Consider the following 230686-nt stretch of genomic DNA (forward strand, 5'->3'; position numbering starts at 1 on the left):
GCTTTGGCTGTTCTTGTTATTGGGTGTGTTGTTCGGCCTGTTTGGTGTGATTTTCAATAAACTGATTACGCTCTCACAAGACCTGTTTGTCGCAATACACAAAAATGATCGCAAACGCTACTTAATCACTGGCGCCCTGCTGGGTGGTTGCTTTGGCTTGTTGCTGCTTTATATACCGGAATTGACCGGCGGTGGTATTGGTATCATCCCTAACATCACTAACGGAGGTTACAGCGCAAACGTATTATTGCTGATCTTTCTAGGACGAGTCCTCACCACACTACTCTGTTTCGGTTCTGGCGCTCCCGGCGGTATCTTTGCGCCAATGCTCGCACTAGGTACGCTCTTTGGTTACGCCTTTGGGCTTATTGCCGCTGCATTCTTTCCTGAGCTGAATATTGAACCAGGTATGTTTGCAATTGCTGGTATGGGAGCTTTGTTTGCTGCGACTGTTCGAGCACCCATTACAGGCATATTATTGGTTATTGAAATGACCAATAACTACTATCTCATTCTACCGTTGATCATCACTTGCTTAGGGGCAGTTATCATTGCTCAAATGCTAGGCGGTCAGCCGATTTACAGTCAGTTGTTGAATCGTACGCTTAAGAACGAAAAGCTACGACAACAAGATCTTCCTCAGCAAGAGGAAGTACGTTAACTACTTTGAATGTATGGAATTCCTGTAGTACGTCTGTACGAAAAGTGAGTTAATTACAAATAACTCAAAAAAATAAAGCACACTTTCCTCGTGCTTAATGTCCCGATTCCGCATCAAAATCAAAAAAGCAAACGTTAAACTTGCTATCATCCACTCAAAATTATTTGAGTGCTCTTAACATCTATTGATGGCATAACTGAACGCTCTAGCTAGAGCAAACATTCAATAATTAACTCATACACCTTTAGTAACCCGCATTCTATAAATAATTAAGTTGGAGCAAGTCGTTGAATTGGAGAAGATTAACCCAAGTAAAAAATGTGCCGCCATCTCAGGCGTCTTTAGCACTTGGAGTAATTGGATTAGGACAGGCGTGGGCTTTATATGTACCAGGTATTGGTGAAATCACTCGCCCCTACCTCGCTTCGTTGGGCGCTCTATTATTACTTCCTGTTTTACTTCGCTACCTAACGAGTTTTAATACCTTCTTAAATGATATACGTCATCCGTTAAGTGGTAGCTTAATGGCGCCGATGAGCATGGCTTTATTGATTCTGTGTGACTATCTAGCCGAAATCTCTCCAGTCATTGCTTATCCAGTCTGGTTCTGCGCGTTATTGTTGCATTTTACCATGATGGTGTTGTTCTTTAGCTTCCAGATCATCAACTTCAAAATGTCGAACATTGTACCGAGTTGGTTTCTGTATCCGGTGGGGTTAATCAGCAGCTCCTTAGCAGGTACACAATTTGGGCACACCGTTTTTTCAGAAACACTTGCGGCCACTTGTATCGGTATCTATTTTCTCATGCTGCCAGTGGTGTTGTACCGCTTGGTATTCGAAGGAAACCTTCCTCGTCGAGCAAGGCCAACACTGGCCATTATGGCGGCTCCTGTAAACCTGTCTTTAGCCGCTTACTTAGTTAACTTCGACAATCCAGACCCGATTCTGACAGGCGCGTTGGCAGGTATTGCCATCACCATGACACTGTTGATCTATCTGTGTTATATCCGGTTGATGCGTCTGAAATTCCAACCTTCGATTGCAGCCGTCACCTTCCCTTCAGTGATCAGTGCCATAGCTATGCACCGTTTGACTACGTTTTTCGGCGCAGAATACCCACAATGGTATTGGCTGCACAAATTCGGTTTCTTTGAACTAACTATTGCCACCATTTTAGTTATTTGGGTCGCTGGCGGTTACGTGAAAATGTACTGGCCGGAGTTTTTTGATGCTGAATATATGTCTAAAAAGATCAAGCGACTTTAATTTGAAATCAATTGGATCCAGCTTGATTCCATAATGACTTCCTACTTTCCGTATATTTAGACAGTTAACTCAAAAAAAAGCCTCACACTGTGAGGCTTTTGAATAGGCAAGGTTTTAATAGTTCAAGCGAGTGTTAGTAGATCATGCGAGTGCTATATTAGAAATTAGCGTGAGGGCCAAATACTTCGTAGTGCACGCGTGAACGATCAACTTTAAGTACGTCTAGTTGTTCCACGATGTTCTTCATGAAGCCAACAGGACCACAGATGTAGAAGTCGCTCTCTTCAAAGCCGTTAGTATCAGAGATAGACGCTAGATCCATTTGACCTTCATGCGTGTTCTCACATGCAGACTCATCTTTCTTCATGTACCACGTTTTCGCTGCCCAACCTTTGTCGGCAACAATATCTTTAACGCGAGTCGTGAAAGAATGTTGGCCTACGTTTTCACACGCGTGAAGGTAAAGTACAGGTTCGTTTTTCTGTTCATTGTTTAAGAACTCAAGCATAGACTGCATTGGTGTTACGCCAACACCCGCAGAAATCAGCGTTACTGGTTTGCGGCGTTCTTGATACATAAAATCGCCCGCTGGCGCATATAGACTTACTTCATCACCAATAGCGACAGTATCGTGCATGTGGTTAGATACCACACCTTGTGTCTCTTGGCCCTGGCCTTCACGTTTCACAGAGATACGGTATTGCTTGCCGTTTGGCTTGTCAGACAGTGAATATTGACGAATTTCACTGTATTGAGAACCTTCAGGTTTTACTTCAATACCGATGTATTGACCTGGTGTGTAATCAAGAACTTCGCCACCGTCTTTTGGCTCTAAAATAAAGCTTGTAACCAATGCAGACTCTTCGATCTTGTTTGCAATAACAAACGTACGTGCAGCTTCCCAGCCACCCACAGCTTGCTTGCGTTGAAGGTAAAGCTCAGCTTCACGGTCGATGAATACTTGCGCTAAAAATAGGTAAGCGGCAGTCCATGCTTCTTCTACTTCTGGAGTAAAGGCTTCAGTTGCCAATTCGCGCAGTGTTTCAATCAGGTGCAAACCAACAATTTGGTAATGTTCTGGTTGGATGTTAAAGCTTGTGTGTTTCTGTGCAATACGTTCAACCGCAGTGGTTAACGCTGCTAGGTTTTCAATATTCTTAGCATAAGCCGCAATAGCTTCAAACAGTGCCACACCTTGGCGACCTGTTCTTTGGTGAGTCATGTTGAAGATATCTTTCAATTCAGGGTTATGCGCGAACATACGTTGATAGAAGTGTTGAGTTAAAGCAGGGCCTGCGCTTTCTAAAAGAGGAATCGTCGATTTGATGATGTTGATATGTAGATTGTTTAGCATTGATTTACTCCGAACACTTAGTCTTATGACCGTTGATGTCAAATTGACTAGTTTTATTTAAAGGTGACTTTATACCAATTCTTTCTCAATGAGCTCTATGGCTACATTTTGTTATGAGAATTACGTGGACTGATAAATACTCATTAATTGATTCAAATCAACAATGAGTCAGTTATTCAGTCATATAGACAACACGTGATGGACACATTGCACAAACGGTGCCAACATGCGAAAGCTAGCTCTGCCTAGCATCCTTTCAAAAAATCATTTCTAAATTAAGTCAAAAAGACCTTTTTTTTGTGTCACAAAGACTCTACCATGTATAAAAATACAAACAGTATGAGCCCTTTATGCAAGATATCTCAGCATCCACTCTCATGGAAATGACCATTGGTTTAGCCAGCGGTGTGAACGATCAAGACCGTTTCAATCGCCTAATCGATGCCATTCGTAAAACAATCACGTGTGATTGTGTCGCGCTTTTAAGCCTTCAAGGTGACACGCTAGTACCTATCGCGATGCAAGGGCTCAGTCGAGATACATTCGGCCGTCGCTTTATCATTTCGGAACACCCACGTTTTGATGAAATCTGCGCATCACGTTCTCCTGTTCGTTTTGACTCTGACAGCTCACTGCCTGATCCTTTCGATGGCTTGCTGATCGACCATGATGGTGATTTGCCAATGCATGCTTGTATGGGGTTACCTTTGCTTTTTGGTGACAAGCTGTTAGGTGTTCTGACACTAGACAGCCTGAAACCCGATGTATTCGCAAATATCCCCGCCCGTAATCTAGAAGTACTCGCGGCCATTGCAGCTTCTACGATGCAAATGGCGATGACTTTCTCGCAACTTGAGCATCAAGCAAAGCAATCTAAACAGTTATTAGAAGAGTTAAATGTAGAAGCGTGGGAACGCGACGGCGGCGAACTAATTGGTAAAAGCGATACTATGATGGCGCTTAAAAACGACATTGCAGTGGTTGCCCCTTCTGAATTTAATATCTTGATTCACGGTGATACTGGTGTGGGTAAAGAATTAGTGGCTCGTACACTGCACCATCAATCACAGCGTAAACGTAAGCCCTTAGTTTATGTAAACTGTGCTGCAATTCCTGAGAACTTAGTAGAGAGTGAACTGTTTGGTCACGTACGTGGCGCCTTTACCGGTGCAGACAAAAACCGTCTAGGTAAATTTGCATTAGCCGATGGTGGCACACTGTTTCTTGATGAAATCGGTGAACTCCCGTTAGCTGCACAAAGCAAGCTACTGCGTGCGCTACAAAACAATGAAATACAGCCAGTTGGTCAAGACAATATTCAAACCATTGATGTGCGCGTATTGGCGGCAACCAACCGTGATTTGAAAAAAGAAGTCGAGGATGGCAGATTCCGTGCCGATTTGTACCACAGACTCAGTGTTTACCCTATCGCAGTACCAGCACTTAAAGAACGCGGTGACGACATCAGTTTGTTAGCGGGTTTCTTCCTAGAGCAGGCACGTCGTAAGCTTGGTATTAACCAAGTTAAATTTCGATCTGATGTGCTTGTTTTCCTGAACCGTTACGGTTGGCCAGGTAACGTACGTGAACTTGAACACGTGATCAGTCGCTCAGCACTTAAAGCACTCGCGCGTAGCACCAACAAGAACTTGGTAACAATTACTAAAGAAGATTGCGGCCCACTCGACCAAGATCAGCCAATAGCGACCACACAAGTAAAAAACACGCCGTTATCGACGCCAACGATTGACCTTTCTTCAGGTTTACGTGGGGCGACGGATGATTTCCAACGCAGCATTATTACTGAAGTATTGGAAGATGCTAATTTTAACTGGGCACAAGCAGGGCGAATTTTAAAAACAGATAGAGCAAACCTAACCCGACTATCCAAACGTTTAGGGTTAAATGTGGCTAAGTCTCACACGATCGAACGGACAAAATAGATATTAGCGGTTTGTTGCGAGCATCTGACAAAACTTGTGTATATAATGCTGCAAATTGTAACGCTAATTTTAAATATGTAGAGAGAGTTATGAAGTTTATTCGTTGGTTTTTAGGTCGTGTCATCTTGCTATTGAATTTTGTTTTCAGCCCACGTGGTGTGAAACGTTCTCAAGATGAGCAAAGCAAAGTGAATGAGCAAGCAAAAACGCACACGTTATACCAATTCGAAGCGTGCCCATTTTGTGTAAAAGTACGCCGCGCGATGAAACGTCAATCGGTTCAGTTTGAACTTCGTGATGCAAAAAACAACGAGCAGCACCGTTCAGAGCTTGAAGCTGGTGGCGGTCGTGTGAAAGTGCCTTGTCTACGTATTGAAAAAGACGGTAAAACTGAGTGGATGTACGAGTCTTCAGATATCGTTACTTACTTAGAGAAGCAGTTCGCTTAAGCAATCACGCTTAATGAAGTCAGATACAAAAAATCCCTCTACAGAGAGGGATTTTTTATGTCTGTGCTTTCAGCTAATCTCGTGAACCATTCGCTAAAAGGCTTTTTGCTTTTGCTTTTGCTTTTGCTTTTGCTTTTGCTTTTGCTTTTGCTTTTTAAGCTAAATCTTCTAACGACTATTTAGCAACAATCAACATGAGTTCTACGCGACGATTACACGCTTTACCTTGTGCAGAAGCATTGTTACAAGCCGGAACGTATTCACCAAAACCGCGAGTATAAATAGAGCGACTTGAAACGTAATGACTTTCCAATCGAGCTTTCACTTCTTTTGCGCGCTGCTCTGATAAAGGGTCATTAACACGTTCACTACCAGTGTTGTCTGTGTGTCCTTCAATCACAACATCGATATCTTGGCGCTGAGAAAGGTAACTGCCTAGAGTATCCAACCACTGATTGTAAACTGGCTCAGGGAATGCGGAACCTGTTTTGAAGTTCACATGTTGCTCAAGTTTTACCATCACATGATTGCCAGGTAATACCTCAAAATCGATACGGTTTTGTCTTAGAAAAACTTCTAGTGGGTCATTGGTCGAAACCCCGCGCCCGTAATTAGTTGTAATAGTGGTTTGTTGATGAGAGTTGTTTTGAATTGCGTAACCTCGATTACTCGCTACATGTGTTGTTTGAACCACACCCCATTCAGGGTGCATTAGATCGTAGTCCGTTTGTGGCGCAGTTTCTAGCATATCGTCACCTAACATACCCATTGGTAACGTCGTTTCACACCCAGCCAAAGCTATGCTTAACATTATCGCTAAATATCTCATTACTTCACCAACCACTCATGCAGATAAACCATTCACTAATGTCTATATCGGCACCTAGAGAAAAACTTTAGACAAAATGAAAGTACGTAATAAAAAAGTGCTTTTGATCACAGTTAACCGTCAACTAGCCTGCCATCACCCGGTTGTTCGAACTGTTTGCATTTATTTACCTTATAATTGTTTTCCAATTCCTACTAAATAGTTAGAATCTCACGACTTCTCAACGCTCGAGCAAACATTATGTTTAAACCATTTACTAAATTCATCACAGCAATCGCTGCAGTACTTATCATTGCGGGTTGCAGTGAAACAGACGAACCACAAAAAGGCGTTCAGTACGAAGCTCTTCCAACTGCTCTAACTGAATTTAATCTGTCTCCGATCACTGAAATCTTCTCTCTTAACTGTGGTCACTGCCGTCAAATGGAAAGTGCAATTCCAGAAATTGAGTCTCTAACCGATCAAACTATTGGCAAGATGCACGTAACGTTTAATGAAAGTGCTCAAATCAGCGCGATGATCTACTACACCGCGGTAATGCAGCTTGACGCAACACCTGATCACGCCTTCATGGACGACCTATTTGGTGCCGTTCAAATGGGTGCAGACGCAACGCCAGAACAACGCCAACAAGCTCTAGAAACAGCGTTTACTTCTCGCGGTTTGGTAAGCCCATACCAATTGAATAAAGAACAACAAGTTGCTCTTTTTGATTATGTTAAAAAGGCAGAAGAAATCTCAGTAAAAGGTCAAATCAATTCAGTACCAACGTTTATCATCAATGGTAAATACCAGGTACTGACAGCTGGTCATCAAGACGTTGCTGGCATTGCAAAAACGATTAACTACCTTTTGACTCAACCATAATCACGACCTTAGTCGATTGATTAGCGAACTCAGCATTAACTATAAATAGGTTTTACTATGTCTAAATTTATCATCCCGGTCATTGTCTTTCTTTTGGCGGGTTTCATGATTTATCGTACTTGGATGAATCATAAGTCTGGTGACGAAAACTTCGAGCAAGGCCAACAGTTCCTTGTTGATAACGGCACTAAAGAAGGTGTAATTACAACTAAAAGTGGTCTTCAATACCTTGTTCTTGAAGAAGGCACTGGCACTGAGCACCCAACAAAGAACAGCAAAGTAACCGTTCATTACCACGGTACACTTATCGACGGCACTGTTTTCGATAGCTCTGTTGAGCGTGGCGAGCCAATCTCATTTGCTCTTAAACAAGTGATTAAAGGCTGGCAAGAAGGGTTAACTTACATGGTTGAAGGTCAAAAAGTTCGCTTGTTTATCCCAAGCACATTGGCTTACGGAAAAGGCGGTTCAGGCCCTATTCCACCATCATCAGCTCTGATTTTTGATGTTGAGTTAATCGCTATTCAATAACCGAATTGCTCTCAAGCAACCAAGTTCATCAATTTAAGCCCCAACATGCGAACCATGTTAGGGCTTTTTTATATGTGAACGCTTGAGTGGTTGAATCCTATTTAACCACGACAAGATTATACCTTCAAAAGCTAACCTCTTCAGAAATGACACCCCAGAGAATAGAAAGAGCAAATAACACAATCGAAATCCAACGACTAGACGACTGGTCTAATTTAACTTATAGTAACGCCCATGAACGATAAAACGAATGACACACGCCTGCATGTTTTAGATGTTGGCTACCAATTAATAGTGAATAACGGCTTTACAGGCGTTGGCCTATCGCAATTGCTTAAAGAAGCGGACGTGCCGAAAGGGTCGTTTTACCACTACTTTAAATCGAAAGAGCAATTTGGCGAGGCTCTTATCCAACACTATTTTGAGACTTACATCAGCAGAGTTGAAACTATTTTGGTTCATGGTGAAGGCAACCATTACCAGAGAATTATCAGTTATTTCACTCGATGGTCACAGATTGAAAACGGTACCTGTAACGCTCATAAATGCTTAGTCGTTAAACTCAGCGCTGAGGTTTCTGATCTTTCTGATCCTATGCGCCAAGCCTTACTAAAAGGGGCTGAAAAAGTGACCTCTACGATACAACACTGTGTTGCTGGTGGTATTGAAGATGGCTCCATTAAGGTTAAAGACAGCCAAGAAACCGCTCAAAATCTATATTCTATGTGGTTGGGTGCAAGCTTATTGAGCAAACTAAGCCAGAATTCACACAGCTTAGAATCAGCTTTAAACCTAACCCAACAGATTTTAAAAGGTAAAAACTAACCACGTACTGTGTTTAGTCCTTACTAACGACAGATTACCCGCCCTTTTATCAATTTGATGACGGCGGGCTTTTTAGACAATAAGACTAGACGACTGGTCTAATTCTAGATGAATACATTAAAATTAAGGACATCCAATGACTCAACAAGACAACCGCCGCATCGTATTGGCTTCTCGCCCAGTTGGCGCACCCACTCAAGATAACTTTCGATTAGAAACCGTAGCCGCACCAGCGATTCAAGATGGTGAAATGTTACTTCGCTCAGTTTATCTTTCTCTTGACCCTTACATGCGCGGTCGAATGAGCGATGCTAAATCTTACGCTGATCCAGTTGCGATTGACGAAGTGATGGTTGGTGCAACCGTGTGTCAGGTTGAAGAATCAAACAACAGTGATTTTGAAATCGGCGAATGGGTACTGGCTTACACAGGTTGGCAAGATCTTGGTGTGTCTAACGGTGAAGGCCTCATCAAACTAGGCAAAGAACCAACGCACCCTTCTTATGCACTTGGCATTATGGGTATGCCTGGCTTTACGGCTTATATGGGTTTGCTTGATATCGGCCAACCTAAACAAGGCGACACTCTAGTCGTTGCGGCGGCAACAGGTGCAGTAGGCGCAACCGTTGGACAAATCGGCAAACTAAAAGGCTGTCGTGTTATCGGCGTTGCTGGTGGTCAAGATAAGTGTCAGTACGCGAAAGACGTGCTTGGCTTTGATGACTGTATCGACCACAAAGCTGACGACTTCGCGGAGCAACTGGCTAAAGCATGTGACAACGGCATCGACGTTTATTTTGAAAACGTTGGCGGCAAGGTTTTCGATGCCGTAATGCCATTGCTTAACACCGGCGCTCGCATTCCTGTTTGTGGCCTTATTTCACAATACAACGCAACATCACTGCCTGAAGGCCCAGATCGCATGTCTAGCCTTATGGGTACGCTGCTGGTTAAGCGTATTAAGATGCAAGGCTTCATTATCTTTGATGACTACGCGCACCGTTATAACGAGTTTGCTGTTCAAATGACAGAATGGTTGTCTCAAGGCAATATGCACTATCGTGAGCACCTAATTGAAGGTCTAGACGAGGCACCACAAGCATTCATGGGTCTATTAGAAGGCCAAAACTTCGGTAAGCTTGTTATCAAAACTAACGAAGCTAAATAACTCAATCAGCTGAAACAGTAAAATAGGCAGAATAATGATTACTTTACATCACCTAAACAAATCACGCTCAAAGCGTATCATCTGGTTATTGGAAGAGCTTGGTGTTGATTACCAAATCAAACCATACCAACGAGACAGTGTCACGTTTTTAGCACCGCCAGAATTGAAGTCTGTTCACCCGTTGGGTAAATCTCCTGTCATTGAAGACGATGGCATCGTGATCACTGAATCTGGCGCTATCACTGAATACCTAATCGATAAATATGGTCAAGGCAAGTTTGCACCTGTGCGCGGAACAGCAGACTACGTAGAATATTCACAGTGGCTACATTTTGCTGAGAGTTCAGGTATTTTGCCGATGCTGCTTAAAATCTTTGTGATGAAAGACGGTTGCGAGACTAATTTCCTTGGCGGCTACGCTGACGATGAAAACCAAAAGATCTTAACTTACGTGAATAATGCACTTGAAGGTAAAACCTACTTAGTTGCAGACACACTTACAGGTGCTGATTTCATGATGTCGTTCATCGTAGAAATCGTTGGTAACTTTGGTGCAACTGCGCTTTACCCTAACATTGCTAAATACGGTAAGCTTTTGGCTGACCACCCAGCTTACCAAAAAGCAGAGCAAGTAGAGCTAGAACACTCGAACTGATCGAGTTTCACTCAAGCTCGGACGCGCTTAGGATAAGCACAAGCAACTAAATGAAGCCAAAGCCGATTTATCTTTCGCTTTGGCTTCTCATTTGCCTTCATTTCGACAACAATATCGAACTCTAACTGAACAGCCATAGAGTTTGATTTTCATGTCAGCAAACCTTGATCAATACACACCACTGCTTCCCTTAAACCAAACTGCGACTCAAGACTTGTCGATACCGACTCGGTTTACGTTTCCGTATTACTATACCTCGCACCCTACGTGTGAATTAGCTATACTGCAGCTTCAACAGTCGTTCATCGACTGTGGTGTAAACGAAACCTCGCAAGGTAATCTCTACGCTGTTCTTCTTGTTCAGAATCCAACCACACAAGAATTAGGTTACTTGTCTGCGTTTTCAGGCCTGCGGTTAGATCCATCATTAGCCTCTCAGTTAGAAAATATCAGTTTTGTCCCATCAGCATTCGACTCAGAAAAGTTTCCATCTCAAAACCATGTAAACCTTGCTCACCAATCGCAACTAGCGGATGACATTGAAAAGTTACAACAGTCGCATAATCTAGACGTATTAGTGGCTGAACTTGAACAGTTAAAAGTCGAATCAGCGCAAGCTATAGAAGCCTTTCAGTTAACAATGGTCGCGAACAAAGCTCAGCGTAACGAACTCAGAGAGCAAGCCAATCAAGAAAAGGCATTGGGAAATCTAGAATCGGCAGCAAACCTACTCAAGCAATTAGGTAACCAAAGCAGTCAAGAAAAGCGAGACTTAAAAGCACTTCGCATCGAATGGAAGCAAAAGGTTGCAGAACGCCAATCACAAGTTGATTCGATAGAAAGCGAACTGAAAAACCGTAAACAAGAGTACCAAGCAATCTCAGCTGAATTGGAAGCGCAGCGTTTGTCTCACTATCGCTTTATCAACCAAGCTCTCGAATCAAAAAGCCTACTTGAATTGTTAAATGGCAAAGACGCACTTGAAGGCTCTGGCGACTGTTGCCTACCTAAACTGCTTAATTTTGCTTTTGAACACGGGTTTAAGCCATTAGCATTGTCTGAGTTTTGGTGGGGGTTACCTCCGATGGCTGTTATCCGCCAACACGGAAACCTATACCCTGTTTGCCAAAGTAAAAGCTTCGAGATCCTCGATCACCAACTGAATGGCATCGAATTAGAAGATAACCCGCTTATCGTGAACCCTGCGGTAGGTAAGTCGTTTGATATTGTTTATGAAGATGAAGAAATCGTAGTAGTAAATAAGCCTGAAGAGTTCTTGTCGGTTCCCGGTAAGTTTATCGAAGACTCGGTTTATACACGCATTAAAGCGCGTTACCCGAATGCGACAGGGCCTTTGATCATCCATAGATTAGACATGTCGACGTCAGGCTTGTTGATCTTAGCGCTCACGGCGGAGTCAAACAAGCACATTCAGAAGCAATTCATTGATAGAACCGTCGAGAAACGATATACAGCTCTGTTAGATGGTGAAATCGACGGCAAATCTGGCGATATTAGCCTGCCCTTGCGCGGCGACATAACAGACAGACCAAGACAATTGGTTTGCCATGAACATGGACGTAACGCTGAAACTCATTGGGAAGCGGTCAGCACCAACAATGGTAAAACCAAGGTTCATCTGTATCCGAAAACAGGCCGAACCCATCAGCTACGCGTGCATTGCGCTCACCCGTCGGGCCTTGGTGTACCAATCCGAGGTGATGATCTCTATGGTTACAAACGTGAGCGCTTACACCTTCATGCGGGCTACCTAAAACTGATTCACCCTACAACTGGCGAGTGGATCGAGTTTGAAGTGCCGTCAGAGTTTTAATCCAATCTTTAGCGTGGGGCTTTCGAGCCCTACGCTTCTCAAATGTCCTGTAAATAAGCTTTCAACCCTAGGTCGAAAGACCAAGACATTAGTACCAGAAATCTAAGACTAAAAAGCTTGAACACAATAAAGTGACCATCGCGGGAATACCGTCCTTCCAAGTATCAAAGCGTAAGTGGAAATAAAGCGCCCCTATCGAAGTAGCCCCCAATATTGCACCACCCATCAATTGAGTATGTTCTGGTGAGATGTCACATAGGGCTAAAATCAAAAGAGCTGCTCCTGTCAATTCGACTAACCCCACGAGAAACATGATCATTCTATTCAAGCCATAGCTTCTAAAGAAACCAAGCTGAATTTCAAAGACCTTCCTTTGCCAACCAAGCGTCTTGATTGAGCTCGCCAACACAAAGAACATCACCATCAAAATACTTATTACTGTACTCATTCCGTCTACCTCTATAAGAATCATTAATTTCAACGATGTTATTTAATCATTCATAATTAAGGTGATAAATGCTAGTTTCATGATAGTAAAGATTCCAAATTGGAATAGATAAACACAAGGTGAGTAAGATGGATAAAATTGAGTGTATTCGTATCTTCGTGGAAACTGCGCAGCTGAACAGCTTTACTGCTACTGCCAATAAACTCGACATGACACAAAGTGCCGTCAGTAAAAAGATTGCGTGGTTAGAAAATGATTTGGCAATGACGTTGTTTCAGCGAAACAGTCGCAAAATATCCCTAACCCATGCAGGCAAAGACTACCTCACTTATTGTGTCCGCTTCCTAGAAGAAATGTCTGCAATAGAAAGTCAGCTCAAGCGAGAAACCGAGTCTGTAGAAGGTGAATTGAAAATATCCGCGCCCAGCGCCTTTTCATCAATGTTACTTAGCGAGCTGCTCCAAGCGTTCATTGAGCAACATCCGGGTATCCGCATTAACCTTAGCGTCGACGACCGTATAATTAACCTCAATGAACATAATATTGATGTTGCGATTCGAGCGTCACAGCTCAAAGATTCCGGTTTAAAGGCTCGATTCCTATTCAATAACAACGTTCAATATTTCGCATCACCAAACTACCTCCACAAGCACGGAATACCGAAACACCCACAAGAACTTAATAAACACCATTGTCTAACTTATTCACTAATGAGCCCCGCTAACGAGTGGCGCTTTACGGATAAAAACCGCCAATTCAGCAGTGTGAAAGTGAATCAAATCTTCACATCAGATAGCCCAGAAATGTTACTTAAAATGGCTAGACAAGGTTTAGGTGTGGTTGCTTTACCGGATTGGATGGGCAAAGAATTTGTAGAGAATGGGGAATTAACGCAGTTATTAGAACAATGGAGCAACAACTACTTACCCATGTACGCGGTGTATCATGCGAGTGAATATTTGCCCCAACGAATTCGAGTTTTTATCGATTTTCTTGCGGAGCATCTAAGCTCTACGAACGATTAGCCCATCACATCGGTGCGTTGTTCTACACATTCGTATGAGCCCATTTCGAACTCACGACAGATCCAAGGTCGATTCTCGTAAATAGTACACATCAGTGTTTCTCTATCTACTGCAGAACACCAGCCATCGTCTAATCTCAGCATGGTTTCTCCACCCCACTCGTCATAAGCAATATGCTCTTCAGGAACGCCTGTATCTGTGATGATCATAACCTCTAGACGACAACAGCATGCCTGGCAGTTGGCACATGTTACTTCAGGTTCGGTTACGTTCTTTATCTCTATGGTCATAAGTGATTACACTGCTAAATTTTGCGTATAGTAATCGAAACCGCCCGCTACGGCTAATAAAGAAAGCAGGTGACGGCGTTTTCATGGATCTAGAAATAACAATGGGCGCTGTGATTCACTCACAACACCCATTAGATTATTTTTTCGATCGGTAAATACTCTATTTAGAATAGGCTCGCGAAAAACAACTTAACGTAGTCCATTAGACGTTTGAATATCCCACCTTGTTCAACAGCCTCTAGCGCAATCAATGGCTGAGTTTGAACATCTTCACCATCTACCGTGTAATGAACCACACCTAGTGTTTGACCTTCTGTAATCGGCGCCTTCAACTCAGAATCAAGTTCAATCGATGCTGTTAGCTTTTTACTGTCTGACTTTGGAAGCGTAATAAACGTGTCTTCTGCAACACCCAGCTTCAATGTATCTTTGGCACCAAACCATACCTTCTCTTCAGCGACTTCATCTCCACCTTGATGTGGGTTTAGCGTGTCAAAGAAACGAAAGCCATAGCTTAATAACTGTTTACTGTCTGACTCACGGCTCTTAACGCTTGATGCACCCATAACAACCGCGATAAGTCTCATCTCTCCTTGTGTCGCTGAACTCGCTAAACTGTAGCCAGCGCCAGAGGTATAGCCCGTTTTCATGCCATCAACCGTCAAGCTTCTATCACGCAGTAAGCCATTACGGTTGTGTTGTGTGATGCCGTTGTAACTAAACGAACGTTCGCTGTATAAGCCATACACATCCGGTAAGTCACGAATAATGGCACGGCCTAGTAGTGCAATATCGTAAGGCGTCGAATACAAATCGTCAGCGTCTAAACCGTGTGCGTTCGCAAAATGGGTGTTTTCTAGTTTCAGAGACGTAGCCCAAGAGTTCATCAAATCAACAAAAGCATCTTGTGAGCCCGCGACGTGTTCTGCAATCGCAACACTCGCGTCGTTACCTGATTGAATAATCAAGCCACGGTAAAGGTCCATCATTGCTACATCGGTATTCACTTCGATGAACATTTTTGAAGAATCAGGGAAGTTCTTCGCCCACGCGTTCTCGCTGATTCGTACCTGATCGTCAGCCGAGATATTGCCTCGCTTCATCTCTTGCCCAGCCACATAGCTGGTCATCAGTTTGGTCAAGCTTGCTGGGTTTAGCTTAGTGTGGGCGTTTTTTTCTACCAGCACATCACCAGAATTAAAATCAATTAACACATACCCTTTTGCGCCTAGGCTCGGTGGGCTTGGTACTATAGAGGGTGCTGCGATAGCTGCATTACTTACCATCGCTGCGTTACTTACAATGAATATACTTAATAGAGGGAGAGAGTATTTGGAAAACAGTTTCATTGAATCAAACCTAAGTTAACGTTTTGTGCAGTATAGACAAATGCTAGCAAAAGAAGCGCGAACTTTACGTTGCTTTACGTATTTGTACCGTTCGTTACAAATAAAAAAGTATAATCTGCGATCTGACCATTTTTTCAACAAGTAATATTGACCAGTTCAATGATTTCACCGCTCAGGCATACGTCTAAATAGCATCTCAACAAAACCCGCAATGCGCTGTTTGCTTTCATTTGGCTCTAAGTCAGCTTGAATACCAGACTGTGCTAACGCCTGCCATTGTACGATTTCAGAGTTAGGAACAAAAAAGGCAATATATAACGACCCTTTCTCTGCTAATTTCCCATCTCCATCATAAAACGGCACCCCCGTTGAAAGCTTAATAGCATCAAAAATCGAGTCATCATTAAGTACTGATTCTTCAGCTAATCCAAAGCCGACGACGACGTCACCAACACCATCTTGCTTCAACTGATAACCTTTCGTTGAAAGTTGTTGTTGAATCACATCGCGTACTAGATCAGTAACAACCGTCTTATCGTATTTTTGAGAAAGGTAAACCTTCTCAGATTCAGGATGCCACGAATATGTAACGACTCCATGCTTCATGAAATCAAAGTCACCACTAGTGACCACACCATAGTTGTGCGTTGTTGCTAATTCTTGTGTAGTACATGCAGCTAACCCCATCGCTAACAAAGCCAACAATGCTATTTTCAATATGTTTTTTGTTGCATAAATGGATCGTTTTATCATTCGTGGCTTCCTTACCTATATAAGAATAACTATCAATTCAACTTCCAACATAATTAGTAATTATGTTAATAGAAAGGTCATTAAACGTTTGCGTAATCGCTAACCTTCACTTCTGCCAATTTTGGGGGTTTAATCACAAAAACAGACTTGGTATAGTCTACCCCGTAAAACATAACCAGACCATTCGAGGCACGGAGCTTCCTCAATCATCTCATGAAGAGAAGAATTGGTACCGACAAAGTATCGGCAAATTTAAGAGGGTCAAACAATGGAATTCAATATGGTTGAAATTTTAGGTTACGCTGCGTCTATTATGGTCGCAATTTCATTAACAATGAAAGACATCGTTCGTCTGCGTGTCCTTAACTTTATTGGCTGTACTCTCTTTACAGCATACGGCGTTATGATTGACGCATGGCCAGTGGTCGCGACCAACGGTTTCATCGCTTGTGTAAACATCTACTTCCTTGCAAAAATGCAAAAGGAAAAAAAAACGGAAGCGATGAAAGCAGCGAAAGCTTAAATTAGCGATTAGCATTTCAAATATTTCTGAAAAAGCCCAAATAGAGCGTTCTATTTGGGCTTTTTTGTGTCTGTCGTTCTCAAGAGCATGATTTCCAATTTTCCAGCGTTTGAAGACATCGATTATTTCAACTGATCACATGTAAGCAACGCGATATTCGTTCTTTCGATACGTCTGGGTGTTGTTACGTCCCCTCTCTTTTGCTTGATAAAGCGCTTTGTCAGCTTTATCGATAGCCGTTTCAATATCAGTTAGCGCTCGAGCGTGACAACAGCCAGCACTGATTGTCACAGGTGATACCAAACCCTGCAGTTGCTCAACACTTCGTCTTAGTGCCTCAGACAATTCGAATAACTCACGCTCATCACAATCAAACGTCACCAAAATAAACTCTTCACCGCCATAGCGTGCAATCAAGCGACGACGATTAACAAATCTCTTGAGTGATTTTGCGACCTCACAGATAACCCTATCGCCTTGAGTATGACCGTATTGATCGTTCACCCGCTTGAAATGGTCAATATCAAGCAAAATGACACCGACATTTATTAGCGGATAAGGCGAACTTTGAGCAACGTTCAGTTTTAAGTGCTCGATAAAACTCCGCCGACTAGGAAGACCAGTAAGGTAATCGAGGCTCGCAACATCTAAGATTTTAAGATGACGATGCCGCAGGTAAAGCACCAACACGACAATAATACTCAGCAAACTCACAACCAAAGCCATCAAACTAATGAATAGTAGGCTGTGATTTCGATTGAGCTCTTGCTCTAAGATACCTGCGGAAATAACCCAATTCAGATAGGGGTAAAACTTATAGAAGACGTTTTTGTTGGTCGTGCCATTATCACTGGAAACCGTGTAGCTAAAGTGACCTTCTGGCTGAGTTGCGATTCGATCAATAAGCAGTTCGGACGAGTAGCCTATTAAGGCTTTCAATGACTTGTGTTCATAATCAGGATGAAGTACTAAGTTACCCTGAAGATCAATAATGTACACATATCCGCTATCACCGAATGCGTACTTTCTCAGCTTATCTTTTAAGCCTTCAAGATCAACCAAATACATCAATTCTTCTTTATAGGTCGTCGCGACCAAAGTATTGCCACTCGATAGCCTCATCGAATAGGCCACTTTTGCACGCCGGCTTATCTCATGAGGATTCGCGTGAAAGTATTCGATCATACCGGAGTCGATACTGAGCTGCTTTTGGATATGAGTAAGATGCCCGCGCTTCTTGCCTTGCAAGAAAGGATGGTAGAGGTGAACGCCTTGCGGTGACATCAAATAGATATAACCTGATTGTCCAATGTGGAGTTCACTGGCGATCTGGCTTACCTGTTCGATTTCTTGTTCCGATGTGGCATGCCATACATGGGACGCAACGGTATCGGTAATTCCTTTGAGATATGTCTTTATCGCCTCATTAACAGTTGTGTCGACAATATCGTAACTCGCATTCACAATTGTTCGAAAAAATAGCTGGTTGGATTCCAACAATGACCTTTCAGTTCGGTTAAATTGAAAGGCTGAAAGAATCATCGACACAATGGCGATCGCAATGGAAAAACTAAGAATGTATTTACGTCTGACTTTCAAGATTACCCCATAGATTTATAATTTTAGGTAACGCTGTGACTTCTCTTATATACAGACTGTTTTATATCATGGTTTTATTTTTTACTGAACGAGTGTCGATATTTTTAAGGGTTTCTATACGCAATCTGTGACTTAAAGCAAAAACGCCGAACTGGATTCAGTTCGGCGTTTTAATTTTACGTTGAAGTTGATTACTTAAATTACACTAAAACCCTGATAAATAGACTTAAAAGCATTCGTATTTACTGCGATCTATTGTCTATAAATGGATTAGTTAGCATTAAATTAAGAACAAACCTGAGTCCAGCTACCATCACTACCCGGTTCAGAACTTGTCCACCAGTTCGCTTGGTAAATACTACCGTTATGAACCACTTGGTCGCCAGTGTTTGCATGGCTTGGGTTACCCGCCCAATCTTTCTGAGGTAAGTCTGGGTAAACCGCTAAACCGGCTGTATCACATGTACCTGGGTTGGTGCCACCATCGCCAGGGTTACCGCCACCTGAACTGATATCACCTAATGGTAGGTCTGGTTGCTCAAAGCTAAAGGCATAATCGACTCCGTTCACGCTCACTGCATAGTTAGCAGGGCCTGAGATTGGCAAGTAATACACCATATCTAGCTCATACACGCCACCTGCTGGAAGCTCTTCCCATGTAGGCAAAGTAAACGCCACTCGGTGCATGGTGCCATCTAATCCACCAATGTTATCCGCACGAGTATGACCCGAAGCAATCACAGTTAAACCACCACCCGATTGATCTTTCGCGTTATCAGGTGCTGACACTGGGATATCGAATTGGAATTCGGTACCGCCCGGAAGTGCTTGGCCTGTGTTGTTTGTAAACGTGATCTTAGGGTTAATTGGGTAGTTTTGGTCACCGACTTTGAAGCCACCAACTGATACCGTAATATCTAGTGCTTCTGTCGGGATAGCGCCCGTCGCTACCTTGTTTCCGTATGGGGTCGCAGACTTAAACTTATCGTAGATAGCTTTCGTCATGGTGTTACCCATGTGGAACTCACCGTTACCGCTGTTACACGCTTGTTCTGTCGTATCGATAGACGTTCGGTTGCCACTTTCATCGAGTACATAACAGTTGTAATCCCCTGCTAGTTCCCAGAACATGATACCGCCGATCTCTTTGTCGATAACGTAGTCTGCTTTCACGTTGATAGAATCTTTATCTTCCGTTGAAAGGAATACGCCCTTCTCTGCGTTCCACAACCAAGGAGCAACCGCCACGCTGTCGTAGTTACGCGTGTAAGTGCCTGTTAGAACATCAGATGGATCATTCACAGGATCAAGCTTGTAAGCCTCTGCATAAGAACCCCAAATGCCTTTCTCTAGGTTCTTCGCGTGCCACATTGGGTTAGAACCCGCGCCCATTTCGTTGCCTTTCGGATCGGTATCGTGCCACATATTGTCGATACCAATTGCGCCATGACCACAGTTATTCTTCTCACCTTCCCCCGTACCTGCTGAACATTCAGCTTGGTTTGGAAGTGCAGCTCGGCCCCAAAGACCATTTTCGCCTCCGGTTACACCTTGCCAACCACGTGTGTAGTAAGGCACACCGATATTAATACGACCTGCCGGCATAGAACCACGGAAGTAATGGTAAGCCCAATCAGTGTTCAGATAACCGATACCACCGTAAGCCGCAGTGCCGTAAACGTTCCACTGTGCTAACTCTGAATCTTTACCCGTATCAAACAAGGCTGCGTTATGACCTACGTGATCGTTCCACGCACCGTGAAGGTCGTAAGACATGATGTTTACGTAATCGAGGTACTTAGTCACATCGAACGTTTCCATACCGCGCAACAGGTAACCAGAAGAAGGCGCCGCGATCGTTAACATGTAATGATTGCCATCTTGCGCAGAGGCAGCATCAAGCTTCTCACGTAGCACTTTCATCAAGACTTGGTACGAAGCCCATAAGTATTGACGACGTGGCTCCATGAAGTCTTTGTCGTACGGATTACCGGCACCCGCCATAGAGGTTGGGTATTCGTAATCGATATCTAGACCATCGAATTGGTATTTACGCAGCATTTCCACCGCGGAAGTGGCGAATGTTTCGATACCTTGATGGTTAATAGAACCGTCGGCGTTGGTCGTCATTGTGTAGAAACCACCATCAGCCACTCGGCTACCGTCAGTGGCGAAGTGACCACCGGTTTCAGCCCAACCACCGATTGATATTAACGTCTTAACATCGTGTTTTTTCTTAGCGGTCGCTAATGCACCGAAGTGACCTTTGAAGCCTAAGGTAGGATCAACTTCAACGCCCGGCCACTCTTTACCAACCGCTGCGTTGTTCGGATCATTCACATCACCCACGTTTACTTTGCCATCTGAGCCAATGCTCACGAAAGCGTAGTTAATGTGTGTAAGTTGTTCCCAAGGGATGTCATTTACTAGGTAAGCAGCTTGTGGGTCGTCCCCTGCACGCCAACTTGTGAAGTAACCAATGACACGACGTGGGTGATCCGCGCCCATTTTCTCACGACCTTCATCATCGTAAATCGTACAGTAAGGAACATCGACACCTTGAGTTTGATACAAGCCATCAGGGCGACATGTGCTCACTGTTGGAGCGCCATTCACCGTCAAAGAAGCCAGCGCTGAATCTGTCGTTGCGCCTTGATTGTCAGTCGCTTTCGCATAAACCGCTAAAGAACCCGCTTGAGTGGTTGTGTAATCAAGCGTGTAAGGGCTAGTTGCAGCTGTGCCAATAAGAGCGCCTGCCACATAGAAATCTACCTTATCAACCGTGCCATCGCTGTCTGCTGCTGTTGCGGTAAGCGTTACTACACCACCAACATCGACCGAAGCTGCTGAAAGCGCAACCGAAACTGTCGGTGCTTTATTTCCTGGCAGAGCTGAATCAACAACCACTGAAACTTCACTAGCAAGGCTTGCCGCACCTTCGTTGTCTGTCGCGACAACAGAAACCTGATGATTACCCGACATTGCAGCCCACGTTGCTTCAAATGGTGCCGCTGTCACAACCGCGACCGAAGAACCATCAACAAAGAATTCTACGGAAGCAACACTACCATCAGCGTCCAGTGCTGTTGCGCTTAATACGACATTGTCGCCTTCAACAATCACATCTGATGCTGTTGGCGTTGTTAATGAAGCCGTTGGTGCTTCGTTTGGTGTACCACCACCGCCATTACCACTACACACATCGACTTTCTTCCATTGTGCGTAATCGCCTTCAAATTGGCTTGGGTTGTTATTTTGATTCCAGTAGTTTGCTGAGTACGCGCTGCCGTCATGTGAAACCTGATCACCACCGGTATATACAGTGGCAGAGTCCCACGTTTCTAACGTTGAGCAATCCACAGCCGCATAGCTATTGAACGCCATTAAGCATGACGCGGTGAGAGTACTGAGTGTAAAAACCTTCTTGGCCACTCTTCCTTGGTTTAGGTGCATGTTAGCTATCCCTTAAGTTGTTGTTTCAAGATGTTTAATTTAAATGGAACTTTACTCACCACTTAAATCTCTTCGCAAAACAACTGTAGGTAACAACGCAAATTTAACACCTAAAATATTCTCTATTTATAAAATGACTCGCATTAATTTGTTTATAACATGCAATGAGTCGACACTTATTTTGCACCAACAACTAATATTAATTTATTTCGGAAAGCTAAAAAATAATGTCTCAAAAATCAGAAATGTGACTCAGCGTTGAGAAAAAATTCGTATCAAAACTAACCAAAAAGTAGAGATTTACAGTCGATTTGGCTTTCTTTTTGGAATTCGCCCACCTTTTGATAACAAATGTGTTAGTATCTGCGGCTTTTTTGACGAACCTCACACTTCTATGCAAGTGTGGGAGAAATACATAGGCTTGAAAGAGCCAAATATAGCGAAGAAATAATGTCCAACTTGACGCAAGTCGCCAACGAAAACATCAACGCAGAAGCTACTTCTATCGATTTCAATAAAGCTCAATCTTTGGGTGAAAAACTGGAACTCGGAAACCCAGTATTTTGGCTTAGTGGGAGTTTTTTAACCCTCTTTGTTGTCCTTGCTTTCACCAACACCTCCGTGTTGTCCGAACTTGTAAACATCGGCTTTAGTTACTCAACTAAGTGGTTCGGTGCTTTCTGGCAAGTCCTACTACTACTCAATTTCATTATCGGCTTAGTGCTTGCACTAGGACGCACAGGCCACGTTCGTTTAGGAACGCTTGCTCTCCCTGAAATGACCACCTTTAAATGGATGTCTATCGTCCTCTGTACGCTGCTAGCCGGCGGTGGTGTGTTCTGGGCAGCCGCAGAGCCTATTGCTCACTTTGTTTCAGCTCCGCCACTTTATGGCAACGCTGATCCTCAAGCGATGGCGTTCAACGCCCTATCACAATCTTTCATGCACTGGGGCTTCCTTGCATGGGCAATCTTAGGTGGTTTGTCTTCCATCGTGTTAATGCACCTGCATTACGACAAAGGTCTTCCTCTTAAGCCACGCACGCTGCTTTACCCAGTACTTGGCGACAAAGCAATCAACAGCTGGATTGGTAACGTAGTCGACGCGTGCAGCATCGTCGCTGTAGCTGCAGGTACTATCGGCCCTATCGGTTTCCTTGGACTGCAAATCAGCTACGCGTTGAGCGAACTGTTTGGTATTTCCGACAGCTTTGCAACTCAAAGTGTGGTTATCGTTTTCGCTATCGCAATGTACACACTGTCTGCATTGAGTGGCGTGAACAAAGGTATCCAACTGGTTAGCCGTTACAACATCATCTTATCAGTGTGCCTAATCGGCTACATTCTGCTAGTAGGCCCAACGAGCTTCATCATTGATGGCTACCTACAAGGTATGGGCGAAATGGTGGATAACTTCATCCCAATGGCACTGTACCGCCAAGATACAGCGTGGCTAGGTGGCTGGACGGTATTCTTCTGGGGTTGGTTCTTAGGCTATGGTCCGATGATGGCGATCTTTATTGCTCGTATCTCACGTGGCCGTACGATTCGCCAAATGATCGTTTCTATCAGCATCGTTGCACCGCTAGTAACATGTTTTTGGTTCAGCATCGTTGGTGGTAGTGGTCTAGCGTTTGAATTAGAGAACCCAGGCGTAATTTCTAGCGCGTTCGAAGGCTTTAACCTTCCTGCTGTGCTACTGGCAATTACCGCTCAACTGCCGTTCCCTACTTTGATTGCGATTCTGTTCCTTATCCTGACGACCACGTTCATCGTGACAACAGGTGACTCGATGACTTACACCATCAGTGTGGTAATGACAGGCACTACAGAGCCAAACGCAGCCGTACGTACCTTCTGGGGTATCATCATGGGTGCAGTAGCTATCGCGCTTATCTCAATGGGTTCTGGCGGGATCTCCGCTCTACAGTCATTCATTGTAATCACTGCGGTTCCTGTATCGTTCATCTTGTTGCCGTGTCTATGGCACGCACCGAAAATCGCGAAGCAGATGGCCAGAGATCAAGGTCTCGTTTAATGCCTGACCCGATTTAGTTTCGGATAACGTAGAATACTAAAAAGCCACTCAAGTGATTCACCTGAGTGGCTTTGTTTTATCTGCTCGTTACTTGTATCGACGAAGCTTATTTCTACCGATAGTTCGGCTTATTGAAACTTTTCACCCGCAGCAACCATAAACGACATCTCAACCAATAGCTCAGGGTTAGCCAGCTCTGCTTTCACACATGCACGGCTTGGCGCACAGCCTTCAGGGAACCACGATTCCCACACTTCATTTAACGCGTCAAAATTGGCAAAATCTGTTAGGTAAATCGTTACCGACAATACGCGAGATTTGTCACTGTCTACCAAACTCATCATTTCTTCAGCTTGATCAAAAATTTGCTGAACCTGACTCTTAATTCCTGCAGATGTATCCGTCTCTGGTACCTCAACAAAACTTGCGATGCCATTAAATACAGTTACATCTGACCAACGTTTGGTCGGGTTAATTCTATGGATTTTCACGGTCAATTCTCTTCTTATAATTAGGGATTTACGTCAACGTAATCTAATCCAAATCGTGAATATTGAAAACAAAAATTGGAAGGCTCTATCTCTCCAGTGAGATCATCATTCTGTTATGGACGGCGCTCAACTCGTGCCGACACCACAATTGAAGAGTCTGCCTTCCTCTCAACTTCAAAACAACCACCAGAGCTTGAAAGCTGGCGAACTGAAAGCTTGTCTTTCCCTAGCTTATCAAACCAATATGGAGCCAGTGAACATTGTGCCGAACCTGTTGCTAAATCCTCCGAAATACCGATTTTCGGCGCAAAATAGCGCAGAACATAACTGTCATCTGAGCTTTTGGCTGTCACCATCACTGCATGCAGATCTTTAATTATTTTATACAATTCAAAGTCAGGCGAAAAATTCTTTACGGCTTCCTCTGATTCCAAAATCAGCACTAAATCTCTTGTAGAAAAAGCTTCGACAACAGATTGATTTAAAGCCGCCAAATCAATAGCAACATCGTGTAACTGCGAGTAAGGTTTACCCTTCCAGCTTGGCAGTTCTATTTGAGACAAGCCTTCCTTTCTAGAAATCACAACCTGTTCATAATCACTATTTAGGGTAACCTCATTGAACTTATACTTTTCGATCAAGCTAGTGCCTGCAGCCAAACTGCCGTGACCACAAAGGTTTATTTCACCATCTAAGGAGAACCAACGAATATCGAAAGCATTCCCTGATTTCACGACGAAAGCTGTGATTGGCAGTGCGAGTTGATGCGTTACTTCTAGTAATTCCGAGTCGGCTAACCATTGGCCAAGTTCTACGACCCCACAAGGGTTACCTTTCGCTGACTCCCCACCAAATACATCATATATAAGCGCTTTGATAACCTATCTCCTTATTCTGTCATCTAAAGCTCTCATTCAAAGCTCTAGTTTCTTTTTCTTTACACAAATCATTAGCATAGAGAACACTAAAAGTTGCCAAGCATTATGATTCATACAGAAAACTAATACTCTCATAGCGAAATTAATTTTGCACTAGTGCGGTCATATTCAGGGATTTTATTAAATAGAGTACTTTTATGCATGTTCAAACCTATGATTTAAAACAGAGTAATATCGGATACAACCTAGGCGTGATTGGCGTAGCATTAGTGTTAGCTTGGATTGGTATTTACAAATTTACACCAACTGAAGCGATGCTCATTGAACCGCTAATCGCAAATCATCCTGCAATGAACTGGCTTTATAATCTGTTCTCAGTACAAGCTGTGTCTAACATGGTGGGTGGCGCGGAGATCATTGTCGCGATTGGATTGATCGTTGGATTTAAGAAACCGACAGTAGCCTTCTATTCAGGCATTGCAGCAGCGGCTATCTTTGTCGTGACACTCAGCTTTCTAATTACAACGCCAAACGCTTGGAAAGTATCGGATGGCATCTTAGTCACTAACTTCTTCCTAGTGAAAGATATCCTGTTTTTAGCGATCGCAATTAGCGTAATCGAACGTAACAAACCTCAGAAGTAACCGTAAATCTAGAAGTGGCCAAACCTAGAGAGTAACCTTAAACCTTGAAATAAAAAGACTCGAAGCTGGCTAGAAGGACGCTGCCAGCTTCTAATGTATAAGGCGATAATCTAGATGATAAAGTTTAATTAAAATAACAAGTTAAGATACTAATTAACTTCGTAGAGTAAATGTAACCTATAACAAAAACTTGAACTCTTGAGACGCCTTGGTTGGCAACATCTCGATGACTTCATACTTAGCGATATTCTCTCGATGAAAGGGGTCCTCGGTCAAAATCATGTCTAACTGTTCCCTGTTATTAAGCGTGGATAAAATAACACCACCAGTTCGAGGGTTCTTACGACCCGACAACTGAAAGTGCCCGAGTTCATACTGCTTGTTTAAAAACTCAACATGTTCTGGAATGAAGCGATCTACTTCTTCCAAAGGCACTTGGTATTCAAGAGAAACAATAAACATAATCTTTCCTTACTATAAGACGAGTTAACATCGAAAGTATTCAGTTACACCGATAACGCTTTGCGATAATAATTGGCATCTTGATGTTCTCCTTTGAACACTGCGTAGTTCTCTACATTCTCAACTAAATCAAATCCTGTATTGGATAATATTTTATTTGAGCCGACATTACCCACTAACGCATAGGCATCAACATATTTAAGGGATGAGTGCTCGGCCAAGTAGATAAGTAACTTCCTCACCGCGTTAGACGCAATGCCTTTTGAAGCAAAGGGTCGACCTACTCGATAACCTAGCTCCCCACTTCCAGCGTTCTGGTCGATATCACGAACATTGATTCGCCCACAAATAGTGCCATTAGCGTCTTTGATCAACATAGGAATCATCTCGCCATTGTCATACTCTGTTAGAAAGCTAGTGATTTGTTCGGCAACACCCGTATTAGAATAGAAACGGTCTTCCCGAGCTGGGACAAATTGCTCAAACCACTCTCTATTTTCGACTTCAAACTCCAATAAAGCACTGGCATCGCTTGGATGAAGTACGTGTAAAAATACATCCATAATCAATACCCTGTCGCTTATCTAAAAAAGCCGCACCTTATGATTCATACAGCTCAGCTTGTCTTATGAATCTAAGGTAAGTATCTTAACTTCTTAGCAGGGTTGCCTGCATAGATACCTTTCTCGGTGATGTCTTTTGTCACCACACTGCCCGCGCCGATTACCACCCCTTCGCAAATGCTGACAGACAATACTGTCGCATTCGAACCAATAGTAACGTTATCAGCGATAACAGTTCGCCCCCAACTGTCTGGGTTTGGATCTGGTTTGCCCTCTTTGAACAAGTCATTGGCAAACATTACTCCATGCCCAACAAAGCAGTCACTTCCGATAGTCACATACTCGCAAATAAAGGTGTGAGATTGAATCTTACTCCTCTCGCCTATCACGGAGTTCTTTTGAATCTCGACAAAAGGGCCAACAAACACATCATCTTGAAGCTCACAACCATACACATTAGATGGCTCGATGATAGTGACATTCTTGCCACAGGTAATGTCAGTAACCTGTACCTTTAACACTCTTGGACTGGCCATACTTCCTCTCGACATTAGCGTAACAATTCAACATAAACGATTGTGCCGTAGCCATTTAAGCACAAGCAAGTTGGAGTAGAGAGAGTTGGCGGTGGATCAAACATTCCACGAGTCTGTTTGCTAAAACAACCCAACCAGCAAAACTGACAATAACACTCCACTGATAAAACTTGGGGCATGAAATGGGCGAGCTTTAGATTTTACGTACTCTTTCTGAAGATCTTCTTGATAAGTTTTAACAGCGAGTTCTTTTACGTAGTTATTTTGCATAATAAGCTCCTTCTTAATCAGTAAGAGAAGCTTAAGACTTGAAGTTAGGTTGAGGTAAAGCAAAAATTCAGATTAATTGAACACTTTAGTTTTGTTACTCGAGGATTACCCTGAACACATCGTTATTCACGCCGCCAACATCCACTAACTCTCCCGGCTTCATAACAAGCGAGGCGTTTAGTTGTCGTGTTGAACGTGGCTCTTTCATTTCTCGAATCACTAACATATCGACAAAGTAGCCTGAGTTTTGCTTTGATATTGAGCCCGAGAAAGTAACACTCTCTTTTCTATTGGCTAGCACCGAATTAAATGTTTTATCCTCTAAAACACCTGCAGAGATGGATGTATCACCATAAAAAAGCGTGATAGTTGTAGGATCAGGCATTAGCTTTTGATTAGACGAACAACCCATAAGGGATAGGCACAGCAGTAAAATAATTCGAAATTGCATAAACTGGTTTTCTTACGTTAAGCGTCTGTTTTTCATATTAAAACACTTCGACTTAATAATCACCATATGTCGGGTCGAAGCTTAGTTATATTGCTTCGAATAAGTTGTTTAGCGAGGCTTGGGATTGGCAGTATCTGTGGTGAGTTAGCAGATCAGACCGCCGGCTTATGTTTCGACTCAATGTTTAAGAGCTAAAGCTGGGATCTGATCGCTATTATCGAGAAGGGTGCAATTGATTTAAGCAACAACATCTTGTGGAGGCGTGCCTTCACAATTAGAAACGACTGCATCAATTTGAATTAGAGCATTCATAGGAATCTCTAAAACCCCAACTACCGTTCTTGCAGGCAGCTCAGCATTAAAGAATGCGGTGTAGATTTCGTTTACCGCATCAATATCTGAAATATCCTTAAGTTGAATATTAATTTTCACCGTATCGTCCATGCTATGGTCAACACTTTCAATTATCGCCTTAATATTTTTTAAACATTGTTCAGCTTGCTCTTTTACACCACCAGCAACAATTTCATTTGTTTTCGGGTCTAAAGGCAATTGTCCTGAAATATGATTGTAGTGAGAGAAAGCAACAGTATGCGAATAAGGCATGAATGGTACTGCAACAGTATTATAGGTTTCAATAACCAGTAAGCGAGTGTCTTCTGGTAATTGCGGCGGTGTACCGTCGCCATGTGAAACGGATGTATCAATTTGAATTAAAGCACCCATTGGTAATTCAGCTGCGTTAACAACGGTACGAGCAGGAACGTAGCTTGGGAAGAATTTAGCACATACTTCATTTACCACTTCCGCATCTGCGATATTTTTTACGTAGATAGTCGTTTTAACCACATCATTCATGACATGTCCGATGCTTTCTAAAATAGCTTTAATGTTTGATAGACATTGGGCCGTTTGCGCTTCGATACCACCATCAACCAACTCACCTGTAGTAACATCTATCGGTAACTGAGCTGAAAGATTGTTGTAGTGAGAAAAAGCCGCAGTCTGCGTGGACACAGCACTTTGAGGCGCATTATCCGTATTTCTTGATACCTTAACTAGTGCGCAAGGTGCTTGTGGTTTAGTGCCTTCGCCGTTTGAAATAAGAGCATCCATTTGAACTAAAGCGTCACTGTTCGGCAACGCAGCGACACCCACTACGGTACGTGTAGGCAGGCTGTTGTTAAAGAAGCTTTTGTAAACTTCATCAATAGCATCGATATCAGAAATATTCTTAACGAAAACATTAATCTTCACGACATCATCCATAACATGGTCGATGCTTTCAACAATGGCCTTAATATTATTTAAGCATTGTGCTGCTTGGTCTTTAATATCACCAGTTACTATTTCACCTGTTTTGGGATCAACAGGTAATTGAGCAGAAAAGTTATTATAATGAGAAAAAGCGACCGTTTGTGTAGATACAGAATTAATTGGTGCATTTTCAGTATTTCTTGAAATTTTAATGATATCGCTACTCATCGGAATTATCCTTTTAATAATATAGGCATACGTATTTATATTTAATAATCGTATTGGAAAGAATGATTAAAGTAGCGCCATGTTAAGTGAATTATTTTAGGGTAAACGTGATACCCGTCAGGCTATCACTTAACCATAAATCAGGGAGTTACAGAATAATTAGTCACAACACGACTAATTATCCGCAATAATAGGGCGAAACGAGTAATAAATTCTCTTTATCTTTTGATATATTCAACAATCATGAATACTCACTCAGATAAAGAGATGGATAACTTTCTAAGTTTAGAAAAAATTTGATAGGTTGTTCACATTAAAAGTCCTCAAATCCTCTTACTAGACTAATTATTGAGCTAACTATCTTATATACGTGCATAAACTCTTAGGCTGGTTAACTAATTATTTTAGAGGGCTGATATTATATAAACACATTAATAATATATTCGAAAATCGAATACCAGCAGACTAATATTACCTACCATTAGATACATTTGCTTATCTTGCTTAACAAGGGAATGTGCTCGTTCGTGGTATCCGGAGAGTCAATCCACTAAACGCCACCCCAAATTTCAAAATTTCAGCGTTGAATACCTAAGAAGTTAGACCACTTATCTTTTACTTCAGGTGTTAAATCTAACGTAAATTCGTAGCCTAAATGATTTTCACGAGTGACCTCAAACCCCAGGTGCTTGTGAAACTGCACCGATAACTCATTGAGGCGTAGGACATTGCTCACTAAAACAGTTGAGTGGTTGTTTTTAAGTTGATCGGCAATGGAACGAAACAAAAAAAGGAATGCCGCCTTACTTCGATAGTTTGGATGCACCACAAACATAGGCACAAACCACTGACCATCTCCTAAATCACGTAGCGTTACATAACCAATTAATTTGTCTTGTCGACGATACTCAAACAACAACCCCTGCTCAATTGATTCAGCACGTGACGCCAAATAAACATCTCTTTCGATCGGAAACCCGGCTTCTTTAGAAATTGACTCCAACGTGAGCATATCTAGTTCCAAATACTCTTCCATCATTACCTTCTCAGCTAATATCTTACTGGCGAAACTTTAAACGTCATTGATGCACGAAACACACTTTAAGCGAAAATTTCCAAATATTAAGTATCATTGCAACTCATTTGTTCTACTGGAACTCAAAGAAGTTGAAGAACAAAGCAAGCAATAAAAGCGGGTAAACCAGCGATGAACAACACTAGCCCTGTGTGGTAGTTCATTCGGTAGTGTTCTTGTTGGTCTTTATCAAAATCATGGCCTTCGACCATTTTGTAGACTTTATCTGTTATAGGGTCATCAAGACGTGTCGTCTTACTATGAACACCACCTTCCCACATTAACTTCGCTAGAACCCAAATGACAATGACCACAAAAAATAGAAAGTCGACAAGTCTTGTCGTGGCAAAGAAAGGAAAAAACTGAGATAGCGCTATAACTGCCAATGCTGCTGTTAGATTAATTAATGCTACTTTCTTCAATAAGTCGAACAAAAGACCTCCTAGAGTATCAACATGATTTAAGCAGCTGTGACTGGAAATCTTCTAATGTCATCACAGACTCCAACTTTGGTGTATTCTTGAAAAACAACACGCATAGTCAACCCAGCCTCACTTCTCATCCAATTCATAAACTCACGGTCAAGCTCAGAACGCCATATGTGTTGAATCATTTTTGTGAAGCTTTCGATTTCAAGGTTTAAAAGTCATTACCGACTCATTTCCTAAAGTTTGCAAGCACTCAAAACCTGATTTGTTGTACGTGCTTATCGCGTGAGTATTATTAGTAAAAACGGTGAGTCTTAATTCTGCTTCATTGCGCGACTCCAATAAAAGCTTAGCGAGATTTAGCATTTTAATGCTGATAGCACGTCCTCTAGAGCTTGAAGTCACAAACATTTGAATGACTTCTAAAGAAGAATCATCAATAGGTGTCAGCCCACATAAGCCGACAAGTTCTTCCCCGATAAATGCACCGATCATGACACTTTCCTGAGAAGCACTTTCAATTAGTCCTTCAAAATATAACTTTGGCATTTTTGACTGGGCTTCATAACCAGAGCCAAAGCATTCTGGATGTAATCTCAAACTTTCAAGTCGTAGTGATCGATACTTAAGGCTATCTTTGCTTTCTAGTATTTTACAATGAACGTCCATATTTCCTCACTTGAGAATAATCGCCGTTAGTCCGAAAGTTTAACGCTTGAACGCAAATTCCTTCCTAACAACTTACTCATGACGACTATGCTTTGTTGTTTAATAACAGATATTTATAAAACATCCGCTTTTCGGGCAACTAAAATATACAAACAATATTGCATAATATGAAATACCGCACGTTTCGGAACATAAATATTGAGTAAGGACTAAACAGCTCTTGGAGTAGTATTGAAGTGGCGCTTAAATTCGCGGCTGAATTGGGATGGGCTCGAGTAGCCGACTCGGCGAGCAGCATCGCTGATGCGAAGGCCTTCTAGCTGAATCAGTTCTTTGGCTTTGTTGAGTCTTACCTTCTTCAAATATTGAAGAGGTGATTCAAAGGTGACATTACGAAACGCATTGTGGAAGGCAGACACACTCATGTTTGCTTCGTCGGCAAGCGATTGAACAGTGATGGTTTGGTCGTACTCTTCATGCACTTTAGACAGCGCTTTAGCGACACGTGCGTAATGGCCGTCATGATGGGCCAAATCAAACAGCACTCGTCCTTCTGAACCGGTTAGGGCGCGGTAGACAATCTCGCTGACCATGGCATCACCCAATATATTGGCTTCAATGTCACAATGTAGAGTTTTGACCAATCGAGTAAAGCTCTCCAGCATTTGCTCTTCCATTGGCGTCGATTCTAAGCCGCTCGAATTCTGCTTGTGCTTGTTGCAGTAGCTCTCTAGAAAGCCTTGGTCTTCCAGCTTTTTGACTAAGCTGTGCAAGCGCTGAGAATCGATGCTTATCGACAAACCAAGCAATGGTTCGCCATTTACAGGTAAGGCTTCACACTCCAATGGCATTGGCACGCCTACCACAAGATAATCACCAGCAGCGTAAGTAACGGGTCTGTCGCCAATATAGATGTTCTTTTTGCCCTGCCCGAGCATGATAATACCCGACTGGTAAGTGAATGGCTGGCGCTGATTCCCGCCACTGCTTCTATACAACCACACACCGCCAATTTCAGTTTCTCTGATCCCTTCGAGATCATCCCAACCTTTGTGTTCTACATAAGACTGTAACAACTGCGCGAGTGTTTTCATAAGTGGCGACTTTCCATTCCAAGTGCTAAGAGTAAGTAAGCTAAAGCAGAGAAAGAATATCAACTTTGTAGAAATAGGCAATTTATTTGGAGGATCAGCTCTTCATCACCCTAGATTACTGTACTAATATGCAAATATAGAAATTGAGCAATCAAATAAAATAACAAATTGAGCTTTACACAAGGAATCTCTAATGCAATTCACTTATGTTAACCCTACAGTTATCCACTTCGGCCAAGGCCAAATCAACGCTATCAGCCAAGCGGTTGATACTTCGAAGAAAGTACTAGTCATCTACGGTGGCGGTTCAATCAAAAGCAACGGTGTTTACGACCAAGTTGTCGCTTCTCTCAAGGATCACGCTTGGATTGAGTTCGCTGGTGTTGAAGCTAACCCAACGAAAGAGACGCTAGATAAAGCCGTCGCTCTTGTTAAAGAAGAAAACGTAGAGTTCATTATCGCTGTTGGCGGTGGTTCAGTAATCGACGGTTCTAAATACGTTGCGGCGGCAGCTAAATACGACGGCGACGGTTGGGATATCCTAGCGGGCAAACACCAAGTTACTGAAGCAACTCCTATTGGTGCGGTACTGACACTTCCTGCGACAGGTTCTGAATCTAACATGGGTGCGGTAATCACTCGTAAAGAGACTCAAGAGAAACTGGCATTCATGAACCCTGCGGTACAGCCTAAATTTGCGGTTATGGACCCAGACGTAATGAAGTCTCTGCCAGAGCGCCAACTGATCAACGGTCTAGTTGATGCATGGGTTCACGTATGTGAGCAATACATCACAATGCCAACAGACGCGATGGTTCAAGACGGTTACGCAGAAACACTGCTTAAGAACCTACTTGTACTGGGTAAGCAATACGACGAGCGTGACAACGACGCTTGGCGTGCAAACCTAATGTGGACAGCAAACCAAGCGCTTAACGGCCTGATTGGTACGGGTGTTCCTCAAGATTGGGCAACACACATGATTGGCCACGAATTCACTGCGCTATGGCACGTAGACCACGCGCGTTCTCTTGCGATTGTTCAACCTTCACTACTTCGTAATCAAATCGAAGCGAAGCGTGGCAAGCTAGAGCAAATGGGTCGTAACGTATTTGGCCTAGAAGCGGGTGCTGATTTAGCCGAGCGTACAATCGCGGCAATCGAAGCCTTCTACCACAGCCTAGACGTTCCAACCATGTTCGACGGTTACGAAGCAACTAAAGCGGCAGCAATCGACAACGTTGTTGCTCAACTTGAATCACACGGTTACCTGCAACTTGGCGAAAACCAAGCAATCACGCCAGAGAAAACGCGTGAGATTTTAGAGTCTGCGATTCACTAAGAATTGCTAAAGTAGAGAGAAAGCAAAGGCAATGGTCACACAAAGATGATTTTTTACACCTGACTGAACCCATTACTTATTTCTTTCGTACAAACAAAGCAGCGTTCATTTTGGGCGCTGCTTTTTAATTTGCCCTACAAGATGCTATTAAATTCTCATAAGTCCTTAATTTTATGTGCATTCAGATTTCTATATTGGTAAGGTAAACCTGTCTCTTTACTAGGTATGAACAACGATTTGAACAATCTCAAGGAAATGGTTAAGTTTAAGTCACTTAACAAGTGGTATGGTGATTTTCATGCCCTAAAGGATATCGATTTAAATATTGAACAAGGAGAGATAGTGGTGATTTGCGGGCCATCAGGTTCGGGCAAATCAACCTTAATCCGTTGTATCAATCAGCTAGAACCTTTCGAAAGTGGCGAGCTTTGCGTGTTAGAACAAGTGCTTCCGAGTAAATTCAACACACCTGGCCAAGTCGGAATGGTGTTTCAGCATTTTCATTTATTCCCTCATCTTACCGTGCTTGAAAACCTGACACTGTCTCCAATACGTACGCTTAAAAAAAGCAAACGAGAAGCCGAGAAGCTTGCAATGCACTATCTCGAGCGCGTACACATCGCTGAACAAGCCAACAAATACCCAGTGCAACTTTCTGGCGGTCAGCAACAACGTGTAGCTATCGCCCGTTCGCTGTGCATGAAGCCTGAATTACTGCTTTTTGATGAACCGACTTCAGCGCTTGATCCTGAGATGATCAACGAAGTGCTCGACGTGATGGTTGAACTGGCGAGCGAAGGTATCACCATGGTGTGTGTGACCCACGAAATGGGCTTTGCGAAACAAGTGGCCGACCGCGTTATCTTCATGGATGAAGGACAAATTGTGGAATCGAATACGCCACAAGCGCTCTTTGAAAACCCTCAACATGAACGTACTCAAGCGTTCCTAAATCAGATCCTGACTTATTGATGTTGATTCGAATTATTAAACCCGCCCTATCTGCTTTGGTACAGATTGTTGTACTGGTGGCTGCTGTTGTTTGGATTCTCGACTCTGGTGCACAAACCATGGGATACAGCTGGCAATGGGAGCGTGTGCCGGACTATATTGCTTTCTATAAAGATGGTGAATGGTGGCCTGCAGAATTAGTTGAAGGGCTGCTGGTTACCATCAATATCTCTTTGATTTCTTTGGTTGCTACGCTGGTCATTGGTTTAACGACAGCGCTGTTGAGAAACTCAAATTCTGTGGTTGGACGCACCTTAGCCACCAGCTATGTTGAGTTGATTCGTAACACGCCGTTATTAGTACAAATTTATTTGCTCTATTTTGTATTTGGCCCCGTATTAGGGCTCGATCGCTTTAGCACTGCCGTTTTAGCCTTGGCACTTTTCCAAGGCGCTTATACCGCCGAGATATTTCGTGCCGGTTTAAATGGTATTGCGAGAGGACAATTTGAAGCAGCTCAATCCTTGGGCTTATCAAAGACCTATACTTACTGGGATGTGATTCTTCCTCAGGTGGTGCAACGCACCTTGCCACCTTTGACCAATGAAGTGATCTCTCTTATTAAAAACTCTTCAATTGTGAGTGTCATGGCTATTTTTGACCTGACGACTGAAGCCAGAAACATCGTTTCTGAAACCGCGATGCCATTCGAGATTTGGTTCTCTGTGGCGATCATTTATCTTGCTCTTACACTTTCACTTTCTGCCGTTGCTGCTTGGCTTGAGCATAAGCTCGGGGCTAACTGGCGAACACAATAAGGATTTATCAGCATGAAGCTATTTAAACCCGCGATTACAGCCCTACTTGCGCTTGCCGTAAGTTTGCCTGCACTTGCTTCTGAAACGCCTAACCTCGATAAAATCAACGAACGTGGCTCACTGCGCGTTGGTATGTCGACATTTGTTCCTTGGGCGATGCGTAACAAACAAGGCGATCTCGTTGGCTTTGAAATCGACGTGGCGAAACGCCTTGCCGAAGACTCTGGTTGGAAAGTCGAATTTGTACCTACGGCATGGGACGGTATTATCCCTTCTCTATTATCGAAAAAATTTGATGTAATCATCGGCGGTATGTCTATCACTGAAGCTCGTGCTAAAAGCGTATTGTTCACTGAACCTTACTCGCACTCTGGCGTTCAACTGGCGGCTAATAAAGAGCTAGCGGAAGGTTTTACTCAGATCTCTGATTTTGATTCTCGCCGTGTAAAAATTGCAGCACGTCGTGGAGCATTCACGGTTCAAGTCGCTCGTGAAACCTTCCCTAAGGCGAAAGTTCTACAGTTCGATGACGATGCTCAAGCATTCCAAGAAGTGTTGAACGGCAACGCACACGCGGTTATTGCGTCTAGCCCGAAACCAGAACACGAAACGATCAAAAACGCAGACACGCTATTTATTCCATTTGAAGAGCGTCTATCAAAAGGTAACGAAGCATTTGCAGTTCGCCTAGGTGAAACTGACAAGGCAGAATTCTTCAACGAATGGATCAAAGCACGTACTGAAGACGGTTGGTTGAAAGAGCGTTACGAGTACTGGTTCTCTACTCTAGATTGGCAAGACCAGATTGCTCAAGGTCAGTAATCAGAACTTTTGCTGGTGAATCGAGGCAGTGCGTTGTCTGCACTGCCTCGATTCGGCAACTTGATTCGCTTTATTGATGATCTAAAACTCAACAAAACAGCCTACTAATTATTATTGTTTAAACAGGAATGACGTGAGTAGTACTAGCGCATTAACAACACCTAAGCCCAACGTTTATATGAAGCCTTGGTATCAACGCCTTAACCTTTTGGATGGCGTGTTACTCGCTGTCATGTGTGTGTTTGCAGGCTGGCTTTATTATCGTTCCGCTGTTGGTATTAACTACCAGTGGCGCTGGGAAGATGCGTTTACCCTGATTTTCATTCCACCTTCTCAAGGCAATATTCCTTACTTTTTCCAAGGCTTGGTCGCGACACTGCGCTTGAGTGCTTGGAGCATGGTGTTAGCACTCTCTTTTGGCACATTACTTGGCGTTGCAAGGCACTCTAAAATTGCTTTCTTTCGTACGCCTGCGCTGATTTTTATCCAGTTGGTTCGAAATATTCCGCCACTGGTGTTTGTCTTTATATTCTATTTCTTCGTTTCTAACCAACTGATTCCATTACTTAGTTTAGAAAGTATCTTGCGTGAACACAATGGCGAGATTAACACTGTTCAAGATTTCCTATTCGGCCCAGCTAACCTTTGGGAAAACTTGGCGTCTGGTGTTATCTGTATTGGCTTGCTCTCTTCTGCTTATATTGCTGAAGTGATTAGAGCTGGTTTAGAAGGTATTCCAAAAGGCCAATGGGAAGCGGCCGATTCACTCGGCTTGTCTGCGTTGTCTAAGTATCGATTTGTTGTCGGTCCACAGGTATTAACGGCCATTACACCGCCATTGGCTGGCCAAGCAATATCTTTGGTTAAAGACACGTCGATTGTGTCTCTGATTTCTATCCAAGAGATGACGTTTGTTGGTACTGAGATGGCAAACTCTTCAGGTTTGATCTTTGAGATCTGGCTCATTGTTGGCTTCGTATATTTTGCTTTGTGCTTTGCGCTTTCACGTCTTTTCAAAGTGATTGAGCAGCGCTCTAGTGCCTATCTCAACCATCAATAACACCACCAATCAAAAATACGAATTCACCAGACTATTCATCGCCCTTATCAATTTCACCTGATTGGTTTAAGCTATTGACCAATCAGGATTTATCCCTTCATATTTCTTCTTAGAAACACAGCAAAATACTCGCCTAATCACTATACTTAAAGTATCGAACTACGTTGATTCTTCTCAAGGACATCACTCAACATGGACAATCATAAAGAAAGAGCTTTTTACGCCGTTGTTGGCGCATTGGTTGGAGACGCCGCTTCAATGGGGCTGCACTGGCTGTATGACCAAGAGAGGATCTTACACGTGGCTGGTTTTGAGCCTGAATTTCGCTCACCGAATCGGTTCGATTATCAAGACAAAGGCTACTTTGCGCACCAAGGTAAAACCGCAGGCGAGCAATCGCAATATGGTGCTCAGTTATTGGCGATGGTCGACAGCTTAGTCGACAACCAAAAATACGATGAAGCGAACTATATTCAACATTTCCGCTTCTGGTTTGATTTTGGCGGCAGTTGGCAAGGGTACATTGATAAAGCGACGCGCATGAGCTTGCTGAACATCCATCAATTAGAGCTAGAGGACGCCCCGATTACTGCCTGTGGCGCAGACGATACGCAACTTCCCGCAGTCTCAAAAATCATCCCACTGGTGGCGTGTACTTACACCTCTCACACTTTGCCAGCCATGGTAGAGAGTGCGGTACGAGTCACTAACAACAACGACAAAGCCGTAGAATGGGCCCAAGCCATCACCCTATTGGTTCAAGCGGCAATTCAAGGCAACTCGCCACTGCAATCGGTAGAAATGGTGCGACAAACTTGCAGCAGATTTATACACGATCAAATCGATGAAGCATTGGCTGAACCTGAGCTTTCGATTACAGATGCCGCGAAGAAGTTCGGATTGCATTGTGAACTGAGTGCCGCATTTCCCTTGCTGATTCGCATCATTGCGGGTGCTCAGAGCTTTAAACAAGGTATTCGCGACAATATTTTGTGTGGTGGTGACAGTTGCGGACGTGCCATCGTTATCGGAGCAGTATTAGCGGCCTGTTTCTACGAAGAAGATGGTGGAATTCCAACCGAATGGCTAAAACAAGTCGAACTCAATGGCGGTGTGCTGTCTTTGCCTATTGAATGACTCCCACAATAACGAACAAGGCAAAAGCGCCTTTCTTGCTCAAGAGCTCGAAAGGCACTTTTCTTTTCACTAATCACTTAAAGTAATCACTTAAAAGAATGACTTAAATGAATGCTTTAAACGACCGACTTAAAGGAATAGCTTCAGTTTTGGTCAATAAACTTTGCGGATCCCTACGACCGCCAGTTTATTGCGCTAACCAAACCTGGAACTAGAGCCTTCTCTAGAACTGATAAGCAGCGGAAAGCTTGTAGTTACGACCTGGTTCATAGTCATCCAAAGTAAAGCCTCTGCTCTACCCGAACGAGACGCGTGTGAGGTGTATTGCTCATCAAACACGTTATCGATACCAAAGGTGACAGACAATCCATCCACATTTGATGGCACCCACTGAGCATACAGGTTATGAACGTCATAGCTTTCTTTGATCGGCTGACCATCGAATACATTGTCTTCGTCTTTAACAAACATTGAATTCCAACCAAAAATCGTTTCCAACGCTTCAGATTGATAGTCCAGTGTGAGCGTGATGCTGTCGCCCATATCAATACTGCGTCCATTGCCACCCGCGACAGCGCCGCCTGTGTCTTTGTTTTTAGTATCTGATCGAGCATAAGAAAGCTTGCTGTTAAACATCTCGTAACCATAAGACAAGCTCGCCTCAAAACCCTTTATCTCTACATCACCTAAGTTGTAAATCAAGTAACTCTGGTTTGCGGGCTGATACTCTTCGGCAATGTAATCATCGATATTGGTTTGGAATACAGTTAAGTTTGCGCCAATAAAGTGATTATCTAAACGTTTATCGAAGCGTACACCACCTTGGGTGTTCTGCCCTGTTTCAGCCTTAATGTCGTCAGCTAAGAACGCTGCGTCTTGGTAAGCAATAAAGGTCTCCATCAACTCGGGGCCTTTGAACAGCGAACGGGTGCTCGCGAACAGCGTCCAATCTTGGGTCACGTCCCATTGCGTTGCCAACGACCATGTTACGTCGTCAAAGTCATCGTTTCCTGTTTCGGCTTTACGCTGGTAATCATCAAAACGAACACCTGCAGTGATCGAAAAGGCTTGAGTAAAGTAGAACTGGTCTTCAACAAAAAGTGCGGTAGAAATTGCGGACTCATCCATAAACTTACTGCTGCCGTAATAGCTGCTCGATGACTTGTCCATGTAGTCAAAGCCATAAGTCGCGATATTATCAAACGACATCAGGCGATAGTCCGATTGGAACTTAGCATTCAGGCCAAAGTTTTGGTTTTTCGCCGTATTGTGAGATAAGCGGTTCGATGGCCAACGCGGTGCCATAACACTTTCATCACGCTGAATCTCGGTCTCTGTGTTGTACAGAGTGACGTTACCTTGATGACTTTCGCCACGTAGCTCATAACTTGCCGTAATAGTGTCACGGTCATAATCAGTTGGAATCAGGATGTCGCTAGACAAGCCTTCGTTAGCACCACCTGACATATCTGGACGCGGGCTGTAATCACCACTATCACAATACAGATCATAAGAAAGTTCAAAGCGGTGTAGGTCATTCGGTTCAAAACCAATCTTACCGAGAATGTTGTACACATCCCCTTCTGAACCAAAGGTTTCATTGCCGTCACCGTCTTCGAAGTCATCTCGACTCATGTAATGACTATAGAGCATGACATCGACCTTATCCGACAATAAGCCATATACAGTTAATGAACCTTGTTGGCTTGCATTCGTGGCATAGCCACCATAAACACGAGCGCCAAAGCTCTCGTCGTAACGAAGCAGGTCTTTGGCATCTTTGGTTTCAAACAGTACTGAGCCACCTAACCCACTTTGCGTCACAGAGTTATTACCCACTTGGATATCGGCCGACTTCAAGATGTCTGGGTTAAGAGTCAGGTTGCCGATATGGTGGAACATATTAGCGTGCTGAGAAGCACCATCTAGTCGAATATCTAAATCCGTCTCACTTAATCCGCGAATAGTAATTCGTTGGTTCACCGAGTGCGTCCCCCCAACATCAACACCAGGGATCTCACGTAATAAATCAGACATGTGATCGGCTTGCTTTAGAGACATGTCATCGGCAATGATCGATTCAGTGTTGCTCGATACCTTCGTTCCCCACACCACGACCTCATCAAAGTGTGATGTGTTTTCTTGTGCAATAACGGTGCTGCTAAACGCACTGACAATTGCGATACAGAGAGCTGAAAGCTTAATTGTTGAGTTGACTGGGCTTTCCATAAATTCGATCCTAGATGTAAATGATAATAATTCTCAAATATGATAAGGTCGTAATCTATAAATGCACAGGTGATTTGCTTATGCAGAAACGCATAGGTGTTATGAGGAACGGTCAAATGAGTGAAGTAACACCAAAGCGAACTAAACTCGCTGAAACAGTTGACGTGAAAACAAAAGTATTGACCAAAAAACCTGTATTACCAAACAAGACTGAACTAAGAAAGAAAACAGCGTTGACTCAAAGAATCGCATTAACCAAAAAGTTAGAGCAGACTGAAAATCAAATCATCGTGACACAAGGTCAAGCCAAGCAAACTTCTCTAGCTGAAGGAACGTTCCTTTCTTATCAATATAATGGCCACATTTTTGTGCATGGCGGTCGCTGTATTGAATTAGTCGACAGTAATATTGTATCGACAGCCCACTCTGCAATCCTGATTACTATTCTTCTGGAGGGAAAACTGACCTTTAGTTATGACGATCTAGAGTTCGATCTTGATGCCAGCGATGGGCCACAAGGTGTGGTAGTTAACCTTGCGAAGCCAGCTAACTTTAGGCGTTCGTTGATACAAAGGAATAAAATTAACAAGATCAATATCTTGATAAAGCCACAATGGGTCGAACCGCGTACCAGTGATCACTGTTCTAGCAAATCATTCCTTGATTCACACAAGGCGTTTTACGACTTACAAATCAATGCTGACATCGTTCAACTAACGAGTTCACTAACTAGCCAAGCAACACCAATCAACTTTCAAGACAAGCTAGTCGTCGAAACTCTGACCCAGCAATTGCTTTCTCAAACACTATCGCAGATGCCAATTCAATGTTGCCAACAATGTATTTCTGAAGATGTTAATGTCAGCTCATTAAACACCAGTTCAAATAGCACTTTGAGGAGTTTAGATTTAAGCGAAAACACTGATGAGATCACCACCTCAAAAGGGTTTGATACTAAGATAGAAGACATCATCAGCTACATTGAAATCAATTTGGATCAGCCGCTCAGTCTTGAAAGCATCGCGAGTAAGTTCTCGATGAGTATTTCCAACCTTCAGCGTCGCTTTAAGCAATCATACAACCTAACAATCAACGGCTATATCCGCTACCGACGCCTAGATATTGCGCGCCAACATTTAGAACGAGGATTGGTTTCAATAACCGAAGCCGCCTATGAAGCGGGTTATCAGCACCCTTCCAATTTCACCAGTGCTTTTAAGAAAGCCTTTGGTGTGCCGCCGCAAGATATATATAAACTTAACAGCTAATTTATAAGACCATCGAGTTCTAAACTTTGGAAGTCCTAAGTTACAATCAACCACCTTAGTGAGGTTATCGCCAAGGTGCTTTCTCAATTAACTGTCAGGAAAAATTAACTATGGCAGCAATAAAAACTGCCATAGTGGTCACTCAACTAGCCTTCAAAATCACTGACTTCCCATTTGCTGCTCACTTCGTTCGTCAACAGTTCCTGAAAAGGTTCGACATCTTTCTGTTCCCATAAGTCAACTTGTACATTGAAAAAGCGGTCTTTTCGTTGAGTCGCATAAACATAAAGTGGAGAGACCGTTACCGCGTTCTCCTTAATGGTGTGCTCAATACCTAAATCAACGCTAAGAAACGATTTACCACCATTAGCAACAAGGCCGCGACGCATATTGCATCGGAACTGCGTTAAAATGTAATTTCCCGGTTTGATACCATCAAATAGTGCGTATTTAGAGTCTTCATATACAAACATGCGTAGGGTTTGTGGTTCAGAACCAACCAAGTTACCATCAATTTTTTCTTTTAAATCAAATACGAAGGTTTCACATGGGTATGTCGAATCGTGCTTAGAGATAATAGTTGCAATAGCGAGTGCACCATTTCCCTGCGGTTCTGACAATGTGTCTATCGCTGTATTTGGAAGTGTTTTACAACCAGCAATCCCGATAGCCAATGCAGCAACTAAAAAATGTTTCATATAAAGCCTTTATTATTATCAATGAAATCATGCACAGACACTATCATTAAAAACTAAGACTCCAACCACAAATTTATAAAAGAGTGATATTGTTAACATTGTTTTATTTATCAATAACTAACATCAGCATCCTACACCTTGATTTGCCCAATATAGTCACTATTAGGGAAGATCTCTTCCAGCTGTTCATTGTTAATTGAGAGGTGTTGGTTGAGTACACCTTTAATGACACCTCTCATGTCTATGGTTGGTTTTAGATCTCGCCCTTGATACAGATTCTGTTGGCTCAACCCTGGCCAGTTTGCGATAACTCGGCCTCCCGAACTCGACATTTTTGAAACCTTGTTAGCCATCGCGCCACCAGCAACAAGCATGACATTTCCCGTGCCATGGTCTGTGCCTTTTGTTCCGTTTTCTCTAGCCGTTCGGCCAAACTCACTGGCCGCGATGACCACCGTGTTACTCCAGCGTGAGCCTAACGAGTCCTTTAGTGCTGCCAACCCAGTATCCAGAGTCTTAAGTTGGTTGCTCAACTTGACATTTACGCTTCCTTGATTAGCATGAGTATCCCAACCTCCAAGCTCTAGCGCTGCGATGTTTGGTCCGTTATCTGCTGATAAAATATCGCCGGTTTTGCCCATCAACGACTTAAACTGTTTGCCAACACCTTGATCACCGACCAGCTCATCTATCTTCATGACGCTTTCGAAATTAGCAGACAGCATTTGATCACTCTGAAAAAGTTCTTCAAGTAACTCAGTTTGTTTGTCGCGTGTTTTTAAGCGGTTTGGATACCAACTTGCCACGGTAGATTCACCCTGCATAATAAGCGGCAAGCCTGAGTCAATCGCGATGCCATCGTATTTTTCTGAGCTCAAGCTGAGCAATCGGTTAAGCCAACCTTCCGTATTAAAAGGATCGGAAGTACCGTTTTCTAATATCTTTTGCCCATCAAAATGAGAACGCTCTCGATAAGCGGATGAACAAGCGTGAACAAAGCTAAGTTCTTTATTTTCATACCATTGATGACATTGCTTAAGAGACGGATGCAACCCAAAGAAGCTATCTAACTTCAATAGCTGATTAGGCTTTAAGCCAATATTCGGCCTTAGACCTGCATAATCAGGATCAGCATAAGGCACCACAACATTTAAACCGTCCATGGCGCCACGCAGTGATATCCAAACAAAGATATTGTCTGAACGCGTTTTGGCGAAACTTGGAAACGGCAACATCGCGCTGACACCAACGGCTGCGGCAATGCCCATGAACTGGCGGCGATTAATACTTTGTAGGCCGTGATTGTGTAGCTCATGACTCTGCGACTTAATATTCTGCGAACCGTTTGTCTTTTTCATACCCACTCCTAACGATATTGAAACTGTGGGCTTAACCACAACAGGGAAAGTTGCATTGCAGCACTGTCGGCTTTGCTCAAAACAATTTGAGTATGTTCATCAATCGCATCGCCATATAAAGCTGCGATCACGTTATCCACTACGGCCTTTGGTTTTGTACCCGATGCCTTAGCCGACTTTATCGCAATTGAGGCGAGCCTATTAGCGACTTGCATACGTTGAGTCAATGCCGAAGGGCTGTTGTAATCTCTGTCTTGATCCGACCATCCCGCAGGCGAACCCGGTTTAAAAGGAGGTTGCCCTAGCGTATTAAGAGCGTTCAGCGCTTGTTTATCGTTTAAGGAAATACCAGAACTGCGAAGTACAGCAAATAGCCACTCTTTCGGCGGTCTGAACCGATTGGGCTTGGGTTCGTTTGCCTCTATGCTCCCCAGTAACAAGCGATAAACAGGCAGTAAATCGCCCTCACCTTTTAGATATGTCGCGACCATTTGTTCTAAGAGATCGTTAGGCGTATCGCCAAGAAAATGCTGGCAAAGCTTATGGACCAAATGCTGAGCTGTGTCTTTGTGAGTCGCTAAGATTTGTAAACACGACTCCCCTTGCGAGACTCCATGTTGGGAGTAGGATTTTCCAAGTAAGGTGATACTGCCTGGCTCGTGGAGGTTATTAGCAAATCGAAAACCGACGTTTGGAGATTGGAATTTAATACCCCATCCCGAAATCGCTTTTGCTAATGCAATCACGTCTTGTTGGGTATAGGAACCATCAACGCCTAGGGTATGGAGTTCTAGAATTTCACGAGCGAGGTTTTCATTAAGCCCTTTGTCACGGCGCTTACCGACTTTTGAATTGGGTCCAATCGAGAGTTGATTATCTAGATACAAAAGCATGGCTGGATGCTTTGAAGAAGCCATCAGCATATCGCCAAAGTTGCCATTCCAATGCTTGCGAACCACATCGTTTTCAATGCCGGCGGCCAAGGGCATCAATTTTCGATTATCGACCGAGATGGCGAAGTGATTGCTCCAAAACTGGATAATGCGCTCTTGAAAACCATAAGGTGTTTCAACGCTTTGCAGATGGCGAGCTTGGGCTTGTTGTCGGTAATGAGTTCGAAGAAAAGACTGTGCCTCTTTCTTCATAACTTGCATCTTTTGCTCATCACCCTTGGCTTTCTTTCGCTGTTCACGATTCTCACCGACGGTTATCAGGATAGATTCCGTGGTCGGTAAAGCTTGAATAGCTTGGTGAACGAATGGCTTTTTATCCAACTGTTCTAAAGGCGAATAATAGGCTGTTTGAGCTAATCTCGGTCCAAAACCAAACCTTTGTTCACCCACGATTTTTGAAGTCGGGTAATAATTCACTGCACACTCCCTTATGCTTAATCTGTTCTAAGTGTAATCGCTTAGTCATCAAGCATAGGGAGCTTTACGTGGTTTTACGTTAGATGGGTGTCAGGTGCCTATCAAGTTACAGACACGGTGTGATCATTTTGAATGAATGTCTATTTACGCCACATATATACAAACTGGTCGTTTTGCGAGGTGATTTCAAAGCCAAATCTTAAGTACAGCTCTCCAACTCGATTACCTTGCAGATAACTCAACTCAACTGGCTTACTGAGCTTATCTGCGTGAGCTAAACAATCGGTGAGAACCTTACTACCAACACCCTTGCCATGATATTCAGGCAGCAAAAAGAATCGGCAAAAGTAGAAGTGACTGCCTTTATTTTGAAGCAGTACACTACCAATTGCTTTGCCTTGATATTCTATGATTTTAGGCCTTTCTTCTGCCCACTCTTCGGCGTGTATATCTCGTTGAACTTGTTCATCCCAGCCAAAAACAGCTTTGATTGGCTCAAATTCAGCCGCCTTTTTTAGCTCGAACAGAAATTCATAATCTGATGACTGAGCGGTTCTTGTCGAATACTTCAAAATATCTCCAACAATAATCAATGAATAAGAAACAACAGCGGGTTCATTTCCAAAAAGCTCGCTCACGACAAGCAAGTGAGAATTGGAAGGTGCCATGCTTCAGTGTTCATTTAGGGTTTAGTTGATAGCGTAGAACTTCGTGTTTATCTTGCTCTGAGTAAAAGGTATTTAAGAACTGCCCACCGCACTTCTCAATCACTTTTTGCGAAGCAATATTGTTGCAGTCACAGGTAATAATAGCACTTTCTACAAGTACATAACGCTGAACCCAAGACAGCATATGACTTGCGATACCTCGCCCTCTTGCTTGTGGCAGCGTCTCATAACCGATGTGCCCGATAACGTCATGAATGTATTCACTGGTACCGTGACGAACTCTAGTCACACCAAGAATCTGACCAGACTCGATACAAAAGTAAGTAGAAGCAGGTGTCCACCCTTCAGGCAAACACTCACCTTTTGAATAAGCGATTCGCCTTTCTAAATAAGTATCGCTGCCATCAGAAATACCGGTATAAATTTCGAGTCCATCATCGATACAAGCGTTTACATAATGGTGGAACGCATTTGAGTACGCCATGTCGGCTTTGAGTATGTCCATATCCGATAAACTCCTTGTGCACACAGAGCTGCTACTCTGAAGAAATCCGAATTACTGTTTCTTAACGTATTTAGCCGTTACAAGCATTTCACCGCCACCATCAAGCTTGCAATCTAGCTGGTGATCTTTGCCTTCATTGATGCGTCTGATTACCGCTTTCGTGCCGATTTTTAGTACAGAAGAGCTGCCTTTAATTTTTAGATCTTTAATGAAGGTAACTTTATCGCCACTTTCCAATACAACGCCATTCACGTCCTTAACACGCGCGGCTTCTCTTTCTAAACGCTCTTCTTCTGGGTTCCACTCGTAGGCACACTCAGGGCAGATTAGGTTGTTTTGGTCTGGGTAGACATATTCAGATTGGCATTGCGGACAAGGAGGTAGAGACATACGTTAATACTTCATTTAAATAGAATTTGTTCCATTTTAATGACTCTTGTCAGGCTTAGCGAGCATAAATCTAACAAGTTTTACGGAGAGCTAATTGTCTTAAAAAAAGCAGTACCTAAAACGAACAAACACAGCCGCTAAGCTGTGTTTGTTTAAAAATTTGAGAAGCAGAACCGCTTAACGCTCTACTTTTGGCGAGTAAATCGAATATGCTGTGATTTGTCCTGCCACAATCGCGGAGAACATAAACAACGCAGATAAACCGATGCTAGGGATCGGCAAGATAGACTGCTCGAACACAGACTGACTGGCACTCACCAGCACGCGGCTACCCGGAACCAAAATGATGATCCCTTGCACGATATAAATAGAGCCTGTGAGCTCCATCTTCTTGGCAATCCAAGTGCCGTACAAAGTAATAAGAACCGTCGTTACCCAAGTACCCACAACCCAACCACTATCAAAACCTAGATAAAACGGCCCCCACATACCCAGAACCGCAACTGGCAAGCCAAGTAAGATGTCTTTAGGACGCGCATTGAACATCACACCGATAGACACAGAGATCAGCACCAAGCCAGATATGTGCATCCACATCGGAACCGCATTGGTATAGTCGATGGAGACCGCTTGTCCCCATATCGCTTCACCAATATTGAGCCCCATGATAATCCCAACAAATAGCTTAATCAGGGTTAAGGCGCTCTGCCCTAGCAAGCTGGTACCAGAGACGAGATCATTAAACGCCAAACATTCTAATGCGTTGGCTATGGATAACCCGGGGACAAACAAGACAATCGAGGCGATACACAATGCCCACACAGGGATCGGCAAACCTGTACTTGCCAAAAACGCCACGAAGATACCCGTTAACAATGCCGAGATGAATTCAACCGCGATAGCGCGACGTGAATGAAGAACTTGCTGGCATACCCAAACCATCAAACCCAGTAACGCAGAAAAGCCAACCGCTTCCAACGTACTGCCTACTAGCATCAAATACGCAGGCGGAATACCCATGTTGGCAAGTGCAGTCACAAATTTAGAATAACCGACAGGCTCTGGTACGGGCTCACTGCTCGGTTGGTTAATACGAATGATCGTATTGGCCAACAAACTCAGGTTAATTGAAGCAGGCTTTAGACGCTTAAGAATCACAGCGTTGTTATCGTCTGGAAACTGATAATTGATCGCGGTTGGCGTTGCTTGGATCATCACATCCACACCATGCTTTTTAGCATAATATTGTGTATATTTTTCAAGCTTATACGGAGCGCAACCACTGCGGTGAAGAGTATCACCAATTTCAACAATTTTGTTAATTCGGAACTGAGAAGGCATGGGTATTTTAGCGGAGACAAAATGTGCGGCAAATGTACCAAACGATAGACGGAATGACGAGACTTTTGCGCGAATTATCAACTGAACTCGTTACTTTTTTCTGCAAAGGCTTAGAAGTCTCTATAACTCTACTCATTTGGGATTAGTTTACTGAATAATACGAATCCTTCGTAAGTTAAATCTATGCATCCCTATTGTTATCGATTTACTTGGATAGTCGGCTTAGATCACGATTGTATTAACACGTACAGTCGTAGATTTTGCTTACGTTTGTGGGGTAATAGCACTCTGTATTCGTATATAAATTCACCCGACGTACGTCTCCAAAAATAATAAATCAAATGTTACTTTGAATCGTGAGCTTAACGAGAGTTTAATCACATTTTATTCACTCTTAAAACGCCAGATACGATTGAAAAACTAGCGGAGTGGTGATTATGCGAGCACTTAGAATAAAAATGAAAGAAAAAGGTTTCGTTTTCAGTTAGATGTGGCATTATCAAACTCGTTAAGACGATGTGCGTACATCGTATAATGGCTATTACCTCAGCCTTCCAAGCTGATGATGCGGGTTCGATTCCCGCTGTACGCTCCAGTCTTCTTGATGCCTCAGTCTTACTCTTAAGACAGTGTGCGTGCATCGTATAATGGCTATTACCTCAGCCTTCCAAGCTGATGATGCGGGTTCGATTCCCGCTGCACGCTCCAACTTCTGTTTAGTTTCAAATTCTCTTTAGTTACAATACCCCTTTAGATTCACCATCTCATCTCAGCTTAAAAACCTAAAACTGCGCACTTCATTGTGTGATTTTTTGTATTAAAAAAGAGCAATACCAAATGATATTACTCTTTGAATATTCTTAATTTAATTGATTACCTCAATCAAGCTTTCCTTCATCTAAAGCAGACGCGACCCAGACAAGCGGCGCATTCCAATTGATGGTTATTTCATTCAACGTCCAAGCTCCAATATTATCGCTGTAACACGTTTGTCCAACACACTTGCCTTTCATCACAGCGGCAATAGGATCACTAAAACTTACCGAATTTGGTCCTCCAATTAACGCGCCCGGCGCTGGTTTTGGTGAGTTTTCATCCGCAGCGTAAGCCCAGAATCGATGATGAGGATTCTCTGCAGATTTCGTTCCATAACCAGTAACATAAGAGATATTCATCGGGTTACCTCCGAGGATATAATCCATCGCACTAGCCGCCGCTTTGATGTATCGAACATCATTAGAAAAATCGTGAGCGTAAATCAAAAAGATACTTCGGTTTACAAGGTTGGAGTTTGAGCCCCACGAATACTCTTCGACGGTATAAGGAATGTTATAGCCTTCATTGGCAACTTGCTTGGTATAAGATTCTGCCGTTTTAATGATGTTCTTACGTGCTTGTTCAATAACTTGGCTGTCCAATAAATTGGGTACCACGGCTAAACTCACGGTGCCCGCAGGCGCTATATACTGCCAATACATGTCTCCATCCGCATTGATGTTCCCTTTCGGCACTTCAAGATAGTGCGGGGAATCAATCAATACTTTTTTGTAAGCCTCATCATTGGTTGTGATAAAGAGCTCGGCTGCAGCCCAGTATCGCTCATCACTCAATTCGATATCATCGTACGGCCCAGAACCTGTAAAGTTGTCGTAAGCATAGATATCTTGATGTTGATTTGCGGCGTTCCACGCTTTGGTCGCTGAATCCAAGCATAACTGTGAGAAGTCGCTGTCGATATCTTTCCAAATACGTGCGCACTGAGCACCGATTGCCGCCAGATTCAATGAAGCCGCAGTAGTGGGATAACCAACATAACGTTTCTGAGTATCTTTATGTGGTGGTAATGGCATGCCAGTCCAAGACTCATCCGCGATCTTGTGGAATGCCAGCCCTCTCGCGTTAATTTCGGTAAGTTTGAGGTTTTTACTCGCAGACTGATTACCAACAGGAACGGCGATAGGCGTGTCAGAGTCAACTTGCATCGCTAACATGAACTCTATGTTCCAGCGAGCTTCAGACAACAGCGGGTTCACGCCATTGGTTGCTTCAGGGATTTTTACTTTGCTCTCTGAAAAAGGAAGTGATTTGTTCTCTAAGAACTTACCTCGCTCGTATAAGTTCAGAAGTGTCCAAGTTGAAATACCACTATTCACCGTGTATTTACCATGGTCGCCCGCATCGTACCAACCACCGGTCGCATCAATAGTCAGGTCGCAGCCAGGCCATTTATTTCCCCAACTATCAACTTTATCAAAACATGTTGCAGTATCAGACATGTGGCCACCGGGCCTCGCAAGATCATCACGTTGAACGAACTCTGGCTTTATTTCAATGCCACTACGATTTTGATAAAAGTAAGACAAGGCATCGAGCTTTAACTGGCTATAAACATCGTTTCGAATATCGAATGGATAACTGACATCATCGCCGACTTTGATCGTTAATCCGTTCATTGTCTCTGTATAGTTTGAAAGGTTAACTCGGTGAATGTGCTCACCCGACGCTTTATTCAAACCGAAGACTTCTGTTTTACCGAGATCAAGGCTGATCCCTGATTGAGATACTAATGTCCATTTAAGAGGTTCAGTTGACGAGTTTTCAACAAAGATATACTTGTCGGATTGAGGTAAGAAGCCAACTTGGTTAGCTCGAATAGGCGTCTTAGTCGCTACTTTTACAAATGGCTTACCTACAACAGAAACATTATCAACACAGATGACACCCGTTTTCTGTGCGCCTAATTGAAACTGGAATTCTGTATCGGCGTCACTATCAAGTTCTTGTACAAAATCAAACGTATAGCTTTGCTTGTCTGTTGATACACCCACGTCACTTAGAAAATAATGCGTATAAGGAGGCCCTTCATGTTGGATCAAGGCTTTCATCTCAGTATCAATATTTGCATATGCATCGAACGATACCTGATATTTCTGACCTTGCTCTAAGCCAATACCGCTATGGCCTAAAATAACATCCCAAGAATTTTTCCCTGGGTTTTTAATATCAATACACGCTTCATTACTTTCTGTTGCTATGTTGGCGCCAGCATTCCACCAACCATCCATATTGCCTTTAAAGTGACTATTTCTAATCTGCTCTTCTGCATAAGTTACTCCAGAAGATAAAATCATGACAACCGCGAGAGATAACGTTCCTTTTTGCATCATTATTCCTTAAAGATGTTTCATATCTCCAAGGAAACTAGCGAAATAGATTCAATAATAGAGAGTTAACATTCGCAAAAAATAGACTCGTAAAAATAAATATTATGATTTCTTGTCATGTTTAACACTAAGGAACAAGCTCATGAATCAATTGCATGGATAGACAAAACGATATTGTGCTAGTGCTTCTCAGTTAAACTCAGATTTCATAAAAGTGCGGGTTTAATAATCTTGGTCAATATCCAAAAAAACAGTTGTGTTAATGTGCGCGCATTAGCAACAACCAAAAATAATTAAAAATGTTTAAAAGCAATGAGTTAACAATAAACATCGAAGCAATCAATGTCGCACTGTCAAAAGTCGAAAATGCGAACAAAATTCAGCTTAATACGTTGAAAGGTTATGTGAGCAGCGAACCAGAACAGGCCGTGCTGGCTTTTCGATCGCTGAATGAAGCAGAATCAATCGACGACAAACTTAAGAAGATCATGTCAGAGTTACCACATCTTAGTGGCGAAGCTCACCACCTACTGGAAACATCGATCCTATTACAGTAGTGGCCAAGAAAGATAAGTCTCAACTAGCGCGATGAGCTAAGACTTATCTTTTAGCTTTCTGTTTTTAGTACTTTTCTAGCAGCTATTTCTAGCTCTATTAGATAATGCCTAAAGCGTTATCGACTTCGCCATGCCCGCTTCCGCGTGTCCTGGAATATTGCAGGCAAATTCGACTTGATTATCACCGTGGAAATGCCAAAGCATCTGCTTCGCTTTGCCCGGCTTAACCGTGACTGTGCTACCCGAGTCATGAGCGTGATTACCCATGTTTTTCATCATTTCACGATGCTCTAGCTGCTCTGAGGCAGAACCAATCGAGAATTCGTGATCAATCTTGCCTGTATTCATCACAACAAACTGCACTACGTCATTTGGCTCTATATCGACCTTGTTTTTAAATGTGATTTTCATATCATCACTTAGCAGCACATGAACCACTTTATCGGGCTTCGCGCCTTGAGCTGGCATCCCAACTTCTGACATACCTTCCATGCCCATCATTCCACCCATATTCATCATCTTTGAATGGTCCATCTTTCCACTCGTCATCATACTGTGATCCATTTTTGAATGATCCATTTCTCCATTTTTCATCATCGAGTGGTCCATATCTGAATGATCCATACTTGAATGGTCAACAGTTGAATGGTCCATTGCAGCAAACGCGGTTGCAGTAGTTAACGTCAATGCAATCGCAATAAGTGTCTTTTTCATGATCGTTCCTTAGATTAATTCAGTTATTTATTTGTTAGTTTCACATGTTCATATGGTGCGCCCTTACCCACTCTGTTTTGGTAAGTAAGGTCCAATAATCAAGACGTTATTGGTTTGTCTCGTTTTGGCTTTGGGTAATCTCACGCTGTTTCCAAAGCTTAAAGATTGCAGGCAACACCAGTAGGGTAAGCAACAGGGCAGAAGCCATTCCGCCTATCATTGGTGCTGCGATTCGTTGCATCACTTCTGAGCCCGTACCCTCGCCATACATGATTGGAATGAGACCAATGATCACCGTAAGAACCGTCATCATCACAGGGCGCACACGCAGTCCTGCGCCTTCACGAATGGCATCAGTTAGATCAGCTTGTTGAAGCGTTTGTTGGTTTTGTTCTGCATCGAGCTTTTTGTAGTGCCACGCTTGGTTGAGATAAACCAACATGATCACGCCTATCTCGACCGCAACGCCTGCAAGTGCAATAAAACCAACACCCACGGCTATCGAGAAGTTGTAATTGAGGTAATGCATCAACCACAGTCCACCCACCATAGCCAAAGGAAGTGTTGCCATGATCATCATCACTTCACCGACGCGGCGGAAGCTTAGGTAGAGCAACAACATGATGATGGCGATGGTGATTGGCACAACGACACTCAAACGCTCCTTCGCGCGCTCCATGTATTCGTATTGACCAGACCAAGCGAGCGAGTAACCCGCAGGTAATACAACTTGTTCGGCAACGACTTGTTGCGCTTCAGCCACATAAGAACCTAAGTCACGCCCTTCGATGTCAACGAACACCCAACCATTAGGACGCGCGTTCTCCGTCTTTATCATTGGAGGCCCATCTTCATAACGAATATCCGCAACATCAGAGAGAGCAATTCGCGCTCCATTTGGTGTCACTAACGGCAGGTTCTGCAACTTAACGACAGAGTCACGATAGCTTTGTGGGTAACGTACATTGATTGGGTAACGTTCTAGCCCTTCAACGGTTTCACCCACATTCATCCCGCCAACTGCAGTCGAGATAACCTGTTGCACTTCTTTAATGCTCAAGCCATATCGCGCAGCAGAGCGGCGTTTAATGTCTATCGTCACATAACGACCACCAGCAACACGTTCGGCATACACAGAAGCCGTACCGCTAACACCATTTAAGATAGGTTCCAGCTGAGAACCAATATCTTCAATTACGCTCAGATCCGGGCCTGCGATTTTGATACCGATTGGGGTTTTAATGCCGGTCGCTAACATGTCGATACGGGTTTTGATTGGCATAACCCAAGCATTGGTTAAACCGGGGAACTGAATCAGATCATCAAACTCTTTACGCAGCGACTCTGTAGTGACACCGTCACGCCACTCATCTCGTGGTTTAAGCTGAATCACCGTTTCAATCATGGTCAGTGGCGCAGGATCGGTTGCCGTTTCTGCGCGTCCGATTTTGCCCCATGTGGTTTCGACTTCTGGAATGGTTTTGATGAGCTTGTTGGTTTGTTGCAACAACTCACGAGCCTTACCTATTGAGATACCCGGATACGTGGTTGGCATGTACATCAAATCCCCTTCGTCCAAAGGAGGAATGAACTCACTACCAAGCTTGCTGGTTGGGTAATAGGCAGACGCCATTAAGCCAAGTGCGATAACAATCATCACCTTTGGATATTTTAGGCTGAGGTTTAGAAGCGGCTTGTACATCGCCACTAAACTGCGGTTAACTGGATTCTTGTTTTCAGGTAACACGTTGCCACGAATAAAGTAGCCCATTAACACAGGCACAAGCGTGATAGCCAAACCGGCTGCTGCGGCCATCGCATACGTCTTGGTAAACGCAAGTGGCGAGAACATCTTGCCTTCTTGTCCTTCTAACGCGAACACAGGTACAAAGCTCAAGGTAATGATAATCAGAGAGAAGAACAGCGGTGCGCCAACTTCTTCTGCTGCTTTACCAATCACTTGCCAACGGTTTTTGTCAGTGAGCGGAGTCCGTTCAATATGTTTATGAACGTTCTCGATCATTACTATGGCACCATCCACCATGGCGCCAATCGCAATCGCTATTCCACCAAGAGACATGATGTTGGCGTTAATACCCTGCCAATGCATCACAATGAATGCACCCAAGATACCGACAGGCAGACTTAGAGCGATAACCAACGACGAACGGATATGGAACAAGAACAGCGCACACACGACGGCGACCACGATGAACTCTTCAGCAAGCTTCTTCCAAAGGTTTTCAACGGCTGAATCAATCAAAGTAGAACGATCATAAGTCGCGACAATCTCGACACCATCAGGTAAGCCCGCTTGCAGTTTAGCGAGTTTGGATTTAACTGAGTCGATCACTTCACTGGCATTTTCACCAAAGCGCATCACGATAACGCCGCCAACCGCTTCGCCCTCACCATTGAGTTCAGAGATACCACGACGCATTTGCGGGCCAAGGTTAATGTCGGCAATGTCGCCCAATAACAGAGGAGTACCCTTGTCGGTCACTTTTAGCGGCAGAGATTGAATGTCTTCGATGCTTGTGAGGTAGCCGGTTGTACGAACCATGTGCTCGGCTTCGGCAATTTCAACGACAGACGCACCGGTTTCTTGATTACCATCTTGGATTGCCTTGTTGACTTGCTGAAGTGTTAGGTCGTAAGCACGTAACTTGGCAGGATCAATCTGTACTTGGTACTGCTTCACCATGCCGCCAACGGTCGCCACTTCAGACACGCCTTCTACGGTTTGCAGCTCGTATTTCAAGAACCAATCTTGCAGACTACGAAGCTCTGCTAAGTCGTGCTTACCGGTTTTGTCTTGCAGTACATAGCTGTAAACCCAGCCTACACCAGTTGCATCTGGTCCTAGTGTTGGCTTGGCACTCGATGGCAAGTTAGGTGCAACTTGGCTTAAGTACTCCAACACTCGTGAACGCGCCCAGTACATATCGGTATCGTCATTGAAGATGATATAGACATAGGAATCACCAAAGAACGAGTAGCCACGAACCGTTTCTGCACCCGGAACGGCTAACATCGCCGTTGTGAGCGGATAGGTCACCTGATCTTCGACTACTTGAGGCGCTTGCCCCGGATAGCTGGTTTTGATGATCACCTGGACATCAGAAAGATCTGGGATAGCATCGACGGGCGTATTTTTAACGCTGTATAAGCCGCCAAATACGATGGCTACAGTGGCAACCAGAACCAAGAATCGGTTACTGATGGACCAACGAATGATTGCATTGATCATAATGTGCCCTCACCCGTGCTATTCGTCGGTTCGAGAGATTTGAGCACATAATCAGAACCTTGCTTCGCCACTAGAAACCGAATGCTTTGACCCTCGGTAAACTCGGATAAATCAAGGTCATCACTTACTTGGAAGTTCATTTCACCCGCCTTCCAATTCCACTCAAGGACTGGCTGATGTTTTACGGTGATCATGCCAAAATCTGCCATCAACATAGTGATGTCACCTGTTACCCAAACTTCGCCAGCGATCTTGTGTTTGTTGACCTTGTAATCAACAACCTCGTACTGCCCTGACTCTGTCTTTCTCATCTCAAAATCAATTGCCTTACCACGCTGCACGTCACTCATGTCCAAGCCTTCCGCAAAGGTGAAGTTCATCACCATGCCCGGCCAATCCCATTCTGGAACAGGCTGATGGTTAATCGTCACCATGCGACTGCCTTGCATAACATCGGAAATTTCACCGTTTGCCCATACAGTTTCAGCATCTTCCTCAACACCATTGATGCGTGACAGATCAGCTGATTGGCTCGATTCAGAATCCAACATGAAGTGTGCAGAAGTGACAATGTTTTCGCCTTGCTCCAGCCCTTGAAGCACCTCTATTTTTTCGCCAGCTTCACGACCAACCTCAATACGAGCAGAACGATACTTTCCAGAACCTTCTGACATTACCACTCGAGTCATACCACCGGAGTGAATCACCGAAGATCTTGGGATAGTAAGAACGGCTTCATCACTAATGGGTTTCAGCGCAATATTGGCAAACATATTTGGCTTTAGCTCGCCGTGGGGATTGGAGAACTTTAAACGAACGCGTAAAGTTCGAGTTTTCGGGTCAAGAATTGGATACACATAATCAACGTTGCCCTGCCACTCTTTGCCCGGAATCGCATCCAGTGTCATCTCTGCATTACTGCCCGATGAGATCCAGTGAGCTTGGCGCTCAAACACTTCGGCATCAACCCACACCTCGTCTAGAGGGCCTGCGCTGATTACCGCTTGCGCAGGCGAAAGATAACCACCCTCACGAATATTGAGGCTAGCGATAACGCCATCTGCGGGTGCTTTAATTTTTATGGTTTGCGAGGCTTTACCTCGGCGAGTGATCGAACGAATCTGATCCTTATCGACACCCAAGGTGATCAAGCGTTCAGTGGATCCCTTGACCAGCCCTTTGCGACCCGTTTTATAAGCGCTAAGTAACTCTTCTTGTGCCTTAACCAGCTCTGGAGAATAAAGTGTGAACAACACATCGCCCTTATTCACCTTCTCACCGACAGCATTGATATAAAGCTTCTCAACCCAGCCTGCTGCTCTTACGTTGGTTTGCCACAATGTACTTTCATCGAACGCCACGTAACCCACGGTTTCAATACGAGGAGACAACGCTTCAAAGTTAACTTTTGCTGTTTTGACACCAAGATTATTTTCTACCGACGGGTCGATATACACAGTTCCCGCCTTGTCTGCTCCCGCACTTGAGTCATCCGCATAAACAGGAATTAAATCCATCCCCATAGGTGACTGACCCGGCTTGTCTCGCTGATAATTTGGGTCCATAGGCGCAACCCAATACAGAGGTTCATTACTTTCGTCAGCTTTAGATTCCGCTCCCTCCACTCCTGCCATCGCTGACATGTTATGTGCTGAACCAATGACAAAGTGATTCACACCAAAACCCAATGCACCACCGACCAACAAAGCGATAGTCGCTACTTTTACTGTATTCATTGTCTATTCCCTTATTGATTGGCTGTGTGTTTAGTTGCGCTTGAGTTGAGTTGTGGTTGGTTTACTTGGTATTCAAAACCACTGACTAACGCCGCCAGTTTACTGTTAACTATGTTGAGATCGGTGATCAAACGTTGTTGCTCTAACTTAAGCGCCAGCTCATCGGTCGTTGCTAAAATGACATCGTTAAACTGAGCGGTATTGTTTTGATAGCCCCTTTCAACCGCACTAATTCGAGCGGCAGTTTGAGGAAGCAAAGTGCTTTGGTAGCGTTCTAAACGCTGGGTGAGGTTCGCCTTATCCACCAATAATGCATTCACTTGCGCGTTCATTTGGGAAAGTAAGGTGTCTTTTTGGGATTTAGCTGCACCAACTTGGTACTGAGCCGCCGACAAGTTCTTATCCTGTCGGTTACCCGTAAACAAAGGGATATCGACAGTAAGATAAGCACTGACAAGATCAGAGGCAGGTTCGCCAGCCATGTTGTTCGCTTGTCGATGGGCATACATCACTTCCACGCCAAATTGAGGCGTATACGCTTGCTCGGCTAGCTCTACCTGAGTTTGATTAGATGAGATAGTCGCATCTGTGATCTTAACGAGCGGATGATCCGTCAACAGTTGATAGTGCTTGGTTGAATCACGGTTAGTCGCCAACTTGCTCTCCAATAACGACCAATCAATGTAGTTGGTCGCATGAAGCCTCCCCTGAGGATAAAGAGCCTGAGAGTCAATCGCTTGGTTCCCTAACCAATCAGAACCGAGCCACTCAGACAGTTGAGAGATCAAGCGGCGTTGAACTTGCTGATTGGCTTGTAACTTTTCATCAAGCTTGCTGACTTGAAGCTGAGCATTAAGCAGATCTTGCGCTTCGCTTTTACCAATCGAGTAGTTGGTTTGCACATAGTTTTCTAGCTCAACCAAAAGGCGTCGGTTTTCACGCATAACACCTTCTGCGACTTTCTGGTAACCCAATTCAAGCCAAAGCTGCGTCATGCTGTTAGCAACGGTAAGCTCACGAGCCTGCACTTGAAGCGCTAACCCATCCGCTTGCTGACCGGCTTTTTTCTGCTGAAGATCCAGCGTATCGCCACGTTCAAATTGCTGCATTAGACCGACCGAAATATTGGTCATCGGGTCTTCATCAAACTGGAAGCTATCGACTGGCAGACCGCCAAATCCGACTTTTAGTTTCGGGTCCATTAAGGTCGCGTTGGCAATGCCCGTTTCTCGCATCGCTTGAGACTGAGCAAAGTACTGTTTGCGATTTCCATCTTCGCTTAAAGCAATCTCAATCAGTGTATTGAGTTGCTGTGTTGAGCTCTGTGGATCGGCTTGTGTTGAAGTAGGCGCAGCAGCTAAAGCACTGGCTGAAATAAAGGCAGCACTCGAAACAAAGGCAACAGCGACCACGACACTCGCGTTTATTTCAAACACGGAAGTTGTTGGTTTTATATTCACAATGAATGTCCATATCTAGCGTTAAATAACGCATATAAAAGATTGGCGTATCAGATTTATTCCCCTGATATCGCTATGTTTTTAGATATAGATTTATGCGGTGGGTGGGCGTAGTAAAGATTGAGCGCGTGCGACTTTCTGGCCAATAGTGACAGATTGAAAACGAGCGAATGAAGAGATAAATGGATTAACAGTTTGAACAGCCTGAATAGGGTAAGAAACTGTAGAACAAACAGAGGCACAACAGTCGGAACCAGAGCAATGGTTTCCCATCATGTCGCCACAATCTCCGCTCTCTGGAGACATATGACACTGAGAATCAAATACCTGAGCATCCACCATATTGGTGTGTTCAGCGTGTGATTCGGAGCTTACGACGTGGCATTCCGCCACCATATCATCTGCCAAAGCATCACTATGGTAACAAGCGGACTGGTTCGAACCCATTTGAGACATCATCACATTGGTCATCATGATCGATGAACTTGAGGCGTAGCTAGACACCAACATCGCAACGATGCTGAAAACAGTAATCCAAGTTGTACGGAGTGTGTTTGTCATAGCTTACCTTTAGGTTTTCAAGCTAACTATAAAGGTTACCCTTAGGGTAAGGTCAAGTTCATTACTCAATATCTTTAACCAATAGCCGAATGAATATTCAACACGCTTTACACTAAAGTGAGAGAGTCGTTTGATTTAAGGAAATTTTCTTTAAAAATTATCTCATTAGCTCGCTAAACCTCGATCTGTGTATTTTACTTAGATAAGAATAATAGAGATTCACGGATGAAAAAATGACTAAAAAAAACAACGTCAAAAAAAGCCCAAAGCTCGATAAAAAAGAGCATCAAGACACCAAACCCATAGAGGCGTCGAAACGGAAGACTCAAAAGAAACTCCGATTGCATTCGAAATTAAAGGTTAATGTGCCTCTCTCTCAATCTTTAATGCTCATTCTACCTTCTTTAGCGAAGCACGCCTCAGCGGAAACCAACACATCAATCGACGATGCCAAGTTAGTTCAACAAGAGCTATCCGACAACCAAAAAAGTGACGTTCATCAAAGTGAACATATTTCTAAAGACGAAAATCAAAAACCAATAACAAGAAATATTCACGACTCTAACGTTGCTGCTGATCATGAGCTTGCTTCTCAGAAAGGTGAAACGACATTAAGACCTTCACATCACCTTTCTAGCTTGTCACATCCTCAAGTCCATTACGTTCCAGCCAGTTCTCTTCCTTCAATTGAGGCAGGCGGTATAACACCTCCCACGAAAAATCAACCGACAACACCGAACGTTCCAGTTACCTTCACACCGGAAGTTATCCAAGGAAAATATGGAGAACTGCATGTCGATGTGAGTGGTAAATACACCTTTGTACTAAACCCACTCTCCCCTCAATATGTTTTGCTGCACCAGAATCAACCCGGTACAGATAAGTTCATGCTTCATTTATCAAATGGATCGAGTGTTGTTGTTCAAATTCCAATTTCCGGAAAACAAGATACTCCGTCCATTTCAGGAGATTTACGCGGTGTAGTGACTGAAGATCAAAACGTAGATTCTCATGGTTTATTGAATGCAGCGGGCAAAATTGATGTGGTAGACCCAGACCATGATCAAAGTTCGGTTATTGCTGAAACGATTGCCGGGAAATACGGCACGCTGACAATCGATGCCAATGGTGCATGGCATTACCAAGTTGACAACTCACTTCCTAATATCCAAGCACTCACTTCATTAACTAGCCTTCATGAATCATTCACGATTCATACTAAAGATGGTACTCCTCAAACCATCGAAATGACGGTCGGTGGAATCGATGACAACGCCGTAGTTAGTGGATTAGATACTGGAACTCTGGTCGAAGATTCAACATTACACGCTCATGGGCAGTTAACCGTCTCAGACCCAGATTTAAACCAAGATCACTTTCAAGCCGAACAACTTCAAGGCCATTTGGGCACCCTCTCCATCCAACCAGACGGTTCTTGGGCTTATGATTTAGATAACCAGAACCCTACCGTTCAAGCCTTAGGACAAGGTTCAACAGCGACGGATACCATCACGGTTCACTCTGCTGACGGTACGCCTCATCAAATAACCATTGCAGTGAATGGTACGAATGATAATCCAGTTGTAAGCAGTTACTCCCCAAACCTCCTCTCGAAAACAAGCACTAGCGCATCTCCCACTGGGTTAGGTAAGGCCGTATATGAAGATATCAATGTACAAAATGGCCACCTACATACAGGTGGCCAATTATATGTTGATGATAGAGACAGTAATGAGTCAGAGTTTTTGCCCGAAAGTCTGCATGGAACCTATGGTGAATTGAAACTTACAAGCCAAGGCACTTGGTCTTACATAGCTGACAATAATAACCCGGTGATAGACCGACTTAATAATGGCGACACTCTAACCGAGCACTTTCAAATACACACAAAAGATGGCTCGCCATTTGAACTTAATGTTTATATCAATGGCAACAATGATTCAGCCACAGTAAGTAGTATGTCTGTTGCTGTTGATGAGACTGACAAAGCAATAACAACTGCGGGTTCACTAACCAGTACTGACGTGGATAATCCAGATAATGCATTCACACCGGATTCGATTACTGGCACCAACGGTGACCTGACTATTGATGCCAATGGTCACTGGTTCTTCACAGCTAACAGCGCGTTTAATCAATTAAATGTCGGCGATAAAGTCGAAGAAACGTTCACTGTCTCTTCCATCGATGGCACCCCATCGACGATCAAAATTACGATTAATGGTACTAACGACGCCGCTACTCTCAGCAGCGCGACCGTTGCTATCGATGAGACTGACACAACTGTGACGACTTCAGGTACGCTAACCAGTACCGATGTTGATAACCCAGACAATACGTTCACACCAGACTCCATTGTTGGAGCTAATGGTGATCTCACCATTGATGCCAATGGTCATTGGAACTTCACCGCTAACAGCGCGTTTAATCAATTGAACGTTGGCGATAAGGTCGAAGAAACCTTTACGGTCTCTTCCATCGATGGCACCCCATCAACGATCAAAGTCACGATCAAAGGCACCAACGATAAAGCGACGGTCAGTACAGCAACGGTCAGTGTGGATGAAACTGACAGCGCTATAACAACTTCTGGAACCCTCACCAGTACCGATGTAGATAATCCAGATAATACGTTCACGCCAAACTCCATTACAGGCACCAACGGCGACCTAACTATTGACGCTAATGGTCATTGGACATTCACCGCCAACAACGCATTTAATCAGTTAAACGTCGGCGACAAAGTCGAAGAAACGTTCACTGTCTCTTCCGTTGATGGCACACCATCAACAATCAAAGTTGCGATCAATGGCACCAACGATAAAGCCACCGTCAGTAGCGCAACTGTTGCCATCAATGAGACTGACAAAGCGGTAACCACCTCAGGTACGCTAACCAGTACCGACATGGATAACCTAGATAATGCGTTTACGTCAGGTTCCATTACAGGCACCAACGGTGATCTGACCATTGATGCCAATGGTCATTGGAACTTCACCGCTAACAGCGCGTTTAATCAATTGAACGTCGGCGATAAGGTCGAAGAAACCTTCACGGTGTCATCTGTTGATGGCACTCCGTCAACGATCAAAGTGACAATTAATGGTACCAACGACGCTGCTACGGTCAGCAGTGCCGCCGTCTCCATCGATGAGACTGACAAAGCAGTGACAACTTCAGGCACGCTAACCAGTACCGATATCGATAATCCAGACAACGCATTCACGCCAGATTCCATCACTGGCACGAACGGCGACCTGACCATTGATGCTAATGGACATTGGAATTTCACCGCCAACAGCGCATTTAATCAGTTGAACGTCGGTGACAAAGTTGAAGAAACCTTCACTGTAAATTCTGTTGATGGCACCCCTTCGACGATCAAAATTACGATTAATGGTACTAACGACGCTGCGACTGTTAGCAGCGCAACCGTAACTATTGATGAGACGGACAAAGCGGTTACCACGTCAGGCACGCTAACCAGCACCGATATCGATAATCCAGATAACACGTTCACGCCCGATTCTATTTCCGGTACTAACGGCAACCTAAACATTGATGCTAATGGACATTGGACATTCACCGCCAACAGCGCATTTAATCAATTAAACGTCGGTGACAAAGTCGAAGAAACCTTCACTGTGTCGTCCGTTGATGGCATACCCTCGACCATAAAAGTCACGATTAATGGTACCAATGACAAAGCCACTGTTAACAGTTCGACCGTCGCCATCGATGAGACTGACAAAGCGGTAACCACCTCAGGCACCCTAACCAGTACCGATGTAGACAACCCAGACAATACGTTCACACCAGATTCCATTTCAGGCGCCAACGGTAACCTGACTATTGATGCCAATGGTCATTGGGTCTTCACCGCCAACAGCGCGTTTAATCAGTTGAATGTCGGCGATAAAGTCGAAGAAACCTTTACGGTGTCGTCTGTAGATGGCACACCCTCGACCATAAAAGTCACGATTAATGGTACCAATGACAAAGCCACTGTTAGCAGTGCGACCGTTGCTATCGATGAAACTGACAAAGCGGTAACCACCTCAGGTACGCTAACCAGCACCGATATCGATAATCCAGACAACGCATTCACGCCAGATTCCATCACTGGCACTAACGGCAACCTCTCTATTGATGTCAATGGTCATTGGAACTTCACCGCTAACAGCGCGTTTAACCAATTAAACGTCGGCGACAGAGTTGAAGAAACCTTCACGGTGTCATCTGTTGATGGCACGCCGTCCACCGTCAAGGTGACGATCAATGGAACCAATGATAAAGCCACCGTCAGCAGCGCGACCGTTGCTATCGATGAAACTGACAAAGCGATAACCACGTCAGGCACGCTAACCAGCACCGATTTAGACAACCCAGACAATACGTTTACGCCAGATTCACTAATTGGCTCGAACGGCAACCTAAACATCGATGCCAATGGCCATTGGACATTCACCGCCAACAACGTATTTAATCAGTTAAATGTTGGCGATAAAGTTGAGGAAACCTTTACGGTCTCGTCTATTGATGGCACACCGTCCACCATCAAGGTGACGATTAATGGCACCAACGATAAAGCGACGGTCAGTACCGCAACAGTCAGTGTGGATGAGACTGACAAAGCGGTAACTACTTCAGGAACGTTGACCAGTACCGATGTTGATAATCCAGATAATACGTTCACACCGGATTCCATTTCAGGCACCAACGGCGACCTGACCATTGATGCCAATGGTCATTGGAACTTCACCGCTAACAGCGCGTTTAATCAATTGAACGTCGGCGATAAGGTCGAAGAAACCTTCACGGTGTCATCTGTTGATGGCACTCCGTCAACGATCAAAGTGACAATTAATGGTACTAACGACGCTGCGACTGTTAGCAGCGCAACCGTAGCTATTGATGAGACGGACAAAGCGGTTACCACGTCAGGCACGCTAACCAGCACCGATATCGATAATCCAGATAACACGTTCACGCCCGATTCTATTTCCGGTACTAACGGCAACCTAAACATTGATGCTAATGGACATTGGGTGTTCACCGCCAACAGCGCATTTAATCAATTCAACGTCGGTGACAAAGTCGAAGAAACTTTCACTATCTCTTCCATCGATGGAACACCATCAACGATCAAAGTTACGATCAACGGAACCAACGATAAAGCTACTGTTAGCAGCGCAACCGTAGCTATCGATGAAACCGACAAAGCAGTGACAACTTCAGGAACGCTAACCAGTACCGATGTCGATAACCCAGAGAATACGTTCACACCGGATTCAATTATTGGTACTAACGGCAACCTAAACATTGATGCTAATGGTCGTTGGACGTTCACCGCCAACAGCGCATTTAATCAGTTGAACGTCGGTGACAAAGTTGAAGAAACCTTTACTGTGTCGTCCGTTGATGGCACACCCTCGACCATCAAAGTGACGATTAATGGCACCAATGACAAAGCAACGGTCAGTACCGCAACTGCAAGTGTGGATGAGACTGACAAAGCGGTAACGACATCAGGAACATTGACCAGTACTGACGTGGATAATCCAGATAATGCATTCACACCGGATTCGATTACTGGCACCAACGGTGACCTGACTATTGATGCCAATGGTCACTGGAGCTTCACCGCCAACAGCGCGTTTAATCAGTTGAACGTCGGTGACAAAGTAGAAGAAACCTTTACTGTGTCGTCCGTTGATGGCACACCCTCGACTATAAAAGTCACGATTAATGGCACCAATGATGCTGCCACGGTTAGCACTGCCACTGTTGCTGTGGATGAAACCGATACTGCGGTGACTACCTCAGGCACGCTAACCAGCACCGATATCGATAACACTGATAATGCGTTCACACCAAGTACAGTGTCTGGTGCTAACGGCGACTTTAACATTGATTCAAGTGGTCAATGGACCTTCACCGCCAACAGCGCATTCAATCAATTGAACGTCGGTGACAAAGTCGAAGAAACCTTTACTGTGTCGTCTGTTGATGGCACACCGTCAACGATCAGAGTGACGATTAACGGTACTAACGATGCAGCGACGGTCAGTACAGCAACAGTCAGTGTGGATGAGACTGACAAAGCGGTAACGGCTTCAGGTACGCTAACCAGTACCGACGTGGATAATCCAAATAATGCGTTTACGTCAGGTTCCATTACGGGGACCAACGGTGATCTGACCATTGATGCCAATGGTCATTGGAACTTCACCGCTAACAGCGCGTTTAATCAGTTGAACGTCGGTGACAAAGTTGAAGAAACCTTTACTGTGTCATCCGTTGATGGCACAACGTCGACCATCAAAGTAACGATCAACGGAACCAATGACAAAGCCACTGTTAGCAGTGCGACCGTCGTTATCGATGAGACTGACAAAGCGGTAACCACATCAGGTACGTTGATCAGCACCGACATAGATAACCCAGATAATGCGTTCACACCGAATTCAATTATTGGTGCCAACGGCAACCTAAACATTGATGCTAATGGTCACTGGACCTTCACCGCCAACAGCGCGTTTAATCAATTGAACGTCGGCGATAAGGTCGAAGAAACTTTCATTATCTCTTCCATCGATGGTACTCCATCAACAATCAAAGTTACGATTAATGGAACCAACGATAAACCAACTATTGCTGCGCAATCGCACTCGGTTACCGAAGATGGGCAATTACTCCAAGGTCAAATGGCCGGCACAGATATCGATGATGGTGCCCAGTTAACTTATTCAGTAGCAAATCCTGTAGATGGATTGACCTTAAATAAAGACGGTAGCTACAGCTTTGATCCTTCGAATAGTACCTACCAACATCTGGCAGATAAACAAACTCAAACCCTTACGATTCCAGTCACAATCACTGATGAGCACAACAGCAGCTCAACAGAAAACCTAACCATTACTATTACTGGTACTGGTGATGCCGCCATTATTGGTGGTGTGGATACGGGTTCTGTCATTGAAAAAACAGCGGGTGATAATATGTCACCCGATTTTGCTCACTCCGGAATGGCAACACTGGGAAATAGTGTTTTATATGCCGATGGACAATTAACCATTGTTGACGCAGATAAAGGCGAACAAGGTTTTGCTTCCCACACCAATGCCTATAACTACCATGGTACTTATGGTGATTTAATTTTAAACCCTGATGGTAGTTGGCATTACGTTGCCGATGCAGGCAGTGTCAGTCATATTGGTGGGCGACCAACCACCAGAGGGACCGCCATCGACCAACTTGGTAAAGGTGATACGTTAACTGACACCATCACTGTCCATTCTATAGATGGCACTACGCACGATATTGTAATTACCATAAACGGTAGCAATGACCGTCCATACTGCTCTTCAAAAGTGCAGCTCAACAGCGGTAAAGAAGACCTCGCGCAAACCATCACAGCCACCGAACTCTTAGCAAACACTATAGACGTGGATAGCAACGACCTAGGCAAACTCACCGTTGCGAATCTTCACGCTGATCATGGTTCTATTCTAGATAATCAAGACGGCACATACACTTTTACCCCAACCAAAGACTATAACGGTCAGGTTCATTTTAGCTATGACGTGACAGATGCGCATGGCGGAACGACTCATACAGGGGCGTCTACCACACTCACGGCTACCCCAGACAGCGCCATCATTTCAGAAGTGACAACTGACCACGTCACTGAAGATGGGGCACACAGCAGCCACAATGCAGGGGTTACAACTGAGCTCGCGAATGGAAGACTACAAGTTGTGGATCCAGATAGCGGGGAGAATAAATTCCAGTACAGCCAGTTTGGTGAATCAGCAGTTCACGATCCGTTTGGTGGCATGTTACGTATTGATAGCATGGGCAATTGGGGGTACAGCGTTAATAATGCCAATTTGCAACACCTTGCTCAAGGGCAAACTGAAACCGTTGTCTACCGTGTTCATAGTTATGATGGAACGGCATACGAGTTGCACATAGACGTTGTTGGCACCAATGACGCGCCAACCGTTACCCAAGTTGCGCTAAGTAACGGCACTGAAGACACGCATTATCAAATGCAAGCGAGTCAGTTTGGGTTTACGGATGTTGATACCGGCGACACGCTACATTCCATCGCAATCACAGATATACCACCAGCAACACAAGGTAAGTTTGTACTCGATGGCCACGATATTACTGCGGGGCAGCACATCCCTACAGCTGACATCAGTAAGCTTCAGTTCGTCCCTGCGCAAAATTTTAATGGTGATGTTCAGTTTAAATATACTGTTAACGATGGGCATACCGACTCTACAGAGGCTACAAATACTCTTCATTTTGATGCCGTTGGGGACGTAGCAGTAATCACTGGAACGACAACGGGCGATGTCGATGAAGGGCATGGTAGCTTTGGTAATATGTCACCAGATTACGCACAACCTGGCATGGCGAAACTCGGACAATCTGCATTAACGGCTGATGGTAAGTTGGATATTGTTGACCCTGATACTGGTGAATCTCAATTTGACTCTAAAGGCGGAGCTTGGAATAACTCCTACCATGGACAATACGGACACTTATTGTTAAACACTGATGGTACTTGGCATTACGACGTGACCGTTGGCAACGTTGATTGGGTTGGTAATCGCAAAACAACAGTCGGCACAACCATTGATGAACTGGGTGAGAATCAAACACTGACCGACACCATCACCATATATTCTAAAGATGGTACAGCTCACGACATAGTAATTACCATTCATGGCGATAACGATAGACCTTATATCAGTTCTGAAGTCACACTTGCCACAGGAACAGAAGATACCGCGCAAACGTTAACCACTGCCGATTTACTTACTAATACTGTTGATGTAGATGCCAATGATGTCGGCAAACTTAGCATTGAAAATTTAGTTTCAGATCATGGGTCGCTCTTAGATAACAAAGACGGTACATTCACGTTCACACCAGAGAAAGACTACAACGGTACTGTTCATTTTAGTTATGATGTCAAAGATGCCCATGGTGGTGTTACGCATACAGGGGCAACAACGACACTCGTTGCGGTACAAGACAATGCAATTATTAGTGGTGTTGATACCGGCAGTGTGACTGAAAATACGGCTGGCAAAGATATGTCGCCTGATCATGCCCAGCCTGGAATGAGCCATTTAACGGGGGCGATGTTATATGCTGATGGCAAACTTTCCATTTCAGATCCGGATGCGGGAGAAAACGAATTCGATACCAACCAAGTAGGGTCTCAGGGCTACACCTATCATGGCAGTTATGGCCAGCTTATATTAAACGCGGATGGCAGTTGGCATTATAATGTAAATGCTGGCAGTCAAAACAATGGTGCAATGCCAGGTACTGTAGGTACTGCAATTGATAAATTAGGCGATGGAGAATCGCTTACCGATACCATAACTATACGCGCGAAAGATGGAACAACCCATGATATTGTCATTACAATTCATGGTAGTAACGACCGCCCATATTGCTCATCAGAAGTACAGCTTCACTCAGGTAAAGAAGATACAGCGCAAACGCTAACCACTGCAGATCTACTTGCTAATACCGTCGATGTTGACGCCAATGATGCCAGTCAATTAAGCATTGCTAATTTAGTTTCAGATCATGGTGTTGTTATTGATAATAAAGACGGGACTTTTACATTCAATCCTGACAAAGACTATAACGGACAAGTACATTTCACTTATGACGTGAAAGATGCTCATGGTGGTATTACTCATACTGGGGCCACTACCACATTAGCAGCAGTCAATGATGCCGCTTTATTTTCAGTAGACGATACAGGCTCAGTAAAAGAAGATGTCCACGTTCAAGGTGACTCTCAACATACCGTGGCAGTATCAGGAGTGTTAATTGTTTCCGACCCTGACGCAGGGGAAAGTGAATTCGTTGCCAACCGAAATGTACATGCGGTGAGTGACCCATTTGGAGGTGATTTAAGTATTGGCCGAGCCGGCGACTGGACTTACTCGGTTTCGAACAACAATTTAAATAGGCTTGCTGAAGGCGAAAAACATCAAGTCACATATGAAGTGGTTTCTCGCGGAGGAGATAAACACCAAATAGTCATCACCGTCGTTGGTACCAATGATGACCCTATACTATCCGTTACCCAAACCACCCCGACAACGGGAACCCTCACTGAAACCGATGTTGACGTTAAAGATACACATACTTTCTCTGTCGTCAGTTCAACAGGGCAATTTGGTTCAATCTCTGTCGATCCGGATTCAGGTGCCTATGTGTACACTGCAAACTCTTCGGTTGCAGGGATGGCTTATAACAAAGCAACGCACACCTATCACGGAACCGATGTTTTTGAAGTAAAGGTGGCTGACAATCATGGTGGCGAATCATCGACATTCATAACTTTTGATACCAATGGTCATATTTCAGTTGTACCTGGACAACAACCAACAATTTCAACAAGTGTACTTACTAATCCATTAATCACGGCAATTCAACCAAGCTTACCTACTGGAACAAATACGCCACCAAACAATGGAGTTACAGTAGATTTAATAACACCGAGTGATACAGGTAAATCAAATACGGATAACGTCACCAAAGAGACAACGCCAACAATAACGGGACACACTGATATTCCCTATTCGCAGGTCACTATTTACGATGGCTCCACACCAATTGGACACGCAGTATCTGACGCATCTGGTCAATACAGTGCAGTGGTAAGCAACTTAACAGATGGCGATCATAACCTATCGGCTAAAGCGCTTGCTCCGTCTTCATCTATACCTGCAACATCTTCACTACTTTCAGTTCACGTCGACACTGTGATTGCACCACTGACCATAGCACTGACTCACGACACTGGTAGTAGTAATTCTGACTTAGTCACTCACGATGGCGCCCTAACGATTGGAGGGCAAGAAGTAGGTGCAACCGTTGAATACTCAACAGACAGCGGACACACATGGACGTCGAGTTTTACACCACAACAAGGTTCAAACAGCGTTAACCTAAGACAAACTGACACCGCAGGTAATGTGTCGGCCAACACGTCATTAAACTTCACCCTTGATAATTCAATTACACCACCAACAGTGTCATTGGCCCACGACACAGGTCGATACTCTACGAATACTCCGGACTTAATCACTAAAGACTCTCAGCTTTCAATTCAAACGGAAGCAGGCGCAAAAGTAGAATATTCAAATGATGGCGGACACAGTTGGAGTTCAGTATTTAATCCAGTAGAAGGTGTAAACAACCTGCAGGTAAGACAAACTGATATCGCAGGCAACTTATCTCCAGTGACTCACTTTAGCTTCACCTTAGATACAACCCCCGGCACAGTGACAGTGAACCCGATATCGCAAGATAATGCACTAAATGCTACTGAGAATAACCAGCCGTTGGTAATAACAGGAACCACCTCTAATATCGACCCTGGTGATGTCGTGTATGTTGTCGTTGGTAATAATCATTTTTATGACGCGACCGTAAAATCGGATGGTTCATGGTCATTGACCCTTAGTGCATCTGTTCACCAAAACATTCTGGCGTCCGATCACGACTACCCAATACAAGTGGGTACCGTAGATACTGCTGGCAATTCAACACCTCGTATTTCAACTCAATTATTAATCGATACACAGAACCCTATTCCACATATAACCGTCGATTCAGTTACACAAGATAACGTACTTAATGCCCTTGAATCGGGTCAAAGCATTCCGATAACAGGGACGGTGACTGGTGATTATCACGCAGGTGATACAGTAAGCCTGAAAATAAACGGGGCGAATATTCTGTCTCTCACGGGCACTGTTGACGCTAGCGGACACTTCTCAATTCCAGTTGATGGCAGAGTGTTGGAGCGTGCTAATATTCATACTAGTTATGCAAGTGGTCAAGCTGCGCCAATACATTCTATTGAAGCAACGATCCAAACAACCGATGCAGTGGGAAATACGGGAAGTGCAACCACAGGTTCACAAGTTTTCACCGTTGATACGCAAATACATGTCGCTATTCAGACCGATCCAATTACCGCTGATAATGTAATTAACGCTCAAGAATCCAATTCATCTGTTGATATCACAGGGGGTGTTTCTGGTGATTTTAATGTCGGTGACATTGTTACTTTGAACGTCAATGGGGCACAACATACTGGCGCTGTAGACTCACAAGGACACTATTCCATTGCCGTTCCTGGTAGCGAGTTAACTGCAGATGCTGACCAAAAAATTGAAGCGTCAATCGCGGTAACAGATAGCGCAGGTAACAGCACTCACACCACCACAGATGTTGTTTATCAAGTCGACACTCAGGTTAGCGTTCCTACTATCACTTTTGAAAACACAGGGGCAGACAACTTATACAGCAAAGCTGAAATCGCCCGAGGCCATGCAAATACGATTACAGCAACCGTTACGCCTCCTGGTGATGCTAAAATCGGTGAGCATCTTGTTGTTAACGGTCAGGATCATGTATTAGATGCTCACACTCTTCAGCATGGAATACAAATTGAAGTTCATCCAGGTTCTAATGTGCAAGCAACAATGACTGACGAACACGGTAATACCGCAGGTAGCCAAGGTTTTGCTGCAAGTGCTATACCTGAACCGATCGTTGTCAGACCACCATCGGGAAGTCATCAAGTGTCTGGCACGCTTGGCATACCACCACAATTGCCGTCTTTAACACCAGTACCCACCACACAACACGGTTGGAGAATTCATCTACCAAATGGACAATATGTGACCAGTCATCATGGGCAATATGGAACACTAACCATTGATCCTCAAACCGGTAATTTACATTATCAAGAACAAGCAAATGTTCACACAGGGCCACATGGCAGTGCTTCTGGCATTGGTCAACATGAAGACAAGTTCGAAGTTGCCTTACAAGGTACGAATCAAGATGAAGTGGTCGCGCATGTCAACATTCAAATACTAAGCCATGGGCCGGGACATAGCGGTAAATTGAATATAGGTACCGAGGTGGTCGATATGACAATAACCCCGATCGCCCATTCCTCACACCCAGCTCCACCACCACCGCCTCCTGTTCAACATGACGAGCCAGACATGGCTTCGCAAGCAGACTTTACGGTCACACTAAGCGATGATAGTAATCTAGATTTAACCCAGCAGACCCATCAAGAACCAGATGAGAAAACCAGCCACCACGGTGCAGCAGCTTATCTGGATGCATTGGGCATTAAACCCGATGCGACATCAACAACTGTCCACGATCAACCTGCGGACATGGACATCGTACTAGCGCAAGTTGACCATCAAGATGCAACGACACATGACCAAGCGCACTTGGATATGTCAGACGCGCTTGAACACCATGATGCAAACATCAACCATAACCAGGATGATGAGCATCACCACCACGATATCGATGGATTACCGGACATAGACCCTAACTCATAACTCCACATATAAAGTGCTTATTGCCTAACGCTTAGTGCTTGCAACTTACCGCTTAAACTCAAAGCCAACACAACAGGGAGCATTATTTGCTCCCTGTTGTTTCTCTCTAAACAACATACAAAACAGAGAATATGAAAACCAAAAAGGGAGCACATGACGTGCTCCCTTTTATACTTTTCTACTTTCTTATTCGTTGACTATCCAGCTACTCTTTATAGGGATTACCTCTCACCAAACGCGACACTCACATTGGTGTAAATCGGTTTCCATAAATACTGGAATACAGATTTCTCACCGGTAGTGATATCTACCTCGCCCGTCATACCTGGCAAGATAGAAAAGCTCTCCGGATTATCACGGAAGTAAGGAACATCCACCGAGACGACTACTTCATAATAAATTTCACCGCGTTCACTTTGACTTGTGGTTGGCGAAATACTCTCTACCGCCCCTTTTAGCGCCCCAAATCGGCTGTAATCAAACGCATCAATCTTGATTCGAGTCGGCTGTCCTACACTCACAAAACCAATATCTCTTGGTGATAAACGGGCTTTAAAGTCAGCTTTCCCACCAACAGGGACGATCTCTACCACGGTCCCACCCGGCTGAATAACACCACCGTTTCGTGTGCTTGGCAGGCTTTGCACCAAACCTTGTAGCGGTGACACCAACATGGTGTTGGTCAATTTTGCTTGGCTTGAGCGTACTCTCGCGTTCAGGGCTGATAAGTCAGATACGGCTTTAGAACGATCATCGCTCACTTTAGCTTTAGCCTCCGCAAGAAGCTGTATAATTTTTTGATCATTACTGTCAGCTTGCCTAATCAATACCGACTTCTTACCACGAGCTTCTTCAATTTTTTGCTCGATACTTGCCAACTTCTGGCGCATTTCAAGCACCCGTAACCGTGAAATATTACCCGCTTTGAAGCCCTTTTCTAATATATTCAACTCTTGCTTCGTCGCATTCAACTCTTTCTCATAACTCGGCAAGGCCTTTTCTACGCTACGAAGCTGCTCTGCAATTTGCTCACTCTCTTTCTCAAGCACCACTCGCTTTTGAAAATAGAGTGCTTTTTGCGCATTCAACTGCGCCTTTTGTTGGCTAACAATTTCAGGGTAATCTACTTCAAACTCGGCAAGGTTGGGCTCTCGTTGCTCAAGCAAAGCATTCATGCGTTCAACACTGGCTAGTAAAGTCACTTGTTGGGATTTGAGTTCTTCAAGAGCGGTACGTTGAAAGGTCGCATCAAACTCAACAAGAGGCTGACCTTTCTCAACCAATTGACCTTCTTTCACTAAGATTTGTTTTAACTTGCCGCCAATCGCACTTTGTAATACTTGCTTCTCGCCTTCTGGAATCACGGCTCCTTTGGCTTTAGCAATTTCGTCCACTTGAGTGACTACAGACCAAGTAGCGAAAGCAATAACACATAAGGCAACCGACCACGTCGCCAAAGTCAAAGTACGAGCCGTATTTTTCGATTCAACAAGTTCACCGTAGCGCTTGCCCTGTTCAATAGGTTGTTTAGCCATTAGCGACTCCTTGCTTAGACTGTGATTGTTCTTGAGAAGCAGCATGCTGTTGAGCTGACGGGGCTTGAATAGATGGCTGCTGAACTTGAGGTTTGTTTTCGGGCTCCAGTGATTCTTGAGGCTTTAGGGGTTCTTGCGGCGGCTCGGGTTCTAAAGGCCCGGCATAAACGACGGCACCTTCATTTAGAACCACCACTTTATCGGCAAGTTTGATTAACTCCGGATCGTGTGAGGTGTAGACCACCGTTGCCTTTCCTTTTTTCGATAGCACAAACTCACCAAAGATACGCTTGGCGTTTGGATGTGAGTCTGGCACTGGATTATCCATCAAGAACATTGGGTAATCATAAACCAGAGCTTTTGCATCAATGAGGATCTGCGCAACGCTACCTGACAACATATCAAAAAGGCTATCCGGTTGGATGCTACTAATGGAAGTATCTAAGCCATTTGGTAGTGTGTTGAACCAGCGCTTCCCTCCAACCCTATCAATTGCAGAAATCATTCTCTGATCTTCGACTTTATGCCCGTCGTTTAGCCACTCTCGTATACTCAACGTCAATAAATCCGGATAAGCAGCTCGAATCAAACACCAATGGCGGTAAAGTTGTGGGTCATATTGAACAAGGTTAACGCCATCAAGCTCAACCATACCATTTTGAATAGGCTGTAAACCTGACAACACTTCAATCAACGTCGACTTACCACTACCAGAAGGCCCAGTAATAGCAACAACCTCTCCTGCTTCGATCTCAAAGCTCACTCCGTTCAATGCCGGGCGACTCTGCTTGGGATAGCGCAAAGTTACTTGCTCTAACTTCAAACTAGGCGCTACCGATGACAACGGGTGATGTTGATAGCTGAATTCTCGCTCAGAAGGTTGAGAAAGGATACGGTTCACCTGTAGTTTGGATTGATTAAAGCTATGAAAGCGCATCGCACTGTTCGCCAACATTTGAGCCGGACCTGTCACTTTGGATATCAACATCATGGACGCGATAAGACCACCGGGAGTCATCACTTGTTCGAAAATCAGCCCTATCCCTAATCCCATCACCGCTAAGGTTGAACCCACACCAATAAAATAATAAATGGAGGTATATCGGCTCTGTAAAACCGATTGGTTAAAGGTCACGGTAGACGCAAGAAGATTGGCCTTTTTGAAACGTTGAATCCAATGTTGAGAAAAACCAGCACTACGAATAAAGGCAAGCTTGGATGACAGCTCATTGGTCATATTTTGACGATTCGTACCTGCTACCGTCGATTGCATCGAACGCTTGCTACTAGAGCGTATCGATCGTTTTGCTAGCAAGTAATAAAGGATTAGAGAGATAACCGGAACCAGCACCAACCATCCGCCTAAAACACCTATCGCAAGTACAAAAATAAGAATGAATGGCAGATCAAACAGCGCATTTCCTAATGGCCCTGATAGCACACCTGAAATACGCTCTGACAGCATCACTTGGTTTTGCTGACTAGAAGAGGCTGTTTGCTGATTTTGAGCATAGCTATTTCGAAGCAGACGCTGCACAAGAGATTGAGAGATCTCTCGGCTTACTCGATTCGAAACTGAAGCAAACACTCGGCTACGCAATGTTCTTAACCAACCCATCATCACAAACAACAGCGCCGCACCAATGGCGATACCTTGCAACTCATGCCCTGCATCACCACCAATCACATGGTCATAAATCGACATCGTGATGAAGGGAACGGCAAGCGCAAATAAGTTGGTGATAAAACTGACCAACAGCAATTTAGGAATGATAGGGCGAAACGCATGTAACCGTTCACCAACCCAATCAGGAGACCCCTTTTCTAATGGTGGGCCTTCGATAACGATACAAAACTGGGGGGAATTCGTAATATCGTCATTGGAGTCCGAAGCAATAAACTGTTTTGACTCGAGATGACCTAAGACCAACTCATTCTCACTCAGTACCAATAACAATAATTTGTGGTCACCGACTTCGTCTAAGTCGGCAACTAGGCGATATGGCAGTGCTAACCTATCGAACAAGGCAAACATATCGTCAATCGATTCTATGCCATTTTCATCGACCCACTGATGTGCGAACAATTGGATATTTGCGTTCACTTCCAATTGCTTCAGAACAGAAAGGCTCTCGGTTTCTAAATGGTTCATCACCTCTTGTCGACCGCTCGTATCTGGACGGTTGCTCGTATTTGAACGGTTGTTAGCATCTAAACTATTCATACTACGGCCTCCTGATTATTCTCACTGTCTACCGTAATGGCTCGACTTTCCACTGTAATGATTCGGTTAGCTAACTCGCGAAGTTGCGAATAGTAACTGACCATCAGTATGGTTCGCCCTGCCGATAATTCTTGCTCCAAGACCTTGACTAGGTTCCCGAGAGCATCTAAATCTAACGAAGAGTCAGGCCTCTCTAGCATAATGACGGGCTTGTCACTTGCTAGCTGAGTCGCGATATTGAGCATTTTCACATTTCCCATACTCAATAAAGAAGCACTCGTATGGCCAATTTGAGTTTCTAACCCATCAGGTAAACGAGTAATTTCTTTGGTTAAACCAAGCCGTTTTGCATAGTCATTGGCACGTTGTGTCCTCTCAGGGTCAAAGCCACACAAGTTGTCGAGTATAGTGCCCGACACCAATTGTCCTTTAACGCCACAATAGGCTGCAATGTTGGTTACGGATGCAATTGAAACGGATTCCCCGTTAATGAAGCACTCACCTGCGGTCAAATCATCAATCCCTGCAATCGATGACAGTAGATGGCTGTTGATATGACGGTCTTCACTTTCCAAAAGAACCAGCTCGCCTTTATTCAACATCAAGTCCACTTGTCCTAGTGCACCGTACCTTTCAACCGTTGCTTGTTTAATCTCCAAAGTTTCAAAATCGGTAAGCGTTGCTTGAAGTTGATCAGGAGTGGTATGGATAGAAATCGATGGCTTGGAAACAAGATGTTCAGTAACCGACTGATCACTCAACTTTTCTATTGCTTGATTAGCACTGTGTATTGAATTGAGCTTAATTCGAACTCCAACCAGAGCGCTTAACGGCGCAACAGCTCTGCCCGATAAGATAGAACATGCTGCCAACCCACCTGTGGTCAACTGACCATCCAACACCCACAAGCTACCCGTAATCACCAGTAAAACTGAAGTCGCTAAGGCAGCAAGCTGAATACATTCTTGTGCGAATGCATTCTGTTCTTCTTCTCTTGCTTTGGATTGAGAACGAACATTGTTGAGGAACTTAAACTGATTAAAAATTCGAGATTCGATCGCCTGTCGTTTGATTCCTTGAACTGTTTGGCTCAATAGAATCAAGAATGCTTTTCGCTCCTGCTCATCTTGAGACGCTTCTTCACTCAAGCTTTTAACGCGAATAGAAGATAACCAAACAATACCGAGTGTAATTAGCCAAACTACCAAAGGTATCGCCACCAGCTCACCGCCGATGTAAGCCACCAAACCTAAAAAGATCAATGCAAAAGGTAGATCAATAAAACCAGCGATAATCCCACCTGAATACCAGTCTTTGACTTTTGATACGGAGCCGAGCCCCTCTTCTACACCACCAATACCCAGATGGCGAATATGGTTTGATGAAGCGGTCGTTACCCTTTCAACCAAGGTTTGATACGTCGCTTTTTCTGTATTACTGGCAGCAGCAGAAAGAAGCCAAGTTCGTACAAACCTAATGAGTGCTTCCATTGCAACAGCCAGAGTCGCACCCGCTAAAAGTAGAGTCGCGGTTCCGTAACTTTGGTTAGGTAAAATACGGTCATAGATTTGAAGTACCGTTAGAGGAACGGCGAGAGAGAGTAAATTGATGAGCAAAGAAGGCAGTAGAACTTTTCCTACTACCCCTTTGTTTTTTACTGAACTGATGGGCATACACAATCCTTATCCATGCTTATGAAATAAGATTGGTACACCATGTTGGGTATTGCAAGGTAAAGGACTGATTTACCGTGTTTTTCAATATAACTATGACGCAGATCTTCCTACACAAATCTTCCGTTCTATTCGTGCTCTACAATCTGTTGTCATAATCCTCAATCGCCTGCTTTAACTTTGAAAAATCCGAATCACACAAGTGCTTTCTTAATGACTCAAACTTCTCTTCGGGCCAGTCGTATATTTTCATCGAAATCAGTTCTTCGATAACGGACTTGTCGAAACGGTACTTAACGACTTTCGCAGGAGAACCACCAACAATACTGTAAGGTTCGACGTCTTTAGTGACAACGCTGTTCGCCGCTATAACGGCTCCCTCCCCGATCGTTACTCCGGGCATTATCATGGCTCGCATACCAAGCCAAACACCATCTTCAATATGGGTATCGCCTTTGCCGATATAGGCGTCTTCAATCACATCCATAAATGGATACAGTGAAAACCAGTCGACTCTGTGGGTATGGTTACCGCCCATGAGAATGACCACTTCTGCCCCGATACAAACATAGTCACCGATATAGAGTTCATCAATCTCCCAACGAGGCTCCCACTGGCGACTGACTTCATCACCATGAAGATAGCGGACGACAGATTGCTCGAACCCATTATCCCAGCAATCACTGTAATAGCTGTGTTGACCCTTGATGTGTATATTCGAGTTGGTTACTACTTCGTGCAGCAATTCGAATTTAGACCAATGCTTCTTTTGCATTTTTACCTCTGAATAATCTTTATTAGTTAAATATCAATATATTCGACAATACAGATCTAACGCGTACAACTTAGCTGATGCAGCAGCACTTGGTGCTCGGATACATCAATAGTGTAGTCACAGTTAAAATAATCGTAATGTCGCTGAAACTAAAAAGGCGTCAGTGGATTCGAGGTTGCTTTAAGAGAGGGAGTAATTTCACGATATGCTCGGTTTGTTTACGATAACTTGTTTAAAATGGCTTGTTTACACTAGCTTAGTTAGAAAGCTCATTGATGTATTGTATCCGTTTATACGGGTCAATTTGACAGAGGAATGTGATTAATAAGGTTTCATATATCGCTTTGTGGAATATAACGACAAGCCCGAGCCTGTGATTTACACAAGACTCAGACTGTGATTCGAGATTGAAATTTGGACTCTGCTACTACATGCGAGCAAGTTGTACTTTTCTGTCTTTATTCACCACGCAGAAGTTACCGCGCTTGGTACGACACTTAGAGCATCGTTCACATTCTACAGGGCTTCTATCCCCCTCCTTCCAACGCTTAACTAAGTGGGGTTCAGAAAGCAGAGGCCTTGAAAGCGCGAAGTATTCGATGCCCGTGTTGTTTGCAATCGCTTCGATAGCATCAAAATCCGTTAAGCCGCCAACGGTGATCACTGGAATGTCGACGTCTTGGCTGATCGCGTGACCATATTCGTGGAAGTAACCTTCCGCTTGAATGGTAAAACCATCGTGCGACTCGCCAATCATAGTATCTGCTTTACCATGAATATTACCTGACACGACAATGCCATCCACACCAATTTCTTCAAGCTTCTTGCACACCAAGCGAGTTTCATCAAACGTCACTCCGCCCTCGAAAAACTCAGAAGCTGTAAGCTTAACTAAGATTGGGAAATCATCGCCAACTAGCTTACGAGTCGCGGTATAGATCTCTAGCAAGAATCTCATTCGGTTTTCTAGGCTACCGCCGTATTCATCTTCACGTTGGTTGTAATAAAGGCTTAAGAACTGGTTAATCAGGTAAGTGTGAGCGGCATGAATTTCAACGCCATCAAAGCCTGATTTTTGTGCTCTTAATGACGCTTTAGCAAACGCATCAACGATGTAATCAATTTCCTCTTTGGTCATTGCTTTACCTAGTGTCTGCGTCCCTTTTTCAGGAACGTCACTTGGTGCATAGATCACTCGCTCGCCAAGGTCATGCGTGGTTTTGGTGCCACCGTAAGCCAATTGCATCACGATTTTAGAGTCGTTGTCGTGAACCAGTTGAGTCAGCTTTTTGTATTCCTCGATAAACGAGTCGTTATACATGCCCATCATGCCCGCATTCGGCTTTTCTTCTTCAACGATGTTCGCGTAACCCGTGACGATCAAGCCAACCTCACCTTGAGCCAACTCTTCATAGATAGCGTAAAGTTTATCTGTCATATGGCCATCTTCTGTCGCCATATTTTCCCACGTCGCACTTCTCATGAAGCGGTTCTTTAGTGTCATCTTGCCAATGTGGGTTTCTGTAAACAAAGTACTCAAATCTAATCCTCATAAAAATCGTGCAAGCGACCCATCTAGCATGGGCACTGATTGACGCGGATAGTACAGAGAATATGGCAGGTAAAACTTAATCTAGATTAAGAGAGCGGCACTCTCACATAAGAAATAAACAACGATTACCCAAAAAGAGAGGAAATAGAGAGACAATTCAGGACAGAAAACAAAAAGCCGTTCAGTCTCACTAAACGGCTTTACTCGTTTATAACTAGGTGGGGATGTTTCAGGACAACGCTATAAAGGCATTACCCATATTTAGCCGTCGGATCGACACACTGATACACCTGTCCGATACTCGCTTCGTTCGCCAATAAAGTTTCGATAAGACGTGCGACCTCTTGTCTGTAAATCACACCATGTACTTCCACTTGTTGGGAAAGTTCACCGTTACCCGTCACCTCACCATCTAGCAAGCCGCCAGGGCGTAAAATAGTGTAATCCAGAGAGCTCGATGTTAACCAAGCTTCAGCCAAAGATTTTTCACGAACCGCTGAACCAAACCCTTTTCTAGAGCGCTCTGATAGGTACTGCCATGAATCACCACAACCTAATGAAGTAACAAGCACGAACCGCGCAATATCATTATTTTCCAAAGCATCAATTACATGTCGGTGCCCAATGTAATCAACCGGAACGTCAGCTCTGAAGCTACCCATACTCGAAACCACCAGCGCCGATTTAGGCAACTCTGCAACCGTTTTTTCTACCTGCTGTTTATCGGTAGCATCACAACGAAGTGTTGTTACACCGAGGATCGCCAAGCGTGGGTTCTTTTCTGGGTTTCTAGCAATCGCAATCACTTCAAAACCTTGCTGATGAAAGTGCTCGACCATTGCAGCACCCAAACCACTGCCCGCTCCCCATACAACGACTGTCTTCATAACTACCTCATAAAATCATGTTCTTAGTGATATTAACTGGGCAAGCTAAACGATTCTTTTATTAAGATCAATAAATGATAATAAGTCTCAATATTATTTTAAGTTGAGAGAACCGAACACAAACCACAAAACAAAGAAGAAGAAAGCCTGAATTCAAAACAAGAGGTAACACACTTTAACCACTCTTCATCAAAGCAAAGCACACATACAAACCCATCGATCTCTCCTAATAAATTGAAAACCAAACTGAAACGCTCGACTTATCCTGTTCGGGTAACAGCAACTATAGGTGTAATTTGTTGTTGACTCGTGTATCTAGACATAAGCCTTACAAAGCGTTTGTTAGCAAAATACCGACGCCAATTCGTTCGCTGTTATAGTCATAATCGATCAAGCTCTCCCCATAACCTTTGTAGTACTGAACATAGCCGTTAAGTCGGCCATAGAGCGGAAAACTCAATGAGGTTTGGACACCTCCATAACCCGTTTGGAAGTTATAACGTCCGACTGCCGACACTTCAAAATCATCCCACTTATAAGCACCCGACAACTCGTAATGCCCTAGATAATCTTGGATGTCGGGGTTGTCGTCACTGCTGCTCGACTCAGGTATGCGATACCAAGGCTGAAAGTACACCGCGAAGTCATCTTCCATATAGCCCAATCCAGCATAAACGCGGTTCCAACTGCGACTTAGTTCGGCAGTTCGACCATTCGATTCATGTTCAAGCCCTAAACGAGAAAACCACACGCCGTCAGCCGATTCTATGTTCAAAGGTGTCTCATAGAACACTTCAGGGCGATAGTTTGTCTCTCTAAACGGTGCCGAGATATCTGAAGAATACGCCTGCCAAAAAGACTTCAGCGTGAAACCAAAATAGATTTTATCCTCTTGATTGAACACACCATCGTCGACCACGGGGATCTTCAAACTTATTTGCAGCTTTATCTCTTCGTCACTAAGATCATCCGCTTTACCGCCGAATCGCTCATCGCCATAAGGTTGTGTATTTACGTTTGTCATATGAGTGACTGGCAAAATATAGTTCAAGCGGTAAGGCGTAATCACAAATGGGTTGTCTTCCGTCGTGTATTCCAATTTCAAGCGCGAAATTTTTTGTTCAGGTGACAGTTCAGTAGTTCGAACTTTTGTGCTGTTCTCACTTTCCTTAGTCTTTGCCTTAGTTTCACCTTCTGAATCAGCGACTGCGTAACTACACTGTTGCTTGAGCCACTCAACACTTTGCTGGTTTTTCGCGCTCGCTAGTGAATTCAGAATACATTGTTCGTAGCTGCTCTCACTCGTAAATGCAGACGCGCTTAAACCGCTGCCAAGCATTAACAGAGCAAGCTGACGGTAGATTTTATGACTACCGCTTTTATTGATGATCGCTTCATTGTCGCCGTACACGAGCTTAACCTTGCTTCTTATTTAAGTAGGTTGCTTCAAAAGCAAAATCAACAGCTTGCTGAGTAATTTGCTCAACGTTTTTATCTAGCATATCAATAGTGATTTCTGATTTATCGTTCTCAAGTACGCCATTATCGTTCACCACGAAGATACGGCGGCCGATGAGTCGAGATGAATCATGATCTTTCAGGTCCACGCTTGCCAATATACGAATCGAACGGTCACGAGTACCTGCCGCATATTTTATGGCACCGATCACTGAACCTACTGGGATAAACTCAGTTACACGCATATCTTTGGGAATATCGTTGATGTCATATAACGTCACGCTAATATCAAGCTCCTTATTCTCCAAGATAACGTTCGAATAGCCCTGTAATTTTTCAGCTAACTTCTCTTCCATTTTCTTGTGGAGCTGTGTTTTAAATTGAGACTGAACCTTCTTTGATACTCGCTGGTCAATGCCGGAACTTTTTATGCCAACGGTTGTAAATTCAAACTCATTAAAGTGAAGTACGCTGCTGTCTTTTACTATCCACGACACCCCTGCCATGTCGTCATCAAACTGACTATCGATGAAATAATGATTTGAGTCGACACTTTGGATTTCTTGCTTATTTGGCATGTTGCTTGAACAACCTGCAGTGAATAAAACGGCTAATGGCAATAGATAATGTAATTTCATGTGAATCTCTAATTTCCTGAATTTTGAGTGCACGAATCCCCAAGCGGTCAGGCTCATAATTTGGGATTCGTGTAGATTAAGTTTTCGTGTTAGTTAATTGTTTGTACTGATTCGCTTTTCGTGATGTCGAAATTTTCGCGCTGATTAAGCTTCTTTCTCCTGACCCGTATGGTCCGCCGCTAAGTAGGTGTAAACGGTTGGTACGACAAACAACGTAAACAACGTGCCGATCGACATACCAACAGTAATCACCAAGCCAATCGAGAAGCGACTTTGTGCCCCTGCTCCGCTTGCAATCAATAGCGGTACAACACCAACTACCATGGCAGCGGTTGTCATCAATACAGGGCGCATTCGTACGGTAGCTGAACGGATTGCCGCTTCACGACGGCTGCATTTCAGCTCTTGTTGCATCTGGTTGGCGAACTCAACAATCAAGATGCCGTGTTTACAGATCAGTCCGATTAAGGTTACCAATCCAACTTCGGTGTATATGTTGAGCGTATCAATGCCCAAATACAGTGGCATTAAGGCACCAAAGATCGACAATGGAACACTGGTTAGTACCACTAACGGATCTCGCAGGCTTTCGAACTGCGCTGCCAGTACCAAGTAGATAATCACCAAGGCTAGGAAGAACGTCGTTACTAATGACGAACCTTCTTGCAAGAACTGACGTAACTGGCCTGATGTATCCGTGCTGTAAGACTTAGGCAATATCTGCGCTGCACCCTCTTCCATCACTTGGTAAGCTTCACCAATACTAATTCCCGGCATCATTTTCGCTTCAATCATGGCACTGTTTAGCTGTTGGAACTGATCCACTTTCGAAGGTTGTACCGATTGGCTAATCTCGATTAAAGACGCCAGTGGAACCATTTCACCCGTATTCGAACGCACATGGTAATTCTTCAAATCATCCCAAGAGTTACGGTTCTCGTTCGGCACTTGCGTGATAACCTGATAGCTGCGTTGATCCATCGAAAAGTAGTTCACGAAGCCTTCACTAATAAAGCGAGATAACACGGTACCGATGTCTTGCGCACTCACGTTCATTTGCGCCGCTTTATCACGGTCAATTTGGATCTCAACCTGCGGTTTATTGAAGTTAAGATCGTTCTGCACATAGATAAACTTACCGCTCTTCTGTGCGTATTCTTTCAACTTTTCAGCGTACTGATACAGATCCTGATACGAGCCTGTTGGCGTCTTCAATACCATTTGGAATGGCAAGCCTTGCGGTGTACCTGGTAAATCGGGTGGCGAGAAGGTGTACACCTGCAAACCTGGTAATACGGAACTCTCTTTTTCGAAACGTTGCATCACTTCTTTCGCTGTCGCTTCGCGAGAATCCCAATCTTTCAATACGCCCAGGCCAAAGAAAGCGTTGTTGTGCATATAACCGTTATCCAACATGGTCATTTCTACTTCATCATTTTTAGCAATGGCATCGACCAACGCTGGAGTAAAGTGACGAATATAATCGGTATTGGCTTGTGCTGGCGCTTGTCCCATAACAATCATTACACCTTGATCTTCTTCTGGTGCTAGCTCTGATGCGGTATTCATAAACATGAACACTAAGCTGACTAACAAGGTGCCGATCAAAGGCCAAATGTAAACACGGTTGTTAAGTACATGTTCAAGTACCTTTCGGTAACGTTCCGTTACTCCTGCAATAACCGCATCAATCTTCTTAACCAGTTTCCCATCCAGTACCGACTTGTTGAGTAGCTTTGAACACATCATTGGTGTCAGTGTGAGTGCAATAAAACCAGAAATCAGAACAGAACCTGCCAAGGTGAAAGCAAACTCAGTAAACAACTTACCGGTCAAACCGCCCATAAAACCAATTGGCGCATACACCGCAGCCAACGTAATCGTCATCGCAATGACAGAACCTGCAATTTCACGCGCACTGTCAATCGCAGCCTTGATTGGACTCGTGCCGTCTTCTAAGTGGCGGAAAGTGTTTTCTACGACCACAATCGCATCATCAACCACCAAAGAGATCGCAAGAACCATCGCCAATAACGTCAATAAGTTAATGCTGAAACCCATGCTCAACATGAAAAACATCGAACCAATTAGAGACAACGGAATCGTCACCAATGGGATTAACATTGCACGCATAGAACCGAGGAACGCGAAAATAACGATCACAACAATCAGTGCGGCTTCCATCAGCGTTTTTGCTACTTCGTCAATCGATGTCTCAATGAACTTGGTTGAGTCGTACACCACGTCAGCTTTAATACCATCAGGCAAGCCCGCTTTTATCTGAGGCAGTAATTCATAAATGTCCTCAACCACTGTTAACGGGTTAGATGTCGCGGTATTGCTGATCGCGGTTGCAACCGTTGTTACACCGTTGAACTGAACGTCCGAGTCATAGTTTGCCGCGCCTAATTCTACTGTCGCGACATCTTTCAAATGCACCAGTTGACCATCATGAGCCTTAAGTGACATGTTCTTAAAGTCATCTACAGAGCTAGAATCCGTGTGGGCATTAATGTCGACTTCGATGTAAGGGTTTTGTAACTTACCCGCGGCGCTCACAATGTTGTTTGCACGCAGCGCGTTTTGCACATCCAGTGCAGTCAAGCCATAAGACGCTAGCCTTTGAGGCTTCAACCAAATGCGCATGGCAAAGTCTTCTTGGCCTAACATATCAACCTTGGATACGCCCTCTACGGTTGAAAAGGTCGGCTTCACGACTCGACTTACATAGTCGGATACCTGTTCAGTTTTCAGCGTGTCACTTGAAAAAGAGACATATAAAATCGGCGATTGAGATGTCGATTTAAGAATACTTGGGTCTAAAACACCCGATGGCAGCTTGTACTTCACTTGCTGCACCAGAGATAAAATCTCCGTCAACGCGCCATCGGATGGGTAACCCAACTTCAAATAAACCGTAATGATCGATTTACCCAAGGCACTGTCTGATGTCATGTAATCAATGCCCGCTGTTTGCGCGATCTCCGCCTGCAGTGGTTGTGTTACATAGCCTTGTACACTCGATGCACTAGCCCCAGGGTAACTGGTAGTAATGGTGATAACACCGGTTTCAATCTCCGGGTATTGGCGTATTTGCAATGAGGTAAAGGCTTTAAGACCTAATACCAATAACACCAAGCTCAATACCGTCGCTAAAACTGGGCGTTTGATAAATACATCAGTAAATGTCATGGGAATATCCTAGTTGGTTTGCTTGGTGTCAGTAACAAGCGGTCGTTGGTTATTAACCAGTACCGAGCCACCGTTTTTGAGTTGATGTTGATTCGACGTCACTACAACATCCCCTTCATTCAACCCCGAAACAATACCGACATACCCACCCTGTTTAGGGCCGATTTCAACTGTGCGTTGCACCACTTTGTATTCGTAAAATGGTGTCTCTGCTTTCTCTGAACCTTGGCTGCTTGAATCTTTGTCGGCAGAGCTTGCGCTGCCTGAATTCGTACTCACTTGTTTCGTTGATGTATCAAGAACAAATACAGTATCGCCAGACAAGGTGTAGCTAATCGCTACTGACGGCACACTAATAACCGAATTTGAATCTGAAGTGGTTAACGTAGCATCGACATACATTCCAGATTCCAGCGGTACTGGCTGAGTCGTTACAGCGCGCAATTCGATGTTGTGTGTATTCGCGTCTGAGCTAGGTTCAATCGCAGTAATCGTTGCGTGATACTCAGCATCGTTAATCGCGTCAGATTCAAATTTCAAATCCTGGCCTACTTTTACACTGTGGAGATAAAGCTCAGAGATAGAAAAATCGACATACTGTTGAGAGCTATCTTCAAGGTCTACAATCGCAGTGCTTGAGTTGATAAAGTCACCCACATCAATATTTCTAATTCCAACATTGCCAGAGAAAGGCGCTTTGACTTTCATGTATTCAACCTGAGTAGAGATATATTCGAGCTTCGCTGATTCAGCGTTAAATTGAGCAGAAATTTTATCTACCGAATTCTGAGAAACACTATTACTTCTAAGCAATTTTTTATTTCTTCTTAATTCAATTTTTGCCAATTCGACTTTTGCCAGTTGGCTTTTGTAATTAGACTTTAATAGCGCATCATCAAGCTGAACTAAGATGTCGCCTTTATTTACATATTGACTAGAACTAAAAAGCACTTCTTTTACTTGTCCTGACATTTGACTTGTTACATTTACCGACTGATTTGCACGAATATTACCAATGACTTGCAACCTTTCATTCCAAATTTCTTTATTTACTTGTTCTGTTGTTACTGATGTTGCGGGTAATTTAAACTCCGACAATTTCTCTTTTATTATTTCGCCCTTCACATAGTGAAAGCCAAATACAAAAGACAATAATATAAATAATGCTGACCCGACGATAACGCCTTTATACTTACTCATGTGTTCACCTTGATTTTAAAGTCCGGTTATTTTACCTGCCAGGAATATCAATAAATCAAACTCACATAACATCGCAATCAATCTATATAAAATAAAAATAAAACCTATAAATACAATGACTTGAGAGGTATTTATCAAGTAAAAATCATTTTAAATATTTATGTGTATTTTATTTAGACATGATTTATATTCCTCCACGATAGATATAATTCTCATCATTCCTTAAACAACTAACTGAGATTAATATGTCTAATCAAGCACACCACACTAAGGTCGCTATCAAAGAAAAATGAAACATGTATATGGAGAAGAAGTCGAACATAAGCATAATAAAGACCACCTAGAATATAGAGAGCATCAACCTTCTCATTCTGGTCAGCCACATGGCGGTGAGCCAGAAGGACATAAGCATTTAGTTAATCACCATCCAGATGGTCATCATGATAAGCACCACAAAGATAAAGTTCATGCTCATAAAAAATCATCACGACTACACCATAAGAAGTCAATCTCTTAGGTTCGAATAACGACAGAGAACAAAAGCACTCTGTAATTTAAAGTAATCACATTATTAACAATGAAATATTAAAAATATTTCATCAAAGGTTTATCATGTCATTTATTATTGAACAATTAAGAGACTATCCATTTATAGCTCTATTCCTATCATTAGGACTCGGTTACTTAATCGGTAAAATTAAAATCGGTAAGTTTGAATTGGGCGGAATCGCAGGTTCACTTTTGGTTGCGGTTGGGCTTGGTCAAATTGGCGGAATCGCGATTTCCAACGAAGTAAAAAGCATCTTCTTTGCACTATTTATATTCATGGTGGGTTACAACGGTGGTCCACAGTTTTTCTCATCATTCCGTCTTTCATCGCTAACACGCTTATTCGCTTCATTCGTGATGACGTTTGTAGGATTAGTCACGGTTGTATTGCTCTCTAAGTGGGCAGGACTAGACAAGGGTTTAGCGGCAGGTCTTGCAGCTGACGGCTTAACGCAATCAGCAATTATCGGTACGGCAGGTAACGCGATAGATCAACTCAACCTTGCTCCCGATGTGACTTCAACACTTAAGACAAACGTGGCTGTAGGTTACTCGCTCACCTACATCTTTGGTTCTCTTGGTCCAATACTAATGATGTCTCTTATTCCTATCGTGATGGGTTGGAACATTACTAAAGAAGCGAAAAAACTCGCAGAAAAAATGGGGGCTGGCAACAAGCAGTTAAACGAGGGTGAATTCTCAGCGTTAAGCCGCGTATCTTCACGAGCTTACCAAGTAACAGCAAACTCTATCTTTATTGGTAAAAGCGTTGCTGAACTTGAAGAAGCATTCGACGCAGACTTAACGATTGAAACGATTTACCGCACCAAAGGCGAGACAGAATCGACTTTAGATATCTCTAAGAACCCTATCTTAGCGGCTGGAGACAAGGTTTATCTTACAGGCCTTACTCGTGCCTTCCCGAGAGTCACTGCGCTTGGCATAGAACTCGGTGAATTCAACTCAGAAAACAACGTTATTCATACTCAGCAAAAGATTGTACTCACCAACAAAAAACTCGCAGGTATCACACTGCGTAAGCTTCACGATGAAACAAACGCACGCATTCGCCGTGGTGTTTATATCGCTCAGCTATCTCGTATGGGTCACGATATCTCAACACTACCAGAAACCGAATTACACCTTGGCGACGAAATTACGTTAGTGGGACAAAAAGAAGACCTTGCCAAAGTCGTCAAGAAAATCGGCTACAACAGCCCACTCCCAAGCGTGACTGACTTTGTAACGATGTCTTTCGGTATGGTTCTTGGTTATCTGATTGGTGAGATTGGGTTCACCATTGGCGGTTCTCATATTGCTCTTGGTTCAGGTTTAGGTTGTCTAGTATCAGGTCTACTTGTTGGGTACTTAAGAATGCGTACCCCGCGTTTAGGAAGCGTTAACCATGGCGCTGCCAACTTTATGCAGACATTTGGCCTTGCAGTATTTGTTGCGGTTGTTGGTATCAACGCAGGCGCTCCAGCACTGACTGCAATCAAAGAGAATGGCATAACGCTATTACTACTCGGTGTATTGGTGACTCTGATTCCTCAAATACTGACGTTCCTATTTAACTACTACGTACTCAAAATCAAAAACCCAGTGGAAGCACTAGCTGTTATCGCGGGTAGCCGCAGCGCTAACCCAGCCTTCGCTTCGCTGCTAGAAAAAACACAGAACAGTACACCAGTACCAAGTTTCACGATGACTTACGCGGTTGCCAATATCTTCCTCACTTTATGGGGGCCAGTAATCATCAACTTAATTACAAAAATTTCTTAGAAAAACAGCTTAATCAAGAGCCTACCTCTAAACCTAAAAATCATTAATCAAAGGTTAGCTATTCAATCCAAACAATAGATAACCAATAAACAATAGATAACCAACAAATAATTTGAAGAGAAAATACTATGAAACGCACAGACGAAAAACGCCTAGAAACACTGAGCCCATTTGAAGTAAAAAACACACTGATCGACCTAGCTCAGCATTCACATGAAAAAACAATGATCAACGCTGGCCGCGGCAACCCTAACTGGGTAGCGACAGCACCACGTGAAGCTTTCTTTCAACTAGGCATGTTCGCTCTTGAAGAGTCAAAAGCCACGTTCTCCGGCTACCAAGGTTTTGGCGGTATGGGCCTTAAACAAGACGCAAGCCTGCGTTTTCTTCAATTTTGTGAAAAACACGAAGAACAAGAAGGGGTTCAATTCCTAATTGAGGCTTTCCAGTTTATTACTGATAAATATCAAGTAGATGGTGATGAACTCATTGATGAATGGGTCGCTGGTATCCTAGGTAACAATTACCCTGTTCCCGATCGTATGCTCAAGTACTCTGAACTTATCGCTCGTAAGTACATTGAACAAGAGATGGCAGGCTCACAACCAGTGCCTGCAGGAAAATTTGACTTGTTTGCTGTGGAGGGTGGGACAGCAGCAATGGTATATATTTTCAATACTTTGAAGAGCAACCGTTTATTAAACAAAGGCGACACAATAGCGATTGGCGCGCCAATTTTCACGCCTTACATCGAGATGCCAGAGCTTGAAGATTACTCGTTAAATAAAGTAGAAATAATGGCAACGGAAGCTTCTGCTTGGCAGATCCCTGATTCTGAATTAGATAAGCTCAATGATCCAAGCGTGAAAGCTTTCTTCTTGGTGAATCCAAGCAATCCAGCATCGGTAAGACTGAGTGATGAAACACTCTACAAAATCGCAGAAATCGCCAACCGTCGCCCTGAGCTTATTCTACTGGCTGATGACGTTTACGGCACTTTTGCGGATAACTTCACTTCATTGGCGATGCTTGCTCCGAAGAATACGATTCTAGTGTATTCATACTCTAAGTACTTTGGTGCAACAGGCTGGCGTTTAGGGGTGATTGGCGTACATGAAGACAACAACTTCGACCGTATGATTGCTGATCTTCCTGAGGAAACCAGAGGTACACTAACGGCAAGATACCAAGGCATTTCACTTGAACCGAGTAAGATTAAATTTATTGATCGCTTAGTTGCTGACAGCCGCGCAGTGGCACTGAATCATACTGCGGGCCTTTCAACGCCTCAGCAAATCCAAATGACGATGTTTTCGTTGTTGTCTCTGATGCAAGGTGGTGAAGAATATAAACGCTTAGCTAAGCAGATTGTGCGTCGTCGTTACCACACGTTGATGCAGAAGAACTTGGCGGCTCCAATCATTACAGAGGGCGATCAAACAGGTGCGTTTTACTATGCAGAGATTGATCTTAAGGAAATTGCTCAAACAATTCATAGTAATGGTTTCTTCTCTTGGTTAGAAGAAACGTATGAGCCGCTCGACTTCTTGGTTCGCCTTGCAGAAGAGCATGGCGTAATTGTAATGCCGGGCGCGGGATTTGACGCTCCAACGTGGTCGTTACGTGTTTCTCTCGCTAACTTAGAAGAAGAGCAATACGCAAATATCACTCATGCGATGAATGCTGTAATGCAAAGCTATGTAGACCGTTACGAAGCTATTTGTTAACTCTACTCAACAGCTGAAAAGCTGATAGAGAAGTAATAAGTGCTGAGTGTAATTTCACCTAAACCGGTGGTCATACACTCAGCTCTTTATTTATGAAGGAGCTGGATAAAAACTAGTTAAACTCGTAGGTATAAGAAGCGCCGACACTGTTATTTTCGCCATAATCATCTTCGGCAAAAATACTAAAGAAGTTAAACGACTGAGCATCACTCAACTTGTAACTAGCACCTACCCCAGCCCAATAGCCAGAATAGTCATCAGAACCCATTGAACCGCCACCAAAACTCATAATCGACCACTCGTCCGTTATCGTTTTTAAGGCAAAGGCACCGATATAACCGCCATGTGTCGAGCTTGGCATTAGTACATAATCAGAACCCACATTCTCATCATCGAATACTGCCACTTCACCATCGTTATAGCTGTATCCAGCCATAGGGAAGATTTGCCACCCAAAAGGTTCAATATCGAAATAACTCAATGGTACAAAGGTACCGATACTGTAGTTATTCTTGTAGGCATCATTATCGTATTCAGATCGACTAAAGTTAAAGTTAACAATGCCTAATGGCAACAGCCAAGAACCACCAAGTCGCCACTCTTCACCGTCTGCATTGACACGAGCATTTATCATGCGTGCTTCATCAAGCCCAATAGAGCCCGAAAACTTCAATTCTTCGTTATAAGCAATGCCTGCTTTGGTTACGATCTTAGTGGGATCATCAGGGTGCTTCTCTTCAGCCAAAACACCCGTTGAACACCATGTTACTGCTGCAACAATTAATAAGTTAAGTTTTGTCATTAGAAGGTAGCACTAACGCCAACGAAGTGAATACGACCATCGAACGAACCGTCTACCATAAATCGATCCATATCAACTGAACCTAAATCTGCATACTCGTAGAACACATCAATTAAGATATCATCCCAGTAGGTAGATGCGCCTACTGAGTAGCGGTATTGCTCACCTACTGGCAGGTCAACATACTGCATTGTTGGATCGTCTTGTGGTGAGGTTTCGTAAGAGAAGCCCGCTTTCAAGCGCCAGTCTGAGTTCAATTGATAGTCAGCACCAACAGCAAATTTCCAAACGTCATCCCAGTCACGTTCGATCTGGAGCCCGCCAATTTGCGTTCCAAAATCGAGAACAGTAGTATCCCACTCACTCCAACGGTGGAACTGAACACTCGCCAACAGATCAAGCTGTTTATTCAAAGCATAGCTAGCACTTACATCAATAATTTCTGGAACTGCAATATCTGTAGATAAAGAGTTCAGCAGTCCAATATTTGTTGGACCTTTTACTTCATTATTAAACTCATGCTCTAGCTTCGAACGGTAGCTCGCGCCTAACTTAAGCTTATCCGTCGGGGTATACATCACGCCCAAGTTATAGCCGTATGCCCAATCGGTATCTTGTTTAACAGTCAACGCAGATGTTGACTGTTGTAATTCAGCCCAACTCAATTGAACGCCCGCACCAACTGACCACTGTTCATTAAGCTGATAACTCAGTGACGGGTTCACTTGCATCGCAGTAAGAGTAATATCTTCAAGTAAAGGGCTGCCTGCCCATTCACTGCCGTAATCTAGGCTTGAGCCACCGACAGCGCCAAGCGCAATACCAAGGTGTAATTTATCGGTGACTTGATGCGCATGAAATGCGCCAAATGAAGGCAACACTGAATGGCCTTTACCATCTCCACTTGAATCTTGGTTATCTTGATATTTCATCTCAAGATCAAACGCCATAGTATTAATGGTCGTCTTGCTTTCGCCCATATGAGACATAGTGGCAGGGTTCGTCCACATTGCAGCAGCAGAACGAGTATAAACACCATCACCAGCACCAGTAGTACCAGCGTTAGCAACAACAGCCTCTTGTAAAAAAAGGCCACTTGCAAATGCATTTAAGCTAGTAAAGATTGCGGTGGCAGCTATAGAGTAAGTAAAAGTTTTGTTCATCAGATTGCTCATTTAGCCTCAGACATAAAATTGCTCTAAGGTTACCGCAAAGCCCCATAAACAAAGGTAATAACGATTATTCCTTTACAAGTCCTACTTAAAGGTTCGGGGGAGGTATTCCCGTGGTTTATCGTTATGAATTTCACGCTGCACGGCTATCGCTCTGTTCTTCCTTGCTCCGACTTTAATTTGGTACCAAGTCTCGTAAAATAAGGCAAAACCAGGGCTAGACCACCACGTTTTATTGTAGAGCTTCTTATTAGCAGCAACGACATCTGGCGAACGATTCGCGCACTCAAGTGCCAAGGAATAAGCTTCAGTGTAAGGGTCTTCAGCAATTTTTGTCACCAAGCCGTACTCTTTGGCGGTTTGGCAATCAATCACCTTAGCTGTCATCGCCATTTCCAAAGTATGATCCTTCCGCATCAGTTCACGAAATGCGATAGCGCCCCCCATGTCAGGAATCAAACCCCATTTCGCTTCTAATATCGAGAAGTTGGCGTCTGGACTAGCAATTCTAAAATCACCACCGCTGACTAGTTGTAGACCTCCTCCCCAGCAGCGTCCATGTATCGCGAAAATCACCGGACATGGAATATCTCGCCAACCAATAGAGAAGTATTGCGCAGCATTCGGCAACGTTGGCCACCATTTAAATAAAAGCTTCAACGCCCCGGCTTTACTATTCAATAAAGACTTAACATCCAGCCCTGAACAAAAATCCGCACCACTGCCCTTGACGATCACAGCTCGAATCTCGGTATTCTTTTTGAGTTCCTTGATCATCTTAATTACATCCTGAAACATCGCCATATCAATAGCATTCAGCTTATCTGGGCGATTCAATGCTACGGTCGCGATTTGGTTTTCATCGATGGAACAAGTGATACGAGAGAGGTCGGTCATGTGGGCTACTCAACTAAGTGGTCAGACCTTTAGATTATACATCTTGTTAACATATGCAAAGTTTGAGTATGAGAAGCGAGAGCTGTGTTGTTCATTTTCTCGCCGAGTTAACCAAGAGACGCAAATAAAAAAGCAGTGATGAATCACTCCAATCACTGCTTTTCATTAGTCGCTTTTATTGCCAATAGCTTTTATTGACGATAGCTTTGATGTCCAAGAACTTTCAGTTAGTCGCTAAACCTAGGTTCTTCGAGACTTCAATAACAGGAAGATAAAGTAGCTACCACCGATAATCGAGACCAAAGTACCTGCAGCTAATTGTGCAGGAAACACCACCACTTGCCCTAGCCAATCGGCAAATAGCATCAGTGCTGCACCAATCCAAAAAGACAAGATGATCTGCTCTCGAACCAACCGAGCGCCAACCATAGCAGCTATATGTGGTGCCAATAAGCCGACAAAAGCGACAGGCCCCATAGTGGTTGTCACGACCGAGCATAAGATCGCCACGATGCACAACAATGCGACATAGGCGATGTTGATATTCAGCCCTCTTGCACTCGCAAATTGGCGGCCAGTCGCAATTAACGTCACCCAGCGGCTCAGCAATAAAGCAACACCAATACAAGCCGTTATTACGATAGCCATTATCGAGGCTGACTCAGGTTCAACACGGTAAGTAGACCCTGCTAACCAAGCTAATAAGGTGTATTTCCCCTCACCCACTCTCGTTAAAGAGAATTGCACCAAGGCTTCCAGTACTGCGGTCAGCGAGATGCCCGTAAGGATTAGAATAGACGGAGCAAACTGATGCTTCTTGCCAAGAAATAGCAATAAACAAAGTGCAATCGCACTGCCTAAGAAAGCAATCCAAGGGCTCAATGAGTGAATCGAATAGCCCATAAACAGGCTACTGAAAATCAAAGCTAGAACCGCACCCGCCGACACACCAAGAATATCTGGACTCGCGAGGGGGTTGTAGACCAATCTTTGTAAAATCACACCAGCAACCGCTAAGCCGCCACCAGCGAATATCGCCGTTAACATTCTCGGCCAACGAATAGACCACTCAAATGCATCTGGGATAACAAAGTAGCCCATATCTGAAGAAGGCTGTGACAATGTACTCAACGCCAACAACCCAAAGATCATCGAGCCCAATAAGAAGTAAGCTAAAGGTGAAATAGACTTCGGCCCTTTAGGCATCGAGAAAAACAGCTGATCTTGAGCAGACATTTGCTTGCGAGCAATAATGATCAAAGCTGGTGCGCCAATCACCGCGGTTGCCGTCCCAGTAGGAATCATATCCAAAGACCACTGCGCCAAGAAAATAGCCAAGCTGTCGGTGACACAGAGTAGTAGCGCACCTAATACACAACTTGCGATGAGTTCAGATTTCGCCTTTAAGAAGCCTAAATGTCTCGCGATATTTGGAGCAATCAGACCAATAAAGCTAATCACGCCCACCGAGGTAATCGACACTGAAACTAACCACACACCCACTGCCATCAATACAAAGAAAGTCGTGCCTATATTTAGGCCGCGCGCTGCTGCGCCTTCGGTACCGATCGAAAGCAAAGTCAGGACTCTTGGCGCCAATAAGAAGATGGCGAAGATCGGCAGTAGCTTAGGCATCAACCAAAGTACTTGTTCCCAACCATTCTGTCCTAGATCGCCCGCTCCCCATACGAACAAGTTCTGCGCATACTGGTCGTTGAGCAGAATAATCGCGGTCGCAAATGCTCCAAGCAATAAGTTGACCGCCATGCCCGCCAAGACAATCGGTAAACCACTCATGTTTTTGATACCAACAATGGAAACAATAAGCCCCATTGCAAGCAGCGCTCCGATTAGCGCGAACCAAACGGAATATTGCGCGACCAACATCGGTGCGACCACATTCAGAATAACTAAACCAAGCCAAGCACCTGACGATGTACCTAAAGTAAGAGGAGACATCATGCGATTCTGAGTCAGTTGTTGAAACAGGCTACCGATAGTCCCGAGTGTTCCTCCGACCAAAATCGCCATCACTAAACGAGGTAAGTTGACATAAATTAACGCCATCAGCTCAAATGAATCATCAACCATTTTATTGAACTCAGAGATGTCGTTGATCTGTGAGACTTGCTGGAACAACTTACCAATAGGGCCAAATTCAGACTGCCCTAACCATAAATGAACAAGAGCAGCACAAAACAGCGCCGCCCCCATCATTAAACCACTGGATTTCATTACGGCTCCGCTAACGTCAACAACGATTGCGCCATCGCTTCTGCGTTATACAAGATCGACATTGCACCACCGTAGCTCCAACTTGCCGCTACTGGACTAAATTGACCATTTCGTACGAAAGGCATGCTCTTCCAGACAGGTGAACGATCTAGTTTTTCTTGATATGGGAAAGGTTCAAAGTAAAGCGCAATGCCATTCTTTACGTTCTTAAGCTCAGTCATTCGTTTTTGGCTGATGCCCCATTGGCTCGCAGGAAGCTCCATCGCATTTTCAAAACCAAGCTTTTCGAGTGCATATTGTGGAATCGAGTTATCGCCGTAGATAAACACAGATGTAGTACTCGCAAAACGGAATGAGGTGACTTTCGGCTTGTCGCCAGGATACGCTTTATCCAGTTCGGCTTTTAAAACCGCGAGACGCTCATCCATTGCAGCCAGTTTGTTGTTCGCTTGCTCTTCTTTACCAAGTAACTGACCTATCTTCTTAAAGTTCTCGATAGCAGCCGTAGCATTGCTGTGTTGTTCACTGTACGTTTGGTAATAAAGCACGGGCGCAATTTCAGAAAGACGACCCTGAAGATCTTTCTGAGGAGAAGCGATAAGAATTACATCAGGATTTAGCTTCTTCAAAGCAGAAAAATTAGGCTCAGTTCGAGTACCAATATCCGCCACGCCTTCTGGAATCGCAGGTTGAACAACCCAATCGCTATAACCTGCAATATCAGGCACTGCGACTGGCGTAACGCCGAGTTCGATAACTTGCTCTGCAATGTCCCAGTTCAACGCTGCAACTCGAACAGGTTGAGCCTCAAGGATTTTAATACCCTCACTGTCTTCGACTTTATAATCGGCCATCGCATTAAACGATAAAACACTCGCTAAGATCGATAATGCTAGTTTGGTATTCAAACTTGTTGCTATAGAAAAATGGGAAGCTATTCGTTTCAAACTCATACTTTACCTACTCAATCTAAATTCTATATTTCTTCAAACGACAAAAGCAGCCTAGTGAAGGCTGCTTTAAAATGGATAACCCTAACTTAGTTAGAATTCATAGTTGACGCTTAGCTCTACAGACTGCTCAGCACCAAACCAGCAGTTCGATTGGTCGTAACAGGTGTAGTACTCTTCATTAAATAAGTTGTTAACCAACAAGTTAGCTGTTGCACCAGATAGTGTGTCGCTTGCCTCACCTAAGTCATAACCCACTGATAGATCGACGACTGTGTATGACGGTACTTTGCCTTGAGTGTTTGTCGCATCCATTTCCATTTCACCCATGTAACGAGCGCCAGCACTGAAGCGAGTGCCTGATAACACACCACCATAGACATAGTAATTACTCCATAGATTAGCAGCATGTGTGGGTACGTAGATTGGCGTCGTTCCTTCTAGATCCGGATTTGCATCTTCAGTCACTTCCATATCAACATACGTGTAGCTTGCATTAACATCCCAGTTGTCCGTTACAAACCATCGGCCTTCAACTTCCATACCTTGAGAGCGCACTTCACCTAACTGAATCTTAGAGCGATACGTTGGGTCTGACGGATCAGCAGCAATTGAGTCTTTCTTAGTAATATAAAAGTATGACGCTGTAAGTTGCTGTGCCATGTCAGCAGAAAGATACTTCACACCGAATTCGACTTGCTCACCCAACTGAGGTTTCAACGAGTTACCGTTAATATCAGTACCAGCAGCTGGCTCAAAACTCGTCGCATAACTTACAAATGGAGAGATGCCATTATCTAACTCATACAAGGCACCTACGCGGTAAGAGAACTGATTGTGATCCGCTTTTTCTGTGCCATCGCTTGTTGGGTAAGTACTCGTTTTATCGTCACTCGCTTTGAACATGTCGTAACGTCCGCCAGCTAACAAAACCAGCGCGTCGTAGCGAACTTGATCTTGGAAATACAAGCCCAGTTGCTCGGTCGTTATGTCATGTGATTCACGATAATTCTCTTGTAGCTGGCTCTTATCAAGCAGATCATTATTAGGGTTGTATGCGTTAAACCCGTAGAAACCAGCGTTCGCTGTGAACTCTTGATACAAAGAGTCGCCCGTTAGCTTTAGGTAATCGAGACCAAACAATAAGTTATGCTCTAGCCCAGCAACCTCGACGCGACCTGATACTTGGTTGTCGATAACAAAGCTTTGAGAGTCTTCATCCGTGCTATACACATTTCGAATTAGGCTACCAGTTGAGGCGTTAAAATTCGTACCGCGATGGTAGGTGTTTTCTTGATATAATGACGCATCGGAATAACGAGCATTCTGAAGGAAAGTCCAGTTGTCATTGATTTGGTGGTTAATCTTATAACCTAACATCAACACTTCGCGCTCAAAAGTGCTCCAGTTCTTGTCGCCCATAGACACAGATGGATCACTTGCCTTCAATACGTCGAGCGGCATTGCAGAGTTAGTACCCATTGACGGATCATTCTGATAGTAAAGATTGAAGTTAATAAGTGTTCTATCAGATACTTGCCAATCTAACGATGGAGCAATCACATAACGCTCTTCTTCAGCGTTATCAACTTGGCTGTCTTGTTTACGAGCCAGTGCAACTAAACGATATGAAAAGTCACTGTCACCTAACTGACCTGAAGTATCAATTGACGCTTCCATCAAGTTTCTTGAGCCTGTAGATACACCCACTTTTGTAGACCCGTCTTCTTGCGGTGCCTTCGCGATCATGTTGACCATACCACCCGGCGGCATCGAACCATACAACACAGATGTAGGGCCTTTAAACACTTCAACTTGCTGAATCGCAATAGGGTCGATCTGAGGTTGCAGGTTCCATCCAGTCAGGAACGGCAGAATCAAGCCATCGTAGTAACTCTGATTGTTACTAAACCCACGAATCGAGAACGTATCGTACATCGTTACTGATGCGCCCTTTTGCTCAGTCACAACACCCGGCGCATATCTAAGTGCCTGATTGAGGGACTTCACACCTCGTTGCTCTAACTGTTCTTCATCAATAACCGTAATACCTTGAGGCGTCTCTTCTGGCTCAAGTGCCGACTTGGTTGCTGTATTGCGATAGGCTTTACCCATGATAGTGACAGTCTCGATGTTCGAGTCTGCCGCTGTAACGGTTTCTTCCGCCAACGCTTGCGCTGAAAACGCAGTGAGCAACGCTACTGCAAGTGATGAATACTTAAAACGAGTGTGAGTGGTCATGATTCCCTCGGTACCAATGCTTAATATAAATAATAATAAATCTCATTTGCATTGTATGTATCTATGAGCGGGATAATTAACAATTTGGTGCAAATTCCAAAAGAACTTGGCCTATTTTTAGTTTAAATCGGTCAATTGCTGATTAAAAACACAATTGACCTTATTTTAAGAGGGGTTTACAGAAAGAGATTTCGTGGGGATATGATTACGATTTAATAATAGGAACCCAGTACTCCATTTCAGCATCAGAGGCATGCGCTTGGTAGCCAAATGGGTAAACTTCAAGTTCGTAGCCATCGACACCACGGTAACCAGAACTTGGGAGCCAATTAAGCACAAACCAGCTTAAAGTATGTCGAAGATTCTCAATAGGTCCACAATGTTTGACCACCGCGTAGGTTTGTTTCGGTATAGCCAACACCTCTAACTTATCAGAGATAATGCTAGGCAATTGCGGGATTGAAATACCGTCGTGCAGTTCAACGCTAGCCCAATAATGAATATTCGTTCCATCAAAACAAGACTGAGTCAGGTCAACTACCCCAATAAACTGAAGAACGTTGTCATCTGGAATGGTGACTTCATGCTCTAAACGAGACCAAAGCTGAGGAACTTTTTGCGCGAAGTCTTGCGTGAGTGAAAATAGGCCGCTGATTTCTGATGTCATGCCCTTAACAAGGAATGACTCTCTCTCATCAATACGTACTTTCACAAAACTGAAAGCTCCATTATCAGAAGCACTTGTGGTTTCAGACACTTGAATCGGTTTTCTTAGCCCTACTCTTTTGCCCGCTTTTCGATATTGGCTGGGGCTAGCACCAAACATCTGCTTAAACGAACGACTAAAGCTAATCTCTGAATTAAATCCGAGACCAAGCGCGACATCTATCACGCGCTCTTTTCCATCAAGTAACTCTTCTGCAGCTTGGCTTAATTTTAGCTCTCTCACGTAGTTTGCTACGGTCAGCCCAGTTTCTGCTTGAAACACTCTTTGCAACTGCCAACGAGACCAACAGCTTTGTTTCGCAATATCTTCTAGCGATAGCGCAGAACCAAGATTCGCATGGATATACGCCAGAACGCGGCTGATACGATCAAATGCTGGTGTATTCATATTCAAGCTTTCATATTCTCTATAGTTGGCGGTGATATATTAGATTCACCAATACTTTTATCATTTAACAAGGTTTTAATCACTTAAAAAAGAACAGCCCACTCACAACCTATAAACCCCTCAAAAGACAGAAGCTCCGAGTAGATGCTCCATTTTGTATGGTTATCCTCGATTATGTTCGCTATGATAACGCAACTGATTCTCATTTAATGGTTTATAATGCTTCCCCAGTTGCACAATATTATCACTCGTAGAAGAGCCCCGTCTCTACACCAAAAAATCTTCGCTTACTCAAAAGAAGTCACTCCTTATTTAAGCGGCAGCTTTGGTGCTCTGAATAACAAGAGCATTGCAATTACGAATGATAATAGCCATAAAGAAATCAAACGAGTTTACGATGGCCTTGCAAAAAGCCACCCTGAAGCAGGAAAAGCCTATTGGTTAACCCGAACCTGGGATCTCGTGTGCTGGCAACCTATCTATGTGACCTTCATTTCTATCTACGGTCTGCATTCACTGCCAGATATCAAGAATATGGGTCAGTTTAGGTACAAAGAGTTCGTCACTGGCTATCGCTTCTCCAATGGTGATCATCAGCATGGCGCACCAGAAGAATTGATTCCACACGCTGGTGAAGCCATTCTTGCATTGACCGAATTTTATCGCAGTCAAATCAGTGAATGGACACGCATTCGCCCAGGGTTTACCAATCACTTACTGGCTGATCTACTGTTAGGCAGCTTGATAAAACTGCAACAGCACGAGCCGAGCCTAACCAACGACTACATCACTGGACAAGCTAAGCTTTGGTTAGAGGCCTGCCAATTACCAAACAGTCATCTAAATAGCCTTAAGGTCGATGTAAATTCTGGAATGTTAAAACTAATCAGAATCAGCTGTTGCTTGGTCTATAAGTGCGATTCTAGAAAGTATTGCGACGATTGTCCAAGGCATCCCGACAACAAAAACACTGCGTCATAACACTCAATATTTTAGAGATTAATACGACGAATTCACACTCATTGAGTATCGTTATTGGTCTCAAACAGGACTGACATGTTCCAACTTTCAAATATCAAAATCGTTCGAGACAACCGCACCATCCTCTCAATTGAAGATCTCACCATTCCGACGAATGAACTCACTGTAGTTCTTGGGCACAATGGTTCAGGTAAATCGACATTAGTTAATTTGTTATCGGGGCAGATGTCGCCTGATAGTGGCATTGTTGAACTAGATGGAACGTCTTTGTCGTCATTCAAAAGCAAAGACTTAGCCAAGAAAATCGCTTACCTTCCTCAAAAACTGCCGACTTCTGCAGGTTTAACCGTGGAGGAATTGGTTCGTTTAGGGCGTTTCCCTTGGAGAGGTGCGTTGGGACGTTGGAATGCTCAAGACAAGTCGATTATTCAACAAGCGATGGAAAGAACCGGCGTTGCTGATTTTTCACAGGCTTTAGCGGATGATTTATCGGGAGGCGAGCGCCAAAGAGCATGGGTATCGATGTTACTCGCTCAGCAATCTCCGATCTTGATTCTTGATGAACCGACCTCTGCGTTAGATGTTCATCACCAATTCCAACTTATGGGTTTGTTGTCTGAACTCAACAGAAAGGAAAACGTCGGGGTTATCGTCATTTTGCACGATTTGAACCTTGCACTGCGCTACGCCACACACATTGTCGCCCTGAAAAAAGGACAGATCGCGTTTGAAGGCCACGCTGATAAATTACTCGATGAACACGCTTTATCCGCTTTGTATGAATCCCCTATCCGATTGATCGATCACCCAGTTCCAGCCAAGACAGCAGCCAGTGAGAAAGTTGCCGTGGTCTGCGAATAGCTTCAGCGATTAAACGTTCGCCTCAACCTCTTACCACTAGACATAAAAGAGGCTATTGAAATCATAGGGTTTCAATAGCCTTTTGACTGTTCACTTAACTACTACTCAACCGCTAACTTAATTGAGATTCCCTCGCTTCTTGGCTATTAAAACCACGCAAAATATTAATCAGAGTAACCAGTGTGAACACGATGATCACGAGCGATAGGTGCCACGCTTCTCCTAGCCCTAATTGGACTAATCCCATACTCACCATTGAAGATACGACCATTTGGCCGCCACCAGACATCGCGGCCGCTGCGCCAGCATTTTTGTTGTACGGCAACATCACCAAAGCCTGAGCACAAGGTAATGCGATACCATTGCCAAGTATCATCAAGAACTGGCCAATCATTAAATACAAAGGATCAAGTGGACAGAAAAAAAGCCATAAGGCAGCGGAGATGTGAAGCACAGGCGTGCATAGCAGTGTTTTCTTGTTGCCTAATATCGGACGAATACGATTGCAAAGGCTTGTACCACCAAGCATTCCCAAAGCAGGAATCACCGCCCACATTGCGTATTCATCTGACGTCATGCCAACCTGGTTTTGCATGATAAACGGCATCACCGACACCGTGGTGATCATCAGGCTAAAGTTAAGCCAACCAATACTCGCAAAGCTCATAAAATAGCGAGAAGTTAATAACTCTCTGTATTGCGATATCATTTTCTTCGGCGAAGGAATTGCGGAGGTCTGAGTGACGGTTTCCTTAAACTTGAACGCTAATACCCCCCAAGCCAGTGACACATATCCAAGTAGCGAGATGAACACCATACTCCAGCCAAAGTGGAAGTTTATAAACCCACCGATAACCGGTGCAATCAAAGGTGTAATAGACGCAACCATCGCAATATAAGACATTGCTAGCGGCAAATCTGCCCCACTAAAACGATCTCGTGTTGAAGCGCGAGCCAGTACAGCACAACACCCCGTCCCTAAACCTTGTAAGAATCGCCCCATGACCATGTTAGTAAACGAATGGCTAAAGAAGATGATCATCAATAGGCCAAGCATCGCGATTAATAAGCCGCTCAGCAATACTTTCTTACGCCCTAAAGCGTCAGAAATAGGACCATAAATAAACTGAGAAGGACCAAAGCCTAATAAATACACGCTCACCAGAAGCTGCGCTTGCTCTAAAGAGACATCGAAGTCTTTCGCAATCCAAGGTAACGAAGGAAACACCAAGCCCATACTGAGCTGACCGATACTGATGACCAAACACGCAAGTAAGATCGATTTAAAATCAAATCGACGACTCATGATGTAAAGTATCCAGTAGAACAGGTACTTTGAGATCGGATGGTTTGAGAATAGATAGTTCGAGAGCAGATGGCTTGAAAAAAGGTCGTTTGAGAACAGATAGTTTGGGAACAGATTGATCGGGTATCCACCTGACAACATAAAGACAGAGAAAATAGCGAAGATGTTGCAGGGGTAATATTCATTGTGCTCCGAAAGGATCGAATAGAGAATGGCACAGTAAACATACGTGAGCTTGTATAATCATACAATACTCGTTGAACTAAATATGTGAATAGTGACTTTTCACCCACTCTAACTATCGACCTGCTTGCCACAAGCTAAACTAACACAACGTAATGACATCAAGGAACTTCAATGAACATTCATCATCGTATTCTTTCCTGTGCTTTATCTCTCATCGCTTCAGGCCCAATCGCTTCAACCCAAGTTTTTGCATGGCAGGCAGAAAAAATTACAGATGGCCTCGAGATCCCATGGGGTCTCGCTTATGTCGATGACGGTTCTATGCTTCTCACAGAAAAAGCAGGCGTTATCAAACACATTGATTTAAAAACGGGTGACCAGAATACATTGTTCAGGCTCCCCAATGTATGGGCGAAAGGCCAAGGCGGTTTGTTGGATATCGCGCTCTCCCCTTTTGAACTTGGGAAATTCTATGTCACTTACAGTAAAGACGTCGATGGTGAAGGCGTAACCACACTCGCTTCGGCTACTTACAAAGCCGATAAAGTATCTAATTGGCAAGATGTATTTGTATCTAAATCGAGAACAGATACAGGTCGTCACTTTGGTAGCCGCATAACCTTTGATGATAGCCATCTGTATTTTTCAATCGGCGATCGTGGCGACCGAGACAACGGCCAAGACACGCTGACTCATGCGGGCTCGATATTGAGATTAAATTCAGATGGAAGCACACCTAACGACAATCCATTCACGGACAACGACAAAGTTCTCAATGAGATTTGGAGTTTTGGTCATCGCAATCCTCAAGGCCTATTTTATGATATCCCGGCACAAAAGCTTTGGTCTATTGAGCACGGGCCACGCGGCGGTGATGAAATAAACCTAATTAAAGCAGGCGCAAACTATGGTTGGCCAGTCACATCACACGGCAAAGAATATTGGGGGCCGATAAGTGTTGGAGAATCTGAGACCAAAGACGGTATTGAACCTCCGGTCAAAGTTTACGTCCCCTCAATAGCGCCCGGTAGTTTAATTGTCTATCAAGGCGATAAATTTCCAGAACTCAAAGGTAAGTTGTTAGCGGGTGCTCTTAAGCTCACCCACATCAATATTGTGACAGTGAATGAACAAGGTGAGGCAGTCAAAGAAGAACGTATTTTAGAAGACTTGGGCGAGAGAATAAGAGATATAGAGACCTCTCCTGACGGAGATATTTACTTCAGTACCGACAATGGCAATCTCTATCGCTTGAAAAAATAATCTGGTACCCATTCCTGTGAAGATGAACTACCCGATAAATTTATAAATACAAGCCTTTCAACTGGACTCAAACACCAATTAGCGGCTTCCTAACGGAAAAGTAAAGTGTGCCAAATCAGTGCAACCACTCTAAATTTGTCATCAATTTCACCCACCTTTTTCACAAAAACTACAACAAATCACCATATAACTGTAACTCCATGATATTTAAGGAATGGAAAGTTTGACTACCCCCAAATTTCTGGAACCTTTCCTTATGGATTCGATTGACTATCCCCTGATTTGATTTAGACTCAATTTCGGCTAGAAAGAAAGTTCTTTGTATATAAACATTTCGTTGGATTACTAGTAACCCCGTTGTGTTGTACGCAATAGCAATAAATTTTTCCACGCTATCAGTGCCACAATTGGCTCAATATAAAAATTTAATATTAGGATATCATCATGTCTAACACAGTTACTGGTAAAGTAAAATGGTTCAACGAAACTAAAGGCTTCGGTTTCATTGAGCAAGAAAATGGTCCAGACGTATTTGCACATTTCTCTGCAATTACAGGCGACGGTTTCAAAACTCTTGCTGAAGGCCAACAAGTTGAGTTCACTGTATCTCAAGGTCAAAAAGGCCCACAAGCTGACAGCATCAAAGTACTTTAATTTAGTATTTTAAAGCTTTCTAAAAATAGCCAGCCTCTGCTGGCTATTTTTTTACCCGCTATTCAGAGATTTAAGGTAATATTCCCCTTCACTATTTCTACCTAAGACACCCTATCAATGGCTCTTAAACCGACAATCTACAAGTTTCGACTCTCTCTAACTGACATGAATCGCGACTATTACGACTCTTTCAATCTAACAATTGCACAGCATCCTTCTGAAACTGAACAACGTATGATGGCTCGTATCATTGCTTTCTGTATCAATGCTTCGCCGGATCTTCAGTTCACTAAAGGATTGTCGAGCATAGAAGAACCTGATTTGTGGCAGAAGTCGTTAGATGACCAAATTCTAGATTGGATTGATGTGGGCGAACCGGATCCAGAGCGTGTTAAGAAAGCGACTCGCTTATCTAAATCAGTGCGTGTATTCAGCTTCAATACTAAATCGAATGTTTGGTGGGAACAGAATAAAGGTAAGTTCGGCTACCTGAAGGCTCAAATTGTTCGTCTAGACAACAATGGTATAGAGCAAATGGCAGCGATGACACAACGTACAATGGATCTTTCAGTGATGCTGTCGGGTAACTCTGCTTTCGTTAACAGCGACACGCAATCTGCAGAAGTCACTTGGGAAGAGCTACAGAGTAATGACTGAGATCCAAACTCAGACTGAATCTCAGCGTCAAACTAAGCTCGAAGCGTGTTTGCAACTCGCTGGTCTTGATTCAGTTAAAGCGCTGACGACTGGCTATGAAAAAGAGTTAAAATCATTTACTGACGAAAACCACGCACTTTTCAAACACGCTTGTGAGAATAAGCCCAGCAACTCTGCGCGCCAGACATTGCTCGGCCTGCTAACAAAAGTACATATCGATGTTAGCTACCGCTTTGAAAGCAATAAAGAAGCCAGCGAAGCGATGCAAAACGTGTTCGATAATACTGTTGGTAGCGCGCACAGTGATAAGTTTCAAAACTCTAATGCTCAGCAGTTAACGTTAGTCACTCATTTATGGTTGTTCATTCAAGGACGACTCGGAATGGACTACAGCCTAGCCAATGATCATGCAGAAGTCACCGCTATACTATTGTCTCGCTTATCCAGAAATACAGACGATGAGATCCGAGTGGAGTTCATGGGTAGCTTTTATGATGGTTTAAACATCTACCAAGCTGAGAACAAGCCATCAGGCTTTGTTCATTACTTTAAGCGTTTGTTTAATCTTACTTAAGCATTCCACCAGCTGTACCCAAATTTGCGCTTTATAGATTCTGTAGAGCGCATCTAATTTCCGTTCCAATCCCCCTCGAAAAAGTAGATTCCCTATTACGCTGGTTCCCATAGGGAATGACAAATGTGTGTGCTCCAAACTTCTTGAGTGCGCTTCACCTAAACACTTATACAGATAAACAGACATACAAAAAATCCCTTTATTCTCGATATGCTCCTGAACAAACTCACGTCATCCTCGAGAAGGAGGAACGACTGAGTCGGGGAAGCTACGACGCACGCGAAAGCTCATATTACAGATACAAAAAAGCCCCGCATAAAGCGAGGCTTAAAATATCTTTCAACAAACATCAATTTACAGAGGCTAAATCGCGTTCATCAAATAGCTCTGTAGTTAACGCAGACCGTGCAAAAATTCATGTCGCGTTGCTGGGTTTGATCTAAAAATACCACCCAATGCTGTTGTTGTCGTTTCGCTGGTTGCATCCATAACACCACGTGATTTCACACAGTAGTGAACGGCATCCAAAGTTACAGCAACATCATCCGTTTCTAACAACGTTTGCAGAGCAACAAGGATTTGCTGCGTCATGCGCTCTTGAACTTGAGGACGTTGAGCAAAGAATCGAACAATACGGTTGATCTTCGAAAGACCAATGATTTTACCTTGCGGAATGTAAGCCACTGCGGCCTTACCATCAATGGTTACTAAGTGATGTTCACATGTACTGGTTACGGTAATGTCTTTAACACGTACCATTTCACGAACACCCATCTTGTTTTCAATTACGGTAATTTTTGGGAAATTGGCGTAATCCAAACCAGAGAAAATTTCATCCACATACATTTTTGCAATACGTTGTGGTGTTTCTTCCAGACTGTCGTCCGCAAGATCAAGTTCAAGGAGAGTTAGAATCTCACGCATGTGATGTTCGATTCGTTCCTTTTTCTCTTCTCGGCTAACCTGGTTAGGACGCATTGGTGTCTCTAATCCACGGCTTGCTAGCGCATCTTTAACCAACTTCGCTGATTCGCTAAGACCTGGCATTGAACTTCCTCTTCTATTACCCCTTTTGGATGGCAAACAAGGATACTCGGAATTTTGAATAAATACACCCATATTTTAAGGGAGGTCATTATTTACGGGGCTTAAACTATGCTAAAGTGGCCTCAATTTCGTTGGCTAGTTTTCATAAACTCCGTAAAGCCAACCACCAAATCAAAATAATAACGATCAAAGGATTTCAATTATGGGCTGTTGCGATGCTCCGGGTTTAATGCCAATTGAAGAAGCACTAGATAAGCTGCTATCACCAATCAAACCAATCCAAACGACATTGTCTCTACCTCTTGCTGATGCATTAGGTTATGTACTTGCTGAAGACATTCTATCCCCAATTTTTGTTCCTCCTTTTGACAATTCAGCAATGGATGGGTACGCGCTACGTTTAGCAGACCTAGAAAACAGTAAAGTACTGCCATTGGCAGGCAAATCCTTTGCGGGTCAACCATTTGAAGGTGAATGGCCAGCAAACACTTCTATTCGCATTATGACAGGCGCAAAGATCCCAGAGGGTTGTGATGCGGTCATCATGCAAGAAAACACCCGAGAAACGGCTGCTGGCATTGAGATTCAGCAAGAAGACATCAAACTGAACAACAATATTCGCCCTACTGGTGACGACATCAAACAAGGTGATATCGTTCTTAGCCGTGGTGAACGTTTAACACCCCGTGATATTCCGATGATCGCTTCATTGGGTGTTAGTCACGTAACTGTATTACACAAACCTAAAGTCGCTTTCTTCTCGACTGGCGATGAGCTAAAGCCATTAGGTCAGCCTCTTGAAGATGGTCAGATCTACGACAGCAACCGCTATGGTATTAAACCGCTGATCGAAGCATTTGGTTGCGAAGCTATCGACCTAGGCATTATTCCAGATTGCCCTGCAACACTTAAAGAAACGTTCGAGAAAGCTCAAGAAATAGCAGACGTTGTGGTGACTTCTGGTGGCGTGAGTGTTGGTGAAGCGGATTACACTAAAGACATCCTTGAGGAACTAGGTCAAATCGGCTTCTGGAAGCTAGCAATCAAACCGGGCAAACCGTTCGCATTTGGTGAATTGGATAAAGCCTGGTTCTGTGGCCTACCGGGCAACCCAGTATCAGCAATAATGACAATGTATGTATTGGTTCAACCGATGCTGGCAAAACTTGCAGGTCACACAGCATGGACAGCACCAGAATCAATTCCTGCTACCACTAAATCAGCATTCAAAAAAGGCCCTGGACGCACAGACTACCAACGAGGTATCTACACCATTGAAAACGGTCAGTTTGTAGTAGAAACCACAGGTAACCAAAGTTCAGGAGCATTCCGCTCAATGAGCCTAGCAAACTGCTTTGTGGTACTTGAGCGTGAACGTGGTCGTGTAGAAGTGGGCGAAACGGTTCAAATTCAACTGTTTAACTCAACACTGTACTAACGAGGCTAGCCGATGGAAATATTGTCTGATGCAGAGATGCTTCGTTATAACCGCCAAATCATCCTTAAGCAGTTTGATTTTGAAGGCCAAGAAGCGCTGAAACAAGGCTCGATATTGGTGTTGGGTGCAGGAGGTTTAGGCTGCGCATCCGCTCAATACCTCGCTACTGCTGGCATTGGTAAATTGACACTCATCGATGATGATATTGTCGAGCTGTCTAACTTACAGCGCCAAGTCCTTCACACTGATGCCGATATTGGCAAGAAGAAAGTAGATTCAGCGGCGGAATCTTTGCAGACGCTAAATCCGCATCTTGTTATTAAAACCGTAGATCACAGGCTAGATGACCAAGCGCTTGAAAAGCTTATTGAAGCGCACTCTCTTGTTCTTGATGCGAGTGACAACGTTGAGACGCGCAATCAATTGAACCGCTTGTGCTACACATCAAAAACACCACTTGTATCGGGCGCTGCTATTCGCATGGAAGGTCAGATTAGCGTATTCACCTATGAAGATCCTGATGCACCCTGTTACCAGTGTTTAAGCGCACTATTTGGTAACGCAGCACTGAGTTGTGTTGAAGCAGGCGTTATGGCTCCCGTTGTCGGTATGGTAGGCGCAGCTCAAGCATTAGAAGCTATTAAAGTTATCGCCAAGCTTGGTCAACCCAAACAAGGTAAGTTGCTTATCCTAGACGCGATGTCACACAGTTGGCGTGAGATGAATCTAATGAAAATGCCGAGCTGTTCGGTGTGTGGATAGCCAATCTGGCTCTCGACCTATTTTCTAAATATCTAAGTTTAAGGGCCAAGCTTTAAGCTGATAGCTCATAGCTTTAGAACTAAGTTTGAAACCTAAACTTTGAAAACTAGAATTTAACAACTGAGCTTTAAAAACTATGCCTTGACGCCAAGTCAGGGCTTTTTTGTGCCTAAAATTAGGGACACGAATCTACTTTATCAATTTGAAATAATACATGGCAGATTGATTTCATTTGAATTCTCATTTTGAGAAAATAACAAAAGCTTGGTTCCAATAAAATAAAATTAATAATAATCAGTAACTTATAATTGGCACGTAACTTGATTAAGTATTTATATCTTCCATGACAAGGATGTAGATATGAGAATTACAACGTTAAGTTTGCTATTAAGCGCGCCTTTAGTCGCCAATGCCGCACCATTTGATACCTGCCCGAGCAAGGCTTACCTGTTTCAGTCCACTCCCGTGCAAGTATGGAGTGTGAATTTAGTTACCGGATCAACCACCCTATTAGAAGACGATACGGGTATGAACGCCAATATCAATGGCGTCGGTTTCGATTTCGAAGACAGATATATTTACGGTTATGACACCACTAACAAGCGCCTCGTTCGCCTTGGGCAAGATTTCCAAGCAGAAGTAATTAACACCAGTGGTTTACCAACCGATCACACCTTCTTTGTAGGTGACGTTTATGAACACGTGTACTACCTATACCGCAAGAATAAAGGCTTGTTCACAGTTGATCTATCACCTTTGGATGACAATCCAAACGCAACAGTAACCGTAAACAAGATCGTGGGTAGCCCTGCATCCGTCAACTTAACTGACTTTGCTTTCCACCCAAGTGATGGTTCTCTGTATGGTATCGATAATTCGTCAGGTGGTTTATATCAATTCAACCCTACTACAGGTGCGGAAACCTATATAGGCGACACTGGTGAACTCGGAACTTTTGGTGCAGGTTATTTTGATGTAAATGGCTACTACTACGTATCGAGAAACCAAGACGGTAAGATCTACCGTATTAATTTATCCTCTGATAACGCTGCAAACATCACCGCAGGTATCGTTCCGGCAATAGAGTTTGTTTCCAATGGTCCAGCTTCCGGCCAAAACGATGGTGCTCGCTGTGCCAATGCACCAGTTGTTGATGAAGACTCAAATATCGACTTTGGTGATGCACCTGATAGCTACCTTACGCTACTGGCAAGTAACGGGCCTCGACACGAGTTAGATGGCATCACATGGCTTGGCACAACGCCACCAGATGCTGACTTAGATGGTTATGTTACGCCACAATCAGATGAAACCGTCGGCATAGATGATGAGTGGGCGAATGGCGGTATTGGTTTCGTTACCGCGCTAGAAGCAGGTTTAGATTCAAAAGTGATCATCGAAGCATCTACATCAGGCTACCTATCGGCTTGGATTGATTGGAACCAAGATGGCAGCTTTGATGGACCTAATGAGCAAGTATTCACAGACTATGCGTTGACTGGCGGAGAGAACGAATTGTTCTTAAACGTGGATATCAATGCATTAACCGGAACAACGTGGGCTCGATTCAGATTCAGTCAACAAACCAACCTAAGTTACTTCGGAGGCTCAACTTCTGGTGAGGTTGTAGATATTCAAGTTGATGTTCTAAATGACGGCGCAACAGCTCGTTACTTCCCAAGCGCTTCTGGTTACGCAACTCTCGCTTATGAAGATAACTGGCCTTATAAGGCTGACTACGACATGAATGACGCCGTGATCAAGTATCGTATCACCGAGATCCTCAAAGACGGAAAAGTCGTAAAATCAACCATCGACGGGCGTTTGGCCGCAGTCGGAGCTTCATACAAAAATGGCTTTGCCGTTCGCTTACCGAACTTAGCTCCAGAGTTAGTCAACAGTTCAGGCTCATACATGAAACACAATGGGACTTTCACCAGTCTGGATCTAGAAGCTGAACGAAGCGAGGCTATCTTTGTAGTCACCGACAACCTCAGTGACAAAATTGACACCGATTGTACTTTCTATCGAACCAGTAATGGTTGTAAGGAAAGTGAGCAATTCTCTTTCCAAATAGGTATTACGTTAACTGGAACTGGCGTTGGCACTGGAAGCTGGACAGACATGCCATACGACCCGTTTATTTTTGCTACACCCGGTCACTACCACGGTGAAAACCTACCTCTACATCCAGGTCGTAGCTGGGAAGTTCACTTACCAGACCAAGCACCAACAGAAGCTTTCGATGCCGTTAACCTATTCAATACTGGTTTAGGTGTTGATGACAGTGACCCTGCAACAGGTAAGTACTTTAAAACTGCAAACAATCACCCTTGGGCGTTACTCATTACATCTGACACAGAATGGGAATGGCCACTTGAATACGTAGATATTGTTACGGCTTACCCAAACTTTGCTAACTTTGCCGAGTCTGGTGGTACTCAATCAACAGATTGGTTCCAAACACCTGCCGCTGACCAATGTTACTTGCCTTAGGAGAATGATTATGAACATATCTATTAAAAATACAGTAACGCTTGGTCATGATATTTCGAGCAAAGAGCAGGTAACTTGTACTCAAAGTAAGGCTCCATCACTGCATAGTGGGTTAGCAAAATCAGTCCAATTAGCATTGTTGCTTACTCCATTAGTACTCGTTGGTTGTGGCGGTGGAGGAGGCGGTGGCGGCTCATCAGCATCAAGTCCTTCACCTTCAACACCGGTCGTTTCGACACCTGGAGTAACAACGCCGTCGACGCCAACCGTCGTATCAGCACCGGTATCAACGCCCACACAGGTGACAACAGCAAGTTCAAATGGACCACAAGCATATAAAATGGATGAGTTGGTTGTCCCTGATGGATTCGATTACAACTCTGTCGACCAGTTCGACTTAAATATCGATATCAGCAATATCTCAACAGAGAGATCTTTCGTTTCAGTTTACAGCCGCTTTACTACAAGAGCTGACTCGACTTTTAAACCTGATTATTCAAGTAAGGTGCTCGCTGGGCCTTTAGATAACGGAGTGTTCGCATCGAATTTCTCAGCGCCATTAAGCGAAGAAACCTTGTTAATTGAGATATGGTTTTACGATGGCCAATCGCCGCTGCAACAAGTGGTAGCAAGCAGTGGTTCACAAATTACGTGGTAATAGACTAACTTTGGACATTAGAATTAAGTTCCAAAGTTAGTGACAAATCAAAATTGATTAACTCAAAAGTGAGCAGCAATGCTCACTTTTTATTGGGTGCGATTTCAACTTTCATCGTTAGTCGAGTTCCTTTAATGGCAAGTCTGCCTTATCTTTTAAAGATAACCTTCAAAAACTTAATCTCATGAAACAGCTAAAAATAGGTCTAATTATTTTGATGTGTAGTGCGGGCTTATTGTTAGCTCTCGCTTATTTCCCTATGACATCTGAAACTGGACAACGAATTCAAGCCAAAGTGATATCTAACACGTTGACTCAATCCTTGGATGGGCACAGGCGTTATCTCACCGTTCAAACACAAGACCATCAAGTATTTCGCGTTTCCATCGCACCAACTATAGACTGCCCTATTGATTCTACAGTCGCGCTTGATACATTAAGCAATCAAATAACCGGGCTAAACAGCTACCAGTTTGTCCGCTGTCATGCTGCACAGTAGTACTGGATATAACAGCAGTCATAGCCAACACACTGTATTCGCTAAAACAACAATAATGGATATAACAATAATGAATCAGCCACTCATCTCACCAGAACAACTTCAACAACGTTTGCTAGAAAACCATTCGCTAGAGAGTCATCCGCTAAAAAGCGACCTAATCATCTTAGACGCCAGTATCGAGTTTCAAATTCCAAGTGAATCAGAAAAGATCAAAGGACAAATGATTCCTGGTGCGATTCGTTTTGATTACGACAAAGACTTCTGTAACAAACACACCCTGCTTCCTCATATGTTTCCGACAGAAAACCACTTCAACGCGCGCGCACAAGAAATTGGTATCAACCAAGACAGTACGATAGTGGTTTACGATAATTCAGGAACCTTTGCGTCCCCTCGTGCATGGTGGATGTTTATGGCGATGGGACACAACAATGTTTACATCTTAGATGGCGGCTTACCTGCTTGGATAGAAGCCGGTTACGCAACGGGTACTAACTATAAAGCAGACGCACCAATTGGGAATTTTGAAGGCAACATTCAAGACAACTACTTTGTCAATGCTCAGCAAACCCAAAGCTACTCCGATGACAAAAGCGCAAATATTTTGGATGCACGCTCGCAAGCACGTTTCGATTCTGAAGTGCCCGAGCCACGTGAAGGCTTACGCAGCGGCCACATTCCTAACTCGGTTTGCCTGCCATTTGCACAAGTATTAAATGCAGGTAAGTTGAAGTCTAAGAGCGAGCTTATCGACATATTTTCAACGTTAGACTTAAACCCTTCTCAACCCATGTTCTTCAGCTGTGGTTCTGGTGTGACCGCTTGTATCATTTTATTAGCGGCTAAACTTGCTGGATACTCAGGTGAAATGGGTGTTTACGATGGCTCATGGACTGAATGGGGCGCCAATGAACAACTGCCGATAGCGGTCACTCATAAGTAATTCAACTTCGTTTACTGCCACTGTTGGAATATACTACGCGCAAATTAAGAGTTTACTCATAATGAGATTTACCCCCTCATAAAGTAAGCTCTTTGTTATTTTTAGGTTCTGATTAATGTTAGAGGTTGATTAATGATCATCGTGGCTAAAAATAAACTGTGGTTAATCATGTACTAACCATTAATGTTTTACTGATTATTAACATTGCGCTCAAGAATATCAGCGTTCAGTCGTTACACTACTTAATGAAAGGTACTGTGATTATTGCTGTGTTACATCAGTGAGCATTACAAACGCCAATGTCGTTTAGTCGTTTGTCACTTCAATTTGATTGAAATTAGTATTACCCAACAAAAGGTATCTCATGGCTCTATTTAAGAAAAATATCTGGTCGCTGTACGCTCTGATCGTACTGCTTACCCTGATGCTTTTCGCTGGGCTAGGTATAACCAAGTGGCAATCCAACAGAGATGACTTCACAAAGCAACAACACATTCAAGTCGAGTTGTTTTCAAGTTCTGTCAGTTCGCTATTAACCAGTCAGGAAGCCTTACTTGAAGTTGTTGGGTATCAACTCGCACAGCAATCGGATTTTACTCGAACGGCTTCGATACAAATTAGACCGATTCTAGACAAATTACTTGATACCCACCCTGCTATTGCTGCCTTTGGCTTACTCAACACTCAAGGTGACTACCTTTCTGTCAGCTCTAATCTTCAGCTCTCAGAGCAAAAAAATCTGCTCAAAAATCCATACACGAGAAGTTCTTTCTTGGAAGCGATAGAAAGTAAAAAAATGGTTTTGGGGCGTACATACTTTCAAGACTCCCTGAATAGCTTAGTCATACCCTTAAGAAAATCGATTTCAATTGATGGCAAGAACGTAGACGCTGTGATGACCGCCGGACTGCGGTTAGACAGCACAATTGTATTCGAAAATAATGCACACGCGGGCAGTTACAACACATTAACGTTGCTTCGACTCGACAATTACCGACAGTTCTTTTCTAGCGACATCGAATCTCTCGATGCTTACTTAGATCCTGTTGGTAAAGATGTAATGAAACGCGTTTCCACAAGTTTTTCAGAACAAATGGGGATAAGCATCAAAGATGCTGAAACCACAGCAGACACATACTCTTTCGTGATCAGCGATGACAAGTACCACGCACTGATCAGTGCGAGATACATTCCAGATTACAAGCTTTGGGTGGTTGGCCGAACAGATCTCTCTCATGTTGATAAGCTCTTTATACAAGAGTTTGGTATTTTTCTCTGTGTCTTTATTTTTCTACAGTTTGGTTTCTACTTTTTGGTTAAGTCAATCGCCAAAAATGAGCAACGAACTCGTAGCCAGCTTATTTACCAAGCGAATCACGACTCATTAACCACTCTTCCAAACCGCTTATACATGCGCAGAAATGTTGATAAATGGGTTCAAGATGAGTCAGAACCATTCTCACTGTTATTTATCGATATCGATAATTTTAAATGTGTAAACGATACTCACGGGCACGATTTCGGTGACAAAGTGCTCAAACAAATCGCTTTGCGTTTGATGAGGTTCCGCTCTCGCTTGAGCTTGTTGGTACGAGAATCCAGCGATGAGTTTTTATTCTTAACACCGTTAACAAACGAACCCGAGATTAAACGACTCGCTGAGAGAATTATTGAAGTGTTGTCTCAACCCTATGAGGTTGAAAATTCACAGTTCTTACTAGGTTGTAGCATCGGTATAGCGCGTTTTCCTGAACACGGAAAGGATTTAGATAGCTTGCTTCGATCAGCCGACATTTCCATGTACAAAGCAAAACAGCAGCAAAACTCATACAGTATTTTCACGACGGCAATGCAAGACGCCCATCTCTACAAAATGAGAGTGGAGCAAAAACTACGTATTGCTATCGAGAAACAAACGTTATTCATGGTTTTTCAACCACTGGTTCGTGCTGATAAAAGCATTCATGGTGTTGAAGCACTCGTTCGCTGGATTGATGACGAGCTAGGCTTTGTTCCACCTGATGTCTTTGTACCTATAGCTGAAAGTACAGGTTTAATGCAAAAACTGGGCGCTTTCATCATTGAATCCAGTGTCATGCAAATCGCGCATTTACATAGAACCACAGAACAAAAAATCGGATTGTCGATTAACATATCCGTTCGCCAGTTTTCTCATAAATCGTTCTCTGAACACTTGCTCGCTACACTAGAAAAGTATCAGTTTTCGGCAAACTGTCTGACATTGGAGATCACCGAAAGCCTGTTCATTGAAGATGTAACCTTGGTAAAACCCATTTTCGAAGATCTCAAAGAGAAAGAGATAAAGATCTCTTTGGATGACTTCGGTACTGGTTACTCATCATTGAGTATGTTGAAAGCACTCCCTATCGATGAACTTAAAATTGATAAGAGCTTTATTGATAGCATTGCGGTTGACCAACAGTCACTTACGATGGTTCAAAACATAATTGCGATCGGCAAAAACTTCGGCATGGTGGTATTGGCCGAGGGCGTAGAGTCCAACGAACACTTCTCTATTCTAAAGGCATGTGGGTGCGATTTAATGCAAGGCTATTACTTCTCGCGACCTATTCCTTACGATGAGCTGTGTGAGTATCTAGCGCCTACTGAAGTTGAGACAGAAGAACTACCTGAATCAACGGTATAGGCGGTTGGCTAGTTTATCTGGATATCAAATAATGTGATGGATCAAAAAAGGGAGCCCAAACGGGCTCCCTTTTCTTTATACACCGCTTAACATCGCGGCCCAAAAAATAAAAATACAGACAACGACAACCAAGCCCATTACGACTTAACAGTGATCACAACTCGTCGGTTACAACCTGTTTCCTTGTTGTCTTCAACCTTACAAATTGGCGCGCTTTCACCATATGCATATTCAACAATGCGACTTCCTTGATGAAGATCTTTTTTCAAGTAGCTCGCCACTTGCCCAGCGCGTCGAGATGACAGGGCTTTGTTGTAATTTTTGCTGCCTAAGCTATCTGCATGGCCTTCAATGTAAATTTTGGCCTTATCACCAACTAAGCTAAGATACTGCCCTAGTACTTGTTTATGGCTTTCATCCAATTGGTACACATTAATTGGATAATTAAGTACCAAAGATTGCGTCGCTTTATCATAGAAACACACATCATCTTGAGCTGCGATTTGAATGACTTCACTTTCTCTATTGATCACCTCATTTTGAGGTTTCTCATCAAGCTCTATCAGCTTTCCAGTCACTTGTGTCGTCACAGTATGAGAAGACACCAACGTTTTCGACGTGACGTACTCGCCGACATTGCCCAAGCAGTTCGCATAGCCCAATGGAGACATTAGCATCGTAGATAAAATCACTAGGTATCTCATGTTAATCCTTTAGTTTTCCGGTTTCTTCATTAATCAAATTCAAAATGTACTTGTACACATCTTCACCATCTTTGGCGTGATAGATATTTTTCTTACCAAAGCAATCACCAAAGCCATCACTTTCTGCCACTTTATAGTTAATACCAATGACGCCCATCGTGACTTTCGTTTTCTCAGCTTCAGTTGGGGCATTACTTTGGAAGCGATTTTGTTTCGCTGAAATGGTTGATCGCAGCTTTTTACATAACCCCTGATCCACCAATTTCTGTAAATAAGTCTCGTCGTTGTCGCTACCATCTGATAACACAATAAACACTTGTTCAGGGTTAAGGTTGGTCGCCTTATTTGCTTCTTGTGCCGCTGCAATGATCCCGTTCCAAGAAGAGGTGCCTCCACCAGCTTCCAACTGAGCGCTCATCAACTGAGCTCGAAAGTTGTCATAGTCTTCAGTCAGTGGAATATCATAAAACTTGTAGTCATCATCAAAATCATTGTTTCGCTTATAAAGTCTCTCTACTTCATATCGACTCATTCCATACGATGGTTCGATGATCTCATTATACAAGGTTGGTTTATCAAACATTCGCCTAACCGTTGTCGCAGGAGAGTTCCGAGCGTAGTCATAAACGTATTTCTTTCGCCATGAAGCACGATAGCCATAAGCATTAAGTCTTACTATCTCATCAGATTGTTTAACATGGAGCGGGTTGTACCCGAGCAAGGCAATTCGGCTTTTTTCTTCCGTGTTAAACTCTTCAATATCATCGACGACTCGTTTAATGGTCTCTTTAACGACATCGAGCTTCATTTTACCGTTCTTCCACGAGTAACCCATAGAACCACTAAAGTCCCCGATAAAGTAGACATCAACAGGCTGAGGAAGATACTTACGCGTGACTGCTCGCCCACTCACCGAAAATTCCGGTTTTAAGTTCATCTCTTCGTACGCGATCCAAGACGTATATTTGGCAGTCGCACTGACCACAAAGTCACTAAACGGAGCAAGTTCACCACTGGCTTGAACACAACCATCTTTGTACTCACAACGGCTTGTAAACACCGCGACATCAACATCATCCGTATTATCAACAACATATCTATCGACTAAATAGCGTGCATACTTTACGTTCTTTTCTTCGTCCTCTTTAGGGCTTGCAATAAGTGCCAGGCTTGCAACCTCTGCCGCTTCTAATAACCGCGAGTGTGCTAACATTTGTTGCGACATCTGCATCGAGAACGCCATAAAAATAACCATCATTGGTAATAGACCAACGAACAAAATGCCAGCAACACCTCGGTTTTTCTTTATCGATTTCACCTTAAACCCTCGCAAATGAATAAGATGTACTCACAAGGCGAAAAACCTCTCCGTTAGCGATACCAATCAAATTAGTCGGGATTTCATAACAGAGAGAAACCTGATACATAGGTAACCTGCGGCCTCGTGATGTCAGAGGGAGTATTTCTATCGCTTTTTCTTTGGTGACATCAGTCATGTCTGGAAAATCACATCCGTGTATGCTCCCTTTGGTCAGAGTCTTTTGAACCCTTCGGTAATTCACTTTCCCTCCAGATAAAGCCGTTTCTTCAAGTCTTATCTCGTCGATACGCATCCCAAATTTAGTTTTATCAAAGTTTGGAATCATTCGTTTCATCGAAGCAGAAGCAATCACAAACGCGTTGTGTTCTGTTTTTCGACAGTCACCCGCACAAATATCCATATTGGCATTAAACAATTGTTTTCGTTCGGCAAAGATCGTGGTCAATGAATAGGAAGCTCTGTCGAGTTGTCCTTTTTTATTGATGGCCAACATATGATTTACTACGACGACAAAAATGCCTGATGCAAAGACCAATACCATCGCCAACTCAACTGCAAATGCACCTTTTTGTTTAGTTTGCACAACCCGCTCCCTGACCAATTTTGAAAGAGCATCTTTCATATTCTTGAATAGTGATAATTTCCCGCTTGATAGGCATGTCTGGGAACCATATGGAGACAATCGGATCATAGGTGTATTCCAAAGCGTAAACAGCCAATGCCATATCTTCCGGTTCATCTTTCTTATCTGGACACTTATCTGCAGAAGCATAAGTATCCGTGCATTTCAGAAAGCCTTCGTAATCTCGAAAATAGTTAACATGGATGATCACACTCCCCTCTTTGACTACGTTGCTCCACAAAGAGCCGCCCGCTTTGTCCAACTCGTCTTTGATCATTTGGCCGTAGTTAATGGAGTTACTACTGCTCGAGTCGCCCGCTTTTTTTGTTCGCATCACCGCTGTCGTTAATGCGTGATCAGTCATGCTCATTGAGAAGGTCAAAATACATATTTCAACCCAGCCAAAGACAATAGCCAGAAAGATCGGAATACCCATGGCAACTTCAACCGTCAACGACCCCTTTTGCTTTCGTTTAAACGATCTCATAGTCGGACATACCTTTTCTTGGTGTAATCAACAACGAATGCCCCCTTAATATCGATACTATTTAAGAACGCTTTCGCTTCATCTAAGTCATTAAAATCACCAATGCAATAGCGCTTCCACAATCCATGTGTATACGAATAAACAGAGCCATAATTTGTTTTTAAGTAATTCAAAAAATCCGAAGGAATCGCCGTATACGTCGCCAACACTTGTACTCGATAAATAGGTTTCGCACCGGGTTTAAGTTTTCTTGGGTCAAGCACCGAACCATCAACACTGTGCCTAGAAGCTTGAAACTCTGCGGTCGTATCCAATTTACTGACTCGCGATGTCGGTGCTACAAAGCCACCTGAATTAACTTGAGAACCAATAAACTGTTGTTCCATTTCTATCGTTGACTGTGTCACGGCCTTCTTCCCTTTGCTTTTAGATATTGACCTCATTAATGCAGATAGCTGCTTGTGAGCCTGTTCATCACTATTCGAATGTTTCAGAACTTCCAATGCGATATCCGGTCGCTGAGATTTAACCGAAGATAGAATCAAGTTAGAACTCACTCTCTGGTCGTTTGGATTCGACAGGTAAAGGTCATATAAAATGTCCGTTGCACCCAAGTAGTCAGACTGCATTATTTTCACAACGGCAATATTATTTCCAGCCTCTCTGTCTGAGGCTCCTTGTTTACGACTTTCCTCAAAATGTTCGATCGCTTGGGTAAATCGCTTTTGCTGAGCAAATATTTTCCCGGTTAAAAGTTGATACTCATACTCTTCGCCACCTTCATCCCGATACTTATTCAGTTCTTCCAGTGCTTTTTCAAAATTATTTTTTTGATAATAAAGCCTTGCATTAGTTAAAATATATTCAGGTTCATCAAGATCATTATCATTGTAAGTGCTGCGATACAGCTCAGCAGACTTGATATCTTTTAGGTCTAAATACAAATTAACCAATTTAACTTTATATTCAGGTTCCGATTGTATATTTGCCTTATAAAATTCAATGAGTTTCTGTGAATCACCCGATCCTAAAAGCAGTTGTTCTTTGGTATTAAGCTGGTTATTAACCGTTGCACAACCCGAAAAAAAAACCAAAAAAATAATGACTAATATATACTTCCTTATCACATCAACATCCTTAAAATACCAGGGGCAGCAATTAGAACAACGATTGGAACCATGATGAAAGCGATAAGCGGTATTGACATTTTTGCCCCCATCTTTCCAATCCGTTCTTCCAAATCCATCATATTTAGCTCTCGAATATCGGTAGCTAAGGTCGATAATACGGGACCAACAGATGAACCAAATTGAAGGCTCTGTACCATGGTCATGACGAAACTTTGAGATTCACTGGTAGGTACCAGTTCGTAAAATTCTTCTAATGCCTTTTCAAGGCCAACTAAGCGAGAGCGTTCGACTGTCACTCTCACAACATGGGCAAGGTTACTGTCTACGGAATGAAGTTCTTTTGCTAAGTACTCCAAGCTAGACTCAAGAGTCATTCCGGTATGAACACAGACATTCATTAGATCGAGTAAAAAGGGTAACCGTGAACTTATGTGCTTGATGTTAGATTTACCTCGAGCAGACACATAAGAATCAGGAGCGATGATAAATGCTAAGAGAGCCGCCATTAGATACAACAGAGCAAATATTACTTCCATTTCTCCGCTATAAAAATCAAAGCCAATCAATGCTAAGCAAACACAAAAAGGAACGATTTTTAGTAAATAATAAGCATCAGCAAGAAAGTCACTGTAAAAGCCCGCTGCGACCAATTTTCGTTTTGTTTCATGCTTATTAAAACTAATCCTAGACAAGATAGCCTTGAATAAATCTGCTCTTTTCTTCTCTTCACGTGTCGAACCGATTATTTTTCGAGTCTCTATATCCGCTCTCGTATTATCCCAAAACCGTAAACAATACGTTGCTAGGACTATCGATATAATGAATATTACGCTCCAAATAATAGCGGTTTTAAAGTCCATTAATTCACACCTCGCAAAATCAACCAAATGCAAAAGAACCCTACTAACTCACTGACTAATACATAATAAAAAATAGGTTGGCCAGCTTCTTCAAACATAACGAAACTGTAGTTTTCAGGGCTCGTAAACTTCAAAATAATAAGAAAAATCACAGGTAAACAGGCAATTATCTTTGCCGAAGCACGAGCTTCTGAGGTCAATGCATTTTTCTTTTTCTCCACCGATCTTGAATCAAACATCAGTCGGTTGATTTTATTTATTACATCTTTAAGCTGACCGCCTCGCGCGAGGTTGATTCTTATCGTTGAAGCAAAGAAAAAGTATTCTAAATATGGGAATGTATTGCTACTGCGCTCAAGAACATCATCGGGGTCTTCACCAATAAGTAAACGTTCAGCCATGAATTTAAATTCTTTACCAACCTCATTATCGAGTTGCTTACCTACATATTCAAACGCATGGATGATGCTCTGACCCGAAGAGATTGCACCACTCAGAATGTTCAAAGCATCGGGAAAGTTAGTTTTAAAACGATCCATCTGTCTTTTCTTTAACTTTGTGTAGAAAACAAAGAACAGCATGGGTTCTGCAAGAACTAGACAGACAAGATAATCCTGACGTAAAAAGAACTCATTAATCGCATAAATTGCAGATGTCGTCACGGAGATAAATAGAATCATCTTCAAAGACATATTAGGTTGAAACACCTTGATGGTCTTCTTGTAACTTTTCCTCAACCGGGCTTTGTAGCTCTCTTCAAACTGCTGTGAATCAATAACAGAACGAACCCCTTTAACCCCTTCGAAGTCAGCTTCCATCTCAATTAAGTTGCTCAATTTTTTATTTTGACGAGAGCGATGGATAACGAAATAAAGTAGCAAAGCGCTCCATGACGCAATCAGTACTAAGGTCATGTAAATATCTCCCTTACTGCTTGTTCTAAACCAAAGAATTTTGCGCGTTCATAAATCACAGAGCGGGTAGATAAGCCGGGCGTTCTAAACTCGCCTTCCATTTTTCCATCTTTGAAGTTTGAAGTGGCTTCGTAGCGAAATATGTCTTCCATCACCACGCTATCCCCTTCCATGCCAATGATCTCAGAGATGTACATCACCTTACGACTACCATCATGGAGACGCTTTACTTGAACGATAAGGTCGACTGCACTGACGATAGTTCGGCGTATTGCAGATATAGGCAGACTGGCTGTCGCCATCATCACCATGCTCTCAGTACGAGCAATGGCATCACGCGGTGTATTGGCGTGAAGTGTCGACATAGAGCCATCATGCCCTGTATTCATTGCTTGAAGCATTTCAAAGGCTTCACCGCCACGACATTCACCAACGATGATTCTATCTGGCCTCATACGAAGCGCATTAATTACGAGATCACGAGCGGTAATCTCCCCAGTTCCTTCAACGCTGGCTTGACGAGTTTCAAGCCTAACTATATGAGGTTTTTGAAGCTGTAGCTCCGCAGCATCTTCAATGGTAACAATACGTTCAGTTTCACCAATGAACCCAGACAAGGCATTCAACAATGTTGTTTTACCCGAACCGGTACCACCAGAGATCAATATGTTGCATTTGCAGTGACTCGCTATAGACAATAGCTTTGCCATTTCCACAGACATGGCACCAAATTCAGCTAGATTCTCAAGCTTAATTTTTTGTTCTTTAAACTTACGAATAGAGATAGATGTGCCATCTATAGCAAGCGGTGGTATCACGATATTGACACGACTGCCATCCATCAAACGAGCATCACAAAGTGGCTTTGACTCATCGATACGACGACCTACATTTGAGGCGATTCGTTTAGCAATGGTATTCAGTTGTTTCTCGTTAACAAATTGAATGGGCGACTGCTCAATCTTGCCATTGATTTCAATGAATATATCGGAAGGCCCATTGATCATGATATCCGATATGTCATCGTTATCGACCAAGGCTTGCAGCGGCCCTAGGCCTTTCAACTCATCGAGCAATGCTTTGACCAAGTCAACGCGCTTAAGAGAACTGACTTGCAGTTGCTTCTTGTCGATCAATATATTGACTGAATCTTTAAGCTGTTCTTCTAGCTCTTGATTACTGATTTCAACAAGTGTTGCGGCGTCCAAAGCATCGAAGATTTCATCTCGAAGCTGAATGTAAATTTCTTTTAATTGATTCATTTTCTAAACAAACTGAAGCGTGATTTAGTTTTAATTTTCTTGCCAGTTAGCGCGGCAACCATGCTCAGAACTGCTGTTGAAGATTTAGACTTAAGCAGCTCATTGATACCTTGTTGTACCACTAATTTTTCTAAGGAAGGCTCATACATGAAATCAATGCTATCTTTGGCTTTAATCCTTTCTTTAGCACTCGCTAACGTCACCATAAAGTCCTTAGCAGGCCTGTTAAGATTGAAGATTATTTGATGTTCAGATTTACCCATCTTCTTCTTCAACGAGTTATATGAACGTAGTGAAGACACTGAGGGCTCACAAACAATAAAGATACGGTGATATTTGTCTGATAACTCCTGGTCATGCATTTCTTCGTAACAAGATAAGGGAGCCGAATCGATAATAAAGTTATATTGATCAATAAGTTGATTAGAAAGGTTGTACAGTGTAGATGCATGATCTGATAGACAAGCGACATTCCTTTCCAAAACCAAGTAATCAAGCTTCTCTTTCACACCATGTACATACGTTTTGGCAATTGCACTGTCAATATCAATCTGGTTTAAATCGATACTGTTATGCTTGGCTTTCAAGCCTTTTACGCCAATGTAGATGTCACTATTCAAAGCTCCTGAATCGTGATCCACTAAGAGTGTCTTTAAATTTGCTTGCTCTGCTAAGGAGTGAGCTAAAACGGAACTTACGCAAGATACTCCAACCCCGCCTTTGGTTCCTAAAACTAATATACGCTTTGCTACACGCGTTTTTTTAACGGCAGCATCGCCTTCTTGCGTTGCCTTCAGCGCCGCAAGTAACGCATCAAGCTCCGAATCCCATAAAACATAGGTGGCACCTAAAGCATGAACTTGGTTACGAAGTTTTATAGAGTCAACATCGCATAGCACAAGCAAAGATATATTCACATCCAAACGAATCGAAATTTCGGATACTTGTTCAATAACATTCGATGCGCTACGAAGGTCAAGTACAACATGGTTAAGCTGAATGTTTGATTGATTCCAAACACCATCTAAATCAATGTCAGTCACTTCAAGTGGCTTGGGAAACCCTTCAATAGCGTACAAATCATTGATCGATTCAGTTAAAGCGCTATCGTCTGAAACAACGAGATCGGTAGCTTGAACTGTCGATTTCATTTTGGAAGACGAGTTCCGAAATAGGATATCTAGATCCATAACTATTTAGCCTTCTTAATCGGGTTAACCAAGCTAATATTGCGGTTATGTTCGACGCTACAACCAAATTGATAATCTTCTCTTTGCGAGAACATCATCACTCCACAATCACTGCTTTTAATACGGACATATCGCCCTATTATCAGGATATTCTTTTCTTGATTTTGATCAGCGAGCTCAACTTTATATCTGTCTTTAGCAATAGATTCTGACTTAAATCTATCTCTTAGCTTCGCGACAAATTCACTCGCATCAGGCTTATATTTGACCACAAACGTTGCCTTTGTCTCTCTCGAATTAACATCTCGGATAAAAGCAACGGAGCGAGACATTGAATCCTCTCCGGTAGTCATATCAAATTCAAAGCGTTCCTCTAGCTGCTCTATAACACTAGAGTTCGTAGTATCAACGTGAGAACAAGCAGAAGTAATTAAAGCTATTAAGGTAATAATGATCCATCTCATCAATTGAACCCTCCTTGATTGATCGTGTTTTCTAGATCCGGTTCATCCAGTCCCGAGAGGTCAATTCGAAGTAGTCGCTCTAGATCACTGGTACGTCTAAAACTTGGTAACTTAACTTGCTCTTGCTCGACGGGATCAACCAGATTCACAGTCGCTACGATGATCAATTCCGTTTTAGAGCGGTTTGTGGAAGTGTGACTAAATAGCGCACCTAATATTGGGATGTCCCCCAAAATTGGAATCTTGGTTAACGATTCACGCTCTTCTGAGGTAAGTAGCCCTGCTAGGACAAAGCTTTGGCCGTCTTTTAAATGAACCGTCGTTTGAGCTCGTCGAGTTCGCAAAGAAGGCACTGAGATTAAGCCCGTTGTGGTTTTGTTTGATTCATCAATTGAGCTAACTTCAGGGATCAAGGTTAAGCGGATGTTTTCCGTGTCAGTAACCTTAGCAACCATGGCTAATTTAACGCCGTACTCTTTATAAGAAATGGTAATACCGTCTTCATCTCGCACCGCGATTGGGATTTCACCACCCGCTAGGAAACTAGCCTGTTCTCCCGAGATAACAGAAAGATTTGGCTCGGCTAGCACGCGACCAATTTTGTCATCACCACTTGCAGAGATAACAGAAACAATATCTTGAGCCGTAAAATCAAGGAGCTTATTAACAAAAGTACCCGGCTCGCCACTGTCGCTATAGGTAACACCTAACTCAGTAAGAAAAGAACTCGATACTTCAGCAACCGTCAGCTTGACATTAATCTGTTCAGTGGTGAGAACTTTTAAGTTATTAATGACTTGGTCGTAGTTGTACTTTGCCGTGTACTCTAGCTCGTCTACAGCTTCACCGTCTGCATCCTTTAATTCATAAGCTGCACGGCGACGATCTTTCTTCAGCATTTCTCCGACAAGTCGATTAATCTTTTGTTTGATCTCTTCACTACCGACAATGCCATCCAACACAACTTGGTCGCCAACATTGGAAACCACAACGTTTTCATCAGGAAATCGAGCAATGAGCGTTTGCTTGAGTAGTCTTAAGCTTTGATTGACTACCAATTCCGCATTGTAGATTTCGTTTCCACCGCGATCGTAAACAATTACCGAGGTCGTACCTTGGCCAACGCCGTAAACCACAACCTTGTTCTCATCGATAATTTTGTAGTCAGCTATTTCTTGATTCGCCACAAATACCGTTGATATCTGTCGCTTCAAATTAATGGTTTTCGCGGCGCCCTGATCCAAGTTCATTAATTCTGATGCGAGTAATGGACATGAAAGAATCCCGCACAATAGCAAAGCTATATTTTTGTTCCTTAAAATCATGTTATTCCTTACCACGTAATTCTCTGACACCAAACTGAGTTTCTAAAAGGTCACTACTGCGGATAGATAAATAGCGATTCTCGATTTCTGATGGAATAATATTCACATCACCGATTTTTTGAGCCATTTCGAGCTTCAAAACGCTGCGCATATTTAATGCAATAACTAGACTGTATTTTTTATCTTCGGCATCTTCAGAGTCAGTATCTTCACTGCCTTTTATTACCTGCAGCACGCGAGCTCCACTAATAATCACTCGACTAACTAGATCGCCAATGTCACCATATCCATTCTCAACTAGATTTGATTTTGATGAGGTTGTGGAAACGAAGCTCACTTTATCACCAGGAGTAAGGGTTGCGGTTTGTACGACTCCAATACCTGTTACTTCATAAAAATAAGGTAATTCACCATCATTTAATGACAGGTACATATAATCTCGGTCTCCAGGGTTAGAGATCATATCTTGTGTTAAGTAAGTACCTTCAGAGATGTCTTCCTTAAAGAGAGCACCAGGTTCAACAATAAGGTCATCTTCTAAGGTATAGTAGTAACCATCTAAGTCAGATATATGAATGAATTTCTTATCATAAGACTTAGGAATTATAGGTTGAGAACGTTTAATTTCTGTTTGAGCAACTAAAATACTGACTTTAGGTTCTTCTTTCTGCTGTACTTCCTGTGGTTCCTCGTCAGTTGAAATATAGTTAATATTAATATAGATCAGCGTTGAAAAAATAGAGAAAGCGACAAGAAGAAGAATGATCATTCTGTTCATATTAAGCCTAAAATAGGGGCAACAGCCCCTTTATATATTATTCTTAGTGGCTGATTATTTGCCTGTAGTAGCTGTAGTCAAGTTGGTAGTCACTTTAGTTAATGCACCAGTGATAGCATTTTTAAGCGCATCAGTTTGAAATGCAGCTAATACTAAAGCCGACATTACAACGGCAATAATTGCATATTCAACCGCAGTTACACCACGAACATCATCTTCGAACTTCATTTTAAGTTCGGCTAGTTTTGCTAAAGTTTTGTAATACATAATAATCCTATAAAAAGTATATTGACCATTGGTCTAATTGAAATTGCGAGTAAAATCTACCCGACAAACAAACATACATCCAATTAATAGTTATTATGACCGCATAACATAAACTTATTTTTATCGATATAAGCTATTTTTATAATGGTATAAGAATCCGAAATCAGATTTTCGTTGATATAGCTAACACTAACCGGCATTCTATATTTATGAATATAGATTTATTAACTTACACCACTTTAATATTTGTAAATTTTTTAATATCAATACACGTATGTTTTTTCGATGGTAAACATAGAAAGATACCAAATGACCTCAATAAAATAGCTTTAATATTTAGTATTCTCGTCGCGTTACATAACGGCCACTTGATGTCATCGTTACCCATAGCGGTTCTCTGCTTCGTGGTATTTTTTATACTTTGGTACCTAAGAGTGATCGGCGCTGGAGATGTGAAGTTACTTTGTGCTTTAATCATTGGCATACAGCCGGACCTAGTTGTAATAACATTGATTTATATAGGTTTTCTTGGAGGCTTTTTGGTTTTCACGATGTACATAGTTGGAAAAACAAGAGGAATACCTAGCTTTGCAAAAGGCATTCCTTACGGAATACCTATTGCTTTGAGCTGTTTCTTTTTTAGCACTATATCCATTCTGGCAAACTGATTACATAATATTGTGCTCTAACACAGGACGAGAGATATCACTAATTTGAAACAATTGTTGAATCTTATCTTTGATACCTAACGCCTCTAACTCTTGTGAAATCTCATCACTACACCAAACGTACATATTTACTTTTTGTCGTAATGGTATTGTCTTGCATTTATTGTGACGTATAGACCATTCAGGAAAAATAAGAATAGTACCATTTGTTTCCAATTCACTTTTTAGTAACTGGCATGAACTCGTTTTTATCCAACTCGTCACATGAGATGATTCAATATTGTAGTCATTAAGTAGCTCTTGAACATAAGACTTAGAGAGCGTATTGCAGAAAACAACACGCTGAGGATAGCATTCATATGGATCAAGTGCATTTGAGTGTGCGATAACATAATTAACAGTTTTTAATTGGTAAGACTTACCATTCTCTTCTGAAATCCTATCCATAGAAAAAATAAGATCATAGGGAGATGGATCTAATAGAGAAGATTTTGAAAAGCTGTTAATTGATAGATCTATATTATTTAGCAATCGAAATTCATTAATTACACGTTCAACCATCTCAAAACAAAATGATTCAGAAATTGCTATATTAAATTGATCTCGCAGTTCAACTTTTTCTAAATCTTCAAACAGCCTTTCGTACATCGACATTGTTTGGTCAGCATAATCAAGTAATACTTTCCCATGTTTAGTCAGTAAAAATCCTTCTTTTCTATCAAAAATACTTGCCCCGATCGTACTTTCAATTTTTTTAATATGCTGAGAAACCGCAGGCTGTGTCATAAATAGAGACTCAGCCGCTGCGGTGAAACTTTTGTGCTTAGCAACGTGTGAAAATGTTCTTAAATATTTGACGTCGATAGACCTGTTGACGTTTTTCATGGTGTAAACTACCCCGATGTTGCGTTCTTTTATTAATTATTCTTATTAAAAATCAGCGTAAAAGTAACAATAGTGTCATTCAGATACAAAAAAACATTATTTATATAGTCATAAATAATGTTTATATGCATCTAAATAAATAAATACATTTTTCGCACCAACAACTGATTCACAAATCCTTATGTGCTTTTACAAACAACATGTTTTGTGTGTAATTCAAGTACTAGAGTCCTTACACAACACCCCTTCCAGGTAAATTATAAACAACACAATTATAACCAAAACCTATGCATTCAGCACCTTAGAAATCCGTAAAAGCTTTGAAATTTATGTAAATAATCATCACTTATTGGGCTAAAGCTTAAAAATCATCCAAATGAACCATTGTCTGTTTTTGTGATCAAGGTAGCACGCAAATGAAACTAAACACCTATTAATGTAACTCTAGAATCAAAAATGCGACAGATCATTCTATTTGCCCAGTCAAATAATTTATGACCGGGCACATAAAAAGAGCTAATGAATATAGCTCTTCTATTCCACTTTATTTTGTCGCAGCTGTCGTAACCTGAAGAGTAAACACAGTATAAATAACACGGGTAATGAAGTACTTCCGCCAGAAGAATCACTTTGATTTAACGTCACCAAAGGTTCATTTGTAATATTCGGTAAAACTTCGATATCAAACGAACCAATCCACTCATCACCATCCTCCAATAAAACCTTATATTTAATACAGTCATATAAAGCTTGCTTGCGTTGAGCTGGCGCACGATAAACGATCTTACCTCCTTCAATATTTGCAATACCATTACGCGGAGGTTCTAAAATATTTAATTTTTGAAGTGTGCCTTTTATATTTGGGACTAAATCAACTTCGTCACCATACTCCACCTGTAATGATTCAGTACCCAGTAGCGAGGCTTGCTTTCTTCGCACATCAACCACTACAGACTGCCTTGTATACCCTCCTGACGAGTCCTTCACCAGAATAGAAAATTTGTATTGCTCACCTTCCAAAGCATCTTTAGGTATCGTCACTTTAAGAGCTTTAGATTGTGCTCCACCTAACAACAATCTTGGTCCTTGTACTTGAGACCACGTGATTTGGTGCTCCGAAGAATCGACATCGATAATATTGGTTACTGTGAATATTACGGTTTCACCAGGCTCAGACTTTGCGTCTAGCCGATCTAGAGTGAACTTCGGGGCATCATTCACTGGATTTATTTCAACGTCCACATGAGCAAAGTCCGTCTTATCCCCAACTCGACCTACCAAACGGTATGTAAAACTGTCACGACCAAACTGATCAGAAAATGGAAAGTAAGTGCCGTTTTTTATCGCCCCTTTGGTCGGCTTCTGCCCTAGTTCTACAACATAATTATTGGGCTTCGGTAAATTGATATCATTCGCCAACAGATCGAGCATAAAAGGGATGTCTTCATCGGTCGATATCCTATCGTCGACAACAATAGGTTTGTTTTGTGTCGGCAGTTCAAAAAGTACTGCAAAAGGGAAATTCTGGCCAAACCCTCGGCTCAAACCTCGAGTTTTGTAATCAGAAATGGTTCCCGAAAACTGTCTTTTTCTTTGTCCGTCTCCTAAATACGCATCTAAAAACTGTGTTGAGTATTCAGGAGTACCATTTTCAATCTCTAGGACAATTAACTTTGAGCCCAAGCCAAGTTTAATTTTCTCATCAAAAATGATTTGTCCACCACCTTGCTGAGCGATACCTCGCTGTAACAATCGAGCTGCCTTTTCATCAATAACAGCATTGCCGAATCTTGATTGATATGGATATTCCACCAAACGATAGAACATAGGCATCGCGACGCTCGTTGCTTTCGCATAAAAATGAATCCCCGCAATGTCTTGTTTGCCTTTAACTACATCAATGGAGAAGCCTAGAACGTTGGTATTTGAATTGTAGCGCGGATAAGTCCTTCCAAAAGAGGTTACCCAAGACGATTTATTGTTTGAGTTGGGCACGAATAAAGAGAAACTCGCTTTGGTATCATCACTGACAATATTGGTTATTGAGATATCCGTCTTTCTTCCTGCCGTAATCGTCGTTAAGGAGGGTTCGGACTCATCAGAAAGATTAGTAACCGATTCTCTACCTGGGAAAACATCACCATTGTCTCCAGATGAAAAGCCGCTCTCAAGTAAGCCCTCTCCATCGGCTTGGAAAACTTGCACTTGCATGGGACCCGTACTGTTGAATTGATTATCTATATTCACAGCTGTTATTAACAAGCCTTCTCCACGAAGTGCTTGGTCATAATTGTTTTTACGCCTATTTTCGACGTAAGCGCGAGGGCCAAACTGCTTTAGGTAGGGGTCAAGATGAATGACGCTTTCGCCTTTGATTGTGTCTATTTCGACACTGCCGTTATTAAAAAGTACTTTCGGCTTTAGAAACCCTGATGCCTCTTTGCTCCATGTCAACATGTTAACGGGAGTTTCGCCAGCATACTTATCACTTGGTTTACTTCCCCAGCTACCACCGCCCATGAGCCCCCAATGCCCAATGGAGCCATCATGTTTATAGGAATATAAATCCGGTAGCCCTAACATTAGATGTCCAAGCTCGTGAGCAATGACGCCCATTGTTGATTGATGGTCATCTTGATAGTCAGCGAATAGACAATAGGCACTGATTCGCTTCCCATCTATTTCGACAGTTTGATGAGAATACTTATGCGGCCAAATGGTTGGTGTTTTACGTGTACCGCTAGATTTATCGTTACCAGCAAACACAAACATAACTGATAGCTCTTGCGGGTCAATACTACCGTCATTGTTGTAGTCATATTTAGAAAGATTGAAATCAACATCTAATGCTTCATACGCTTTAGCGAAGGCGTTATTAAGTTTACTTTGGCAATTACTTTCAGACTTGGAATGACAATTAGGGTGCTCAATATCTAACGTAACATTGATAACTCCATCATTTTGCGTGCCTTCGTTTTCTTTGGCTGGAACAACTTTATAATTCCCGTAACTATTTTTTAGAAAATAATCTTGAACACTTTGTTGATTTTCACCAAATATTGTAGCCTGAAAATTATTCACTATCTTTTCGTTTGAAAAGCTGACTTGCACAACCAACAAAGGCTGCTCAGTGATTCGTTTTTTTGAAGCACTACTTAATAATGAACGTTGCTTTTGTATGGATGGAAATTTTTTATTGTTTGCAGCAGGTGAATCGTATGGTTCATTGATGTGTATTTGCTCTATTTTGAGATATTTAATGTTTGATTCACTTGGAATATCAACATCACTCGAAGCCAGAACACCAGTAGAGACAACACTTCCGGTCCCACCATCATTTTTTTCATATTTAGCAAAATACCACTGATTATCATGATGTTGGATATACAGATATCCATCACTATCTTGGTACCAAAACATATGTTGAGACCCCATCAGGCGCAGTTCCTTTGTACTGCCGTCAATAAAGGTCATCGTGTGCCAGATTGGAGCTGGTAAAATAGTAGCTTGTACAGAACAAACAACAAGTAACGTTGTAAGACATGTACAAATTAATTTTGTCCTCATTAGGATAATCCCGTTAGTCGAATTTTCTCAGAAAAAGAATAATTCATTCGTTAAATGAAACGAGACTCTATCAACGGGCATTTATATTCACCAATTAACTTTCTAACTAAACCTATAAATAATATTTATGTGCTAAATAATATCCTATTTAGTCCGTGTGCTTATTTAAATAGGATATTTACAAAAACTTAACTATTTAGATGCTTGCTTCATCTGCTCATCAAGGTTAAGTACCGTTAATGCATTGCTTACACTAGTCGCGATTACATCCACCACACCAGTTCTTAGTGCGCCTAATAGAGCGAGAGGTTTACTGTTCTCAGCGGCGATGGCAATAACATCAGCAATTGGACGAAACTCTTCCAAGGCCAAACCAATGACTCGGTCACTCATGACAGTATTTGCTGCTTTACCATGTACATCGAAAAAGTCATAACCCGCAAAATCACCTACGACACCTTGAAGTAACCTTGATTGCACAACCTCTCCTGCTGTAAACCAACCTAGGTCGACCATATAACTATTTTCACTCATGTCACCAATACCCACTAGAGCGACATCGGCTTTACGAGCGAGATCGAGCGTTTGCTTTACAGTGCTGTTTTCCATAAATGCAGTTTTTTGCGCTTTATTCTCTGCATAAGCAGGCGCGTACAAGGTTTCTGAAGAACCACCGTACTTTTTCGCTAACTGTCTGCATATATGGTCGGCGTTAAACATGCCGCCTCTTGGGTGAATGCCACCGATACCACACACAAACTTGCAATCACGCGGAGTGATCACGCCAGTATGGTGCGCCACTGACGATACATTGCGGCCTTGACCTACTGTTACCACCATGCCATTTTTCAATGTACTAGTCAGATAGTTAGAAACTAAACCTGCTACTTGAAGCCGCTGTTTTTCTTCATTTGGTTGGTCGAGTGCAACAAGTGCACGCTTAACACCAAAACGCTCGATTAGCCTTTGTTCGATTTTAGCACTGAATACAGGATGGTATTTCACTGTAATCTCAACAATGCCTTCATCTCGGGCTTGCTTGAGCATTCGACCAACCTTTGCACGAGAAATTGAGAACTTTTTCGAGATCTCTTCTTGAGTCGCACCATCTTGATAATAGGCAACCGCTACTTCAGTCAGGAGATCAGTGTTTTCTTCGGAAACATCTTGGATATTCTTACTCATATACCACTCAACCAATATTTAACAATTATTTTACCTGCTGTACTTCCTAATATAGGAGAGCTCAGTAAGTGATACACAAGCTTACACCCTGAACATATGTAACACCAAGGAACATTTGCGCACTGCAATGACCTTTATTTTATTGTAGGTTAATTGACCCCACTTTGTTCGTTAAACGTTTGCTTGCATACCCCATGATTACTAGAGCGAAATATATTTGACTGAAGTCACCATACCGCACTATTTACCGTTGACTTTAGTGCTAGATAGGATAAATATGGCTACATCATTTACTCATCGAGCGATCATATGTTCCGTGCAAATGTTCGTTCGGAGAAAAATTTAAATTAATGTAAGTTTGGCTCACTGGTACAACCATTGAGAACTTCATTAGTTAGCTTGCAAATGCCCACACCTCCCGTTAAAGAGGTGTTATGCGATACATAGGATGATCAAAATGAGCAATAAATTAGAGCAACTTCGTAAACTAACAACTGTTGTAGCTGACACTGGCGATATCGAAGCTATCAGCAAGTACACTCCTGAAGACGCAACAACTAACCCATCTCTAATTCTTAAAGCCGCTCAAATTGCTGAGTACGCGCCTCTAATCGATGCTTCTATCGAATACGCTAAAGCGCAAAGCGCTGATAAAGCACAACAAGTTCAAGACACTTGTGACATGCTTAACGTGAACATCGGTAAAGAAATCCTTAACGTTGTACCTGGCCGCATCTCTACTGAAGTAGATGCTCGTCTTTCTTACGACATGGAAGGCAGCGTTACTAAAGCTCGTCAACTTATCAAAATGTATAACGATGCGGGCATCACAAACGATCGTATCCTTATCAAACTGGCTTCTACTTGGGAAGGCATCCGTGCTGCTGAAATCCTAGAGAAAGAAGGCATCAACTGTAACCTAACGCTTCTATTCTCATTCGCTCAAGCTCGCGCTTGTGCTGAAGCTGGCGTGTTCCTAATCTCTCCTTTCGTTGGTCGCATCATGGACTGGTACAAAGCGAAAGAAGGCCGTGATTTTGAAGCTTCAGAAGATCCAGGCGTAATCTCTGTTTCAGAGATCTACAACTACTACAAAGAGCACGGCTACAAGACTGTTGTGATGGGTGCAAGCTTCCGTAATATCGGCGAGATCCTTGAACTTGCTGGTTGTGACCGTCTAACTATCGCTCCTCAACTTCTAGCAGACCTAGAAGCAGCTGAAGGCGAAGTAGTAGAAAAGCTAATCGACTCTAACGGTACTAAAGAGCGTCCTGCTGCAATGACTCACGCTGAGTTCCTATGGGATCACAACCAAGACCCAATGGCTGTAGAGAAGCTAGCTGAAGGCATCCGCAACTTCGCCGTTGACCAAGGCAAACTAGAAGACATGATCGCAGCTAAGCTGTAATCACTACCGAATAAATAAGAGGAACGAATTTCGTTCCTCTTTTACATCTATCCACGAATTTTTAATTTCGAATCAATTTTGGAAGCAATTATGAACCGCAAACATCTAGCTAACGCGATCCGTGCTCTAAGCATGGACGGCGTACAACAAGCAAACTCTGGTCACCCTGGCGCACCTATGGGCATGGCTGACATCGCTGAAGTACTTTGGCGCTCTCACCTAAACCACAACCCGTCAAACCCAGAGTGGGCTGACCGCGACCGTTTTATCCTGTCTAACGGCCACGGCTCTATGCTGATTTACTCTCTGCTTCACCTAGCAGGTTACGAGCTTTCAATTGAAGACCTTAAGAACTTCCGTCAACTGCACTCTAAGACTCCAGGTCACCCAGAGTACGGATACGCACCAGGCATCGAAACAACGACTGGTCCTCTAGGTCAAGGCATCACTAACGCTGTTGGTATGGCGATGGCTGAGAAAGCACTAGCGGCACAGTTCAATAAAGAAGGCCACGACATCGTAGACCACTACACTTATGCATTCATGGGTGATGGCTGTCTGATGGAAGGTATCTCTCACGAATCATGTTCTCTAGCGGGTACGCTAGGTCTTGATAAGCTAGTTGCTTTCTGGGATGACAACGGTATCTCTATCGATGGCGAAGTTGAAGGTTGGTTCTCTGACGATACACCTAAGCGTTTCGAAGCTTACGGCTGGCACGTAATCCCAGCAGTTGATGGTCACGATGCTGACGCTATCAACGCGGCTATTGAAGCGGCTAAAGCGGATCCTCGCCCTACTCTAATCTGTACTAAAACAGTGATTGGCTTTGGTTCTCCTAACAAAGCAGGTACGCACGACTGTCACGGTGCACCATTAGGCGCTGATGAAATCGCAGCAACTCGTAAGCAACTAGGTTGGGAGCACGGTCCTTTTGAAATTCCGTCGGAAGTTTACTCAGAGTGGGATGCGAAAGAAGCAGGCGCAGCTAAGGAAGCAGCGTGGAATGAGAAACTTGCAGCTTATGAAGCAGCATACCCTGAGTTGGCAGCTGAATTCAAACGCCGCGTAAATGGTGATCTACCCGCTGAGTGGGAAGAGAAAGCGTCGGCAATCATTGCTGATCTTCAAGCTAACCCAGCAAACATCGCATCACGTAAGGCATCTCAAAATGCTCTAGAAGCGTTCGGTGCTATGCTACCTGAATTTATGGGCGGCTCTGCTGATCTGGCACCTTCTAACCTGACTATGTGGTCTGGTTCTAAGTCGTTAACAGCTGAAGACTTCTCTGGTAACTACATCCACTACGGTGTACGTGAATTCGGTATGACGGCTATCATGAACGGTATCGCTTTGCACGGTGGTTTCGTACCATACGGCGCAACGTTCCTAATGTTCATGGAATACGCTCGTAACGCAATGCGTATGGCTGCTCTGATGAAAACTCAGAACATCCAAGTTTACACACATGACTCTATCGGTCTTGGCGAAGATGGTCCAACTCACCAACCGGTTGAGCAGGTCGCTTCTCTACGTCTGACTCCAAACATGAGCACATGGCGTCCATGTGACCAAGTTGAGTCTGCAGTTGCTTGGAAACTGGCAATTGAACGTAAAGATGGCCCTTCAGCGCTTATCTTCTCTCGTCAAAACCTAGCACAACAACCTCGTGATGCTGAGCAAGTAGCAAACATCGCGAAGGGTGGTTACATCCTGAAAGATTGTGAAGGCAAGCCAGAGCTTATCCTTATCGCGACAGGTTCTGAAGTTGAGTTAGCGGTTAGCGCTGCTGCTGAACTGACAGCTGAAGGCAAAAAAGTACGTGTAGTATCTATGCCTGCAACTGACGCTTTCGATAAGCAAGACGCTGAATACCGTGAGTCTGTGCTTCCAGCTGACGTAACAGCACGTATTGCTGTAGAAGCTGGCATCGCTGACTTCTGGTACAAGTACGTTGGTTTCGGTGGCAAGATCATCGGCATGACAACGTTCGGCGAATCTGCACCAGCAGGCGAGCTATTCAAGATGTTCGGTTTCACTACAGAAAACGTAGTAAACACAGCAAAAGAGCTTCTAGCTTAGTCTTGATTAAATTGTCTCCCCCTTAAATGGGTTGATGCATACTGAAAGCCCCGCCTGAAAATGCGGGGCTTTTTTGTATCTGTTGTCTGCTATTTGCTATTTGCTATTTGCTATTTGGGCTCATAAAAAAGCCCTGCTAATTTCGCAAGGCTTTCTCTTATTTCTCACTCGGCTTAAATTTAACGGCTATTTCTCTTCGAAACGCTTCGCCAATTGATAGAACTCATTCACTTGTTCTTTTAGCTCAGTAGAGTGGTTTTTCACGGAATGCGTTGCCACTAAGTTTTGCTCTGCAGTAGACGCGATAGACTGCATGTGCAGGTTTACATCACTCGATAGCTTACGCTGTTTATGTGCAGAGCTTTCGACAGACTGCATCAGCTCGTTCATCGATTGCATTAAAGTTTCTACTTCAGACAAGCGCTCTGCACTCACCTTCGCCACATCACCACACGCGTCGGTTTGCTCTCGATTGGCCAGGATATCCTTTTGCCAACCTTCAATCGTCGCTAACATGGTGTCGATACTCTCTTTGATCTGAACCGTAGCCTTTGACGTGCGACCCGACAACGCGCGTACTTCGTCGGCAACCACAGCAAAACCACGACCTTGTTCACCCGCTCTCGCCGCTTCTATCGCTGCATTCAACGCTAGCAAGTTGGTTTGTTCGGCGATTCCACCAATCTCTTCCATGATCTTGCTGACGCTTTGCGCTTGGTCGCTCAATTGGTAAGTCGTTTGAGTCGCCTTTTCGGCCTGAGAAGCTAAGCTTTCTAAATTTCGATGGGTTTGATTAATACTCTCTTTAGCGCCAGCACAAGTTTGCAAAGTCACATCAACAATCTGGTGTGCTTCTTCTGTACGAGAAGAGACCTCACTCGCGGTTGCTTCAACCTCTTCAGTTGCCTCACGCACTTGAAGAATGTCTTTTGTTTGTTGATCTAAGGCTTCTGAGACTTCAAATGAGGTGGTGTTGAGGTTATCGGCTAAGTCTTGGAGTGGCTTTGCAGAGTCGGTCATACGACCTAATACCGTACGAATTCGAGCAGACAGCAACTTCAAATGGAAATCAGCGATTGAGAACTTACTATTGCCTGAATAAACAAGTCGGCTGACACTATCAAACTTCGATTGAAGCATCTTCAACTGTAACGGTGTCTCAATCAGTTCTTGTCGGAAAAGCAATGCTAACGCAGATACCGGAAGCAGGCTTAACAACCATTGTGATGCCTGCCCTACTTCCACTAGATTTGAGACTAGAGGAGCTGCGAGAGACCCCAATAACACGGCATAACGAACGCTATCACTGACCTGTAACGACCATTGGCGACCTGACTTCTCGGCTTTCAATAAGCCTTGATATGCTTTGTCGGCGATTTTAACCCATTCGTTCTTAGGCTTAACACGAACCGACTGATAACCACTCACCTTGCCGCTCTCATAGATTGGAGTGACGTACGCATCGACCCAGTAATATCCACCAGATTTAGTTTTGTTTTTTACGATACCGCGCCACGCTTTACCTTGCTTCAGGCTGACCCACATATCGGCAAAAGCGGCTTTAGGCATATCACTATGCCTGACAACATTGTGGTGTTGTCCAAGCAACTCTTGTTGGCTGTATTCTGCGATGCGACAAAAAGCATCATTACTGTAAGTAATCACACCTTTAAGATCGGTAGTTGAGACAAGCTGTTCGTTTTCGCTTATAAGCGTTTCACGTGATTGAGAAGATGAACTGACAGTCATTTATACTAACTTTTGTTAATTATTATTTTAACCGAGGAATATATACAATTATTAAAGTTATGACAAAATGTGAACATCACATTTTGTGTAAATGCCTGCTATTTATACAAATTTAAGCTAGATACTTCACAGAGTTCGAACTCACCCTCAAAATTTAACAAGCAAGATCACTCATCTAAATTGACGGCTGTACTGAATTTCACCGTTCTCATAGAGACAGAAGTGTGAAACTTACGAATATTTAAGTCTTTGCGCAGTACGCGCTCAACAAAATCTTCATAGGCTTTAATGTCTTTTACAGTGACGATCAACATAAAGTCATAACTGCCTGAAATTTGATAGCATTGCGTGACTTCCGCCGCCTTCAAAATAGATCGACGGAAAATCTGGTAGATGTCTCCACGGTCACGCTCCATTTCTACGGATACGACTAACGTCATCGTGTTGCCCATCAGTTCAGGGTTGATGATAGAAACATCACCTACAATTACACCTTCGGCTCTCAACCTTTTGACTCGCTTTAAGCAAGCGGGAGGCGATAACCCAACCCGTTCCGCGAGCTCCAGGTTTGGGATTCGGTTGTTCTCTTGCAGTTCAACCAAGATGCTTCTATCTATACGGTCAATTTCCATAATTTCTCAAAACCTTAATTAAGCGACTTATAATTTTCAATATTAAGCTAAATAAAAAATTGTAGATAACTTTTACGCACTATTTTGAAATTAAAATCACAACAATCTGAGTAAGATATCTCTAAACAACACAATAAAAATATGGTCGTCACAATGAAATTAGCCTATCAATTTTTTAAAGAACTCCTTAAAGAGATTATCGATGTAACCTCAACTCTTTTCCGAATCATGATTCCTATTATCTTAGTAATCAAGGTCATCGAAGAACTTGGAGGCATCGTCATTCTCAGTGAATGGTTAAGCCCTGTCATGGAAACCGTGGGTTTACCGAAAGAAATGGGATTGGTCTGGGCAACAACCATACTCACCAACATCTATGCGGGGCTAATCATCCTGATCAATTCAGATGTCCCTCTCACTGTTGCTCAAGCTTCTGTGTTGGGTAGCATGATGTTGCTCGCCCACTCATTGCCAATTGAAGGCGCGATAGCAAAGAAAGCTGGAGTAAGTTGGTTAGCCACACTTTCAGTAAGAGTGGGTGGAAGTTTAATCTTGGCCTGGTTACTGAACCTCAGCTATCAATACGGGGATTTACTCAACTATCCTGCCACGGTACTTTGGCAACCAGAAGTATCAGCGGACTCTAGCTACCTTGGTTGGGCTATGGAACAACTCAAAAGCTTCGCAGTTATCTTCATGGTGATTTCAGTGCTGTTATTTTTACTCAAGATCTTAAAGCTTCTAGGCGTCGAAAAGCTCATGGCGATATTGTTGAAACCCTTCCTGAGATTATTGGGCATAAGCAGAGACGCGACTAACCTAACGATTATTGGCATCACGTTGGGTATTTCTTTTGGTGGCGGGCTTTTGATCAGCGAAGCAAAGCGAGGACATATCTCCGCAAGAGACGTGTTCACTGCCGTCATGCTGCTCAACCTACTCCACAGTTTGATTGAAGATACCCTATTGGTTATGTTGATTGGTGCTGACTTTTACACCATTTTTTGGGGGCGACTGATATTCTCAGTGCTTGTGGTTGCTTTGATATCAAACGTAATCAAGCGTATCGATCCTAAAGTATGTGAACGGTACTTCTATCGTGATGTCTCTCAATCATAAGCATCGTCACCAAATGACTAACTAAAATACAAACGAAAAGAGTCAAGCTCGGCTCTTTTTTACTACTTATTCGTTTATTTCAAAAAAACTCTGTTGTTGCGCACTTCTTACCTGAAAATAATTTAACCAGTGAATTTGCATTAATGTGTCATTATAAAATTCACTGTTAATTTTTTTGACCAGTCTACAGTTAGCATAAAATATAATGATAGATCCTCATACTTATTACTCTCTAGAGCAATAAACCATCAGCTCAACAACCGTATTAATTAACCAAACTATCACCTATTTATTCATTAAGCATCATTAAATAACTGATAGATAAATAATTAACCCTTCTTATTTGATATTAACTCTTAATGTTGAAACCGGAACGAATAATTGTTTGTGAAAATTAACCATTTGATTGGTTAATTTTATAAATATATTTTGTTACATAACCAAAACGGATGATTCTTATAACGATGTCTTACAAAACAATGACTTTAATGGTTCTATTTTTTTCCTCACTGTCACAGGCTTCCACTATCGAGAATGATGAACTGTTGCTGAAGTCATTGATTGAACGAGGCGTTATTTGTCCCAGCTTAACCTACGAGGACAATCAAGAAGCTTTACGTATCTATCTCAACGCGAAAAAAGTGAAGAGTACTCCGTTTGATTCAAAAAACGGAAAAGAGATAAAAGATACAGGCGAGTTATCAAATACAGACAAGATAACAAACAAGCATCAGGTAAATAAAACACCAAAAGAGTGTATTAAACCAAAATCGGACAACCGTTCCGAATAAGGCAAGTTGATATTGATATCGACATGGAAATATAAAAAGGAAATATAATGAAAATGATGAGAAAAACATTGTTGGCCTCAGCAATGCTTACTCTATTTAGCGTCAGTAGTTATGCCAAAACACCGATTGATTTAGGTGTGGTAAATGAAGACAAGCTAATTGAAATGCTAGTAAGACAAGGCTTAGTTGATCAAGATGCAACCGATGTTGCAAAACACGATGCTCTTGACCGTTACTTGAAAAATAAGATCAATGCCGGTTTTAAAGGCGATGCTCAATTCGGTAAAAAAGCGCTAGAACAACGAGCGAAAATACTGAAAGCCATCGAAAAAGGGTCTGGAGTTAAAAAAGCGAGCGTCTTTGCTTTGGAAGTAGGCACCAAGCGTACCGATAAAGTACTCGCTCTATTGGTCGATTTCCCTGATTTGAACTGGGATGACAACAAACTAACCGAAGAGCACACACAAATGCTCTACGAGAGCTACAACCCAGAACATTATCAAGAGTTGCTGTTTTCAAACTCTGGCTACACTGGGCCAAACGGCGAAAACTTAATCTCGATGCGTCAGTATTACCAAAGTGAATCGGGTGACAGTTACAGTGTTGCTGGCCAAGCTGCGGGTTGGTATCGCGCCTCTAAACCTGCGTCATTTTACGGTGGCAACTCCCCGACTACCGACAATGACCTCAACGCACAAGAATTGGTTCGTGAAGCGTTGAATCAACTGGCTCAAGATCCTAATATCAACCTAGCCGATTACGATATCGAAGATCGTTACGATTACGACGGTGACGGAAACTTCCGCGAACCCGATGGTGTGATTGATCACCTAATGGTGTTCCACGCATCTGTTGGCGAAGAAGCCGGTGGTGGCGTATTAGGCCCTGATGCTATCTGGTCTCACCGATTCAACCTTGGTCGCACTCATGTGCTTGAAGGTACCTCTAGCTCTCTTCCTGACCGCTTTGGTGGCCAATACGCAGCATTTGATTACACCATTCAGCCGATTGATGCTGCAGCCGGGGTTTGTGCTCACGAATACGGCCACGATTTAGGCTTACCTGATGAGTACGATACTCAATACACAGGCAAGGGCGAACCGGTTTCTTACTGGTCAATCATGTCTTCGGGCAGTTGGGCTGGCCAAATTGGTGGTACACAACCAACGGCATTCAGCTCTTGGGCAAAACACTTCCTACAAAAATCGATTGGCGGTCGCTGGGTTAACGATGACCAAATCTCGATTGACGACCTAGAAGACAACCCGCAAGTTTATACGCTGTTCCAAACGACAGACAACAATCGTCCGAACATGATTAAAGTGGATCTTCCGGAGAAGCAGATCGAAGGTTTAAAACCCTTTGCTGGCGAGTACTCGTTCCACTCTCAAAAAGGCGATGATCTGAAAAACAGCATGACTCGCAAGTTGGTGATTCCAATTGGTGATTCTGCTCTGCTTTCGTTCAAAACTTGGTATGAGATTGAAAAAGACTACGACTTCGCTCGCGTGCTTGTGAATGGACAAGCAATAGCTGGCAACATCACCTCAATGGATGACCCATACAATACCGGTCTCGTTCCTGCTATTGGCGGCGAATCTGGCGGGTGGATTGACGCTGAGTTTAACGTTTCACAATGGGTAGGCCAAGAAGTAGAACTGTCATTTGAGTACATCACCGATGGTGGCTTGGCGATGGAAGGCTTCTATTTGGATAACCTCGTTGTGGTTGTTGATGGTGAAGTGACCGAAATAGACGATGGTGAAAGCAACTCTACCTTTGCCCTAAATGGCTACAAGCTGAGTAATGGTTTCCACCAAGCACAACACTACTATTTGCTGCAATGGCGCAGCCATACGGATGTTGATGAAGGTCTTGCGAACATCAAACGTATGGGCCAGATCATTTCATTCGAACCGGGTCTCATTATTTGGTACGTAGATGAATCCCTCACCGACAACTGGGTAGGTAAGCACCCTGGCGAAGGTTGGTTAGGTGTTGTGGATGCTGACCAAAATGCCATGGTGTGGGCGAATTCCGGAGAAGTCGCTCAAACTCGATTCCAAGTACGTGACGCTGCATTCTCACTCAGTGATCAAGCGCCAATGCGTCTCGTCAACGGGGATAACGACGTACTAGAAGACATCAACTTAGTTGGAACGGCCAACTTCTCAGACGCCGAAGACTACACATCACCTCAAGCACCAGATTCAGGGCGCAAGTTAACAGAGTTTGGTCTTGAAGTTGAAATCCTCAACCAAAGTGAAAACAACGAATATGGTGTGGTGCGTTTATCTAAAGTAAGCCAACACAATGTTGCCCCGACTGCGAACTTTGAGCTCAATGTTGCAGGCCTGAACGTTTCCGCAAGTAACTTCAGTTCTGATCAAAACGGTGAGATCACCAGTTACCTATGGGATTTTGACAACGGTACAACAAGTAATGAAGTGGCACCAACTTGGTCTTACGAGCAAGCTGGTGAATACACAGTAAGCTTGACCGTTGTGGACGACAAAGGCGCAACCGATTCATTCAGCGCTGTTGTGAACGTTGAATCTCCAAACGCCCTTCCAGAAGCGAGTGCGAAGTACATTCACTTAGGTCGTTGGGTAACCATGTGGTCAACGAGTTCAGACAGCGATGGTCGTATTGTTGATACCGAGTGGACACTTCCAAACGGCAAGGTGAAACGAGGTCGCACATACACTTCTATCTTCCCTTCATATGGTAAGCACGAGGTGACACTGAAGATAATCGATGACCAAGGTGGGATTGCGACTAAGACAATTTTAGTCGACCTGTAAATCACCGAAGGTTTTTAAACCCAATAATAGCGATGTGGATTCTGCCATATCGACTTGAAAGCAAACTTAAGTACTGTTGTCACAGGAGATAAGCCACGACAGCAGTTTTAAGAAAACGTTATTATTTAAGCCGTAAGCAAAGCCCTACCAAATGGTAGGGCTTTTTATTGGTCTGTATTTCAAGCTTATAGATTCGTACTATCTATAAGCTTGAATTAATTGGATACTTGGCGGTTCAGAAAATCATCATACTGGCTGTTTTTGAAGACGTGATTTACGGGCGCTGAACGCGAACAAGATAATAACAGCTAACACGAAGGGTAATACGTAGATATTGAGGTTCTGCCACCCTGCGGTCGATTCTTGCCAACCAGAAAGCAATGCCGTAAAGGTGACACAACCGAAGACAATGAACTCATTGAATGCTTGAGCTTTGGCTTTATTCTGTGATTGGTAAGACTGACTAAACAAACCCATGGCCGCAATAAACATAAAGTTCCACCCTACACCAAGCACAACCAAAGCCGCCCTAAAGTGCCAAATCGATACGCCATGGATATTGATGGCAATGCTCACCACAAATAACACACCACCCGCCAATATCATCATTCTTGAGCCGAACTTCTCGATGAGGGAACCCGTAAAGAACGCTGGTAAAAACATACCTAACACATGCCACTCAATTACGCCGGCAGCCTTGGTGAAATCAAAACCACAGCCGATCATCGCTAAAGGTGTTGCTGTCATCAGGATATTCATTACTGCGTAAGCAACCATGGCAGCAAACACAGCGACAATAAAGTTGGGTGCTTTCACTATCACACTTAAGGGATCAGCTTTTGGAGCCTGACTATTAAAAGAGACTTTAGGAAACTGGATGGTTTGTAAGATAATCAGAGCGAGAATATTTAAGCCAATTAACGAGGCGAACGCCCCAATGTACAAACCATCTTCTGACCACTGCTGGGACATAATCGCCAAATTTGGGCCCAATACTGCAGCTAAAACGCCACCAGCCATTGAGATAGAAATTGCTCGATGACGAGCATTTTCGTCACACACTTCAATCGCAGCAAAGCGATAAAGCGTACCAAATCCGATACCTATCCCAAGTAAAAACGTGGCAAAACAAAACAGATAGAAATGCTGCTGAGACAATGCGTAAGTTGCAAGGCTAGCACCGGAAATACCCACCACATTACCAATGCTAAATCCTCTCTTTCGACCTAGCTTGCCTGAAATTAAAGACGCAGGAATGGTGGCTGCCATCAAACCTAAAAACTGCAGCGCAACTGGCAAAGTAATCATACTGGCACTTGGCGCGATCTGTTTGCCTATCAAACCAATCACCGAGATCAACAATATGTTACCCGTCATCAGTAAGGCCTGACACAGTGAGAGCAGCCAAACATTTCTATTCATCTTCGTTCCTAAATATGAGCATAGTGGGTCAATAGACCAAATATTCAACAAAGTCGCAACACTTTGTTACTCGATAAATCAACTAACGCTCGTATCGGGGTATTAATCGCGTCGCGTTCGATTTGCATTAGGTAACCGCGATTTCAATGGAATCGTCTTTTAGAGTTGAAATTATCATTACTTCAGAGAATAATAATTTTTCGTTATTTATACTTTTTGTTATTTATAATCTTGGGAATTTGGAAATGAGTATGATTAATCCGCTTTGGCTCAATACGTTTAAGACTTTGGTTGAAGTGGGTCATTTCACCCAAACAGCAGAAAAGTTGTACATGACGCAACCTGGAGTAAGTCAACATATCAAAAAGCTTGAGCAAGCTTGCGATTGTGACCTTTTGTCTAGAGAAAATAAGAGCTTCGAACTAACCGAGCAAGGTCGCATTATGTATCGCTATGCTCTTAAACTGGAAAAAGACCAAGAAGATCTTTTTGAATCTCTGAGTTTTGATAACCCTTATTCAGGGCAATGTAACCTTTCGTGCTCTGGGTCTTTATCTCTGCGTCTTTATCCAAAGCTTCTTGAATTGCAGCACCAACACCGTGAATTAAGCATTAACCTAGAAGCGGCCCCAAACAAAAAAATATTGAATGACTTACTTGAAGGCACAACCGATATCGGCATAGTGAGGCATTCTCCAAACGACAGTTATTACCAGAGCCAAGTCATCGGTAATGAAGCGTTGTGTTTAATCGTCCATCAAAATCATGCTGATTTGGAGATAACGCCAGAAGTGCTGCATGACATTGGATTGATTGCGCATCCAGATTCTGCCCACTATCTGTCTTTGTATTTCGACTTATGCGGAGACAAAGATTTGGCGAACATCAACATCAACGAAATACCAAAGTCTGGTTATATCAATCAGCTTCACCAGATATTGCTACCAGTATCAAAAGGATTAGGCTTTACGGTCTTGCCCGCCGGAGCCGTTGAGCACTTCCCAGGCAGAGATCAGCTGCACGTTGTACCACCTAAGGTAAAAGTAGAAGAGACGCTGTATTTGGTTCAGAAGAGGAACCGAAAACTGCCGCACCGATACGATACTGTCATTGACCTAATCAAACAAAACGTCAGCAATTAGGTTTTCTTATTGGCTTGTTTAGACCCTTTAGCTACATTCGCCCTTTTAATTACATTGGACCTTTAAACACATTGGCCTCTTTAATTACATTGGGCCCTTTAAACACATTGCACCTTCAAAAGCATTAAACCCTTTAACTACGATAGTTAAAGGGTTTAAGTTTTTGAGTGCTGATGTGAATTAATACCGATGATGTGATTATTGATAACTTCGAATTACGTCAGTTGCACGCTCGAAGTCATAGCCCTCCAACGCACGTTGCACCTCTTTGAGTTCGATAGAGTTTGGATGCAAAACAATCAACTCAGATACATATTGCGCCGCTTCGTTATCATAGGCTTTGAGTAGCGCGAGTAGCTGCACTCTTTGTTCCTCTGTCACCGTTGACGTCAAAGCACTTGAATCGACAATTTCTGTTGTATGTGATTTATCAAATTGGTCTTCAATCGCCTTAATGAGCTCAATTAAACCAAGCTTACCTTCTTGGAGATCGAACTCATGACACTCGTGCTCATGGGCTTTTCTTTCTAAACCACCAAGTAAATCAGTTAATCGTAATCCGCCAATCGATGCGGCCATGCTTTTCAAGGTATGTAGATTGCGCTCTAGAACGATCCATTCATCTTGGTCCAAACTCTCAAAGGCCTCAGCCATGATCTTTGGTGCACTACTGTCGAACTTTCTAAGCAGTTTATCTTGTAGTTCAATGTCAGATTGAGTGAGTTGGTCAAAACGCTGTTGCGAAAACACAGGAGAAGCGACAATATTGTTGAGGGTAAGATTGTCGAGGGTGAGATTGTCGAGGGTGAGATTGCCATCGCTCTCAGCTAGACTCACCACTTGCTCCGTTAAAGGTGCCGTTTTTCCTTCTACCATAACCTCTGGCACGATGTACTTGATAAGCAAAGAGGTCGCTTTATCAATGATTATCGGCTTATCTAAGAAATCCGTTACCCCTGCGTCTCTTGCTCTCTGTTTTGCATCAGCGAATACATTGGCCGACATCGCAATGATAGGCACTTGCGTATCAAACTCTCTAATTTTTCGTGTCGCTTCGAAGCCATCCATAATCGGCATTTGAAGGTCCATAAAAATCATTTCGTAATCGTTAGTTTGAGCTAACGCCACGGCTTCTTCGCCATTTTCGGCTAGATCAGCCTTCAATTTAGCACGACTAAAATATGCCAGAGCTAAATCTTGGTTCAGCTCGTTGTCTTCAACCAACAATACCCTTTGTCCTTTAAACTCAATATGATAATCCAGTTTAAGTTCCTGCGACTTAAAGTCCGCGAGTTCCTCTGTGTTCGATCGAGGTAACGTCAAAGGGAAAGAGAACTCACTGCCCTGTCCCAATATGCTCACTACTGAAATTTCACTGCCCATGGCTTGTACAAGCTTTTGACTGATATTAAGCCCTAAACCTGTGCCACCAAACCTACGTGTGGTGGTACTGTCTGCCTGGCTAAACGCTTGAAATAGTTTATGTCGGTTCTCTTCTGATATGCCTATCCCAGTATCCGAAACAATGATCTTCATGCTCACACTGTTCTCGTCAGATTTGACCAGTTCAACGGCTAAGGTTACTTGCCCGTGCTCTGTAAATTTAATGGCATTACCAATAAGGTTCAGGATTACCTGAAATAGCCTCAATGGGTCACCAAGCATTGGCGTCTCTAGTTCCGGTGCAATCGACATTGATAAATTCAGCTGCTTTTCGATTGCTTTCGACTCCATCAACTCAATCACATCTTTGAATGTCGTTACAGGATCAAATGGAATACTATCAATAACAAGTTGCCCTGCTTCTATCTTTGAAAAATCAAGAATATCGTTGATGATAGTTAATAATGAATGACCCGAACGATGCACTTTCTCAATATAATTTCGAGCAACCGGGTTAGATATTTCCCCAATCGCTAGATAAGATAAGCCAATAATCGCGTTCATCGGCGTTCTTATTTCATGGCTCATGTTAGCTAAGAATTCAGATTTGGCCTGGCTCGCCAAATCTACTCTCTTTTTCTCTTCTTCTAGTTGTTCATTTAGGCGTTTCATTTCTGAAATATCAAAAGCCCAAAATAGAGTCGCGACTTCCCCATCAAGCTCGAGTAGGTAGTAACTAACAAGGGCGACAAAACGACTGCCATCAAATTTCCGAAGCACTAACTCCCTATTCACAACCTTACCGTTAAGACTCAGTTCTTTATACAAATCATCACGATCGGATAAAGTGTTATAAACGACTTCAACATCAATAGAAGAGAGATCTCTTCGTTCTACTCCAAAAAGGCGTTTCGCCGTATCATTCGCATAACGAACTTGTTCGTCGACAATAACACTCGCTGCTATCGGGGACGTGTTCAAAATGTTGTAAAGCTGATTTTGTGCTTTACGAAGTGCTGCGGTAGCGTTATTAGCAATAGTGATTTGCTTAGATAATTTTCTATTCCAAAATACAATCAACAGCACTATCACCACGGAAAATACCGAGATGGTATAAACGAGTTGGTAATCAACTTTTTCAATTGCTTTAGGTGCCGCCCATTTAGCGGATATTTTTTGGTGGTCTTCTGCAGATATACTTCCTATTGCTTTGTTAACAATAGACAGTAATAACGGCTCTGATTTAATGACGTGTAAGGTCGGCGACAAAAAGAAATCCAATCGACCAATAATTCCGATACCTCGATAACCAAATGAATTGATCAAATAATTCAACACATCGACAGTATCAATAAATCCATCGAGCTCACCAGATTCAACTCGATCCAACCCTTCTTTGGTGGATTCGACAAGATCCCATTCAATATTTGGGTAACTTTCAACAATGGCTTCGGTATTAGCACCACTGGCTAATATTCCAAGCTTCCAGCCTTGAGCCTCTTTAAGCACAATACTATTTACATCACGTCTTGAAGCTATCGCGAGGCGGCTAGAAAATAGCGCTTTTGCTGGTTTTACACTTTCGCCTAGTGAGCGATTCTCAACCGCAGCTGACACTAAATGTACTCGTCGATGATCAACGAGGCGACGAGTTTCTTGCCAACTTTCAACGTCGACATGACTAAGGCGCAGTCCGGTTTTTTGTTCAATTAACTTGAGGTAATCATCAATCATCCCTATATATTCATCCTTGTTTGACAAGGCTTCATAAGGTAATGAGTTTGGGTCGATACCTATCTTTAGTTCGGGATGGTCTTTGATCCATTGACGCTCTTTCTGACTTAAATTAAGAAGTTCACCAGTCAGGCTGTTCGATTGGTAAACATCAGAAATATAACGCTGAGCTCCTTCACCAAACGATTCAAATTGGTCAATCGAAGGGAAATACACATAATTACTCTCAACCGAATTGACATCAAAATAAAATGTCATGAAGCCCGCATTTATACTTCCTGTTTGCGTTTTATAACCAGCGCCTTTGGTAACAGATGATAATTCAGACGTATTCTTTTTACTCAATGAAGAATCTAATACTTCGCCTAAATACCAAGATTCAATAGGTCTTTTATTATTATCCGCTTGAGCAGAAATAACCTTAAAGGTGTGCTCAGCATCGAATATATCAAAGATCTCAGGGAGTTCTTCGAAGCGGTCATTCACAATAAAGTAAGCGGAGATTTGAGCGATAATATCGGCTTTTCTAAGTACAGAAGTAAGATCATTCTTAACTTGGGTTTCAAGTATCTGTTCAAACTCATCATCAGTTTGCTTTAAATATTTAATCGCTTCGTTAAAACTGTCTCTTAACTTGGGCGTTCTAAAATCAACATAAATTGGATAGTCGACTTTAAAATCTTCGTGTAGTTCGATTTCACGCATTTCAATGAAACGAGTATTTGTCACAAACCATCTTAATACCCGTTTTTCGACCATTAACAAGTCAACATTTTGTGCTCGTAGTTGAGAAAATGCAGACTCTAAGCTATCAATATCTTCAATTCGATCGATGCTCACCTTATCTTTAAGTAGTTCGACAGAATTTTTTATTGGTGATGTTTCATCGAATAACAAAGCACCTAAAGATAGTTTCTTGGCAGATTTGAGGTTCAAGTTACGTCTTTTTAACGAAACTGGCACGAACTCAACATCCATGACTTTGTCACTCAAAAAGTGCACTGAAGAACCGTCAGCCTGTATCCCTGAGACAAAAGATATCGAACTATTGTTATCGATGGCTTGTTTCGCAGCACTGCGAGGTAACGTGACAACGTCACCCAGCCGATAGCCCATATTGTTTAGAGCCCTTTGCATAATGTCGTGTTCGATACCGACAGAAGTGCTATCCGGGTACATATATGGTGGATTACCAAAACCAAACACCCCTTTAACTGGAGTCCGGTAGGGTGAATCTTTTAACCAATGCGATAGAATCCGGTTTTTCTTCCCAATATCAAACGTTGCGATTTGTTGGTTTAACAAAGCAAGCAATTCGGTGTCTTTAGTTCGAACAACCATTGAAGCTTCTATGTATTTCCAGCGGTCGAGAACGTAATTGACCGCTAAACTGTATACACCACTCTTGTGAGCAAGATTTAATGTCGTAACGGGCTCGGCGAGCATCCCATCGACTGAACCATCTTCCAATGCGCGAATAGCATCAATCGCAGTATCAAATTGGACTCTTTCGATTGAGCTCAGTTGTACCCCCGACTTTTCTAGATCGATACTATCTTGAACCATGGCGATACGCCGCCTATCGGACTGCTCAATGTTGTCGGTAGTAGGGTCGTCGGTAGGAAGAATCACCGCAATTTGGTAAGGGATGTAAGGATTAGTAGCGAGAAATCGCCCACCTTCGCTCGGATCAAACTGTTGGAAAAGGAAAACGTCTCCTTTCCCATCAAGTAGTGCCTGTTTCGCGTCAGAATTAGAATTTACGCTTATAAAGTCCGTTTCAATTCCATAATTAAGTTCAAACTCGTTCGCCCAATCCCGAATGATACCGGACACCTCCCCTCTATCATCAATAAACGAATAAGGGTAATGACTAGAAAGCGCAATAAATGTCACCGTAGGTTTGCCTGCCAACCATAGGGTTAAGTCATCTTCACTGACACTCTCAGCGTTTGCATGCGACAAACCAATGAAAAGAAATAACAAACTAGAAATGAGTCTAAAACACGGCTTAATCCATATGGCAAAGCGCTTATTCATCTTTGAATTTCTCTTTAATCGCGAGTATTTCGGGCAAGTTCACGAGAAACAAATCGACTATTGTCGGGTCAAAGTGTTTGCCTTTTTGCTCAGTAATTAAAGAAAGTGCCTCTTCGATGCTCCACGCTTTTTTGTAAGGCCTTTCTGCCGTAAGCGCATCAAAAACATCAGCGACAGCCGCAATTCTACCGACCAAAGGTATAGCTTCACCCGCTATCTGATTTGGATAGCCACTGCCATCCCATTTCTCATGGTGATACTGTGCTACTTGGGTTGCCATTCGCATCAACTTTGAGTCGCTCTGCCTACCGAGTATTTCAACGCCATATTCGACGTGCTTTTGCATAATCGTCCACTCATCAGCATCTAATTTACCCGGCTTCAGTAACACACTATCAGGAATACCAATTTTCCCAATATCATGCATGGGTGCCGCATCACGCAAGGTCTCTGCATCTTCGTGAGTCATACCCAATGCTTTGGCTAATATTTCACAATAATGACTCATGCGCATGACGTGCATACCTGTTTCATTGTCTTTAAATTCAGCCGCTCTACCCAATATATTCAGCGTTTCGAGCTTACCTATGTTGATCTCTTTCGTTTTCTCTTTGACTTGACCAAACAACGCACGTTGTTGGTCATAAAGTGCGATATGGGTTTTCACACGCTGTAGTGCAATCTCTGGCGTAATAGGCTTAGTGAGATAGTCAACAGCCCCTAAGGCAAGTCCTTTCACTTCGGCTTCTGGCCCTATCTTAGCGGTCACAAATATGATCGGAATATGCTCAGTGTTAGGTTGAGCTTTTAATTGACGGCACACTTCATAGCCATCGATATCAGGCATCATAATATCAAGGAGAATAAGGTCGGGTTGCGGTACCATTTTCGCAATCTTGATCCCTATCGTACCGTTAATTGCCACCTTCACTTGATAGGTATCTTTGAGTATTGCAGTTAACACATCCAAGTTACTTGGGGTGTCATCTACGACTAACACTATAGGTTTACGACTCATTGACACCTCGTATAAAAATCAAACAGTTATAAACATAGTGTAGATGGCTTTTCGCACCACTCAACATGAAAATGACAAATGGTTGTTAAAAATCAAGGGTAGATCTTCGACTGACATCAAACTAACGATGAGTACAGCTTGATGTCAAAAACTCGACGTAAAATCTTTATGCGACTTATCTCGTAATACACGTATTCTCAGGGATTAGGTTTAAACATACCTTGGTACTTGGGGTAACCATTCTCGGCGTGTTATTAGATATCTCACGACGCTCCCGACGATATCGGATAAATTAGGGCAATGAATCAAAACGAGTAAGAAGCTAAGGTAGTAAGAGGCAAAGACAACAAGAAACAAAAAGAGCTCCACATTGGGAGCTCATTCGTTTGAGTATTCGGTAGGGGTAAGATTAATCTTAGGAGCTAGAACTGATCCGAGCCAATAGAATTGACGACCAGACCAGTAGAACTAATGACCTGGGCAATTGAAATTAACGACCTGAGTAATACATACAGATTCGAACACCATCGAACTCACGAATCTCAAACGGGATCTCGTAGATCGATTCCATTACAGTCTTTTCAACCACCTCTGATACCTTGCCCGACTTCACCACTTGGCCTTTTTTCATCGCGACAATGTTATCTGAGTAACACGAAGCAAAGTTGATGTCGTGAATAACGATAACGACCGCTTTATTAAACTCATGTGCTAAGCGACGAAGCGTCTGCATGATTTCAACAGAGTGTTTGATATCAAGGTTATTCAAAGGCTCATCTAAGAACACATAGTCGGTATCTTGCGCCACAACCATTGCGATGAACGCCATTTGACGCTGACCGCCACTGAGCTCATCAAGGTATTTGTTTTGAATATCGGTGATACCCAAGTGTTCTAACGCCGTATCGACGACTTTATGATCTTCGTCTTTCAAACGACCTTGAGAATGTGGGAAACGGCCAAAGCACACCAACTCACGAATCGTAAAGCGCATATTGATGTTGTTTGACTGTCTTAACACCGCAAGATGCTTGGCCAGTTCTTTGGTATCCCACTCAGCCAGTAACTTATCACCAATGATCACTTCACCGGCATCACTCTCTGTTAAGCGGCTTGCCATTGAAAGCAGCGTACTTTTACCCGCACCATTTGGGCCAATGATAGAAGTTACTTCGCCTTTCGGGAACATGGCACTGGCATCATCCACCACGAGTGATTTGCCATACTTCTTAGTTAAACCTGTTAATTTAATCACTACTTACTACCTTTACTGAATTCTGGTGCGTAACAACAAGAACATAAAATACAAACCGCCGACCAAGTTAATGATCACACTCACTGTGGTTTCAAACGCCATTACTTTTTCGATGAACCATTGGCCAGAAACGAGCAGAACCACCGCTAATAAACTACTTGCGATGATAAGAGTGCGGTGCTGATAAGAGCTGAATATCTGACGAGCCAAGCTCACGGTGATTAAACCGAAGAAAAGTACCGGGCCAACCAAGGCAGTTGATACCGCGACCATCACCGACACAATCACCAAGGTAATTTGAGTCAGTCGCTTGGTGTTCACACCCAGACTTGTCGCGTTATCCACGCCGAGCCAAAGTACATCAAGCTTAGGAGCCAACGTCCATAACCCCAACAAGCTCAAACCCAGTGGAATAATGCTGAGATATACCAGCTCACCTTTCACATTGTTGAAGCTTGCGAACATCACATTCTGCAGCACCGCAAACTCGTTCGGGTCTATCAACATCGCTAGGAAATTAGACAAACTCGAGAACACGCTACCACACACAATACCAATCAGCAGCAGTGTAAATACGTTGTTTCGCTTGCTCTTAAAGTAGAAATGGAACAGAGCAAAGGAGAACAAGATCATCACAGACACAGACAATGAGAAGTTTGCAATTGAATCAATTACCCAGAAGCTCGTACTGCCAAACACAAACAGAAGCACTGTTTGAACCAACATGTACAAACTGTCAAAGCCCAAAATGGAAGGCGTTAGAATTCTATTATTGGTGATGGTTTGGAAAACCAATGATGACGCCGAAATAGCCACCGCAGCTAATACAATCGACAACAGTTTTGGCATTCGTAAAGACAAGAAGAACTCATAGTTATCCCACGTAAGTCCCTGCCCCACAAATACTGCCGCCATACACAAAGACGCGATGGTCAGAATCGCAATTTTTACTGAATCACGCATTCGACTTGTCTCTCATGATTAGGTAGATAAAAATCAAGCCACCAAAGATGCTGATTACCATCGAGATTGGGATCTCATAAGGGAAAATGATGACGCGAGCTAACAAGTCACAAGCCAATACTAAAATAACGCCCCAGTAAGCCGTCCAAGGTAAGATCTTCTTCATGTTGTCGCCCATCATCAGCGAAACAATATTCGGCACAATTAAACCAAGGAATGGGATAACGCCGACGATCATCACTACAGAAGAAGCACAGATAGCGACTAGTGCAACACCAATGAAAACGATCTTCTGGTAATTCAAGCCGATGTTTTTCGCGAAGCTTTCGCCAATGCTAGCCGCACTGAACTGACTCGCGAAGTAGTAAGCCAACACGCAAGCAGGAACCGCAAGATAAAGAATTTCATAGCTGCCCTGCAACACGCTCGCAAAGTTCGCCATCGTCCATGCCGACATGGTTTGTACCAAGTCATACTTGTAAGCGATAAACGTCGTCAGCGCCGAAACCACGTTGCCATACATGATGCCAATCAAAGGCACTAGAACCGCGTTCTTAAACTTGAGGTGCTGTAGGAAGCGAACCAATAGCATGGTGCCGAACACCGCGAACGCGAAGATAAAGCCTAAGTAGCTCCATTGCGCGGCGTTACCCAGAACCAGAATACCGACGATATAACCCAACATCGCACAGTCAATGGTGCCCATTGTTGAAGGCGCGGCAAACTTGTTCTGCACTATCTGTTGCATGATGAGGCCAGAGACACTCAAGCCTGCGCCAGCAAGAATAATAGCGAACAGTCGAGGGATCCGACTAACAATATAAATAGAGTTGGCGTGTTGGTTGCCATTGAAGAAGTCGCTAAAACTGATGTCAGCAACTCCAATCATCAATGACGCAACGCATAACACAACAAGAAATACAGCAGCTGTAATGGGTTTCAACATAGAAAGAATACTAAAGATAAGTCTCGGATAGCCCGTATGAAAAGTGAAAAAGGGCTTATAAGAACACGCTTATAAGCCCGAAAATCTGATTATTGGTTACTATTGAATCGTACGTTCAATATCACCAAGCATTCTGTGAATCGCTGTCACGCCGCCACCAGCCAAATACCAAGCACTTGAATCAAGGTAAACGATATTACCTTGTTGTGCTGCGGGCGTTGCCGCTACTAATGGGTTATCAAACAGTTGTGGCGCACGACCTTCTGACTTACCAATCGCTTTCTCACGGTCTAGGATGTAAAGCACTTCAGGTTTTGCATCAGCAATGTATTCGAAAGAGATCAGGTTGCCGTGCGTGCCTTTAATTGGGGCCACTGTTGCACTCTTTGATTCAACGTAACCGAAGTCGTCAAAGATGATAGAGAAGCGACTGCCTTTGTTGAACATCGCAATGTTGTTGCCGTTGTTCATTAGCATCATTGCTGAAGTTTCGTCAGACGCTACTTTGTCATTTACCGCGGTAATCGAAGTTTGAGTCTCTTTGATGATAGCTTCAACTTCTGCTTGCTTACCAAAGATATCGCCTAGCGCTCGCCAGTTTTGTTGAGCATCAGCCCAGTACTTATCGCCTTCGATAGAGAACATGATCGTCGGAGCAATTTGTGCCAGCTTGTCATAAACCTTAAGCATGCGGTTTTCCGCGATGATGACATCAGGCTTCAACATGTAGATAGCTTCAAAGTCAGGTTCGCTCAACGAACCAGTATTTGTGGTCGTTTCTTTGTATGACGAGAGGTAGTCAGGCATTAAGCTGTGAGGTGCGCCTACTGGTTTCACGCCTATTTGATCAAGTACATCCAGGCTACCAAAGCCAAGAACGACCACACGTTGTGGTACTTCAGTAAATTGCGCTGTGCCTTTTACGTGTTCAATTGTCACGGTTTTCGCTTGAGCGGTTATCATAAATGATGATGCAAGAACGATGGCAAGCCCGCTCAATAACTGGCGGACTGAATTGATTATTTTCTTCATGTTTCTTCCTTTGCCATTGAGACAAACCACCACTCATGACAATGAAAGTCAGATTACTTATAGATAAGCATGGGGCGTACACAACGGCTAAATAACGAAAATTTAAAGTCTGTCATTGAATTGACAACAAACTTGTAACGCAAGTGATAATTATTATCAATTATATTTGCACTAAATTCGTCGGACAACAACTTTCTTATTCAGAAACGCTAAAGTGAGTATTCATTTTTTGTTAGAACAGGCGGATGACTTTCAGAATTTCACAATATAGACCCTTGTTTTGAAAACTCTCAGGGGAAAGGCGAGCTCGACTCAAGTCAGATGAAATTCAAAAATTGCACGGAGTTTGGTTCGCTCTGAACTGAAACGCCCAAGCTAAAATCAAAATAGAGGAATGTGGAACATAGATAAATTTAGAAGCGTAGATGCGTAGATACCGTTGTATTCGTGCTTTTTAGAAATGAAGACCGGATTGAAAAATAGCAAATCATTATCTTAATCAAAGAGTAAGCTCGACTGACGATCCATAATCAATCAACAAGAAGAAGAAGAACCATAGCCTAGGTTCCACAACACAACTTCTAACGCTTCCCCAAAAAATACAATTCCTAATTTACAATGTAAATATACTATATAACAGACAGTTAAATTCAATATTTCATATAAAAATAGGCCATATATTAAGCAAGAATGACTTTAATAAGCACTGTGGAAAACCCATAAAATGAAGCTATTAACTCCTCTCCCTGCGCTCGTTTAAACCTCAATAAGTGACGGCTATTTATTCGAAATTATTTTGAATTGAATTGAATATGGGGTTGCAATTTAAAAAACTAGGCGTATAGTTCGCCACCTGGCTCTAATCTATAGAGCTGTTAATGCTAAAGTAAGTCCAAGTTCCACAAAGACAGTTCTCGATTCCTCGTTACACCATCTCTGCGTCAGCTTTCACTCAGATAGTCATTCAATAGCTTTTAAAACAGATCCCATTACCGTTTCTATTCGTCATTTGCTTTCTTTTTAGCGAATCCACAATAGTTCGACGACTTAAATATAAATGTAATAAACACAAGGCACAGTTATGTCACGCAGAACAACACGACAAACCCATTGGTACCAATTATCACGCGACAAATCAGTCAATAAACTAAAAGGTAATAAATGCTCACGATTAAAATAGACTTACACAAAGAAGAAATTTCTTGGGTCACCGAGATACGACAGCTCAATAGCGATATACTCCACCGCCACATATTGCCCAAGCTACAGCACAACAGTTATCTCATCGACTTTGAATTTAATGAACGAGACAGCATCGGAACTATCGTTTCAGGCAACGGAAACACCCTAGGACATTTCACACTCCTATAGCATTTCCCAAAGGCTACAAAAAGAAACACCGCCTAGTTCCAAAGATATAAAAGATGTCGCTCTAGCAGAACGAAATAGAGTCGAAATAGAACAATTCAGAAACCTAGCCCTTTTTGCATTTCACACGCGGCTAACGCTAGCTAGGTTATCGTGCTTCTATTGAAACCAACTTATATCGAACTCTGAATCACCAATGAGTCATTATCAGTGCATTCATGGACTAATAAGTTAACGGCATCGACCTTAACTTCTGATCCAAAGTATATAAGTGTTCTGCAGCTTGCATGTGTTGAGGGTAATCACTGAACTTCTCGCGATTTTCCTCATTCATCTTACATGTCTCATCCACCAGCATCAATTTCCAATACAGCTTTGTTGTATGCAGCATAGCAAGCAGCGGCTTAAACACCTCTTTCTCATAAGCTTGAATCAACTCTTCAATCAACTCATTACGTTGGTCTTCACTTGTGATTGGGCTATTAGTTGCCGACACTACTTTTTGATATTTCAGGTTGAGTTGAAGCTTATCCATCACTGTTTGATTATCTTCAGCCATCTCGACAAGCTTTGACTTGATGATATTCAACCAATTCGCTTGGCTAAGAACCGTATCATCAACACTCGTAAAGTCTTCTCGAATTTGGCGTTCAACGTCTTTTTGAGCTTTCTTTAAAACACCACGCACCTTTTGAAAAGGCAGCTGAAATTCCTTACTTAGCTCGATAATCAGTTTATGAAAACCACCATTTGGCAGGTGTAAGTTTTCCTTAAACGTGACTATTGCAGCTTCTTGTTGATGTGTAAGGTTGCTCATTCTTTTTCCTATTCTTTATCACTCACGGTGCTGACCGGTGATCATACCATTATTGACGATGATTTCTCGGTAACTTGATGAGTTACACCTAGGTACACGCTTAAATTTTCTCAAGGCATTCTCTTTTGGCTAATTTCTAAGCCATATGGCACTAAATGGTAAGTCTCTCTCGATGAATATTCGTACATTAGTCGCACAGGGGATAGAGCCAGACAGGAGTCATGACTTACATATGAAAGATAACAGTGAGAATTGAGAGAACTACATGACCTATTCAGAATACAAAGAATCCGATCTACATAAGTGCGTGAGCATTGCAACAGATGCAATGGTTTCAATCACCAAGTTTGCCTTTAAAGCCACAACCCTTTTATTCCGATTTTTCCGCTGGCTTGCAGTGAAGACTTATACCTATGTGATGAAATAGTTACGTCGTTACATAGCGAGTTCAAGTTCATTAAACAACTAGCCAATGAACCAACTCTGTATTGGAGTTATTGTTTTCATTACGATTTATGTAGATACCAAAAGCGCGCCCTGTTAGGGCGCGCTTTTTTTGTACCTAGTGTTTTCAATTAAAGCTAAAGCTAAAGACCAATTTTATAGGGTCAGTGGCGTTAAATGGTAAAACTCGACATCGAATAAAAACCATACTACACCTGTTCAAACAAAACAGACTTCTAACTAATACAGGTACTCAAATGAAAAAGATTGCACTTAAAATTGTAGGACTAACGGTTTTGGCTTCTGCGCTAACTGGTTGTATCGGCAGCAACGCCGTAACAGGGAAAGTGATGAAATTTAACGTTGAAGTTGTCGATAACCGTTATGCCCGCGCAGGTGTGAACTTCTTATTAGCGCCTGTATACGGTATTACTACCGCCGCCGACTATGTTGTATTTAACTCTCTAGAGTTTTGGACAGGTAAAAACCCGATCAGCGGATCGCCACACATCTTTGATACCAAAACAGATACCCACTTCAAAGTGAATGACGAACTGGATTCGAGCCTTAAAGAGGCGCCTGTAGGACCGATTTCAAACAATCGAACCATTGAGACTGGTGAAATGTTGAAGATCGACGAAAACACCGTTCAAATGGACATCGTCTATACCTCTGGTGAAACCGCGACGTTGACTGGTATCAAAGATGGTCAGAATGTTAGCTACTATATGGATGGTCAGCTTGTATCGCAAACGACTATCGCTGAGCTAGAAAAGATACAAGGCACTGACGTATAAGGCATTAATTCTTCATTACTTTAATGCTCCAAAGCTTAGATAATGGCCTAATAATGGCCTAATAATGGCACGATAATAAAAAAGCCCGGCAATTGCCGGGCTTTTTGTATGCACTCTATTGGGATTGAGATTGAGCAAGCCGAATACTCACCAAGCTCGCCACCATGATGGCTAAATAGAAACTACCGATGATAGATTCCATAAACACAAAGAACTGAGCAATAGGCAAAGTCGGTGAAATATCCCCATAACCAACCGTAGTCAAAGTGATGAAACTGAAGTACATCGCATTGAACAAATTCGTTAGCCAGAATTGCTCTTCTAACCCATTAAACGCATTTGGGAAGATTTCCAAAATCAACAAATAGATGGTCGACCAAGCAAATCCCAACAATAAGTAAATACAGATAGAGCCGATAATATGATTAGGTGTCACCGTTGTCGCTTTCATCACCTGTTTTAACGCCGAGTAAATGTGTGAAAACAAAAACATAGCTAAGGCAGACAGTGTCACTATCGACAGGTTATAGCCTTCCAAAAACGAAAACACACCGGACACCGTCGCCGTTATCAGCAATAATCCATACCAAGAACGGTACAAGGCTCGCTCTTTATGTATACCAACAATTGAACTCGCTAGAGTAATGATGATAAGGAATAGTATCGTTTTCTGGCCTTGCGGATAAAACTGCTGCATCACCGCACAACCAAAAAACAACACCAATAGTGCATAAAACAAGAAGTAGAAGTTGTCGTCTTTCGAGACTGCCTTCATCTATTTCTCCTCTGTCTCTTCTTGGTATTTCTCAGTTTCTTCTTGGTTTGTCTCTTCAAGTCCAAGCCACGCCATCATCAACTCATAAGTCAAACTCAAAACCACAGCACCAACAAACAAACCGACTATTCCTGACATCGCCATTCCGCCGAGCGCACCCAGTAAAATGACCAACATTGGAATATGAGAACCACGGCTTAGCAGTACAGGCTTCAAGATAGCGTCACTGCCACTGACCAAAATACACCACACTAAGAACAAACTGGCAGCCAACGTCGATTCAACGCTGAACATGTAAATAATTGCAGGTAGCAAAGCAAGAATCGGTGGCAGTTGGATGATTGCAATGAGCAGCACAGCTAGCGCCCAAAACGCTGCAGCAGGAACGCCCGCGATAACCAAGCCAATTGCCGACATGATGGATTGAATGACAGCAACCCCTATCACACCTTGTACTACGCTACGTACTGTTGCTTTAGAAAGTTGAACTAGCTCTTCACCTTTACCGTCCGTTAAACGCGCCACTAAGTGAGTCACACCTGTTTGGCATTTATCGGCATTGCTCATGAATGCACCAGCAATAATAGTCGAGATAATAAATTGGATAAAACCACCGCCTAAAGAACCTAAAACCGACGCCGCTTTAGACGCAAGTATCTTCAGTTCTTCGGCATACTTTATGAATACACTCTCGATATTCGAAGAAGCATGAACCAAGGTCGCATAAACTCTTTCGCCAACGAATGGGATATCTTGTAAGGATTCTTTGGGTTTAGGCAGAGATAAGGTTCCATCTTGTAACCCTGTCATTAGATCCGATGCACTGGTGTAAATACCCGAAGAGAGTGCGACCAATGGAATCAGCAACAACAACACACCAATAAAGCTCAACAATGCGCTGGCTTTACCTTTCGACATCCCCGTTTTATTTGAAATAGCGACAGCCACTGGATACAGCGCAGTCGCAATAATCGCCCCCCATACCACCAATAAAATGAATGGGCGTAAAATCGAAAAACACCAATAGACGAGCATGGCAATGGCTGCAATTTTTATTGCGGCATCAATCGCCTGTTTTGAAAAATCATCGGTTAACTTCATGAGACGTCCTTGTAAGGGAAAAATTAAGGCTGATTTTGTAAGAACTTCCAATTCCTGGTTTCAAGGAAGAGTGAAGCCAAAATCATATAAACTCCAATTAACACTAACTGGAATATACGTATGAATGTGTTGCTATCAATATCACCAGAACTCATCAACGTGCTCCCTACCAGTACCAATAAAGTGCTGAATGCGGTGGCAAAAATAGGCGCTTTTTCTGGAACGGTATAAATTTTTGTAGCGATAAGAATGGCGATAAGGCCTATAAATAAAGAATAGAAGACAATATTGGGAACAATAGAAAGGATTGAAAAAGCAGCAATCGCTAGCAAGCCTCCAATACCATTACTGATCACCAGAAAAGCGCTCAGTTTTACGGATTTTTCTGAGGTAATCATTAACGACAGCAAAGCGATAAACATCATGGTAAGCAGTGCTTCAGATATCTGAAAGATAAAGAAAAAGCACACCACAGGGTAAGAGATGATCATCGCTCTAAAAGCAGCATACCAACGTTGTTTCTTTTCTAGCGGCGCTGCGGCGAAGCCTGAAAACTCCGATTTGGGCTCTGGAAAAAAGATATGCACCAGAGCAAAAATCATCACAGAAACAACACCAGAAGTCGCCAAACCTGATGCCAACAGCACGGACATCCCAGGATTCGAGATAGCCATGAAAGGCAGCATCAACACGGCAATCAATAAAATGGTCGCAAACAGATTCCATTTAGGGTCAACGAATAAGTAATAACCCCACAACATCATCAAGCCAACTAAGATCAACAGAGGGATCGGATAGTGTGTAATTCCGCGAGACAACAACAAACCTAACGCCATGGTGGCGACCACCGCCAACAACAGTTCGTAGACCGTTTCCTTATGTAGATTAGGCTTATCGATTAAGAACTTAGCCGTGAACACTGGCGCCACGAATGCAAGAGGCCAATTTATCCAAGCAGCCAAAAATACCGCCAACGTGACGCCTACGGTATACCGCAGGATCCGTTGTTGTATTTGTTGGTCAATAATCGGCTTATCGGACATAAGACAATACGCTTATAAATCGAATCCACAGCTTACCTATTGCGTTAAAAACAAAGTTATCACCGCTATATACAATCACATCAGCCTGACCACCAACACGCAACATACCTTGCATATCACCACGTTCAAATTCAATCATGATCGGAAGCATCTGAGTTTGACGTAACCAGCCCGTTTGTTGACTCGCTTGAGCAAGCTTACCCGCTTGATCATTTTGCCCCCAGTCGACCCCCCAATCGATGCTACTCACTCGGCCTTTAACGATTTGTCCCGGAGCAAAATCGAGAGCGATTTCCACCTCATCACCAACCGTGACATTGCCTAAGCTATTTTCACGATAATAAGCTTCAATCCAAATATCTTCAGTTGAGACAAACGTCATTATGGCTTGCCCTGCAGAGGCATAGAAACCTTCTGACAAGCTGAAGTTAGACACTCCACCTTGAGTTGGCGCTTTGATAACCGTGCGTTCTAGGTTTAATTGAGCCTGCTCCAACGCCAATAATGCCGCTTTCACTTGGCTGTTCTCTTCGCCTTCTTTACCCATTTGTTGCTTCGCACCTTCAAGATCCGCCTCAGCATTGACAACGGCCGCTCGAGAAGTTGCTAGGGCTGCCCTAGCTTTATCAGCATCAGATTTAGAGACCACTCCTTTGTCGGCCATCTCCAATACACGCTTAGCTTGCAATTTGGTGTTCTGTCTTTCAACAATCGCTGACGTGAGCTTTGCTTGTGCAGAAGCAATACTCGCGGTTTGAGCACCGACATTCTGGCCTGCGATTTCTAAGTTCTGCTCTGCTTGTTGAACTGCAATTTGATAATCCGATTTATCGAGAAGCGCGAGTGTATCGCCTTGATTAACCAATTGATTCGGTTGGACCAAGATATCAAGCACCTTACCTGACACTTCTGGTTTAATTGGAACGATATAGCCTTTCACACGTGCGTTATCGGTTATTGGAATAATTCGATCGGCGATGACACTGAACAACAGTGTGACTGCGACAAACCCGAGAAGGTAATTGGTTACCTTCCTCACCTTGTCTTTACCTTTTTCTGGTTGGCTACTTTCTTCATTGTCGTCTTGCTTGTTCCCTTTGACTTCTGACATGGAACTCCCTTCTCAATAACTAACATCAACAAAATTAATATCTTAAAAATAAACCCGACGATGGAAAACTCAAGTAAATAGGGTTAGATTTACTAAACAAAACACTGTAAATGATATGCACGTCTAATAACGTATAGATACACAAGGATTGTTTGATCATGGCTACTCGCTCCTACCAAGTCCCAGTAATACAAACAAGTTATGCCAAAATCTTAGTTCAAGTTTTCACGGACTATGGCTTAGACCTGCATAAATTACTCGAAGACTCAGGCTTACCGTCCGATCTCATCGAATCAGAAAGCGACTTTGTGCCGTCAGAATCAATCAAACGACTGATTTATCTAACGTCGTCACAATTGGGCGTATCTCGATTTACGGACGTACTCGGTCTCGCCTTTAAACGAAGAATCATCCCATACGTCTTGCATCAGTTTACCGAGTTTGAAACGATTGAAGATTCGTTAAAACACATCAACACCATTTTCTCCTATGACTCTCCCGGTAGTAGAGTCGACTTTATTCAAGAACATGGGCAAAGTTGGTTTTGTCGAACCGCTCCTGAAGATAGTTCACCTATGTTCCAATGGGGTGAAGTTTTCGCGATCACCTACATCATTGAATTAATAACCATTTTATCTAAGTCCCCTTGGCAACCAACCAAAGTACGCTTGCAAGGACATGACACAGACATCGTTAAAACACTGCTTTCCAATCATTGCCAGTTGTTTGTCGATCATAACTCTACCGCGGTTCTGATCCCTGATGAGATCTTACAACTACCGATTCGTCTCACAGCTAAAGACTTGAGTAACAAGCCGGCAATCATTGAGTGGCACACGAGCTTTACTGACAGCGTTTACGAGCTACTCAAGCCCTACATGAAAGAGCAAGACCTCTCACTGGAAGAGGCCGCTGAGCTTCTAAACTTTTCGGTAAGAACGTTTCAACGCAAACTCAAAGGCGAAAATACAACCTATCGAAAAATAAAAGAGAACCTAATGTTCTCCGTAGCATGTGAGCTGATGGAAGAAGGCCATACGTTAACTTACATTTCGAGCCAATTGGGTTACACCAACATTTCCCATTTTTCTAGAGCCTTTAAGCGAGTCTCTGGTATTACTCCAAAGATTTACCAACGCTCAATTTCAGCTCAAGCACGACTATAATTAACCAAGGACAATTGGCTCTGGGCAACCTTGACTAGAGCTACATACCCTATTTCGGCCACTGCCTTTAGCACGATAAAGTGCTCTATCCGCACTTCGATAGCTTGCTTCAGCTTGGGTGTGTATTTCAGACACACCACTACTTACCGTCAGATTCAACGTTGTGCCTTTGGTAATCACTTCTTTTAATCGATGCATGGCTTCAAATGCTTCTGCCAAATTGGTCTCTGGCATCAAAATAGCAAACTCTTCGCCGCCAACTCGCGACACGATGTCGGTATCTCGACTGTTATTTCTCAATAATTCAGCTACCTCTTTAAGTGCCCTGTCACCTTGGTCGTGACCGTGGTTGTCATTGATAGCCTTGAAATGATCCAGATCGATCAAGGCTAAACAAGAATGTGTGTAGCCGTAACGGGCGGCTAGGTTTGAGTAGTTGTTTAAATCTTTATCAAAACGACGACGGTTCCAGCACCCTGTGAGAGAGTCTGTTTCCACCAGCATTCTCAGTCGACGTTCTAAGACTTTGCGTCGGCTAATATCAGTAAAGGTGACGACGTACTTTTCATTATTCGGCAGTAATTCAGTTAGTTTCTCCACGACAGCATTAACCGTAAAATGTTCACCAAGTCGGCTGATACCACTCAACTCCCCTTTCCATCGATAGTTCTGCTTAAGCGAAGTTGCAATAGTCGCTATCAAGCTATTATTGTTCATAAAGCAAAGGTCAGAAATTGGGCGAGCTTCGACTTGATCAAAGGCATAGCCTGAAACCCTAGAAAACTGTTGATTAACTTGTATTATCTTCAATTGACTGTCGAGGATGATAAAACCAGCGACACCATCAATGATCGCTTCAGACAGGCTGTTCTTGCTTTGAGTCATTTCATGTCGATAAAGACGTGCGGTAATAAGAGTACTGAGCAAGAACAAGGTGCAGACAGACATCACCATGGCCGCAGTAGAGGCAACACTCAGCAACCACAAACTGAACAACATATTTAAGACAAGTGCGGACACCACATATAACGGTATTTTTCGGTCAAAACTTAGCTTGTTCATAGTTTGCTCTGGTGATGGGCGGATCGCTATGATGACTAAGTTTCAATCACAATATTTACCATTTTACGACACATATAAATTCAAATTGCCCATCGCATAAAAAGCACAAAAGCCTATGCAACTCATTAGCAGATGATACCCACGTTATTCGCCCACATACGTTGCTACCCATGACAAACTTTAGTTATTGAGTAAGAAGAGCAAACTGCCACCGCTCAATGAACTGCCGTAATTGAAGTTAATGCCTACCCCAAAGTTGTCGAAAAAGTACGAATCATAAGGGACATCAAACACTAACCCTGTACCAAATTCATAGTAATAGTGAGTATCGAGTGGTTCTTTGAGATCGCCAGCGACATCAATCCGCCTGACGTTGTAGTGAATCTGTGGGTTCTTCAGTGACCAAGCATCGAGCACAACATTTTGTCTAAATTCAAGCTCATTAATAAATCGTAATCCTTCAGGGTTACCGATATCGCCATCATTCGCTTCTCCCCAACCCGTTCCATAAAAGTAACGAGCTCTTGAAGAGACATTCCAACTTCCCCACTCTTGTTTTTGCAAATATTTTAGTTTGACTGAGGGTTCACCAACCAATGCCCACGCTGACGTATTCAGTGCATAACCATCGAGTTGAGCTCGAAACGCTTGAGAGTAACTGTTGTTGTATTCGTATTTGTTGCGGTAATAGAGCAAGTGTGTGCCCAAGCCATAAGCAATAGACCAATGTTCATTTAAATGGCTTTGAAGCCCTAGAAAGCCATACAAGCCCAATACCGAGTCTTTATTTGGGTTAACACTGCGGTCGGGTGTTATGTCTGATGACACCTCAACATCCTGTTCAGAGAGCGCATAGGACCCTCGCACAGACCAAATGAGATCAAGATCAGGGTCATCGGTTTGAATCACGGAAGAATAAGGAATGGAACCGACACTGACTTGGCTTCGAGTATCGATGGTTTTATCGGAGCCAAAACCACTGTCGTTTAAGTTGATAAACGAGTTCGGGTCAAAATCGACAAAGCCAATTGAAACGGCATCACTGTCAGTGAGCGCAATGGATGCAGCAAATATTTTCTCCAAACGATTCTGGATCGCTTCATTGGATCCATAGGCCGAGGAAGAAATCAGGCTTGATAAAAGTAAAGCAATAGAAGGGGGATATGGCGATAGGGGTGAAAGCATTAAGTTGACTCCATTCAAACTTATGCTTCAAGTGTAATTGGTAACTTCACTATTTCAATCAGAGAGTTAACGGTGTTGTTGATACTGCTCTCAGTTCCAACTGTAAGAGCGTTGCTAAATCGATGGCTCCCCAAAGTTCTTCTACGTCTTGGATTCTAAAATGAATAATCATATGCGCCTCTGTTTAAATTGGAGTCTTATCTTGGATCATTCTTAAAAAGCTTACTTACCATAATACGCCAAACAGACTTTAAGACCTGTTTCGCATATAAAACAATAAGCGGTTGAAAATTATAGGATTAACTCCTAAGTTTTTTATAACCCTTTACTCAGGAAGAAGTAGATGAGCAATATAGAAAAAGTATATGGATTTAATACGCCCCAGCGGCTCTTTGTTGGTTACACACTTGCGGTACTTGTCGATCTAACGGTTCTCAATTTTTTTGACGAATACTGGGACTTCGTCAATATTGAATCATTTACCATCTCATTTGCGGCCGCCATTTTATTACAGTTGTTACTCAAGCTATCCATTGGTTTAGAACACAAATTGGCCGACTATTTCAAAGCTAAACCAGGCACTGCACCCAAAGTTTATCGAGGTTTATCGAGTTACGTCATTTTGGTTGGGTCTAAGTTTGTGATGTTGGAAGCCATCAATATCTTGTTTGGCGATAAAGTCGACTTCACGGGCCCATGGAATGGCGCGGTGGCATTTTTTGCCGTGGTGTTCTCGATATTAGTCGCAGAGATTATTGTTTCAAAAATCTACTTTGCACTTGATGATACGCCCAAAGCAGAGAAAGCATAACCGCTTTTGATACAGACCTAAGACAAAAAAAGTGAGCCTAATTAGGCTCACTTTTTCATATCCAAACCTGGTTATAAACAAGGAGAATTAGATAAAGATTCTCGCACGAACACCAAACACCCAAGCGCTGCTTTCATTGGAGAACGCTGGATCTTTAATGTATTGAATATCAGGTGTCACTTGGATGAAATCGTTAAGTTGCATGTTGTAGTAAATTTCAGCCGTCCATTGCTCTGTATTACCGCTTATTGCTTTCGCATCAGCTGCAAAAGAATCACCATTCACTTCCGCCCAGTTTAGCGCCACACCTAAATTATTCGTCGGTTTTCCTAACCCGAAATATCCCATACCAACAGAGATTGATTTATCGTAAAGGGCAACATCCCCTTCTGAGAAACCACCTCGCACAAACGGCATAACTTGCGGCGTCATAAACTGGCTCCATGAGAAGTTGACACCTGAGCCACCTTCAGTTGCAAGGCTATTACTGTGGCGAGTATCGTCACCAAAATCCCAGAACGTCACATGGACGTTATCGGTATAAATCAGATCTTGTGAAGCAGTCCAACCTAATTCAAGTGTTGTAAAGTAAGACGCATCACTACCAAAAGCGCTATCAAAGCCATCAAAAATATCATCTGACTGACCATTTGCATCAGCGATACCACCGACCACATAAAAGTTTTCGCCTAGCATATGACCGGCAGAAAGGGCCAATACACCGTCATCCGGTAAGCCCATCGCACCTGAGCCTGTCGAGAATACCAAGTTAGTAAAGCCAGACCACGGGCTTGCTAGAGCGTAAACATCCGCATAGTTCGTTACATCCTGCCAACCGACAACAATAGTCCCTTTGCCATCATTGATTTTTTGCTTCCAATTTAAGTCCGTAACACGGAACCCTTGGTCACTGTATGCAGGGCCAATTGCACCAACATAGCCAAGCGGGCCGAATGAATAGTCTTTTGGCGCAGTATCACCATAGGCATGCCTATGTTCCACCTTCCAAACCAGGCTACCTGAGTTCAGTGTGTCCTTACCTAATAGATGCCATGAACCGTATAATCGTGCCACACCCGACGATGCATCAACGCTATCGCCGCCAACCCCATCCCCAGAGGTCAGCCCCAAAGCAAAGTAATCCGCACCAAATGTAAAACCATCTTCAGCTAATGACTCCCTCCAAGATTTCTTTTGTGCTTTCTGCTCTGCAATTGTATTTTCAACAGAATCTGGGCCTTCAAAGTTAGCGCCGTAAACAACGCCGCTCATTGTGCTCGCTGCCATCACAATTGCCATACTTACTATAGAGAATCTTGAGTTCATCATGTCACCAGTGCTTTTTAAGTTAGTTTTATTTTATTCATTACTCACATTGAAAATTGTCATTTGATGACACTGAGTGATTTAGATACTTCCAACAATAGATTGTATTCAACTAGACGCACTAGCTAAGGTTGATACTGTTCTATACCGTCCGCTTTCATAGCATAGACCGACTGCACGTTGGCTGCGCCGTCAGAGTAATTCACATTTTCTTTCGATTGGTGCCCTGTTAACTGCCCTTCAACCCAAACCGGCGTCATTAAACTCACCAATTCAATGCCTTGCGGGTAGTCTATCAGCACCAGTTGATTCGCTGGAGGTGGTGGAGTGTGGATACAGGCTCCAGCAGAAGGTACTAAGAAAAACTTGGTCACCTTAGTTCCATCCATTTCAATCGGCGTGATGTAACCAGGGATACGATGTTTACTACCTACCACTTCAGTATTGGGTTTCGAACCCAACGCTTCGCGTTGCTTCATAATCTGTTCACGAGCTACAAATAACGCTTCAACATCGACGTTTTGTTTTCTCAACCTCTCTGTCACTTCAACGATTTCTTGCGTTGCTTCGTCACTTGCCACAAAACCGTCTTTAGACTGAGCCTCTTTAAAGCGAGCAATAGTCGCCATGTCAAACATCTGATTTCTATCTAACTTTTGAAATGGATCCTCCATTAACTCCATATTCGGAACTAACTCATCCCAGTACGTCACTTTTATTTCACTAGCCAATGATGAAAATGACAAACAACAGAACATCAAAAATGAGCATATTGATTTTAAATCAACCATCAAAATCTACTCCAACCAAACACAACAAAAAGGAAGTAGGTAGAGGAAAAGCTCCCCTACCAAATGATTAAAAATCGAATCGGAAATTACATTTCGTTGCGGTATACAACGCCATCTTTCATTACCAATTTGATAGTGTCGATGGTCTTGTATTCAGGATCAGCGTCAAACCATTCCGGAGTCGCGCCTATCACTGCCATGTCTTCCAATGGGTTACCATCAATCAATAAGATATCTGCAACCGCTCCATTTTCAATAACGCCTAATTTCCCTTGTGTGGTGCCTCTAGGGCCTGACATCGCCAACATCTCACCAGCCGTTGAAGTCATTTGTTTCAATACTTCAAAGTTGCTGCCGAAAGCTTGTGTGCGCCAGTAAATTTCGTAACGACGAGCTCGCTCTGCATCGGAATCTGCTCCTACATAGTCAGAGGCGAAAACGACCTTCACATTGTTTTCTAACAATCGTTTACCGTAATCACCGTATTCTTCTTGAAGTTGGGCGACCATTGGCAATTTCTCAGCTGGCATTAACGGGTTTTTCGCTAAATCTGGCGATAATCCCCACATTTGAGGAACAACATATCCGCCTTCTTTGGCAATTCTCTTCATCATTAATAAAGAACCCATGTTCAAAGCTTTTAACGCCACAATCCAATAATCGATTTACCGATCGATCGTTAAAAGTGTGTGCCGCGACATAGGTATTCCAATCTTTAGCGGCTTCAACAATCGCACATGTCTCATCAACCGAGTATTGAGTCGTATCTATTGGGTCAAATCGAGATGAACCACCGCCACCAGCCATGATCTTGATTTGAGTCGCGCCATTTCGTAGGTTCAATCGTGTCGCTTTCAACACTTCTGGTACGCCATCGGCAACCGCACCAATCCCCATACGTTCAAAGTTAGAAATGTCACCCACAGAATTCGGAGTAAAACCTAGGTCACTTCGATCTCGGAAATCACCATGCCCCGATGTTTGAGAGATAAATGCACCAGAAGGATAAATTCGAGGGCCGACAACGTTACCCGCCTCAATTTCACGAGTTAGACCAAAGGCTGGACCACCCATATCACGAACAGTGGTAAAACCATCATCTAAGTAGCGCTTAGCCACTTGAGTCGCATGAATTGAAATGTCAGTGAGGTCTTTATTAGTTTCGATGTCACCAAAATTATAGTTAATCATGACGTGAGCATGGCCATCGATCAGACCCGGCATTAACGTTTTGCCTTCGCCGTCAATCACTACAGCTTCGCCAGCCTCTATCGGGCTCGCAGAGATTTGTTTGATAAGATTATCTTCGACTAATACATGATGGTCTTCGTACAATTTGTTTTCAGTACCATTGAATACATCGACGTTAGTAAATAGCGTTGATGCGGCATTTGCAGAAAGAGCAAATGAACACGAAAGAGCAACAACAGAGAGTTTTAAGCCTGCATTTTTCATTTATACACCTTGATTCCGTTTATGAGTGGAGTCCACTTCCCATAACGATTCCGTAACTACTAATGAGTGTCATGAGGTTTCAAAGGTGTTTTTGTCAGCCGCGATAATCACAAAAATCTAATCAAAATTCCGGGAAAAAATCGAGGCAAAAACAACTCATCAACATTCAATAACTTAGTAGTGATACTGCCAGTGTTCAAGGTTGATAAATGGCCATTTGGTGACAATAAATAATTATGCGTTCAGGCTCCGGTTTCTGCTTAATAGCTGGAGTTTTTACTTATTGGCTAGAGTTTCGCTGCGGAGCTATTATTGCCGAAGCTCTTACTGGTAGCTTGGTACTGTTGCTTACCGAGGTTAGCTGTGCTCTTTTCGGTACTGTCTTGGCGTCATGTTCATCTGTCGTTTAAAGGCTCGGGTAAAGTGGGAAGAATCGGAATAGCCCATCTTCGCGCCTACTTGTGTGATCGATAAATCGGACTGCTTAAGCAATTCTAAAACCTGCTCAAGAACCATCTCTTCAATCAAGGTTTTGTAGACCACCCCTTCACTTTCCAACCGACGCTGGATCGTTCTGACATGAATATTCAGAATCTCAGAAGCTAAGCTAATTGGGAGTTTCCCCATCGTGAGATAAGGTTTAATAACAAGCTTAAAAGCGCTCAAGAATGAGCTAGGTAAAGGCTTAGTGAGATCTGATACTTGAGCAATTTTGGGTAAAACAATCGGTGCAAGCATGATGTCTTCAGGGATCTCAAAGGCAGTGACCGGTCTATGCGTATAAAACTGAGCACTGCCCATTTGTGGTAGAGATTGAAAGCATTCGAGATCGCCATTCTGAATGCCAACCTCAGACGGCTTCCAACGACCTTGCGTTAATACTGAAAGTAGCTCGTTGATGAAAATGACAGAGAACAATTCAGCAAACTTAAACCAAGGCGCGTTAGTAAACGGCTTCTCACGAACCAACCACCACTTGCCTCCGGATTGCTTGGTATAGACATTCGCACCATTGGATACAAGCTTCAGCTGCTCACCAAATTGGTCTAACGCGCTTTTCAATGAATCCTGCTAGCTTAGCTTAGCCACAAACCTTGGCACATAGGTTTGCTTACAAAAGCTCCACATAAAAAGCGAAAACTCTTCTCTCGACGCCGACTCTCCCATAATCTTGACCACGTTTTTAACTGTTGTCTCAGGGAGATAATCGTAATGGTCATTACTGGTGAGAATATCATTAGGGATTTGGGCACTGCGTAGTAAGGTGTAGATTTCACCATCAATATGTTTGAACAGTTCCGCGAACAATTCGACTTCTTTCTTATCGACAACTGTCATTATCTGAGGGGTATTTGGCATCCTTTCCCTTATCTATTCGTTCACGAACTCAAATTATCACCTTTTTTAAGATAGCAGAACAAACGCCGCGTTACCTAGACCTACTAACCGGATGTCTCCGTCAAAATAACGAATAAACAAGCGGTTAGTAGCCAAACTCGTGTTTACTGACTTGGTAGATTACTGAACGGCTAAGTCCGCTCTGCGTACCCAGAATGCTCGCACATGATCATAAATCAGATTAAACTCAAACGCGTAAATGGTAATAAAAATGGTCACGCCGATATCCATTAAAAATGCCTGCCAAATCCCCACATCAAGTAAGTAAGCCATCACTGGGATCGTCGCCACCAGCAAGCCTGCCTCAAATAGCACGACATGAAAAACACGTAACTTGAGCGAACGCTTTGATTTTTCACCCGTGAAGTAGCGATCAAAAATGCGGTTGAAACAGTAGTTCCAAATCATGGCGATGGTCGCAACAACTATCATGGTTCCTGATAAGGCATTCACATCATGATCAGTAAATATCGCTAAGCCTATAATTGATAGTGTTACGGCCAATACTTCAAATAACACAGAGTGAAACACTCTTTCTAACGTACTCATACATTCCTCTAAATAATCTATTACGTGTTGGATTGGTCGAGATTATGTCACCTGAAATAATAAGAGAAAGTTAACAGCCATCACGAATAGTGATAGCCTAGGAGTTATTACCCCCTTTGGTATTGAGCGAGAGATAACATGTACAGTTTTGAGCAATTAAAAGTCTTCGTCACTGTGTGTGAAAGTGGCTCTTTCTCTGCCGCCGCTCGCAAACTGAAACGCGCTCAGTCTGGAGTCAGCCAGTCGATCGCCAACCTAGAAATTGCCATCGACCAAGAGCTGTTTAACCGAGAGAAAAACATCCCCGTTTTGACCAACACAGGTAAAGCGTTATTACCTGTCGCTAAGTCGATTCTCGACCAACAAAAGTACTTCGACCAAAAAGTAGAATCGCTCACACAAGAAGATGAGCACGAACTGATCATTGCGGTTGATGAAAGCATCATAGATAAGAATTTCATTAAGATAATCAGCTCACTGGCCGATCAGTTCCCAATCACGCACTTCGATATCATCACCACTTCTACCTTCGATGTTGAAGATCTGGTGAGACGCGGCAAAGCGCAGATTGGCATCATCTATGCGGATGGTGAACTTAAAGTGGATATGGACTTCTTCTTACTGGGCCAAGCCCGCTTTCTTACAGTTAGCTCCGCCACTCACGAACTCAGCCAAATGTCGGTAGTACAAGACTCAGATCTAAAGCGTTACCGCCAATGTGTGCATCGCAGTTCAAAGCAGCGCGAACTGTGGTTCACCTACGGTATTAGCTCGATGCTTTGGTATGCCAACAACCACAAAACGATCATCGATCTCGTTGAACAGAACGTTGGCTGGGCAAATGTGCCTGAAATGATGGTGATGGAAGGCATTCAAAAAGGCGAACTTGTGGCGTTACCTGTCTCACACGAGCATGGTGGTTGGATTACTCCTGTAGGTTGTTTGGTGTCTCGCAGCCACATCAATGGCCCAGTTCTCATCAGCCTTATCGAGCAGCTTAAGAGGCACTCACTGCAATACAATCAATGGCAAGCCAACTAGCCTCCTGTATTTTTGAAAGCACCTCTGTTTTTCAAAACATCGTCAATTCAGAGATTCTATGTCGGCGTGAGACTCACCACCGCTACCTCATTTCTGCTTATCTTGCCGATAAATATCTTTGTCGTGTGGATAAAACACCCTAGTTGATGTCCCAAAGTGACATAACTACACTGCGATCCCAAAGGGTTTGTCTTATCAAACTGATATCGACAAACCCAAATCGCTCTTTAACACCACTGACCCAACTTCAAATCTCCCACATAAGTGCCCCTGCCCTGCAACCACTTGTGAAAGCTTCAAATAGATCACTTTTGAATATTGATTCGCACCCAGTTTATGAGCCCTCTTCGAGTGCTTTTTTATATCTAAATGAACCTTTTGGAAAATTTGTCGTGAACGTTTTAAGAAATATTTGCCCTGAGAAAATGGGCAAAGAGCGTAACAAACGAGAGTATGATTTACGCGTACTTAATTGTGTCAGTGAAAGCGAGTATGAATCGCGTATGGCAGTTTGGAATAGCTTAACTTTGGTTGCTACTCCGTCTGTTTCAGAAACAAAAGGCTTCATCGATGAGGCTTTCAACAAACTTCAGCAAGACTTGAAAGAAGCCAGCCGCGAGTTATCGATAAACTACACAGACTTCATTGCAATGGCGCATGAAGAACTCAACTACATTAAGGTGTTTGTTGCTGATAAGACCGCACAATACGGCTGGTATGCCGCGATCGTTCTTATGATCATCGGTACTGTTGCTTTATGCGCTCAGTAAACCAAACTGTGTATTAAATAAATTGCCTTAAAAGCTCAAGCGATAAACATAAGCACATATCTGTGCTTATGTTTTAGCTAGAAAACAAACAGTTAAACTCATTTATTTTCTAGTCTAAAAGCCTTCACTCTCCCATCAGAGACAACAGATCCCGCGTCGCTTGTTTTGGATCTTCAGCGTGACATATCGCAGATACCAGTGCTAACCCATGAATACCGCTCTCAACTAACTGCGGGATGTTCGATTCGTTAATTCCACCAATACCGACAATCGGTAGCTTCGTTGTCTCCAACGCCATTTTAATTCCATCATAGCCCCAATGTTTCTTTAGATTCGTCTTGGTCGGTGTGGCAAAAAGCGCACTGAGGCCAATGTAATCGATCGGTAAGCTATCGGCTTCTTGTAACTGCTGTTCAGTTTCAATTGATAACCCAAGAATCTTATCTGGACCTATCAACTGGCGTGCTAACTCTGCAGGCATATCCGATTGCCCTAAGTGCAAACCATCGGCGTCGACAGCCAATGCAACGTCTACCCGATCGTTAATGATCAGCGGTACACCAGAACCTGCCAAAATCGACTTTACGGCTTGTGCTCGTTCAATGAAGGCTCTTACATCTCCGTGCTTTTCTCTCACTTGAACCATAGTGACGCCACCCGCAACCGCTTGTTCAACCACAAACTTAAGCGTTTCTAAATCTTGTTGGTCATCCGTTACTAAATAGAGCTTATAAGGGTTCATTTCGTACCTTTGGAGTCGATGTCTAAAATTGGCGTTGTACTATTTTACCGACAAATCGCATCATGTGCATGGAAGTTAATACTAAATTAGCTCAATTACACACGAACCATCAAATACGCAACTCGTTGAAAGCATGCCGAAAAACCTGAACTTTTTAACTAAAGCGTTACTTATTACACAAAGTATTCACTTCAAGCATGCCCAGAACGCTGTTTTATGAAATACTCCGCTGTGAAGGAATCAGGTAAATATAGGGATAGTTATGCGCCACCTTTCTATAGCGCTCAAGATCAAGCTGGGTTATGCCATCTGCTTGCTCTTTTTCGTCATTTCAGGCTTTGTGAGTTACAAAGGTATCCAAACCTTGTCGAACGGCTTTAGCCAATACAGTGAGCTCAGCCAAAAAGCGACATTATCTAGCAACATTCAAGTGCACTTTCTTCAGATGCGTTTAGCTTCTGAACGTTACTTAGAGTCATTGGATGAACAGTACGAAACGAATTATCAATCAAGCAAACTTGCGATTGATGAACTGCTCAACAACTTAATCCAATCCACCACCAAAACCGATAGCCTAGCTAGCCTGCAATTAGTGCAAGACAGTGTGGCGGCGTTTGATGTGGCTTATGGTTCAATGAAACAGAGTGAGCTTCTCATAGACCAACTGGTCAACGTTGAGATGGTCCAACGAGAAACCAACGCACTGAAAGCTGCTCAAAGTTTGTTGTATGAGTCTTACAATAACAATGATCCAAACGCGAGCTTATACGCGGGCATGTTGATGGAGAATTTCCTCGCAGCCAAGATCACTGTACTCAGTTATTCAAACAACAATGACCTTAAAACCTATGAAGCGGGTAAAGATATCTTTGAATACGCGCTACCAGGTATTGAAGGCGACATTGAATCTCTCAAATCATCGCCTTATCAAAGTGAGCTGATTGAAGACTTCTCAAACCAACGTGAAGCGTATGCAAAAGGCTTTGAGCAAGTTCATCAACAGATGCTTGAGAACACTCAAAGAACCGCTAGCCTTGCCTCTATTGGTGACAGCTTAGCGATTGCGGTAGCGGATGCTCAAAGTATTCTAGAGCAACAGAAGCAAGCACTCACGCCAGTACTGCAAGCCAGTGAAAAACGTTCAGTTCAAATCATCATCTTGCTAACGGGTGTCGCTTTAGTTATTGGCATGACGAGCGCCGTTTTGGTGACTCGCTCTATCACCAAAGGCATCGCACAAGTTAAACAGATCACCAATGAGCTTTCTCAGGGCAACCTGAATGTGGAAGTGAACATTGAGAGCAAAAATGAGATTGGTGAACTGCTGACTAATATGGAGATCACCATTGAATCTCTGCGCGATATTGTTGGCCAAGTGAACCGCTCTAGCGTGCGTATTGGTGAGATGTCGGAGTCACTCAATCAAGTGACAAACAACAGCTCGACCAATGCAACACAATTGAACAGTGAAATGATCAACATCTCTTCTGCCGTTGATCAATTGGCTTCAAGCACATCAGAAATTGCTGCAAGTGCTAACCACGCGTCTCAAGTTGCCAACCAAGCAACCGAGAATGTCGCGATGGGACTCAAAGAAGTAGACAAAACACTGCATGAAATTGGCAGCGCCGATGAAAGCATGCAGGTGAGCAGCCAAAAAGTGACTGACCTACACAAAGAGTCGATGAATATTGGCGCCATTCTTGAAGTAATCAAAGGCGTTTCTGAGCAAACCAACCTACTGGCATTGAACGCGGCTATCGAAGCTGCGCGCGCAGGTGAACAAGGTCGTGGGTTTGCTGTCGTAGCCGATGAAGTAAGAACGCTCGCTAAGCGTACCCAAGATTCAGCTAGCCAAATTGATGAACTCATCACATCGCTACAACGCGGCGCTAAAGATGCGTTAGAGTCGATCAAAGAGAGCCACAGCACTGTTTCAGATGCTTCGACTCAGGCACAACAAGCTTCTCAAAACTTGCATGTGATTAACCAACACATCCAAGATCTGAATCAGGCTAACAGCCAGATCGCAGTATCTGTAGACGAGCAAGATTGTCTGACCAAGTCGTTAGGTGAAAACGCGCAAGGTGCAAATACCATCGCACAAAGCAACCAAGAGTCGGTCAGCAGCATTTCTGGTGCCGCGAGTGACTTAACCGAGGTTGCTCATCACCTAGAGAGCCAAGTAAATCGATTTAGAACCTAGCTGACTTTCTGTCTCTGTTATTTAGAGCCTCGTTTATTGAAAACATGGCGAACACGGTTTATATAATAAGAAAGCCCTCAACACATATGTGTTGAGGGCTTTTTAATAAGCTACGAATGCAGATCTAGATTGAATCTACTGAACCTTCAAACGTTGAATCAGTGTCTCTTCGTCTAACTGGTACAGCTCATCAAGTAAGTTCATTTGCAAGCTACCTGGGCCGCGTGAGTTCTCAGCTGCGATTTCACCAACCACACCTAATACCGCCGCTGCCGCTAAACCACTTTCATCTCCAACAGCAGCGAAAGCGCCCGTTAATGCAGTAAGAGTACAACCCATGCCCGTCACATACGGCATCATTGGATGACCATTATTTAACGTAACAACGCTGTCTTTGGTGGCAACGTAATCTGTCTCACCAGAAATCACCACATTCGCACCGTATTCAGCCACTAAGCATTGCGCTGCGCCTAATGCAGCATCACTGCTATCCAGTGCATCAACGCCTTTGCTCTGTGCTTGCTCACCCGCTAACGCGATAATCTCAGACGCGTTACCACGAATGATCAACTTATCGGCTAAGCGTGCAATTTCACGAGAAGTCTCGGTACGCAGCGTACTTGCGCCACAACCCACAGGGTCAAGAACCACCACCTTGTTGTTCGCGTTCGCTTGCTCAACAGCAAAACACATTCTTGGCGTCCAAACACTGTCGAGCGTGCCAATGTTGATCACAAGCGCGCCAGAGAAAGACATCATCTCAGCCAGTTCTTGCTGCGAGTGCGCCATGATAGGCGAAGCGCCAATCGCCAATAACGCATTGGCCGTATTGTTCATCACGACGTAGTTGGTGATGTTCACAACCAGTGGTTTTTGCTCTCGTACTGCGCGCAACGATTGGATGATTTGTTCAGTTAGCATGGATAAATCCTTATTCGTAAAAGTCGCTTTTAAGCCGAGGTTGAGTCATTAAGTGCATTCAGCCCTTGCTGCCAAAAAGCCACTTCCATACGCGTTGCCGTTTTGAAGATATGAACGATGTTCTGACCGCGCTCGCTGTTGATATCAATTTCAGCAAGCAGCTGATTGAAGTATTCTGCGCCCGTTGCCACGCCAGATTGGAATTCTTCGCCGCCATACAGTTGCAGCCAGCTTGCATATGGGTTGCCTTCTAATACGGTATCGCTACTTTCTAGAAGTGCTTTACCAATCACAGCGTAACCAATTGAACACGGAGCCAGTGCCGCATAAAGATCGACAAGATCACCCGTCATACCCGCATCTAGAACGTAGCGCGTGTAAGCAACTGTACCGAAATCTTCCGGTTCGTTTTCTAGGTCAGATTCGGTTAAACCCCACTGACCACAGTAAGTCACGTGGTGAGAGATTTCAGAATCTAGCAGAGCATGAACACTTGGCAGTGCACGACGCATATCAGCCAGTGTTTTTGCCTTGTAAATCGCCAACGCATAAGCGCGGGCATACTGCTTCAAGAACAGAAAATCTTGTTTCAGATAATGCAGAAAACAGGGTTGAGCTAGCGTGCCGTTTGCCAGCGTTTTAACAAAATCATGCTCGGTGTAGTCTTGCCAATCTTGCTGACAGGCTTGGATTAAGTCTTGGTATTTCATGAGATTCCTTAGTCAAAAGTCGGTACGTAATCAGCGGCTTTTGGTAATGATTTGATAATGCCTTTGTCGAACATGAACTGTGCGTAATCGTCGTAACGTTTTAGATCAACCGCTGAAGGGCGAAGTGCAAAACGAGTCAGTGTGTCGTTCCATGCGCGTTGATTAAGCTCGTTGTTCAACGTATCTGGTGAATACGCAACAAACTCGCTCCATGACTCTTGTGGGTGGTTCACGATGTAAGTTGTTGCTTGCTCCAATGCTTTGTTGAACGCTTTGATCGCTTCATCATCGTGCTGCTTTGCGTTCGCAACAAAGATAAGCTCATCGTAAGCTGGCACACCGTGCTCTTCTGGGAAGAATGCTTTTGCTTTAAAACCTTCAAGGGCTAGCTGGTTAGTTTCGAAGTTACGTAGGCCACCCCAGATTGCATCTACCTTGCCCGATGCCAATGAAGATGAAAGTGCCCAACCGACATTGATGGTTTGCACGTCTGTAAATGCAACATTTTCTTGAGCTAGCATGGTACCGATAGTCGCTTCTTCGTTACCCGCAATCGCGATGCCGATCTTTTTGCCTTTCAGATCCGCTAATGAATCGTTCTTGCCGTTATCCAGTACCATTAGTGTGTTCAGTGGCGTCGCGATAAGGGTTGATGCACGAACTAAAGGAAGACCCGCTGCCACATCCATGGTTAAACTTGGTTGGTAAGTTACCGCTAAATCAACCTTACCTGCTGCGACAAGTTTCGCTGGCGTGCTTGGGTCTGCTGGTTCTTGGATTTCAACCTCTAAGCCTTGGTCAGCAAAGTAACCACGCTCTTGAGCAATCACAATCGGGCCGTGGTTCGGGTTTACAAACCAATCCAACATCAATGTCAGTTTCTTTTGTTCAGAGTCCGCTAGAGCATGACCTGAAACTAACGAAGCAAGCAGTGCCACTGCACCTACCAATTTGGTATTTTTCATAGTTAACCTTTCCTTTTGAATATTATTATTGTGTTTATAGAGCTCATTTTTAACGAGCTATTGTTGAGATAAATAGCGTTGAGCGAAGCCTTATTAAACAAAGTGTTATTGAGCAAGCCATTACTGGTTCTCCCAAGGGATAGCTTTTTTGAGTAACTTGTCTGTGATGAAGTAGAGCGATATAGACAGCACCGCCAAGATAAACAAGGCTGCAAACATCTCATCAATGATCATTCGCGCGTTGGCCTGTAGCATTAGATAACCCAGCCCTTCACTCGAACCCACCCACTCCCCGACGACCGCGCCAATTGGGGCAATAACCACCGCCACACGAATGCCAGACGCCAGTGTTGGCAGCGCAGCAGGTAGTTGGATATAACGCAGCAATTGCCATTTCGATGCGCCCATCGTTTTGGCAAGATCGAGATAGCCTGTCGGTGTATTTCGCAGACCGTCGTAGCAACAAGTGGTTACAGGGAAGAAGATAATGATCGCTGCCATCACCACCTTTGACGCGATGCCATAGCCAAGCCACAACATCAATACTGGAGCAATCGCAAACACAGGAATCGCTTGGCTAGCGATTAAGATAGGTAACAGCCAGCGTTTTAGTGGTTCGAACATCAACATCTGCAGGGCGAAAAATAGCCCCATCGACAAACCGAGTAGCAAGCCAAGTAAGATCTCTTGCGCAGTCACCCATGTATGTTTGAGTAACACATCGTAACGTTCGATTAGCTTAATAAAGACTTCTGCAGGCTCTGGCAGAATGAAGCTCGGCATCTCGAAGACAACCACAACTAGCTGCCATAAACCGAGAATCACGGCGCTGCTGATAAGCAAACGCATAACGGGATTCATCTGACGAGGGCGCTTAGTCGTGATCTGAGTGTTAGTTGAACGAGCCACAGCTTCGCTCCGCGTTAGATCATTCATAGTCACGCTCCAACTGATCTAAGATGGCTTGTTGTAACTCAGCACATTCACCATCTAACACTCGTGGTGTCGCTGTGTTAGGCACAGACAATGACTGAGCATTCGCAGGTGTGCCTTGCAACACATACAAATTGTCCGCCAAACGCACCGCTTCTTGTGGATCATGAGTGATCAACACAACGGTTTTATCTCTTAACAGTCCACACGCTAAGCTTTGTAACTTATGCCTTGTTACTGCGTCCAGCGCAGAGAAAGGCTCATCCATCAGCACAACAGGTTTGTCTTGCATCAAGGTGCGAGCCAAAGCAACACGCTGGCGCATGCCTCCAGACAACTGATCCGGCATCGCATTCGCATAATCAGCCAAACCAACCGCAGCTAACAACTCTAGTGCTTGATTGGTTTGCAGTGCTTTATCAGAAGCTGGATTTTGAAAACGATGACTCAGGCAAACATTGTCGATGACCGATAGCCATGGCAGTAACAAATCTTGCTGCGCCATGTAAGCGATGCGATCGGTTAAAGGCAATTCATCGGACGTTGCCAATGTGCCCTGCCACTCCACCTTGTCGTCCAGCAAGCCCGCCAGATAACGCAATACCGTGGTTTTTCCGCAGCCACTTCGACCCAACAATACCGTCCACTTACCTGCGTTTAAGCTAAGCGACAACCCAGATAAGGTCGCGTGCTCACTGTCGTTATAACGTAAGGAGGCATTGCTGAGCTGAACACCAACCGTATTAACGGACATTGCCGTGTCCAGCGAAGAAGTGATTTACAGGCCCATGGCCTTGGCCGACTTGCAGCTCATCAGCATGAGCAATCGCGCGCGAAATGTATTGTTTGCCTAGGTCAACAGCTTCTGCCAGCGTGTTGCCTTGAGCCAAAAAAGAAGCGATAGCCGAAGAGAGCGTACAACCCGTACCGTGGGTATTTTTAGTAGGAAAACGCTTCGCACTAATCAAAGCAGAGGTGGTTGGCAGAATCAGTAAGTCGTTACTGTTCTCATCTTTCTCTAAATGGCCGCCTTTGAGAAGTACCGCTTTCGCGCCCAGTGCGCGCAAGTCTTCAATCATGCCCTGCATGTCAGCTTCGCTTTCAGGTACCGGCTTGCCTGTTAACGCTGCGCCTTCAGGCAAATTAGGAGTAATGATGTCTGCCAGCGGAATCAGTTCTTGCTTCAGCGTCGTGATAGCTGAGTTTTCTAGAAGAAGATCGCCACTTGTCGCAACCATTACAGGGTCAATCACAAGATGCTTAGGTTGATACTGCTTAATTTTGTCTGCAACGACTTTGATGATTTGCGAATCGGCCAACATGCCGACTTTTACGGCCACGATATTCAGGTCAGTGAAAACCGCATCTAACTGGCTAGCGACATGATCAAGTGGGATTGGAAAAATGGCGGAAACGCCTTGAGTGTTCTGGGAAGTGATAGCGGTAATTACCGAACAAGCGAAACTACCTGTAGCAGACATGGCTTTAATATCAGCTTGGATACCTGCACCGCCGCCGCTGTCTGAACCTGCGATCGTCAATACAATCGGAGTGTTCGTTCGAATCGAACCATCAGCAGAGTGCTGTGAAACTGAGGCTTTTGGCGTTAAATCTTTTGAAATAGAACTGTGTGTCATTGTCGCTCCTACTATCTTACAAGACGCAGGAGAACGAACACTGATCGAAGGAGAAGTCGCATTAGGCTCATGAAAGTTTTCATGGGTGCAGACGTAGATCGAGTGCTTATAGTTCCCTACGCCAGTGTTAACTGAATCAGGTTCAACGGGTCTCGATTAACGATCTCAGCACACACCAAATAAGGTATATGCCCCCCGACTATTGATAGCGATAGTAACAGCACTCTCACAACTGAGATACTGATTTTATTCAATTATAAGAATTACGCATGAATAAACTTCAATTAGGCGCTACAAAACAAATACTTATAGCGTTCCTTTAGATGGCTTCGACTGTATCAACAAGCACAGCACAATCAGAAACATACCTAGCCAACCTATAAAAGGAATCAGCTCACCGACAACACAGACGGCAAGCACCGCTGCAACTACTGGTTCAAACAGGGTCAGCAGATTGGCACTACTAGCGGTGACATGGCGTAAACCAAAACTGAACGCGATATAGCCCAAGCATTGTGGAATTAACGTCAGATAACTGATGACTAATACGTTAATCTGCGAGGAAAACAGGTTCTCACCAGTAAACCAGAGCGTTGGCAGCAACAGCATCGCACCCAGGCCAAAAATACTACCCATCGCTGCTTGAGACTCAATGTTCTTGTCTATCAGTGCTTTTGTCGCCCAAAAATAAATGGCATAACACAACCCAGCGAGTAGACCTAAAGCAATACCCAACAGCTTGAGATCATCAGCGGATTCATTCGCCGCTGAAGATTCTGAAAACACCAACAGCCCAATGCCTACCACACCAATCGCAAAGCTAATGAGCCAACGCTTGTTGATATTATTCTTTTTGCTAATAAGACACTCTAACAGAGCAGAAAAGAAAGGTGCGGTAGCAATCGAAACCACTGTACCAATCGCCACGCCAGATAATTTCATTGAAGAATAGAAAGCTAAAGGATAGATCGCCAAAGCCAAAGCGCTCACGGTCAACAGCTTCTTGTTCTGCAAAAGCTTGTCGAAAGCGAATAGGATTTTTCGATACGCCAAGCCCGCTTGCATTAGACCACCGACGCCCATAGAAAAAGCACCAATTGCCAAGGGGCTTAGATCAGGTGCAAAGCTTGCGGCGGTGCCTGTCGTGCCCCATAAAATAGAAGCAAACAAGATGGCTAAAGTGCCCGTTTGGAATTCGTTAACGCGATTGATGGCAAGATTCATTTCTATTACCCAATTTTCAGTTCTGAAATAGATAATAGTTAATGTTGATAAACATTAGTTTGCCGAAAGGACGCTATTGTTGTTTCTAAAGACTGTCTTTCATTGAGCCTAAAAACGCCCTTGGAGACATCCCAAAGTGCTGAGAGAAGCGGCGACTGAAAGCAGAAACATCACTATATCCCACATTTTCGGCTATCAACTGAACCGGTAAATCGGTGTGGGTTAGCAAGGCTTGGGCTTTCTCCATGCGATATCGAGTGATGTATTTAAGCGCACTGATACCCAAGCACTCTTTGAAGCGTTTTTTGAATTGAGTAGGGCTCAAACAGGCCGTTTCTGCAAGCTGTGAAATGGATAACGGTTGCGTGTAGTTATCCGCGATCAGCCTTTGTACCGCACGGATTCTTGGGTCGATGCTCTTGCTCACTTGTTGTTGCTCTAACAGCAGTGAAAACACATCCAAGATTGATGACTCAATACCGCTATCGACCTGATATTCCAATTGCTTCTCTACAAACAACAGGAAGCTCATTAAAGGGGGTGTTATCGTGAAAACCGAGAGCTCATGCTCTAACAAATGCTGCGGTAACCCCACCATATCCGCGACAATAAACCGCGCGGCTTCATCCGCCTTAAACGCATGCGCTGTGGTTACTGGAATCACCACACATTCACCGACAGCGACCTTACCAACATACCCCACCATTTCAATGCTAATACTCCCTTGGATGGGCAGCACCAGTTGATGATAACCATCATGGGCATGAGTATTAAATTGCTTGGTGTAAGATCGAATGCTTAAGCTAGATTTCATGAGCAACGCCGGAGTACATTTCGCTAGGTTAAAGTAAGAGAGACAACGTTACATTATCACTACCCTATAGTCACACTCAATGCTCATCAAATTCATCTAGCTAGGTGACATGATCAAAAACGGCCTCCAAATAAGAGGCCGTATTTATTCGAATGCTAAATCACGTCAAAAATTTAGAACGATACTTGGCTATCCTGACCAACCACTACCTGAACACTATTTTGAATATCATAGATCTCAAAACCATCAGCAACCGGATCAGCATTGTCTTCATCACTGTCATGCTGCGCAGTACAGGTATAACCTAATGAATAAGTACCTGGATCAATAAAGCCCAGTGAGAATTCAAAATTAGTTTGGTCTTCACCAAGCACAACGGAAGCTGAAGTGACTGGTTTTACTTCCTCACTACCGCCAATCGGAGTCATGTCATCTTTGTCGATGTTGCCTTCATACAAGTAGACCGCCTGAACAAAGGTATTATCGGTTGTGAGCCTACAAGCATCAAAGGTTTGCTTCGCAACAGTACCTTCAATATTTCCTGTCTCAACCGTATTGATAAGGCTTACAGACGTTCTTTGAATAGTGTAATCAGGATATGTTGAACTGTTCTTTAGGCCTCGTCGAAGATCGAACTCGACAACAAAATCGTTACTCTGTTGGTTCACATTAAATGAATCATTAAAGTAAAGCACGCCAGCGTTATCTTCTTTACCCACACCTTGCGGGCACGCGCCATTACCTTTCACCGTTAACTCACGAGTCGTATCATCGTTTTCTATCACGTAAGATTGATGTGTTGGGTGATCGCCATCATTCGCAAATACACACAGCTTGTAGTTACCTACCGGAACGACCTCATTTTCAATCAAAGGAAGTGCATCGCTGCCTTGGTAATCCAATAAATTAACACTTAATGGAATAGGTTCTTCACCGTCTGGCAACGGATCGCCATTTTCATCAACGTAGTCGCCGTTTTCATCCGTTTTATACACGTCGTAAACTAATGGTGTGCCTCCCTGATCTGGAAGTAAAGCGACCTTACTGAATGTCACAGTGACGTCTTTAACATCATCAATGGGCGCATCACTCACGCTCAAGGTAATGGGTGTCGTGCTGCTTGATGAACCTGAATCACCGCCACAACCAACAAGCCCTGCCAACACAAGGCTCGCTAAAGCGGTTTCCTTTAAATATTTCATAACTCATTTCCTATAAAATCACTGCTCAATAAAGGGCTTATTTGAGTGCCCTCTTATTCTTTTTCTTGTTGTGACCCATAAATAAACAGCGCTATTGTTTGATGTTTATGTCCCTACTATTCAGGGCATTCCTCATCCAAAAAACACTGTTCATCAAGGTGCACATATCAAGTCGCACATAGGTTAATTAAGTCTAGTAAGTAAATTGTCAGTAGCGACGCATATTTGGCAAAAGTGCTGTCAATTGTGTTGAAATAGTCGTTGAGTAGAAAATGGGAGGCAGGGATTGAAAGCAACTTGATCAAAGTGAATAATCGCCACCAAGATCAAAAAAGGCCGTTAAGACAGCCTGTTGCTGAACTTAAACGACCTTTTCATTGAATGTGAATAAGCTAAGACGATATCAGCTCATTCAACTCACTTATTTTTGAAGTTGCTCCTTAGCCGCTTCAACCTTAGAAAAATCTAGGCCAAGCTCTTCAACTGCTTCTTTGATTAGCGCAGGGTTTTGCATTACCTGACTCATCAGCATTTGAAGCTTATCTTGAGGTAATCCAAGCTGGCTGATTGTCGCCATTGCTGCAAGAGGTTTCTCTGTCAGCGTCTTGAATATCTCGCTGATCTGCTCGTCGCTAATATTGTTCTCTTTCAACAGCGCTAGAATCGGGTTCATCACTTTACCTATAAAACACAAAATAAAAATAGAAGCGCAGTTTACCACCTCACGCTTCCTGATTGTACCAACAAGTGAAGCTTGGGCTTAACGAGATTCCAATGGGTAAGAGCGGTAGCTCCACATACCATAGGTACGAAGAGCGTCACGGTAGATACCTAACAGTTCGCCACTGCTTGCATTTTTAAGACTTTCTAACGGCTTATCTGGGTAAGCAACCGTATCAAATGTGATTCCTTGAGGGCCAGTTTGCCAGCTCGCAATTTCAAACAGAGTTTGACCACGACGAACATGGCTCGCCGAGCTAATAATGGTCGCATGTTTAATATTATGACGAGCAAGCGCGTAACTACTGAACAATGCATTACCTACCGTACTAGTTGCATAGTTTTCTTCAATGATGCGGTCTTTACTCACCCCTTTTGAAATAAGCCAATTCGCCATCAACTTGCCTTCTGTCTTGTGGTTCTTAGGCACGCCACCCGTTAGCACAATCATCGCATCCGGGTTGGCTTTGGACATTGCCAATGTGGTTTCAAGACGTTCAATCAAGATCTCATGCATGGAGCCATCAGGGTTAAGCGCGTAACCCAAAGTAACGATGGCGCCGTGATCGCTCAGTAGCCCTTTATCTGCCGATTCTTTCAACGGTGTTTCTAATACGCGATCGACCGTAGCAAAGATACGTTTGATGTCTTCGGCTTTGCCTTTGTTCAAGCTCTCAAGCTTCTCTATATGCTTGTTGGATTCACTGTCATTACCATCAAATCGTTGCCAAACCGCTAGATACGCATGAAGGTCGACATCGTCTGGCGCAACCGTCAGTGCTTGCTCAAACAACTCAATAGCTCGCTCTGCATTTTTATTATAGATCTGAGCGTTCGCTGCCGATATAAGCAAGTCAGTGCGGTAAGGCTCAAGCTTGTAGGCTTCTAACAATCGATTCGTCACAATTTCCATGTTGCTTGGCATTTTTGCCGTGAAGCCCGCGTGAGAAATTCTTGCTGGAGACTTAAATGCCTGCAGCGCATCATGCAGTAACTGATCGACGACTTGTCGCTTAGTCACCAACTGAGCGTAATCTGCTGAAGCTTCTACAGCACCATCGTTAGCAGCAAAAGAATAAGGAGTTGCGCTAAAAGCCAGCATGCCACCAAGAGCGAGGGCGATAATGTTCTTTTTCATGGAAAGATCCTGTGTCGTTAAGTGTTCGCATCAGATTTGCTCCCCAATGTAAGCTCCTAGTATTAAAAAACCGTGAAGCGCACCAGAATCTACAGCGTTAATATTCATTTGTTGCATAAGATGTGGCTGCAGATCACGATTTTGTACGCCTAAACACGCTCACCAACCTAGCGAGTTATTGTATAACAATGATGTCACTGACTATTTTCGAATATCTAGCTTCTAACTCACACGCCTCCCCCATCATAATCGACACTTACACACTCGATTTTAGACTTACCATCGACATGAAAGCTCACATATAAACACATACTTTCAGTTACTTAAGGTTCTCAACCCCAAATAGATTCACGCCAACTTCTTCCCACATACGGAAGTTCAATCACCACTCGTTTCAAAAAAACAGGTTAATTTTCATATAATTCACAATCAATTATTGAACGATCGTTCAAGTGGTGTTTTAATGAATGTCCAATACAAGGAGTTACCCCATGCTTAAGTTTTATTTTCACCAGACACCAAACCCAATGAAAATTGCACTGTTTCTAGAAGAGACAGGCTTAGATTTTGAACTTGTCCCTGTTGATACTTTAAAGGGTGAGCAGCACACTCCGGAATTTCGTTTGATTAACCCGAATGGAAAAACGCCGGCGATTGAAGATGACGGACAACGTGTATTCGACTCTAACGCTATCCTTCTTTACCTATCAGAGAAGACAGGCAAGCTAGCGGGCCAGCCAGAAGACAGAGCTGAACTGCTATCTTGGATGATGTTCATCGCGAGTGGTCTTGGTCCATATTCTGGCCAATCGGTACACTTCCGTCATGCTGCGCCAGCAGGCCTAGACTACGCCGTGAACCGTTACCTGCGTGAAGCACAACGTCACTATGAAGTGTTAGAAAAGCATATGGAAGGTCGTGATTTTTTCGTCGGAAATGAGTACACCATTGTCGATGTCGCGGCATGGGGTTGGATTGATAAAGCACCTTTTGTTCTTGGTGAAGAAGGCCTAGAACCTTACCCGAACTTAAAGCGTTGGTTTGATACAATCAACAGCCGCCCTGCCGCACTGCGCGCGCGTGAAATCGGCAAAGGCATTGAGTTTAAGAGCGAACGTGATGAAGAGGCGCTTAGAGCGTTATTCCCGTCTAACTTCGCTGAATAACAGTAACAGTAATAGTAATAGTAATAGTAACAATAACTCTATTACTGACACTCACCAGTCAAGCGTGCAAAACATGAATACGAAGCTCAGTTCCGTACTGAGCCGCATTGTCAAAACAGAGCTTGATTGGTGAGTTAAGCTCGTTCTTCTATTAAGTTCGTCCGTTATAAAGTTCGCCTGTTATAAAGCAATCCTTATCTATTTCCTTTAAAGCCTTTAGAGGCAGTACCGATTCTCGATTTAAACGTGTAGAAACAGACGTTGCGCGAATACGACCAACCACTGTCCAGAAAATAATAAATTGAGTAATGAGTAAGGTCAGCATCTTAAAAGAACCTCATATCTAACGGCTTTGACTGCTTGGTTTTTCGCCTTTTATGGATATAAATAAACACTAATTTTATAACTATGATTGTCATGACTAACTCGATGAAGAACAAAGGAGCGCTTATTCTACAAATTGAATGACATCAGACATCACAGAAGGCTTACATATCAGTTATAAAAATATAAACAAAAAATAAAGTAATACCTATCAATAACTTGTTACTAAAAACCATATCAACAATGTTTATTGAAATCAAAAAAGACTTCTATTCATTTCTCGTATTATAAAACGATAATCGTTTGATGATACACACACTCAAGCAACTATGCACAATAACGGCTCATCACAATTGAGGTCGTTATGCCGAACTTTCTAGTCCACATCTTTAATACACTAAAGCAATATGACTTGCTGCTTGCCCTTGTATTTATTTTTGCCTATTGGCTTCTCAAGCGCTTTATTTCGACGACTGTTATCAACCTTGCACAGGTAAAGTCTGTCGCGTCGACACGCACAATGTTCATCATTCGCTGCTTCAACATTTTCTCGTTCATACTGTTGTTTGCAACCTATATCATCGTGAGTGGGATTGGCTATGGGAACTTCACCATTTTCATCTCGTCCTTGGTGACCGTTTTTGGCGTCGCTTTCATCGCCCAATGGTCAATTCTGAGCAATATCACCACGAGCTTTCTGATCTTCTTCGTATTCCCTTACCGAATTGGCGATTCAATAATTGTTGCAGATGGTGATGATATCGAAGGAAAGATCCTCGAGATTAAGATGTTTCATACTCTAATCAAGCACCCAAGCGGCAACTTAATTGCTTACCCTAATTCTCTGCTGTTGCAGAAAAGCGTAACCAAGGTATTAAAGAAGAACACTCCACGAATAGAAAGGCCTCGGTAACCGAGGCCTTATCATGTAATAGAGAAACGAAACGCGCTAGTTAGCTTTTGATTGCAGTACCTAGTGCGATTGCTATTTCCAGTGCGGCTGCTAATTCTAGTGCTACCGCTTTTATCTACTTTTTAACTTTCACTATTTACCGTCAACGTCGAGTTTGACGCCCTGAAGTTGTTCAATCAGTTTGTCTAGATTACTGTCAAAGAACAACGGACCAGCTAGCGTCAATGCAGTCGGTGAAGAGGTATTTTGTGTCGCTTGCAGATACAGCTCTTTGGCACCCGTGATATGGCCACGTGCCTCTTCTGCTTTAGCCATTAAAAGGTAAGTCAAAGGGGTATGTTGATTGTAAGGAATCGACAACAAAATCTGTAACGCCTTATCAGGATCACTTTGAGACAGTGCTAATATTGCGTTCGCTTCACAAACACGAGGATTGTTTCCTAGCTTAAGAATGGCAGACAAAGACGAGGAATATTGCTCGTTCAACGCCTTAATTCTAGGTTGAATATTTTCCTCATCTTTAGAGAAAACCGCCAGCACTTCACTTATGTAGCTCACCGAAATAGCATAAGCGTTATCCGGAGCCAGTGTTCTGGCCTCTCGAAAATACTTAAGCGCCATATCAAAATCCACGGTGCTATAAGAAACCCCGGTCGCAGACATCAACGCCTTGACCGATTCTTTATCCTGTGGGAACACAGAAATATTGCGCCGTAACTCTTCTTCAGGTACATCGATATACATAGCACGCAATAGATCGTCGATCATCGTTGGAAACGTTTCATGGAAACGAGCAAAGTTGGTGGAATAACGGCGATTCAAATGCACGCCTCCCGACGCTCGGTTAACATACTTCACCAATAAACGAGTTTTCTTGCCGTCACTGCTTTTCGCCGTTGAGATATTAAACTCAATCGCGGCCAACTTCTTGTGCTCATCAGACTTAACCACTCTGATATTGCTATAAAAACCAATATGTTCAATTAGTTTAATTACGATTCCATAGAGCTCGGGTTGCGCCTTAACTTCTTCCGTTACATTCAGTACAACATAACGAAATTCATAATGACTTAATGAGTGAGTCGAGCTTGCTTGCGAAGGGCTTTGTTTGTTCTGAGAAAACCATATATATGATGATTGTAAAACGATAACAACCGCCAAAAACGTCAGTATGTAATGCAACTTTCTACTTCTTGGCGAATTTTCTGATGGCTTTACATATCCCTCTTCCCGGCCTCCTCTTTCGACAAATTCTTGGGTTTCAGGCGTTGATTGGCGTTCATTAACATCAAGCTGATCTGGTTTTTGGAGAGTTGGTTTTTGGAAATCAGGTTTTTGGAGCTCTACTTTCTCAACTCTCACTTCACCATCAAATCGGTAACCACGTTTTGGAACCGTAACAATATAACTGCTTGTCCTTTTGCTCTGTGTTTTCAGAACTTTTCGTAGTTCAAATACCGCTTGTGTGACAACTTGATCGGTTAATATACTGCCATTCCAAACCTCTTCAATTAACTCATCACGCGTATGAGTCAACCCCGGGTTCAAACATAAGAACTCAAGCAATTTAGTGAGGCGGTTATCAATCGTAATACACGAATCTGCAAACTGAATCTGCCCTTCGTTAGGCATAAACTGCCACTCATCTACGATAAAACTGATGTTTTTCTCAAGCATTCACGTTCACTCACTCTTTATGGCTCTTCTTATCGTCTAAACATAGCTTCAATCCAATGATTTTGCTGATAATTTCGACCGGTTGTGTGTGATTTTTCACAATTTTCGTGTCAGCAGACATCGTTCACATGCATTTCCATAAAATTCACGGCGGTTATCGTGAAAACCCAGAACAAGAAAAAATTAATACGAGTAACCTTAAAATTTTTTCAATTAAAATTGAGCCTAACTAGCTGTAATAATTAACTTTATATTTTCTTGACATTGAAGTTATGAAACTTTATGAACTGGTGAGCTTTACGTTATGTCAGCGAATCATAAAATCTGCATGATAGCTCCACACCGCAAGTGAGGGGCGACATGCAAACGAGAGAAAGGCATAACGTTCCCTGTAATCACTTGCAATAAGGACATAAGAATTGATGTAGACACATCACCCGCTGACGGACTAGGGAACATTAGTTAACCTTTATATTAAGAGCTTTAAACCATGAAACTGAACAAATTTATTCTTCCTATCACTGCTATCTTCTTTGTAACTCAAGCAAGCGCTGACCCATACATTGGTGCTAGCTACCTATATTCTGAGTACCAAGCTGAAAGCGACAATACAGATTTCAGTGATGAGAATAGCGGCTACAGCCTTTACATAGGCTATCAAATTAACGACCTACTATCGGTTGAAGCTGGATACGCGGACTTTGTTGATACACACAAAGATTTCGAACACATCTATTCAGATGCATGGTTAGCAAGTACAAAACTAACACTACCTATTACGATTTTTGACGTATACGGTCGTCTAGGTATCGGTCACTTCCAAAGTAACCTAGGTGATACAGACGACATTTACTACGGCGTGGGTACGGGTGTTACTCTAGGTCCTGTTCGTGTTGCACTGGAATACACAATGTACGAAGCAAAAATCGTAGACAACAGCTACGCACTAAGCGCTGAATTTCGCTTCTAATAAGGTAAACATTAAGGCTCCCTAGCCTTCCCTACACAATGAACACCATCAAGCCTCTGACATGACATCAGGGGCTTTTTGCGTTGAATTTAAAACCGAACGTGATGAAGAAGCGAAACGAGCTCTGTTTCCTTCGAATTATGCGAAAGACTAAGTAAGGTCGGTTAATCTTTCAATCTGATTTTTTGGTAAGTTAAGATCCTTGCTCAATAGCAATAATCTGTAGAACAATATCTACCATAGTTGCGCCCAATACTCTTACAATTAATGAATAGATACGAAAGGACAAACTTAAATAGTAGCCAAACTCAATATCAACCGATGTATCGTCGAGCTCATACATGGTTACTGATGCATTCACATCGATATTGCCGTTGGTCCAACCCAGAGCGTTTTCGAATACACTGTCGTAACCTGAATCTAAGAAATAGGTAAAGTCACCGCGATAGTACATGTTACCAAATGGCACCAAAATACCCGCTTCTAGGTCAAAACCGTCGCTTGCATCACCACTTGAATAATTAGCACCCACGTTCCACGCACCAAATCCAGCATCAGCGACGTAGTTACCACCGACCGTAAGATTGTCGTAGTCCCCAGAGATATTCCACTCACCGTCAATAACAACGTTATTTGATACATTGTATTGGCCAGAAAGAGTCATAGCATCACTAGTTTCATCATAACCATCAATTCCGAGCTGTTTATAACCGACGCTTACACTCGCTTTATCGTTAATACCATATGTACCTTCAACGGAGAGTAGATCTAAATCTTCAATGGTTTCGTATCCAGCTTTAATGTTACTTTGAACATTTCGGACATCTTGACTGTGGTAGTTTTTATCAATAGATAAGTCTTTCTCTGAATGTTATTTTTTATTCATATCACTGGCCGAAACTGCACCAGAAAAAGAAAGAACGAATAGATAAGATAGTGTAACTAATTGTATTTTCATTTTATTCCAAAGTTTAAATTAACGCCTACTATGGCAAGATTGAAGTTGGGCTATTAATCCATTAATTTAGCCGCTAGGTTATAAACTGTAAATTAAAGGTCGTTAATTAAAAAAATATAAACAATGAAATTTAGGCCATAAGAGGCCAAGCCATACTTTAGGTAAATATGGTCTCTTATTTATGATTCTATCTTTCTAGATTAAATTTGTTTTGAAGCGGTTTTACATCAAATTATTTTTCTACGGCACCACTCAGTGTTTTTCCTAACCGAAAATTAATAATCTTGTGAGAAATTGCATTGTCTTGGTAATGCAATTCCGACATATCGACAATATTGTTGTAAGAGACAATAACTTGGCCATCTTGCTCTACTACTAATACTTTTTGGCCAAAAGCGTCTAAACCAATGCTTGGGAAGTCGGTCATCGCTTTCGCTCCTGGGGCTGGACCACCAAATACAAGTAAGGTTGCATTAGGCAAGGTTTCACCGATCGCTTCAGCGCGTTCTTTGAAGTCCCAGTTAATAAACCAAACCGTGTCATCTTGGTCCAGCACATCTCTTTTAATATTGACTAAGGTTGTTTCAAAATCATAGTCTGAAACCAGTGTTTCTATACCGTACCCTTCTGTTAAACCCTCACTTTCAACTGGAGTGACATTGTCTAAACCTCTAACCAAACTTGTCGTTGCTTCTGCATAACGAGTAAGTGCGTCACTGTCCGTAATGGCATGCCTCTTTTGAATAAACTGTGCGTCTGTATAAACCGCTTTTTGTGCATCGTTTTCGACATAATTCAAAACACGAAAAGGCAGGTCTAACCCAACTTGCAGGTCATCTTTTAATAACTGAGTATTGAGCACATCGTCGGTATAAAGATCGACACGGCTTGGAGCTAAATACTCATCGGCTTGTCCAGCTAATCGAGAATGATCGATGGTTAAGATTTTTTCAAACTGTTGTTCTTGCGCATTCGCATCAACAATCAAAACACTTTCATCAACGGCATTTAACTTAGATTCATGAACAATAGGATCGACCGTTGTTTCACAACCCATCATTGGCAAAACTAATAAAATAATCAAAGACAGTTTTTTCATTAATAACCTCTTCTAGAATGTCGCTCTAGTGACGATAGGATGTTGCTATTCGGGCGTTGCCGACCGTAGTTAGCCTATTGAACATTATAATCTACAACAAAATCTTCGAGCACAGAATGAACACGTTGTTGATCACCATTATTGAGATGAACTAGGTAGCGATGTAACGCTTCTTCATGTTCAACCATATAGGTCATCTGTGTTTCATAACCTTCCGGACTCGATGCTTCGATTTCCTTCAGCTGGCGAACAAATCGTTCAGCGCTCCCTTCTAGATATCGAGTTCCCAAGTAAGGCATCGTTTTCAAAGCTAACGTCACCGTTTTAGCGAGTAACTTATCTTTACAACCAATTTCACTGTCCACATCATATTGATCGCGAACGGGAGCCATCACGACAGTATTATGTTTTTCCATTTTATTCAGCAGTTCTAGACTGTTCGAAGTCATGCTGCCTGGCGGCTTATTTTTTAACTCAGAAAACACCTGCTTACCTAAGTTCCTAAATAGCAGCTCGTATTTAAGCCCTTTAGAAAACTCTCGAAATTCAGCTTTTTCAGTTCTAGTCATGGTATTGTCTCCACTCATCGCATTAGCCGGAAATACAACAGTGACCGGGATTAATGTAAATATCAGGATGGCTAAAGACTGACTCCAACCAAAAAAATTCTTATAGAAGATCATCAACAGGTGTCTCACCGAGCCAAATATTTCTAAAGGCTATGCTCTCTTCTGAAAATGAATGAGTCTGATAAATAACCTTATTATTATGCTGAATCTGCATCTCCTGCCCTTTGTAAACAATCGCGATAACGTCCCCCTTAGCTAACGATAAAGACAAACTATCAACAAGGCTCTGAATACTAGGGCTGTTCACATTAATGCTTGAATTCGAATCTTCGAGAGCTTCAATGGTTGCCGTTCTGACTTTTTCTTGAGTCAAATTTTCAGGCGTGAATGTCAGTACAAGTGTACTGTCACCCTGATTATTCTTTAAGTGGGCAATATCATAGTAGTCGACAAACCATAGCGTTCTCGTATTAGTCTTAACTACTTTATAGTCATCGTATGCCCACGATTCAGCCTGCACTTGAGAGGGATCCAAAGTAGGTTCATTTGCTAATGCTTCCTTGGCAAATAGAAAAGCAACCAGAAGAAATGTGACTTTGTATCTCATCGGAAAAACGTCCTGATTAAGGTTAAATGAAGAATGTATTTGATACGTTTTGAATAAATCCGTTAGGAAGCAAGTTTCATCATGGCCAAAGAATCTAACCTCTCGACCTTTTCTGACGTTGAAGAGATTGAGTGGGCTAAAATGCTTTCCGCGATACTTGACGCTTGAATTGGGATGTACTTTTTCATACCACCCAACATCAAAGGTTGGAGTGCTTTCAAAACGCCTTGAAGTACTTTTTCATCGGTTCTACTTTCAGCTCTATCTCCCGCTAAAGGACCCGGATGTAAGAACGTCGTTTTTTCAAAATCAAGTAACTCAACTTTGGCCTCCATTTCGCCTTTACAGCGAAGGTAGTGCGAGCGAGCTTTGGTATCAGCCCCTAAGCAAGACACAACAATAAGGTGCTTCACGCCCAGTTCTTTCATCTTTTCAGCAGTGGAAACAACGAGGTCAACATCAATAGCGCGTAACTTCTCTTTTGTACCGGCTTTTTTAATTGTGCTACCTAAGGCAATGACACCCACTTCTGGTAATACAGAATCAAAAGTACTAACAGAAACGCTTAAGTTGTTGTCTATTAACTGGCTCAATTTCTGATGCTTGATATTCAATTCACGTCGAGAAAGCGCATAAACCGTATCTACGTGGTTACTTTCCAACAAAGTACTTAGCGTTTCTCGTCCAACTAAGCCACTTGCTCCAGCAATAATTATTGATTTGTTCATATTGAATCCACCGTATAATTTATGTTCAACACTTACGTTGCCTCGATGTATGTATAATAAACCAAACAAACCGATCGGTCTAGTCAAGTAACTGTCAACTTTGTCATAATTAGACTGGACGGTCGGTTTAGCTGCGCCCACACACACCTTTAGTATAAATACAGCGCTTATTTAATTTTTCGACGGTTATAGGAAACGGTGATTGTCTAGAACTATTTGAGATAACCATTTATTGAAATATTTAACCGTATCGAATAAAAAAGCTCACCATGTGTGGTGAACTCGTTTATTAATTTAGTATTTTTATTCTAGCTACTGTTGAATTTGGTCGATAATAGAAGCGGGAATAATATTTTCAATTGCTATGTACTGGTCAACATCGAGAAGAGCAAAACAACCGTAAGCTAAGCTACTCCAACCCAATATCGATAGCGCTAACATACCGAATGTTTTGAACCCACTTTGATTTAGTCGTTTCGATATAAACGTATAACTTGGAATGCCAACCAAAACCGGCGCTAATATCGCCATTGAAAGTTGCCCATACTGATTCCATCTTTTCATGAATTTTCTAAGTTTAGGCTTAAAGACGACTTGCTGTCGCTTTCGGAAGAAGCTTGAGTAAGCTGGCGCTATTTTCCAACCCGCATAAGCAGCAATCAAGGCTGGCACTAAGTTAAACATCAACATTTCAGGATAAGAATAAGACAGGAACGCAGCAATAGCAGGCCCAGAATACGTTTTCCAAAGGCTTAGTAACGCCATAGACAAACCAATGGCTAGATAACTTTCTAATGCTAAGGTCATGCTTTATCTCCTCTTAATGGTTTGTCATTTCTTTTTGAGATATCAATAATTATAGGATCGATATGTCTAAATAAATCCATCCACACTCCCAAGAAGTTGTCAAAATAGGGAATAAACACACTGCCAAAATCATGTGTTAACCATCCATCAAATATCGTAGTAAGAAAATCACTCCAACCTTTGGCCGTCACACTCCCAGGTTCAACGACGCCTTTAACAGGAATAATGGCTACGTCATTGAAGAGTTTCTTTACCTGAATCTCATTGTTTATTTCGAAGTGTTGTATGAACAATACACAATACAAACCGACCGGTCTACACTTTATTGTCTATTGCAAATATGGAAAAGCTCTCAAACGCTTTCACTGGCAACCCTTCGGCTGAATCTTCCTTTATGGATTGTCCATAGCACCGAAACTTTGACTCTTACAAGCATCGAGAAAACTTCCAAATGGAACGTAGAGGTTTCGCTTACTAAAATTTCAATCAATGAGGATCACTGTTTCCATTAAGAGCGCTCCTCATTTTTATTAGAAACAATCCAACAACCTTATCAGCTTGCCGATTTTACTCCCGCTAACTCTAGAGCTCTCATCATCAAAAACTCCCGCACTTATGTCTATCTCTCTCAAAAGTGTAGCGGTAGTGATCAAGCCAAATTGGTCACCACTTTAGAATTGAAACTGGACCACCTCGGTTGATAACTGAAAAGCCTTACATAATCTTTGGTATCCGCCCCATGAACCCACGGGGCGACTTGTCAGTGTTTGAAGTTCCAAGGCAGGAGTGCGTCGATATCAGGCTCAGCTTTCGCCAGCTCTTTCATGCACTTGACCATGTAGTCGTAGAGGATAAGACCGTTGGCTTTCGCGGTCTCGATGATGCTGTAAAGCATCGCGCTCGCATCAGCACCGTTTGGTGTGTTAGAGAACAGCCAGTTCTTCCTGCCAATGACCAGTGGTTTAATTGCGCGTTCAGCGCGATTATTATCAATAGATAAGTGACCATCGTCGATATAACGAATAAGCTTTGACCACTGCCCAAGCGTATATTTTATCGCTTTGCCTAGTGGGCTAGAGCCAATCACCTTCTGGGTCGTCATCCATTGGTAAAGCTCATCCAGTATCGGCTTGGCAAGCGCTTGACGCTCTGCTTTTCGCTCTTGGGCAGGCGCACCTTTTAAGCGTGATTCTATCCCGTAGAGTTTTTGGATTTTAGCCAGCGCCTTATCAGCCTTGCCTGATTTACCTTTCCCTTGAAGCTTCTTCGCATCCATGAACTTGCGACGAGCATGCGCTAAGCACCCTACATTGGTGACGTGATGCAGACCATCATAAGCCGCGTAGCCATCGGTTTGTAGATAACCGTTGTAGTCACCTAAAAAGTCCACGGGACACGCCCTCGCGCGACTGTTTTGATAGTCGTACAAGGCAATATTTTTCACATTCGGCAGTGCCGATTCGGGTGAGTCAGCGCCTGAGCAGTAGAGCCACATATAACACTTCTTCTCTTCTTTGAGCACATTGAGCGGCGTTTCATCCGCCTGAACCACCACTTGTTGAAGCAGGTTATCCTTCAAGGCCGCATACAGCGGGGCGAACTTCTCACTGACTTGGATAACCCACCTTGCCATGGTGGTGCGTGATAGCTCGATACCCGACTGGGTAAACAGCGATTCTTGGCGATAAAGTGGCATCGCGTATTGGTATTTGCCAAGAATGATGTTGGTCAGCAAGCTTTCTGTGGCGAAGCTTTTAGGGATGAGACTCTGAGGGGATGGCTTCTGAACGATACGGCTGCTGTCACCTGTTTTCTCGCACTGGCGGCAAGCGTACTTAGGACGAACATATTCCAACACTTTGAGTACCGCTGGCGTGAACTCTAGCTTCTCGCTGCGGTCTTCACCGATTTTATGCAGGCTATGATTGCAGCAAGCGCACTGCTTTTCATGGTCGTCTACATCAAGTTCGATAACCTCACGAGGCAAGGTCTTAGGCAGAGGTTTACGTTTACCGCGCTTTTTCGTTGTGGTCGTGGTTGTCACCTCAACCTCGTCTTCTTTAACGGCTTCACACTCCGCTTCGTTGAAGAGGTCACCTTGTGATTCATCGTAAGGCTTTAATACCTCCGAGCGTTTCGCGAACTGACGGTCGAAGGCGAGTTTGAGTTGTTCAAGCAGCGATTGGCGCTCTTGTTTCCACTCATTTTTCTCCGACATCAGAGCAGCTACCATCGCTTGTAGCTCGGCAACATCTTGGCTTTCTGGGTTGATATTTGGCGTCTTTTTCATAGCATTGATTATACTAAAATCGTGCCGTTAACGCTTGGAGAATAAGGCTTTATTCTCGATTAACTCATTGTAAAATCGTTTATTTTGATGGGTTCGTGGCCGATAATTGTGAAGCCTGAAAGCAGTCTATCAAGCTCAAATTGAGTGAGGGTAAACACCTGATTTTTCTCTTTTGAAGGCCACTTATACTTGGCTTTTTCAAGGCGTTTATACCAGAGGGCGAAGCCTGTTTTATCCCAGTACAACACTTTAATCTTATCGCGCTGTTTATTGGTAAACAGGAACAGCGCACCGCTGCCAAGAGGCAAGTCAGTATCATTTTCGATAATCGCTGTAAGGCCGTTGATGGACTTTCTAAAATCGACGCTTTCACGATAAAGGTAAATGTCTGGAGCGCTGAGCATACCTTTCATGACAACGCTCCAATGAGTTCAGCAAGATAGGTGGCTGGCGTGCCTTGAGGAATGCTCAGCTCCACATCATTGATGAGAAGTGTCATGTTCGCCGTAGCTATCTGGGCCTGATACTTGGTTGTCTTTTCAACGATTTCGGCTCTAACAAATCCGACAGATTCCGATTGGTTTGCTGTTTGGAGTTGACGCCGTTTGGCGAAGAACGTGGATAAACTCAGTCCATGCTCTTCACAAAAAGCGCGTTGAGTAACACTGCTACTTTCATATTGTTCAAACAGTGATTGCCATTCTAGGTTGGTGCGTCGTTTTGCCATTTCAACTCTCCTTTGGGTTGGAGAGATGATCTTATTCTTCGTGCTGAAAGATTAGAATGCGGTGTTCATGACACGCTTACAATCTTTGAATACTACTGCCACTTTGCTGCCACTTGCCGAATTTCAGACAAAAAAAGAGCCACTCTAAAGTGGCTCAATTCTTAAAATTTTAAATGTTGAAACAACCATAAAGTGATAACAACGAATCAATTAAGATCATAGGCTTAATCGAAAAACAACCATATCTTGATATCGCATAAAACAACCATAAGTTGATATTTTGGTGAAAAGGATATTCCAACCTTCATAGTTTAGTAAGAAACTTTCTTACAGAACTTACACTTATGCCTGATTTGTACTGCATAGCATGTTTTCACCGGAATTGGGGGCGAACTCGAAAGCTAAAAAACTATAGAATTCATCAAAGAGGCTTTTCTGGATAAAAAAGTCGTTTAGACAAGTGAACTTTTGCTCCAACTCACATCTCAAATAAGCCGGAATTTTTAACAATTCGATCTCCCGGCAAATATCAATGCGGCCCTCTAGTGAGGTTAAGCTACCATCCCAACTATTCAATTCTCCTTCAATAAAACATTGCAACATTCTTTTCGATGAAGCAGGTTCATATGAAGTTTTTCCACGACAGAATAAGTCAGAGATAGCATAAGGACCATGAGTAAGTGCTGTTTCCTTACCTTTTCTATGCATACTCTGAACCACAACTTCACTAAGCAACTCTGGTTGCCTGGTAATGATAAGGTGATAAATGGAATAATGAATATGATACTCATTCAAAAAACTGATTTGACCCAAGCCATATTCTTTAAATAGCGGATAGTCCCTATAATCTTTGTCGGGCGTTTTCCACTTCCAGTATTCATCAACCTCGCGATTAAAAATCTGCAAGATATTAGAGCTTTTTTTCGCGTATAAAATACTTAACTCGATACCATCTTTTGCTTCTTCAAAGTAATTACGCCCTTTCTTATCCTTACGAGTAAACGTTACATTGGTATAGCCAGCCAACGAAGCCTCTGTTGAATCACTAAGATTCTTGTACAATGACACTTCTTCGAAGTCATGCTTGAGAAAAATAGTACTCGTATCTAGATAAACACCACCATACCTTTCTAAAAGCCTAAGCCTAATAATGTCACTATGGTTACCATGCTGAACACTAGGATCTCCAGTCTTCTCTATCAGTTGATGAAAGTACGGTGGTAGGGATATGTAGTTTTCAATATAATCAGGCGAGCGCTTGTCTAACGTAGTAACGATAACGACCCAGTCACTGCCACTTAACCTAGACTCTAAGTTTCTTATGTTTAGCGCGTGACCAATAGGCATGTCCTCTTTTGGAGAGTGCCAGTACATGAAAACGACTTTTTTACTTACCAGCCTCTCACTGTTTTTTATTCGGTTGAATGCATAGTCGACATCTACGTTTTCGAATTGATTCATATCCTTGGTGTCTCCAAAGTCAACTAAGCCTTTACTCTGAACAATTTCAAAATTTCTACTTGTTGTCGGTTGCCAAATATTAAAATACTTAGTCTGAGGGTAGATAGCGACAACACCTTTATTTAACACCTTAGAAACATGGACAAGAGATGTATCTACTGAGATCAATAACCCTGAGTTACGAATGATTGGAATAACGCTTTCAAAATTGGTTATTCCTTTTACCAACTCGACATTAGACATACTCAAGTCGTCAACCAACCGTGAAGCTGACTGTAAAGAATCAGGAGAGTGCATAACACCAAATCTACTACCACTATGAGATGCATCTAGGTGCCTTATAAGGGACTTCGTTTTATCGATAGAAAGTGACTTATCTTCCCGACTCCCGTAAGGGTTGATAAGATAATCATAGGTCTTGGCGACGCTGTCTTCCTCTACACAAAATGAGGCTCCAACCAAAGTTTTGTACCCACCGATTACCATATCGGCAACCGATTGGTAGATTCCGTAGATATCATTGTGTGTCGATTTATCTATAAATGCCTTACTTGACATCTTTAAGGTGCTATCCGTGCTGAAAATGACTCTAGGGTTCAAAAGAAAAACACACAGGACATCTTTAACACCAAGCTTACCAAAGAGTGGAACAACTGCATCACACCTTTTCACGTGGAGTGCGATCTTAACTAGATCAAGCCAGCCAAAATTCTTCTCAATTACGTGAACAGAATCTACTTGTATCACTGAATAATAAAAAGCACGCAGTTGTTCGTTGGTAATAACACTAACTCTTATCCCGCAGTGGGAGGTGAGGAAGTCGATAATGGGAGCCGAGGCGATAGCGTCGCCGTACTTACCATTCCAGTTAACGAAAACGACATGCCTGACGTTACTATTTTTCTTCGTAAGCCGCCTGATGAATACAACTGACCAATCAAGAAGCCTTATCAGGTACTCACTTAGCACAGACATTAAAGTCATCTTTTAGACTTAAATACTCATCGATGAACAAAAGAGAGTCTCTATATTTTGAATGACTGTTATATCCATTGCTCATCGCATATGCATATAAAGTTTCTAAAGCCTTATTTGGTATACATGAGATTTTCTGAGTCAAGTCTCGATAATTACTAGGTTCTAATAGTATGTTGTAAGTTTTCATCACAGGTATTAACTGTTCGTTGCAAACAGTCTTGATAAAGGTCTGGCAAATGTCCCCTTTAAGGCAACTTGTGTTTAATACGCTCTCTATTTCTGGTGTATGAGCTACCAGAACAGGATCAACAACAGCTGCATAAATAGAATGAAATGACTTAGCTCCTTGCTGCAATGCTGAGCTTACGACTTTATCTGCTGTTGCCCCCGTAATCAGCACATCGTCACCAAAGAACAAGTGAACATCTCTATTATTATAGAACTCTTCACCAGGTAATATATGATCTCGAACCTTTGAGATTTCTTCCCTCTCCTCCTGAGATAATGCCGCATAGTTTTCAACCGGTGGATCTAGCCTAGGTAGTTTTACATTCACGATTGTCGGATAATTATTTCTCGCTAAAAAAACGTTTATTTCTCGAACTGCGATATCAAATATTACATTAGAGGAAGATTCTATGTTCCTAGACCCAGGAACCATCAATACCAATGTATCGGAATCTACATTTAGTCCTTGAAACAACTGATATATAGAGCTTTTTTCGTCATCAAACTGAGCTATAAAAGTCGACACCACCATTCCAGATAAAGCAATGATGTCTTTCATACTTCCATGCTTTGCTCTGCTATAAATTTGAGCAAAATCATTCGCATCACCCTTGTTGTGCATATGATGAAAGCCGGAACTATCATGTGAAATAATTGCGGAAGCAATAGTGTTGAACTGTTGATTATACTCAGCAACCGACATTTCGTTGACACATATTTTGTCACATGATTTCTTTCTCAGCTCTTTAAAATATTCAAACGAACATTCCGATCGCTCTTTTTCCATATTAAGACTCATACATACTCCTCATTGAACAACTGATGTATTGGCACTGCAATGGGTTTCCGTGCTTCGTAATAGGTTATATTGTCCATTCCAGCTTTTACACAAAGCTCTAAATTTTCACGAATTCCAGAGCCAACGTTTGATGGAGAGTGGGCATCTGAGCCAATAGTAAAGCTCAGTTCTTGTTCAACCATTGTTCTAACAAGGTCGTAATTTGGATAAACAGCTTCCCCCTTCGTTTTGCGCTTTGTTTCAGGGTTGTAGTTCGATTTAGCAAGTGAAGAACAGTTAATTTCATAAGCAACGCCATGAGCTCTCATCTCTCGTAAAAGAGGAGTAAACCGTTCATAGAACTCGCGCTCGCCGATACCTCCTCTCATGATCGTATCGGGGTGAGCAATAGAATCAAAAAAGCCACTTATTATCATTTTATTCAAATAAAAGAAGTAGTTGTCGAGAAACTCTCTAGTTGATAAGTTTTCAATATCCCATACATTAATTTTTTCACCATCAACATAAACATAATGTATCGCTCCAATGACATAATCCACTTCTACGGATTCAATGAGCTTTGCTATGTAATCTTCATGCTCTGGGTGATAATCAACCTCTAAACCAACAAGAACTTTGATTTTTTCTGAGTACTTAGCTGCTATGAACCTGACTTCCTCGATATAGCTAACTAATTCAGAAGCTAAGATTCGATTTTCACTGTCTACTAGGTACGGTGCATGATCTGTTAAACATATCGTCTGAATGCCTTTAGCGATAGCTGACTTTACAACATCCTCAACTTCACCTTTAGCATGCTTTGAATATTGACTATGAGTATGAAGATCTAACATGCCAAGTCCAACCTAATTTCTGTGTAGATTTCCTTCATCAACCAATAAGGGTTATTTACGGTTTCAATTGCTTTACTAATAACTTCTCTATCGCCAAAAGAAAAGATCACTTCTCTAAACGGCTCCTCATACAGCTTTCGCATAACTTCATTTGAGAGCAAAACTTGTTTTATGAGTTCATAGGATATTTTATCTTCATGGATGTTTCCCAGACGCCTTATTTCGAGACCATACAAATACACGTCACCGTTAGGTTTAATCGTTACATCTAAACCATTCTCTTGCTTGTTAATACTACCTAACGTGAACGGCTTACCTGTTTTCTGTTCTATGCTGTCGATGTATTGCCACATGCTCATATATTGTTCATACATACCATGTGGCTTGACCAGATTCTTGTAGTCAATTCGGAATTCAGTGCCTTCTACTTCGACTACATCCTCGAGAGCACCTAATGATCTAACTTTGGCGTTGAAGCCAATAGCTTTGGCTTGGTCAATGAGATATCGTCTTGTGAACTCCCTGTCAGGGTCAATCGAACGGAAGGACAGTGTCAAATTGTTATACGTACCTTCTTTGAAATCATCGATGCATTTACCATGTGGCAGATGTTTAAGCTTGGGTATGTGATGTGAATCAGAGCTAAGTCTTATGTTGCACTGATCGCCATTGGTTTCAACTATTCTATCTATCTCTCTGAAAGCACTTTTAAGTTTCTCATGCTCTAAGTAGCCGCTAGTTATGAACTCAAACTGTCTATTTCCTTTTGAAAGCGCAAGAATCTGATAGAAAACGTGGATGTTGTTAAGTGGCTCACCTTCCCCACTGACGGATATTCTTTTTACTTCTGGATCATTTATTAACCTAGACAGGTTAGTGATAGCTTTAGAAGATAGCTTCAAGTGACTCTTTGCGTGATTTTCTGTGTACATGCAGAAATCACAGCCAATACCACAAAATTGTGTGATATCGATATATAACAAGTGATTTTTTAGTTTCATATTTACTCAAATATTCTGCTTTATTTTTAGCGAACTAAACAAGATTTTATATAGCTCGTTAATCCGTTTTCGCTTTAATAATAAATTACACCAAGGTAATCTACGTGAGCTTTAAGTTTACTGATAGACTGAACCTGCCTGAACGCTCAAAGCTGGATAACATGCCATTCTCTAAAGCCTTATTTGGTATAACTTTTAATACTTTATTGCCATCCGCTTGTCTATTAACCTCCCATATGTGGTTACAGCTAGATTTTTGAATAGCAAAACAGTTGTCATCTCTAGATACCCATTGGCTTTCATCTGCTTTTGCACCACAACAAGGGCAGTACAACAGCTCTTCGAATCTTTTTGCTGCTTCTATAATTGCATCAGCTGTTTGAACTATAGAAACATCCTTACGGTGCTCTTTCTTCAATTCCATTAGTTTGGGTTTAATGGATAAGCATGGCTTGATCATGGTGACACTATTGTGTTCTATCTTCCAACAATCACTAGCGGTCATGCGGTTTAGAGTGTTGATTAACAACGTTGGAGTTTTACTTACAGTGATACCAATAGTTTGAAATACTTGGTTAACTAGCCATTTTGAAATCAAGACTGCTAGCTGTTCTAATGAGTAAAAGTTAGTTGGCGAAGCACAAAGATGGTTTTTATTCATTTCTACATCGTGGGCTAAAGAAAGTAATACTCTTTGATTACTTCCCATCTCCTCGGTGTTTGATAAGTCAATATTGTTGGTGAAGCATGGAACAAAGCACAAACGCTGTTTAGATACTTTCAAGACAATTTCAGAACAATCTGTTACCTCAAAGTTAATGGTCTGGTTTCCATTCCTTTTAAAGTAATTTGATGTCAATTCACTAAACCCAAGTTCATGCAACGTTCGTTTCACCAAATCACAACAATATTTTGAGTACGCTACTGCCAACTTTCTATTTCGTTGAAATATTTTTTCAGGCTCAAGACTATTAGCTTGCTGGCTATCCAACCAACTGTTCCATAACCTTGCTACATGTCGATAATGCTGGTCATGCGACAAAACGTTGGTCATGTTTAACTTGAGCGGAACATGATTATTATGAGTTAACCTTAGATACAAACTTGAATGTTGTAATGTTCTAACCTTTTTTAGCATCTTAGTTAGGAGCTCTATTGTAGCGATAGCGTGTATTGCTGCATCATCCGCCTGTTCATCATCGGAAAAACCTTCTCCCCACAAGGTAAAGATACTGTCTCTCAACTCAAAATAAATACCTTCCGCATTTTGAAAGCTCACTGCTTGCTTAAATATTTCTTCTAATTTTTTTACTTCTAAAATGCGCTTAACTAAATATCGCTCAATATTATCTAACAGTTTCACATACACTCGATTTTCATAAATATTGAGCTGGTCTTCACTTTCTAAGGCGAGAATTTGTTTGGGGATCACACCTGTTAATGTTCTTGTTTGCCAACACTCTGAATGAGAAGCTAGGTGAGCATTGGCAGAACTTGCTACCTTTTTAGCTCTGGATACAGGAACAAGATGCTCCTCATAAATCAACTCCATTCTAGGGCGTCTGGCGATTTCTTGGAGATGTCCTTTTTTTAGGACATCAACTAGTAACTCCTCAAATTTAGTTAATTCAAAGCGAGCGAGTAATTTATCTGGTATGAGAAAAGAACTATCTTTCCCCAAGTGAACCGTTTCTTGGTATGCGAGTATTGCGCTTTCGACAATCTCTAATTCGGTCTCAAGTTGTTCAGACTTTTCACTATGAATAAATGAGCTGACCTGAGATCCAATGTGAAACTTTTCAGTTCCATCACTAATCAGAAAATCATCTGGTTGGATATTTGAATGTCCATTAAAAATGCACAAATCCTGAGCCGCATATCTTCCGGGCATAATATTTTCGGGAAGCTGTTTTACCAACTTCCCGTTAAATCTGTCATACCAAGTAACCATTAAAGACCACTCTTTTTCTTCAATTCATTATTTAAGAGTTTCAGGCTCGCAGTAGGTTTTGACTTAAAGCCTTGAGCACGCCAGAACTCGTTTAATGCATCAATAAGGTTTGAAATATCTTCATGCTCAGTGTCATAACGGCCAGTCGCTTTACCAGCTCTTAACACCTTAGTTGCTAACATATGATCTAAGGCAAAGCCCAAATCACTACCACACTCAAGCATCACTGATATAAACCTAATCAGGTGCCTTTCTAGTCGATTGCCCCAACTAACATTGAATTCTTCCTCTAAAATCATTGAAAGCTCAGAACCATCTAATGCTTCAATAAGCTTAGTAACCTGAGAGCTATGTCTGTTAGCTGCCGCATCAAAGGCTGCCTCTAGTGAGTCAAAACTGTAAGTGACTGGCTCAAGGTCTTTGTTGATTGCAAACGTATTCTTATGCCTAGGCAGCTCCATTACATGGGCACGGTCATAAGTTTTATCAGCGAACTCAAACGTTGTTTCATCATGGTTAGCAGTGCCAATAAACCAAAGGTTCTCAGGTATTTTAATTTTTCTCCCATCAATTAACTTTTCTGGCCCATTAGGTTCTCCTGTTGTCATCAAGTTAAGAATACGGTCTTTGGGGTCTAACTCTAAAGCTGATAAAAACTCAGCAAAATACTGTTCTGGTCTTGAAAGGTTCATTTCATCCAATAAAACGATGTATGGACGGTCACTATATGCCGGAGATTGCGCTTCATATAATGCTTGCAAAGTTTCTTGCTCGTAAAACTTCTTCTCGAATGCATTAAAATGACCGATTAAATCTCCTTTATCTCGCCAGCCAGCTTGAACAGATATAGTTTTAACTCCACCGCCAACAGCTCTTGCAAATGCCTTTGCTAAACTCGTTTTACCCGTTCCACTGATCCCTTGCAGGATATGCAACCGGCTCATAGAAAGACCAGCAATAAATAAACAAATGTCTTCTTGACGATAATACAACTCTTTCTGTTCATCAGAGTCCCAAGCAATACGGTGTTGAAGCTCCTCTGCAAAGTTTCTTAATGAAGGAATAGACTCTGTTATCCCTTTGGCTCTTAGTTTGCTATCAAGTTCTAAAAGAGCTGGGAAAGCAGTTTTAGCTTGTTGCTTGTTAACGAGGTCATCAACATCGGCACTTAATTGATCAACTGCTGCTTTTAACAATTGATTGTGTTTTTCCAAAGTTTGCTTCTGCTTTTGAACTTGCTCTAACTCAATAACAGACATTCTACTTTTCGTAAGCTGCACTTTATTTTGCTGTAGCTCTGCATAAGCATTGTTGTATTCTTGCTCTAATGCTTCATAGTTCTTTTTAAGCTCTTTGTGATTTTGTTCAAGCTGTTCACTAGGCTTCTCATCTAGCTGTAAACGAAGCTTGTTTACTGTTTGTTTGAAATGGTTAAGTTTCTCTAAAACCTCTTGCGGAGTAGCGTCACCAAATTGTCTCTCTATGTCCTTAAACGAACTCAATTTTGCTAGGTACTGCTTTTCACCTTGGTCATACTGAGTAATTTGCTTTTCAAGGCTAGCATTCTGGTTTTCAAGTGAAGATATCTGATAGGCAAATTCTTTTTCAATTTCATCTTTTAGTGAAATTTTATAACTACTCGCTTCTTCACTCGTTAATTGTGCTTGCTTACGCTTTCTCTCAATAAGTGTTTTTTCTTGGTTTAATTGGAACTCTTTTTCGTCTAATGCTAGTTCTTTTGAGGATAGCTCTTGTAGCTTTTCTTCGAGCAAAGCTTTTTCCGCTTCATTCAACGATTGCTTGGTTTTAGTTAGGTCGTCGACTTCTTTTTCAAGATTTAATTTTTTCTGCGCCAATGATTCTGTAAGCTTGCTTTGTTTTTCTTCGAACGATTCGAGCATTTCCATGTGCTTTTCTGCAAAACCACTTTCAGCATCAAGTTCTTGCTCTTTTAGCTCTTCGAGTTTGTTGGCAATTTCAGCCCTATCTTCTGCATTATTCTTTTTATTCGCTAAAAGCTCTTTGGATTGTTTGTCTAATTCTTTTTTTTCTAACTCGATTTTCTTTTTAAGATCTTCTATAGACTCTTCTAGTTGCTTTGATCTTGATAAACTTTGTTTACTATCGGCTTCAATCTTCTTGTTTTGCTCTACTAGTTTTTTAAGTTCACCAACCAAACTCTGAATATCGTTGCCATAAGACTCTGAAGCTTCTTTCTTTTGCTCTGAACTTGCAGCATCATGTGACATTTTTGCTAGCTTGAGTTTTTCAGCCATAGTACCAAAAACTGAACTGTGATCACTTTCTGCTAGGTTCTCCACAGCAGCTAAAGCACTGTCTATTTTATCCGCTGCGGGATTGGATGTATTCTTTACATTTGCAGCTACTGCCTGCTTTTGGGCTCTGTTGCGTTTTGCCATTATTTACTTCCTAAAATTCTTTCTAAAACTTTTAATAATTCATCTACTGAGAAGAAGTGACTCTTGACCTCTTCTTCTGTCAAAACTTCGCCACTGGCATGACTGGCTTTTTGGTTTCTGTCATCAGCAAGCCGAATCGCCTTATCTAGCCAGTGAGGCAGTTGCGTTGATAACTGCTCTACAACTTTCGGAAACGTTAATAACATAGCGGCTAGCATAGGCTTTAATGATTGATTGCCTCTTGTCATTGCTGACTGAACATTCCCCCCTCTGACAGTTGCTAACCTTTTCGCTGCATACACGCTAACGCCGTTAACTCCCAAGTAAATTTGCTCAATAAGTCTTTTATCATGCTGAAAAACAGGTCTATTGCCGTTCCACCGCATGACTAAAACTTCCCAGTCATTGTTAGCTTCATTGGGTTTCATAAAGTTTTTCAACCAAGCCTCGATTATTTTTTGCAACTCGTTCAACAACCCTTCCAATACCTCTTGTCTGGGGTTTTGAGATTGTTCGACCTGGTTTCTAAACCGCAATGACGCTAATACATGCTTTTCGATGAGTGGGTGTTTTTGAACCCAGGGGTAGCTAGATAACAACTCTACTTTTGCTTGTTCCTCAAATAGCTGTTCTTGTTGTTTGTAATTAAGCGTATATTCATCTTCCGCGATACCCATTACCTCGTTGACTCTAGAAGCAAAGTGTTTATTGGAATCTAACAACTGTTCGGCAACAGAATTAAGCTCATTAAAAGTTTCTGTTAATCCTGTTGGATCAGATAAGTACCACGAGCGCTCACCAGAAATTGTTGAAAATAACTTAGTGTGGATAAACGCTGCGATAGGTTCAGGCTCAATAAACTCAATTGAGTAGTTAACCTCCAGCGCATCGTCAGATATATAAAAGTCAGCTTGCTTTAATTGGTTCAATACTCGGCGATAGGCTCTTAAGCAGGTGTTCATTTGCTCTGCCGTTGGCGCTTCCGGCTTAACGGTATTATTTATTAACAAGGGTTTTACTAACTTACCTGAGCCTTTACTTCGAACAAATTGGGGGAAACGATCTCTGAAGTCCATCCCTTCTATATGCGGTAATGTCGAAAGTAACCTCGGCATCAACTTTCCCGTTGTCGCATCTTGAAGTATGTAATAGCTTGTATTCTCGTTTGCAGATTCCTCTACACCTACAAGTAAATCATTGGCTTTATCTGTATGGCTCCAACCATCTAAGTAACCATCATTGGTTAACTGAGCCAATATGTGTCTAATAAGCTCTTTATCTAAATTGCTGTATCGGCATAGTTTTTCGTTGTCATGGCATCCTGCCAAAATAAGCTTTAACACCAACATCTGAAAAATATTCAAACTTGGCTTACTTTTTGGCGCTGCTACTCGCCATAAATAAAACGGCCAAAAGATATCTTTTTCATTCTGGTATCGATTCAGCTTACTTTTTAAATAGCAAACATCGTGAATATCTCTATGTGTGATCATGACTTTACCTCACAGAGTTCGTGAATAAACGCCCATACTTGAGGAATGGCTTTTTCGGCTGAATTACCAGAAAACATGGCTTTGTCACCAACAACTTTAATTAAACTCTTAGCTCGACTAAACGCCACGTTTAAACGGTTTGGTGTACGAATGAAACCATATTTTATTCGATATGCGTTCTCATCTGATGCCGAAAAATCATTTGAGCGAACCGTTGATAGAATCACCACATCAAACTCTTTTCCCTGAAAAGCATCAACAGAGCCAACACGAATTTTTTCTTCCCCCTCTTCTGTGGTTTTATAACCAGGCAGATACTCCCAACCGTCGTTTGATTTTTGGCAAATACCTACTTGCGCGAACCTATTTAAAATTAACTCTCGCTGTGCGGCAAAGAAGGTAATAACACCCACACTTAAGTTTGGATTTTCTGAAAACAGGTCTTGCACTTCACTAACCACTTTTTGTGCTTCACAATCTCGCTGCCAACTGGTTCCAGAACGCTGTTCCTTGCCAGACTGCAATGGCAGGTCGATCCACTCGGCTACTTTACCTTTATACTTAGCAATACCTAGATCGAAATGCTCTTCACTTAAGCCTGCTTCAAGTTTTGGCTCTCCTTCAGCTTCATAAAATGAACGACTAACAAAACCGCCGATATCAGGGTGCATCCTAAATTGGGTATCCAGCATCACAGTTCGCTGAATCCCATCTTTGGCTTGGCGATCTTTTAATTGCGTATACAATCGCTCGAAAAGGCTCATTTTGATTGCTTTAGCTGTTTCTTGTTGCAAGTCACCCGCGTTAATCATTTCTTTTTCAATATCGGGTTCTAACATTTGCGGTAGCTGGAAGTGATCCCCAACCAAAACGATTCGTTTCGAGGCCAACGCCATGGGAATAAACAAATCAAGCGGGTTCGCTCTAGCAGCTTCATCTACGATGACCGTATCGAAGGTGAACTCTCCACCAACTTCATTCAAAGAAGCACTAATTTGCTCTTTATACTTTACAACCTGCTGACCAGCGGAGCGTTGACACGAGGCACCAATTGACGTCGTGTAGTCTCTTACACTTTTTGCAAGGTAATCCGGTTGATACTTGATTAAGTCTAAATACTCTTCAATAATATCAGGTATTCCTGCTGCACAATTCATTGCGTGATTGGATATAACATCATTCAATTGATGGAGCGTTGATATTTCATCTTTTGAAAGCTCAACTTGCAACGATTTCGGTCGGTAATCAGGTATTAAATCATCGAGTAACTTATTTTTGATTTCTCTGAGTTTTTCAAAGTCTTCAGCACTGAGAGTCAGCTGTTCGATGATTTCATCAAGAACTTCTACTTCTTCTTCATATCGCCCAGTTCTGCGTAGAGCAGATAGACATTTAAATGACTGTTCATAGCCATCATCATCATACGCTCGATCGGACGTTCGCAACCCTCTCACTTGACTGAGTAACAAGGTGCTAAGAGTTGCATTGCTATCAAAAGCCTGAGTGCCAAACAGTTGATCTAGCTTTGCTTTTAAGGACTGAGGTATTGCAAAACCGTGGTTTATCCTAAGGTTATCAATATCCTCAAGAAGACTTTTGATCCGCTCGTGTTTTTGTTTTTTATCTACACGAGAAGCTAGAATCGTGGCTATATCCTTTCGAATGTTTTTTATAATTTTATAACTGCCATCATTTTGAGTTAACTCATTCGCAATTTCAGTTAAATGACTTGTTTGTTTCTGGCTCCACTGCTCCAATATATAAGGAGCACGCGTATTATCATCCGCTCTAATAGCTGGAATGCCAAACGCCTCAGATCTAGCGATCACGTTATCCACCGCATCATTTTGATAGCTGGTAAGCAGTATTTGCCCCGTTAAGTTACTTTTATGTTCTTCTGCCAACCTATTTTGCAGCGCACTAATAACTTGGGTCTTACCTGTACCAGGAGGGCCGAGAATTAACGCTATATCGGGTGTATTTAAAGCGACATCTAAAGCTTCTATTTGTTTTTCCGTTGGCTCACCTTTAAATGATCTTCTCGCCGTAGCAGTTAACGGCTTCAGTGTATTTTTGGCTAGTTTTTGCCTAGAAATACTAAAATCTTGATCTTCAATTAACAGGCGTAAGTCTTTCATTGGATTCAAAAAGCTTGTAATCGAATCTCTTGCTTGCTCGCGTCGTTGCATTTGCACAATTGAGCCACTAATCGACAAATAAATAACACCTTTTTCTTCAGGCTTTCCGTAAGAGTTTAAGTTAAGTGTTATGTACTGATGAGTATGCCCCGAAAATTGAGCAGCAATACTCTGTAACTTTTCATCCTTTTCAAGCCCCAAATCACCAATATTGTTTTCTAACCAGCTAGGCAAGCGTTTGTTAATTTCTAAGGTGTGGTTAGGTTCTTCTCTCAAAACGGCGGCAAGCTCTTTAACTTTCTCAAGATCTTTTTCTTGGAAGTAAAACTTCCATTTCACACCATCAATTGAGTCTTCTTTATCAACTTTTATATAGCGAACAAAACCTGCCTTATTAGCTAGTTCCACTGCTTTTTCTTTAACTTTTAGGTTGTATTGGTTCCATAAGTTTATGTATGTTGAATTGTCTCGATTTAACTCCTCAAGCTTTTGCTTTATCAAAGGGTCTTGAATGCGAGCTGCAACCGTATAATCAACAAACGAGAATTCACAATCTAGTGAACTTAAATTGAACTTAACTTTACGGCGCAATCTCTTAACCGATTTCGCCCACATTCTTTGTTCTGGAGTATATTGCACCTCAAGCAAGCTAGTTTTACCTACAATCGTTAGCCCTCTATTATCAACAACGCTTGCATTACTGATCGCAGTTAACACTTTCGATTGGTTATTAACATGAAGTACAAACTCACTTTTTAGCCAGTCTGTAACGCTGTCAATGTCTTTGGTTTTTAACTTCGCGAGTTTGGCAACTTGCTCAATAATGTTTTCATCAACAGAAACTTGTAGCTCGTTAAAATCCAAGTTATTCGGTAAACAAGGAATCGCTTGAATAAGCACCTTATTTTTTTGTTTAGAAATCGGTATCCAAATAAAGTGTTCAATGTCACCATAGCTATCAAATACATCATCGTTCGTTACCTTTTCCAATAGATCTTTTTGCTTAATAAACAGCTCGTCGTAGATGACGTGAAAAGAAATATCTTGTTCACAATCAAAGGCCGAAATAGCATCCTCGTCGATGGCAACTTCAATGATCTTTTCTTGAGTTAAATGTTTTAGATCTTGCGTGTTCATCTGCTTACCACCTCAACCTAAATAAATTTGCTATTTGGGACTCAGGGATATCAATGATCGGCTTGATAAGTAACCATTGATTAGTCCTGGTTGAAGCCGGAACTGGCGTTTTCGAGCTGAAAGTTTGAAGTTTGTTTTTACCCATTCCCATCTCAAAAGATTTAGCACCAATTGGAGTGAGTTCTAAACCTTCTTTGGTAAAGCGTATCGACAGTAAATCTTGTGATTCCGACCAATACACAGAACCAGGGCAAGAATTTCTGAGAACAATGGTTTCGCCAATATTAAGCGTTTGGTGATACCCCGTATCAACGTATGTATCGTTAAGCGTTGCATTAGGTAGTTCTAAAATAGATAAATCTTGAAGGTTATTACGGATATACAAAACTTGACGATTATTCATCAAGGACTCGCAGAATGGACACTCTAATTGCCCTCCACTCACCAAGAAGTTAAAAGTAGCATTACATTCGTTGTTTTGGCACTTCACTAGCATATGTTCAAGCTGTTCAAAGATTTCCGCCCATTCACTTAAACTGGGTCTGACAAGCGGATCATCTTTGCCTGCGTTAAAACACAGCTCAAATAAACGATAAAGAGGCTTTAGCGCAACCAGCTCTAATGGAATGCCTTTTGGATAATCGTCATCTAGGGCATTTGAATGATCCGTTAAGTGATATATCCAAGGCAACTCACCCGAAAACGCTCGCTCTTCATCTTCAGGAGTACCATTTTCAACCGCTTCACCAATAAATGGATGATTAGTTGTTAATAGCTTCATCGCGACGATTGCAAAGCTCCAAGCATCCGTCAGTGAGGAAACAAAACTATCACCATTAATAACTTCTGGCGCACCAAACCCTGGACTAAAAATACGACCTGGCTTGCCTTCATCAGTTAAAAAATCAAAACTTTCACGTTGGTTGACACAAATGTTGTCACAATCAATTAACCACACTTCAGAGTAGGCAGGATTTTCTGAAACAAAGATGTTGGCGGGAGATAAGTCACCGTATGCTAATCCTCTTGCGTGAAGATCTGACAATGTTCTGGCGAGCTTTGCCAAAATAGTCATTCGACGTCTTAAGCCACCCGTTGATAAGTAATGCTCTGGTGAACCTTGTGAAGCAATTAACTCTTCAGTTTCATTCATTAACGATTCGAGAGGAATCAATCCGTCCATCAGCTCCATTGCATAACCAAAGTTATTCCCGTCCATTGCAATACGCGAAAATGGTTTAGCTATATTTAACCGCTCTAAAGGTTGTCTCATTAACCAATGAACATGCTCAAGCCATTTTCTTTTTTTATCTTTATCCCGTTGAGTGCTCATTTTTACTAGTACATTGTCCACCTGAGTTGTACAAACAACTCCTTGCCCACCTTGCCCAATCTTTTTGACTAACTCAAATTCCTGACCAAATGTGTCAGTAACTATGCGTTTTTTTGCTTGTTCACTTGCCATTTGTTTATAACCTTTATTCTGTACTGCTAGCTCAAGACCATTACAGCGAGTGTCTTATCATCGGTGTGGTTAGGCGTACCCCAATTCCTAAATTCGTTTTTTAACCAAGCCTTAGCTTGTCTAATGCTCTTGACCTTGGTATTTTCTACAATCGTATTTACGAACGCCAACTCCATGCCTTGGTGTAGGTCTTCACTAATACCATCCGTCATTACCGCAATTACATCACCTACATTTAATTGCTGCCGCGTAACTTGCCAGTCGGAAAACTGTTTAGACTTACCTAAGCCAGTAGTGATATTGCCAAAATCATTTGTATCCAACCTTTCTGTTGATTGTTGCGAAGTTAAAATTAAGCCGTCACCTAACTGAAACGTTCTGAGTTCTCCGCTATCAGTAACCCAGGCAATCAAACAAGTTGTCACTGCATCGCTGGCTCTTATATCACGAAGCGAATTCAACCACTTTTGATAAATCAGTTTGATAAGCGCTTTATTTTCAATGCTGAAATCTGCTGTTTTTATCACGTCAAATGCAGCTCTACATGCTTGTTTTGATCCCATATCAGAATGAGGTTTAGATCCCATTCCATCACAGACAACAGCGAGCCAACCAGTTGGCACCCGCTTTATTAGCACTGAATCTTGATTGGGTTGACCATTTAGTAAATGACCAGGCCCAATTACAGACACACTTAGATGACGAAGACTTACCATTGGCCTTCTAGATCTAGACCTAAATCGTCGTCATCGTTGTCTAGTTCATCAAAGTCAATAGGTACGAGTTCGTTAGGGGTTCTACTTTGAGAGCGAGCGGTTACGCTCATAGTAACCGCTCTAAAGAAACGGTGAATGTCTCTGGCTTCATTGGCTTTAAATACTGGAGCTTCTAAGTCATTGTTAAATGCCTCAAGTACATCGGTATTAGCTTCGGCCCCTATCGCCATGGCAAAACGACTGGCTTTTTGACCACGTTCACTCGTGGTTAAACGTTCTAAACCAGCTTTCCAACTGTCGGTTGGAATGCCGTCAGAAAGTAAAATTAATACAGGACGATAGTCACGAGATGTAATCAGCTCTTTATCTTCAAGCACATCAGTTGCCAATTCGAAAGCATGACCCATTGGTGTGCGGCCAATCGCATCAAGTGGCTGCATTGCTTCTATTTCAGTAGCTTTGGCAAGTGGTAAATGCATTTCAGCTGCATCGCCACCAAAGGTGATTAAACCAACTTGAATTTCAGCTTGTCGTGCAGACTCTTGCCTAAAGGTTGAAACCATATTCTGGACGGCTTCATTAAGCGCAGCGATCTTTCCGTCTACCGACATACTACCACTGGTGTCTGCTAGAATGATGACAGGTAGTGCTCTTGCTTTTGCTACTGCGAATTTTTTTAAACTCATTTTCTATCCTTTTAATTTTGATTGACTGTATGCCAATCAAACTTCAATTACTGTAAATGTTTGTGACCGTGCTTATAGCAACGAGCTTTTCGTAAATGCCGTTAACACTATCCCTCTTTCCGCCATAACCAATAGAACATTGTTCATATTTTTCAATTCTGGTTTTATGCCAGCATGCTTATAATTTTATTGCCAAGTAAAAGACGTCATAAACTCACGGCAATTGCCGTTGTGACGAGTCTGTTCCCCGCATTTCTTGCTGCGATTGAAAAGCCTGCAATCGCTACCACAAACACCCACAAAGATTGATAACTTACTTCTAAAAGATACTCGCCCAAGAATTGCTTCGCGACCAGCAAGGCAAAGGCACTGACAAAAGATACAGCCGCCGCATCCCTATACAACAAATAAGCTCTGTGAGTTGAAGCCACTTCGTCCTGCTTATTGGATGGACGATAAAACTCTTTGTACCAATGACTGTTCTGCTCACTATTATTTTGCTTCAACAAATCATACTCGGACACGCGGGCCTTTAGGAGCACAGTGTCAATACGTCGATCTTTCTCTGATAACTGTATAAAGCGATGCCCAGGTAACACATTGCTCCATCGCCAAAATACCAAGACGCTCTTGACTTCAGCCGGCATAAGGTGGCTAAGCCACCCCGAAATCGCACCTATCGCTAACATCGCTCCACCGGTGTCTTTTAGTATATTGACATAACTGATATCAAAAGAACTTTGATTAACAAGTGATATCACGGTGAACTGAAGAACCATCAACACCGAGAGCGGGACAATGTTATTGGCTTTCATCGATAGGCCCACCATTATGCCACCTCTTCTTCATAGTCGAAGTGATATGGCTCAGGATTCATACTATTCCATCTATCACGACCAGGAGCATTATAATGGTGACAAATATCGGAGCCTCTCGTCGCTAGTGCTTTGACACCTCGGTGAGTAAAAGCATTCATAACCGCTTTTCGTGGGTGCTTAGGCTCACCATTTTTAGCAGTAGAGGCAATCGCCGTAATATTACGAGACGAACCTTGCCCGATAGGCTCTCCAACCAAACGATTTAAAACTGTCGGCCCGATGTTACGCTTACTGCCATGATGTGGGATCTGCATAAATCGAAGCTCTGCTCCGCTCGTACACTGCTCGATTTGATCTGCCGCGTAATCCAAAGCCTGAATGCCCGCATCCCCAGTAAAAACAGAGCGCCTTCCCTCGACGACCAATTGGGTGATTACACTTAAGTTGTTCTTCGCCGATGTGACTCCGTCATCATCAATCTGGTCTTCACCCCAAATGGCAAAGAAACGACTAATAGATGCGGCCACTTTGTCAAAAAAGCTTTCTAATGCATTCGTTGCAATGGCTTTTTCCGGCATGCCATCGAAATCAGGAATGAGGGATTCGTAGTATTCAACAGAAGGACCAAGAACCTTAACACCACCTCCTGTGTCCGTTAAACCCGTAAAAGGTTCACGTACAGTAACCGCTTTCGATTCAGCCAACTGAACCAATGACCAAGCTTTTTCGAGGTTTTGCTTAAGGCGATCCCCTAAGCTATTGTCCGTCACGCGTCCATCTTTGAATTTATCAGCAAGCCCTTGATTATGTAGCCACGGTTGATGAATCCAAAGTTCTTTTACTTCGAGTTCATTGAGGACGGTTTCCAAACCGTTGATATGGTCTTGATCAGCGTGAGTATTAATGACCAAGTCCACTTTGGAAGTACCGAAACAAGTGGTGATGTGATCAATAATCTTTGAACCTGTACTTTGAAAACCACCATCAATCACAACTACCGTTTGCTCGTCACGATGACCGTGTAGATTACCGTAGCGAAGTGCGATTGCATCACCACTCTTAGACTCTTCACCAACACCTAAAAAATCAATTTCGTAACCCATAACTTTTTCCTTTTTCTATGAAAGTTAAGAGTTACTAATCAACTAACATGCCACATTGTAACATATTGTTTTTATTGGGATTGCATTGAGATGCGAAGATATGAACTGTAATAATATTTACCTATAGTAAATATTGTTACCTTCAGATGAGTCAATAAAATTAACTCGCCCCTAAACAGAACTACATTACTCATGTCATCAGAGGGTGGGGTTACTTTCGTGACTTATTGGGCATAGTCGAGCAACCGCTCGATCGGGATAAAGCACTGCTTCTTGTTGTTCACTTTGATGCTTTTGGTTTGAGAATTGATATAGCTAGAAATTTCAAGCGCCAGCATTTGGCTCAATCGATCGAGATTCCTATCATCCAAGGTTTGCGTGACCCACTGTGCAGCGTCAGCAATATGGCCGTTAACACTCAGAACGGTGTTTTTTATCCAGTTCAGTGTGAGCTCAATGTCATTGAGCTTTGATAGCAACATGGCAATGTCATAACGGCGGATTAAGCCCTTATCTTTCAAAGCATAAATTTCCAAGGAGTAGCTTTCCAAAGCTTCAACGAAGGCAAATTACCACTCAATTTTTAGCCTTTCGGCGAGCTCATAGCAGCGGCATCCGAGCTTAGTTTATTGACTCCTGGTCGTTTGCCCGCTTCTACTGATAAGCGCGGGAAATCGTTTTTAAGCCATTTGTTAAGAGCCTTAGTAGCGCTGAGTTGTAAATGCATAATTAAATCCATAGCTAGAGAGCAGGATTAATATTTAATTAATCCTGCCACATGTATCGCATCAAGTTACAGACCCCAATTGTTCATTAGGGATGCGAGGACCAAACACCTCTCACGAGATCAAAGTCTTCATATTGAAGAGACGTGTTGTAAGAATTTGCTTTCGCTTGAAGCAAATCGTTGGGCATCGGAGTTATATCTGTGAGCTCTTGACGTTGATCTCTATCACTTGGTTCTGCAAACCCCCTGTCGTAGATCAAACCACCCTTGGCTGTGAATAAACCTCTAGAATGTAAAAAACCCGAACCATCATCATCTGCGCAATACCAGTACAGCTTAATGTTCCCTGGCATAACAGCTTTTAGTTCCATTAGAGCTTGTTCTGTTCGACCCCAAGCTGGTTTTCCGTCTTCTTCTGAAAAAATATGAAACTCTACTTCAGCCTTTTTACATAACTTCATAAGTTCAAGCAGCGTTTTACGATAACCCGATTTAGTAACACAAATAAATGGGTCGTAAATTGTAACTTTCTCCGTACCGAGTAAAAGTGCGGTAGCTGCTTGAGCTAGAGACAATGCATCTCGAGGAAATTGAGAGTTGTAGTTAAAGTCGGGGTCTTCTAACTCAGTAATCGAAGAAACAAAAACAGGTAACAGAGTAAATGATTGCTCGACTAATCTATGAAACGGCACATTTCCATGGCTTTCTGTAGCTGCATCTACCCAACTACCTTCTTGATACGTTCGAGTAAACGCAACTGTCTTATTATTTTTGAAAGTTCTAAGTCGCTCTGTTGCTTTATCCAGCGACGTTCCATTGTGCGTCTGCCTTAATTGGTCAGAGACATCTCTAAACCAAGCTTTTGGAAAACCAGACAACACAGCCCCACGGTCAAACCCTAGTCGCGCATCCAACAGAGCTAAGTCGGCCAAAGAGTTGACTTCAGTAGGCGCAACTGCAAATTCCAAATGTAGCATCAGAACAGCTCCTCTCTTCTTTCTTCAAAGAAGCCATTTGGCCAAGGTGCATCAAACTCACCCTCATCAGTTGTTTTGATTGGAATCAAACGAGTTTTGCCTTCTGACTGCTCACAAAAAACAATCTGGACATCACTTTTCTTGCAACCAAATGGTTCGTATTCGATCTCTTCATCTGCGGTTTGGCGGCGACGTTTTAGTAGCCTCAACAACAAATGTTCGCTGTGGGTTTCAATCAAAAACATCCGATCTAGGTTTTGCTTTGTCGCCTCCAGCATCATATCCCCTAAAGCTAACTGCCATTTGGGGTGAATATGCAATTCAGGTTGCTCACACGAAACGATAAGGTCTTGCTCAAGTGATGTGGCAACAACGAATGGGAATACTTGAGAAACGCCAACACCTACGCTTGATGGCAATAAATGTATGTTTGTGTGCGAGTCTTTGAGGATAACGGTTTTCTCAATCAAGCTTGCTTCACCGTGATTAGGTGCTTCAAAACAATAATTGGTGCCAAAGAAATCATTGTTTGTAAATTTCTCATTGGTCTTAGCTTTAACACTTTCATTCGAGTAAGCGAACGTCTCCCAACCCGCAGTCCCATCATACCAACGCTGTGGGCTGGTTTTATTGTTTAACACCATCGAACGATTTGGCACAACACGTAGTGGCCCGATATGAATGAAGTCTTCTAGCTTTTTCACCAACAATTTCATGGGCGCTAATATTGCTTGAGAAGATGTCGCTTCTGCAAATAACTTTGCAGCTAAAGGATGTTCAGGAAACACATTATTCCAAGAGAATGGAGCATTAGATAGATCTAGACGAGTATAGATATTAGGTAATGCATCCTGACCTTTCAGGAACATTTCTTCCCATTCTCCCGAATCAAATAAGTTGTTTAATGAGAACGATTCATCTACTTGCCAATGAGGTAACGGTTGATAATGAGTGATGCTACTTTGTTGTTTACCTGGTTGCGATTCGATGCAACACAACTCATTTCCTTTACTGTTACATTCATAACGGCTGACGAATGTCTTCTGTTTAAGGTGATCCCATCTAATATCTAATTCGAAATTAAATTCATCCGCTTCTGAATCAGGAGTAAAGCCTAAATAAGATTCGAGTAACCAACGCTCAGAATCGGACAAATACTCATCCCAAATATCCGTTGCACCATCCCTAAAATCAAGAGTGGCACCTATAGTAATAGTGCCATTTAAGTCTTTGCCATGAACTAGGTTTTGAAATCCACCAAAATAGAGGGCCTCGCCCGCTATTGAACTATGTTGAGCATCAAAGTTCCGCTTCGCGACTACTTCGTACAAATATAACAACGCATGCAAAACAGTACTTTTACCCGTACTGTTCGCACCAAAGAAAAGCGTGATAGGTGCCAACGGAATGACAGCCTTTGTCTTTATTCCCTTAAACCCACCAACAGTCAGTGACGTTATTTTCATATTTTACCTTTTAACATTTGAAATGCTTACAACACGTTAACCGCTATCCAAGTAGACCAGCTAGCACTATTAGACACCTTCGCCAATTTATAAACCTCAATTAGCCTCTTTATCTGATCGTGTGTATCTCTCATGAAATCAAATCGATGCATCCCGCCAGCGAGATCTAAACGCCAATACCCAAAGCCTTGATCTAGAGTTACTTCAACGATATCACCAGTAGAAAAATGCAATTGTATTGCTCTTCGGTGCGGTACTTCTCGTTTGTTATCAATTATGTTGGTATTTACTTTTTTGCCGGCCATATGAGTCAACCACGCATTAAATATAGCGTCATAATCGTAGCGATCGTTCCAATCATGATTAACAGCAAATGGATTTCTATTTTGTTCATCAAAGCAGCTGTTGACTTCTATTTGGCAATCCGATGTTTCTCCTAGTACTTTGAGAACCTCAGCTAACAACAACAAAGAAACGGGACTTTGGAGATACCTATCCGAATATGAAATACTTTTCAACTCACCTTCTTTAAGCAGCTTTGCTAATCGCTCATCTTTACTTTTCAATAGCTTAATAAAGCCACTACCGAAGTTTGATAGCGGTCCATTTAATTCAGTCGTGAGATCAACATGAACAGCTCCTAACAAGTGAGTTGGCTCCATGGAGTCTAATTCGAAAGGAGTTGTCGCTATTTCTGGTTCACTATAAGAAATAATGGAAATATCTTCCGCTGTAAGCCAATACTCTCCAGGGGTGGTTGCTTTAATATCAAGGTTAGCCAGTGTTGACCAACCGCTACCAGTTAAGCCTTGAAAAACAATCGCCCCACATTCTTTTCCATATCTAAGTTGAACCCCGATTTTTTGTATTTCCCTTAAAAAACTCAGAATTTCTTCAGGAAAATCAACTTTCGGGACGACTATTGAAACAGCTATATTCTTCGCCAATAGTTCATGCAATTTCGATTTCATCAAGACAAGAGATGTATCCCAACTTTCGACTTCAGAAGAAAGAACAAACAAACATTCCGATACTTTCTCATTGAGTAAATCGGTTAGTTGCGCCTCAATAGTTTGAGGGCAGTATTTTCCATCATTGATAAGGTTTTGGTGCTTAGTAGCAAGTGATACGTAGTGCTTAAAATCATCTCCTAACCATTCTATTGCTAACATGCGATCGAGTTTATCGGTATCGTGTCTCGAATCCGACTCTAAAAGACATTCAGGACAAAACGCGTCACAATGCTTCCTACAATCAAGTTTTCCAACTAATCCATTTAATATCTTAGAGATATGAAATGGCGCGGAAGTCGAAAATCCGGCACCGCCGCCCACGCTGTCGAACAGTTGTAGCACTAATGCGTGTTGATTCTCACCAATAACTGTTGGCCTAACGCTATACTGGACCTCATTTGTAGATACTCCAAGTTGCTCGATTAAACACTTTCGTAATGCCACAGCTAATGTAGTCGCTACTTTCCGACCCTGCTCATTATCAGGTATATATTCACCCGTTTTGGGGTTTTTAATCACCAGCTCAAATACATCGGTTCGAGAGTTAATACCTAAATGAATTGAAGACATTATCTTGGCTGACCCATCACAATCAGCGTGTCGACCTACTTCATCTTTATCGAACTTACTAGGACGCGGGGGCTTATGTGTTTTTTCAAAGTTAAGCGCATTTGGCAACTCACCTTTCGCTGTCATCGACTCTGCGCGGCCACAAGCCATACATAACGCGTATCCTTTACCGGACAACCCAGAACTATGATGGAAGACCTTTCCATTAGTATCCGCCACCATATAACCAAGTGCAGGCATGGGTAATGGTGTCGCTGTACCGGATGCAATAACCCAAGAAGGTTGTACTGGAACATAATTATTATTCGAAATATTATTTGTTGGCTCTCGATAATAATCAGTGACAAAACCTGTAGGTTGAATCACTTTTTTTCTACAGTCAGTATTATCAGGGATACTTTGTCCACAAGCGATATTGGTACACACGAGAGAATTTGAATCAGATTGTACTTCCAGATCCGTTTCGTAACCTGTCTGGCCACAACCAGGACAACGCCAAGCTAAGTCAAATTTCTGTGAATCCTTCGCGCCATCAACGTGAATTTTCTGCCAGTTAAGAGAAATGCCTGCCGCCCGATGTACTCGCCCATCAAGAACTATTTCTGAACCTGGGGCATATTCTCGAATTGCAACAGCTAGATTTCGGCTTGGTAACCCTCGATTGATAGAAACATTATCCTCTCGATCAAGTTTGCTTAGATTCCTAAATTGAAGCTGCCTTCTAAAATCGACGATATTATCGGTATCCAAGTTTACGACATCAGTAGGGAATCCATATCCAGGCAGAAACGCCCTTGTCGCTAAATCCCGTAGTAAGTACTCTCTACATAAACGGGACTTTTCACTATTTAGCTTAAAAGCGTAAGGTCCATCTGGATCAACACCGACCAATTCATTTTCTATGTATTGATACTCTTTTAGCCAACGCGTGGTTATTTCCTCTATTTTCTTTGCCGAGCGCTTACAGATTTGTGTCAAAGGAATTTTTTTCAACTCAGTACCTTCAATTAAAGTAGATAAAGCTGATTCAAATCTCTTATCACACGTTTTTAGCCAATTAATATAACGTTCTGCTATAGATTTTTCACCGTTAAGCTTCGCATTAAACCACTCAAGATCTAAGTTAAATTTCTCTTTATTCGTTAATCCAACCTCTTCAATTAAGAAGCGT

General features: G+C 42.8%; 184 protein-coding genes, 2 tRNA genes, 4 pseudogenes, 1 riboswitch and 1 other annotated feature (2 of these 192 running past the window's edge). Of the genes and pseudogenes, 60 read left to right on the forward strand and 130 right to left on the reverse strand.

Annotated elements, in window-relative coordinates:
* Positions 1-661 carry the 3' portion of a H(+)/Cl(-) exchange transporter ClcA gene (gene clcA, locus OCV36_RS21110; protein WP_017076076.1) on the forward strand. It extends 746 nt beyond the left edge of the window, so only the last 661 of its 1407 coding nucleotides appear in the window; its start codon lies off the left edge, out of view; it ends in the stop codon at positions 659-661.
* Between the two features lie 287 nt (positions 662-948).
* The gene (locus OCV36_RS21115) at positions 949-1929 is read left to right on the forward strand and encodes a TDT family transporter (protein WP_017076077.1); all 981 of its coding nucleotides are present in this window, start codon (positions 949-951) and stop codon (positions 1927-1929) included.
* Between the two features lie 157 nt (positions 1930-2086).
* On the opposite strand, the gene hmpA is transcribed toward OCV36_RS21115, so the two are convergent.
* Positions 2087-3283, reverse strand: coding sequence for an NO-inducible flavohemoprotein (gene hmpA, locus OCV36_RS21120; RefSeq protein ID WP_135455161.1), 1197 nt, complete (start codon positions 3281-3283; stop codon positions 2087-2089).
* Between the two features lie 350 nt (positions 3284-3633).
* Between hmpA and norR the strand changes: the two genes are divergently transcribed.
* Together norR and OCV36_RS21130 are read left to right on the forward strand one after the other, a co-directional pair.
* The gene (norR, locus tag OCV36_RS21125; protein WP_135455163.1) at positions 3634-5226 is read left to right on the forward strand and encodes a nitric oxide reductase transcriptional regulator NorR; all 1593 of its coding nucleotides are present in this window, start codon (positions 3634-3636) and stop codon (positions 5224-5226) included.
* An 89-nt stretch (positions 5227-5315) separates the two neighbouring features.
* The gene (locus tag OCV36_RS21130; protein ID WP_029225193.1) at positions 5316-5675 is read left to right on the forward strand and encodes a glutaredoxin family protein; all 360 of its coding nucleotides are present in this window, start codon (positions 5316-5318) and stop codon (positions 5673-5675) included.
* Between the two features lie 175 nt (positions 5676-5850).
* Here OCV36_RS21130 and OCV36_RS21135 read toward each other — a convergent pair whose 3' ends face one another.
* Positions 5851-6486, reverse strand: coding sequence for an OmpA family protein (locus OCV36_RS21135; protein ID WP_135455367.1), 636 nt, complete (start codon positions 6484-6486; stop codon positions 5851-5853).
* A 258-nt stretch (positions 6487-6744) separates the two neighbouring features.
* On the opposite strand from OCV36_RS21135, the gene OCV36_RS21140 reads away from it, so the two are divergent.
* The 6 genes from OCV36_RS21140 (at position 6745) to OCV36_RS21165 (ending at position 12384) form a co-directional block, all read left to right on the forward strand.
* Positions 6745-7371, forward strand: a complete 627-nt coding sequence (locus tag OCV36_RS21140) for a thioredoxin domain-containing protein (protein WP_065206232.1) — start codon at positions 6745-6747, stop codon at positions 7369-7371.
* A gap of 57 nt (positions 7372-7428) precedes the next feature.
* On the forward strand, positions 7429-7902 hold the full coding sequence (locus OCV36_RS21145) for an FKBP-type peptidyl-prolyl cis-trans isomerase (RefSeq protein ID WP_135455165.1): 474 nt from the start codon (positions 7429-7431) through the stop codon (positions 7900-7902).
* A 234-nt stretch (positions 7903-8136) separates the two neighbouring features.
* A complete protein-coding gene (locus OCV36_RS21150) occupies positions 8137-8727 on the forward strand; it encodes a TetR/AcrR family transcriptional regulator (protein WP_065206233.1) in 591 nt (196 codons plus the stop codon).
* Between the two features lie 136 nt (positions 8728-8863).
* On the forward strand, positions 8864-9895 hold the full coding sequence (locus tag OCV36_RS21155) for an NADP-dependent oxidoreductase (RefSeq protein ID WP_135455167.1): 1032 nt from the start codon (positions 8864-8866) through the stop codon (positions 9893-9895).
* A gap of 34 nt (positions 9896-9929) precedes the next feature.
* Positions 9930-10550, forward strand: a complete 621-nt coding sequence (locus OCV36_RS21160) for a glutathione S-transferase family protein (RefSeq protein WP_135455169.1) — start codon at positions 9930-9932, stop codon at positions 10548-10550.
* A 151-nt stretch (positions 10551-10701) separates the two neighbouring features.
* Positions 10702-12384, forward strand: coding sequence for an RluA family pseudouridine synthase (locus tag OCV36_RS21165; RefSeq protein WP_135455170.1), 1683 nt, complete (start codon positions 10702-10704; stop codon positions 12382-12384).
* Between the two features lie 88 nt (positions 12385-12472).
* On the opposite strand, the gene OCV36_RS21170 is transcribed toward OCV36_RS21165, so the two are convergent.
* The gene (locus tag OCV36_RS21170) at positions 12473-12856 is read right to left on the reverse strand and encodes a DoxX family protein (protein WP_135455172.1); all 384 of its coding nucleotides are present in this window, start codon (positions 12854-12856) and stop codon (positions 12473-12475) included.
* 104 nt (positions 12857-12960) lie between these two features.
* On the opposite strand from OCV36_RS21170, the gene OCV36_RS21175 reads away from it, so the two are divergent.
* A complete protein-coding gene (locus OCV36_RS21175) occupies positions 12961-13857 on the forward strand; it encodes a LysR family transcriptional regulator (protein ID WP_135455174.1) in 897 nt (298 codons plus the stop codon).
* Here the strand turns inward: OCV36_RS21175 and OCV36_RS21180 are convergent.
* From OCV36_RS21180 to OCV36_RS21190, 3 genes are all read right to left on the reverse strand, one after another.
* Positions 13854-14147: a YkgJ family cysteine cluster protein gene (locus tag OCV36_RS21180; protein WP_017076090.1), complete on the reverse strand. Its 294-nt coding sequence runs from the start codon at positions 14145-14147 to the stop codon at positions 13854-13856. The two genes, OCV36_RS21175 and OCV36_RS21180, sit on opposite strands and share 4 nt — an antisense overlap.
* Before the next feature lie 164 nt (positions 14148-14311).
* Positions 14312-15496, reverse strand: a complete 1185-nt coding sequence (locus OCV36_RS21185; protein WP_017076091.1) for a D-alanyl-D-alanine carboxypeptidase family protein — start codon at positions 15494-15496, stop codon at positions 14312-14314.
* A 165-nt stretch (positions 15497-15661) separates the two neighbouring features.
* On the reverse strand, positions 15662-16249 hold the full coding sequence (locus OCV36_RS21190; RefSeq protein WP_135455176.1) for a DUF4136 domain-containing protein: 588 nt from the start codon (positions 16247-16249) through the stop codon (positions 15662-15664).
* A 268-nt stretch (positions 16250-16517) separates the two neighbouring features.
* On the opposite strand from OCV36_RS21190, the gene OCV36_RS21195 reads away from it, so the two are divergent.
* Entirely contained in the window at positions 16518-16772 is a 255-nt protein-coding gene (locus OCV36_RS21195; RefSeq protein WP_010430226.1) for a YgjV family protein, read from the forward strand.
* Positions 16773-16907: 135 nt separating this feature from the next.
* Here OCV36_RS21195 and OCV36_RS21200 read toward each other — a convergent pair whose 3' ends face one another.
* Positions 16908-18371 carry a sensor domain-containing diguanylate cyclase gene (locus OCV36_RS21200; protein WP_135455178.1) on the reverse strand — a complete coding sequence of 488 codons (1464 nt, stop codon included), beginning with the start codon at positions 18369-18371 and terminating at the stop codon, positions 16908-16910.
* Between the two features lie 285 nt (positions 18372-18656).
* Positions 18657-21824, reverse strand: coding sequence for a chitinase C-terminal domain-containing protein (locus OCV36_RS21205; RefSeq protein ID WP_135455179.1), 3168 nt, complete (start codon positions 21822-21824; stop codon positions 18657-18659).
* 450 nt (positions 21825-22274) lie between these two features.
* Between OCV36_RS21205 and OCV36_RS21210 the strand changes: the two genes are divergently transcribed.
* The gene (locus tag OCV36_RS21210) at positions 22275-23861 is read left to right on the forward strand and encodes a BCCT family transporter (protein WP_017091848.1); all 1587 of its coding nucleotides are present in this window, start codon (positions 22275-22277) and stop codon (positions 23859-23861) included.
* 128 nt (positions 23862-23989) lie between these two features.
* Here the strand turns inward: OCV36_RS21210 and OCV36_RS21215 are convergent, their stop codons facing one another.
* Together OCV36_RS21215 and OCV36_RS21220 are read right to left on the reverse strand one after the other, a co-directional pair.
* Positions 23990-24352: a RidA family protein gene (locus tag OCV36_RS21215; protein ID WP_017085597.1), complete on the reverse strand. Its 363-nt coding sequence runs from the start codon at positions 24350-24352 to the stop codon at positions 23990-23992.
* A 113-nt stretch (positions 24353-24465) separates the two neighbouring features.
* Positions 24466-25230 (reverse strand): PhzF family phenazine biosynthesis protein, encoded by a 765-nt coding sequence (locus tag OCV36_RS21220; protein WP_210114710.1) that lies wholly within the window; start codon positions 25228-25230, stop codon positions 24466-24468.
* A 197-nt stretch (positions 25231-25427) separates the two neighbouring features.
* On the opposite strand from OCV36_RS21220, the gene OCV36_RS21225 reads away from it, so the two are divergent.
* Positions 25428-25874 carry a DUF417 family protein gene (locus tag OCV36_RS21225; protein WP_102482546.1) on the forward strand — a complete coding sequence of 149 codons (447 nt, stop codon included), beginning with the start codon at positions 25428-25430 and terminating at the stop codon, positions 25872-25874.
* A 177-nt stretch (positions 25875-26051) separates the two neighbouring features.
* Here the strand turns inward: OCV36_RS21225 and OCV36_RS21230 are convergent, their stop codons facing one another.
* The 10 genes from OCV36_RS21230 to OCV36_RS21275 all read right to left on the reverse strand — a co-directional run bounded on the left by OCV36_RS21230 (position 26052) and on the right by OCV36_RS21275 (position 32907).
* Entirely contained in the window at positions 26052-26336 is a 285-nt protein-coding gene (locus OCV36_RS21230; RefSeq protein ID WP_054543156.1) for a YciI family protein, read from the reverse strand.
* A 44-nt stretch (positions 26337-26380) separates the two neighbouring features.
* Positions 26381-26899, reverse strand: a complete 519-nt coding sequence (locus OCV36_RS21235; protein WP_135455183.1) for a GNAT family N-acetyltransferase — start codon at positions 26897-26899, stop codon at positions 26381-26383.
* 71 nt (positions 26900-26970) lie between these two features.
* Entirely contained in the window at positions 26971-27435 is a 465-nt protein-coding gene (locus OCV36_RS21240) for an acyltransferase (protein WP_135455186.1), read from the reverse strand.
* Between the two features lie 120 nt (positions 27436-27555).
* Entirely contained in the window at positions 27556-27705 is a 150-nt protein-coding gene (locus tag OCV36_RS21245; RefSeq protein ID WP_004731446.1) for a hypothetical protein, read from the reverse strand.
* A gap of 94 nt (positions 27706-27799) precedes the next feature.
* Positions 27800-28156: a hypothetical protein gene (locus OCV36_RS21250; RefSeq protein WP_065605144.1), complete on the reverse strand. Its 357-nt coding sequence runs from the start codon at positions 28154-28156 to the stop codon at positions 27800-27802.
* 237 nt (positions 28157-28393) lie between these two features.
* Complete coding sequence (locus OCV36_RS21255) at positions 28394-29641, reverse strand: RidA family protein (protein ID WP_135455188.1); 1248 nt, start codon at positions 29639-29641, stop codon at positions 28394-28396.
* Positions 29642-30218: 577 nt separating this feature from the next.
* On the reverse strand, positions 30219-30665 hold the full coding sequence (locus tag OCV36_RS21260) for a GNAT family N-acetyltransferase (protein ID WP_245300904.1): 447 nt from the start codon (positions 30663-30665) through the stop codon (positions 30219-30221).
* A gap of 134 nt (positions 30666-30799) precedes the next feature.
* Positions 30800-31150 carry a hypothetical protein gene (locus tag OCV36_RS21265; RefSeq protein WP_102497516.1) on the reverse strand — a complete coding sequence of 117 codons (351 nt, stop codon included), beginning with the start codon at positions 31148-31150 and terminating at the stop codon, positions 30800-30802.
* Between the two features lie 198 nt (positions 31151-31348).
* Positions 31349-31813: a GNAT family N-acetyltransferase gene (locus OCV36_RS21270; protein WP_102497515.1), complete on the reverse strand. Its 465-nt coding sequence runs from the start codon at positions 31811-31813 to the stop codon at positions 31349-31351.
* A gap of 209 nt (positions 31814-32022) precedes the next feature.
* Positions 32023-32907 carry an AraC family transcriptional regulator gene (locus OCV36_RS21275; protein ID WP_009845512.1) on the reverse strand — a complete coding sequence of 295 codons (885 nt, stop codon included), beginning with the start codon at positions 32905-32907 and terminating at the stop codon, positions 32023-32025.
* Positions 32908-33100: 193 nt separating this feature from the next.
* Here OCV36_RS21275 and OCV36_RS21280 point away from each other — a divergent pair, with 193 nt between their 5' ends.
* The 6 genes from OCV36_RS21280 to OCV36_RS21305 all read left to right on the forward strand — a co-directional run bounded on the left by OCV36_RS21280 (position 33101) and on the right by OCV36_RS21305 (position 39037).
* On the forward strand, positions 33101-34249 hold the full coding sequence (locus OCV36_RS21280) for an iron-containing alcohol dehydrogenase (RefSeq protein ID WP_004731461.1): 1149 nt from the start codon (positions 33101-33103) through the stop codon (positions 34247-34249).
* Positions 34250-34474: 225 nt separating this feature from the next.
* Positions 34475-35221 (forward strand): amino acid ABC transporter ATP-binding protein, encoded by a 747-nt coding sequence (locus OCV36_RS21285; RefSeq protein ID WP_017082064.1) that lies wholly within the window; start codon positions 34475-34477, stop codon positions 35219-35221.
* The gene (locus OCV36_RS21290; RefSeq protein WP_135455190.1) at positions 35221-36018 is read left to right on the forward strand and encodes an amino acid ABC transporter permease; all 798 of its coding nucleotides are present in this window, start codon (positions 35221-35223) and stop codon (positions 36016-36018) included. Before OCV36_RS21285 ends, OCV36_RS21290 begins: the two co-directional genes overlap by 1 nt.
* A gap of 12 nt (positions 36019-36030) precedes the next feature.
* On the forward strand, positions 36031-36840 hold the full coding sequence (locus OCV36_RS21295; RefSeq protein ID WP_135455192.1) for a transporter substrate-binding domain-containing protein: 810 nt from the start codon (positions 36031-36033) through the stop codon (positions 36838-36840).
* A gap of 133 nt (positions 36841-36973) precedes the next feature.
* Entirely contained in the window at positions 36974-37900 is a 927-nt protein-coding gene (locus tag OCV36_RS21300; protein ID WP_135455194.1) for an amino acid ABC transporter permease, read from the forward strand.
* Between the two features lie 192 nt (positions 37901-38092).
* Complete coding sequence (locus tag OCV36_RS21305; RefSeq protein ID WP_135455195.1) at positions 38093-39037, forward strand: ADP-ribosylglycohydrolase family protein; 945 nt, start codon at positions 38093-38095, stop codon at positions 39035-39037.
* Between the two features lie 223 nt (positions 39038-39260).
* Here OCV36_RS21305 and OCV36_RS21310 read toward each other — a convergent pair.
* Positions 39261-41266: pseudogene (locus OCV36_RS21310) on the reverse strand (TonB-dependent siderophore receptor).
* A 20-nt stretch (positions 41267-41286) separates the two neighbouring features.
* Between OCV36_RS21310 and OCV36_RS21315 the strand changes: the two are divergent.
* The gene (locus tag OCV36_RS21315; protein WP_135455198.1) at positions 41287-42534 is read left to right on the forward strand and encodes a helix-turn-helix transcriptional regulator; all 1248 of its coding nucleotides are present in this window, start codon (positions 41287-41289) and stop codon (positions 42532-42534) included.
* 146 nt (positions 42535-42680) lie between these two features.
* Here OCV36_RS21315 and OCV36_RS21320 read toward each other — a convergent pair whose 3' ends face one another.
* From OCV36_RS21320 to OCV36_RS21350, 7 genes are all read right to left on the reverse strand, one after another.
* Complete coding sequence (locus OCV36_RS21320) at positions 42681-43232, reverse strand: hypothetical protein (RefSeq protein WP_017076116.1); 552 nt, start codon at positions 43230-43232, stop codon at positions 42681-42683.
* Between the two features lie 131 nt (positions 43233-43363).
* Entirely contained in the window at positions 43364-44590 is a 1227-nt protein-coding gene (locus OCV36_RS21325; protein ID WP_210114709.1) for a DUF1501 domain-containing protein, read from the reverse strand.
* Positions 44591-44598: 8 nt separating this feature from the next.
* On the reverse strand, positions 44599-45960 hold the full coding sequence (locus tag OCV36_RS21330) for a DUF1800 domain-containing protein (protein ID WP_135455200.1): 1362 nt from the start codon (positions 45958-45960) through the stop codon (positions 44599-44601).
* 140 nt (positions 45961-46100) lie between these two features.
* Complete coding sequence (locus OCV36_RS21335) at positions 46101-46532, reverse strand: GNAT family N-acetyltransferase (protein ID WP_135455370.1); 432 nt, start codon at positions 46530-46532, stop codon at positions 46101-46103.
* Positions 46533-46638: 106 nt separating this feature from the next.
* The gene (locus tag OCV36_RS21340; RefSeq protein ID WP_135455202.1) at positions 46639-47133 is read right to left on the reverse strand and encodes a GNAT family N-acetyltransferase; all 495 of its coding nucleotides are present in this window, start codon (positions 47131-47133) and stop codon (positions 46639-46641) included.
* A gap of 51 nt (positions 47134-47184) precedes the next feature.
* Positions 47185-47523: a zinc ribbon domain-containing protein YjdM gene (locus OCV36_RS21345; protein WP_004731484.1), complete on the reverse strand. Its 339-nt coding sequence runs from the start codon at positions 47521-47523 to the stop codon at positions 47185-47187.
* Between the two features lie 177 nt (positions 47524-47700).
* The gene (locus OCV36_RS21350; protein ID WP_017058966.1) at positions 47701-48864 is read right to left on the reverse strand and encodes a threonine/serine exporter family protein; all 1164 of its coding nucleotides are present in this window, start codon (positions 48862-48864) and stop codon (positions 47701-47703) included.
* Between the two features lie 520 nt (positions 48865-49384).
* Here OCV36_RS21350 and OCV36_RS21355 point away from each other — a divergent pair.
* Positions 49385-49459 (forward strand) — tRNA-Gly (locus OCV36_RS21355).
* Positions 49460-49497: 38 nt separating this feature from the next.
* A tRNA-Gly gene (locus OCV36_RS21360) sits at positions 49498-49572 on the forward strand.
* A 170-nt stretch (positions 49573-49742) separates the two neighbouring features.
* On the opposite strand, the gene OCV36_RS21365 is transcribed toward OCV36_RS21360, so the two are convergent.
* Positions 49743-52028 (reverse strand): glycoside hydrolase family 9 protein, encoded by a 2286-nt coding sequence (locus OCV36_RS21365; protein ID WP_135455204.1) that lies wholly within the window; start codon positions 52026-52028, stop codon positions 49743-49745.
* A gap of 299 nt (positions 52029-52327) precedes the next feature.
* Between OCV36_RS21365 and OCV36_RS21370 the strand changes: the two genes are divergently transcribed.
* Positions 52328-52585: a hypothetical protein gene (locus OCV36_RS21370; protein ID WP_135455206.1), complete on the forward strand. Its 258-nt coding sequence runs from the start codon at positions 52328-52330 to the stop codon at positions 52583-52585.
* A 108-nt stretch (positions 52586-52693) separates the two neighbouring features.
* On the opposite strand, the gene copI is transcribed toward OCV36_RS21370, so the two are convergent.
* The 5 genes from copI to OCV36_RS21395 form a co-directional block, all read right to left on the reverse strand.
* Positions 52694-53299, reverse strand: coding sequence for a copper-resistant cuproprotein CopI (copI, locus tag OCV36_RS21375; RefSeq protein WP_135455209.1), 606 nt, complete (start codon positions 53297-53299; stop codon positions 52694-52696).
* Between the two features lie 106 nt (positions 53300-53405).
* Positions 53406-56549 carry an efflux RND transporter permease subunit gene (locus OCV36_RS21380; protein ID WP_135455211.1) on the reverse strand — a complete coding sequence of 1048 codons (3144 nt, stop codon included), beginning with the start codon at positions 56547-56549 and terminating at the stop codon, positions 53406-53408.
* Positions 56546-58285, reverse strand: coding sequence for an efflux RND transporter periplasmic adaptor subunit (locus OCV36_RS21385; RefSeq protein ID WP_135455213.1), 1740 nt, complete (start codon positions 58283-58285; stop codon positions 56546-56548). Before OCV36_RS21385 ends, OCV36_RS21380 begins: the two co-directional genes overlap by 4 nt.
* Before the next feature lie 11 nt (positions 58286-58296).
* Entirely contained in the window at positions 58297-59661 is a 1365-nt protein-coding gene (locus tag OCV36_RS21390; protein WP_390903453.1) for a TolC family protein, read from the reverse strand.
* A 177-nt stretch (positions 59662-59838) separates the two neighbouring features.
* Entirely contained in the window at positions 59839-60306 is a 468-nt protein-coding gene (locus OCV36_RS21395; protein ID WP_135455215.1) for a hypothetical protein, read from the reverse strand.
* A gap of 233 nt (positions 60307-60539) precedes the next feature.
* Here OCV36_RS21395 and OCV36_RS21400 point away from each other — a divergent pair, with 233 nt between their 5' ends.
* Positions 60540-73730 carry a VCBS domain-containing protein gene (locus tag OCV36_RS21400; protein WP_167853013.1) on the forward strand — a complete coding sequence of 4397 codons (13191 nt, stop codon included), beginning with the start codon at positions 60540-60542 and terminating at the stop codon, positions 73728-73730.
* Positions 73731-73951: 221 nt separating this feature from the next.
* Here OCV36_RS21400 and OCV36_RS21405 read toward each other — a convergent pair whose 3' ends face one another.
* From OCV36_RS21405 to OCV36_RS21450, 10 genes are all read right to left on the reverse strand, one after another.
* Positions 73952-75265, reverse strand: coding sequence for an HlyD family type I secretion periplasmic adaptor subunit (locus OCV36_RS21405; protein ID WP_135455217.1), 1314 nt, complete (start codon positions 75263-75265; stop codon positions 73952-73954).
* Entirely contained in the window at positions 75258-77489 is a 2232-nt protein-coding gene (locus OCV36_RS21410; protein WP_135455218.1) for a peptidase domain-containing ABC transporter, read from the reverse strand. The genes OCV36_RS21405 and OCV36_RS21410 overlap by 8 nt, the downstream gene beginning before the upstream one ends.
* Positions 77486-79162, reverse strand: a complete 1677-nt coding sequence (locus tag OCV36_RS21415; RefSeq protein ID WP_135455220.1) for an ABC transporter transmembrane domain-containing protein — start codon at positions 79160-79162, stop codon at positions 77486-77488. The genes OCV36_RS21410 and OCV36_RS21415 overlap by 4 nt, the downstream gene beginning before the upstream one ends.
* Before the next feature lie 139 nt (positions 79163-79301).
* Positions 79302-79937: a CatB-related O-acetyltransferase gene (locus OCV36_RS21420; RefSeq protein WP_135455222.1), complete on the reverse strand. Its 636-nt coding sequence runs from the start codon at positions 79935-79937 to the stop codon at positions 79302-79304.
* Between the two features lie 427 nt (positions 79938-80364).
* Positions 80365-81420 carry an NADH:flavin oxidoreductase gene (locus OCV36_RS21425; protein WP_245300911.1) on the reverse strand — a complete coding sequence of 352 codons (1056 nt, stop codon included), beginning with the start codon at positions 81418-81420 and terminating at the stop codon, positions 80365-80367.
* A 320-nt stretch (positions 81421-81740) separates the two neighbouring features.
* Positions 81741-82376 carry an SDR family oxidoreductase gene (locus OCV36_RS21430; protein WP_135455226.1) on the reverse strand — a complete coding sequence of 212 codons (636 nt, stop codon included), beginning with the start codon at positions 82374-82376 and terminating at the stop codon, positions 81741-81743.
* A gap of 328 nt (positions 82377-82704) precedes the next feature.
* Positions 82705-83715: a phospholipase A gene (locus OCV36_RS21435; RefSeq protein WP_245300912.1), complete on the reverse strand. Its 1011-nt coding sequence runs from the start codon at positions 83713-83715 to the stop codon at positions 82705-82707.
* A gap of 76 nt (positions 83716-83791) precedes the next feature.
* Positions 83792-84472: a DUF3313 family protein gene (locus tag OCV36_RS21440; protein ID WP_135455230.1), complete on the reverse strand. Its 681-nt coding sequence runs from the start codon at positions 84470-84472 to the stop codon at positions 83792-83794.
* A 144-nt stretch (positions 84473-84616) separates the two neighbouring features.
* Positions 84617-87664, reverse strand: a complete 3048-nt coding sequence (locus tag OCV36_RS21445; RefSeq protein ID WP_135455232.1) for an efflux RND transporter permease subunit — start codon at positions 87662-87664, stop codon at positions 84617-84619.
* 9 nt (positions 87665-87673) lie between these two features.
* Positions 87674-88864, reverse strand: coding sequence for an efflux RND transporter periplasmic adaptor subunit (locus tag OCV36_RS21450; RefSeq protein WP_135455234.1), 1191 nt, complete (start codon positions 88862-88864; stop codon positions 87674-87676).
* 245 nt (positions 88865-89109) lie between these two features.
* Here OCV36_RS21450 and OCV36_RS21455 point away from each other — a divergent pair.
* From OCV36_RS21455 to OCV36_RS21465, 3 genes and pseudogenes are all read left to right on the forward strand, one after another.
* Positions 89110-89381 (forward strand): annotated as a pseudogene (locus OCV36_RS21455) (hypothetical protein).
* Between the two features lie 95 nt (positions 89382-89476).
* Positions 89477-91195, forward strand: a complete 1719-nt coding sequence (aspT, locus tag OCV36_RS21460; RefSeq protein ID WP_135455236.1) for an aspartate-alanine antiporter — start codon at positions 89477-89479, stop codon at positions 91193-91195.
* Between the two features lie 128 nt (positions 91196-91323).
* The gene (locus OCV36_RS21465) at positions 91324-92922 is read left to right on the forward strand and encodes a bifunctional aspartate transaminase/aspartate 4-decarboxylase (RefSeq protein WP_135455238.1); all 1599 of its coding nucleotides are present in this window, start codon (positions 91324-91326) and stop codon (positions 92920-92922) included.
* A 112-nt stretch (positions 92923-93034) separates the two neighbouring features.
* Here OCV36_RS21465 and OCV36_RS21470 read toward each other — a convergent pair whose 3' ends face one another.
* The 7 genes from OCV36_RS21470 to OCV36_RS21500 form a co-directional block, all read right to left on the reverse strand.
* Entirely contained in the window at positions 93035-93724 is a 690-nt protein-coding gene (locus OCV36_RS21470; protein WP_135455240.1) for a hypothetical protein, read from the reverse strand.
* Entirely contained in the window at positions 93724-94887 is a 1164-nt protein-coding gene (locus OCV36_RS21475) for an OmpP1/FadL family transporter (RefSeq protein ID WP_135455243.1), read from the reverse strand. The genes OCV36_RS21470 and OCV36_RS21475 overlap by 1 nt, the downstream gene beginning before the upstream one ends.
* 93 nt (positions 94888-94980) lie before the next feature.
* Complete coding sequence (locus tag OCV36_RS21480) at positions 94981-95793, reverse strand: crotonase/enoyl-CoA hydratase family protein (RefSeq protein WP_017075462.1); 813 nt, start codon at positions 95791-95793, stop codon at positions 94981-94983.
* A gap of 240 nt (positions 95794-96033) precedes the next feature.
* Positions 96034-98028, reverse strand: coding sequence for a Fe(3+)-hydroxamate ABC transporter permease FhuB (fhuB, locus tag OCV36_RS21485; RefSeq protein WP_135455244.1), 1995 nt, complete (start codon positions 98026-98028; stop codon positions 96034-96036).
* Positions 98028-98981: an iron-siderophore ABC transporter substrate-binding protein gene (locus OCV36_RS21490; RefSeq protein ID WP_135455246.1), complete on the reverse strand. Its 954-nt coding sequence runs from the start codon at positions 98979-98981 to the stop codon at positions 98028-98030. Before OCV36_RS21490 ends, fhuB begins: the two co-directional genes overlap by 1 nt.
* Positions 98982-99071: 90 nt before the next feature.
* Positions 99072-101219 carry a TonB-dependent siderophore receptor gene (locus OCV36_RS21495; RefSeq protein ID WP_135455248.1) on the reverse strand — a complete coding sequence of 716 codons (2148 nt, stop codon included), beginning with the start codon at positions 101217-101219 and terminating at the stop codon, positions 99072-99074.
* A 205-nt stretch (positions 101220-101424) separates the two neighbouring features.
* Entirely contained in the window at positions 101425-102333 is a 909-nt protein-coding gene (locus OCV36_RS21500) for an AraC family transcriptional regulator (protein ID WP_135455250.1), read from the reverse strand.
* 219 nt (positions 102334-102552) lie between these two features.
* Between OCV36_RS21500 and OCV36_RS21505 the strand changes: the two genes are divergently transcribed.
* Both OCV36_RS21505 and OCV36_RS21510 read left to right on the forward strand, forming a co-directional pair.
* Positions 102553-103314, forward strand: coding sequence for a siderophore ferric iron reductase (locus OCV36_RS21505; RefSeq protein WP_017075457.1), 762 nt, complete (start codon positions 102553-102555; stop codon positions 103312-103314).
* 75 nt (positions 103315-103389) lie between these two features.
* Positions 103390-104175, forward strand: a complete 786-nt coding sequence (locus tag OCV36_RS21510; RefSeq protein ID WP_135455252.1) for an ABC transporter ATP-binding protein — start codon at positions 103390-103392, stop codon at positions 104173-104175.
* Between the two features lie 112 nt (positions 104176-104287).
* Here the strand turns inward: OCV36_RS21510 and OCV36_RS21515 are convergent, their stop codons facing one another.
* On the reverse strand, positions 104288-105481 hold the full coding sequence (locus OCV36_RS21515; protein ID WP_135455254.1) for a multidrug effflux MFS transporter: 1194 nt from the start codon (positions 105479-105481) through the stop codon (positions 104288-104290).
* Between the two features lie 357 nt (positions 105482-105838).
* Here OCV36_RS21515 and OCV36_RS21520 point away from each other — a divergent pair, with 357 nt between their 5' ends.
* The 4 genes from OCV36_RS21520 to OCV36_RS21535 all read left to right on the forward strand — a co-directional run bounded on the left by OCV36_RS21520 (position 105839) and on the right by OCV36_RS21535 (position 108815).
* A complete protein-coding gene (locus tag OCV36_RS21520) occupies positions 105839-106930 on the forward strand; it encodes a PQQ-dependent sugar dehydrogenase (protein ID WP_135455256.1) in 1092 nt (363 codons plus the stop codon).
* Positions 106931-107374: 444 nt separating this feature from the next.
* Positions 107375-107584, forward strand: a complete 210-nt coding sequence (locus OCV36_RS21525; protein WP_004731543.1) for a cold-shock protein — start codon at positions 107375-107377, stop codon at positions 107582-107584.
* 117 nt (positions 107585-107701) lie between these two features.
* Positions 107702-108241, forward strand: coding sequence for a YaeQ family protein (locus OCV36_RS21530; RefSeq protein ID WP_017075452.1), 540 nt, complete (start codon positions 107702-107704; stop codon positions 108239-108241).
* A complete protein-coding gene (locus OCV36_RS21535; RefSeq protein WP_017075451.1) occupies positions 108234-108815 on the forward strand; it encodes a hypothetical protein in 582 nt (193 codons plus the stop codon). The genes OCV36_RS21530 and OCV36_RS21535 overlap by 8 nt, the downstream gene beginning before the upstream one ends.
* A gap of 393 nt (positions 108816-109208) precedes the next feature.
* Here the strand turns inward: OCV36_RS21535 and folE are convergent, their stop codons facing one another.
* Positions 109209-109862, reverse strand: a complete 654-nt coding sequence (gene folE / locus OCV36_RS21540; RefSeq protein WP_017075450.1) for a GTP cyclohydrolase I FolE — start codon at positions 109860-109862, stop codon at positions 109209-109211.
* A gap of 202 nt (positions 109863-110064) precedes the next feature.
* On the opposite strand from folE, the gene moeA reads away from it, so the two are divergent.
* The 7 genes from moeA to OCV36_RS21575 all read left to right on the forward strand — a co-directional run bounded on the left by moeA (position 110065) and on the right by OCV36_RS21575 (position 119329).
* Positions 110065-111300, forward strand: coding sequence for a molybdopterin molybdotransferase MoeA (gene moeA / locus OCV36_RS21545; protein WP_135455258.1), 1236 nt, complete (start codon positions 110065-110067; stop codon positions 111298-111300).
* A gap of 12 nt (positions 111301-111312) precedes the next feature.
* Positions 111313-112062, forward strand: coding sequence for a molybdopterin-synthase adenylyltransferase MoeB (gene moeB, locus OCV36_RS21550; protein ID WP_135455260.1), 750 nt, complete (start codon positions 111313-111315; stop codon positions 112060-112062).
* Between the two features lie 360 nt (positions 112063-112422).
* Entirely contained in the window at positions 112423-114558 is a 2136-nt protein-coding gene (locus tag OCV36_RS21555) for an LruC domain-containing protein (RefSeq protein ID WP_135455263.1), read from the forward strand.
* Positions 114559-114568: 10 nt separating this feature from the next.
* A complete protein-coding gene (locus OCV36_RS21560) occupies positions 114569-115216 on the forward strand; it encodes a hypothetical protein (protein ID WP_017075446.1) in 648 nt (215 codons plus the stop codon).
* Between the two features lie 184 nt (positions 115217-115400).
* Entirely contained in the window at positions 115401-115715 is a 315-nt protein-coding gene (locus OCV36_RS21565; protein WP_017075445.1) for a hypothetical protein, read from the forward strand.
* A 70-nt stretch (positions 115716-115785) separates the two neighbouring features.
* Positions 115786-116661: a sulfurtransferase gene (locus OCV36_RS21570; RefSeq protein ID WP_135455265.1), complete on the forward strand. Its 876-nt coding sequence runs from the start codon at positions 115786-115788 to the stop codon at positions 116659-116661.
* 364 nt (positions 116662-117025) lie between these two features.
* Positions 117026-119329, forward strand: a complete 2304-nt coding sequence (locus OCV36_RS21575; RefSeq protein WP_135455266.1) for a putative bifunctional diguanylate cyclase/phosphodiesterase — start codon at positions 117026-117028, stop codon at positions 119327-119329.
* A 137-nt stretch (positions 119330-119466) separates the two neighbouring features.
* Here OCV36_RS21575 and OCV36_RS21580 read toward each other — a convergent pair whose 3' ends face one another.
* The 13 genes from OCV36_RS21580 to OCV36_RS21640 are packed head-to-tail and all read right to left on the reverse strand — an operon-like array spanning position 119467 to position 130653.
* Complete coding sequence (locus tag OCV36_RS21580) at positions 119467-120033, reverse strand: OmpA family protein (RefSeq protein ID WP_135455268.1); 567 nt, start codon at positions 120031-120033, stop codon at positions 119467-119469.
* A 1-nt stretch (position 120034) separates the two neighbouring features.
* Positions 120035-121351 (reverse strand): VWA domain-containing protein, encoded by a 1317-nt coding sequence (locus OCV36_RS21585; protein WP_135455270.1) that lies wholly within the window; start codon positions 121349-121351, stop codon positions 120035-120037.
* Position 121352: 1 nt separating this feature from the next.
* A complete protein-coding gene (tadF, locus tag OCV36_RS21590; RefSeq protein WP_135455271.1) occupies positions 121353-121937 on the reverse strand; it encodes a tight adherence pilus pseudopilin TadF in 585 nt (194 codons plus the stop codon).
* Positions 121927-122463: a TadE/TadG family type IV pilus assembly protein gene (locus OCV36_RS21595; RefSeq protein ID WP_135455273.1), complete on the reverse strand. Its 537-nt coding sequence runs from the start codon at positions 122461-122463 to the stop codon at positions 121927-121929. Before OCV36_RS21595 ends, tadF begins: the two co-directional genes overlap by 11 nt.
* The gene (locus tag OCV36_RS21600) at positions 122460-123587 is read right to left on the reverse strand and encodes a tetratricopeptide repeat protein (RefSeq protein ID WP_167853015.1); all 1128 of its coding nucleotides are present in this window, start codon (positions 123585-123587) and stop codon (positions 122460-122462) included. Before OCV36_RS21600 ends, OCV36_RS21595 begins: the two co-directional genes overlap by 4 nt.
* Positions 123587-124453: a type II secretion system F family protein gene (locus OCV36_RS21605; RefSeq protein ID WP_135455277.1), complete on the reverse strand. Its 867-nt coding sequence runs from the start codon at positions 124451-124453 to the stop codon at positions 123587-123589. Before OCV36_RS21605 ends, OCV36_RS21600 begins: the two co-directional genes overlap by 1 nt.
* On the reverse strand, positions 124453-125367 hold the full coding sequence (locus OCV36_RS21610; RefSeq protein ID WP_135455279.1) for a type II secretion system F family protein: 915 nt from the start codon (positions 125365-125367) through the stop codon (positions 124453-124455). The genes OCV36_RS21605 and OCV36_RS21610 overlap by 1 nt, the downstream gene beginning before the upstream one ends.
* Positions 125364-126629 carry a CpaF family protein gene (locus OCV36_RS21615; protein WP_135455281.1) on the reverse strand — a complete coding sequence of 422 codons (1266 nt, stop codon included), beginning with the start codon at positions 126627-126629 and terminating at the stop codon, positions 125364-125366. The genes OCV36_RS21610 and OCV36_RS21615 overlap by 4 nt, the downstream gene beginning before the upstream one ends.
* Positions 126626-127819, reverse strand: a complete 1194-nt coding sequence (locus OCV36_RS21620) for an AAA family ATPase (protein ID WP_135455283.1) — start codon at positions 127817-127819, stop codon at positions 126626-126628. The genes OCV36_RS21615 and OCV36_RS21620 overlap by 4 nt, the downstream gene beginning before the upstream one ends.
* A gap of 2 nt (positions 127820-127821) precedes the next feature.
* On the reverse strand, positions 127822-128283 hold the full coding sequence (locus tag OCV36_RS21625) for an ATPase (protein WP_135455285.1): 462 nt from the start codon (positions 128281-128283) through the stop codon (positions 127822-127824).
* The gene (locus OCV36_RS21630) at positions 128283-129608 is read right to left on the reverse strand and encodes a type II and III secretion system protein family protein (protein ID WP_135455287.1); all 1326 of its coding nucleotides are present in this window, start codon (positions 129606-129608) and stop codon (positions 128283-128285) included. Before OCV36_RS21630 ends, OCV36_RS21625 begins: the two co-directional genes overlap by 1 nt.
* Before the next feature lies 1 nt (position 129609).
* Entirely contained in the window at positions 129610-130386 is a 777-nt protein-coding gene (locus OCV36_RS21635) for an RcpC/CpaB family pilus assembly protein (protein WP_135455289.1), read from the reverse strand.
* A 54-nt stretch (positions 130387-130440) separates the two neighbouring features.
* A complete protein-coding gene (locus tag OCV36_RS21640) occupies positions 130441-130653 on the reverse strand; it encodes a Flp family type IVb pilin (protein WP_065104638.1) in 213 nt (70 codons plus the stop codon).
* A gap of 209 nt (positions 130654-130862) precedes the next feature.
* Between OCV36_RS21640 and OCV36_RS21645 the strand changes: the two genes are divergently transcribed.
* Positions 130863-131321: an A24 family peptidase gene (locus OCV36_RS21645; RefSeq protein ID WP_135455291.1), complete on the forward strand. Its 459-nt coding sequence runs from the start codon at positions 130863-130865 to the stop codon at positions 131319-131321.
* On the opposite strand, the gene OCV36_RS21650 is transcribed toward OCV36_RS21645, so the two are convergent.
* From OCV36_RS21650 to OCV36_RS21660, 3 genes are all read right to left on the reverse strand, one after another.
* Positions 131322-132206, reverse strand: coding sequence for a LysR family transcriptional regulator (locus OCV36_RS21650; protein WP_135455293.1), 885 nt, complete (start codon positions 132204-132206; stop codon positions 131322-131324).
* Between the two features lie 534 nt (positions 132207-132740).
* Positions 132741-135773 carry a M6 family metalloprotease domain-containing protein gene (locus OCV36_RS21655; RefSeq protein WP_135455296.1) on the reverse strand — a complete coding sequence of 1011 codons (3033 nt, stop codon included), beginning with the start codon at positions 135771-135773 and terminating at the stop codon, positions 132741-132743.
* Between the two features lie 192 nt (positions 135774-135965).
* Positions 135966-136958, reverse strand: coding sequence for a sugar-binding transcriptional regulator (locus OCV36_RS21660; RefSeq protein WP_135455299.1), 993 nt, complete (start codon positions 136956-136958; stop codon positions 135966-135968).
* Positions 136959-137415: 457 nt separating this feature from the next.
* Between OCV36_RS21660 and tal the strand changes: the two genes are divergently transcribed.
* A complete protein-coding gene (gene tal, locus OCV36_RS21665) occupies positions 137416-138366 on the forward strand; it encodes a transaldolase (RefSeq protein ID WP_017075437.1) in 951 nt (316 codons plus the stop codon).
* A gap of 90 nt (positions 138367-138456) precedes the next feature.
* Entirely contained in the window at positions 138457-140448 is a 1992-nt protein-coding gene (tkt, locus tag OCV36_RS21670; RefSeq protein ID WP_135455301.1) for a transketolase, read from the forward strand.
* 186 nt (positions 140449-140634) lie between these two features.
* Here tkt and OCV36_RS21675 read toward each other — a convergent pair whose 3' ends face one another.
* Together OCV36_RS21675 and OCV36_RS21680 are read right to left on the reverse strand one after the other, a co-directional pair.
* Entirely contained in the window at positions 140635-142197 is a 1563-nt protein-coding gene (locus OCV36_RS21675) for a methyl-accepting chemotaxis protein (RefSeq protein ID WP_135455303.1), read from the reverse strand.
* A gap of 167 nt (positions 142198-142364) precedes the next feature.
* Positions 142365-142829 (reverse strand): Lrp/AsnC family transcriptional regulator, encoded by a 465-nt coding sequence (locus tag OCV36_RS21680; protein WP_017074912.1) that lies wholly within the window; start codon positions 142827-142829, stop codon positions 142365-142367.
* Between the two features lie 153 nt (positions 142830-142982).
* Here OCV36_RS21680 and OCV36_RS21685 point away from each other — a divergent pair, with 153 nt between their 5' ends.
* From OCV36_RS21685 to OCV36_RS21695, 3 genes are all read left to right on the forward strand, one after another.
* Positions 142983-143948, forward strand: a complete 966-nt coding sequence (locus tag OCV36_RS21685) for a hypothetical protein (protein WP_017074911.1) — start codon at positions 142983-142985, stop codon at positions 143946-143948.
* 464 nt (positions 143949-144412) lie between these two features.
* Positions 144413-144739, forward strand: coding sequence for a hypothetical protein (locus OCV36_RS21690; RefSeq protein WP_135455304.1), 327 nt, complete (start codon positions 144413-144415; stop codon positions 144737-144739).
* Between the two features lie 47 nt (positions 144740-144786).
* On the forward strand, positions 144787-147543 hold the full coding sequence (locus OCV36_RS21695) for an immune inhibitor A domain-containing protein (protein ID WP_135455306.1): 2757 nt from the start codon (positions 144787-144789) through the stop codon (positions 147541-147543).
* Between the two features lie 246 nt (positions 147544-147789).
* On the opposite strand, the gene OCV36_RS21700 is transcribed toward OCV36_RS21695, so the two are convergent.
* Positions 147790-148965, reverse strand: a complete 1176-nt coding sequence (locus OCV36_RS21700) for an MFS transporter (protein WP_135455308.1) — start codon at positions 148963-148965, stop codon at positions 147790-147792.
* 251 nt (positions 148966-149216) lie between these two features.
* Between OCV36_RS21700 and OCV36_RS21705 the strand changes: the two genes are divergently transcribed.
* Entirely contained in the window at positions 149217-150107 is an 891-nt protein-coding gene (locus tag OCV36_RS21705; RefSeq protein WP_135455376.1) for a LysR family transcriptional regulator, read from the forward strand.
* Between the two features lie 198 nt (positions 150108-150305).
* On the opposite strand, the gene OCV36_RS21710 is transcribed toward OCV36_RS21705, so the two are convergent.
* The 6 genes from OCV36_RS21710 to OCV36_RS21735 form a co-directional block, all read right to left on the reverse strand.
* Positions 150306-155264, reverse strand: coding sequence for an ATP-binding protein (locus OCV36_RS21710; protein WP_135455310.1), 4959 nt, complete (start codon positions 155262-155264; stop codon positions 150306-150308).
* Positions 155257-156282 (reverse strand): HD-GYP domain-containing protein, encoded by a 1026-nt coding sequence (locus OCV36_RS21715; RefSeq protein WP_135455312.1) that lies wholly within the window; start codon positions 156280-156282, stop codon positions 155257-155259. Before OCV36_RS21715 ends, OCV36_RS21710 begins: the two co-directional genes overlap by 8 nt.
* Positions 156283-156772: 490 nt before the next feature.
* Entirely contained in the window at positions 156773-157537 is a 765-nt protein-coding gene (locus OCV36_RS21720) for an iron ABC transporter ATP-binding protein (RefSeq protein WP_135455314.1), read from the reverse strand.
* 12 nt (positions 157538-157549) lie between these two features.
* Positions 157550-158500: an iron chelate uptake ABC transporter family permease subunit gene (locus tag OCV36_RS21725; protein WP_135455316.1), complete on the reverse strand. Its 951-nt coding sequence runs from the start codon at positions 158498-158500 to the stop codon at positions 157550-157552.
* Complete coding sequence (locus OCV36_RS21730; protein WP_135455318.1) at positions 158493-159446, reverse strand: ABC transporter permease; 954 nt, start codon at positions 159444-159446, stop codon at positions 158493-158495. Before OCV36_RS21730 ends, OCV36_RS21725 begins: the two co-directional genes overlap by 8 nt.
* Before the next feature lie 99 nt (positions 159447-159545).
* The gene (locus OCV36_RS21735) at positions 159546-160478 is read right to left on the reverse strand and encodes a siderophore ABC transporter substrate-binding protein (RefSeq protein WP_135455320.1); all 933 of its coding nucleotides are present in this window, start codon (positions 160476-160478) and stop codon (positions 159546-159548) included.
* Between the two features lie 1161 nt (positions 160479-161639).
* Between OCV36_RS21735 and OCV36_RS21740 the strand changes: the two genes are divergently transcribed.
* Positions 161640-161849: a hypothetical protein gene (locus OCV36_RS21740; protein ID WP_010430480.1), complete on the forward strand. Its 210-nt coding sequence runs from the start codon at positions 161640-161642 to the stop codon at positions 161847-161849.
* A 220-nt stretch (positions 161850-162069) separates the two neighbouring features.
* Here the strand turns inward: OCV36_RS21740 and OCV36_RS21745 are convergent, their stop codons facing one another.
* Complete coding sequence (locus tag OCV36_RS21745) at positions 162070-162663, reverse strand: hypothetical protein (protein ID WP_135455322.1); 594 nt, start codon at positions 162661-162663, stop codon at positions 162070-162072.
* A 265-nt stretch (positions 162664-162928) separates the two neighbouring features.
* On the opposite strand from OCV36_RS21745, the gene OCV36_RS21750 reads away from it, so the two are divergent.
* Complete coding sequence (locus tag OCV36_RS21750) at positions 162929-163090, forward strand: hypothetical protein (RefSeq protein WP_017074900.1); 162 nt, start codon at positions 162929-162931, stop codon at positions 163088-163090.
* 274 nt (positions 163091-163364) lie between these two features.
* Positions 163365-163904 (forward strand): DUF3332 domain-containing protein, encoded by a 540-nt coding sequence (locus tag OCV36_RS21755; protein WP_029225045.1) that lies wholly within the window; start codon positions 163365-163367, stop codon positions 163902-163904.
* A gap of 75 nt (positions 163905-163979) precedes the next feature.
* Positions 163980-164075 (reverse strand) — a sequence feature (Trp leader region).
* Here the strand turns inward: OCV36_RS21755 and OCV36_RS21760 are convergent.
* From OCV36_RS21760 to OCV36_RS21775, 4 genes are all read right to left on the reverse strand, one after another.
* Complete coding sequence (locus tag OCV36_RS21760) at positions 164020-164679, reverse strand: potassium channel family protein (protein WP_017074898.1); 660 nt, start codon at positions 164677-164679, stop codon at positions 164020-164022. Its footprint overlaps the feature before it by 56 nt.
* Positions 164680-165780 carry an AI-2E family transporter gene (locus OCV36_RS21765; protein WP_017074897.1) on the reverse strand — a complete coding sequence of 367 codons (1101 nt, stop codon included), beginning with the start codon at positions 165778-165780 and terminating at the stop codon, positions 164680-164682.
* A gap of 23 nt (positions 165781-165803) precedes the next feature.
* Positions 165804-166823, reverse strand: coding sequence for a DUF2955 domain-containing protein (locus OCV36_RS21770; RefSeq protein ID WP_102554426.1), 1020 nt, complete (start codon positions 166821-166823; stop codon positions 165804-165806).
* Entirely contained in the window at positions 166813-167934 is a 1122-nt protein-coding gene (locus tag OCV36_RS21775) for an HlyD family secretion protein (protein WP_135455324.1), read from the reverse strand. Before OCV36_RS21775 ends, OCV36_RS21770 begins: the two co-directional genes overlap by 11 nt.
* A gap of 158 nt (positions 167935-168092) precedes the next feature.
* On the opposite strand from OCV36_RS21775, the gene OCV36_RS21780 reads away from it, so the two are divergent.
* Positions 168093-169100, forward strand: a complete 1008-nt coding sequence (locus OCV36_RS21780; protein ID WP_017074894.1) for a helix-turn-helix domain-containing protein — start codon at positions 168093-168095, stop codon at positions 169098-169100.
* On the opposite strand, the gene OCV36_RS21785 is transcribed toward OCV36_RS21780, so the two are convergent.
* Positions 169101-170162, reverse strand: coding sequence for a sensor domain-containing diguanylate cyclase (locus OCV36_RS21785; RefSeq protein ID WP_135455326.1), 1062 nt, complete (start codon positions 170160-170162; stop codon positions 169101-169103).
* Between the two features lie 180 nt (positions 170163-170342).
* Entirely contained in the window at positions 170343-171347 is a 1005-nt protein-coding gene (locus tag OCV36_RS21790) for a Solitary outer membrane autotransporter beta-barrel domain (protein ID WP_135455328.1), read from the reverse strand.
* Positions 171348-171690: 343 nt separating this feature from the next.
* Between OCV36_RS21790 and OCV36_RS21795 the strand changes: the two genes are divergently transcribed.
* Positions 171691-172158, forward strand: a complete 468-nt coding sequence (locus OCV36_RS21795; RefSeq protein ID WP_135455329.1) for a hypothetical protein — start codon at positions 171691-171693, stop codon at positions 172156-172158.
* An 87-nt stretch (positions 172159-172245) separates the two neighbouring features.
* Here OCV36_RS21795 and OCV36_RS21800 read toward each other — a convergent pair whose 3' ends face one another.
* The 6 genes and pseudogenes from OCV36_RS21800 to OCV36_RS21830 form a co-directional block, all read right to left on the reverse strand.
* Positions 172246-173445: a carbohydrate porin gene (locus OCV36_RS21800; RefSeq protein WP_135455378.1), complete on the reverse strand. Its 1200-nt coding sequence runs from the start codon at positions 173443-173445 to the stop codon at positions 172246-172248.
* A 164-nt stretch (positions 173446-173609) separates the two neighbouring features.
* Positions 173610-174158 (reverse strand): DUF3299 domain-containing protein, encoded by a 549-nt coding sequence (locus OCV36_RS21805; protein ID WP_235447498.1) that lies wholly within the window; start codon positions 174156-174158, stop codon positions 173610-173612.
* 203 nt (positions 174159-174361) lie between these two features.
* Positions 174362-174805, reverse strand: a complete 444-nt coding sequence (locus OCV36_RS21810; RefSeq protein ID WP_245300905.1) for an amidohydrolase family protein — start codon at positions 174803-174805, stop codon at positions 174362-174364.
* Positions 174795-175730: a metal-dependent hydrolase family protein gene (locus OCV36_RS21815; RefSeq protein WP_245300906.1), complete on the reverse strand. Its 936-nt coding sequence runs from the start codon at positions 175728-175730 to the stop codon at positions 174795-174797. Before OCV36_RS21815 ends, OCV36_RS21810 begins: the two co-directional genes overlap by 11 nt.
* 357 nt (positions 175731-176087) lie before the next feature.
* Positions 176088-177068 (reverse strand): annotated as a pseudogene (locus tag OCV36_RS21820) (helix-turn-helix domain-containing protein).
* A 180-nt stretch (positions 177069-177248) separates the two neighbouring features.
* Complete coding sequence (locus OCV36_RS21830; RefSeq protein WP_135455331.1) at positions 177249-177677, reverse strand: PACE efflux transporter; 429 nt, start codon at positions 177675-177677, stop codon at positions 177249-177251.
* Between the two features lie 138 nt (positions 177678-177815).
* Between OCV36_RS21830 and OCV36_RS21835 the strand changes: the two genes are divergently transcribed.
* Positions 177816-178718, forward strand: a complete 903-nt coding sequence (locus OCV36_RS21835) for a LysR family transcriptional regulator (protein ID WP_135455333.1) — start codon at positions 177816-177818, stop codon at positions 178716-178718.
* A gap of 425 nt (positions 178719-179143) precedes the next feature.
* Entirely contained in the window at positions 179144-179488 is a 345-nt protein-coding gene (locus OCV36_RS21840) for a hypothetical protein (protein WP_009844840.1), read from the forward strand.
* 124 nt (positions 179489-179612) lie between these two features.
* On the opposite strand, the gene thiE is transcribed toward OCV36_RS21840, so the two are convergent.
* On the reverse strand, positions 179613-180230 hold the full coding sequence (gene thiE, locus OCV36_RS21845; RefSeq protein WP_102308488.1) for a thiamine phosphate synthase: 618 nt from the start codon (positions 180228-180230) through the stop codon (positions 179613-179615).
* 262 nt (positions 180231-180492) lie between these two features.
* On the opposite strand from thiE, the gene OCV36_RS21850 reads away from it, so the two are divergent.
* Complete coding sequence (locus tag OCV36_RS21850) at positions 180493-182436, forward strand: methyl-accepting chemotaxis protein (protein ID WP_065676194.1); 1944 nt, start codon at positions 180493-180495, stop codon at positions 182434-182436.
* A 135-nt stretch (positions 182437-182571) separates the two neighbouring features.
* On the opposite strand, the gene thiM is transcribed toward OCV36_RS21850, so the two are convergent.
* From thiM to OCV36_RS21905, 11 genes are all read right to left on the reverse strand, one after another.
* Complete coding sequence (thiM, locus tag OCV36_RS21855; RefSeq protein WP_135455335.1) at positions 182572-183357, reverse strand: hydroxyethylthiazole kinase; 786 nt, start codon at positions 183355-183357, stop codon at positions 182572-182574.
* Positions 183358-183386: 29 nt separating this feature from the next.
* The gene (gene tenA, locus OCV36_RS21860) at positions 183387-184067 is read right to left on the reverse strand and encodes a thiaminase II (protein WP_017077477.1); all 681 of its coding nucleotides are present in this window, start codon (positions 184065-184067) and stop codon (positions 183387-183389) included.
* Positions 184068-184075: 8 nt separating this feature from the next.
* Positions 184076-185032, reverse strand: a complete 957-nt coding sequence (locus OCV36_RS21865) for an ABC transporter substrate-binding protein (protein ID WP_017081987.1) — start codon at positions 185030-185032, stop codon at positions 184076-184078.
* Positions 185033-185152: 120 nt separating this feature from the next.
* Entirely contained in the window at positions 185153-185968 is an 816-nt protein-coding gene (locus OCV36_RS21870; RefSeq protein ID WP_135455337.1) for an ABC transporter permease, read from the reverse strand.
* Complete coding sequence (locus OCV36_RS21875) at positions 185961-186719, reverse strand: ABC transporter ATP-binding protein (protein ID WP_135455339.1); 759 nt, start codon at positions 186717-186719, stop codon at positions 185961-185963. The genes OCV36_RS21870 and OCV36_RS21875 overlap by 8 nt, the downstream gene beginning before the upstream one ends.
* Positions 186709-187602 carry a bifunctional hydroxymethylpyrimidine kinase/phosphomethylpyrimidine kinase gene (gene thiD, locus OCV36_RS21880; RefSeq protein WP_167853014.1) on the reverse strand — a complete coding sequence of 298 codons (894 nt, stop codon included), beginning with the start codon at positions 187600-187602 and terminating at the stop codon, positions 186709-186711. Before thiD ends, OCV36_RS21875 begins: the two co-directional genes overlap by 11 nt.
* 96 nt (positions 187603-187698) lie before the next feature.
* A riboswitch (TPP riboswitch) is annotated at positions 187699-187810 on the reverse strand.
* Between the two features lie 98 nt (positions 187811-187908).
* A complete protein-coding gene (locus OCV36_RS21885) occupies positions 187909-188826 on the reverse strand; it encodes a DMT family transporter (protein ID WP_135455341.1) in 918 nt (305 codons plus the stop codon).
* Between the two features lie 85 nt (positions 188827-188911).
* Positions 188912-189640 (reverse strand): helix-turn-helix domain-containing protein, encoded by a 729-nt coding sequence (locus OCV36_RS21890; RefSeq protein ID WP_135455343.1) that lies wholly within the window; start codon positions 189638-189640, stop codon positions 188912-188914.
* Positions 189641-189813: 173 nt separating this feature from the next.
* Positions 189814-190842, reverse strand: a complete 1029-nt coding sequence (locus tag OCV36_RS21895) for a DUF4382 domain-containing protein (RefSeq protein WP_135455345.1) — start codon at positions 190840-190842, stop codon at positions 189814-189816.
* Between the two features lie 421 nt (positions 190843-191263).
* Positions 191264-191515, reverse strand: coding sequence for a DUF2999 family protein (locus OCV36_RS21900; RefSeq protein ID WP_135455347.1), 252 nt, complete (start codon positions 191513-191515; stop codon positions 191264-191266).
* 87 nt (positions 191516-191602) lie between these two features.
* Positions 191603-192700, reverse strand: coding sequence for a YdcF family protein (locus tag OCV36_RS21905; protein WP_017074872.1), 1098 nt, complete (start codon positions 192698-192700; stop codon positions 191603-191605).
* A gap of 491 nt (positions 192701-193191) precedes the next feature.
* On the opposite strand from OCV36_RS21905, the gene OCV36_RS21910 reads away from it, so the two are divergent.
* Entirely contained in the window at positions 193192-193866 is a 675-nt protein-coding gene (locus tag OCV36_RS21910; RefSeq protein WP_135455349.1) for a glutathione S-transferase family protein, read from the forward strand.
* Positions 193867-194554: 688 nt separating this feature from the next.
* The gene (locus OCV36_RS21915; protein ID WP_135455350.1) at positions 194555-195103 is read left to right on the forward strand and encodes a mechanosensitive ion channel family protein; all 549 of its coding nucleotides are present in this window, start codon (positions 194555-194557) and stop codon (positions 195101-195103) included.
* 132 nt (positions 195104-195235) lie between these two features.
* Here OCV36_RS21915 and OCV36_RS21920 read toward each other — a convergent pair whose 3' ends face one another.
* The gene (locus OCV36_RS21920) at positions 195236-196780 is read right to left on the reverse strand and encodes a winged helix-turn-helix domain-containing protein (protein ID WP_135455352.1); all 1545 of its coding nucleotides are present in this window, start codon (positions 196778-196780) and stop codon (positions 195236-195238) included.
* 490 nt (positions 196781-197270) lie between these two features.
* On the opposite strand from OCV36_RS21920, the gene OCV36_RS21925 reads away from it, so the two are divergent.
* Both OCV36_RS21925 and OCV36_RS25565 read left to right on the forward strand, forming a co-directional pair.
* A complete protein-coding gene (locus tag OCV36_RS21925; protein ID WP_135455354.1) occupies positions 197271-197750 on the forward strand; it encodes a porin in 480 nt (159 codons plus the stop codon).
* Positions 197751-197832: 82 nt separating this feature from the next.
* Positions 197833-197904, forward strand: a pseudogene (locus OCV36_RS25565) (glutathione S-transferase family protein); the annotation flags it as partial.
* A gap of 39 nt (positions 197905-197943) precedes the next feature.
* Here the strand turns inward: OCV36_RS25565 and OCV36_RS21930 are convergent.
* From OCV36_RS21930 to OCV36_RS22055, 26 genes are all read right to left on the reverse strand, one after another.
* A complete protein-coding gene (locus OCV36_RS21930) occupies positions 197944-198414 on the reverse strand; it encodes a hypothetical protein (RefSeq protein WP_245300909.1) in 471 nt (156 codons plus the stop codon).
* A gap of 526 nt (positions 198415-198940) precedes the next feature.
* Positions 198941-199807 (reverse strand): DUF302 domain-containing protein, encoded by an 867-nt coding sequence (locus OCV36_RS21935; protein WP_135455356.1) that lies wholly within the window; start codon positions 199805-199807, stop codon positions 198941-198943.
* 74 nt (positions 199808-199881) lie between these two features.
* Positions 199882-200376 (reverse strand): hypothetical protein, encoded by a 495-nt coding sequence (locus tag OCV36_RS21940; protein WP_245300910.1) that lies wholly within the window; start codon positions 200374-200376, stop codon positions 199882-199884.
* Positions 200377-200476: 100 nt separating this feature from the next.
* Complete coding sequence (locus OCV36_RS21945; RefSeq protein ID WP_017074866.1) at positions 200477-200983, reverse strand: chalcone isomerase family protein; 507 nt, start codon at positions 200981-200983, stop codon at positions 200477-200479.
* 62 nt (positions 200984-201045) lie between these two features.
* Positions 201046-201711 (reverse strand): NAD(P)H-binding protein, encoded by a 666-nt coding sequence (locus OCV36_RS21950; RefSeq protein ID WP_029225037.1) that lies wholly within the window; start codon positions 201709-201711, stop codon positions 201046-201048.
* A gap of 312 nt (positions 201712-202023) precedes the next feature.
* The gene (locus OCV36_RS21955) at positions 202024-202518 is read right to left on the reverse strand and encodes a hypothetical protein (protein WP_017074864.1); all 495 of its coding nucleotides are present in this window, start codon (positions 202516-202518) and stop codon (positions 202024-202026) included.
* Positions 202519-203278: 760 nt separating this feature from the next.
* On the reverse strand, positions 203279-204808 hold the full coding sequence (tnpC, locus tag OCV36_RS21960; protein WP_135459318.1) for an IS66 family transposase: 1530 nt from the start codon (positions 204806-204808) through the stop codon (positions 203279-203281).
* A gap of 59 nt (positions 204809-204867) precedes the next feature.
* Positions 204868-205221, reverse strand: coding sequence for an IS66 family insertion sequence element accessory protein TnpB (gene tnpB, locus OCV36_RS21965; RefSeq protein ID WP_076645428.1), 354 nt, complete (start codon positions 205219-205221; stop codon positions 204868-204870).
* Entirely contained in the window at positions 205218-205535 is a 318-nt protein-coding gene (tnpA, locus tag OCV36_RS21970) for an IS66 family insertion sequence element accessory protein TnpA (protein ID WP_017037717.1), read from the reverse strand. The genes tnpB and tnpA overlap by 4 nt, the downstream gene beginning before the upstream one ends.
* A 342-nt stretch (positions 205536-205877) precedes the next feature.
* The gene (locus tag OCV36_RS21975) at positions 205878-207971 is read right to left on the reverse strand and encodes a capsular polysaccharide synthesis protein (RefSeq protein WP_167853065.1); all 2094 of its coding nucleotides are present in this window, start codon (positions 207969-207971) and stop codon (positions 205878-205880) included.
* Positions 207955-209001 carry a phosphoribosyltransferase family protein gene (locus OCV36_RS21980; protein ID WP_135459186.1) on the reverse strand — a complete coding sequence of 349 codons (1047 nt, stop codon included), beginning with the start codon at positions 208999-209001 and terminating at the stop codon, positions 207955-207957. The genes OCV36_RS21975 and OCV36_RS21980 overlap by 17 nt, the downstream gene beginning before the upstream one ends.
* Complete coding sequence (locus OCV36_RS21985) at positions 208998-209834, reverse strand: histidinol-phosphatase (protein ID WP_135459184.1); 837 nt, start codon at positions 209832-209834, stop codon at positions 208998-209000. The genes OCV36_RS21980 and OCV36_RS21985 overlap by 4 nt, the downstream gene beginning before the upstream one ends.
* Positions 209828-210835, reverse strand: a complete 1008-nt coding sequence (locus OCV36_RS21990; protein ID WP_135459182.1) for a radical SAM family protein — start codon at positions 210833-210835, stop codon at positions 209828-209830. Before OCV36_RS21990 ends, OCV36_RS21985 begins: the two co-directional genes overlap by 7 nt.
* Before the next feature lie 100 nt (positions 210836-210935).
* Entirely contained in the window at positions 210936-212786 is a 1851-nt protein-coding gene (locus tag OCV36_RS21995) for a DUF2357 domain-containing protein (RefSeq protein ID WP_135459180.1), read from the reverse strand.
* Positions 212786-215206 (reverse strand): AAA family ATPase, encoded by a 2421-nt coding sequence (locus OCV36_RS22000; RefSeq protein ID WP_135459177.1) that lies wholly within the window; start codon positions 215204-215206, stop codon positions 212786-212788. Before OCV36_RS22000 ends, OCV36_RS21995 begins: the two co-directional genes overlap by 1 nt.
* On the reverse strand, positions 215206-216699 hold the full coding sequence (locus OCV36_RS22005; RefSeq protein WP_135459176.1) for a hypothetical protein: 1494 nt from the start codon (positions 216697-216699) through the stop codon (positions 215206-215208). Before OCV36_RS22005 ends, OCV36_RS22000 begins: the two co-directional genes overlap by 1 nt.
* The gene (locus OCV36_RS22010; protein WP_135459174.1) at positions 216696-219974 is read right to left on the reverse strand and encodes a DEAD/DEAH box helicase; all 3279 of its coding nucleotides are present in this window, start codon (positions 219972-219974) and stop codon (positions 216696-216698) included. Before OCV36_RS22010 ends, OCV36_RS22005 begins: the two co-directional genes overlap by 4 nt.
* Before the next feature lie 4 nt (positions 219975-219978).
* Positions 219979-221439, reverse strand: coding sequence for a serine/threonine protein kinase (locus OCV36_RS22015; protein WP_135459172.1), 1461 nt, complete (start codon positions 221437-221439; stop codon positions 219979-219981).
* Between the two features lie 26 nt (positions 221440-221465).
* Positions 221466-222155, reverse strand: a complete 690-nt coding sequence (locus OCV36_RS22020) for a PP2C family serine/threonine-protein phosphatase (RefSeq protein ID WP_102557540.1) — start codon at positions 222153-222155, stop codon at positions 221466-221468.
* A complete protein-coding gene (locus OCV36_RS22025) occupies positions 222149-222841 on the reverse strand; it encodes a vWA domain-containing protein (protein ID WP_102557541.1) in 693 nt (230 codons plus the stop codon). The genes OCV36_RS22020 and OCV36_RS22025 overlap by 7 nt, the downstream gene beginning before the upstream one ends.
* 206 nt (positions 222842-223047) lie before the next feature.
* Positions 223048-223656 (reverse strand): hypothetical protein, encoded by a 609-nt coding sequence (locus OCV36_RS22030; RefSeq protein ID WP_240699171.1) that lies wholly within the window; start codon positions 223654-223656, stop codon positions 223048-223050.
* Between the two features lie 14 nt (positions 223657-223670).
* Positions 223671-224762 (reverse strand): ComEC/Rec2 family competence protein, encoded by a 1092-nt coding sequence (locus OCV36_RS22035; protein ID WP_135459168.1) that lies wholly within the window; start codon positions 224760-224762, stop codon positions 223671-223673.
* A gap of 224 nt (positions 224763-224986) precedes the next feature.
* The gene (locus OCV36_RS22040) at positions 224987-225298 is read right to left on the reverse strand and encodes a hypothetical protein (RefSeq protein WP_135459166.1); all 312 of its coding nucleotides are present in this window, start codon (positions 225296-225298) and stop codon (positions 224987-224989) included.
* A 277-nt stretch (positions 225299-225575) separates the two neighbouring features.
* A complete protein-coding gene (locus tag OCV36_RS22045; protein WP_135459164.1) occupies positions 225576-226466 on the reverse strand; it encodes a hypothetical protein in 891 nt (296 codons plus the stop codon).
* Entirely contained in the window at positions 226466-227932 is a 1467-nt protein-coding gene (locus OCV36_RS22050; protein ID WP_135459162.1) for an AAA family ATPase, read from the reverse strand. Before OCV36_RS22050 ends, OCV36_RS22045 begins: the two co-directional genes overlap by 1 nt.
* Positions 227933-227958: 26 nt before the next feature.
* Positions 227959-230686, reverse strand: partial view of a DEAD/DEAH box helicase gene (locus tag OCV36_RS22055; RefSeq protein ID WP_135459160.1) — the final stretch only. The gene runs 3602 nt beyond the window's last position; only the last 2728 of its 6330 coding nucleotides appear in the window; the start codon falls outside the window, past its right edge; the stop codon is at positions 227959-227961.

This window comes from Vibrio echinoideorum, assembly GCF_024347455.1.
Classification (GTDB): Bacteria; Pseudomonadota; Gammaproteobacteria; order Enterobacterales; family Vibrionaceae; genus Vibrio; species Vibrio echinoideorum.

What these genes read in the sequence shown, in the direction of transcription:
- hmpA (WP_135455161.1), bottom strand. Translation starts at nt 3,283, where the DNA reads ATGCTAAACAATCTACATATCAACATCATCAAATCGACGATTCCTCTT.
- norR (WP_135455163.1), top strand. Translation starts at nt 3,634, where the DNA reads ATGCAAGATATCTCAGCATCCACTCTCATGGAAATGACCATTGGTTTA.
- OCV36_RS21130 (WP_029225193.1), top strand. Translation starts at nt 5,316, where the DNA reads ATGAAGTTTATTCGTTGGTTTTTAGGTCGTGTCATCTTGCTATTGAAT.
- OCV36_RS21135 (WP_135455367.1), bottom strand. Translation starts at nt 6,486, where the DNA reads ATGTTAAGCATAGCTTTGGCTGGGTGTGAAACGACGTTACCAATGGGT.
- OCV36_RS21140 (WP_065206232.1), top strand. Translation starts at nt 6,745, where the DNA reads ATGTTTAAACCATTTACTAAATTCATCACAGCAATCGCTGCAGTACTT.
- OCV36_RS21145 (WP_135455165.1), top strand. Translation starts at nt 7,429, where the DNA reads ATGTCTAAATTTATCATCCCGGTCATTGTCTTTCTTTTGGCGGGTTTC.
- OCV36_RS21150 (WP_065206233.1), top strand. Translation starts at nt 8,137, where the DNA reads ATGAACGATAAAACGAATGACACACGCCTGCATGTTTTAGATGTTGGC.
- OCV36_RS21155 (WP_135455167.1), top strand. Translation starts at nt 8,864, where the DNA reads ATGACTCAACAAGACAACCGCCGCATCGTATTGGCTTCTCGCCCAGTT.
- OCV36_RS21160 (WP_135455169.1), top strand. Translation starts at nt 9,930, where the DNA reads ATGATTACTTTACATCACCTAAACAAATCACGCTCAAAGCGTATCATC.
- OCV36_RS21165 (WP_135455170.1), top strand. Translation starts at nt 10,702, where the DNA reads ATGTCAGCAAACCTTGATCAATACACACCACTGCTTCCCTTAAACCAA.
- OCV36_RS21170 (WP_135455172.1), bottom strand. Translation starts at nt 12,856, where the DNA reads ATGATTCTTATAGAGGTAGACGGAATGAGTACAGTAATAAGTATTTTG.
- OCV36_RS21175 (WP_135455174.1), top strand. Translation starts at nt 12,961, where the DNA reads ATGGATAAAATTGAGTGTATTCGTATCTTCGTGGAAACTGCGCAGCTG.
- OCV36_RS21180 (WP_017076090.1), bottom strand. Translation starts at nt 14,147, where the DNA reads ATGACCATAGAGATAAAGAACGTAACCGAACCTGAAGTAACATGTGCC.
- OCV36_RS21185 (WP_017076091.1), bottom strand. Translation starts at nt 15,496, where the DNA reads ATGAAACTGTTTTCCAAATACTCTCTCCCTCTATTAAGTATATTCATT.
- OCV36_RS21190 (WP_135455176.1), bottom strand. Translation starts at nt 16,249, where the DNA reads ATGATAAAACGATCCATTTATGCAACAAAAAACATATTGAAAATAGCA.
- OCV36_RS21195 (WP_010430226.1), top strand. Translation starts at nt 16,518, where the DNA reads ATGGAATTCAATATGGTTGAAATTTTAGGTTACGCTGCGTCTATTATG.
- OCV36_RS21205 (WP_135455179.1), bottom strand. Translation starts at nt 21,824, where the DNA reads ATGCACCTAAACCAAGGAAGAGTGGCCAAGAAGGTTTTTACACTCAGT.
- OCV36_RS21210 (WP_017091848.1), top strand. Translation starts at nt 22,275, where the DNA reads ATGTCCAACTTGACGCAAGTCGCCAACGAAAACATCAACGCAGAAGCT.
- OCV36_RS21225 (WP_102482546.1), top strand. Translation starts at nt 25,428, where the DNA reads ATGCATGTTCAAACCTATGATTTAAAACAGAGTAATATCGGATACAAC.
- OCV36_RS21230 (WP_054543156.1), bottom strand. Translation starts at nt 26,336, where the DNA reads ATGTTTATTGTTTCTCTTGAATACCAAGTGCCTTTGGAAGAAGTAGAT.
- OCV36_RS21235 (WP_135455183.1), bottom strand. Translation starts at nt 26,899, where the DNA reads ATGGATGTATTTTTACACGTACTTCATCCAAGCGATGCCAGTGCTTTA.
- OCV36_RS21240 (WP_135455186.1), bottom strand. Translation starts at nt 27,435, where the DNA reads ATGGCCAGTCCAAGAGTGTTAAAGGTACAGGTTACTGACATTACCTGT.
- OCV36_RS21245 (WP_004731446.1), bottom strand. Translation starts at nt 27,705, where the DNA reads ATGCAAAATAACTACGTAAAAGAACTCGCTGTTAAAACTTATCAAGAA.
- OCV36_RS21250 (WP_065605144.1), bottom strand. Translation starts at nt 28,156, where the DNA reads ATGCAATTTCGAATTATTTTACTGCTGTGCCTATCCCTTATGGGTTGT.
- OCV36_RS21255 (WP_135455188.1), bottom strand. Translation starts at nt 29,641, where the DNA reads ATGAGTAGCGATATCATTAAAATTTCAAGAAATACTGAAAATGCACCA.
- OCV36_RS21270 (WP_102497515.1), bottom strand. Translation starts at nt 31,813, where the DNA reads ATGGACGTTCATTGTAAAATACTAGAAAGCAAAGATAGCCTTAAGTAT.
- OCV36_RS21275 (WP_009845512.1), bottom strand. Translation starts at nt 32,907, where the DNA reads ATGAAAACACTCGCGCAGTTGTTACAGTCTTATGTAGAACACAAAGGT.
- OCV36_RS21280 (WP_004731461.1), top strand. Translation starts at nt 33,101, where the DNA reads ATGCAATTCACTTATGTTAACCCTACAGTTATCCACTTCGGCCAAGGC.
- OCV36_RS21285 (WP_017082064.1), top strand. Translation starts at nt 34,475, where the DNA reads ATGAACAACGATTTGAACAATCTCAAGGAAATGGTTAAGTTTAAGTCA.
- OCV36_RS21290 (WP_135455190.1), top strand. Translation starts at nt 35,221, where the DNA reads ATGTTGATTCGAATTATTAAACCCGCCCTATCTGCTTTGGTACAGATT.
- OCV36_RS21295 (WP_135455192.1), top strand. Translation starts at nt 36,031, where the DNA reads ATGAAGCTATTTAAACCCGCGATTACAGCCCTACTTGCGCTTGCCGTA.
- OCV36_RS21305 (WP_135455195.1), top strand. Translation starts at nt 38,093, where the DNA reads ATGGACAATCATAAAGAAAGAGCTTTTTACGCCGTTGTTGGCGCATTG.
- OCV36_RS21315 (WP_135455198.1), top strand. Translation starts at nt 41,287, where the DNA reads ATGATAATAATTCTCAAATATGATAAGGTCGTAATCTATAAATGCACA.
- OCV36_RS21320 (WP_017076116.1), bottom strand. Translation starts at nt 43,232, where the DNA reads ATGAAACATTTTTTAGTTGCTGCATTGGCTATCGGGATTGCTGGTTGT.
- OCV36_RS21325 (WP_210114709.1), bottom strand. Translation starts at nt 44,590, where the DNA reads ATGAAAAAGACAAACGGTTCGCAGAATATTAAGTCGCAGAGTCATGAG.
- OCV36_RS21340 (WP_135455202.1), bottom strand. Translation starts at nt 47,133, where the DNA reads ATGGACATACTCAAAGCCGACATGGCGTACTCAAATGCGTTCCACCAT.
- OCV36_RS21345 (WP_004731484.1), bottom strand. Translation starts at nt 47,523, where the DNA reads ATGTCTCTACCTCCTTGTCCGCAATGCCAATCTGAATATGTCTACCCA.
- OCV36_RS21350 (WP_017058966.1), bottom strand. Translation starts at nt 48,864, where the DNA reads ATGCCTTCTCAGTTCCGAATTAACAAAATTGTTGAAATTGGTGATACT.
- OCV36_RS21365 (WP_135455204.1), bottom strand. Translation starts at nt 52,028, where the DNA reads ATGCAAAAAGGAACGTTATCTCTCGCGGTTGTCATGATTTTATCTTCT.
- OCV36_RS21370 (WP_135455206.1), top strand. Translation starts at nt 52,328, where the DNA reads ATGTTTAAAAGCAATGAGTTAACAATAAACATCGAAGCAATCAATGTC.
- copI (WP_135455209.1), bottom strand. Translation starts at nt 53,299, where the DNA reads ATGAAAAAGACACTTATTGCGATTGCATTGACGTTAACTACTGCAACC.
- OCV36_RS21380 (WP_135455211.1), bottom strand. Translation starts at nt 56,549, where the DNA reads ATGATCAATGCAATCATTCGTTGGTCCATCAGTAACCGATTCTTGGTT.
- OCV36_RS21385 (WP_135455213.1), bottom strand. Translation starts at nt 58,285, where the DNA reads ATGAATACAGTAAAAGTAGCGACTATCGCTTTGTTGGTCGGTGGTGCA.
- OCV36_RS21395 (WP_135455215.1), bottom strand. Translation starts at nt 60,306, where the DNA reads ATGACAAACACACTCCGTACAACTTGGATTACTGTTTTCAGCATCGTT.
- OCV36_RS21400 (WP_167853013.1), top strand. Translation starts at nt 60,540, where the DNA reads ATGACTAAAAAAAACAACGTCAAAAAAAGCCCAAAGCTCGATAAAAAA.
- OCV36_RS21405 (WP_135455217.1), bottom strand. Translation starts at nt 75,265, where the DNA reads ATGGCTAAACAACCTATTGAACAGGGCAAGCGCTACGGTGAACTTGTT.
- OCV36_RS21410 (WP_135455218.1), bottom strand. Translation starts at nt 77,489, where the DNA reads ATGAATAGTTTAGATGCTAACAACCGTTCAAATACGAGCAACCGTCCA.
- OCV36_RS21415 (WP_135455220.1), bottom strand. Translation starts at nt 79,162, where the DNA reads ATGCCCATCAGTTCAGTAAAAAACAAAGGGGTAGTAGGAAAAGTTCTA.
- OCV36_RS21420 (WP_135455222.1), bottom strand. Translation starts at nt 79,937, where the DNA reads ATGCAAAAGAAGCATTGGTCTAAATTCGAATTGCTGCACGAAGTAGTA.
- OCV36_RS21425 (WP_245300911.1), bottom strand. Translation starts at nt 81,420, where the DNA reads ATGAGAAGTGCGACGTGGGAAAATATGGCGACAGAAGATGGCCATATG.
- OCV36_RS21430 (WP_135455226.1), bottom strand. Translation starts at nt 82,376, where the DNA reads ATGAAGACAGTCGTTGTATGGGGAGCGGGCAGTGGTTTGGGTGCTGCA.
- OCV36_RS21435 (WP_245300912.1), bottom strand. Translation starts at nt 83,715, where the DNA reads ATGCTTGGCAGCGGTTTAAGCGCGTCTGCATTTACGAGTGAGAGCAGC.
- OCV36_RS21440 (WP_135455230.1), bottom strand. Translation starts at nt 84,472, where the DNA reads ATGAAATTACATTATCTATTGCCATTAGCCGTTTTATTCACTGCAGGT.
- OCV36_RS21445 (WP_135455232.1), bottom strand. Translation starts at nt 87,664, where the DNA reads ATGACATTTACTGATGTATTTATCAAACGCCCAGTTTTAGCGACGGTA.
- OCV36_RS21450 (WP_135455234.1), bottom strand. Translation starts at nt 88,864, where the DNA reads ATGAGTAAGTATAAAGGCGTTATCGTCGGGTCAGCATTATTTATATTA.
- aspT (WP_135455236.1), top strand. Translation starts at nt 89,477, where the DNA reads ATGTCATTTATTATTGAACAATTAAGAGACTATCCATTTATAGCTCTA.
- OCV36_RS21465 (WP_135455238.1), top strand. Translation starts at nt 91,324, where the DNA reads ATGAAACGCACAGACGAAAAACGCCTAGAAACACTGAGCCCATTTGAA.
- OCV36_RS21470 (WP_135455240.1), bottom strand. Translation starts at nt 93,724, where the DNA reads ATGACAAAACTTAACTTATTAATTGTTGCAGCAGTAACATGGTGTTCA.
- OCV36_RS21475 (WP_135455243.1), bottom strand. Translation starts at nt 94,887, where the DNA reads ATGAACAAAACTTTTACTTACTCTATAGCTGCCACCGCAATCTTTACT.
- OCV36_RS21480 (WP_017075462.1), bottom strand. Translation starts at nt 95,793, where the DNA reads ATGACCGACCTCTCTCGTATCACTTGTTCCATCGATGAAAACCAAATC.
- fhuB (WP_135455244.1), bottom strand. Translation starts at nt 98,028, where the DNA reads ATGAAATCCAGTGGTTTAATGATGGGGGCGGCGCTGTTTTGTGCTGCT.
- OCV36_RS21490 (WP_135455246.1), bottom strand. Translation starts at nt 98,981, where the DNA reads ATGAGTTTGAAACGAATAGCTTCCCATTTTTCTATAGCAACAAGTTTG.
- OCV36_RS21495 (WP_135455248.1), bottom strand. Translation starts at nt 101,219, where the DNA reads ATGACCACTCACACTCGTTTTAAGTATTCATCACTTGCAGTAGCGTTG.
- OCV36_RS21500 (WP_135455250.1), bottom strand. Translation starts at nt 102,333, where the DNA reads ATGAATACACCAGCATTTGATCGTATCAGCCGCGTTCTGGCGTATATC.
- OCV36_RS21505 (WP_017075457.1), top strand. Translation starts at nt 102,553, where the DNA reads ATGCTTCCCCAGTTGCACAATATTATCACTCGTAGAAGAGCCCCGTCT.
- OCV36_RS21510 (WP_135455252.1), top strand. Translation starts at nt 103,390, where the DNA reads ATGTTCCAACTTTCAAATATCAAAATCGTTCGAGACAACCGCACCATC.
- OCV36_RS21515 (WP_135455254.1), bottom strand. Translation starts at nt 105,481, where the DNA reads ATGAGTCGTCGATTTGATTTTAAATCGATCTTACTTGCGTGTTTGGTC.
- OCV36_RS21520 (WP_135455256.1), top strand. Translation starts at nt 105,839, where the DNA reads ATGAACATTCATCATCGTATTCTTTCCTGTGCTTTATCTCTCATCGCT.
- OCV36_RS21525 (WP_004731543.1), top strand. Translation starts at nt 107,375, where the DNA reads ATGTCTAACACAGTTACTGGTAAAGTAAAATGGTTCAACGAAACTAAA.
- OCV36_RS21530 (WP_017075452.1), top strand. Translation starts at nt 107,702, where the DNA reads ATGGCTCTTAAACCGACAATCTACAAGTTTCGACTCTCTCTAACTGAC.
- OCV36_RS21535 (WP_017075451.1), top strand. Translation starts at nt 108,234, where the DNA reads ATGACTGAGATCCAAACTCAGACTGAATCTCAGCGTCAAACTAAGCTC.
- folE (WP_017075450.1), bottom strand. Translation starts at nt 109,862, where the DNA reads ATGCCAGGTCTTAGCGAATCAGCGAAGTTGGTTAAAGATGCGCTAGCA.
- moeA (WP_135455258.1), top strand. Translation starts at nt 110,065, where the DNA reads ATGGGCTGTTGCGATGCTCCGGGTTTAATGCCAATTGAAGAAGCACTA.
- moeB (WP_135455260.1), top strand. Translation starts at nt 111,313, where the DNA reads ATGGAAATATTGTCTGATGCAGAGATGCTTCGTTATAACCGCCAAATC.
- OCV36_RS21555 (WP_135455263.1), top strand. Translation starts at nt 112,423, where the DNA reads ATGAGAATTACAACGTTAAGTTTGCTATTAAGCGCGCCTTTAGTCGCC.
- OCV36_RS21560 (WP_017075446.1), top strand. Translation starts at nt 114,569, where the DNA reads ATGAACATATCTATTAAAAATACAGTAACGCTTGGTCATGATATTTCG.
- OCV36_RS21565 (WP_017075445.1), top strand. Translation starts at nt 115,401, where the DNA reads ATGAAACAGCTAAAAATAGGTCTAATTATTTTGATGTGTAGTGCGGGC.
- OCV36_RS21570 (WP_135455265.1), top strand. Translation starts at nt 115,786, where the DNA reads ATGAATCAGCCACTCATCTCACCAGAACAACTTCAACAACGTTTGCTA.
- OCV36_RS21575 (WP_135455266.1), top strand. Translation starts at nt 117,026, where the DNA reads ATGGCTCTATTTAAGAAAAATATCTGGTCGCTGTACGCTCTGATCGTA.
- OCV36_RS21580 (WP_135455268.1), bottom strand. Translation starts at nt 120,033, where the DNA reads ATGAGATACCTAGTGATTTTATCTACGATGCTAATGTCTCCATTGGGC.
- OCV36_RS21595 (WP_135455273.1), bottom strand. Translation starts at nt 122,463, where the DNA reads ATGAGATCGTTTAAACGAAAGCAAAAGGGGTCGTTGACGGTTGAAGTT.
- OCV36_RS21605 (WP_135455277.1), bottom strand. Translation starts at nt 124,453, where the DNA reads ATGGACTTTAAAACCGCTATTATTTGGAGCGTAATATTCATTATATCG.
- OCV36_RS21610 (WP_135455279.1), bottom strand. Translation starts at nt 125,367, where the DNA reads ATGACCTTAGTACTGATTGCGTCATGGAGCGCTTTGCTACTTTATTTC.
- OCV36_RS21615 (WP_135455281.1), bottom strand. Translation starts at nt 126,629, where the DNA reads ATGAATCAATTAAAAGAAATTTACATTCAGCTTCGAGATGAAATCTTC.
- OCV36_RS21620 (WP_135455283.1), bottom strand. Translation starts at nt 127,819, where the DNA reads ATGGATCTAGATATCCTATTTCGGAACTCGTCTTCCAAAATGAAATCG.
- OCV36_RS21625 (WP_135455285.1), bottom strand. Translation starts at nt 128,283, where the DNA reads ATGAGATGGATCATTATTACCTTAATAGCTTTAATTACTTCTGCTTGT.
- OCV36_RS21630 (WP_135455287.1), bottom strand. Translation starts at nt 129,608, where the DNA reads ATGATTTTAAGGAACAAAAATATAGCTTTGCTATTGTGCGGGATTCTT.
- OCV36_RS21635 (WP_135455289.1), bottom strand. Translation starts at nt 130,386, where the DNA reads ATGAACAGAATGATCATTCTTCTTCTTGTCGCTTTCTCTATTTTTTCA.
- OCV36_RS21640 (WP_065104638.1), bottom strand. Translation starts at nt 130,653, where the DNA reads ATGTATTACAAAACTTTAGCAAAACTAGCCGAACTTAAAATGAAGTTC.
- OCV36_RS21645 (WP_135455291.1), top strand. Translation starts at nt 130,863, where the DNA reads ATGAATATAGATTTATTAACTTACACCACTTTAATATTTGTAAATTTT.
- OCV36_RS21650 (WP_135455293.1), bottom strand. Translation starts at nt 132,206, where the DNA reads ATGAAAAACGTCAACAGGTCTATCGACGTCAAATATTTAAGAACATTT.
- OCV36_RS21655 (WP_135455296.1), bottom strand. Translation starts at nt 135,773, where the DNA reads ATGAGGACAAAATTAATTTGTACATGTCTTACAACGTTACTTGTTGTT.
- OCV36_RS21660 (WP_135455299.1), bottom strand. Translation starts at nt 136,958, where the DNA reads ATGAGTAAGAATATCCAAGATGTTTCCGAAGAAAACACTGATCTCCTG.
- tal (WP_017075437.1), top strand. Translation starts at nt 137,416, where the DNA reads ATGAGCAATAAATTAGAGCAACTTCGTAAACTAACAACTGTTGTAGCT.
- tkt (WP_135455301.1), top strand. Translation starts at nt 138,457, where the DNA reads ATGAACCGCAAACATCTAGCTAACGCGATCCGTGCTCTAAGCATGGAC.
- OCV36_RS21675 (WP_135455303.1), bottom strand. Translation starts at nt 142,197, where the DNA reads ATGACTGTCAGTTCATCTTCTCAATCACGTGAAACGCTTATAAGCGAA.
- OCV36_RS21680 (WP_017074912.1), bottom strand. Translation starts at nt 142,829, where the DNA reads ATGGAAATTGACCGTATAGATAGAAGCATCTTGGTTGAACTGCAAGAG.
- OCV36_RS21685 (WP_017074911.1), top strand. Translation starts at nt 142,983, where the DNA reads ATGAAATTAGCCTATCAATTTTTTAAAGAACTCCTTAAAGAGATTATC.
- OCV36_RS21690 (WP_135455304.1), top strand. Translation starts at nt 144,413, where the DNA reads ATGTCTTACAAAACAATGACTTTAATGGTTCTATTTTTTTCCTCACTG.
- OCV36_RS21695 (WP_135455306.1), top strand. Translation starts at nt 144,787, where the DNA reads ATGAAAATGATGAGAAAAACATTGTTGGCCTCAGCAATGCTTACTCTA.
- OCV36_RS21700 (WP_135455308.1), bottom strand. Translation starts at nt 148,965, where the DNA reads ATGAATAGAAATGTTTGGCTGCTCTCACTGTGTCAGGCCTTACTGATG.
- OCV36_RS21705 (WP_135455376.1), top strand. Translation starts at nt 149,217, where the DNA reads ATGATTAATCCGCTTTGGCTCAATACGTTTAAGACTTTGGTTGAAGTG.
- OCV36_RS21710 (WP_135455310.1), bottom strand. Translation starts at nt 155,264, where the DNA reads ATGAATAAGCGCTTTGCCATATGGATTAAGCCGTGTTTTAGACTCATT.
- OCV36_RS21715 (WP_135455312.1), bottom strand. Translation starts at nt 156,282, where the DNA reads ATGAGTCGTAAACCTATAGTGTTAGTCGTAGATGACACCCCAAGTAAC.
- OCV36_RS21725 (WP_135455316.1), bottom strand. Translation starts at nt 158,500, where the DNA reads ATGCGTGATTCAGTAAAAATTGCGATTCTGACCATCGCGTCTTTGTGT.
- OCV36_RS21730 (WP_135455318.1), bottom strand. Translation starts at nt 159,446, where the DNA reads ATGTTGAAACCCATTACAGCTGCTGTATTTCTTGTTGTGTTATGCGTT.
- OCV36_RS21735 (WP_135455320.1), bottom strand. Translation starts at nt 160,478, where the DNA reads ATGAAGAAAATAATCAATTCAGTCCGCCAGTTATTGAGCGGGCTTGCC.
- OCV36_RS21740 (WP_010430480.1), top strand. Translation starts at nt 161,640, where the DNA reads ATGCTCACGATTAAAATAGACTTACACAAAGAAGAAATTTCTTGGGTC.
- OCV36_RS21745 (WP_135455322.1), bottom strand. Translation starts at nt 162,663, where the DNA reads ATGAGCAACCTTACACATCAACAAGAAGCTGCAATAGTCACGTTTAAG.
- OCV36_RS21750 (WP_017074900.1), top strand. Translation starts at nt 162,929, where the DNA reads ATGACCTATTCAGAATACAAAGAATCCGATCTACATAAGTGCGTGAGC.
- OCV36_RS21755 (WP_029225045.1), top strand. Translation starts at nt 163,365, where the DNA reads ATGAAAAAGATTGCACTTAAAATTGTAGGACTAACGGTTTTGGCTTCT.
- OCV36_RS21760 (WP_017074898.1), bottom strand. Translation starts at nt 164,679, where the DNA reads ATGAAGGCAGTCTCGAAAGACGACAACTTCTACTTCTTGTTTTATGCA.
- OCV36_RS21765 (WP_017074897.1), bottom strand. Translation starts at nt 165,780, where the DNA reads ATGAAGTTAACCGATGATTTTTCAAAACAGGCGATTGATGCCGCAATA.
- OCV36_RS21770 (WP_102554426.1), bottom strand. Translation starts at nt 166,823, where the DNA reads ATGTCCGATAAGCCGATTATTGACCAACAAATACAACAACGGATCCTG.
- OCV36_RS21775 (WP_135455324.1), bottom strand. Translation starts at nt 167,934, where the DNA reads ATGTCAGAAGTCAAAGGGAACAAGCAAGACGACAATGAAGAAAGTAGC.
- OCV36_RS21780 (WP_017074894.1), top strand. Translation starts at nt 168,093, where the DNA reads ATGGCTACTCGCTCCTACCAAGTCCCAGTAATACAAACAAGTTATGCC.
- OCV36_RS21785 (WP_135455326.1), bottom strand. Translation starts at nt 170,162, where the DNA reads ATGAACAAGCTAAGTTTTGACCGAAAAATACCGTTATATGTGGTGTCC.
- OCV36_RS21790 (WP_135455328.1), bottom strand. Translation starts at nt 171,347, where the DNA reads ATGCTTTCACCCCTATCGCCATATCCCCCTTCTATTGCTTTACTTTTA.
- OCV36_RS21795 (WP_135455329.1), top strand. Translation starts at nt 171,691, where the DNA reads ATGAGCAATATAGAAAAAGTATATGGATTTAATACGCCCCAGCGGCTC.
- OCV36_RS21800 (WP_135455378.1), bottom strand. Translation starts at nt 173,445, where the DNA reads ATGGCAGCGAGCACAATGAGCGGCGTTGTTTACGGCGCTAACTTTGAA.
- OCV36_RS21805 (WP_235447498.1), bottom strand. Translation starts at nt 174,158, where the DNA reads ATGGAGGATCCATTTCAAAAGTTAGATAGAAATCAGATGTTTGACATG.
- OCV36_RS21810 (WP_245300905.1), bottom strand. Translation starts at nt 174,805, where the DNA reads ATGCCAGCTGAGAAATTGCCAATGGTCGCCCAACTTCAAGAAGAATAC.
- OCV36_RS21815 (WP_245300906.1), bottom strand. Translation starts at nt 175,730, where the DNA reads ATGAAAAATGCAGGCTTAAAACTCTCTGTTGTTGCTCTTTCGTGTTCA.
- OCV36_RS21830 (WP_135455331.1), bottom strand. Translation starts at nt 177,677, where the DNA reads ATGAGTACGTTAGAAAGAGTGTTTCACTCTGTGTTATTTGAAGTATTG.
- OCV36_RS21835 (WP_135455333.1), top strand. Translation starts at nt 177,816, where the DNA reads ATGTACAGTTTTGAGCAATTAAAAGTCTTCGTCACTGTGTGTGAAAGT.
- OCV36_RS21840 (WP_009844840.1), top strand. Translation starts at nt 179,144, where the DNA reads ATGGGCAAAGAGCGTAACAAACGAGAGTATGATTTACGCGTACTTAAT.
- thiE (WP_102308488.1), bottom strand. Translation starts at nt 180,230, where the DNA reads ATGAACCCTTATAAGCTCTATTTAGTAACGGATGACCAACAAGATTTA.
- OCV36_RS21850 (WP_065676194.1), top strand. Translation starts at nt 180,493, where the DNA reads ATGCGCCACCTTTCTATAGCGCTCAAGATCAAGCTGGGTTATGCCATC.
- thiM (WP_135455335.1), bottom strand. Translation starts at nt 183,357, where the DNA reads ATGCTAACTGAACAAATCATCCAATCGTTGCGCGCAGTACGAGAGCAA.
- tenA (WP_017077477.1), bottom strand. Translation starts at nt 184,067, where the DNA reads ATGAAATACCAAGACTTAATCCAAGCCTGTCAGCAAGATTGGCAAGAC.
- OCV36_RS21865 (WP_017081987.1), bottom strand. Translation starts at nt 185,032, where the DNA reads ATGAAAAATACCAAATTGGTAGGTGCAGTGGCACTGCTTGCTTCGTTA.
- OCV36_RS21870 (WP_135455337.1), bottom strand. Translation starts at nt 185,968, where the DNA reads ATGAATGATCTAACGCGGAGCGAAGCTGTGGCTCGTTCAACTAACACT.
- OCV36_RS21875 (WP_135455339.1), bottom strand. Translation starts at nt 186,719, where the DNA reads ATGTCCGTTAATACGGTTGGTGTTCAGCTCAGCAATGCCTCCTTACGT.
- thiD (WP_167853014.1), bottom strand. Translation starts at nt 187,602, where the DNA reads ATGACACACAGTTCTATTTCAAAAGATTTAACGCCAAAAGCCTCAGTT.
- OCV36_RS21885 (WP_135455341.1), bottom strand. Translation starts at nt 188,826, where the DNA reads ATGAATCTTGCCATCAATCGCGTTAACGAATTCCAAACGGGCACTTTA.
- OCV36_RS21890 (WP_135455343.1), bottom strand. Translation starts at nt 189,640, where the DNA reads ATGAAATCTAGCTTAAGCATTCGATCTTACACCAAGCAATTTAATACT.
- OCV36_RS21895 (WP_135455345.1), bottom strand. Translation starts at nt 190,842, where the DNA reads ATGAAATATTTAAAGGAAACCGCTTTAGCGAGCCTTGTGTTGGCAGGG.
- OCV36_RS21900 (WP_135455347.1), bottom strand. Translation starts at nt 191,515, where the DNA reads ATGAACCCGATTCTAGCGCTGTTGAAAGAGAACAATATTAGCGACGAG.
- OCV36_RS21905 (WP_017074872.1), bottom strand. Translation starts at nt 192,700, where the DNA reads ATGAAAAAGAACATTATCGCCCTCGCTCTTGGTGGCATGCTGGCTTTT.
- OCV36_RS21910 (WP_135455349.1), top strand. Translation starts at nt 193,192, where the DNA reads ATGCTTAAGTTTTATTTTCACCAGACACCAAACCCAATGAAAATTGCA.
- OCV36_RS21915 (WP_135455350.1), top strand. Translation starts at nt 194,555, where the DNA reads ATGCCGAACTTTCTAGTCCACATCTTTAATACACTAAAGCAATATGAC.
- OCV36_RS21920 (WP_135455352.1), bottom strand. Translation starts at nt 196,780, where the DNA reads ATGCTTGAGAAAAACATCAGTTTTATCGTAGATGAGTGGCAGTTTATG.
- OCV36_RS21925 (WP_135455354.1), top strand. Translation starts at nt 197,271, where the DNA reads ATGAAACTGAACAAATTTATTCTTCCTATCACTGCTATCTTCTTTGTA.
- OCV36_RS21930 (WP_245300909.1), bottom strand. Translation starts at nt 198,414, where the DNA reads ATGACTCTTTCTGGCCAATACAATGTATCAAATAACGTTGTTATTGAC.
- OCV36_RS21935 (WP_135455356.1), bottom strand. Translation starts at nt 199,807, where the DNA reads ATGAAAAAACTGTCTTTGATTATTTTATTAGTTTTGCCAATGATGGGT.
- OCV36_RS21940 (WP_245300910.1), bottom strand. Translation starts at nt 200,376, where the DNA reads ATGACTAGAACTGAAAAAGCTGAATTTCGAGAGTTTTCTAAAGGGCTT.
- OCV36_RS21945 (WP_017074866.1), bottom strand. Translation starts at nt 200,983, where the DNA reads ATGAGATACAAAGTCACATTTCTTCTGGTTGCTTTTCTATTTGCCAAG.
- OCV36_RS21950 (WP_029225037.1), bottom strand. Translation starts at nt 201,711, where the DNA reads ATGAACAAATCAATAATTATTGCTGGAGCAAGTGGCTTAGTTGGACGA.
- OCV36_RS21955 (WP_017074864.1), bottom strand. Translation starts at nt 202,518, where the DNA reads ATGACCTTAGCATTAGAAAGTTATCTAGCCATTGGTTTGTCTATGGCG.
- tnpC (WP_135459318.1), bottom strand. Translation starts at nt 204,808, where the DNA reads ATGAAAAAGACGCCAAATATCAACCCAGAAAGCCAAGATGTTGCCGAG.
- tnpB (WP_076645428.1), bottom strand. Translation starts at nt 205,221, where the DNA reads ATGAAAGGTATGCTCAGCGCTCCAGACATTTACCTTTATCGTGAAAGC.
- tnpA (WP_017037717.1), bottom strand. Translation starts at nt 205,535, where the DNA reads ATGGCAAAACGACGCACCAACCTAGAATGGCAATCACTGTTTGAACAA.
- OCV36_RS21975 (WP_167853065.1), bottom strand. Translation starts at nt 207,971, where the DNA reads ATGTCTGTGCTAAGTGAGTACCTGATAAGGCTTCTTGATTGGTCAGTT.
- OCV36_RS21980 (WP_135459186.1), bottom strand. Translation starts at nt 209,001, where the DNA reads ATGAGTCTTAATATGGAAAAAGAGCGATCGGAATGTTCGTTTGAATAT.
- OCV36_RS21985 (WP_135459184.1), bottom strand. Translation starts at nt 209,834, where the DNA reads ATGTTAGATCTTCATACTCATAGTCAATATTCAAAGCATGCTAAAGGT.
- OCV36_RS21990 (WP_135459182.1), bottom strand. Translation starts at nt 210,835, where the DNA reads ATGAAACTAAAAAATCACTTGTTATATATCGATATCACACAATTTTGT.
- OCV36_RS21995 (WP_135459180.1), bottom strand. Translation starts at nt 212,786, where the DNA reads ATGGTTACTTGGTATGACAGATTTAACGGGAAGTTGGTAAAACAGCTT.
- OCV36_RS22000 (WP_135459177.1), bottom strand. Translation starts at nt 215,206, where the DNA reads ATGGCAAAACGCAACAGAGCCCAAAAGCAGGCAGTAGCTGCAAATGTA.
- OCV36_RS22005 (WP_135459176.1), bottom strand. Translation starts at nt 216,699, where the DNA reads ATGATCACACATAGAGATATTCACGATGTTTGCTATTTAAAAAGTAAG.
- OCV36_RS22010 (WP_135459174.1), bottom strand. Translation starts at nt 219,974, where the DNA reads ATGAACACGCAAGATCTAAAACATTTAACTCAAGAAAAGATCATTGAA.
- OCV36_RS22015 (WP_135459172.1), bottom strand. Translation starts at nt 221,439, where the DNA reads ATGGCAAGTGAACAAGCAAAAAAACGCATAGTTACTGACACATTTGGT.
- OCV36_RS22020 (WP_102557540.1), bottom strand. Translation starts at nt 222,155, where the DNA reads ATGGTAAGTCTTCGTCATCTAAGTGTGTCTGTAATTGGGCCTGGTCAT.
- OCV36_RS22025 (WP_102557541.1), bottom strand. Translation starts at nt 222,841, where the DNA reads ATGAGTTTAAAAAAATTCGCAGTAGCAAAAGCAAGAGCACTACCTGTC.
- OCV36_RS22030 (WP_240699171.1), bottom strand. Translation starts at nt 223,656, where the DNA reads ATGAAAGCCAATAACATTGTCCCGCTCTCGGTGTTGATGGTTCTTCAG.
- OCV36_RS22035 (WP_135459168.1), bottom strand. Translation starts at nt 224,762, where the DNA reads ATGGGTTACGAAATTGATTTTTTAGGTGTTGGTGAAGAGTCTAAGAGT.
- OCV36_RS22045 (WP_135459164.1), bottom strand. Translation starts at nt 226,466, where the DNA reads ATGCTACATTTGGAATTTGCAGTTGCGCCTACTGAAGTCAACTCTTTG.
- OCV36_RS22050 (WP_135459162.1), bottom strand. Translation starts at nt 227,932, where the DNA reads ATGAAAATAACGTCACTGACTGTTGGTGGGTTTAAGGGAATAAAGACA.